The 230686-nt window shown below is 73.4% G+C and carries 195 protein-coding genes, 7 pseudogenes and 3 riboswitches (2 of these 205 only partly in view); of the genes and pseudogenes, 96 read left to right on the top strand and 106 right to left on the bottom strand.

Going from position 1 to position 230686, the window contains the following annotated elements:
• The 7 genes and pseudogenes from QHG49_RS04965 to QHG49_RS04935 all read left to right on the top strand — a co-directional run.
• On the top strand, positions 1-355 hold the 3' portion of the coding sequence (locus tag QHG49_RS04965; protein WP_301487348.1) for a TetR/AcrR family transcriptional regulator. 266 nt of this gene lie to the left of the window's left edge; only the last 355 of its 621 coding nucleotides appear in the window; its start codon lies off the left edge, out of view; its stop codon occupies positions 353-355.
• Positions 356-513: 158 nt separating this feature from the next.
• Entirely contained in the window at positions 514-1053 is a 540-nt protein-coding gene (locus tag QHG49_RS04960; RefSeq protein ID WP_301487347.1) for a (2Fe-2S)-binding protein, read from the top strand.
• Positions 1050-2045, top strand: a complete 996-nt coding sequence (locus tag QHG49_RS04955) for a xanthine dehydrogenase family protein subunit M (protein ID WP_301487346.1) — start codon at positions 1050-1052, stop codon at positions 2043-2045. The genes QHG49_RS04960 and QHG49_RS04955 overlap by 4 nt, the downstream gene beginning before the upstream one ends.
• A gap of 31 nt (positions 2046-2076) precedes the next feature.
• Entirely contained in the window at positions 2077-4182 is a 2106-nt protein-coding gene (locus QHG49_RS04950; RefSeq protein WP_301487345.1) for a xanthine dehydrogenase family protein molybdopterin-binding subunit, read from the top strand.
• 74 nt (positions 4183-4256) lie between these two features.
• Positions 4257-4750, top strand: a pseudogene (locus QHG49_RS04945) (glycoside hydrolase family 65 protein); the annotation flags it as partial.
• Positions 4751-4924: 174 nt separating this feature from the next.
• Positions 4925-5359 carry a cold shock domain-containing protein gene (locus tag QHG49_RS04940; protein WP_145487341.1) on the top strand — a complete coding sequence of 145 codons (435 nt, stop codon included), beginning with the start codon at positions 4925-4927 and terminating at the stop codon, positions 5357-5359.
• A gap of 79 nt (positions 5360-5438) precedes the next feature.
• The gene (locus QHG49_RS04935; protein WP_145487342.1) at positions 5439-6188 is read left to right on the top strand and encodes a thioesterase II family protein; all 750 of its coding nucleotides are present in this window, start codon (positions 5439-5441) and stop codon (positions 6186-6188) included.
• Positions 6189-6213: 25 nt separating this feature from the next.
• On the opposite strand, the pseudogene QHG49_RS04930 reads toward QHG49_RS04935, so the two are convergent.
• The 5 genes and pseudogenes from QHG49_RS04930 to QHG49_RS04910 all read right to left on the bottom strand — a co-directional run.
• Positions 6214-6381, bottom strand: a pseudogene (locus tag QHG49_RS04930) (alpha/beta hydrolase); the annotation flags it as partial.
• Positions 6382-6501: 120 nt separating this feature from the next.
• Positions 6502-7155 carry a M15 family metallopeptidase gene (locus QHG49_RS04925; protein WP_301487344.1) on the bottom strand — a complete coding sequence of 218 codons (654 nt, stop codon included), beginning with the start codon at positions 7153-7155 and terminating at the stop codon, positions 6502-6504.
• Positions 7156-7203: 48 nt separating this feature from the next.
• A complete protein-coding gene (locus tag QHG49_RS04920) occupies positions 7204-8385 on the bottom strand; it encodes a cytochrome P450 (protein ID WP_301487343.1) in 1182 nt (393 codons plus the stop codon).
• Positions 8386-8409: 24 nt separating this feature from the next.
• A complete protein-coding gene (locus QHG49_RS04915) occupies positions 8410-9765 on the bottom strand; it encodes an NAD(P)/FAD-dependent oxidoreductase (RefSeq protein WP_159706827.1) in 1356 nt (451 codons plus the stop codon).
• Entirely contained in the window at positions 9755-9964 is a 210-nt protein-coding gene (locus QHG49_RS04910; RefSeq protein WP_145487346.1) for a ferredoxin, read from the bottom strand. The genes QHG49_RS04915 and QHG49_RS04910 overlap by 11 nt, the downstream gene beginning before the upstream one ends.
• Before the next feature lie 226 nt (positions 9965-10190).
• On the opposite strand from QHG49_RS04910, the gene QHG49_RS04905 reads away from it, so the two are divergent.
• The 10 genes from QHG49_RS04905 to QHG49_RS04860 all read left to right on the top strand — a co-directional run bounded on the left by QHG49_RS04905 (position 10191) and on the right by QHG49_RS04860 (position 19589).
• Positions 10191-10913, top strand: coding sequence for a FadR/GntR family transcriptional regulator (locus QHG49_RS04905; protein ID WP_145487347.1), 723 nt, complete (start codon positions 10191-10193; stop codon positions 10911-10913).
• A complete protein-coding gene (locus QHG49_RS04900; protein ID WP_301487342.1) occupies positions 10910-11746 on the top strand; it encodes a sterol desaturase family protein in 837 nt (278 codons plus the stop codon). The genes QHG49_RS04905 and QHG49_RS04900 overlap by 4 nt, the downstream gene beginning before the upstream one ends.
• A gap of 37 nt (positions 11747-11783) precedes the next feature.
• On the top strand, positions 11784-12137 hold the full coding sequence (locus tag QHG49_RS04895; protein WP_145487349.1) for a hypothetical protein: 354 nt from the start codon (positions 11784-11786) through the stop codon (positions 12135-12137).
• A 224-nt stretch (positions 12138-12361) separates the two neighbouring features.
• Positions 12362-12543, top strand: a riboswitch (cobalamin riboswitch).
• Positions 12544-12772: 229 nt separating this feature from the next.
• Entirely contained in the window at positions 12773-14296 is a 1524-nt protein-coding gene (locus tag QHG49_RS04890) for a CoA-acylating methylmalonate-semialdehyde dehydrogenase (RefSeq protein ID WP_301487341.1), read from the top strand.
• Positions 14297-14303: 7 nt separating this feature from the next.
• Positions 14304-15452 (top strand): acyl-CoA dehydrogenase family protein, encoded by a 1149-nt coding sequence (locus tag QHG49_RS04885; RefSeq protein ID WP_301487340.1) that lies wholly within the window; start codon positions 14304-14306, stop codon positions 15450-15452.
• Entirely contained in the window at positions 15449-16528 is a 1080-nt protein-coding gene (locus QHG49_RS04880; protein ID WP_301487339.1) for an enoyl-CoA hydratase/isomerase family protein, read from the top strand. The genes QHG49_RS04885 and QHG49_RS04880 overlap by 4 nt, the downstream gene beginning before the upstream one ends.
• Positions 16525-17460 carry a 3-hydroxyisobutyrate dehydrogenase gene (gene mmsB, locus QHG49_RS04875; protein WP_301487338.1) on the top strand — a complete coding sequence of 312 codons (936 nt, stop codon included), beginning with the start codon at positions 16525-16527 and terminating at the stop codon, positions 17458-17460. Before QHG49_RS04880 ends, mmsB begins: the two co-directional genes overlap by 4 nt.
• Positions 17457-18236, top strand: coding sequence for an enoyl-CoA hydratase (locus tag QHG49_RS04870; RefSeq protein WP_301487337.1), 780 nt, complete (start codon positions 17457-17459; stop codon positions 18234-18236). The genes mmsB and QHG49_RS04870 overlap by 4 nt, the downstream gene beginning before the upstream one ends.
• A 239-nt stretch (positions 18237-18475) precedes the next feature.
• The gene (locus QHG49_RS04865; RefSeq protein ID WP_159706839.1) at positions 18476-18691 is read left to right on the top strand and encodes a CbtB-domain containing protein; all 216 of its coding nucleotides are present in this window, start codon (positions 18476-18478) and stop codon (positions 18689-18691) included.
• Between the two features lie 25 nt (positions 18692-18716).
• A complete protein-coding gene (locus QHG49_RS04860) occupies positions 18717-19589 on the top strand; it encodes a CbtA family protein (RefSeq protein ID WP_301487336.1) in 873 nt (290 codons plus the stop codon).
• A 148-nt stretch (positions 19590-19737) separates the two neighbouring features.
• Here the strand turns inward: QHG49_RS04860 and QHG49_RS04855 are convergent, their stop codons facing one another.
• The gene (locus tag QHG49_RS04855) at positions 19738-20313 is read right to left on the bottom strand and encodes a histidine phosphatase family protein (RefSeq protein WP_301487335.1); all 576 of its coding nucleotides are present in this window, start codon (positions 20311-20313) and stop codon (positions 19738-19740) included.
• A 22-nt stretch (positions 20314-20335) separates the two neighbouring features.
• The gene (locus QHG49_RS04850) at positions 20336-21781 is read right to left on the bottom strand and encodes a short-chain fatty acyl-CoA regulator family protein (protein WP_301487334.1); all 1446 of its coding nucleotides are present in this window, start codon (positions 21779-21781) and stop codon (positions 20336-20338) included.
• Positions 21782-22018: 237 nt separating this feature from the next.
• On the opposite strand from QHG49_RS04850, the gene QHG49_RS04845 reads away from it, so the two are divergent.
• From QHG49_RS04845 to QHG49_RS04835, 3 genes are read left to right on the top strand one after another with little or no spacing between them, the layout of a single operon-like run.
• Positions 22019-23524, top strand: coding sequence for an MmgE/PrpD family protein (locus tag QHG49_RS04845; RefSeq protein WP_301487333.1), 1506 nt, complete (start codon positions 22019-22021; stop codon positions 23522-23524).
• Complete coding sequence (prpB, locus tag QHG49_RS04840; protein WP_301487332.1) at positions 23524-24429, top strand: methylisocitrate lyase; 906 nt, start codon at positions 23524-23526, stop codon at positions 24427-24429. The genes QHG49_RS04845 and prpB overlap by 1 nt, the downstream gene beginning before the upstream one ends.
• A gap of 19 nt (positions 24430-24448) precedes the next feature.
• On the top strand, positions 24449-25588 hold the full coding sequence (locus QHG49_RS04835; protein WP_301487331.1) for a bifunctional 2-methylcitrate synthase/citrate synthase: 1140 nt from the start codon (positions 24449-24451) through the stop codon (positions 25586-25588).
• On the opposite strand, the gene QHG49_RS04830 is transcribed toward QHG49_RS04835, so the two are convergent.
• The 6 genes and pseudogenes from QHG49_RS04830 to aceA form a co-directional block, all read right to left on the bottom strand.
• Positions 25528-26478 carry an SDR family NAD(P)-dependent oxidoreductase gene (locus tag QHG49_RS04830; protein WP_301487330.1) on the bottom strand — a complete coding sequence of 317 codons (951 nt, stop codon included), beginning with the start codon at positions 26476-26478 and terminating at the stop codon, positions 25528-25530. The two genes, QHG49_RS04835 and QHG49_RS04830, sit on opposite strands and share 61 nt — an antisense overlap.
• 64 nt (positions 26479-26542) lie before the next feature.
• A pseudogene (locus QHG49_RS34025) lies at positions 26543-26843 on the bottom strand (ribonucleotide-diphosphate reductase subunit alpha); the annotation flags it as partial.
• 91 nt (positions 26844-26934) lie between these two features.
• Positions 26935-27159: riboswitch (cobalamin riboswitch) on the bottom strand.
• Positions 27160-27325: 166 nt separating this feature from the next.
• Positions 27326-29644 (bottom strand): 5-methyltetrahydropteroyltriglutamate--homocysteine S-methyltransferase, encoded by a 2319-nt coding sequence (gene metE, locus QHG49_RS04815; RefSeq protein ID WP_301487329.1) that lies wholly within the window; start codon positions 29642-29644, stop codon positions 27326-27328.
• A gap of 168 nt (positions 29645-29812) precedes the next feature.
• Positions 29813-30007, bottom strand: a riboswitch (cobalamin riboswitch).
• Between the two features lie 322 nt (positions 30008-30329).
• Entirely contained in the window at positions 30330-31199 is an 870-nt protein-coding gene (locus tag QHG49_RS04810) for a 3-hydroxybutyryl-CoA dehydrogenase (protein ID WP_301487328.1), read from the bottom strand.
• A complete protein-coding gene (gene aceB / locus QHG49_RS04805) occupies positions 31196-32779 on the bottom strand; it encodes a malate synthase A (RefSeq protein ID WP_301487327.1) in 1584 nt (527 codons plus the stop codon). Before aceB ends, QHG49_RS04810 begins: the two co-directional genes overlap by 4 nt.
• Before the next feature lie 29 nt (positions 32780-32808).
• Entirely contained in the window at positions 32809-34095 is a 1287-nt protein-coding gene (gene aceA / locus QHG49_RS04800) for an isocitrate lyase (protein WP_145487364.1), read from the bottom strand.
• 411 nt (positions 34096-34506) lie between these two features.
• On the opposite strand from aceA, the gene QHG49_RS04795 reads away from it, so the two are divergent.
• Positions 34507-35913 (top strand): short-chain fatty acyl-CoA regulator family protein, encoded by a 1407-nt coding sequence (locus QHG49_RS04795; RefSeq protein ID WP_301492697.1) that lies wholly within the window; start codon positions 34507-34509, stop codon positions 35911-35913.
• 127 nt (positions 35914-36040) lie between these two features.
• Positions 36041-37081, top strand: a complete 1041-nt coding sequence (locus QHG49_RS04790) for an alpha/beta fold hydrolase (protein WP_301487326.1) — start codon at positions 36041-36043, stop codon at positions 37079-37081.
• A gap of 50 nt (positions 37082-37131) precedes the next feature.
• Here QHG49_RS04790 and QHG49_RS04785 read toward each other — a convergent pair whose 3' ends face one another.
• Genes QHG49_RS04785 through QHG49_RS04765 form a run of 5 tightly spaced genes read right to left on the bottom strand, consistent with a single transcriptional unit; the run spans position 37132 to position 48873 of the window.
• Entirely contained in the window at positions 37132-37827 is a 696-nt protein-coding gene (locus QHG49_RS04785; RefSeq protein ID WP_301487325.1) for a formyltransferase family protein, read from the bottom strand.
• The gene (locus tag QHG49_RS04780) at positions 37824-39071 is read right to left on the bottom strand and encodes a cytochrome P450 (RefSeq protein ID WP_145487368.1); all 1248 of its coding nucleotides are present in this window, start codon (positions 39069-39071) and stop codon (positions 37824-37826) included. Before QHG49_RS04780 ends, QHG49_RS04785 begins: the two co-directional genes overlap by 4 nt.
• Entirely contained in the window at positions 39065-40852 is a 1788-nt protein-coding gene (locus QHG49_RS04775; protein ID WP_145487369.1) for a type I polyketide synthase, read from the bottom strand. Before QHG49_RS04775 ends, QHG49_RS04780 begins: the two co-directional genes overlap by 7 nt.
• Before the next feature lie 60 nt (positions 40853-40912).
• Entirely contained in the window at positions 40913-42727 is a 1815-nt protein-coding gene (locus QHG49_RS04770; RefSeq protein ID WP_301487324.1) for a non-ribosomal peptide synthetase, read from the bottom strand.
• A complete protein-coding gene (locus QHG49_RS04765; RefSeq protein WP_301487323.1) occupies positions 42724-48873 on the bottom strand; it encodes a type I polyketide synthase in 6150 nt (2049 codons plus the stop codon). Before QHG49_RS04765 ends, QHG49_RS04770 begins: the two co-directional genes overlap by 4 nt.
• Before the next feature lie 664 nt (positions 48874-49537).
• On the opposite strand from QHG49_RS04765, the gene QHG49_RS04760 reads away from it, so the two are divergent.
• Together QHG49_RS04760 and QHG49_RS04755 are read left to right on the top strand one after the other, a co-directional pair.
• Positions 49538-50926, top strand: a complete 1389-nt coding sequence (locus QHG49_RS04760; protein ID WP_301487322.1) for an MFS transporter — start codon at positions 49538-49540, stop codon at positions 50924-50926.
• 57 nt (positions 50927-50983) lie between these two features.
• On the top strand, positions 50984-51580 hold the full coding sequence (locus QHG49_RS04755) for an ATP-binding protein (protein ID WP_328707430.1): 597 nt from the start codon (positions 50984-50986) through the stop codon (positions 51578-51580).
• A 77-nt stretch (positions 51581-51657) separates the two neighbouring features.
• On the opposite strand, the gene QHG49_RS04750 is transcribed toward QHG49_RS04755, so the two are convergent.
• The 3 genes from QHG49_RS04750 to QHG49_RS04740 form a co-directional block, all read right to left on the bottom strand.
• A complete protein-coding gene (locus QHG49_RS04750) occupies positions 51658-52437 on the bottom strand; it encodes a DUF1206 domain-containing protein (RefSeq protein WP_145487427.1) in 780 nt (259 codons plus the stop codon).
• 166 nt (positions 52438-52603) lie between these two features.
• Positions 52604-53176 carry a GAF domain-containing protein gene (locus QHG49_RS04745; RefSeq protein ID WP_301487321.1) on the bottom strand — a complete coding sequence of 191 codons (573 nt, stop codon included), beginning with the start codon at positions 53174-53176 and terminating at the stop codon, positions 52604-52606.
• A 25-nt stretch (positions 53177-53201) separates the two neighbouring features.
• The gene (locus tag QHG49_RS04740; RefSeq protein WP_236576553.1) at positions 53202-53753 is read right to left on the bottom strand and encodes a hypothetical protein; all 552 of its coding nucleotides are present in this window, start codon (positions 53751-53753) and stop codon (positions 53202-53204) included.
• On the opposite strand from QHG49_RS04740, the gene QHG49_RS04735 reads away from it, so the two are divergent.
• Positions 53746-54057: a hypothetical protein gene (locus QHG49_RS04735; protein ID WP_236576554.1), complete on the top strand. Its 312-nt coding sequence runs from the start codon at positions 53746-53748 to the stop codon at positions 54055-54057. The two genes, QHG49_RS04740 and QHG49_RS04735, sit on opposite strands and share 8 nt — an antisense overlap.
• Before the next feature lie 49 nt (positions 54058-54106).
• Here the strand turns inward: QHG49_RS04735 and QHG49_RS04730 are convergent, their stop codons facing one another.
• Complete coding sequence (locus QHG49_RS04730) at positions 54107-54754, bottom strand: RNA polymerase sigma factor (protein ID WP_201300723.1); 648 nt, start codon at positions 54752-54754, stop codon at positions 54107-54109.
• A gap of 610 nt (positions 54755-55364) precedes the next feature.
• Between QHG49_RS04730 and QHG49_RS04725 the strand changes: the two genes are divergently transcribed.
• Positions 55365-57260 carry an N-acetylmuramoyl-L-alanine amidase gene (locus tag QHG49_RS04725; protein ID WP_301487320.1) on the top strand — a complete coding sequence of 632 codons (1896 nt, stop codon included), beginning with the start codon at positions 55365-55367 and terminating at the stop codon, positions 57258-57260.
• Between the two features lie 211 nt (positions 57261-57471).
• Here the strand turns inward: QHG49_RS04725 and QHG49_RS04720 are convergent, their stop codons facing one another.
• Positions 57472-57876, bottom strand: coding sequence for an FKBP-type peptidyl-prolyl cis-trans isomerase (locus QHG49_RS04720; protein WP_145487377.1), 405 nt, complete (start codon positions 57874-57876; stop codon positions 57472-57474).
• A 171-nt stretch (positions 57877-58047) separates the two neighbouring features.
• A complete protein-coding gene (locus tag QHG49_RS04715) occupies positions 58048-59265 on the bottom strand; it encodes a metallophosphoesterase (protein WP_301487319.1) in 1218 nt (405 codons plus the stop codon).
• Between the two features lie 292 nt (positions 59266-59557).
• Between QHG49_RS04715 and QHG49_RS04710 the strand changes: the two genes are divergently transcribed.
• The 3 genes and pseudogenes from QHG49_RS04710 (at position 59558) to QHG49_RS04700 (ending at position 62117) form a co-directional block, all read left to right on the top strand.
• The gene (locus tag QHG49_RS04710) at positions 59558-60427 is read left to right on the top strand and encodes an NAD(P)H-binding protein (protein WP_301487318.1); all 870 of its coding nucleotides are present in this window, start codon (positions 59558-59560) and stop codon (positions 60425-60427) included.
• A gap of 888 nt (positions 60428-61315) precedes the next feature.
• Positions 61316-61732: pseudogene (locus QHG49_RS34020) on the top strand (transcriptional regulator); the annotation flags it as partial.
• A gap of 112 nt (positions 61733-61844) precedes the next feature.
• A complete protein-coding gene (locus QHG49_RS04700) occupies positions 61845-62117 on the top strand; it encodes a helix-turn-helix transcriptional regulator (RefSeq protein ID WP_301487316.1) in 273 nt (90 codons plus the stop codon).
• A gap of 23 nt (positions 62118-62140) precedes the next feature.
• Here the strand turns inward: QHG49_RS04700 and QHG49_RS04695 are convergent, their stop codons facing one another.
• From QHG49_RS04695 to rpmG, 8 genes are all read right to left on the bottom strand, one after another.
• Positions 62141-62494, bottom strand: a complete 354-nt coding sequence (locus QHG49_RS04695; protein ID WP_145487382.1) for an antibiotic biosynthesis monooxygenase — start codon at positions 62492-62494, stop codon at positions 62141-62143.
• 85 nt (positions 62495-62579) lie between these two features.
• Positions 62580-63149, bottom strand: a complete 570-nt coding sequence (locus tag QHG49_RS04690; RefSeq protein WP_301487315.1) for a GNAT family N-acetyltransferase — start codon at positions 63147-63149, stop codon at positions 62580-62582.
• The gene (gene tsaD / locus QHG49_RS04685; RefSeq protein WP_301487314.1) at positions 63146-64195 is read right to left on the bottom strand and encodes a tRNA (adenosine(37)-N6)-threonylcarbamoyltransferase complex transferase subunit TsaD; all 1050 of its coding nucleotides are present in this window, start codon (positions 64193-64195) and stop codon (positions 63146-63148) included. The genes QHG49_RS04690 and tsaD overlap by 4 nt, the downstream gene beginning before the upstream one ends.
• Positions 64196-64311: 116 nt before the next feature.
• Positions 64312-64482 carry a 50S ribosomal protein L32 gene (gene rpmF, locus QHG49_RS04680; protein WP_145487385.1) on the bottom strand — a complete coding sequence of 57 codons (171 nt, stop codon included), beginning with the start codon at positions 64480-64482 and terminating at the stop codon, positions 64312-64314.
• A gap of 37 nt (positions 64483-64519) precedes the next feature.
• A complete protein-coding gene (rpsR, locus tag QHG49_RS04675) occupies positions 64520-64756 on the bottom strand; it encodes a 30S ribosomal protein S18 (RefSeq protein ID WP_159706895.1) in 237 nt (78 codons plus the stop codon).
• A gap of 72 nt (positions 64757-64828) precedes the next feature.
• Entirely contained in the window at positions 64829-65980 is a 1152-nt protein-coding gene (locus QHG49_RS04670; protein ID WP_301487313.1) for a GTP-binding protein, read from the bottom strand.
• A complete protein-coding gene (locus tag QHG49_RS04665; RefSeq protein ID WP_145487388.1) occupies positions 65977-66234 on the bottom strand; it encodes a type B 50S ribosomal protein L31 in 258 nt (85 codons plus the stop codon). Before QHG49_RS04665 ends, QHG49_RS04670 begins: the two co-directional genes overlap by 4 nt.
• Positions 66235-66286: 52 nt before the next feature.
• Positions 66287-66451, bottom strand: a complete 165-nt coding sequence (rpmG, locus tag QHG49_RS04660; RefSeq protein WP_085567822.1) for a 50S ribosomal protein L33 — start codon at positions 66449-66451, stop codon at positions 66287-66289.
• A gap of 68 nt (positions 66452-66519) precedes the next feature.
• Between rpmG and rpmB the strand changes: the two genes are divergently transcribed.
• The 3 genes from rpmB (at position 66520) to QHG49_RS04645 (ending at position 68930) form a co-directional block, all read left to right on the top strand.
• Complete coding sequence (gene rpmB / locus QHG49_RS04655) at positions 66520-66756, top strand: 50S ribosomal protein L28 (RefSeq protein WP_301487312.1); 237 nt, start codon at positions 66520-66522, stop codon at positions 66754-66756.
• On the top strand, positions 66756-67061 hold the full coding sequence (gene rpsN / locus QHG49_RS04650; protein WP_145487390.1) for a 30S ribosomal protein S14: 306 nt from the start codon (positions 66756-66758) through the stop codon (positions 67059-67061). The genes rpmB and rpsN overlap by 1 nt, the downstream gene beginning before the upstream one ends.
• A 348-nt stretch (positions 67062-67409) precedes the next feature.
• Positions 67410-68930 carry a catalase gene (locus tag QHG49_RS04645; protein WP_145487391.1) on the top strand — a complete coding sequence of 507 codons (1521 nt, stop codon included), beginning with the start codon at positions 67410-67412 and terminating at the stop codon, positions 68928-68930.
• Positions 68931-68959: 29 nt separating this feature from the next.
• Here the strand turns inward: QHG49_RS04645 and QHG49_RS04640 are convergent, their stop codons facing one another.
• The 5 genes from QHG49_RS04640 to QHG49_RS04620 all read right to left on the bottom strand — a co-directional run bounded on the left by QHG49_RS04640 (position 68960) and on the right by QHG49_RS04620 (position 74415).
• Positions 68960-69958 (bottom strand): ABC transporter substrate-binding protein, encoded by a 999-nt coding sequence (locus tag QHG49_RS04640; protein WP_301487311.1) that lies wholly within the window; start codon positions 69956-69958, stop codon positions 68960-68962.
• A gap of 52 nt (positions 69959-70010) precedes the next feature.
• Positions 70011-71054, bottom strand: a complete 1044-nt coding sequence (locus QHG49_RS04635) for an ABC transporter substrate-binding protein (RefSeq protein ID WP_301487310.1) — start codon at positions 71052-71054, stop codon at positions 70011-70013.
• A 219-nt stretch (positions 71055-71273) separates the two neighbouring features.
• Positions 71274-72386, bottom strand: coding sequence for an iron chelate uptake ABC transporter family permease subunit (locus tag QHG49_RS04630; RefSeq protein WP_328707432.1), 1113 nt, complete (start codon positions 72384-72386; stop codon positions 71274-71276).
• Positions 72383-73453: an iron ABC transporter permease gene (locus QHG49_RS04625; RefSeq protein ID WP_301487309.1), complete on the bottom strand. Its 1071-nt coding sequence runs from the start codon at positions 73451-73453 to the stop codon at positions 72383-72385. The genes QHG49_RS04630 and QHG49_RS04625 overlap by 4 nt, the downstream gene beginning before the upstream one ends.
• A gap of 197 nt (positions 73454-73650) precedes the next feature.
• Positions 73651-74415, bottom strand: a complete 765-nt coding sequence (locus tag QHG49_RS04620) for an AraC family transcriptional regulator (protein ID WP_145487395.1) — start codon at positions 74413-74415, stop codon at positions 73651-73653.
• 116 nt (positions 74416-74531) lie between these two features.
• Here QHG49_RS04620 and QHG49_RS04615 point away from each other — a divergent pair, with 116 nt between their 5' ends.
• Positions 74532-76313 (top strand): ABC transporter ATP-binding protein, encoded by a 1782-nt coding sequence (locus tag QHG49_RS04615; protein ID WP_301487308.1) that lies wholly within the window; start codon positions 74532-74534, stop codon positions 76311-76313.
• Positions 76310-78088 (top strand): ABC transporter ATP-binding protein, encoded by a 1779-nt coding sequence (locus QHG49_RS04610; protein WP_301487307.1) that lies wholly within the window; start codon positions 76310-76312, stop codon positions 78086-78088. Before QHG49_RS04615 ends, QHG49_RS04610 begins: the two co-directional genes overlap by 4 nt.
• A 10-nt stretch (positions 78089-78098) precedes the next feature.
• Here the strand turns inward: QHG49_RS04610 and QHG49_RS04605 are convergent, their stop codons facing one another.
• The 3 genes from QHG49_RS04605 to QHG49_RS04595 form a co-directional block, all read right to left on the bottom strand.
• Positions 78099-78566, bottom strand: coding sequence for a VanZ family protein (locus tag QHG49_RS04605; RefSeq protein ID WP_244320222.1), 468 nt, complete (start codon positions 78564-78566; stop codon positions 78099-78101).
• Positions 78567-78774: 208 nt separating this feature from the next.
• Positions 78775-79434, bottom strand: coding sequence for a DUF4230 domain-containing protein (locus QHG49_RS04600; protein ID WP_159706911.1), 660 nt, complete (start codon positions 79432-79434; stop codon positions 78775-78777).
• Positions 79435-79534: 100 nt separating this feature from the next.
• Positions 79535-81658: a DUF4157 domain-containing protein gene (locus QHG49_RS04595; protein WP_370530425.1), complete on the bottom strand. Its 2124-nt coding sequence runs from the start codon at positions 81656-81658 to the stop codon at positions 79535-79537.
• 327 nt (positions 81659-81985) lie between these two features.
• Here QHG49_RS04595 and QHG49_RS04590 point away from each other — a divergent pair, with 327 nt between their 5' ends.
• From QHG49_RS04590 to QHG49_RS04580, 3 genes are all read left to right on the top strand, one after another.
• A complete protein-coding gene (locus QHG49_RS04590; protein ID WP_244320221.1) occupies positions 81986-83137 on the top strand; it encodes a glutamate--cysteine ligase in 1152 nt (383 codons plus the stop codon).
• A gap of 234 nt (positions 83138-83371) precedes the next feature.
• Positions 83372-85153 carry an N-acetylglutaminylglutamine amidotransferase gene (locus QHG49_RS04585; RefSeq protein WP_159706913.1) on the top strand — a complete coding sequence of 594 codons (1782 nt, stop codon included), beginning with the start codon at positions 83372-83374 and terminating at the stop codon, positions 85151-85153.
• Positions 85129-87531 carry a prolyl oligopeptidase family serine peptidase gene (locus tag QHG49_RS04580; protein WP_301487305.1) on the top strand — a complete coding sequence of 801 codons (2403 nt, stop codon included), beginning with the start codon at positions 85129-85131 and terminating at the stop codon, positions 87529-87531. Before QHG49_RS04585 ends, QHG49_RS04580 begins: the two co-directional genes overlap by 25 nt.
• 35 nt (positions 87532-87566) lie before the next feature.
• Here QHG49_RS04580 and QHG49_RS04575 read toward each other — a convergent pair whose 3' ends face one another.
• The 5 genes and pseudogenes from QHG49_RS04575 to QHG49_RS04555 all read right to left on the bottom strand — a co-directional run.
• The gene (locus tag QHG49_RS04575; protein ID WP_186337856.1) at positions 87567-88379 is read right to left on the bottom strand and encodes a restriction endonuclease; all 813 of its coding nucleotides are present in this window, start codon (positions 88377-88379) and stop codon (positions 87567-87569) included.
• A gap of 84 nt (positions 88380-88463) precedes the next feature.
• Positions 88464-88709, bottom strand: a complete 246-nt coding sequence (locus QHG49_RS04570) for a DUF5133 domain-containing protein (protein WP_145487402.1) — start codon at positions 88707-88709, stop codon at positions 88464-88466.
• Positions 88710-88817: 108 nt separating this feature from the next.
• Entirely contained in the window at positions 88818-89030 is a 213-nt protein-coding gene (locus tag QHG49_RS04565) for a helix-turn-helix domain-containing protein (protein WP_145487403.1), read from the bottom strand.
• 93 nt (positions 89031-89123) lie between these two features.
• Positions 89124-89411 (bottom strand): hypothetical protein, encoded by a 288-nt coding sequence (locus QHG49_RS04560; RefSeq protein WP_301487304.1) that lies wholly within the window; start codon positions 89409-89411, stop codon positions 89124-89126.
• A 149-nt stretch (positions 89412-89560) separates the two neighbouring features.
• Positions 89561-90185, bottom strand: a pseudogene (locus tag QHG49_RS04555) (SDR family NAD(P)-dependent oxidoreductase); the annotation flags it as partial.
• Positions 90186-90387: 202 nt separating this feature from the next.
• On the opposite strand from QHG49_RS04555, the gene QHG49_RS04550 reads away from it, so the two are divergent.
• The 5 genes from QHG49_RS04550 to QHG49_RS04530 all read left to right on the top strand — a co-directional run bounded on the left by QHG49_RS04550 (position 90388) and on the right by QHG49_RS04530 (position 96835).
• Entirely contained in the window at positions 90388-90531 is a 144-nt protein-coding gene (locus QHG49_RS04550; RefSeq protein WP_301487303.1) for a hypothetical protein, read from the top strand.
• Positions 90532-91064: 533 nt separating this feature from the next.
• Positions 91065-92048, top strand: coding sequence for an ABC transporter permease (locus QHG49_RS04545; protein ID WP_301487302.1), 984 nt, complete (start codon positions 91065-91067; stop codon positions 92046-92048).
• A 1-nt stretch (position 92049) separates the two neighbouring features.
• The gene (locus tag QHG49_RS04540; RefSeq protein ID WP_236576558.1) at positions 92050-92985 is read left to right on the top strand and encodes an ABC transporter permease; all 936 of its coding nucleotides are present in this window, start codon (positions 92050-92052) and stop codon (positions 92983-92985) included.
• Positions 92982-95066 (top strand): ABC transporter ATP-binding protein, encoded by a 2085-nt coding sequence (locus QHG49_RS04535; protein ID WP_301487301.1) that lies wholly within the window; start codon positions 92982-92984, stop codon positions 95064-95066. Before QHG49_RS04540 ends, QHG49_RS04535 begins: the two co-directional genes overlap by 4 nt.
• A gap of 89 nt (positions 95067-95155) precedes the next feature.
• A complete protein-coding gene (locus QHG49_RS04530; RefSeq protein ID WP_301487300.1) occupies positions 95156-96835 on the top strand; it encodes an ABC transporter family substrate-binding protein in 1680 nt (559 codons plus the stop codon).
• A gap of 75 nt (positions 96836-96910) precedes the next feature.
• On the opposite strand, the gene QHG49_RS04525 is transcribed toward QHG49_RS04530, so the two are convergent.
• Both QHG49_RS04525 and QHG49_RS04520 read right to left on the bottom strand, forming a co-directional pair.
• A complete protein-coding gene (locus QHG49_RS04525; RefSeq protein WP_301487299.1) occupies positions 96911-97735 on the bottom strand; it encodes a DUF1684 domain-containing protein in 825 nt (274 codons plus the stop codon).
• A 57-nt stretch (positions 97736-97792) separates the two neighbouring features.
• Entirely contained in the window at positions 97793-98764 is a 972-nt protein-coding gene (locus QHG49_RS04520) for an LLM class F420-dependent oxidoreductase (RefSeq protein ID WP_145487408.1), read from the bottom strand.
• A 171-nt stretch (positions 98765-98935) separates the two neighbouring features.
• Between QHG49_RS04520 and panD the strand changes: the two genes are divergently transcribed.
• Positions 98936-99355 carry an aspartate 1-decarboxylase gene (gene panD, locus QHG49_RS04515; RefSeq protein ID WP_301487298.1) on the top strand — a complete coding sequence of 140 codons (420 nt, stop codon included), beginning with the start codon at positions 98936-98938 and terminating at the stop codon, positions 99353-99355.
• A gap of 508 nt (positions 99356-99863) precedes the next feature.
• Here the strand turns inward: panD and gndA are convergent.
• Positions 99864-101303, bottom strand: a complete 1440-nt coding sequence (gene gndA, locus QHG49_RS04510) for an NADP-dependent phosphogluconate dehydrogenase (protein ID WP_159706929.1) — start codon at positions 101301-101303, stop codon at positions 99864-99866.
• Between the two features lie 270 nt (positions 101304-101573).
• Between gndA and QHG49_RS04505 the strand changes: the two genes are divergently transcribed.
• On the top strand, positions 101574-102578 hold the full coding sequence (locus tag QHG49_RS04505) for a M23 family metallopeptidase (RefSeq protein ID WP_301487297.1): 1005 nt from the start codon (positions 101574-101576) through the stop codon (positions 102576-102578).
• Between the two features lie 162 nt (positions 102579-102740).
• Here the strand turns inward: QHG49_RS04505 and QHG49_RS04500 are convergent, their stop codons facing one another.
• Positions 102741-103733, bottom strand: a complete 993-nt coding sequence (locus QHG49_RS04500) for a DMT family transporter (RefSeq protein WP_370530424.1) — start codon at positions 103731-103733, stop codon at positions 102741-102743.
• Between the two features lie 244 nt (positions 103734-103977).
• On the opposite strand from QHG49_RS04500, the gene QHG49_RS04495 reads away from it, so the two are divergent.
• The 4 genes from QHG49_RS04495 (at position 103978) to QHG49_RS04480 (ending at position 110386) form a co-directional block, all read left to right on the top strand.
• Positions 103978-104742 carry a (2Fe-2S)-binding protein gene (locus tag QHG49_RS04495; RefSeq protein ID WP_301487296.1) on the top strand — a complete coding sequence of 255 codons (765 nt, stop codon included), beginning with the start codon at positions 103978-103980 and terminating at the stop codon, positions 104740-104742.
• 163 nt (positions 104743-104905) lie between these two features.
• On the top strand, positions 104906-107227 hold the full coding sequence (locus QHG49_RS04490; protein WP_301487295.1) for a GH92 family glycosyl hydrolase: 2322 nt from the start codon (positions 104906-104908) through the stop codon (positions 107225-107227).
• 144 nt (positions 107228-107371) lie between these two features.
• The gene (locus tag QHG49_RS04485) at positions 107372-108703 is read left to right on the top strand and encodes a wax ester/triacylglycerol synthase family O-acyltransferase (protein WP_301487294.1); all 1332 of its coding nucleotides are present in this window, start codon (positions 107372-107374) and stop codon (positions 108701-108703) included.
• A 150-nt stretch (positions 108704-108853) separates the two neighbouring features.
• Positions 108854-110386 (top strand): SDR family NAD(P)-dependent oxidoreductase, encoded by a 1533-nt coding sequence (locus tag QHG49_RS04480; RefSeq protein WP_159706939.1) that lies wholly within the window; start codon positions 108854-108856, stop codon positions 110384-110386.
• A gap of 39 nt (positions 110387-110425) precedes the next feature.
• On the opposite strand, the gene QHG49_RS04475 is transcribed toward QHG49_RS04480, so the two are convergent.
• A complete protein-coding gene (locus QHG49_RS04475) occupies positions 110426-110812 on the bottom strand; it encodes a hypothetical protein (RefSeq protein ID WP_159706942.1) in 387 nt (128 codons plus the stop codon).
• A gap of 461 nt (positions 110813-111273) precedes the next feature.
• Between QHG49_RS04475 and QHG49_RS04470 the strand changes: the two genes are divergently transcribed.
• Positions 111274-111447 carry a hypothetical protein gene (locus tag QHG49_RS04470; RefSeq protein WP_145484159.1) on the top strand — a complete coding sequence of 58 codons (174 nt, stop codon included), beginning with the start codon at positions 111274-111276 and terminating at the stop codon, positions 111445-111447.
• Positions 111448-111507: 60 nt separating this feature from the next.
• Here QHG49_RS04470 and QHG49_RS04465 read toward each other — a convergent pair whose 3' ends face one another.
• Positions 111508-112854 (bottom strand): amidase, encoded by a 1347-nt coding sequence (locus QHG49_RS04465; protein ID WP_301487293.1) that lies wholly within the window; start codon positions 112852-112854, stop codon positions 111508-111510.
• A gap of 131 nt (positions 112855-112985) precedes the next feature.
• Positions 112986-114389: a lipase maturation factor family protein gene (locus tag QHG49_RS04460; protein WP_301487292.1), complete on the bottom strand. Its 1404-nt coding sequence runs from the start codon at positions 114387-114389 to the stop codon at positions 112986-112988.
• Between the two features lie 101 nt (positions 114390-114490).
• On the opposite strand from QHG49_RS04460, the gene QHG49_RS04455 reads away from it, so the two are divergent.
• The 3 genes from QHG49_RS04455 to QHG49_RS04445 all read left to right on the top strand — a co-directional run bounded on the left by QHG49_RS04455 (position 114491) and on the right by QHG49_RS04445 (position 119808).
• Positions 114491-116686, top strand: coding sequence for a DUF6777 domain-containing protein (locus QHG49_RS04455; RefSeq protein WP_301487291.1), 2196 nt, complete (start codon positions 114491-114493; stop codon positions 116684-116686).
• Between the two features lie 65 nt (positions 116687-116751).
• A complete protein-coding gene (locus tag QHG49_RS04450; protein ID WP_301487290.1) occupies positions 116752-118896 on the top strand; it encodes a SpoIIE family protein phosphatase in 2145 nt (714 codons plus the stop codon).
• A 48-nt stretch (positions 118897-118944) separates the two neighbouring features.
• Complete coding sequence (locus QHG49_RS04445; RefSeq protein WP_301487289.1) at positions 118945-119808, top strand: Fpg/Nei family DNA glycosylase; 864 nt, start codon at positions 118945-118947, stop codon at positions 119806-119808.
• Positions 119809-120304: 496 nt separating this feature from the next.
• Here QHG49_RS04445 and QHG49_RS04440 read toward each other — a convergent pair whose 3' ends face one another.
• The gene (locus QHG49_RS04440) at positions 120305-120823 is read right to left on the bottom strand and encodes a hypothetical protein (RefSeq protein ID WP_159706952.1); all 519 of its coding nucleotides are present in this window, start codon (positions 120821-120823) and stop codon (positions 120305-120307) included.
• Positions 120824-121350: 527 nt separating this feature from the next.
• Here QHG49_RS04440 and QHG49_RS04430 point away from each other — a divergent pair.
• Positions 121351-122481, top strand: a complete 1131-nt coding sequence (locus QHG49_RS04430) for a CapA family protein (protein ID WP_301487288.1) — start codon at positions 121351-121353, stop codon at positions 122479-122481.
• On the opposite strand, the gene QHG49_RS04425 is transcribed toward QHG49_RS04430, so the two are convergent.
• Together QHG49_RS04425 and QHG49_RS04420 are read right to left on the bottom strand one after the other, a co-directional pair.
• The gene (locus tag QHG49_RS04425; protein WP_145484173.1) at positions 122482-123903 is read right to left on the bottom strand and encodes an amino acid permease; all 1422 of its coding nucleotides are present in this window, start codon (positions 123901-123903) and stop codon (positions 122482-122484) included.
• Positions 123904-123954: 51 nt separating this feature from the next.
• Positions 123955-124902 carry a LysR family transcriptional regulator gene (locus QHG49_RS04420; protein ID WP_301487287.1) on the bottom strand — a complete coding sequence of 316 codons (948 nt, stop codon included), beginning with the start codon at positions 124900-124902 and terminating at the stop codon, positions 123955-123957.
• Positions 124903-125023: 121 nt separating this feature from the next.
• Between QHG49_RS04420 and QHG49_RS04415 the strand changes: the two genes are divergently transcribed.
• Positions 125024-126274: an MFS transporter gene (locus tag QHG49_RS04415; protein ID WP_301487286.1), complete on the top strand. Its 1251-nt coding sequence runs from the start codon at positions 125024-125026 to the stop codon at positions 126272-126274.
• On the opposite strand, the gene QHG49_RS04410 is transcribed toward QHG49_RS04415, so the two are convergent.
• Positions 126210-126680, bottom strand: a complete 471-nt coding sequence (locus QHG49_RS04410; protein ID WP_145484179.1) for a universal stress protein — start codon at positions 126678-126680, stop codon at positions 126210-126212. The two genes, QHG49_RS04415 and QHG49_RS04410, sit on opposite strands and share 65 nt — an antisense overlap.
• 103 nt (positions 126681-126783) lie before the next feature.
• On the opposite strand from QHG49_RS04410, the gene lysX reads away from it, so the two are divergent.
• Positions 126784-130053, top strand: coding sequence for a bifunctional lysylphosphatidylglycerol synthetase/lysine--tRNA ligase LysX (lysX, locus tag QHG49_RS04405; protein ID WP_301487285.1), 3270 nt, complete (start codon positions 126784-126786; stop codon positions 130051-130053).
• 215 nt (positions 130054-130268) lie between these two features.
• On the top strand, positions 130269-131114 hold the full coding sequence (locus QHG49_RS04400; RefSeq protein ID WP_159706960.1) for a polysaccharide deacetylase family protein: 846 nt from the start codon (positions 130269-130271) through the stop codon (positions 131112-131114).
• Positions 131115-131147: 33 nt separating this feature from the next.
• Here QHG49_RS04400 and QHG49_RS04395 read toward each other — a convergent pair whose 3' ends face one another.
• On the bottom strand, positions 131148-131840 hold the full coding sequence (locus QHG49_RS04395) for a class F sortase (protein ID WP_370530562.1): 693 nt from the start codon (positions 131838-131840) through the stop codon (positions 131148-131150).
• A 333-nt stretch (positions 131841-132173) separates the two neighbouring features.
• Here QHG49_RS04395 and QHG49_RS04390 point away from each other — a divergent pair, with 333 nt between their 5' ends.
• Positions 132174-133148, top strand: coding sequence for a hypothetical protein (locus tag QHG49_RS04390; RefSeq protein WP_301487283.1), 975 nt, complete (start codon positions 132174-132176; stop codon positions 133146-133148).
• Positions 133149-133289: 141 nt separating this feature from the next.
• Here QHG49_RS04390 and QHG49_RS04385 read toward each other — a convergent pair whose 3' ends face one another.
• A complete protein-coding gene (locus tag QHG49_RS04385; protein WP_301487282.1) occupies positions 133290-134054 on the bottom strand; it encodes a DUF4239 domain-containing protein in 765 nt (254 codons plus the stop codon).
• A 32-nt stretch (positions 134055-134086) separates the two neighbouring features.
• Positions 134087-134860 carry a hypothetical protein gene (locus QHG49_RS04380; RefSeq protein WP_301487281.1) on the bottom strand — a complete coding sequence of 258 codons (774 nt, stop codon included), beginning with the start codon at positions 134858-134860 and terminating at the stop codon, positions 134087-134089.
• A gap of 415 nt (positions 134861-135275) precedes the next feature.
• Between QHG49_RS04380 and QHG49_RS04375 the strand changes: the two genes are divergently transcribed.
• Together QHG49_RS04375 and QHG49_RS04370 are read left to right on the top strand one after the other, a co-directional pair.
• Positions 135276-136088 (top strand): SAM-dependent methyltransferase, encoded by an 813-nt coding sequence (locus tag QHG49_RS04375; protein WP_145484189.1) that lies wholly within the window; start codon positions 135276-135278, stop codon positions 136086-136088.
• Positions 136085-138226, top strand: coding sequence for a bifunctional diguanylate cyclase/phosphodiesterase (locus tag QHG49_RS04370; RefSeq protein ID WP_145484191.1), 2142 nt, complete (start codon positions 136085-136087; stop codon positions 138224-138226). Before QHG49_RS04375 ends, QHG49_RS04370 begins: the two co-directional genes overlap by 4 nt.
• 146 nt (positions 138227-138372) lie before the next feature.
• Here QHG49_RS04370 and QHG49_RS04365 read toward each other — a convergent pair whose 3' ends face one another.
• Positions 138373-139257, bottom strand: a complete 885-nt coding sequence (locus QHG49_RS04365) for a LysR family transcriptional regulator (protein WP_159706965.1) — start codon at positions 139255-139257, stop codon at positions 138373-138375.
• Positions 139258-139377: 120 nt separating this feature from the next.
• Between QHG49_RS04365 and QHG49_RS04360 the strand changes: the two genes are divergently transcribed.
• From QHG49_RS04360 to QHG49_RS04340, 5 genes are all read left to right on the top strand, one after another.
• Positions 139378-140049, top strand: a complete 672-nt coding sequence (locus QHG49_RS04360; RefSeq protein WP_301492694.1) for a succinate dehydrogenase — start codon at positions 139378-139380, stop codon at positions 140047-140049.
• Between the two features lies 1 nt (position 140050).
• Entirely contained in the window at positions 140051-142000 is a 1950-nt protein-coding gene (locus QHG49_RS04355; protein ID WP_301487280.1) for a fumarate reductase/succinate dehydrogenase flavoprotein subunit, read from the top strand.
• Positions 141997-142746 carry a succinate dehydrogenase/fumarate reductase iron-sulfur subunit gene (locus QHG49_RS04350; RefSeq protein WP_145484197.1) on the top strand — a complete coding sequence of 250 codons (750 nt, stop codon included), beginning with the start codon at positions 141997-141999 and terminating at the stop codon, positions 142744-142746. The genes QHG49_RS04355 and QHG49_RS04350 overlap by 4 nt, the downstream gene beginning before the upstream one ends.
• A 289-nt stretch (positions 142747-143035) precedes the next feature.
• Positions 143036-143806, top strand: coding sequence for a GNAT family N-acetyltransferase (locus QHG49_RS04345; RefSeq protein ID WP_145484199.1), 771 nt, complete (start codon positions 143036-143038; stop codon positions 143804-143806).
• Positions 143806-144684 carry a 1-acyl-sn-glycerol-3-phosphate acyltransferase gene (locus QHG49_RS04340; RefSeq protein WP_301487279.1) on the top strand — a complete coding sequence of 293 codons (879 nt, stop codon included), beginning with the start codon at positions 143806-143808 and terminating at the stop codon, positions 144682-144684. The genes QHG49_RS04345 and QHG49_RS04340 overlap by 1 nt, the downstream gene beginning before the upstream one ends.
• A gap of 127 nt (positions 144685-144811) precedes the next feature.
• Here QHG49_RS04340 and QHG49_RS04335 read toward each other — a convergent pair whose 3' ends face one another.
• The 3 genes from QHG49_RS04335 to QHG49_RS04325 form a co-directional block, all read right to left on the bottom strand.
• Positions 144812-147145 (bottom strand): excinuclease ABC subunit UvrA, encoded by a 2334-nt coding sequence (locus tag QHG49_RS04335; RefSeq protein WP_301487278.1) that lies wholly within the window; start codon positions 147143-147145, stop codon positions 144812-144814.
• A 29-nt stretch (positions 147146-147174) separates the two neighbouring features.
• The gene (locus tag QHG49_RS04330; protein WP_111584986.1) at positions 147175-147369 is read right to left on the bottom strand and encodes an antitoxin; all 195 of its coding nucleotides are present in this window, start codon (positions 147367-147369) and stop codon (positions 147175-147177) included.
• Positions 147370-147455: 86 nt separating this feature from the next.
• Positions 147456-148463 carry an MsnO8 family LLM class oxidoreductase gene (locus QHG49_RS04325; protein WP_301487277.1) on the bottom strand — a complete coding sequence of 336 codons (1008 nt, stop codon included), beginning with the start codon at positions 148461-148463 and terminating at the stop codon, positions 147456-147458.
• A 56-nt stretch (positions 148464-148519) separates the two neighbouring features.
• Between QHG49_RS04325 and QHG49_RS04320 the strand changes: the two genes are divergently transcribed.
• The gene (locus tag QHG49_RS04320; protein ID WP_301487276.1) at positions 148520-149011 is read left to right on the top strand and encodes a hypothetical protein; all 492 of its coding nucleotides are present in this window, start codon (positions 148520-148522) and stop codon (positions 149009-149011) included.
• Between the two features lie 10 nt (positions 149012-149021).
• On the opposite strand, the gene QHG49_RS04315 is transcribed toward QHG49_RS04320, so the two are convergent.
• A complete protein-coding gene (locus QHG49_RS04315; RefSeq protein WP_145484210.1) occupies positions 149022-149237 on the bottom strand; it encodes a dodecin in 216 nt (71 codons plus the stop codon).
• A gap of 227 nt (positions 149238-149464) precedes the next feature.
• On the opposite strand from QHG49_RS04315, the gene QHG49_RS04310 reads away from it, so the two are divergent.
• Positions 149465-150721: an extracellular solute-binding protein gene (locus tag QHG49_RS04310; RefSeq protein ID WP_301487275.1), complete on the top strand. Its 1257-nt coding sequence runs from the start codon at positions 149465-149467 to the stop codon at positions 150719-150721.
• 3 nt (positions 150722-150724) lie between these two features.
• On the opposite strand, the gene egtD is transcribed toward QHG49_RS04310, so the two are convergent.
• From egtD to egtA, 4 genes are read right to left on the bottom strand one after another with little or no spacing between them, the layout of a single operon-like run.
• The gene (gene egtD / locus QHG49_RS04305; protein ID WP_301487274.1) at positions 150725-151687 is read right to left on the bottom strand and encodes an L-histidine N(alpha)-methyltransferase; all 963 of its coding nucleotides are present in this window, start codon (positions 151685-151687) and stop codon (positions 150725-150727) included.
• Positions 151684-152463, bottom strand: a complete 780-nt coding sequence (egtC, locus tag QHG49_RS04300; protein ID WP_145484215.1) for an ergothioneine biosynthesis protein EgtC — start codon at positions 152461-152463, stop codon at positions 151684-151686. The genes egtD and egtC overlap by 4 nt, the downstream gene beginning before the upstream one ends.
• Entirely contained in the window at positions 152463-153800 is a 1338-nt protein-coding gene (egtB, locus tag QHG49_RS04295) for an ergothioneine biosynthesis protein EgtB (protein ID WP_159706981.1), read from the bottom strand. The genes egtC and egtB overlap by 1 nt, the downstream gene beginning before the upstream one ends.
• The gene (gene egtA, locus QHG49_RS04290; RefSeq protein WP_301487273.1) at positions 153797-155131 is read right to left on the bottom strand and encodes an ergothioneine biosynthesis glutamate--cysteine ligase EgtA; all 1335 of its coding nucleotides are present in this window, start codon (positions 155129-155131) and stop codon (positions 153797-153799) included. The genes egtB and egtA overlap by 4 nt, the downstream gene beginning before the upstream one ends.
• A gap of 275 nt (positions 155132-155406) precedes the next feature.
• Here egtA and QHG49_RS04285 point away from each other — a divergent pair, with 275 nt between their 5' ends.
• A complete protein-coding gene (locus QHG49_RS04285; protein ID WP_301487272.1) occupies positions 155407-156228 on the top strand; it encodes a TIGR02452 family protein in 822 nt (273 codons plus the stop codon).
• An 87-nt stretch (positions 156229-156315) separates the two neighbouring features.
• Here the strand turns inward: QHG49_RS04285 and QHG49_RS04280 are convergent, their stop codons facing one another.
• The 5 genes from QHG49_RS04280 to QHG49_RS04260 form a co-directional block, all read right to left on the bottom strand.
• Positions 156316-156768: a type II toxin-antitoxin system PemK/MazF family toxin gene (locus QHG49_RS04280; protein WP_159706987.1), complete on the bottom strand. Its 453-nt coding sequence runs from the start codon at positions 156766-156768 to the stop codon at positions 156316-156318.
• 275 nt (positions 156769-157043) lie between these two features.
• On the bottom strand, positions 157044-158453 hold the full coding sequence (locus QHG49_RS04275; protein ID WP_301487271.1) for an amidase: 1410 nt from the start codon (positions 158451-158453) through the stop codon (positions 157044-157046).
• A 94-nt stretch (positions 158454-158547) separates the two neighbouring features.
• Positions 158548-159507, bottom strand: coding sequence for an alpha/beta hydrolase (locus tag QHG49_RS04270; protein WP_301487270.1), 960 nt, complete (start codon positions 159505-159507; stop codon positions 158548-158550).
• Positions 159508-159675: 168 nt separating this feature from the next.
• Positions 159676-159867, bottom strand: a complete 192-nt coding sequence (locus QHG49_RS04265) for a hypothetical protein (protein ID WP_236576560.1) — start codon at positions 159865-159867, stop codon at positions 159676-159678.
• A gap of 76 nt (positions 159868-159943) precedes the next feature.
• On the bottom strand, positions 159944-160585 hold the full coding sequence (locus QHG49_RS04260; RefSeq protein WP_301487269.1) for a TetR/AcrR family transcriptional regulator: 642 nt from the start codon (positions 160583-160585) through the stop codon (positions 159944-159946).
• A gap of 84 nt (positions 160586-160669) precedes the next feature.
• Here QHG49_RS04260 and QHG49_RS04255 point away from each other — a divergent pair, with 84 nt between their 5' ends.
• From QHG49_RS04255 to QHG49_RS34010, 3 genes and pseudogenes are all read left to right on the top strand, one after another.
• The gene (locus tag QHG49_RS04255; protein WP_159706993.1) at positions 160670-161407 is read left to right on the top strand and encodes an SDR family NAD(P)-dependent oxidoreductase; all 738 of its coding nucleotides are present in this window, start codon (positions 160670-160672) and stop codon (positions 161405-161407) included.
• Between the two features lie 165 nt (positions 161408-161572).
• On the top strand, positions 161573-161677 hold the full coding sequence (locus QHG49_RS34015; RefSeq protein ID WP_370530423.1) for a hypothetical protein: 105 nt from the start codon (positions 161573-161575) through the stop codon (positions 161675-161677).
• Positions 161678-161813: 136 nt separating this feature from the next.
• Positions 161814-161942, top strand: a pseudogene (locus tag QHG49_RS34010) (division plane positioning ATPase MipZ); the annotation flags it as partial.
• 168 nt (positions 161943-162110) lie between these two features.
• On the opposite strand, the gene QHG49_RS04250 reads toward QHG49_RS34010, so the two are convergent.
• From QHG49_RS04250 to QHG49_RS04210, 9 genes are all read right to left on the bottom strand, one after another.
• Positions 162111-163325 carry a pitrilysin family protein gene (locus QHG49_RS04250; protein ID WP_301487268.1) on the bottom strand — a complete coding sequence of 405 codons (1215 nt, stop codon included), beginning with the start codon at positions 163323-163325 and terminating at the stop codon, positions 162111-162113.
• Positions 163326-163725: 400 nt separating this feature from the next.
• Complete coding sequence (locus QHG49_RS04245) at positions 163726-164529, bottom strand: ABC transporter permease (RefSeq protein WP_301487267.1); 804 nt, start codon at positions 164527-164529, stop codon at positions 163726-163728.
• A complete protein-coding gene (locus QHG49_RS04240; RefSeq protein ID WP_301487266.1) occupies positions 164526-165347 on the bottom strand; it encodes an ABC transporter permease in 822 nt (273 codons plus the stop codon). Before QHG49_RS04240 ends, QHG49_RS04245 begins: the two co-directional genes overlap by 4 nt.
• Positions 165344-166375, bottom strand: a complete 1032-nt coding sequence (locus QHG49_RS04235) for an ABC transporter ATP-binding protein (protein ID WP_301487265.1) — start codon at positions 166373-166375, stop codon at positions 165344-165346. Before QHG49_RS04235 ends, QHG49_RS04240 begins: the two co-directional genes overlap by 4 nt.
• Positions 166372-167028 carry a 2OG-Fe(II) oxygenase gene (locus tag QHG49_RS04230; protein ID WP_301487264.1) on the bottom strand — a complete coding sequence of 219 codons (657 nt, stop codon included), beginning with the start codon at positions 167026-167028 and terminating at the stop codon, positions 166372-166374. Before QHG49_RS04230 ends, QHG49_RS04235 begins: the two co-directional genes overlap by 4 nt.
• Entirely contained in the window at positions 167025-167642 is a 618-nt protein-coding gene (locus QHG49_RS04225) for a 2OG-Fe(II) oxygenase (RefSeq protein ID WP_301487263.1), read from the bottom strand. Before QHG49_RS04225 ends, QHG49_RS04230 begins: the two co-directional genes overlap by 4 nt.
• 29 nt (positions 167643-167671) lie before the next feature.
• The gene (locus QHG49_RS04220) at positions 167672-168586 is read right to left on the bottom strand and encodes an SDR family oxidoreductase (protein ID WP_301487262.1); all 915 of its coding nucleotides are present in this window, start codon (positions 168584-168586) and stop codon (positions 167672-167674) included.
• A complete protein-coding gene (locus tag QHG49_RS04215) occupies positions 168583-169809 on the bottom strand; it encodes a hypothetical protein (protein WP_301487261.1) in 1227 nt (408 codons plus the stop codon). Before QHG49_RS04215 ends, QHG49_RS04220 begins: the two co-directional genes overlap by 4 nt.
• Before the next feature lie 65 nt (positions 169810-169874).
• Positions 169875-171281 (bottom strand): hypothetical protein, encoded by a 1407-nt coding sequence (locus QHG49_RS04210; RefSeq protein WP_301487260.1) that lies wholly within the window; start codon positions 171279-171281, stop codon positions 169875-169877.
• A 199-nt stretch (positions 171282-171480) separates the two neighbouring features.
• Here QHG49_RS04210 and QHG49_RS04205 point away from each other — a divergent pair, with 199 nt between their 5' ends.
• The 3 genes from QHG49_RS04205 to QHG49_RS04195 are packed head-to-tail and all read left to right on the top strand — an operon-like array spanning position 171481 to position 173590.
• Complete coding sequence (locus QHG49_RS04205) at positions 171481-172224, top strand: tyrosine-protein phosphatase (RefSeq protein ID WP_301487259.1); 744 nt, start codon at positions 171481-171483, stop codon at positions 172222-172224.
• On the top strand, positions 172221-173051 hold the full coding sequence (locus QHG49_RS04200) for a hypothetical protein (RefSeq protein ID WP_145484243.1): 831 nt from the start codon (positions 172221-172223) through the stop codon (positions 173049-173051). Before QHG49_RS04205 ends, QHG49_RS04200 begins: the two co-directional genes overlap by 4 nt.
• Entirely contained in the window at positions 173048-173590 is a 543-nt protein-coding gene (locus QHG49_RS04195; RefSeq protein WP_301487258.1) for a GrpB family protein, read from the top strand. The genes QHG49_RS04200 and QHG49_RS04195 overlap by 4 nt, the downstream gene beginning before the upstream one ends.
• 46 nt (positions 173591-173636) lie before the next feature.
• Here the strand turns inward: QHG49_RS04195 and QHG49_RS04190 are convergent, their stop codons facing one another.
• Together QHG49_RS04190 and QHG49_RS04185 are read right to left on the bottom strand one after the other, a co-directional pair.
• Positions 173637-174341, bottom strand: a complete 705-nt coding sequence (locus QHG49_RS04190; protein ID WP_301487257.1) for a hypothetical protein — start codon at positions 174339-174341, stop codon at positions 173637-173639.
• Positions 174338-175501 carry a histidinol-phosphate transaminase gene (locus tag QHG49_RS04185; protein ID WP_301487256.1) on the bottom strand — a complete coding sequence of 388 codons (1164 nt, stop codon included), beginning with the start codon at positions 175499-175501 and terminating at the stop codon, positions 174338-174340. Before QHG49_RS04185 ends, QHG49_RS04190 begins: the two co-directional genes overlap by 4 nt.
• A gap of 176 nt (positions 175502-175677) precedes the next feature.
• On the opposite strand from QHG49_RS04185, the gene QHG49_RS04180 reads away from it, so the two are divergent.
• The 3 genes from QHG49_RS04180 to QHG49_RS04170 are packed head-to-tail and all read left to right on the top strand — an operon-like array spanning position 175678 to position 179269.
• Positions 175678-177024: a radical SAM protein gene (locus QHG49_RS04180; protein ID WP_145484248.1), complete on the top strand. Its 1347-nt coding sequence runs from the start codon at positions 175678-175680 to the stop codon at positions 177022-177024.
• Positions 177021-178028: a GNAT family N-acetyltransferase gene (locus QHG49_RS04175; protein WP_301487255.1), complete on the top strand. Its 1008-nt coding sequence runs from the start codon at positions 177021-177023 to the stop codon at positions 178026-178028. Before QHG49_RS04180 ends, QHG49_RS04175 begins: the two co-directional genes overlap by 4 nt.
• Before the next feature lie 26 nt (positions 178029-178054).
• Entirely contained in the window at positions 178055-179269 is a 1215-nt protein-coding gene (locus QHG49_RS04170; protein WP_301487254.1) for a nucleotidyltransferase family protein, read from the top strand.
• 308 nt (positions 179270-179577) lie between these two features.
• On the opposite strand, the gene QHG49_RS04165 is transcribed toward QHG49_RS04170, so the two are convergent.
• Positions 179578-180141, bottom strand: a complete 564-nt coding sequence (locus tag QHG49_RS04165) for an NAD(P)H-dependent oxidoreductase (RefSeq protein WP_145484253.1) — start codon at positions 180139-180141, stop codon at positions 179578-179580.
• 100 nt (positions 180142-180241) lie between these two features.
• On the opposite strand from QHG49_RS04165, the gene QHG49_RS04160 reads away from it, so the two are divergent.
• Both QHG49_RS04160 and QHG49_RS04155 read left to right on the top strand, forming a co-directional pair.
• Positions 180242-180922 carry a TetR/AcrR family transcriptional regulator gene (locus tag QHG49_RS04160; protein WP_301487253.1) on the top strand — a complete coding sequence of 227 codons (681 nt, stop codon included), beginning with the start codon at positions 180242-180244 and terminating at the stop codon, positions 180920-180922.
• Positions 180923-181026: 104 nt separating this feature from the next.
• The gene (locus tag QHG49_RS04155; protein ID WP_301487252.1) at positions 181027-182022 is read left to right on the top strand and encodes a LacI family DNA-binding transcriptional regulator; all 996 of its coding nucleotides are present in this window, start codon (positions 181027-181029) and stop codon (positions 182020-182022) included.
• Between the two features lie 29 nt (positions 182023-182051).
• Here QHG49_RS04155 and trxA read toward each other — a convergent pair whose 3' ends face one another.
• Complete coding sequence (gene trxA, locus QHG49_RS04150) at positions 182052-182438, bottom strand: thioredoxin (protein ID WP_145484257.1); 387 nt, start codon at positions 182436-182438, stop codon at positions 182052-182054.
• A 195-nt stretch (positions 182439-182633) separates the two neighbouring features.
• Between trxA and QHG49_RS04145 the strand changes: the two genes are divergently transcribed.
• Complete coding sequence (locus QHG49_RS04145) at positions 182634-184073, top strand: NAD(P)/FAD-dependent oxidoreductase (protein WP_159707029.1); 1440 nt, start codon at positions 182634-182636, stop codon at positions 184071-184073.
• An 8-nt stretch (positions 184074-184081) separates the two neighbouring features.
• Here the strand turns inward: QHG49_RS04145 and QHG49_RS04140 are convergent, their stop codons facing one another.
• The 3 genes from QHG49_RS04140 to QHG49_RS04130 all read right to left on the bottom strand — a co-directional run bounded on the left by QHG49_RS04140 (position 184082) and on the right by QHG49_RS04130 (position 186718).
• A complete protein-coding gene (locus QHG49_RS04140; protein WP_159707031.1) occupies positions 184082-184726 on the bottom strand; it encodes a peptide deformylase in 645 nt (214 codons plus the stop codon).
• A gap of 367 nt (positions 184727-185093) precedes the next feature.
• A complete protein-coding gene (locus tag QHG49_RS04135) occupies positions 185094-185441 on the bottom strand; it encodes a tetratricopeptide repeat protein (RefSeq protein ID WP_145484262.1) in 348 nt (115 codons plus the stop codon).
• 152 nt (positions 185442-185593) lie between these two features.
• Positions 185594-186718, bottom strand: coding sequence for an XdhC family protein (locus tag QHG49_RS04130; RefSeq protein WP_145484263.1), 1125 nt, complete (start codon positions 186716-186718; stop codon positions 185594-185596).
• Positions 186719-187061: 343 nt separating this feature from the next.
• On the opposite strand from QHG49_RS04130, the gene QHG49_RS04125 reads away from it, so the two are divergent.
• Genes QHG49_RS04125 through QHG49_RS04095 form a run of 7 tightly spaced genes read left to right on the top strand, consistent with a single transcriptional unit; the run spans position 187062 to position 194979 of the window.
• Positions 187062-187943 (top strand): xanthine dehydrogenase family protein subunit M, encoded by an 882-nt coding sequence (locus tag QHG49_RS04125; RefSeq protein ID WP_145484265.1) that lies wholly within the window; start codon positions 187062-187064, stop codon positions 187941-187943.
• Between the two features lie 2 nt (positions 187944-187945).
• Complete coding sequence (locus QHG49_RS04120; RefSeq protein WP_370530422.1) at positions 187946-188500, top strand: (2Fe-2S)-binding protein; 555 nt, start codon at positions 187946-187948, stop codon at positions 188498-188500.
• Complete coding sequence (locus QHG49_RS04115) at positions 188497-190893, top strand: aerobic carbon-monoxide dehydrogenase large subunit (RefSeq protein ID WP_159707035.1); 2397 nt, start codon at positions 188497-188499, stop codon at positions 190891-190893. The genes QHG49_RS04120 and QHG49_RS04115 overlap by 4 nt, the downstream gene beginning before the upstream one ends.
• Positions 190894-190944: 51 nt before the next feature.
• A complete protein-coding gene (locus QHG49_RS04110; RefSeq protein WP_301487251.1) occupies positions 190945-191832 on the top strand; it encodes an XdhC family protein in 888 nt (295 codons plus the stop codon).
• Positions 191833-191835: 3 nt separating this feature from the next.
• Positions 191836-192729 carry a MoxR family ATPase gene (locus QHG49_RS04105; protein WP_145484271.1) on the top strand — a complete coding sequence of 298 codons (894 nt, stop codon included), beginning with the start codon at positions 191836-191838 and terminating at the stop codon, positions 192727-192729.
• Positions 192730-192732: 3 nt separating this feature from the next.
• A complete protein-coding gene (locus QHG49_RS04100; RefSeq protein ID WP_301487250.1) occupies positions 192733-193695 on the top strand; it encodes an SRPBCC family protein in 963 nt (320 codons plus the stop codon).
• A gap of 33 nt (positions 193696-193728) precedes the next feature.
• Complete coding sequence (locus tag QHG49_RS04095; protein WP_301487249.1) at positions 193729-194979, top strand: VWA domain-containing protein; 1251 nt, start codon at positions 193729-193731, stop codon at positions 194977-194979.
• A gap of 156 nt (positions 194980-195135) precedes the next feature.
• Here QHG49_RS04095 and QHG49_RS04090 read toward each other — a convergent pair whose 3' ends face one another.
• Positions 195136-196098 carry a LysR family transcriptional regulator gene (locus QHG49_RS04090; protein WP_145484277.1) on the bottom strand — a complete coding sequence of 321 codons (963 nt, stop codon included), beginning with the start codon at positions 196096-196098 and terminating at the stop codon, positions 195136-195138.
• Positions 196099-196344: 246 nt separating this feature from the next.
• Between QHG49_RS04090 and QHG49_RS04085 the strand changes: the two genes are divergently transcribed.
• Positions 196345-196887, top strand: a complete 543-nt coding sequence (locus QHG49_RS04085; protein WP_236576563.1) for a hypothetical protein — start codon at positions 196345-196347, stop codon at positions 196885-196887.
• Here QHG49_RS04085 and QHG49_RS04080 read toward each other — a convergent pair.
• The 12 genes from QHG49_RS04080 to QHG49_RS04025 form a co-directional block, all read right to left on the bottom strand.
• Positions 196856-198334, bottom strand: a complete 1479-nt coding sequence (locus tag QHG49_RS04080) for an NADH-quinone oxidoreductase subunit C (protein WP_301487248.1) — start codon at positions 198332-198334, stop codon at positions 196856-196858. The two genes, QHG49_RS04085 and QHG49_RS04080, sit on opposite strands and share 32 nt — an antisense overlap.
• A 4-nt stretch (positions 198335-198338) precedes the next feature.
• Entirely contained in the window at positions 198339-200198 is a 1860-nt protein-coding gene (locus QHG49_RS04075; RefSeq protein WP_301487247.1) for a proton-conducting transporter membrane subunit, read from the bottom strand.
• Positions 200198-200875 (bottom strand): hypothetical protein, encoded by a 678-nt coding sequence (locus QHG49_RS04070; protein WP_145484280.1) that lies wholly within the window; start codon positions 200873-200875, stop codon positions 200198-200200. The genes QHG49_RS04075 and QHG49_RS04070 overlap by 1 nt, the downstream gene beginning before the upstream one ends.
• Positions 200872-201831 (bottom strand): respiratory chain complex I subunit 1 family protein, encoded by a 960-nt coding sequence (locus QHG49_RS04065; RefSeq protein ID WP_301487246.1) that lies wholly within the window; start codon positions 201829-201831, stop codon positions 200872-200874. The genes QHG49_RS04070 and QHG49_RS04065 overlap by 4 nt, the downstream gene beginning before the upstream one ends.
• Positions 201828-203861, bottom strand: coding sequence for a proton-conducting transporter membrane subunit (locus tag QHG49_RS04060; protein ID WP_301487245.1), 2034 nt, complete (start codon positions 203859-203861; stop codon positions 201828-201830). The genes QHG49_RS04065 and QHG49_RS04060 overlap by 4 nt, the downstream gene beginning before the upstream one ends.
• Complete coding sequence (locus tag QHG49_RS04055; protein WP_159707043.1) at positions 203858-204340, bottom strand: NADH-quinone oxidoreductase subunit B family protein; 483 nt, start codon at positions 204338-204340, stop codon at positions 203858-203860. Before QHG49_RS04055 ends, QHG49_RS04060 begins: the two co-directional genes overlap by 4 nt.
• Before the next feature lie 200 nt (positions 204341-204540).
• Positions 204541-204888, bottom strand: coding sequence for a zinc ribbon domain-containing protein YjdM (locus QHG49_RS04050; RefSeq protein ID WP_159707045.1), 348 nt, complete (start codon positions 204886-204888; stop codon positions 204541-204543).
• 76 nt (positions 204889-204964) lie between these two features.
• The gene (locus tag QHG49_RS04045) at positions 204965-205363 is read right to left on the bottom strand and encodes an anti-sigma factor antagonist (RefSeq protein ID WP_159707047.1); all 399 of its coding nucleotides are present in this window, start codon (positions 205361-205363) and stop codon (positions 204965-204967) included.
• A 104-nt stretch (positions 205364-205467) separates the two neighbouring features.
• Complete coding sequence (locus tag QHG49_RS04040; protein WP_145484289.1) at positions 205468-205887, bottom strand: anti-sigma regulatory factor; 420 nt, start codon at positions 205885-205887, stop codon at positions 205468-205470.
• A 49-nt stretch (positions 205888-205936) separates the two neighbouring features.
• Positions 205937-207670, bottom strand: a complete 1734-nt coding sequence (locus tag QHG49_RS04035; RefSeq protein WP_159707049.1) for a SulP family inorganic anion transporter — start codon at positions 207668-207670, stop codon at positions 205937-205939.
• Positions 207667-208008: a helix-turn-helix transcriptional regulator gene (locus QHG49_RS04030; protein WP_145484292.1), complete on the bottom strand. Its 342-nt coding sequence runs from the start codon at positions 208006-208008 to the stop codon at positions 207667-207669. Before QHG49_RS04030 ends, QHG49_RS04035 begins: the two co-directional genes overlap by 4 nt.
• Positions 208009-208130: 122 nt before the next feature.
• Positions 208131-208865, bottom strand: a complete 735-nt coding sequence (locus QHG49_RS04025) for an LLM class flavin-dependent oxidoreductase (protein ID WP_301487244.1) — start codon at positions 208863-208865, stop codon at positions 208131-208133.
• A gap of 395 nt (positions 208866-209260) precedes the next feature.
• Here QHG49_RS04025 and QHG49_RS04020 point away from each other — a divergent pair, with 395 nt between their 5' ends.
• The 4 genes from QHG49_RS04020 (at position 209261) to htpG (ending at position 212399) form a co-directional block, all read left to right on the top strand.
• Positions 209261-209698: a CrcB family protein gene (locus QHG49_RS04020; RefSeq protein ID WP_301492690.1), complete on the top strand. Its 438-nt coding sequence runs from the start codon at positions 209261-209263 to the stop codon at positions 209696-209698.
• The gene (locus QHG49_RS04015) at positions 209695-210045 is read left to right on the top strand and encodes a DUF190 domain-containing protein (RefSeq protein WP_159707053.1); all 351 of its coding nucleotides are present in this window, start codon (positions 209695-209697) and stop codon (positions 210043-210045) included. The genes QHG49_RS04020 and QHG49_RS04015 overlap by 4 nt, the downstream gene beginning before the upstream one ends.
• Positions 210042-210416 (top strand): fluoride efflux transporter CrcB, encoded by a 375-nt coding sequence (crcB, locus tag QHG49_RS04010; protein ID WP_145484296.1) that lies wholly within the window; start codon positions 210042-210044, stop codon positions 210414-210416. The genes QHG49_RS04015 and crcB overlap by 4 nt, the downstream gene beginning before the upstream one ends.
• 81 nt (positions 210417-210497) lie before the next feature.
• Positions 210498-212399 carry a molecular chaperone HtpG gene (gene htpG / locus QHG49_RS04005; protein WP_159707055.1) on the top strand — a complete coding sequence of 634 codons (1902 nt, stop codon included), beginning with the start codon at positions 210498-210500 and terminating at the stop codon, positions 212397-212399.
• A gap of 80 nt (positions 212400-212479) precedes the next feature.
• Here the strand turns inward: htpG and QHG49_RS04000 are convergent.
• Positions 212480-212941, bottom strand: a pseudogene (locus QHG49_RS04000) (NUDIX hydrolase); the annotation flags it as partial.
• Positions 212942-213044: 103 nt separating this feature from the next.
• Positions 213045-213512 (bottom strand): DUF6027 family protein, encoded by a 468-nt coding sequence (locus tag QHG49_RS03995; RefSeq protein WP_301487243.1) that lies wholly within the window; start codon positions 213510-213512, stop codon positions 213045-213047.
• A 74-nt stretch (positions 213513-213586) separates the two neighbouring features.
• Here QHG49_RS03995 and QHG49_RS03990 point away from each other — a divergent pair, with 74 nt between their 5' ends.
• Positions 213587-214453: a sugar nucleotide-binding protein gene (locus tag QHG49_RS03990; protein ID WP_301487242.1), complete on the top strand. Its 867-nt coding sequence runs from the start codon at positions 213587-213589 to the stop codon at positions 214451-214453.
• On the opposite strand, the gene QHG49_RS03985 is transcribed toward QHG49_RS03990, so the two are convergent.
• Positions 214398-215651 carry an FAD-dependent monooxygenase gene (locus QHG49_RS03985; protein WP_301487241.1) on the bottom strand — a complete coding sequence of 418 codons (1254 nt, stop codon included), beginning with the start codon at positions 215649-215651 and terminating at the stop codon, positions 214398-214400. The genes QHG49_RS03990 and QHG49_RS03985 overlap by 56 nt on opposite strands.
• A gap of 177 nt (positions 215652-215828) precedes the next feature.
• On the opposite strand from QHG49_RS03985, the gene QHG49_RS03980 reads away from it, so the two are divergent.
• Entirely contained in the window at positions 215829-216785 is a 957-nt protein-coding gene (locus QHG49_RS03980) for a TetR/AcrR family transcriptional regulator C-terminal domain-containing protein (RefSeq protein ID WP_301487240.1), read from the top strand.
• A 47-nt stretch (positions 216786-216832) separates the two neighbouring features.
• Here QHG49_RS03980 and QHG49_RS03975 read toward each other — a convergent pair whose 3' ends face one another.
• Positions 216833-221317, bottom strand: a complete 4485-nt coding sequence (locus tag QHG49_RS03975; protein ID WP_301487239.1) for an AAA family ATPase — start codon at positions 221315-221317, stop codon at positions 216833-216835.
• Between the two features lie 131 nt (positions 221318-221448).
• Between QHG49_RS03975 and QHG49_RS03970 the strand changes: the two genes are divergently transcribed.
• The 3 genes from QHG49_RS03970 to QHG49_RS03960 form a co-directional block, all read left to right on the top strand.
• A complete protein-coding gene (locus tag QHG49_RS03970) occupies positions 221449-222345 on the top strand; it encodes a hypothetical protein (protein WP_159707066.1) in 897 nt (298 codons plus the stop codon).
• Positions 222346-222491: 146 nt separating this feature from the next.
• Positions 222492-228785: a non-ribosomal peptide synthetase gene (locus tag QHG49_RS03965; RefSeq protein ID WP_301487238.1), complete on the top strand. Its 6294-nt coding sequence runs from the start codon at positions 222492-222494 to the stop codon at positions 228783-228785.
• A 55-nt stretch (positions 228786-228840) separates the two neighbouring features.
• Positions 228841-230686 carry the start of a non-ribosomal peptide synthetase gene (locus QHG49_RS03960; RefSeq protein ID WP_301487237.1) on the top strand. It continues 5420 nt past the right edge of the window, so the window shows 1846 of its 7266 coding nt (coding positions 1-1846); it begins with the start codon at positions 228841-228843; the stop codon falls past the right edge of the window.

Here is a 230686-nt window from a genome sequence, read left to right as displayed (position 1 = left end):
ACTGAGCCCCGGCAGTCTGAAGGAGACGGTGCGCGCCCTGGTCCGCGACGCGATCGACCACCACCGCGACGACCCGCAGCTCCTGCGCATCATGATCGAGGAAGCGCCCATGTCCGGTGAACTGATCGAAGCGATCGAACGGCACGGCAAGGCGCGGGTGAGCCAGGTACGCGGCGTGCTCGCCCGTCACCCCGACGTCCGCGTGCGGGATCTCGACATGGCCGCGGAACTCGTCGTGGGAACGGTCGAGATGAACACCCACAAGCTCATGGCCACCCCACATCCCAGGCAGGTCGACAGGCTGGAGTCGGAGCTGGTCGCCATGATCACCCGCTACCTCAGCGGTGATCAGTGACCGTCGGCTGTACCGGTCACGGGCGTACCTTGTCGGCACGACGGCCCGTGCCGAGGCGGGCCGGGAACGCCGGGTGAGGCCCCCGCACGTGTGAGCCCCCGCGAACCTGGATACGCGGAGCGCACGGCACCACGGTCCGTCCGGAAGGCCCACAGCCCATGACCAGTGACAACGCGCCCGCTCCGGCATCGGAGATCACCCTGAGGGTGAACGGCAAGCCGCACACCCTGTACGTCGACCACCGCCGCGTCCTGCTGGACCTGCTCCGCGAGGACCTGGGGCTCACCGGTGCCAAGAAGGGCTGCGACCACGGCCAGTGCGGGGCCTGCACCGTGCTGGCCGGCGGGCGGCGGCTCAACAGCTGTCTGCTGCTGGCGGTGACCCTCGACGGCGCCGACATCACCACCGTGGAGGGCCTGGGCGGCGACGGCGAGGAACCGCATCCGCTCCAGCGGGCCTTCCTCGACCGCGACGCCTTCCAGTGCGGCTACTGCACCCCGGGCCAGCTCTGCTCCGCCGTCGGCATGCTCGCCGAGGCCGCTGCCGGCCACCCCTCCCACGTCACCGACCCCGCCGCCCCCTCCGGCCGCCCCGTCGCGCTGGACCGGCCCGAGATCCGCGAGCGCATGAGCGGCAACCTGTGCCGCTGCGGCGCCTATCCGGGCATCGTCGCCGCGGTCGAGGACGTGATCGGGTGAACGGCTTCGGATACCTCAGGCCCGGCACGCTCCAGGAGGCCGCCGAGGCGTACGCCGCCCACCCCGGCGCCCGCTACCTGGCCGGCGGCACCAACCTGGTCGACCTGATCAAACTCGGCGTCGAACAGCCCGCGTTCCTCGTCGACGTGGGCGCCCTGCCCCTGGACGGCATCGAGGAACTCCCCGACGGCTCGCTGCGGGCGGGGGCCACCGTCCGCAACAGCGACCTCGCCGCCGACCCGCGCGTACGCGACCGCTACCCGGTGCTCTCCCAGGCCCTCCTCGCGGGTGCCTCGGGGCAGCTCCGCAACGCCGCCACCACCGGCGGCAACCTCCTCCAGCGCACCCGCTGCCCCTACTTCCAGGCCCTGGACAAACCCTGCAACAAACGCGATCCCGGCAGCGGCTGCGGCGCCCTGGAAGGCGTCCACCGCGACCACGCGGTTCTCGGCCGGTCCGCGTGGTGCATCGCCACCCACCCCTCCGACATGGCCGTCGCCCTCGCCGCGCTGGACGCCGAGGTCGAGCTGTACGGCATCGACGGCACCCGGAACATGCCCGTGGCCGACTTCCACCGGCTGCCCGGCGAGCACCCCGAGCGGGACACCGAGATCCGGCCCGGCGAGATCGTCACCGGCGTGCTGCTGCCGTCCGCCACGGCGGGGGTGCCCTCCGCCTACCGCAAGGCCCGGGACCGGGCGTCGTACGCCTTCGCCCTCGCCTCCGTGGCCGTCGTGCTGCGGCTCGCGGGCGGCACGATCGAGCATGTGGGCCTCGCCTTCGGCGGGCTCGCGCACAAGCCCTGGCGGGCCCGGCACGCCGAGGAGGCGCTGCGCGGCGCCGCCCCCACCCCGGCCGCCCTCGAACACGCCGTCGACCTCGAACTGGCCGCCGCCCGCCCCCTGGACGAGAACGCGTACAAGGTGCCCCTCGCCCGCAACCTCGCCCTCGACGTCCTCGGCCGCCTCACCCCCGCCCCCGCCGTGGCCTGACCGCGCGTCCACTCCGGCGACAGGAGGACCCATGCCCCACACCGACACCGCCCTCGGCGCCCCCGCCGAGCGCCTGGAGGGGCGGCAGAAGGTCACCGGCGCCGCCCGTTACGCCGCCGAGCATCCGCAGCCCGGCCGCGCCTACGCCTGGCCGGTGCCCGCCGCCGTGGTGCGCGGCCGGGTCACCGAGGTGGACAGCTCGGACGCCCGCGCCCTGCCCGGCGTCCTCGCCGTCCTCAGCCCCGGCGACGCGCCCAAGGTCGCCGAACCCGAGGACGCCACCCTCGCCGTGCTCCAGGACCCGCACGTCCCGCACCGGGGCTGGTGCGTCGCCCTCGTCGTCGCCGAGACCCCGGAGACGGCCAGGGCCGCCGCCCGGCTGGTGCGCGTCCGCTACGACAGCGAGCCGTACGACCTCGAACTGAGCGAGGAGCATCCGCGGGCCTACGAACCGCAGGAGGCGAACGCCGGGCTGCCCGGCCGTGTCGAACACGGCGACCCCGAGGGCGCCTTCGCGGCCGCGGCCACCCGTGTCGACGTCGCCTACCGGGTGCCGCCGCTGCACAACCACCCCATGGAACCGCACGCGACCACCGCCCGGTGGGACGACGACCGGCTCACGGTGTACACCTCCAGCCAGGGCGGTACGACGGCACGCGCCGTGCTCGCCCAGATGTTCGAGCTGCCCGAGGACAAGGTCACCGTGGTCAGCGAGCACGTCGGCGGCGGTTTCGGCTCCAAGGGCACCCCGCGCCCCGACCTGATCCTCGCCGTGATGGCCGCCCTGCGCACCGCCCGCCCGGTCACCCTCGCCTACCCCCGCCGCTATCTGCCCACCGTCGTCGGCCATCGCGCGCCCACCCTGCACCGGCTGCGCCTCGGCGCCGACCCGGACGGGCGGCTGACCGCGCTGGTGCACGAGGTGACCACGCAGACCTCACGGGTGCGGGAGTTCGTGGAGCAGGCCGCGGTGCCCGCCCGCGTCATGTACGCCACGCCCGGCCTGCGCACCCTCCACCGCGTGGTCGCCCTCGACGTGCCCAGCCCCTCCTGGATGCGGGCCCCCGGCGAGTCGCCCGGCATGTACGCCCTGGAGTCCGCCATGGACGAACTCGCCGAGGCGCTGGCCATGGACCCGGTGGAGCTGCGCATCCGCAACGAGCCCGAGCACGAGCCGGGCACCGGCATGCCGTTCAGCAGCCGGCATCTGGTGCAGTGCCTGCGCGAGGGGGCCCGCCGGTTCGGCTGGGAGGGCCGCGATCCGCGCCCGGGTGCCCGCCGCGAGGGGCCCTGGCTCCTCGGCACCGGCGTCGCCGCCGCCACCTACCCGGCCTCCGCCGTCCCGGCCACCGCAACGGCGCGCGCCCTGCCCGACGGCACCTTCACCGTGCGCATCAACGCGACCGACATCGGCACCGGGGCCCGTACCGTCCTCGCCCAGATCGCCGCCGACACCCTCGCCACCACCCTGGACCGGGTGCGCATCGAGATCGGGCACAGCGACCTGCCCCCGGCCTGGCTGGCCGGGGGCTCCACCGGCACCGCCTCCTGGGGCTGGGCCGTCCACGACGCCTGCGCCGACCTCGCCGACCAGCTCACCGTCCGCGAAGGGCCGTTGCCCCCCGACGGGCTCGAAGCGCACGCCGACACCGCGGGCCGCGCCGACGCCGAAGTCCCCTACGCCCGGCACGCGTTCGGCGCCCACTTCGCCGAGGTCGCCGTCGACACCGTCACCGGCGAGACCCGGGTGCGCCGGCTGCTCGGCGTCTTCGCGGCCGGGCACATCCTCAACTCCCGTACCGCACGCTCCCAGTTCACCGGCGCCATGATCATGGGCCTGGGCATGGCCCTCACCGAGAGCAGCACCCTGGACCCCGCGTTCGGCGACTTCCCCGAGTGCGACCTCGCCTCCTACCACGTGCCCGCCAACGCCGACGTGCCCGACATCGAGGCCCACTGGATCGACGAGGACGACACCCACCTCAACCCCATGGGCAGCAAGGGCATCGGCGAGATCGGCATCGTCGGCACCGCCGCCGCCATCGGCAACGCCGTCCACCACGCCACCGGCGTCCGCTGCCGCGAACTGCCCCTCACCCCCGACCGGATCCTCGCCGATCTGCCGGCCCCGGGCTGACGGTGGCCGGGCCGACCTGGGAGTACGACGGCTACCAGGCCGAACGGGAGCGGCTGCGGGAGTCCCTGCCCGGCGAGACCGGCCGCTGGGCGGAGGTCACGCACACCCTCCATGTGCCCTGGCGCGACGGGGTGATCAGCCAGTTCGCGGGCTACGGCGACCTCGCCGAACTGGACTGGGGCGGCTACCGCGAACGCTGCGGCGACATCCGGCGCCCGGACCGGATCCTGGAGGCCGAGGGCGACACCGTCAACCGCTACCGGGCGTCCAAGCAGGCCGACGTGCTGATGCTGGCCTACCTCTTCGCCCCTCGCGAACTGCGCTCCCTGTTACGGCAGTTGGAGAACGACATCGACGAGGACATCTGGTCCGCGACCGTCGACCATTGGGCCGCACCAGCCACGGCTCCACCCTCAGCGGGCTCGTGCACGGCTGGATCCTGACCCGCGCCCGCCGCGCCGACGCCTGGCACCACGTCCAGGAGACGCTGCGCGGCGACATCGCCGACATCCAGGGCGGCACCACCGGCGAGGGCATCCACCTCGGCGCGATGGCCGGCACCCTCGATGGGCGCCCCCGTCGACGTACGCCTCACGGGCCGGGTGGTGACGGTGCGGCCGGGGCGCACGGTGCGGCTCGCGCTACCGCGGTGAGGTCCCTCCCCGGGGTCGAAACCGGGGCCGAAGCTGTGTAAGTTCACCTGCGTTGTCGTTGTGCTGGTGTTGCTGGAGGTGTGTGGGCTGTGCTGATGACCGGCAAGGTGCTGCGTTTCGACGAGGTCCGCGGATACGGGTTCATCGCCCCTTCCGAACCGGGCGAGGACGTCTTCATGCACGCGAACGATCTGCTGGACGAGAAGTACCTCTACCACGAGGGCAGCGAGGTCGAATTCCACATGGAGAGAGGGGAGAAGGGCCCGAAGGCCTCCCAGATCCGGCTGGTCTACCAGCCCTCCTCGCACCGCCTGCCCAACCGCCCGGTCTTCTCCGACGGCTCCGCCACCGCCGAACGCCCCGCCGCCGCGCCGTCCGGCGAGGGCACCGGCGCGGGCCGCTTCCGCACCGAGCTGACCGAGGTCCTGGTCACCTCGGTCGACTCCCTCACGGCCGCGCAGATCCGCCAGGTCAGGGAGCGTGTCGTCGAACTGGCCCGGGAAAAGGGCTGGTTGACCGCCTGACCGGGTTCGCCGAGCGCCCTCGGCCGGACCCCGGCGAGGGATCCTGCCCCACCCCTTCTCCTGGCCCCTGGAGCACACCGTGACGACAGCCTGCCCGACCGGCGACCCGTGGGTGCGCCGCTTCCACCCGGCGCCGCGGACGCCCGCCCGGCTGGTGTGCTTCCCGCACGCCGGCGGCTCGGCGACCTTCTACTTCCCGCTCTCCGCAGCCCTGCGCGGCGTGGCCGACGTGGTCGCGGTGCAGTACCCGGGACGTCAGGACCGGCACGCGGAGAAGGGCATCGAGACCATCGCGGAGCTGGCGGACCGCGCGCACGAGGCGCTACAGCCGTACGCGGACCGCCCGTTGACGTTCTTCGGGCACAGCATGGGAGCCATCGTCGCCTTCGAGGTGGCCCGCCGCTTCGAACGCGACGGCGAGGGCCCCGTCCACCTCTTCGCCTCCGCGCGCCGCGCCCCGTCCGCCTACGCGGGCGAGAACGTGCACCAGCGGGACGACGACGGCATCATCACCGAGATGCGGCGGCTCAGCGGCACGGACGCCCGGCTCCTGGACGACGAGGAGATCGTCCGGATGATCCTCCCCGCCCTGCGCAGCGACTACACCGCCGTCGAGACCTACCGGGCCACGCCCGCCACCGTCATCGCCACCCCCATCACCGCCCTCACCGGCGACTCGGACCCCCGCGTCACCCCCGAGGAGGCCCACGCCTGGCGCGGCCACACCACCGGCCCCTTCGACCTGCGGATCTTCCCCGGCGGCCACTTCTACCTCTCCGAGCAGATCCCCGAACTGTCGGAACTCCTGCGGACCCGGCTGACGGCCTGAGGCCCGCGCGCGGTCGGGCGGCGGCTCAGGCGGTCCCGACCGCCGGCGCGCCGGTCCCGGCCGGCACCCGGGCCGCCGGGGCCGGTGCGACGAGCCACCCGCAGTGGCTGCTCTTGAGGGTGTGGACGTCGTACGGGTTGTCCGGGGTCGGCGCGTCGCCCTCGCGGATCAGCCGGTCCCGCAGGGCGAGGGGACGAACGTCGGCCGCACCTTGTCTCCCCGCTCCCGGCTCCCGCCACCGGAGACCCCCGGGGGACCGCAGGCGGGCGGAGATCACCGGCGCGACCGGGACGAGCGGCATCCGCCCGCCGCGCTACCCGAGGTCCCTCGGGCCGTAGAGTGCCGCCGGAGCCCCCGTCGTCAGGGCCCAGTACCGGTCGCCGTACGACCAATGCCACCATTCCGTGGGGTAGTTCACCAGGCCGGCGGCGGTCAGGGCCGAGGTCAGGATGTCGCGGTGGGCGCGGGCCGTGTCGCTGATGTCGGCGGCCCTGGTGTAGCAGGCGCCCGCGCTGGCCTCCGGGTCGGCGTTCATCGCCGTTCCCATGTCCAGTTCCTGGCCGTCGGCGTCGACGAGCGTGAGATCGACGGCCGCCCCGGCGCTGTGCGGCGCGATCTCGGGCGGCGAGACGTAGCGGCTCGCCGCCGAACGCACCAGCTCGGTGGGCCAGTCGGGGTGGGCGGCGCTCAACTCCGCGCGGTACTCCTCGAAATAGCGTCGCTGGAGGGACGGCGGCCGGTACCCCTCGACGAAGAGCAGCCGCAGCCCCTCGGGCAGCAACTCCTGTGCCTTGAGCAGCCGTTCGAACACACCCTCGCGCAGCCGGGCGTACGCTCCGTCCCCGTCCACCTTGCGCGCGTCGATCCGCAGCCGGCCGTCACGGCGCACATCCACCAGCCGCTCACCGCACTCCCGCACGGGCACGGCGGCGACCTTCGGATCGGACATCAAGATGATCTCAGCCATGGGCCGATCGTCTCAGCCCGACGCCGCCACCGGGAGGGGCACGAGCCGTCAGAACCGCAGCGTCAGATGGCGGGGTCCCCGCAGCATCGCGTTCTGCCGGTACGGCGGCGGGTCCTCGGCCAGTTCCGCCGTGCCCAGCCGGGGGAGCAGCGCCGTCAGCGCGGACTGCGCCTCCAGACGGGCGAGCGGGGCGCCGTAGCAGAGGTGGATACCGGAGCCGAAGCCGAGGTGCTCGTTGTCGGCGCGGGCCGGGTCGAAGCGGTCGGGATCGGTGAAGCGGCGCGGGTCCCGGTTGCCCGAGGCCAGGGCCAGGAACACGGAGGAGCCGCGCGGCAGCGTGGTGCCGGCGACGTCGAAGTCGGCGAGCGGGATGCGCTCGCGCATGTGCACCGGCGGCTCGTAGCGCAGCAGTTCCTCCACCGCCCTCGGCATCAGCTCGGGTTCGCGGCGCAGCCGGTCCAGTTCCCCGGGATGGCGCAGCAGGGTCAGGACCCCGTTGGTGATGAGGTTGACCGTGGTCTCGTGCCCGGCGATCAGCAACAGCACGGCCGTTTCGGCGAGTTCCTCCCGGCTGAGCCGCAACTCGGGGTCGGGCTCGGAGACGAACGCGGACAGGAGGTCGTCGCGCGGGTCGTCACGGCGCTGCTCGGCCAGGCCCACCAGATATCCGCCCATCTCCTGGCGGGCCCGCTCCGCCTCGTCGCGCGGTGCCGAACTCGCGTCCGGCCGTACGTCGGCGGACGCCACCAGCGTGTCCGACCAGGCGCGGAAGAGCGGTTCGTCCTCGTGCGGCACCCCGAGCAGCCGGCAGATCACCGAGACCGGCAGCGGATAGGCGAAGTCGTCCACGACATCGACCTGCCCGCCCGACTCGAACGGCGCCAGCAGTTCCTTGGTGATGTTCTCGATCTCGGCGCGCATCCCGTCCACCCGGTGCGGTGTGTGCGGCGGGCCGAACGGCCGCATGGCCAGCGTGCGCAGCCGGTGGTGCTCCGGGTCGTCCAGGCGCAGGAACGGCGGCTTGGCGGTCTCCAGGCCCCGGGTGCGGGGATCGGCGCTCATCCGCGGATCGTGCAGCAGCGCGGCGACCTCGTGATAGCCGCCGATCAGCAGGCTGCCGTCGGCCTGCGGGACGACCGGGCCGGCCTCCCGCAGCTCCGCGTACAGGGGGTAGGGGTCGGGGCGGCTGGCGTAGTCGGTGATCCTGGCCAGCAGGGTGCCGGGGTCCATGTCGGCTCCTCGAATCGGGGCGGGCTATACCACCGTCAGCCGGCGGTCCGGCAGATAGCCGGTCAGTGCGACCGTCGGGCCGTGGGACAGCACCGACGGGTCCGGTACGTCGGAGGGGATCGGGATCTCGGCCGCGATGGCCCGGTCGGCGGCGCCCGGCGGCGGCGGGAACGGCGCGCCGGTCTCGATCAGGTGCTGGTAGTAGTCGAGCGACTTGGCCATGTCGACGGTGACGGCGGCGGTGACCCGGCCCCGGTAGCCGTAGACCATGGCGAGCCGGCGCGCCTCCAGGGAGCCCTGCGCGATGACCACGTGGTCGGAGTAGGTGGGCACTCCCACCGACTTGATGTTGAGCCCGAACTGTGAGGACCAGAACGTCGGCAGGGCCAGGTGCGGGCGGCGCAGCGGTCCCGGGTTGACCATGTTGTGCGCGGCCACCTCGGCCTGGGTGACCGCGTTGCCCCAGTGCTCCAGGGACAGCAGCTGGTAGCCGAAGAGCGGGTGCGGGAAGCGGGAGACGTCGCCGGCCACGAAGACGTCGTCGGTGACGATGCCGTACATGGTGAAGGCCCGGCACCCGGCGTCGCAGGCCACCCCGCGCGGGCCCGCCGCGAGCCCGGAGTCCGCCAGCCACTCCACATTGCGCACCGCGCCGAGCGCCACCACGCACACATCAGCGTCCACCTGGTTGCCGTCGGACAGCTCCACGCCGGTGAAGGTCTTCTCGCCGAGCAGCCTGGTCACCGTCACCCCGGTGCGCAGGTCCACGCCGTGGCCGCGTTGCATCACGGCCGCGAGCTTGGACAGGGTGCCGCCGAGCGCGCCGACCAGGGGCGCGGGGCCGCGCTCGGTGACCGTGACCTCCAGACCGCGTTCCCGGCAGGCCGAGGCGATCTCGGAGCCGGTGAACCCGCCGCCGATCACCAGCACCCGCCGGGGCCCCGCGTCCAGCCGGGCCGCGAGCCCCGCCGCGTCCTCCCGGGTGCGCACGGTGCAGACGCCGTCCAGCGCGGCCTCCTTCGGGTTCGGCCAGGGCCGGGCGCGGGTCCCGGTGGCGATCAGCACCCGGTCGTACGGCAGTGACTCCCCGTTGTCGAGCAGCACCCGCTTGCCCAGCGTGTCCAGGCCGGTGGCCCGCACCCCGAGCACCCACTGCGCCTCGGGGTCGCGGCGCGTCGGCAGCCCGGTGGAGTCGGCCGGTGCGACGCCCAGCAGCACCTGCTTGGACAGCGGCGGGCGGTCGTACGGCGGATGGGGCTCGTCCCCGACGACGGTCAGGGAGCCGGTGAAACCCTGCTCGCGCAGCGCCTCCGCGGCCCGCAGCCCGGCCAGCGAGGCGCCCACGACGACGATCCGGCCGTCCGTGAGGTCATCGGGCACCGTCGTTCACCTCTTCCCCGAGGAGGATGGCCTGCACCGGGCAGGCCGCCGCGGCCTCGCGGACCCGTTCGACCTGATCGTCGGGGACGGCCGGGGCGTACAGCAGGCTCTCCTCGCCGTGCAGCCGGAACACGTCCGGCGCGAGGAACACGCACTGTGCGTAGCCCTGGCAGCGCGTGAGGTCGACAACGGTCTGCATCTCAACCACTTCCTCCTCCGCCGTACCGCCCCCTCACGTCCAGCATGGGGTGAGACCCCGGCGCTCGCACGGCCACCCGGACGACGGCCGGGAGGCGGCGCACCAACGCCCGCTGCCGGAGAGCGGCTTGACGGATCCGGACGAACACCGACATCCGCGCGGGCCCGCGGAGAAAAACTGGTCCAACCAGTTGACCACTGTACGAACCGCGTCCACCCTGATCGCCATGACCGAGGGACACATACGGCGCGAGGCGGTCTCCGACCAGCTCTTCGCCCTGCTGCGCGACAGGATTCTCGGCGGGGCGCTGCCGGCGGGCGGCGCGCTCACCGCCGAGCGGGAACTGGCGGCCGAGTTCGGGGTGAACCGGCACGCCGTACGGGAGGCCGTCAAACGCCTCCAGCAGGCCCGGCTGGTCGAGGTCAGCCACGGCGGCCGTACCCAGGTGCTGGACTGGCGGCGCACCGCCGGTCTGGAACTCGCCGTGGGCATCGCCGCCGCCGACAGCGGGCCCACCGTGCAGGACATCGCCCGCGACGCCCTGGAGATGCGGGCCTGTATCGGCGCGGACGCCGCCCGGCTGTGCGCGCTGCGCTGCTCCGCGCGGGCCGCCGCCGAGATCGCCGCGGCCGTCGAGGCGCACGCGCAGGCCGGTCCCGATCTGGCCGACCTGGACGAGACCTACATCGCCTGGTGGCGGCTGATCGTGGAGGGCTCCGGGAACATCGCCTACCTGCTGGCCTTCAACAGCCTGGTCGACGGCCTGATCCCGGTCGCCGACGTGCCCGCCGACCTCGGCGCGGGCGAGATCCTCGACGTCGAGGCCCACCGGCGCCTCGCCGGGCACATCACGGCCCGCGAGGCGCAGGCGGCCGAGCGACTGGCCCGCGAACTGCTGACCCGCGGCGTGCCCGCCGCGCCCCGCACCCGGAAGGGGGCCCGCCGGTGATCCCCGCCGTGGTCTACGCGATCCCGGCGTTCGTGCTGCTGGTCGTCGTGGAGGCGCTGTCGTACCGCTTCCTGCCGGACGACGACGAGCGCGGGTACGAGCTGCGCGACACCGTCACCAGCATGTCCATGGGCGCGGGCAGCCAGGTCATCGCGGTGCCGTGGAAGGCCGCGACGATCGTGGTCTACGCCGCCGCGTACACCGCCGTCCCCTGGCATCTGCCGCCGTCCTCCGGCTGGACCTGGCTGCTGCTGTTCTTCGGCGACGACCTCGCCTACTACGCCTACCACCGGGCCCACCACCGGGTACGGGTGCTGTGGGCGAGCCATGTGGTCCACCACTCCAGCCTGCGCTACAACCTGTCCACCGCGCTGCGCCAGACCTGGACGCCGATGACCGGCCTGCCGTTCTGGCTGCCGCTGGCGCTGCTCGGCGTGCCGCCGTGGATGATCCTGGTCCAGCAGGCGGTCAGCCTCGTCTACCAGTTCTTCCTGCACACCGAGCGGGTGGACAGGCTGTGGCGCCCCGTCGAGTGGTTCTTCAACACGCCCTCCCACCACCGCGTCCACCACGGCTCCAACCAGGTCTACCTGGACCGCAATTACGGCGGCATCCTCATCGTCTGGGACCGGCTGTTCCGCACGTTCGAGCCGGAGGGGGAGCGGGTGGTGTACGGCCTGACGAAGAACATCGGCACGTACAACCTGGCGTGGGTGGCCTTCCACGAGTACGCGGCCGCCTGGCGCGACGTCCGGGCGGCGGTGCGGTGGCGGGACCGGGTCGGATATGTGTTCGGGCCGCCGGGCTGGTCACCCCGCCAGTCGATGAGATGATGATCGCCAGGTCGAGTCGGAACTCCGGGGGGTAGAAGTGGCCGGATCGGTCCCGTGCCGTGTCGTCGTGTGCCGTGACTGCTGCTGCGGCACCCCGAAGGTGACCGGCGTCGACCACGCGGCGCAGACCGCCCGGCTGGAGGCGGAGGTGCCCACGCGGATCTCCGACTGCCTCGACGTGTGCGACCAGGCCAACGTCATCGTCGTCCAGCCCTCCACCGCCGGCCGGTCCGCCGGCGCCCGCCCGGTCTGGCTGGGGCTCGTCAACGACCCGGAGGCGACCGAGGACGTCATCACCTGGGTACGGTCCGGGGGGCCGGGCGTGGCGCCGCTGCCGGAGATCCTCGGGCTGTACGCCTTCACACCGCCGGGGCGTGCGGCGAACTCCTGAGGGCCACGGGCCGGGAGAACAGCCGTAGTTCTGGCCCGCCTTCACCACCCGTGACCCCGGCCGGTTGTGGTACGACGGCCCGTCCCGCACCCGGATCCGACCGGCCCGTACGGCGGGCAGCTCCGCCCGGCCCGGCCCCGCGACCGGCCCGCGAAGGGCGCGGACGGCGTGGCGTGAAGACGCGCCCGATCCACGGGGACACTGGATTTACTAGGACGTCCAACTATATATTCGGGGGAGAAGGCCCGCGGTGCAGGGAAGCCGGTGTGAATCCGGCACGGTCCCGCCACTGTGACCGGGGAGTACGCCGTCGACGGATACGCCACTGACGAGCTGGATGTCGGGAAGGCGGACGGCGCGCGCTGATCCGGGAGTCAGGATACCGGCCGCGGGATGTTCCGTGTTGTCCACGAGGATGGAGCCGACACGCATGGCACCCCCGCGCACCCATGACCCCGGCGCGAGCCGACGCGGGCCCCTCCCGCGCGGCAACCCCGCCGTACCGGTCTGAGGGCTCGTCCCGCCACCGCGTCTCTCGCGCCGCCCCGGCACACCCGCACGCGCTCCCGCGCACCTGGGCCGTGTGCCGCCGCCGCGCGCCGTCCCGGATCACCCCCTGACGAGAGCAGGCAGCCATGATCCGTCCCCAAGCCCCCTCTGTCGTACGCGAGTTGACCCATTTCGTCGACGGCAAGCACGTCCCGGGCACCTCCGGGGCCCACGGCGAGGTGTACGACCCCAACACCGGCGAGGTCCAGGCCCTCGTACCGCTCGCCGACCGCGCCGAGACCACGGCGGCGATCGCCTCCGCCGCCGAGGCGCAGCGCGCCTGGGCCGAGTGGAACCCGCAGCGCCGCGCCCGCGTCCTGCTGCGCTTCCTCCAGCTCGCCGAGCAGGAGAAGGACGCGCTGGCCCGGCTGCTGTCGGCCGAGCACGGCAAGACCGTCGCCGACGCCCACGGCGACCTTCGGCGCGGCCTGGACGTCGTGGAGTTCGCCGCCGGCATCCCGCATCTGCTCAAGGGCGAGTTCAGCGACAACGCGGGCACCGGCATCGATGTGCACTCGCTGCGCGCACCCCTCGGTGTCATCGCGGGCATCACGCCGTTCAACTTCCCCGCCATGATCCCGCTCTGGCAGGCCGCACCCGCGCTGGCCTGCGGCAACGCCTTCGTCCTCAAGCCCTCCGAGCGCAACCCCTCCGTGCCGCTGCGGCTCGCCGAACTCTTCCTGGAGGCGGGCCTGCCGCCCGGCGTGCTCACTGTCGTCAACGGCGCCCGGGACGCCGTGGACACCCTCCTCGAAGACCCGCGCGTCGCCGCCCTCGGCTTCGTCGGTTCCACCCCCGTCGCCGCGCACGTGTACGCCACCGCCGCCGCCCACGGCAAGCGCGCCCAGTGCTTCGGCGGCGCCAAGAACCACCTCGTCGTGATGCCGGACGCCGACCTGGACCAGGCGGTCGACGCGCTGATCGGCGCCGGGTACGGCTCGGCCGGTGAACGCTGCATGGCCATCTCGGTCGCCGTGCCGGTCGGCGAGGCCACCGCCGACGCCCTCGTCGCCCGGCTCGCCGAACGCATCGCCGCCCTGCGTATCGGCCGCAGCGACGACCCCGAGGCCGACTTCGGCCCGCTGGTCGCCCCCGAGGCCCTGCGCCGGGTCCGCGAGTACGTCGACCTCGGGGTCCGGGAGGGCGCCGAACTTGTCGTGGACGGACGGGACTTCGTGCTCCCCGGCCACGAGAGGGGCTTCTTCGCCGGGGCCTCGCTCTTCGACCGGGTCACCCCGGACATGCGGATCCACCAGGAGGAGATCTTCGGCCCGGTCCTCTCGGTCGTCCGCGCGGCCGACTACGAGGAGGCCCTGCGCCTGCCCAGCGAGCATCTTTACGGCAACGGCGTCGCGATCTTCACCCGCGACGGGGACACCGCCCGCGACTTCACCCGGCGGGTGGACACCGGCATGGTCGGCGTGAACGTGCCCATCCCGGTGCCCGTCGCCCACCACACCTTCGGCGGCTGGAAGCGCTCCGGCTTCGGCGACCTCGGCCAGCACGGCCCGGACGCGATCCGCTTCTGCACCCGCACCAAGACCGTCACCTCCCGCTGGCCCGCCGGCCGCCGCGAGGGTGCCTCCTTCACGATCCCCACGATGGGCTGAGCGCCGTATGACCACCACCCTGCTCACCGAGGACCAGCGAGCCCTCGTCGAGACCACCCTCGACTTCGCCCAGGACCACCTCGCCCCGCACGCCCTGGACTGGGACCGCGACCACCACTTCCCCGTCGACGTCCTGCGCAAGGCCGCGGGGCTCGGCCTCGGCGGCGTCTACGTCCGCGAACAGCACGGCGGCTCCGCCCTCACCCGGGCCGACGGCGTGCTCGTCTTCGAGACCCTGGCCTCCGGCTGCCCCGCCATCGCCGGATACCTGTCCATCCACAACATGGTCGCCTGGATGATCGACCGCTACGGCGACGACGCCCAGCGCGAACGGTGGCTGCCCCGGCTGTGCGCCATGGACGACCTCGCGAGCTACTGCCTGACCGAACCCGGCGCCGGCTCCGACGCGGCCGCCCTCACCACCCGCGCCGTACCCGACGGCGGCCACTACGTGCTCACCGGCGTCAAGCAGTTCATCTCCGGCGCGGGCGCCGCCCAGGTGTACGTGGTGATGGCCCGCACCGGCGAATCCGGCGCCCGCGGCATCTCCGCGTTCCTCGTCGACAAGGACGACCCCGGCATTTCGTTCGGCCCGGACGAACGCAAGATGGGCTGGCACGCCCAGCCCACCCGCCAGGTCGTCCTGGACGGCGTCCGCATCCCCGCCGACCGGCTCCTCGGCCGCGCGGGCGAGGGCTTCCGGATCGCGATGAACGGCCTGAACGGCGGCCGGCTCGGCATCGCCGCCTGCTCCCTCGGCGGCGCCCGCAGCGCCCTGGACCGCAGCCTCGCCCACCTCGCCGACCGGGAGGCGTTCGGCGCCCGTCTCCTCGACGCCCAGGCCCTGCGCTTCCGCCTCGCCGACATGGCGACCGAGCTGACCGCCGCCCGCGCCCTGGTCCAGCAGGCCGCCCGCGCCCTGGACGCCGGGGACCCGCAGGCGCCGTACCTGTGCGCCATGGCGAAGCGGTTCGCCACCGACACCGGGTACGCGGTCGCCGACCGCGCCCTGCAACTGCACGGCGGATACGGCTACCTCGCCGAGTACGGCATTGAGAAGATCGTCCGCGACCTTCGCGTCCACCAGATCCTGGAAGGAACCAACGAGATCATGCGCGTCATCGTGGCCCGCGGCCTGACGGAGGCCCTCGGATGAGCAACGACACCGGGGAACCCGTCCTCCTGCGCACCGGCGGCCGGGCCGCCCGGATCATCCTCAACCGGCCCCGGGCCCTCAACGCCCTCACCCACGAGATGGTCACCCGCATCGACGCGGCGCTGACCGACTGGGAGCACGATCCCGCCGTGCGGACCGTCGTCGTCAGCGGCGCCGGGGGCCGGGGACTGTGCGCGGGCGGCGACATCCGCGCCATCCACGACGACGCCCGGGACGGCGACGGCACCGCGTCGGCCGCGTTCTGGCGGGACGAGTACCACCTCAACGCGCGTACCGCCCGCTACCCCAAGCCGTACGTCGCCCTCATGGACGGCATCGTGATGGGCGGCGGGGTCGGCGTCTCCGCGCACGGCGGCGTCCGTGTCGTCACCGAGCGCTCGCGGATCGCCATGCCGGAGACGGGGATCGGCTTCATCCCGGACGTCGGCGGCACCTACCTCCTCTCCCGCACCCCCGGCGAGCTGGGCACGCACCTGGCCCTGACGGGAAACCAGATCGGCGCCGGTGACGCCCTGTTGTGCGGACTCGCCGACCACTACGTCCCCTCCGCCGCCCTGGACGCCCTGCTGGACGACCTCGGCTGGATGCCCGTGCCCGATGCTCTGGCGCGGCATGAACAGCAGGCCCCACAGGGCAGGTTGGCCGAGCAGCGGAGCTGGATCGACGCCTGCTATCGCGCCGACTCCGTCGAGGAGATCGTCGAGCGGCTGTTCGCGCACGGCGGCACGGAGGCGAAGGAGACGGCCGAGACCCTGCTCGCCAAGTCGCCCACCGCGCTCAAGGTCACCCTGGCCGCCGTCCGCCGCGCCCGGCGGCTCGGGACCCTGGAGGAGGTCCTCGACCAGGAGTACCGCGTCTCGTGCGCCGGGCTGAGGAGCCCCGACCTGGTGGAGGGCGTCCGCGCCCAGATCATCGACAAGGACCGCGACCCGCACTGGTCACCGGCGACCCTGGCCGAGGTCACCGACGCCGACGTGGAGCGCTTCTTCGCCCCGCTCGGCGACCGCGAACTCGGGCTCGCGGGGCCCGGCGGTACGACGGAGGCGGCGCGGTGAGCGGGCAGGGCCCGGCCGGCGGAGCCGTCCCGGCGAGCCGTCGCACCGTCGCCTTCGTCGGGCTCGGGCACATGGGTGGCCCCATGGCCGCCAACCTGGTCAGGGCCGGGCACCGGGTACGCGGCCACGACCTGGCGCCCGAGGCCCTGGCGGCCGCCGCGCGGGCGGGGGTGGAGCCCGCCGGATCCGCCGCCGAGGCGGTGGCCGACGCGGACACCGTGATCACCATGCTCCCCGCCGGCCGCCATGTCCTGGACCTCTACGACACCCTGCTCCCGGCGGCCCGGCCCGGCACCCTCTTCGTCGACTGCTCCACCATCGACGTCGCCGACGCCCGCACCGCCCAGGACCGCGCCGTCGCCGCCGGGATGCGGGCGCTGGACGCACCCGTATCCGGCGGAGTGGTCGGCGCCGAGGCCGGCACACTGACCTTCATGGCCGGTGGCGGGGAGACCGAGTTCGCCTGCGCCCGGCCCCTGCTGGACGTCATGGGCGGCAAGGCCGTGCACTGCGGCGGCCCCGGTGCCGGGCAGGCGGCGAAGATCTGCAACAACATGATCCTCGGCGTCTCCATGATCGCCGTGAGCGAGGCGTTCGTCCTCGGCGAGCGCCTCGGGCTGTCCCACCAGGCCCTGTTCGACGTCGCGTCCACGGCCTCCGGGCAGTGCTGGGCGCTCAGCGTCAACTGCCCGGTCCCGGGCCCGGTCCCGGCGAGCCCCGCCAACCGGGACTACCGGCCCGGCTTCGCCGCCGCGCTCATGGCCAAGGACCTGGGACTCGCCGCCAACGCGGTCAGGGCGGGCGGGGTGCGCGCCGAACTCGGACTCAGAGCGGCCGAGTTGTACGCCGACTACGCCGAACGGGCCGGTGCCGCCGAGGACTTCTCGGGCATCGTACGCACCATCAGGGAACAGAGCGGAGAACGGGCATGAGCACCGAGTACGAGACGATCCGGGTCGAGCGCAAGGGCCGTACCGCCCTGCTCACCCTCGACCGCCCCAAGGCCCTGAACGCCCTGAACCTCCAGGTCATGAACGAGGTCGTGGCCGCCACCGAGGCGCTGGACCGGGACCCGGACTGCGGCTGCGTGGTGATCACCGGCTCGGCGAAGGCGTTCGCCGCGGGCGCCGACATCAAGGAGATGAGCGCGCAGGGGTACATGGACATGTACCTGGCCGACTGGTTCACCGCCTGGGACCGGCTCGGACAGCTGCGCACCCCGACCGTCGCCGCGGTCGCCGGGTACGCCCTCGGCGGCGGCTGCGAGCTGGCCATGCTCTGCGACATCCTGCTCGCCGCCGACACCGCCGTCTTCGGGCAGCCCGAGATCAAACTCGGGGTGATCCCGGGTATCGGCGGCTCCCAGCGGCTGACCCGGGCCGTCGGCAAGGCCAAGGCCATGGAGCTGGTGCTGACCGGCCGCACCATGGACGCCGCCGAGGCCGAGCGCGCCGGACTCGTCTCCCGGATCGTCCCGGCCGCCGAACTGCTCGCCGAGGCCCTCGCCGTCGCGGAGGTCGTCGCCGGGATGTCGCTGCCGGTGGCGATGATGGCCAAGGAGGCGGTGGGCCGGGCCTTCGAGACCACCCTCGCGGAGGGCGTCCGCTTCGAACGGCGGCTGTTCCACGCGGTGTTCGCGACCGCCGACCAGAAGGAGGGGATGGCCGCCTTCGCGGACAAGCGAGCGCCGGAGTTCCGGCACCGGTGACCCCGGGGCCCGCCTTCCTCGGTACGGGGGCGCCCCTCGGCCACTTGTCTGATTGACGGACGATGCTCGTTTCCGTACGCTCCGCTCTTAGTGATGGCCTGAGGAAGCTGGTGGGAATCCAGCACGGTCGCGCCACTGTGTACGTGCCCCTCCGCGAGGGCGGGCGCGAAGTCAGACACCGGGCCGTCACGACGCTCCATTGGCTGAGGGACGCACGATCCCCTGAAGGAGGCTCACTCATGAGCAGTCTGTCCGCGCCCGCCGCACTCCCCACACCCGTCGTCCTCCCGGCCACGAAAGCCGTGCTCTGGCTGGTCGGCACCGCGCTGTTCGCGCTGGCGATCTACTACTTCATCGGGGTCGACCAGGGCGCCTACTCCGTCTTCGGCAAGGACATGCACGTCCACGAGTTCGTGCACGACGCCCGCCACTTCCTGGGCTTCCCCTGCCACTGACGAGAGCCGGCACGGACATCTGAACATGGAAAAGAGACTCATCCTGCGCGGCGTCATCGCCGGCGCAGTCGCCGGGCTGCTCGCCTTCGTCTTCGCACGGATCTTCGCCGAGCCCCAGATCACCAAGGCGATCGACTACGAGAGCGGCCGCGACGCCGCACAGGCCGTCCTCGACAAGGCCGCCGGGATCACGGCCGAGGCCGAGGGCCCCGACATCTTCAGCCGGACGATCCAGGCCAACGTCGGCATCGGCGTGGGCATGGTCCTCTTCGGCGTCGCCATGGGCGCGCTCTTCGCCGTCGCCTACGCGGTCTGCCTCGGGCGGGTCGGCAAGCTGCGCCCGCGCAACCTCGCGATGCTGGTGGCGCTGGGCGGCTTCGTCGGCATGTACCTGGTGCCGTTCGTCAAGTACCCGGCCAACCCGCCGGCCATCGGCCACCCCGAGACGATCAAGGACCGGGGCAACCTGTACCTGGCCATGGTGGTCTGCTCGGTGGTCCTCCTCGTCGCCGCCGTCTGGCTCGGCAAACGCCTCCAGCCGCGCTTCGGCAACTGGAACGCCACGCTGCTCGCCGCCGGCGCCTATGCCGTGGCCATCGGCATCGTGATGGCGCTGCTGCCGTCGCTCGGCGAACTCTCCGCCAACGTACGGGAGTACGGCCACCACGCCACCGAGACCCCGCTGCCCCTGACCAACTCCAAGGGCACCATCGTCTACCCGGGCTTCCCGGCGGACGTCCTGGCCTCCTTCCGCTTCTACTCCGTCGCCGCCCAGGCCCTGCTCTGGGCGACCCTGGGCCTCGTCTTCGCCCCCATGGCCGAGCGGCTGCTCGACCCGGCGGCGCGGGCGGCCGCGAAACCGGCACCCCAGCAGCCGGAACCGGTCGGCGCCGCCTGACCCACGCCGACCGGCGCCGCCTGACCCACGCCGACCGGCGCCGCCTGACCCACGCCGACCGGCACCGCCTGACCCACGCCGACCGGCGCGCACGACGCACCGAGGGCCGCACCCCGAACAGGGCGCGGCCCTCGGCCCGTTACGCGGTTCACACCTCCGGTGCGGCCAAGGGCCCCCCGAGCCGCAGATTCCACCGGCCGCCCCGTCCGCTCAGCTCCGTCGCCGTCAGCGGCACCACGTCCAGCCGCCAGAACGCGCCCGCGGGCAGCCCCAAGGCCTGGACGACCGCGGCCCGTACGATCTCCGGCTCGACCACGGCCACCGTACGGCCGTCCTCCGCGCCGTCCAGCCACGCCGCGACCCGTGCGCACACCTCCCGCACCGACTCCCCGCCGTGGCCCGCCCATTCGGGGTCGGTGAGCCAGTGGCCGAGGGCCTCCGGTTCGGCCGCCGTCACCTCGTCGAGGGTGCGACCGCGCCAGCGGCCCACGTCCACGCCCCGCAGCGCGGACGCCTCCGCACCGGCGTCCAGACCGAGGGCCCGCGCCGTCTCCCGGCAGCGCGTACTCGCCGAGAGCACCACCCGGGCGGCAGCGGGCAGCGACCCGGCCGCCGAACGGGCCCGCGCCGCGCCGAGATCCTCGATCGAGTCGCCGTCGTAGAAGCGGGCCCCCCGCAGCGCGGGGGTCATGGCGGGGGAGACGAGAAGGACACGGCTGGTCACGCGGGACACTCCTGCGGGGTCGTCATGGGGTACGGGTCTCCACCGGGTACGGCACGTACGCGCGCCGGTCCGGGTCGATGGCGAGGTGCCCGCCGGCCGGCGGACGGGCCCGCTGGGCGCAGTCGCGGCGCTCGCAGATCCGGCAGCCCAGGCCGATCGGGGTCGCGGCGCGCGGGTCGTCCAGGGCGATGCCCTCGGCGTACACGAGCCGGTGTGCGTGGCGCAGTTCGCAGCCGAGGGCGACGGCGAACTCGGCGCGCGGCGCGTGATGTCCGAACCCGCCCCGCGTGATGGTCCGCGCGACCCAGAAGTACCGCTTGCCGTCCGGCATCTCGGCGACCTGGGTGAGTATCCGGCCGGGCGCCGAGAACGCCTCGTACACCGTCCACAGCGGGCAGGTGCCGCCGAGCCGGGAGAAGTGGAAGTCGGTCGCCGACTGCCGTTTGGAGATGTTGCCGGCCCGGTCCACCCGCAGGAAGGAGAACGGCACCCCCCGCCGCCCGGTGCGCTGGAGGGTGCTCAGCCGGTGGCAGACCGTCTCGAAGCCGACCCCGAAGCGGGCGGACAGCAACTCGATGTCGTAGCGCACCTCCTCGGCCGCGGCGTGGAAGGCGGTGTACGGCATCAGCAGGGCGCCCGCGAAGTAGTTCGCGAGGCCGATGCGGGCCAGCGCGGTGGACTCGGGCGAGGTCAAGTCAGCCGCGTGATCGGCGAGTTGGCGGAGCAGCGCGCCGTGCTCCAGCAGGGCGAGCTGGGTGGCGAGCTGGAAGGCGCGGCGGCCGTCGCTGAGCCAGGGGGAGAGGAACAGCAGCCCGGACGCGGGGTCGTAGCGGCGGGCGTCGGCGAGGCGCCCCGGGCCCGCCTGCACCACCCGTACCCCGTGCCGCTCGGCGAGCCGGGCCACCAGCGGCTCGGCGGCCCGGCCCGGACGCAGCGCCAGATCCTCGGCGATCCGCTCGGCCTCGGCGTCCAGCGGCTCGAAGTGGTTGTGGTGCGCGTAGAAGAAGTCCCGTACCTCGTCGTGCGGTTCGCCGGGCAGCAGCCGGGCGCCGCCGCCCGCGCCCGGTGTGGCCAGCGCGGCGGCCTGCTCGGCGGTGTCCCGGTAGCGGCGGTGCAGGGCCACCAGGGCGCGCGCCACCTCCGGGTGGGCGCGGGCGGCCTCGGCGATCTCGTCCTCGGGCGGCAGCGGCACCCCGCACGCCTCGTCGGCCAGCGCGGAGCGCAGCTCGGTCGCCAGGCGGTCGCCCTCGGCCTCCGAGAAGAACTCGGTGTCGACGCCGAAGACTTCGGCGATCCGTAGCAGCACGGGCGCGGTCAGCGGGCGCTGGCTCTGTTCGAGCTGGTTGGCGTAGCTGGTGGAGATGCCGAGCGCGCGGGCCATGTCGACCTGGTTCATGCCGTGCTCGCGGCGCAGCCGGCGCAGCCTGGCGTGGGCGTAGACCTTCCGTCCGGCCGTTCGCCGGGCCATGCGCACACCTCCCGATTCTGGGTGCCTCTCCTGCGAACATAGCATTCGCAGGATTCGCAGATTCCACAGATTCGCAGGTCCGCGCTGTAGGGAATCCACACGTCGGGGTGGTGGCCGCCGGGTCCGCGGCGGGGCAGGCTCGATGACATACGCCCCAGGTCCTTCCGCCCAGGTCCTTCCGCCCAGGCCCTTCCGCACAGGGCCCTCCGCCGAGGCCCCGACACCGTGAGGAGTCCCGTGATCGAGCATCACGTCCGTGTCCACCCCAGCGCCGACCGCCTGCCCCGCGAGGAGCAGCTCGCCTGGAAGCTCGCCGCCGTGGCCACCGGCACCGAGGAGCTGGCCCCGGACAGCGCGGCCATGGCCGTCAACCGGGTGATCGACAACGCGTCGGTCGCGGTCGCCTCCCTGCTGCGCCGCCCGGTCGCCGTCGCCCGCGCCCAGGCCGCCGCCCACCGCGTGCCGCGGCGGGGCGCCTCCGTCTTCGGCGCCCCGCACCGGATCACCCCCGAGTGGGCCGCCTGGGCCAACGGCACGGCGGTGCGCGAACTCGACTACCACGACACCTACCTGGCGGCCGACTACTCCCACCCCGGCGACAACGTCCCGCCGCTGCTCGCCGTCGCCCAGCACACCGGCCGCACCGGCGCCGACCTGCTGCGCGGCATCGTCGCCGCCTACGAGATCCATGTCGCCCTGGTCAAGGGCATCTGCCTGCACGAGCACCGCGTCGACCATGTCGCCCACCTCGGCGCGGCCACCGCCTGCGGCCTGGGCGCCCTGCTGCGGCTGCCCACCGAGACGGTCTACCAGGCCGTCCAGCAGACCGTGCACACCACCACCGCGACCCGCCAGTCCCGCAAGGGCGAGATCTCCAGCTGGAAGGCGTACGCCCCCGCCTTCGCCGGAAAGGCCGCCGTCGAGGCCGTCGACCGGGCGATGCGCGGCGAGACCTCGCCGTCCCCGATCTACGAGGGCGAGGACGGCTTCCTGGCCCGGATGCTGGACGGCCCCGGGTCCGACTACACCGTGCCGCTGCCCGCACCGGGCGAGCCGCGCCGCGCGATCCTCGACACCTACACCAAGGAGCACTCCGCCGAGTACCAGGCCCAGGCGATCATCGACCTGGCCCGGCGGCTGCGCGACAAGGTCCCACTGGAGAAGGTGCGTTCGGTGGTGCTGCACACCAGCCACCACACCCATCACGTCATCGGCTCCGGCGCGGGCGACCCGCAGAAGTACGACCCGACGGCCAGCCGCGAGACCCTCGACCACTCGGTGCCGTACATCCTCGCGGTCGCCCTGGAGGACGGCACCTGGCACCACGAGCGCTCCTACGCTCCCGAGCGGGCGCGGCGCCCGGAGACGGTGGCGCTGTGGCGGAAGATCACCACCGTCGAGGACCCGGAGTGGACCCGCCGCTACCACGACCCCGACCCCGCGCGCCGGGCGTTCGGCGGGCGGGCCGTGATCACCCTGGAGGACGGCACGGTGACCGAGGACGAGCTGGCCGTCGCCGACGCCCACCCGGCCGGTGCCCGCCCCTTCGACCGCGCCGCCTACGCGGGCAAGTTCCGCACCCTCGCCGAGGGAATCGTCGCCCCCGCCGCCCAGGACCGCTTCCTCACCGCCGCCGAACACCTGGCCGAGCTGTCCGCCCCCGACCTGGACGGCCTCTTCCCCGCCGTCGACACCCGGGCCGTCGCGGAGTACGACGCACGTCTGCCGAAGGGCTTGTTCTGATGCTGCACACCCGCACCACCCCCGCCGACCGCCGCCGCGTCCTGCGCCAACGGATCGCACAGGACCGGCTGTTGATGATGCCGGGCGCCCTCAACCCGCTGTCCGCCCGGCTGATCCAGGACACCGGCTTCGAGGCCGCCTACCTCTCCGGTGCCGTGCTCGCCGCCGACCTGGGCCTGCCCGACATCGGCCTGACCACGTCCACCGAGATCGCCGCCCGTGCCCAGCAGACCACCAGGGCGACCGACCTGCCCGTCCTGATCGACGCCGACACCGGCTTCGGCGAACCGATGAACGCCGCCCGCACGGTCCAGCTGATGGAGGACGCGGGCCTGGCCGGGCTGCACCTGGAGGACCAGGTCAACCCCAAGCGCTGCGGCCACCTCGACGGCAAGTCGGTCGTCGCCCGCGAGGAGATGACCCGCCGCATCCGGGCCGCCGTGGACGCCCGCCGCGACCCGGACTTCCTTCTCATGGCCCGCACCGACGCCCGCACCATCGAAGGGCTGGACGCGGCGATCGACCGTGCCAAGGCATACGTCGACGCGGGAGCCGACGCGATCTTTCCCGAAGCCCTCGCCGACGAGCGGGAGTTCGAGGCATTTCGCGCGGCGGTCGACGTGCCGCTGCTCGCCAACATGACCGAGTTCGGCAAGTCCCGCCTGCTGGACGTGCACACCCTTCAGAACCTCGGCTACGACATCGCGCTCTACCCCGTCACCTTCTTCCGCCTCGCCATGGGCGCCGTCGAGGACGGGCTGCGCACCCTGGCCGCCGAAGGCACCCAGGAGAGCCTGCTGCCCCGCATGCAGACCCGCTCCCGCCTCTACGAACTCCTCGGCTACGCGGACTACGCGGCCTTCGACTCGGCCGTCCACGACTTCACTCTGCCGCCCGGCGCCTGACCCACCGGAGACGATCCCCATGACCATCCATCGCGGACTCGCCGGTGTCGTCGTCGACACCACCGAGATCTCCACCGTCATCCAGGACACCAACTCCCTGACCTACCGCGGCTATCCGGTCCAGGACCTGGCCGCCCGCCGCTCCTTCGAGGAGGTCGCGTACCTGCTCTGGTACGGCGAACTCCCCGACGCCGGCCAACTGCGGGAGTTCCAGGCCCGGGAGCGCGCCCTGCGCCCGCTCGACCGCACCACCGCCGAACTGCTGGCCCGGCTCCCCGAGACCTGCCACCCGATGGACGTACTGCGCACCGCCGTCAGCTTCTTCGGCGCCGAGGACCCGACGGAGGACGACGGCAGCCTCGCCGCCCACCGCGCCAAGTCCCTGACCCTGCTGGCGAGACTCCCCGCCGTGGTCGCCGCCGACCAGCGCCGCCGACGCGGCCTCGCCCCCATTCCGCCCGACCCGGACCTCGGGTACGCGGAGAACTTCTTCCACATGTGCTTCGGCACGGTGCCCGACCCCGAGACGGTCCGCTGCTTCGAGATCTCCCTCGTCCTGTACGCCGAACACAGCTTCAACGCCTCGACGTTCACCGCCCGCGTCGTCACCTCCACCCTCTCCGACCTCTACAGCGCGGTCACCGCCGCCGTCGGCGCCCTCAAGGGCCCGCTGCACGGCGGCGCCAACGAGGCCGTGATGCACATGCTGGAGGAGATCGGCGACCCGGACCGCGCCGAGGAATGGCTGGACCGGGCCCTCGCCGACAAGCGGAAGATCATGGGCTTCGGCCACCGCGTCTACAAGGACGGCGACTCCCGGGTGCCCCTCATGCAGGGCGCGTTGGACCGTCTGGTGGCCCGCGCCGCCGACCCGGACACCACCCGCCTGGCCACCCTGCACACGGCCCTGCGGAACGCCATGCTCCAGCGCAAGGGCATCCACCCCAACCTGGACTACCCGGCCGGTCTCGCCTACCACCTGATGGGCTTCGACATCCCGGCCTTCACCCCGATCTTCGTGATGAGCCGGATCACCGGCTGGACCGCCCACATCACCGAACAGCTCGCCCACAACGCGCTGATCCGGCCCCTCGCCTCCTACGCGGGACCGGGCCGGCGGGCGGTGCCGGTCAGCTCCTCGCCGGCGGCCCACAGCTGAGCGGCGACGGCCGGATCGGCCATATGGGAGGGGACGGGCTCGGACCGCGGCATGCCCCGCAGCCCGAAGGCCCTCGGCCCCCACAGCTCCCCTCCCCGCACCTGTGGGTCGAGGACGGCACGCACGACGGGCCACGCCCCGGCGTCCTTGCCCTGCGCCAAGAGAGCGGCGGGCAGGGCGCGAAGCCGCTCGCCGGGTGTCGTCCGGTGGACCGGCGGGCGGGACGGGGTGAGGGAGTCCAGCGCGCCCCCGGGGCGGGCCACCACACTGAGCACCGTGCTGCCGGCGGCACGCAGTCGGCGGTCCAGTTCGAAGCCGAAACACATCTGCGCCGGCTTCGAGCGGCCGTACGTACGCTTGGGCCGGTAGTCCCGGGTGGACTGCAGGTCGCCGAGGTCCAGTCGCTCGGAGCGCGCCGCGAAGCTGCCCACCGTCACCACGCGGCCCGCCGGCGCCGCGGACAGCAGCGGTACCAGCCACCGGGTCAGCGCGAAGTGGCCGAGATGGTTGGTGCCGAACATCAGCTCGTGGCCGTCCGCGGTCTCCCGGCGCGGCGGGTCGTCGAGCGCGACCCCCGCGTTGTGCACCACCGCGTCGAGCCGATCGAGGTCCAGCCCGTCCACGCCCGCCCTCAGGGACGACAGGTCGGCGAGGTCCAGCCGAAGGTGCCGTACCCGCACGACGGGGACGCGCGAACGGGTCGAGGCCATGGCGGCCTCCACCTTCGCGCCGTCCCGGCTGCCGAGCACGACGACGGCGCCGGTGGCGGCGAGCTGCTCCGCCGTGAAGTAGCCGATCCCGGCGTCGCCCCCGGTGACCAGGAAGGTCCGGCCCTCGGCGGACGGCAGCCGGTGAACGTCCCATCGGCGGCTCTGAGTCGCGGAAGTCACGGTGGCGGGCTCCTTGCGCTCCGGGGCGGTGTGCTCAGGGGGGGGCACCGCCGACCCGCCCAAGGCGGGAGCCGTCGAAGGTCTTCAGGGTGTACGAGGTGTAGTACTCGAACGCGCCGAGGAAGGTGCGGAAGCGGTGCTCATGGGCGTACGCCCGCCGGTACAGACGCTCGGTGAACGCCCCGTCGTAGCGCCGGAACACCGCCTCCTCGTAGTACCCACGGGTTGACGTGCTGGAGGAAGTACTGGCGTACCGCCTCGCGGTCCTTGTCGAACTGGATGCGGCCGTCGCAGTCGTACATGTTCAGCATGGCGTTCAGCGCGTGGTGGTCCTTGCGCGTCCGGACCGGTTCCCGTGTGGTCATGCCGCCGGCCGCCCCGCCGCCGATGCCTGTCGTGCCCAAAACGTCCGCAGCCCTTCCCGCACGGCGGGGCCTCGAAGCGCGCACGCCGTCCGTCGGCGTACGCGCCGGTGGCAGGTCTTCGGACTCGCGGGCACGCCCTCATCACCTGAGGACACCTACTGGCCGTCGCTTCCCAGACCCCCGTTCACCGGGTCCAATGCGTATGACGGCGGTCGTTCCCGCTCACCGCCGCGGGGCAGTCCCGGATTCCCACCGGGTTCCCTCTTGCCTCGCCGGGCACCACTGCGCCCGGCGAACCACCAGCACGCCCAGCACTGCATCTAGAACTCGTCTGGGGTGCACGGCCCCAGATGTTGTGTCGTGGGCTCAACTTAGGTATACCCATGCGTCGGAGGGGGGCGGTCCCGGCGGCCGGTTCGGCGTGCCCGGACTGCGGGGCGGGGCCGTAACGCGTGCGCCCCGGCCCCGCCGTCGTGTCCGGATCAGGCTCCGGCCAGCTCCGCGCGGACCGTGCGCGCGGCCGCGACCAGGTTCTCCAGGGACTCACGGGTCTCCGGCCAGCCACGGGTCTTCAGGCCGCAGTCGGGGTTGACCCACAGCCGCTCGGCCGGGATGGCGCCGAGCCCCGTGCGCAGCAGCCCGGCCGCCTCCTCGGCGCTCGGGACGCGCGGGGAGTGGATGTCGTAGACACCAGGACCGGCCTCGCGTGAATAGCCGTGGGCGGCCAGTTCGCGGGCGACCTGCATATGGGAGCGGGCCGCCTCCAGGCTGATGACATCGGCGTCGAGATCGTCGATGGCGCGCACGATGTCACCGAACTCGGCGTAGCACATATGGGTGTGGATCTGGGTGTCCGGGCGCACCCCGCAGGTGCTCAGCCGGAACGCCTCGGTCGCCCAGTCCAGGTACGCGGGCCGGTCGGCGGCGCGCAGTGGCAGCGTCTCGCGCAGCGCGGGCTCGTCCACCTGGATCACCGAAGTCCCCGCGTGCTCAAGGTCGTCGACCTCGTCCCGCAGCGCGAGGGCGACCTGCCGCGCGGTGTCCCCGAGGGGCTGGTCGTCGCGGACGAAGGACCAGGCGAGCATGGTGACCGGACCGGTGAGCATGCCCTTGACCGGGCGGTCCGTGAGCGACTGGGCGTACGACGTCCAGCGGACCGTCATCGGACCGGGGCGGGAGATGTCGCCGGCCAGGATCGGCGGCCGCACGTACCGGGTGCCGTACGACTGGACCCAGCCGTGCTGGGTGGCGAGGTAGCCGGTGAGCTGTTCGGCGAAGTACTGGACCATGTCGTTGCGTTCGGCCTCGCCGTGCACCAGGACGTCGAGCCCGGCCTTCTCCTGGAAGGCGATCACCTCCCGGATCTCGGCCCGCACGCGCTCCTCGTACCCGGCGGTGTCGATCCGGCCCGCCCGCAAGTCGGCGCGAGCGGCGCGCAGTTCACCGGTCTGCGGGAACGAGCCGATCGTCGTCGTGGGCAGCAGGGGCAGCCCCAGCCGGGCGCGCTGGGCGGCGGCGCGCTCGGCGTACGGCTGGGAGCGGCGGGCATCGGCCTCGGTGACGGCGGCGGCGCGGGCGCGCACGGCAGGGTCGTGGGTGAGGGCGGAACCGGCCCGGGAGGCGAGGTCGGCCCGGTTCGCGGACAGCTCCGCGGCGATGGCGTCCGTGCCGAGGGTGAGGCCCTTGGCCAGCGTGGCGAGTTCCGCCGTCTTCTGCTCGGCGAAGGCGAGCCAGCGCCGGATCTGCGGGTCGATGTCGTGCTCGGCGGCCGCGTCGAGGGGGACGTGCAGCAGGGAGCAGGAGGCCGAGACGTCGACCCGGTCGGCCAGGCCCAGCAGGGTGCCGAGGGTGGCCAGGGACTTCTCCAGGTCGTCGACCCAGACGTTGCGGCCGTTGACGACGCCCGCGACCAGCCGCTTGCCGGGCAGCCCGCCGACGGCGGCCAGCGCGTCCAGGTTCCGGGCGGCGGCCTCGGTGAAGTCCAGGGCCAGGCCCTCCACCGGCGCCTTCGCGAGCACCGGCAGGGCCTCGCCGAGCCGGTCGAAGTAGGACGCCACCAGCAGCCTGGGCCGGTCGGTGAGGGCGCCGAGATCGCGGTAGGCGCGCTCGGCGGCGTTCAGCTCGGCCGGGGTGCGGTCCTGGACGAGGGCGGGCTCATCGAGCTGCACCCAGTCGGCGCCGGCCGCCCGCAGGTCGGCGAGGACCTCGGCGTACACCGGCAGCAGCCGGTCCAGCAGGGTCAGCGGCTCGAAGTCGGCGGGCACCCCGGGCGCGGGCTTGGCCAGCAGCAGATAGGTCACCGGGCCCACCAGCACCGGGCGGGCGCTCAGCCCGAGGGCGAGGGCCTCGGTCAGCTCCGCGACCTGCTTGGCGGAGTCGGCCGTGAACACCGTGTCCGGCCCCAACTCGGGTACCAGATAGTGGTAATTGGTGTCGAACCACTTGGTCATCTCCAGCGGCGCCACCTCCTGGGTGCCGCGGGCCATCGCGAAGTAGCCGTCCAGCGGATCGGCGGCGACGGCCGCCCGGTGCCGGTCGGGGATCGCGCCGACCATGACGCTGGTGTCCAGGACATGGTCGTAGTACGAGAAGTCGCCGGACGGCACCTCGTGCAGACCGGCCTCGGCGAGCCGGCGCCAGGCGGTGCCGCGCAACTCGGCTGCGGTCGCCCGCAGTTCGTCAGCGCTGACGCGGCCCTTCCAGTAGCCCTCGATCGCCTTCTTCAGTTCCCGGTTCGCCCCCTGGCGGGGGTAGCCGTACACGGTGGCCCGTGCCGCCGCGGCTGCGGACTTCGTGGTCACGGAGATCTCCTTCGCGAGATGAATCCCTGAGATCCCGGGGACGGGACGAGAGCGCGAAGGGGTGACGGACCGTACGGCAGCGGCCCATGGCCGTCCGTTCGGTTCTGTGTCGCCGACCCGCCCTCGAGGTCACCGGGATGCCGCGCACGGGACGTCCCGCGCACGGGCAGATGGCAGGTCTTCGGACTCGCGGGCACGCCCTCATCACCTGAGGACACCTACTGGCCGTCGCTTCCCAGACCCTGTTCACCGGGTCCAGTGCGTATGACGGCGGTCGTTCCCGCTCACCGCTGCGGGGCAGTCCCGGATTCCCACCGGGTTCCCTCTTGCGACGCTCCCGCCTGGCGGACGGGGCGAACCAGCTGCACGCGCCAGCCTACGGGCCGAAGGGTTCGCGTGGTGGATCAAGTCCAGCATTCGGATGGCGCGCCGAGACGGACGGCCCCGGACCAGATCGCGTCCCGGCTCCGGAAGGGCCCGGACGGCCCGCTTGCCGGGCCCGCGCCCCTGGCACTCCGGGGCCCAGGTGGTCGCCCGCCCGCGCCGCCGTGGCCCGCGATGCCGCCGCACGGCAGAGGGCGGGAAGCGCCGCACACGCGCTTCCCGCCCTTCCCTCCGCACGGTCGTCCGGACCCTCGGCCGGTGACCGCGGGCCGGGCCCCTCAGCCCGGCCGGACCAGGCTCCTCAGCCCTGGCCGTACACGTGGAACCCCCGGCCGCTCTTGCGGCCCAGCAGCCCCGCCTCGACCATCCGCCGCAGCAGCGGGGGCGGGGCGTAGAGGGGTTCGTGGAACTCGTCGTACAGCGACTCCGCGATCGCGGCGACGGTGTCGAGGCCGATCAGGTCGGCGAGCCGCAGCGGTCCCATCGGGTGGGCGCAGCCCTGCTCCATCCCCGCGTCGATGTCACCGGCCGAGGCGAACCCGGACTCCGCCATCCGGATCGCGGCCAGCAGGTACGGCACCAGCAGCGCGTTGACGACGAAGCCGGCCCGGTCCTTGGCGTGCACGACCGTCTTGCCGAGCACCTCGGTGGCGAAGGTCTCCACCTCGGTCACGGTCCGCGCCGAGGTGTGCAGCGAGGCGACCACCTCCACCAGCGGCAGCACCGGCACCGGGTTGAAGAAGTGCAGTCCGACGACCCGGTCCGCGCGGGAGGTGGCCATCCCGAGCCGCATCACGGGCAGCGACGAGGTGTTGGTGGCCAGCACCGCCGCCGGGTCCGCCACGATCTTGTCGAGCGCGGCGAACACCTCGGTCTTGGCGTCCGCGTTCTCGGTCACGGCCTCGATCACGAGCTGCCGGTCGGCCAACTCGTCGAGACCGCCGCTGAAGACGATGCGCGCGAGGGCGTCCCGGGCCTCGGTCTCGGCCAGCTTGCCCCGCCGTACCGCCTGTTCGAGCGAGCCCGCCACCCGGTCCCGGGCCGCGCGGGCGGCCACCGCGTCGGCCTCGCAGACCACCGTGTCCAGACCGGCCCGCGCGCACACCTCGGCGATGCCCGCGCCCATCCGGCCGCCGCCGACCACTCCGACGCGTGCGAAGCGCCCGCTCATGACGCCCGCCGCACGAGATGCCGGGCGTAGGCGTCCGGTGTGAAGAACAGCGGCAACTCTCCCTGGAGCGCGGTGCGTTCGAACAGCGCGCGGACGTCCTCCACGGGGGCCCACGGATACTCCGCGCCGAGCGCCGCCGTCTCCTCCTCCAGCAGCTCCGTCACCGTCTCCCGCTCGATCACCCGGTGCCGCAGCCACTGCCAGATCTGCACCCGGGCGATCTCCGCCGTGGCCGCGTCCTCCATGAGGCCGTCCAGGGCGACCGCACCCCGGCCGTCCAGCCAGGCGGCGAAGTAGCGCAGCGCGACCCGGAGATTGGTGCGCACCCCCTCCGCCGTGGGCGGTCCCGCGATCCGGCGCACCGACAGCAGCTCGGCCGCCGATACCGCCACGTCCTCGCGCAGCCGGTCCAGTTGGTGCGGCCGCCCGCCGAGGACGCCGTCGAACACCTCCCGGCACACCGGGACCAGGCCCGGATGCGCCACCCTGGAGCCGTCGAAGCCGTCCTCCGCCTCTCGCTCCTTGTCCAGCCGGACCGTCGCCAACGCGGCCTCGCGAGCGGCCGGTTCGCCGCCCGGCACCTGCGCCGCCATGCCGCCGATGGCATGCGCGCCCCGCTGGTGGCAGGTGCGCACGAGGAGTTCGGTGTACGCCCGCATGAACGGGGCCGTCATGGTGACCTTCGCCCGGTCCGGCAGCAGGAAGTCGGTGCGGTGGCCGAAGGTCTTGATGATGCTGAACAGGTAGTCCCAGCGGCCCGCGTTGAGCCCCGAGCTGTGCTCGCGCAGCTCGTGGAGGATCTCCTCCATCTCGAACGCGGCTGTGATCGTCTCGATGAGCACGGTGGCGCGGACGGTGCCCCGGGGGATGTTGAGCAGCTCCTGGGCGTGCACGAAGACGTCGTTCCACAGCCGCGCCTCGTACCGGTTCTCCAGCTTGGGCAGATAGAAGTACGGGCCGTACCCGGCGTCGATCTGCCGCTGGGCGCAGTGGAAGAAGTAGAGACCGAAGTCCACCAGCGCCGCGGGCACGGGCCGGCCGTCGTACTCCAGGTGCTCCTCCTCCAGGTGCCAGCCACGCGGGCGTACGACGATCGTGGCGAGCCGCTCGCCGAGCCGGTACTCTCGGCCGTCCGCGGCGGTGAAGTCGATCCGCCGCTCGATGGCGTCCAGCAGGCTCAGCTGGCCGCCGATGACATTGCCCCAGGTGGGCGCGGTGGCGTCCTCGAAGTCGGCCATCCACACCTGGGCCCCGGAGTTGAGCGCGTTCACCGTCATACGGCGGTCCGGCGGGCCGGTGATCTCCACACGGCGGTCGGTCAGACCGGGCGCGGGCGGCGCGACCCGCCAGCCGGGGTCGGCGCGCACGGCGGAGGTGACCATCGGGAAGTCGAGCGGCGCGCCGGCGGCCAGCCGCAGGGCCTGCCGGCGCCGCTCCTTCATCAGCTCCTGGCGGCGCTCGCCGAACGCGGCCACGAGGGCCCCGACGAAGTCCAGGGCGGCGGGCGTGAGGATCTCGTCGTGCCGCTCGCCGAACGGCGCGAGCACGCGGACCCGGTGGGTCAGTGCACTGGTGGACATCGGTCTCTCCTGCGGGTGAGGCGGGCGGCCTAGTGGAACTGCTCTTCCTCCGTCGACCCGGCCAGCGCGGTGGTGGAGGAGGCGGGGTTGACGGCGGTGGAGACCAGGTCGAAGTAGCCGGTGCCGACCTCGCGCTGGTGCCTGACGGCGGTGAAGCCCTGCGCCTGGGCGGCGAACTCCCGCTCCTGGAGGTCGACATAGGCGGTCATGCCGTGCTCGGCGTAGCCGCGGGCCAGGTCGAACATGCCGTGGTTGAGGGAGTGGAACCCGGCCAGGGTGATGAACTGGAACTTGTAGCCCATCGCGCCCAGCTCCCGCTGGAACTTGGCGATCTGGTCGTCGTCCAGCGCGGCCTTCCAGTTGAAGGACGGCGAGCAGTTGTAGGCGAGCATCTGGTCCGGGTGGCGGGCGTGGATCGCCTCGGCGAACTCACGGGCCTGCGCGAGATCGGGGGTGCCGGTCTCCACCCAGAGCAGATCGGCGTACGGCGCGTACGCCAGACCGCGGGCGATCACCGGCGCCATGCCGGGCCGCACCCGGTAGAAGCCCTCCGCCGTGCGCTCGCCGGTGACGAACTCGGCGTCCCGCTCGTCCACGTCGGTGGTGAGCAGGTTGGCGGCGAGCGCGTCGGTGCGGGCGATGACGACGCTCGGCACGTCGGCGATGTCGGCGGCGAGACGCGCCGCGTTCAGGGTGCGGATGTGCTGCGAGGTCGGCACCAGGACCTTGCCGCCGAGGTGCCCGCACTTCTTCTCCGAGGCGAGCTGGTCCTCGTAGTGGATGCCCGCCGCGCCCGCCGCGATCATCGCCTTGGTCAGCTCGAAGGCGTTGAGCGGACCGCCGAACCCGGCCTCGGCGTCGGCGACGATCGGCGCGAGCCAGTCCGTGGTGTCCCCGGCGTCCTCGGCGGTGGCGATCTGGTCGGCGCGCAGCAGCGCGTTGTTGATCCGACGCACCACCTGGGGAACGGAGTTGGCCGGGTACAGGCTCTGGTCCGGGTAGGTGTGCCCGGCCTGGTTGGCGTCGGCGGCGACCTGCCAGCCGGACAGGTAGATGGCCTGGAGACCCGCCTTGACCTGCTGGACCGCCTGGCCGCCGGTGAGCGCGCCGAGCGCGTGGAGGTAGTCCCGCTCGTGCAGCTGCCGCCACAGCCGCTCGGCGCCGCGCCGGGCCAGGGTGTGCTCCTCGCGGACGCTGCCGGACAGCCGGATCACGTCCTCGGCGCTGTAGGTGCGCTCGACGCCCTGCCAGCGGGGATCGGTCGCCCAGCGCCGCGCCAGCTCCTCGGCCGCCTGCGTCCTCGTCGCCTCTGCCATGACTGTCTCCTCGGTCTGTATTCGGCTGCCAACGTCCGCGGTCCGGCGAACCGGGGTGGCACTACGTGTCGAACAGTTGGGGTACGGCCCGCCGGTACCTGGGGACGGAGCTGAGCAGTGCTGCCGGTGACGACCCTCGCCTGCGCCGGGAAACCCGATGTAAGGGCCTGATTCGAGCCCCGGTCCGCGAGCGGTGGTCGCCGGTGTCCGGCGGGCCGCACTCACACTCTGGCAGTGGCACTGAGTGCCAACAATGGTGGACGTCTGCCAACTTCTGCGAATCTTCCGGCCGTCATTTGCCAACATTGCGAAGGCCCCGCCGGGGCATTGATCACCTACGCTGACCGGGAGCCGGAAGGGCATCGGATGGAAGCCGACCGGGAGCCGGACGGAAAAGGGGAGGACCCGGCGATGGCCAAGACGTACGCGGGCGCGCGGCTGCGGCGCCTGCGCGAGGAGCGGCGCCTGAGCCAGGCCGAGATGGCCCGGGTGCTCGCCATCTCGCCGAGCTATCTCAACCAGATGGAACACGACTCCCGGCCGCTCACCGTCCCGGTCCTGCTCCGGCTGACCGAGACGTTCGGCGTCGACCCGGGCTTCTTCTCCGAGCGCGACACCACACGCCTGGTCGCCGATCTGCGCGAGGCCCTGGCCGGGGAACTCGCCGAGTCCCGCCTGTCCGCCGCCGACCTGTCGGAACTCGCCGCCCGGATGCCCGCCGTCGCCCAGGTGCTGCTGGGCCTCGGCCGCCGCAACCAGCTGCTCGCCGAACGCCTCACGCAGGCCACGGACGGCCGCGGCACCGACCCCGAGCCGCCCCGCTCACCCCACGAGGAGATCCGGGACTTCTTCTACCGCCGCCGCAACTACCTCCACGACACCGATCTCGCGGCCGAGGCCCTCGCCCAGGAGATCGGCATCACCCCCGGCGAGGTGCTCCCCGCCCTGACCGCCCGCCTCGCCGACCGGCACGGCGTCCGGCTGTCCGGCGGGGCGGGCGATCACCTCCACCACTACGACGCGCCGACCCGCACCCTCCACCTCTCCACCCGGCTGCGCCCCGGCCAGCGCGCGTTCCGCCTGGCCACCCAGCTCGCCCTGCTCGAACACGGCGCCGAACTCGACCACTTGGCCGCCGAGGACTTCACCCCGGGCTCGACCGCCCACGCGCTCGCCCGCATCGGCATCGCCCACTACTTCGCGGCGGCGCTCGTCCTGCCGTACCGCGCCTTCCACACGGCCGCCGAGGAGGTGCGCTACGACATCGAACGCCTCACCGACCGCTACGGCCTCGGCTACGAGACCGTCTGCCACCGGCTGAGCACCCTCCAGCGCCCCCGGCTGCGCGGGGTGCCCTTCTCCTTCGTCCGGGTGGACCGGGCCGGCAACATGTCCAAGCGCCAGTCGGCGACCGGCTTCCACTTCTCCCGGGCGGGTGGCACCTGCCCCCTGTGGAACGTGTACGAGGCGTTCGCCGCACCCGGCCGCATCCATGTCCAGGTCGCCGAAATGCCCGACGGCCAGCGCTACTTGTGGACCGCGCGCGCCGTCGCCCGGCACCGCGGCGGCTGGGGCGAACCCGGCAAGACCTTCGCCATCGGCCTCGGCTGCGAGGTCCGCCACGCCCACCGTCTCGTCTATTCCGACGGCCTCGACCTCGCCGGCACCGCCGCCGCGACCCCCATCGGCATGGGCTGCCGCGTCTGCGAACGCCTCTCCTGCCCGCAGCGCGCCGCCCCGCCGCTCGGCCACCGGCTGCACATCGACCAGGACACCAGTACGTTCGTGCCGTACCGGGTCACGGAGCCCGAGGGATGACGCTTTGCCGGTTCGGCTCGCAGAACGCGATCGCCCCCTTCGTGCCGCCTTCGGGCGGCGGGGAGCGGCCGGTGGCGTCGCGGGCGAGCCGACCTCACCGCGCGCAGCGGACGACGGAGGGTTTCATATGATCGACAGGCGTACCTTCGGGAAGGCCGTCGGCCTGGGGACCGGCGCGGCCGCGCTCTCCCTGACCGGCTCGCGGTCGGCGGACGCCGCCCAGGCCGCTCCCGGCGGGGCGGACGAGGCCCCCGCACCCGGGACGCACACCGCGTTCCCCGCGCTCAAGCAGGTCCACGCGGGTGTGCTCGACATCGGGTACGCCGAGACGGGCCCGGCCCACGGTCCCGTCGTGATCTGCCTGCACGGATGGCCGTACGACATCCACAGCTTCGTCGACGTCGCCCCGCTCCTCGCCGGGCGGGGGTACCGCGTGATCGTGCCCTACCTGCGCGGCCACGGCACCACCCGGTTCCGGTCCGGCCGCACGGTCCGCAACGCCCAGCAGTCCGCCGTCGCCCTGGACATCGTCGCGCTCATGGACGCGCTGGAGATCCGTGAGGCCGTCCTCGCCGGCTTCGACTGGGGCTCGCGCACCGCCGACATCATCGCCGCGCTGTGGCCGGGACGGGTCACCGCGCTCGTCTCGACCGGCGGCTACCTCGTCACGAACGTCGAGGCGCAGAAGTCGCCCATCGCGCCCGCCGACGAGCACACCTGGTGGTACCAGTACTACTTCGCCACCGAACGCGGCCGCCAGGCCATGGAAACACCGAAGCTGCGCGACGAGTTGTGCCGACTGGTGTGGCAACTGGTCTCACCCGGCTGGAAGTTCGACGACGCTATTTTCCGGCGCACCGCCGCCGCCTTCGAGAACCCCGACTACGCCGCCGTCGTCATCCACAACTACCGCTGGCGCCTCGGCCTCGCGGACGGCGAACGCCGGTACGACCGCTACGAGAAGGAACTCGCCGCCCGGCCCGTGATCCACGTCCCCGCCATCACCCTGAGCCCCGAGCTGGACCCCTTCACCGCACCCGGCGACCCCACCCGCGACCGCTTCACCGGACCCTACGAGCACCGGGTCGTCGAGGGCGTCGGGCACAACCTCCCGCAGGAGGCACCGGCCGTCTTCGCCCGGGCCGTCCTCGACGCGGTCCGCCTCTGAGAGGGGAACAGGGGCTGGACGGTGCGAAGTCCAGCCCCTCGCGGACCGCATCACTCCGCGTGCAGCGCCCACCTGCTGCCGTCGACCGGTTCCGACCCCGGCAGGGCGATGAGTTCGGGCTTGAACAGCGGGGCCGCGCCCATCGCCGGTTCCCAGGTGGCCAGTCGCTCGTCCTGGGGGACCTCGACGCGACGGCCCTTGGCGAGGTCGGTGACCACGCGGACCAGCAGGCGCACGCCGAGGGGCGCGAGGTGCTCGCGCCACAGGGTCTCGGCGGTCGAGCCCGGGGGCACGAACAGGTGCTCCTGGGCGGCGACCGGGCCGCCGTCGGTGCGTTCGGTGAGGTGGTAGACGCTGCCGCCCGTCACCTTGTCGCCGTCGCGGATCGTCCACCGGATCGCGTCCCGGCCGCGGTGCAGCGGCAGCAGGCTCGGGTGGTAGCCGATGGCCGCGACGGCGGCACGGGCACGGGTCGCGCGGCCGATGAAGGCGTGCGAGTGGGCGGCGACGATGAGGTCCACCCCGTCGGGGATGTGCATCGCGCGCAGTTCGGCCGAGTCCGTCCAGGGGATGCTCCTCGGGTACGCCCACGCCCGCAGCCGGTCCCAGGACAGCGCGTTGCTCTCCTCGCAGTGCCCCTTGCGCAGCCGGGGCGCGGCCACCCCCGCGATCCGGTGGCCTTCCTCCGCCAGGGCCTCCCCGACCTGGACCGCGAACGCCCCTTGTCCCGAAAGGTAGATGTTCACCGGGCTGCCGCCTCCTTCATCGAGCGGGGGTCGGGCCACAACCGCACCGGCAGTGTGGAGAACCCGGTCAGGAAGTTCGACCGGATGCGCAGCGCCTCGCCGGTCTGCTCGAAACCGGTGGTGAAGTCCCGCAGCGCCAGCAGAAGTTCGGCGATCTCCACCTTGGCCAGATAGGAGCCGAGGCAGAAGTGCGGGCCGTAGCCGAAGGCCAGATGCTTGTTGGGGGTGCGGCCGAGGTCGAACTCCCCGGGCCGCTCGAAGACCCGCTCGTCCCGGTTGCCGGAGGCGTGCCAGAGCGTGACGATCTCGCCCGGACGCAACCGCACCCCGTGCACCTCGGTCTCGCGGACCACGGTGCGCCCGAAGTGCAGGGTGGGGGAGGCCCAGCGCAGCACCTCGTCCACGGCGGTGTCGATCGCGACCTCGCCGTCCTTGAGCCGCCGCCACTGCTCGGGCCGGGCCGCGAGGCTGTGCACGCCGTCGATCATCGTCAGCCGGCTGGTCTCGTCGCCGCCGATGATCAGGCTGTAGCAGTTGAGCACGATGTCCTCGTCGGACAGCGGCACCCCGTCGATGGAACTGGCGACCAGCATGCTGATCACATCGTCACCGGGCGCCGCCCGCCGCTCCTCGACCATGTCCATGAAGTACAGCAGGATCTCGTTGCGGGCCATCTCCGAGTCGACCTCGTCGACGTCCTCCGAGTCGGCCGACAGCGCCGCCTTGGTCTGGGCGAGCAGATAGTCCCGGTCCCGCTCGGGCACGCCGAGCAGATTGGAGATCGTGGTCATCGGGATACGGCTCGCGATCTCCTCGGCGAAGTCGCAGCCGCCGGCCTCGACCGCCTCGCGGATCAGCCGCCGGGTGTTGGCCCGCACCGCCGCCGCGACCTCGCTGAGCACCCTGGGCGAGAGCACCCGCTGGAGGATCTTGCGCAGCTCGTGGTGGCGGTGCCCGTCGGTGACGGCCAGCATCCGCCCCGCCCCCGCGTCACCCCCGCCCAGCAGCGTGACCAGCACATTGCCGCGCTCGGAGGTGAGGTGCAGATCGTCCCGGTAGGCGGCCATGATGTCGTCGTACCGGGACAGCACCCAGAATCCGCGGCGGCCGCCCGCCGGGGGGTTCCAGTACACCGGCGCGGTGTCCCGCAGGGTGCGCCAGAACCCGTCGAGGTCGTGGTCGGCGAAGGTGTCCGGGTCGCCCAGGTCCACGGTGGCCGGCGCCGGGGCGCCCGCGCTCACCATTCGGTGCGCCAGAACCGGCGCGGCCGGAACGGGTAGGTGGGCAGCGGCACGCGGTGGCTCGCCTCCCCCTGGTGGAGCGGACGGAAGTCCACCCGCCGGCCGTTCACCCAGGCGGCGGCGAGCGCGGACAGCGCCCGGTCGTCGTCCGGCGCGGCCGGTACGATCCCGTGGTCGCCGTGCGGCAGCGCGTCGGCGTCCACCTGCGGCGCGGCAGCGGTCGTGACGGCCGGGCCGCCCGCGGTCTCGGCGGACAGCGCCTCGATCAGCTCCTCGCGGCTGCGCACCACGGCCGCCCAGCGGCGGTCCATCGTCCGGCGGCCCAGGTTGAGGCTGAAGCACACGTCGTCGAGCCGCAGACCGGGATCGGCCAGCAGCCGGTCCCGCAGCCGGGCGCGCTGCCGGGCGAGCGCGTCGTCGTCCAGGGCGGAGAGGGTGGCGAGGCGCGGCCTGCCGACGGCCTCGGGGGCGCGCTCGACGGGCCCCGGCGCCTCTTCGAGCACCAGGTGCCCGTTGTAGCCGCCGCCACCGATCGCGGTGATCCCGGCGCGCCGCACGCCGGCCTCCGGCTCCCAGTCCGCCGCCTCCAGCTGGGGCACGAACGGGGTGCTGGGGAAGTCGATCTCCGGGTCGGCCTCGGTCAGGTTGATCGTCGGCGCCAGCGTCCGGTGGTACAGCGCCATCGTGGCCTTCATGGCGCCGAAGCCGCCCGCCACCACCCCGCCGTGCCCGACGTTGCCCTTGACCCCGCCGATCGAGCAGGTGCCGGTCTGCTTGCCGAACGCCATGCCCACGGCGTGCACTTCGAGCTGGTCGGTGATCGGCAGCCCGAGCCCGTTGGCCTCGTACATGGACACCGTGTCCGGGGTCACGCCGCCGACCTGCATGGCCGCCGCGATGCACGCGCTGAGCCGCTCGGGCTGCGCCAGCCCGTAGGCCATCGCGCTGACCCCGTTGTTGTTGATGGCCGAGCCCTTGACCACGGCGTAGACGTGGTCGCGGTCGGCGACGGCCTGGGCGAGCGGCTTGAGCAGCATGGTGACGACACCGCTGGACAGCGCGGCGCCGGTGCCGGCCGCGTCGAAGGGGCGGCAGTGGCCGTCCCGGGACAGGATCCGGCCCTCCTCCCACAGATGACCGCGCGGGTGCGGCAGCCGGACCATCGCGCCACCCGCGATCGCCATGTCGGTCTGCCCCAGCAGCAGGGACTGGCAGGCCAGATGCACCGCGTAGTGGAAGCCGGCGCACGCGGTGGTGACGGTGACGGCCTCGCCGGTCAGCCCGATGTAGTACAGCGCGTTGGACGTCATGGTGTCCGGCGACCACGCCAGTCCGTGCTCGATCGCCTCGGGACCGACCGACACCCGGTCCGGGGGAGTGCCGTAGAGGGCCGCCGTCTGCGGGTTGTTGGCGCCGTAGATGCCCATCTCGCCCGGCACCCGCTCGGGGTCGTAGCCGCCGTCCTCCAGCGCCTCCCAGGCGCTCTCCACGAACAGCCGGTTCTCCGGGGTCATCGCGGCCGCCATCCGGTCGCTGATGCCGAACACCGACGGATCGAACGCGTCGTACCCGTCGAGGGTGCCGCAGGCCCGCACGTAGTACGGGTTGTTGATCAGGGTCTCGTCGACCTTGATCTCGTCCTTCTCCAGGAACCGTACGGACTCCCTGCCGTGCACGAGGTTGTCCCAGAACTGCTCCTTGGTGCGGGCACCGGGCGCTCTGCACGAGATGCCGATGACGGCCACGTCGCCCGGGTCGTAGTCCTGCTCGGGACTTTCGGACATGAGGGACTCCTGCTCAAGTGGGTTGCGGGAAAGCTCGGTTCACGGGTGACGGCGGATCGCTCAGCCACCGGTGGCGGAGGCGCGGCCGCGCAGCGCGGCACGGCGTACGGCGGCGCGACGGCGGGCCGACTCGACCACCTCGGGGGTGGCGTCGCCCTCCTCGTCGAGCCAGCGGCCCAGCGAGTGGATGTCACGGAAGCGGAAGAGGTCGGGCACCCGCACCCGGCGGTCGAAACGCCGGGTCATCAGCCGGGCCAGCCGCACCAGCAGGAGCGAGTCGCCGCCGAGGTCGTAGAAGGCGGCCCGGACGTCGATGCCCGCCGGTTCCAGACCGAGCAGCTGGCCCCAGATCTCGGAGAGCGCCACCTCCGTCGGGGTGCCCGCGGCGGTCACGGGCCCGCTGCCGGCGGCCGGCGGCTCGGGCAGCGCGGCGCGGTCGAGCTTCCCGCCCGGGGTCAGCGGCAGCTCGTCCAGGACCACGATCGCCTGCGGCACCATGTACTCGGGCAGTTCGGCGGCGAGCTTGCCGGTGATGGTGGCCTGGAGCCCCGCGTCCAGCCGTACGCCGCCCCGGGGGCCGCCCTCGGTCACGACGTAGCCGACGAGCCTGCGCCCCCGTACGACGGCCGCGGCCTCGCGGACCTCGGGACAGCCGGTCAGCCGGGACTCGACCTCCTCCAGTTCGATGCGGTGGCCGCGCACCTTGACCTGGTTGTCGGTGCGCCCGACGAACTCCAGTTCGCCGCTGCCGGTGAGGACGACGACATCGCCGGTGCGGTACATGCGGCCCTCGCCCAGGAACGGGTCCGGCACGAACCGTTCGGCGGTGGTCTCCGGCCGGTTGAGGTAGCCGTGGGCGACGCCCGCCCCGCCGAGGTACAGCTCACCGGGGACGCCGGGCGGCACCGGCCCCCGGTCCTCGTCCAGCACGTACAGCCGGGCACCGGCCGCCGCCGCGCCGATCGTGGGCTCGCCGGTCCCGTCCCTCGGCACCGGGCCCAGCGTGCAGAAGACGGTGCCCTCGGTGGGACCGTAGGCGTTGAAGACCTCCGCGCCGGTCTCCGCGTACACCCGGTCCACCAGCTTGCGCCGCAGCGGCTCGCCGCCGAACACGACCGTGCGCAGGTTCGGCGGCAGCCCGCCCGCGTCGAGCAGGGCGTTCGTCACCGACGGGATGGCGTGCAGCAGGGTGACCTTGTCCGCGTGGGGGCTCTCGGGCAGATGGACGGTGCTCTCCACGAGGACGAGGGCGCCGCCCAGGCTCAGCGCGGGGAAGATCTCCATCACGGACATGTCGAAGCAGATCGAGCTGGCCGCGCAGACCCCGCCGAGATCGCGGTCGCCGAGGACCCGGTCCCAGGCGGACAGCATGGCCGCGCAGCCGCTGTGCCGGATCGCCACGCCCTTGGGCTTGCCCGTGGAGCCCGAGGTGTAGATCACGTAGGCGGTGTCGTCGGGGACGACCGGTACGGGCTTCCCGCCCGGCTCGGTCGTCACGGCCCCGTCCAGCACGACCAGGGTCGGGCCCGCCGGGCAGTTCTCCCGGGACGCGGGCGTGGTCAGCAGCAGGTTCGTGCCGCTGTCGCGGACCATGAGGTCCAGCCGCTCGGCCGGGTATCTCGGGTCCAGCGGCACATAGCAGGAGCCGGCGCGCAGGACGGCCAGGATGGCGACGAGCAGACCGGGCGTGCGCTCGACGCAGACGCCGACCGGGACCCCGGGCCCCGCGCCCTCGGCGACGAGCCGCTCAGCCAACTCCCGCGATTGTTCGTCCAGTTCGCGGTAGGTCAGCACCCCGGTGTCGGAGTGGACGGCGATGGCGTCCGGGGTCTTCCCGGCCTGTTCGATGAACCGGGTGTGCAGGGTCTGGGTCACTGGTCCGTCTCCTTGGGACCGCCGACCGGCGCGATCTCGTCGAGTGCCAGGTCGGGGTGGGCGATCGAGTCGAAGAGCACGGTGCGGTAGAGCGCGAGCAGTGCCGTCACGGTCCGCTTCTCCAGGTAGCTCGGTTTGTACTGGACGTGGCCGACGACCTCGCCGCCGATCTCGGCCATCGAGATCTCCAGGTCGAACTTGGCGAGGTGCCTGCGTACGGGCAGCGGCTCCAGGGGCAGCGCGCCCTCGGGCGCGATGGTGTCGCCGATGCCGTGGAAGAGCTTCACGGAGCGCGGGAAGGCGTCCGAGGAGAGCCAGTTGAGGACGACGTCGAACCATGGCGAGCGGCCCTCGGCCCGCGGGGGCTTCAGTTCGGACGCCAGCAGGTCGAGCGGGTAGTTCATGTGCTCCAGCAGGCCGAGCGAGAACGCGTGCACCTCGCGCAGCAGCTCCCGGAAGCCCCGGTCACCGGCCGGTTTCGCCCGCACCAGGACCGTGTTCAGGTAGTAGCCGATGGCGGACTCCCAGCCGGATTCAGCGCGCTGGGCGATGGCGGTGGCAAGGACGGAGTCCTCGACGCCGGCCGCGCGGTTCAGCGTCGCGAAGAAACCGGCCAGCACCACGGTGCTGATCGACACTCCCTCGCGCACCGCGAACTCCCGCAGCGTCCGCGTCTCTTCGGCGCTCCAGCGGAAGGTGAGGTCGCGGCCCTCGTAGGTGACGCCGGGCGGGCGCTCGACGGGGGACAGGTCCAGGTGGGCGGGCGGGTCGGCGAGCCGCCGCGACCACCAGTCCAGTGCCGCCTCGGCCGCGGGACCGGCCAGCCACTGCCGCTCCCACTCCACGAACTCCGTGTAGGAAGCGACCGGTTCGGCGGTGTCGGGATCAACGCCTTCGTAGAACGCCTGGAGTTCGCGGATCATCACATCGGCCGATGCCGCGTCCGAGGCGATGTGGTGCACGAGGACCAGCAGATAGTGGTCGGCCGGCCCGCGCGTCATCAGGACGACCCGCACCAGCGGCCCGTTGTCCAGGTCCAGCGGCATATGGCCGTACACGGCGAGTTCCTCGCGCGCCTGCTCGTCGTCCAGGTATGTGCTGTCCGCGACCAGGAACTCATACTCCGGCTCGTCGAGGATGACCTGGTAGGGGCTGCCGCCCGCCTCCACGAAGATCGTGCGCAGCGCGGGGTGCCGCCGCATCACGGCCGCCACGGCGCGCTCCAGGGCCGGTGCGTCGACCGCCGTCCGGACCCGGGCGGCCACCATGAAGTTGTACGGCACGGCGTCCGGCTCGATCTGCTGCATGAACCACAGCGAGGCCTGGCCGTGCGACGCCGGTGCCAGCTCGAATCCGCGCCCTTCCGCACGGAGTTGGTCGAGGGCCGGGGCGTCGGTGGGGTCGAGGAGGCCGCGGGCGGCGAGTTCGTCCAGGAGTTCCTCGGCGTCCAGCTCGGAGAAGGTGGAGAGGGTGTCGAGGGGGGTGCGGGGCGGGGCGGGACTGGTGCCGGGGGCGGGCGAGGCGGGCGTGGGCAGTGGTGTCGCGGGCGGGGCCTGGGTGGGGGAGGCCGATGCGGGCGGAGGTGAGGTGTGCGGGGCCTGTGTGGGCGGTCCCTGGACGACCGGTGCCGTCCCGGCCGCCGCGCCCGCACCCTCCCCGCCGACCACCTCACGGAGATGGCCGACGATCTCGGCGATGGTCCGCCCGTCCAGGAACACCACCGGCGACACCCGCTGTCCGAACAGCGACTGCACCCGGTTGACCAGGCGGATCGCCAGCATCGAGTCGAGCCCGAAGTCGCGCAGGCTCGCCCCCGCGTCGAACCGGTCCTCCGGCACGCCCAGCACATCGGCGATCTCGCCGAGGACCAGCTCTTCCACCGACCTGCCCGGCACGGCCGTACCCACCGGCTCGGCCGCCGCCTCCGCAACTGCCGTGGACGGCGCGGCCGATGCGGCCGGCAGGGCGGGCGCGGCCGGTACGACCGTCGCGGCCAGGGAGCCGTCGACGCGCGGCACCGCATCCAGCCAGTAGCGCTCCTTCTGCCACTGCACCAGCGGGGTCTGTACGACCTCGACATCGTCCGCGAACAACGCGTCGAAGCTCAGCGGCACGCCCCTGACGTGCAGCGACGCGACCGCCTCCAGCAGGCGGCGCACGTCGCTCTCGCCGCGCCGCAGGGAATTGACCGCGTGCACCCGGGCGCCCCGGGTCAGCGCGATCTCCTCGACCGCGCCGCGCAGCGTCTCGTGCGGGCCGATCTCCACGAAGGTGCCGACGCCGTCCGCGACCAGCGCGCCGATCGTCTCGGCGAACCGGACCTGGTCGCGCAGGTTGTGCACCCAGTAGTCGACGTCCACGACCGGGTTCACCGCCCCGGCCAGTGCCGTGGAGTGGAAGTCGATGCTCCCGGCCGACGGGCTGATACCGGCGATGAGTTCACGCAGCGGACCGGTCAGCGGATCCATGCCGGGGCTGTGCACCGGCCGCTCGACCCGGATGTTCCTGGTCGAGATCCCGGCCGCCCGCAGATCCGCCTCCAGGGCGCGGACCGCCTCCGGAGAGCCCGAGACCGCCGCGCTGGTCGGGCTGTTGACCACGGCGACGGCCGCGTGCTCGGCGTACGGCGCGAGCCACGGCAGCAGCTCCCGCTCCGGCAGGTCGACCGAGATCATGGCACCGGGGGCCGCCTCGCGTTCCAGCAGATGCGACCGCGCCACGACGACGCGTGCGGCGTCCTCCAGCGACAGCGCCCCCGCGACACACGCGGCCGCGACCTCGCCCAGGCTGTGCCCGACGACGGCGGCCGGCCGGATGCCGAGCCCCAGCCAGACCTGCGCCAGCGACACCTGGAGGGCGAACAGGACCGGCTGCTGGAAGTCCATCTCCTCGAACCGGGCCTCGCTCTCGGGCGCGTCGAGCTGTTCGAGCACCGAGCAGCCGCCGGCCGCGCGTACGGCGCTGTCGCAGGCGTGCATCCAGGTACGGAACCCGGCGTGCGCGCGCAGCAACTCCCGTCCCATGCCGACCCATTGGGTGCCGCCGCCGGAGAACACCAGCGCCACCCGCCGGTCCGTGCCGCCGGACACCGTGCCGGTGACGACGCCGGGGTGCGGCCGCCCGGCGGCGACCTGGGCGAGCCCGTCCAGCACGTCCTGGCGGCCCGCGGCGAGCAGCGCCACCCGGTGGTTCTGATGGGTGCGCCGGGTCGCGAGGGTGTAGGCGAGGTCAGACACCCGCAGGCCCGGATCGCTTTCGACATGGTTGGACAGGGCGCGGCAGGTGTCGGCGAGCGCCGCCGCGGAGTGCGCGGACACCGGTACGAGACACAGGGCCTCGTCCTGCGCAAAGGCGCCCTGGACCGGTGCGATGTGCCGCCCCCGGTCGCCCGTGCGGAACGGGGACGCCGTGACGGGGTGGCCGGCGGTGTACAGCGCGCCGAGCGAACCCAGCAGGGTCTGGGCCTCGTCGGCGCCGCGCCGCAGCGAGGGCAGGGTGGCCGCGTCCAGGAGCTGCGACGCGGACTTGAGCAGGAGCGGGTGCGGCGAGAGCTCGACCACGGCGTCGATGTCGTACGCGCGCAGTGCCGTCAGGGCCCTGACCACCTGGATCTCGTGGCGCAGGTTGTCCGCCCAGTAGTCGGGGCCGAGTTCGGCGCCGTCGACGCGTTCGCCGGTGACCGTCGAGATCATCGGGACGCGGGTCGTCCGGGGCCTGATACCGGCGAGTTCGGCCCGCAGCGGGGCGAGGACGTGGTCGACCAGCGGGGAGTGGGGCGCGTGGCCCATCCGTACCCGATGGGTCGTGATCCCCGCCTCGGTCAGCCGCTGGACGAGCGTGTCGATCTCCTGCGGGGTGCCGGTGACCAGCGTGGAGTTCGGGCCGTTGTGGCCGGACACCGTGAGCTGACCGGTCAGGTACGGCTGGACGGCCGCCGCGTCGGTGGTGACCACGATGCCCTCGCCGCGGCCGACGGCCAGCTGCTGGAGCAGCCGGCCGTGGCAGGCGGCCAGCCGTGCGGCGTCCTCGAAGTCGAGCGCCCCGGCGATGTGCGAGGCTGCGAACTCGCCGACGCTCTGGCCCACGACGGCATCCGGCTGCACCCCCAGCGAGCGCCAGGCGTCGGCCAGCGCGACCTGCATACAGAACAGCAGCGGCTGGAAGACGTCCATGTCGTCCAGGCGCCCGTCGGCCGCGAGGAGCTGGTCCACCAGGGAGAAGCCCAGCAGCTCCCGCATCCGCCGGTCGCAGCGCATCATGGCGCGCCGGAACACGGGCATCCCGGCGAGCAACTGCCGCCCCATGCCGACCCATTGGGAGCCGTTGCCGGAGAACAGGAACGCCACCCGCGGCCTGCCGCCGCCCGCCTCCCCGGCGCTGAGCCCCGGGACCGTCGTACCGGCGGCGAACGCGTCGAGCTGGGAACGCAGTTCGCCCATGTCGCGGGCGGCGGCCGCGAGCCGGAACCGGCCCTCGCCCGGCGCGCGCCCGCAGACCTCCCGCAGATCGTGCTCGTCCCGCAGCGCCCGGGCCCGGTCGGCCAGCGCCTCGGGGGAGTCCTCGGCCAGCAGCAGCAGCCGGCCCTCGGGGCGCGGCAGTTCCTCCACGGCGACATGGCAGATCGCGCCGCCGAACCCGAACGAGCTGACACCCCCGCGGCGCGCGTCGGACCGGCGCGGCCACGCGGTCAGCCGGTCCTGCACGGCGAGCCCGTACTCGTCGAAGAGGATCTGCGGGTTCGGGGCGGAGTAGTGCAGGCTCGCCGGCAGCACCCCGTTGCGGACCGACAGCGCCAGCTTGACCAGGCCGACGATCCCGGCCGCCGCCTCCAGATGCCCGACGTTGGACTTGACGGACCCGAGCCGCAGCGGCGTCGGCCGGTCGCCGCCCAGGACCGCGCCGATGGCGTTGGCCTCGATCGGGTCGCCGAGCGGCGTCGCGGAGCCATGGCACTCGATGTAGTCCACGAGGGACGGCGCGATCCCGGCCCGCCGGTACGCGGTGCGCAGCATCAGCTCCTGCGCCTGGGGACTGGGCGCGGTCATGCCGTTGCTCAGCCCGTCGTTGTTGGCCGAACTCCCCTTGATCAGGCAGTACACCGGCAGCTCGCGCTCCAGCGCCACACTGAGCGGGGCGAGTACGACGACCCCGGCGCCCTCGCCGCGCACATAGCCGTCGGCGCGCGCGTCGAACGTCTTGCAGCGGCCGTCCGGGGCGAGCGCGCCCATCTGGTCCATGGCCGTGTAGTAGTCGGCGACGAAGCTCAGATTCACGCCACCGGCCAGCACCAGCTCGCTCTCGCCCATCCAGATCGACTGGCAGCCCAGATGCACCGAGACCAGCGATCCGGCGCAGGCGGCGTCGATGGCCATGCTCGGGCCCTGGAGACCGAGGATGTAGGAGACGCGGTTGGCGATGATGCCGTCGTGCATGCCGGTCGCGGTGTGCGGGGTGATCTGGCTGCCGGGGCCCCGGTAGTGCGCGAGCGCCGCGTAGTCGCCCCAGCAGGAGGCCATGAACACGCCGGTGTCGCTGCCGACCAGGCCGAGCGGCGGGACACCCGCGTCCTCCAGCGCCTCCCAGGCCAGCTCCAGGATCAGCCGCTGCTGCGGGTCCATCTGGACGGCTTCGCGGGGCGAGATGCCGAAGAACAGCGGGTCGAACCGGTCGATGCCGTCGATGAACCCGCCCCAGCGCACCGCGTCGCCCAGCAGCTCGCGCCGCGCGGCCGGCACCGGCCCCACCGCATCGCGCCCCTCGGCCAGCAGCCGCCAGAACGAGGAGGGATCGGGGCCACCGGGGAACCGGCAGCCGATGCCCACGATCGCGACGGGCTCGTACGACGGCCCACGGCGATCCCGGCCCGGGGCGGCGGCCTCCGGCGCGGCGGGCGGGCCCTCGACCAGGGCCCGGGACAGCTCGTCGACGGTCGGATACTGCCACATCCAGGTGACCGGAACCGGCCGGCCGAGGAATTCGGACAACGAGACGGCGAGGCTGGCCGCCTTGGCCGAATCCAGACCGTACTGGTGCATCGGCGCCCAGCGGTCCACCGCGTCCCTGGAAACGTCCAGCAGCTCCACGAAGCGAGAAAGCAGAAATTCTGTGACGGCACGCACATCGCGCGCCCCGCGCTCTTGGGGCATTTCGCCTCCTCGGCAAGGCGGATGGAATGGGCCGGTCGCCGGCCCGAAAGCGGGGGATGGTTTACGGACACAAGGTTCGTTCAGCCGCGTCGAGCACTCCGACACGTCACCACACACGCGAAATCGGCCAAGAGGTGCTGAGGGACAAGGAGTTGGAGGAATGTCCGAGCGATCGAGCGTCCGTGGTCAGCGGACGGCTACCGGCTCACGCTCGACGGATCGCGCGGCCCCGTGCACAAAGGCGGAGCCGCCGAATACCCAATGACTGCACTGAACCGCCCTCGTTGAGTCATCCCGACAGAATCAGCTCACGGTCAGTTGCGTTGACTGCGGCGACGCACACGCGAAACCCCTCGCCCGCACGGCCGCCGCCGACGGGAGTCACGGTCCGCTTTACCCCGGACGGACCGTATGACGAGGTGCTCACCCCGATCGGCATATGTCAGCCTGCCATCCGGTGATTGGTGGGGCAAGAGTGTCTGCTGGCCGGATCCCGCACTGGCAAGATTTGGCTCCCGTGTGGCCGGTTCGCCGGCTTGCGCGCTGGCCGACCGTATGAACTGAGCCTTGTTTCAAGCCACTTGGAATACAGGAGATTGACCTGGATGGGGCACGGTGATCGTCTTAGGGGGTTCGTGTCCTGGGGAGAGGAAACAGCACCGCGATGCTCAACACATCAGCACAGGGGCGGGCCTTGTCGTACCGGCCGGGCCTGGCGCTCGGGGTGCTGGCCGGGGCGCTCGCACTGGACCTCAGCGGGATGGCCGTACTGAACGCGGCCCTGCCGTCCGTCGGGGCGCGCTTCGACCTGCGCGACACCACGCTGCAGTGGGTCATGACGGCCTACTCCGTCACCTTCGCCGGTTTCCTGCTGGTGGGCGGCCGGCTGGCCGATGTGTTCGGCCGCCGCCGGGTCTTCGAGGCCGGGGTCGCGCTGTTCACCGTGGCCGCCCTGGCCGGGGCGCTGGCGCCGGACGGCGCGGTGCTGCTCGGCGCGCGGGCGGTCCAGGGCATCGGCGCGGCCCTGTCGGGCCCGGCGGCGCTGGCCCTGCTGACCGAGGTGTTCCCGGAGGGCCCGAGCCGGGGCCGGGCGCTGGGCGTGTACGCGGCGGTCGGCGCGGCCAGCTTCAGCGGCGGGATGCTGCTGGGCGGCGTACTGACCGAGTTCCTCGGCTGGCGGTCGGTGCTGTGGTTCTCGGTGCTGCTCGGCGCGATCGTGCTCGCGATCACCCGCTCCGGGCTGCCCGACGGGGCGGGTACCAGGGTCCCGTTGGACATGGCCGGTGCCATATCCGGCACCCTCGGCCTCGCACTGCTCGTGATCGGCGTGAGCCTCGGCGGAGTGTGGGCCTGGGCGCTCATCGCCGCGGCGGTCGTCCTTCTGGTGCTCTTCGCCGTACACGAACACCGCGCCCCCGACCCGCTGTTGCCGCTGGCACTCTTCCGGGTCTCCTCGGTACGGCTCGCCACCGCGGCGGCGTTCCTCCAGTACACGGCGTCGGTCGCGATCGTCTTCTTCGCGCCCCTGTACCTCCAGGGCATGCTGGGCTACTCACCGGTCGAATCCGGCCTCTCCCTGGTCCCGATGTCCCTGACCGTCTTCCTCACGGCCAACTTCGCCACCGGACGCCTGCTGGCCAGGTACAGCCCGCGCACCCTGATGGTCACCGGCCTCCTCCTGATCGGTGCGGGCACGGCGCTGTGGATCACCACCCCGCCGCACGGCAACTATCTGCTGCACGTACTGCCGGGCCTGGTGATCAGCGGCTTCGGCCAAGGACTGAACTTCCCCGCCATGACCACCTCCGGCCTCTCCGACGTCCCCCCGAAGCAGCATGCCGTCGCGGGCGCGGTCAACGTCGTCGCCCAGCAGATCGGCTCCAGCGCGGGCGTCGCCGCCCTGGTCCTCCTCGCCGCGACCACCGGCAACCGGCTCAGCGGCTACCACCTGGCGTACCTGGTGGCGGGCATCGCCTGCGCGATCGGCGCCGCCGGCATCGCGCTGACCCGCCGCCAGGACCAGCCGTGCGGGGGGCCTCAGGCCTCCACGTGAGATACGCCGCAGCGGATCCGAGGCATGGAGTGCGTGCGACGGGGTATGGGCCGCCACGTGAACGCAGCGCCAACGATCCGCACGGCGCCCCGGCCCCGTACCGGTGGCCGCTGGCCCGTGCCCGCCCAACCGATGCTCTCCGTCGCCGAGTTCGACGGAGGCCCCGGATGCATCGCCGCGGCACGGCACCAGGCGGTGGGGTTCCTGACCCGCGCCCAGGCCGAACACGCCGTCGCCGTCTCCGCGCGCGCCCTCGACCTCACGCGGCTCGTCGTCAGCGAAATGGTCACCAACGCGTGCAAATACGCCCCCGGCCCGATCCGTATGGACCTGCGGATCACCGGTGCCCGGGGGGAAGAGCCGCGGATCGAGATCTCGGTGTGGGACTCCGTCGCCCTGCCCCCGGTGGTCCGGGCCGCCGAACCCCGCCGGGTGGGGCAGCACGGTCTGGAGATCGTCCTGGCCGTCGCCGAGTCCTTCGAGATCCTGCCCGAACCGCAGGGCAAGAGGATCACCGTCCGTATCGCCCTCAGGGACAGCGAGGACGCCGGACAGGGAGAGGAGACCGGACGGCAGTGCGCCCGGACCCGGCGCCCCGGCCCGCGTCGCCGTCAGCGCGCCGACAGCCCCCTGGAGCCGCCGGCGCTTCCGTGACCGCCCGAGCCCCCCGGGCCACGGCTGCGGGCGGGCCCCGCACACACCCACCTACCGCCCCCTGTGGGCGGGCTCGGTCACACCCGCTGCCACCGTGCGCAGCACCAGGAGAAGACCCCGAACGCCGCCAGGCCCAGCGCGATGAGGGCGAGCAGCCAGGGCCCGGTCGGCAGATCGCGGAAGGAGCGCAGGGTGTTGTCGATGCCCTTCGCCTCACCGGCCCGATGCCGGGCGGCCGCGACGATCGCGAACCCGCCCGCCACCGCGAAGACGACGCCCTGCGCCGTGCCGCCGACCACACCGAAGAAGTCCGTGATCCGCCTGGCCGTGGGCGACATGGCCTCGGTGCGCAGATTCTTGCGGAACTTCTTGCGCAGGGCCCGCACCGCCATCCACACACCGCTGACGACCACGGCGGCGCCGCCGATGCCCACGAGCCACTGCCCGCCCGGCCACCGCAGGGCCATGGCCGTGACGTCCTGCGTGTTCCGGTCGGAGGACCCGCTGCCGCTGCCCCGGGAGCCGACCGCGTAGGCCAGCACCGAGAAGGAGAGGAAGGCGTAGAAGACGCACCGGGCCGCCGACCCCAACCGCTTCGACGGCTTGCCCGCCCCCGGTCCCGCCCCGCCGAACACCGCCTCCGACAGCCGCCACAGCGCCATCCCGGCGAGCGCGACGCCGACGATCCAGAGCAGCGCCACCCCGAGCGGCCGGCCGGCGAGTTCCTCCAGGGCACCGCCCCGGTCGGCCTGCTGCCGGCCGCTGTCGCCGCCGAAGGCGATCCGCAGCGCGATGACGCCCACCAGGACGTGGATCAGCCCACGGGCGGCGAAGCCGGAGCGGGCCGCCACCGCCATCGCCGTACCGTCCGCGGCCCGGCGCACCTCGTCGCGTCTCCTCGGTACCCATGACCGGGCCCATGACTGTGCATCCATACTCCGCCGATGCCCCGGGGACTCCGTCCGACACCTCGGCGACGGGGCACACCGTAAACCCACCGCGGGCGGTCCACCCGCCGACCGGTCAGCGGCGGGTGGTGGCGAGGGCGTGGAGACGGTTGAGGGCGCCGGCGACGGTGCCCCGGTGCCGGACGAGCCGGCGGGCGACCTGTCCACCGAGCTCGTGCAGCAAGTTCGACTGCGCGCCGGTCAAGTCGCCGAGGGCCTTGTCATGGTGGGAGGAGATCATGCCGACCACGGCACCCTTCGGGCTGATCAGCGGAACACTGTGGCAGGCGAGACTCCCGGCCCGGAGGATCGCGCGCCGGAAACCCTCGTCGAAGGTGTCGCAGGCGGCGACGTCCTCGACGGTCACCTGGCGCGCCTCGGCGGCGGCCTGCGCGCACGTCGTCGAGTGCTCGACGAAGGTGAAGTGGTCGGTGAAGCGCTTGTTGAGCCCGGTGTGCTTCTCCAGCCGCAGCATCCCGTTCTCCACCAGCTGCACACTGCCCATCTCGGCGCCGGTGATGTGCGGGGCGCGGTGCGGCGCGGCCGTGAGGACCGCGCCCTGGCCGACCGGCTTTCCCTCGCCGCGCAGGGCGGGCAGGGCGGGCGCGGCGCCGAAGTCGCCGGTGCCCCGGCACTGTCGCCGGGGCACCAGCAGGGGCAGTCGCGCGGCCGGCCTACTCGGAGGTGCCGGTGAACTGCGGATCCTTCTTCTGGTTGTAGATCTCCTTGCCGGCCGCGTTGTAGGCATGGACGTACGGGGTCGTCTTCGCGGAGAGGGCCTTGGGGGCGAGCGAACCGGTGGAGAAGGCCGCCGTGTAGAAGAACGCGCCTCCTGCCATGACCGCCGGGTACTGCTTCGGGTTCTCGCCGTAGCTGACGGTGATCTTGGCGACGCCGGATGTGTAGTGTCCGGCGCCGAGTGAGAGGTACCGCCCTCGGCCGGTCGGCCGGCCGAGGGAGTCGAAGTACTCCACGATGTGGCCGGAGCCCCACAGGCGGTTGTTGATGAACGTCGGCGGGACGTCCTGGCTGCTGCCCCGCTCGCCCTTGGCCTGGCATTGCACGTACTGCCCGGCCGAGTCGACGGCGATGACCGCGCCGTCCCAGTCCCTGGAGGCGGCAGGGGTACGGACGGCGATCACCGGGTGGAATCTCGCGGCGTCCGATCCCAGGCAGGAGGCCAGGATTTTGGCGACTGCCCCCGTCTTGATCGGGGTCGTGGCCACGCTGGTGACGGTGAACGCGGCGGGAGCGGAGGCCGAGGGGGCCGAGGACGGCGTCGAGTCCGCCCCGGCCGCCGGAGAAACCCGGCTCGGACCCGGTGACGCGGCGGCGCTCGTCGGACGTCCACCGCTGCCGGCCTGGACAGGCTCGGCGGCCCTCTCCCCGCCGAACGCGGATACGGCCGCGACGCTCAACGCCGCGACACCGGCGGCGATACCCAACGGCAGCACCCACCTGCGCGCCAGCGAAGTCCGCTCGTCCTCGGGATCGATGTTCATCAATAGGTCCTCTCGGATCCGCCGGTGATCCGGCAGATCACGATCAGGGGGAGGCGCGGGAATACCTTGCGTGTTGTTCATCGCGCGACCTCCTCCGCGGTGACGGGATGGTGCGAACTGGACGACGACGCGCCCCCTGGCCCGCCGGCGAGGTCGGCCCCCAGCCTCCGCCGCGCTCGGTGCAGTCGGGACTTCACGGTCCCCACCGCCACTCCCAGCGCCGCCGCGGCCGCCTGCTGATCCAGGCCCGACCACATGCAGAGCTCGACGACCTCGCGTTCATGCCGTGGGAGCCGGGCCAGCGCCCGATGCAGCTGCGACATCCGACGCGCGTCGTCGACCTCGCCGGCGACCCGGTCCGCGTGGTCACTCACCGACTCGGCATGTGAGACGAGCCGCCGCAGCAGCGCCTCGGCCCGCCGCAGCCGCCGCCTGGTGTTCGACAACAGGTGCTCCGCGATGCCCAGCAGCCACGGCAGGGCCGAATCACGGTCCAGCACGATCGCCGAACGCCGCCGCCAAGCATGAAGGAACACCGCCGAGGTGAGATCCTCAGCTTCCGACCAGTCGGCCGTCCGCCGGAACAGGTGGTTGTAGACGGTCCTCGCATGACGGTCGAAGATCCGGCCGAACGCCTCCCGATCGCCGTCGACGGCCCGCGCCCACAACTCCCGGTCGGACAACGCTCCGACAGATGCGGCGGGACCAACGTCGTTCACTTCCATGCCCTGTATGTGTCCGGCACCCGACCGAAGGTTCCCGCTGAACTCGCTCCTTTTTCACGGGTACCGCCGGGGTGCCTCGGCCAGGCGCCAGGGCGCGAGGAGTCCGGGCGCCGGAGAACTGCGGCCGCTTGCGCCGCACGACCGGGGCACAGCGCGAGGATCGACCGGGCGTCCGAGCCGTCGGTCGCCGCACGGGAGCCGGCCGCAGCTGTCGCGGTGCGCGGGACCGTCCTCCGCGGCGTGCGCGGGAAGCGCGGTGAACAGCAGGCCGCCGAGGGCGAGGACAGGGGCGAGACGTCTCATGCCGCCGGGACCCTCGGCGCCCCGGGTGCATCAAGGGCGGCCGGCAGGTGGCCGGTTGGCGCTCACCGCGCAGGTCACGACGGCACACCCGGCGCCGTCTCTCTCCCGAGCCCTCCGCGAGCGAACTCGCCGTACCCGCCACAGTGTGATCCGCGAGCGGGGAACCTGGCTGGCTTGATCATCGTCACATCATGTGCCAATCATCTTATGGACAGTCAGGCGATTCCAGACCGTGTCACGGTCTTGGAATGCCGCGACGGTGACTTTCGAGGTCCGGATTCGATGCAGGAAAGACAGGTACTTACACGTGCATGAGCGCAAGCCGCGTCGGCGGCTGCCACTGATTCTCGCGGCAGGTGTGCTGGCCGCCGCGGGAGTCGCGACCGCCTCTCCGGCCGCCCAGGCAGTGGGGCATCGGACGGCGGCCGACAGCCGTCAGCACGCCTTCGAGCAGGCGGCGGCGGAGTACGACGTCCCGCTGCCCGTCCTGCTCGCCGTGGCATACCACGAGTCCGCATGGGACGCCCATGACGGCGAGCGCAGCACCGGCGGCGGTTACGGGCCGATGCACCTGACCGACGTGACGAGCGGGATGCTGGCCGGGGGCGACGCGGGTGCGGTCGGCCGCGCCGACCTCGCCCAACTGGCCGCCGATCCGTCCCTGCACACCCTCCAGGCCGCCGCCAGGCTGACGGGGCTGCCCGGGAAGCGGCTGCGCGGGGACGACGCCGCCAACATCCGTGGGGGTGCCGCCCTCCTCGCCTCCTACGCGAAGAGCACGGTCGGCGGTACTCCGAAGGACCCGGGCAAGTGGTACGCCGCAGTGGCCCGTTACAGCGGCTCCTCCGGGCAGCGGGCGGCAAAAGCCTTCGCCGACCGGGTGTTCACCACGGTCGAGAACGGCGCGGAGGAAACCACCCGGGACGGACAGCACATCGAGTTGCCCGCTTCCCCGGGCGTCCGGCCGGTCACCAGGCAGCTGTCCGTGCTGCACCTGAAGGCGACGGCCGCGACGGGCGACACCGAGTGCCCCGCCACCCTCGACTGCGCCTTCCTGCCGGCCGCGGCGGCCAACGGCCAGGTGTCCGACCGTCCCGCCAACGGGATCAGGATCGACTCCATCGTCATCCACGACACCGAGGCGTCCTACGACGCCGTCCTGAACGCCTTCCAGAAACCGGGCGGCGGGTCCGCGCACTACGTCATACGCTCCTCCGACGGCGCCGTGACGCAGATGGTGCCCACCAAGGACATCTCCTTCCAGGCGGGCAACTACTCGACCAACCTGCACTCGATAGGCATCGAGCACGAGGGGTACGCCGCCGCGGGCGGCACCTGGTACACACAGACCGAGTACGAGACCAGCGCGGAACTCGTCCGGTACCTGGCCGAGCGCTTCGGCATACCGCTGGACCGGCAGCACATCATCGGGCACGACAACGTGCCCGGACCCAGCTCGGCCCTCGTCTCCGGCATGCACTGGGACCCGGGCCCGTCCTGGGACTGGGAGCGCTTCATGCGGCTGCTGCACGCCCCGGTGGACGGCCGGCACGGCGTGGGCCGCGTGGGCTCCGTGGTCACCATCACCCCCGGGTACGCCCGCAACCAGCAGACCGTGCAGGTCTGCCCGTCCGACGATCCCACCGGCGCCACACCCGAGTGCACCGAGCGGACCCAGCCTTCCGACTTCGTGTATCTGCGCACCGCGCCCAGCGCCACCGCGCCGCTCTTCGGCGACCAGGCCATCCATCCGGACGGCATCGGCACCGACCGCGTCAGCGACTGGGGCAGCACCGCGGCGGCCGGGCAGCAGTTCGTCGTCGCCGACCGGCAGGGCGACTGGACGGCCATCTGGTACAGCGGCACGAAGGTCTGGTTCCTCAACCCGCACGGCTGCAACACCACCCCCGCCCATGATGTGACGGTGGTCGGCGCCGCCGGCACCGCACCGGTGGCGGTGTACGGATCGAGCTACCCGGACGCGAACGAATACCCCGCCGGGCTCTCCCCCTCCACCCAGACCCCGCTGACCTTCTACAGCGTCCCCGTCGGCCAGGCCTACGTCACCACCGCCGCACCCGCCCCCACCGACGACTACTTCCCCTCCACCGGCCGGGTCGTCACCGGGGGGAAGAGCATGTACACCATCCAGTACAACCACCGCACCGCCCTGGTCTACGCCTCCGACGTCACCGCACGGTAGGTACCGGGCGGCAACCCGCCGCGACGGTCCCGGGCCCGGCGCGCGGAAGCGCCGGAAGCTCGGACGGCCATGCCGTGAAGGCCCCCGGTCGGTGACCGCCGCGAGAGAGCGGTCGACACGGCGAAGCCCCGTCGGGTACCGACCCGGCGGGGCTTTTCGCCCGGCCATTTCCGCTCGCCCCGGCAACCGGACCCTGTCCGAGAGAAACGGCCTAGGCGTTGCTCCACCCGGTCGTGCTGGAATACGCGTCCAGCAGGTCCACCACGAAGACCAGGGTCGAGCCCGCCGGGATCAAGGGCGAAGGCGACTGATTGCCGTAACCGAGACGCGGGGGAATGATGATCTCGCGTCGGCCGCCGACCCTCATCCCCCTCACCCCTCGGTCCCAGCCCTTGATGACCTTGCCGCCGCCCACGGCGAACTTGTACGGCCGGCCCCGGTCCCAGGAGGCGTCGAACTCCTTCCCGGACTCGAAGGTCACACCGACGTAGTGGACCCTGACCACCATGCCGGGCTTGATCTCGGGGCCTTCCCCGACGACGAGGTCCCGGACGGTCAGCTCGGTCGGAGCGGCACCCTCCGGAACATCGACCTCCGGCTTCGTCGCTTCACTCATCGCAGCCCCATCACTCTCCGCCGGAAGCCGTCGCACGGACCAACCGGACGCATGGGCACTCCATGCGGCAACAGGTCACGCTACCGACAATGCCGGCTCCCGGATTACAAGAGATCGGGCAGCCGCGTTCCTCCCCGCCGAGGCCGCCGAGGCTGCCGACGCGCCGGTGCGCTACCTCCCGGGCGGCTGCGCGGAGCGGAGGACGAGCAGGGTGATCTCGCTGGGGGCGAAGACGCGGAACGGCGGGCCCCAGAAGCCGGTGCCTCGGCTGGTGTAGAGGAGGGTGCGGGCGCCGTGGTGGCTGAGGCCGGCGACGGCGGGCTGGTCGATGCGGACCAGGTGGTGGAAGGGCCAGATCTGGCCGCCGTGGGTGTGACCGGAGAGCTGGAGGTCGATGCCGGCGGCTGCCGCCCGGTCGATGAACTTGGGCTGGTGCGCCAGGAGCAGGACGGGCAGGTCGGGGTCGGCGCCGTCCAGGGCTCCGGCGAGGTGGGCGCGGTGGCCGGCCAGCCCGGAGGACTCGGCGGTGACGTCGTCCACACCGGCGACCACGAGGGTGTCGCCGCCGCGTTCGAGCAGCAGGTGGCGGTTGCGCAGCGGCTCCCAGCCCAGCTCGTCCATCAGGTCGACCCAGCCCTGGGCCTCGCTGTAGTACTCGTGGTTGCCGGTGACGTACACCCGGGCCCGGGTGGCCCGCACGGTACCGAGGGGGAGGGCCTGGGCCCGGCGGCGTTCGGCCGTGCCGTCCGCGATGTCGCCGGTGTGGCAGACCAGGTCGGCCTCCAGGGTGTTCACGGTCTCGCACACCCGTGCCGACCAGCGGGCGCGGTCGAGGGGGCCGTAGTGGGTGTCGGTGATGAGGGCGACACGGAGGCCGTCCAACCCGGAGCCCAGTCGCGGTAGGTGGACGTCGAGTCGGCGCACGCGTGGTACGCGGCGGGCCTCGACGTATCCCCAGCCGAGCAGTACGGCGGTCACACCGAGGACGGCCCACGTGACGATCCGGGCCCGGTCCTGCCCCCCACCGACACCGGCCGCGGTCAGCGCGAGCCGCAACAGGACGCCGAGCAGAACGGACCACGTGAACAGGATCCAGCTGGCGCCCAGCAGGCTGTCACCGATGATCGCCGCCCGGTCCTGCTGGCGTCTGCCGTGGCCGCGCACCATCGCGAGCGGCATGCCGACGAGACCGAGGACGAACAGGGCGGTGCCGACAGCCGTGACGGGGAGCGGCCAGTGCTGGCCGGTGTACAGGAGCACCCCGCAGGGCACCGCCCACAGCAGGACGGGGGCGATCATCGGGATGAACCGCATCAGGCGGTGCAGCCGGCTCGGCCGCGGCGCCGGCGCCTCACCCTCGGCGGGCCGGGTGTTGCTGGTGTCGGTCACGCTTCCCCTCCCTGACCGGGCTGTCGTCTCGCGCACTGTATCCGGACGGCGGGACGACGCCGCGAGCACCTCCCTCGGCGAGCACCTCCCTCGGCGAGCACCTCCCTCGGTATGAGCCGCGATCGGGGCGCTGCCGCCCCGGCTCGGTCCTGCCGTCGGCGCGGGGCACCCCGGTGGGGCGATGGTCCAGACGTCTGAACCTGCCCGCAAAGACGACAGCACGTGTCCGGTTTGGTGCCTAATGTCGCGTTGTCGGTCAGTGAGTCGTCAGCCAGTGAAAGGACACCGGGCCATGCGTATCGCGGTCACCACGCCCACCGGGAACGTCGGACGTCACGTCGTCGCCCTGCTGATCCGGGCCGGGCTGCGGCCCCTCGTCCTCGCCCGCGACCCCGGCCGGCTCGATCCCGGAGTGCGTCGTGAGGTCGACGCCGTCGCGGTCGACCAGCGGGACCCGGAGGCGGTCGTCGCGGCCACCGCCGGGGCCGACGCCCTCTTCTGGGTCGACCCCCCGACGACGGGCGCGGACCCGCTCGGCGACTACGCGTCGGCCACGGCGAGCGTGGTGCGCGCCGTACGGGCCAACGGCATCGGACGGACCGTCTTCCAGAGCAGCGTCGGCGCCGAACTGCGCCACGGCGCCGGTGAGATCGACGGCCTCGCCGGCACCGAGACCGCCCTCGACGCGCTCGGCGCCACGGTCACCCACCTGCGCTGCGGCTACTTCTTCAGCAATCTGGAGGCCCTCCTCGACGCCGTCCGGGCGGGCGCGATCCCGGTGATCCTCCCGCTGGACCAGCCCCTCGCCTGGGTCGCGCCCCGCGATATCGCGGAGGTCGCCGTGGCACGCCTGCTCACGACCCACTGGTCCGGCCGCCATGTCCAGGCGGTGCACGGCCCGGCCGACCTCACCTGGCCCCGGGCCGCCGAGATCGTGTCCGCCGCCGTCGGCCGCCCCCTGCGCGTCGAACGTGTCGCCGACGACGCGATGCGGCACCTGCTGCGCGCGTCCGGCATGACCGACGGCCTGGTCGAAGCGGTCATCGGCATGTCGACCGGGCTGCGCGACGGCTTCGTACCGGAACAGCCCCGCACCGTGCGCAGCACCACCCCCACCACGCTGGGGTCATGGGCGTACGACGTGCTGCGGCCACGGATCTGACCAACCACCGCGCACCACGCCATGTGCCACCTCGGCGCCCGGCGACCGGCACCGGCGATCGTGCCTACGTGTTCAGGTCGGAGGCACAGGAGTCGGCCGGGCGCTGACCCAGGACCGGCTCGGGTTCAGGAAGCGGTCGATCTCCAGGTCCGCCAACCCCAGTTCGTACGCGAGGCAGTGGTCGTCGGCGGGCCTGGTGACCACCGATTGCGTCCGCCTGGAGCCGTCGATCTCGTAGTCGAGGGTGAAGGACAGCAGCTCGGAGGACGCCTGGCTCAGCTCGCGCATGCGGATCGTGCACCCGTCCGCCACTTCCCGTGCGAACGGCGGCTCGTCCAGGTAGCGCCGCCCCGGCGGGCCCCGCTGGATGAGGACCTGCCCCCGGTCCTCGACATGGGCGCGGCAGACCCTGAGAAATGCCCGGACCTGCTCGACATGCGGTTTCTCGATCAGATGCGACATCAGGAGAACCACGTCGAACCGGCGGGCCAGCCTCAGATCCTCGATCCTGGACTCGACGGTTTCCGCGCCTTCGATGTGCGCCGGCATGGCGGACGATTCATCGACCGCGACCACTTCGTGGCCCAGTTCCAGCACCCGACCGGCCCGTCCTGCCGGGCGGCGAGCACCACGAGCACGGTGGCGGTGATCCCGTCGCCGACGAACGACACCGCCCGCGAGGCACACAGGGAACGCAGCGCGGGGTTCCCCCGCAGCAGACGGGTGCGTGGCGGGGGCGCCACCGGCGGGGTCGAGGATTCGGCCATGACCGACAGGGTGCCGTTCCCGGGCCCGGGGGAACGCGGATTCGGCGTCCGTCGAATCCAGGTCTGCCCTCGTGAGCGGTATGACGCTGGTGCTGAGGTTCGGGTCGGGTGACACGGCGCGGTGCCGGTGCGCGGGCACGGGCCGGACTTCCTGTGGCCGAGCCCGACCGGCCCGCTCACCACCATCGAGGACGATCTCGCCCAGGTCCGGGCCACCGACCCGGACGTCGTCGCCGCCGAACTCGCCGAGCACGCCCGCCGCCTCGACCCCCGTACGGTGCCCCCGCACCTGTACCGCGCCCTCACCGGCGACCCCGTGGCCGCCCGGGACAGGCTCGTCGCGCACCAGCGTGAGGCATGGCGGGCCCTGGTCGCACCGCTCTGGGACCGCGTACGCGGCCTGCTCGACGCGGACATCACCACGTGCGCCCGGCAGTTGGCCGACGGCGGGCTGGAAGGGCTCTTCGCCGATCTGCACCGGCGGGCCAGGTGGGAGGACGACGCCCTGCACCTGAGGGGGCTCCGGCGCGGGAGCCTCGACCCGCGCGGCCGTGGCCTGGTCCTCGTCCCGACCGCCTTCGGCTGGCCGAACCTGGGCATCGGCCCCACCAGCGCCACGTCGGCCGCGCCCCCCGTCCCTCGTCTACCCCATGCTCGGCGCCGCGCGGCTCTGGGCCCCCGCCACGCGGCCACCGGCGATCGCGCGACTGCTGGGCGCCGGGCGCGCGGCCGTCCTGGCGGAGACGCTCGTCCCCAGCACGACCAGCGGTCCCGCCCGCCGGGTGGGCCTGGCACCGGCGACCGTCTCCCACCACCTCACCGTCCTCCGCGACGCCGGCCTCGTGACCGCCGAACGGCGCGGCCACGAGGTGCTCTGCCGGCAGACCCCGCCGGCGGCGGCGCTGTACTCTGGCGGCATCTGAGAGCCCCGGCCGGGGCACGGCTTCTAGCGCGGTGTGGACCGGCCCGTGCCGTGCGTCGAGCGGACTTGGAACAGCCGTGGCTGGACATCGGTCGCGAACTCCGCCGCCTGGTCCATGTGGACGCGCGCCTCGGGGTTGGCGAGCATCGCCCGGTAGTGGTCCTCGGACTCCCACTGGGCGTAGTTGACGACGCGTTCCCCGTCCTCGGAGGCGTGGAAGTTGGCGCAGATGAAGCCCGGTTGGTGCTTCATCGTCTCCTCGGTGGCGCGGGCGAGCAGGGCGATGAGTTCGTCCTGGCGGTCCGGGGTGACGGTGAAGACGTTGATGAGTGTGGCCACGGGCCGGGCCGGGTCGATGGTCGCGGGGACGGTCGTCATCGTGTCTCTCCTCCTGCGAAGGTGGGTGGGGCTTGCGAAGGTGGCGGGGCGCGTCGGTGGTTCCGCGTCCCGCCGGACGGACAGGTCACAGGGGCTGGGGTGCCAGCGAGCGGGCCGGATGGCGGGGGCCGAGGAAGACGGCGACGCCCCGGCCGTCGGGGGAGGGGTGCGTGGCCTGGGTCCAGCCCTGGCGGCGGTAGAAGGACATGGCCCGGCCCGACCGCACGGACGTCACCAGCCAGGAGCGGCCCCCTGGCGCGTCCGCGGTGACCGTCTCCAGGAGCCGGGCCGCCAGGCCGGTGCCCCGGGCGGCGCGGCGGACGGCGAGTTCGTCCAACTGGCGGGCGCCGACCAGCCAGTCGACGGTGTGGTCGGGGCCGAGCCCGGCGGCGGCCTGCGCGTGGCAGCCGTCGTCGGGGAAGGGGGCGAGGGTGGTCCGGGCCGTGGCGAAGCCGAGCAACTCCCCCTCCCGAACCGCCGTCGCGGCGGTGAAGCCCGGCCTGCCGGTGTCCACCCGCAGCCGCCGGGCGAACTCGGCGGCCCGCTCCTCGTCCTCGTCCCACGGCGGGGCGCAGAAGGCGTCGACGTAGACCGACCTCAAGTCCTCTATGTGCGCGAGGAGTTCGGCGCCCGCATGGACGCGGATCCCGGTCATGCCGCCACCGCCCGGGCCGTGACCGGATGCAGCGCCGCGTACTCCAGCGGCGCCGACGGGTCGATCGACACGTCCAGCGGGGCGGGTTGGGCCCCGGCCCGTACGAGGAGGTCACCGACGGCCGCGATCATCGCGCCGTTGTCCGTGCACAACTCCATTGGTGGCACGCGTAGTTCGACGCCTGCGGCCCGGCAGCGCTCCTCGGTGAGCGCCCGCACCCGCGAGTTCGCGGCGACGCCGCCGACCACGACCAGCGTGCCCACGCCGTGCTCGACGCAGGCCGCCACCGCCTTGCGGCTGAGGACATCGGCCACCGCCTCCTGGAGCGAGGCCGCCCCGTCGGCGACCGGCAGCTCCCGCCCCGCGTGACCCTCGGCCCAGCGTGCGGCGGCCGTCTTCAGACCCGAGAAGGAGAAGTCGTACGACCCCGGCAGCGGACGCGGGAAGGGGATGGCGCGCGGATCCCCCGTGCGCGCCGTCCGGTCGATGGCCGGGCCGCCGGGATACGGCAGCCCGAAGACCCGAGCCACCTTGTCGAAGCACTCCCCGGCGGCATCGTCGAGGGTGTCGCCGAGATGGCGGATCGGGTCGCGGGCCAGATCGCGGACGAGGAGCAGCGAGGTGTGGCCGCCGGAGACGATCAGCACCACGCAGGGGTCGGGCAGCGGGCCGTGCGCGAGGGTGTCGGCGGCGACATGGCCGGCCAGGTGGTGGACGCCGTACAGCGGTACGCCCAGCGCGTAGGCGACCCCCTTCGCCCCGGCCAGGCCCACCTGGAGCGCGCCCGACAGGCCGGGCCCGGTGGTGACGGCGACCGCGCCGATGTCGGAGAGCCGCAGCCCCGCCTCGTCCAGGGCCTGCCCGACCACCGGACGGAGCGCGTGCAGGTGGGCCCGGGAAGCGATCTCCGGCACCACCCCGCCGAACCGGGCGTGCTCCGCCATGCTCGACGCCACCGCATGCCCCAGCAGCCGCCCGTCACGGACCAGGCCGGCGCCCGTCTCGTCGCAGGACGACTCGATGCCGAGCACGATCGGAGAACCCATCTCGGTCCCTTTCTGCACACCCTAGGTTGTTGCAAATAGTGTGCAATAAGAATCCCCGGGATGCGCACCCGGCCGAGAACACCCAGGTCAAGGCGAGTGGATGCCAGCTCCTCGCCTCAGCCCCCCGGCTTCAGAAGGCCGCGCTCGTACGCCCTCCTGAGGTGCTGGGGCACCAGATGGGTGCCGCCGTCGACGGTGACGGGGACGAGCGCCGGGGCGGATGCCCGCCACCGGGCCCGGCGGTGACGGGTGTTGCTGCGGGACATCCTGCGCTTGGGGACGGCCATGACGGTCCTTTCGTCGAAAAGGCGGGTGCCGCGGAGGTCAGCGGCTGGAGTGGGGGAGCAGGGCCATCTCGCGGGCGTTCTTGATCGCCGCGGCGAGCTGCCGCTGCTGCCGGCGGCCGACCCGGGTGACACGGCGGCCGCGGATCTTGCCGCGGTCGGAGACGAACTTCCGCAGCAGGTCGGTGTCCTTGTAGTCGATGTACGTGATCCCGGCCGCGTCGAGCGGGTTGGGGCGGTTCGTGCGGGCGGGAGCGGGCTTGGTGGGGCGGGCCATGGAGTCTTCCTCGGTATGGGGGCGGGACGGGTCTCGGTACGGAGGGGACGGTCTCGGCAGGGAGGGAACGGGTCAGAACACGGGGTCGAGCAGCTGGTCGAAACCGGTGGGCCGGGGCCAGGCGTCGGGGCCGGAGGCCAGCTCGGCGTCGGTGAGCAGGCAGGAGTCGAGCAGCGAGAGCAGCCCCGCCCGGTCGAGGCCGGGGGAGGTGAAGACGAGGTGCTGGCCGCGGTCGCCGTGCTCGGGGTGCCAGTCCAGCGCGGCGGCGGTACGGCGCTCGGCCGGCATCAACTCCCAGGCGGCGTCCGGCAGCGCGGCCATCCACGGCCCGGCGTTCTCCACGCACAGCGCCCCGCCGGCGGCCTCCCAGGCGAGCAGGCTGTCGGGCCTGTCCGCCAGCCAGAACCGCCCCCGGCTACGGGCCGCGGCGCAGCACAGATCCTCCAACGCCGCGTAGAGACGGCCGGCGTGGAAGGGTCGGCGGCGCTGCCAGACGAGGGTGCCGATGCCCTCCTCGTCGCAGTCGTGCGGGAGCCGGGCGCAGGCCGGATGCTGTGCGGCCGCCGCCGCGGCCACGTCGAACCCGGCGACCGCTGCCGTGCCCAACTGCCCGGAATCGATGGGGATCTGACGCGCGAGGGGATGCAACTGCCGCAGGAGCGCCAGGTCGTCGAGCCCGGTGGCGGGCCCCTCGGTCACGGCGAGGACGGGAGCGTACTCCAACTGCCGCGCGAAGGTGTCGCCCACGGTGCGCCGGTCCGCCCGGGCCGCGGCGAGCCCGGCCTCCGCGAGATCGTCGCCGTTGGACAGGGCGGGCAGCACCAGGGCGGGGTCGACGGCGGTCAGCACGTTGGTGAGCCGGAAGGCGCCGCCGCCATGGGCGGCGATGACCTCGGCCATGCCACGGGGCTCCACGGAGTCCCACAGCTCGACGACCGCGAGGCGGGTGAGGCCGCCGTCGGCCAGCCGCTCCAGTTCGGGCACGAGGTCCTCGCGCAGGGCGCAGCAGGCGCAGTCGTTGACCAGCGGCGTCTCGCCCCAGGCGGTCTCGCCCGTGGCGTCGCGGACGGTACGGCGCACGGTGCCCGCCGGACCGGTGGACAGATCGTGGTGCAGGGCGACGCTGCCGGGCACCTCGCGCAGCAGCTGTTCGACCGTGTCGCGCCGGGCGTCGGCGTGCAGTCCGCCGACGATCACCACCGGCATCGGTCCCTCGACGCTCATCGGCGGTTCCCGTCACGCCCGTAGCGGCGCTCGAAGCGCTCGACGCGGCCGGCGGTGTCCAGCACGCGGGCGGTGCCGGTGTAGAAGGGGTGGCTCGCCGAGGAGATCTCGACGTCGACCACCGGATAGGTGCGGCCGTCCTCCCACTCGACGGTCTTGTCGCTGGTCATCGTCGAGCGGGTGAGGATGGCGAAGCCACCGGCCTTGTCGCGGAAGACGACCGGGCGGTAGGCGGGGTGGATTCCGGGCTTCATGGTGTCTCTTCCCTGGGTCGGGGTGAGGGCGGTCGGGCGGCGGCCGGAGCGGTCAGCGTTCCTCGCGGAACTCGACATGGCGTCCGGCCACGGGGTCGAACTTGCGCAGCACCAGCCGGTCCGGGTCGTTCCGGCGGTTCTTGCGGGTCACGTACGTGTAGCCGGTACCGGCGGTGGAGCGGAGCTTGACGATCGGGCGTACCTCGTTGCGAGCCATGACGGGTAGTATACGACAATGATTTCCATTACCGATAAGCATCGGTGGAGAGAAAGGCAGAACCACGCATGTCCGCCCACTGCCAACTGACCGGCGCCCGCCCGGCCTTCGGCAAGAAGATCTCCCACTCGCACCGGCGCACCTCGCGCCGGTTCGACCCCAACATCCAGAACAAGCGCTACTGGCTGCCCAGTGAGGGGCGGTATGTCCGGCTGCGGCTGAGCGCGCGCGCCATCAAGGCCGTGGACGCCCTCGGCGTCGAGGCCGCCGTCGCGCGGATCCGGGCCCGTGGGGAGCGTGTCTGATGGCGAAGAAGAGCAAGATCGCGAAGAACGAGCGGCGCAAGCGGATCGTGGCCCGCCACGCCCCGCGCCGCGCCGAACTGAAGGCCGTCCTGGCGTCCCCGTACGCCACGGCCGACGAGAAGACCGCCGCGCGGGCGGAACTCGCCCGCCAGCCCCGGGACGCGAGCGCGACCCGGGTCCGCAACCGCGACAGCCTCGACGGCCGCCCCCGCGGCCATCTGCGCAGGTTCGGCCTCTCCCGGGTGAACGTGCGGGCGCAGGCGCACGCCGGATATCTGCCCGGGGTGACGAAGTCGTCCTGGTGAGAGGCGTGCAGGGCGGGGGTCGCCACATGCGCGGCGACCCCCGCCGTGTCGCCGTGCGCCACGCGCGGGTGGCAGGGTGCCGGGCCGGACAGGAGACTGGAAACCGTCCCGCGTCGGCCGCGGCGGGCGGCGGTCACGCCCTGTGGTGACCGCTCGCTCCCGGGCGGCTCACGCGCGACTCATTGGGACACCTGTGTTTATCGCGCCCGCTCCGGGACACGCGGCCTGTGGGAACGGGGTGCCGGACCGTACCGACTCCTTCGCGGCCGCGTGGCGTGCGGTCGCCGATCGGCGGTCCGCGTCCGGCAGCCGCGACGACATCAGTGTCGTACCACGAAAGGCAGACCCATGACGGAGATCCGACCCGCCACCACCAGCGATTCCGGCGCCCCGGTCGAGAGCGACGAACACTCGCTCACCGTGGGACCCGGGGGACCGATTCTTCTGCAGGACGCCTATCTGATCGAGCAGATGGCACAGTTCAACCGGGAGCGGATCCCCGAGCGGCAGCCGCACGCCAAGGGGAGCGGCGCGTTCGGTCACTTCGAGGTGACGGACGATGTCAGCGCGTACACGAAGGCGGCCCTGTTCCAGCCCGGCGTCCGTACCGACCTGGTCATCCGCTTCTCGACCGTCGCCGGTGAGCGCGGCAGCCCGGACACCTGGCGCGACCCGCGCGGCTTCGCGGTGAAGTTCTACACCAGCGAGGGCAACTACGACATGGTCGGCAACAACACGCCGGTGTTCTTCGTGAAGGACCCGATGAAGTTCCAGCACTTCATCCGGTCCCAGAAGCGGCGCGCCGACAACAACCTGCGCGACCACGACATGCAGTGGGACTTCTGGACGCTCTCCCCGGAGTCGGCCCACCAGGTGACCTGGCTGATGGGGGACCGGGGCATCCCGCGGACCTGGCGCCACATGAACGGGTACACCTCCCACACCTACATGTGGATCAACGCCGCCGGCGAGCGCTTCTGGGTGAAGTACCACTTCAAGACCGATCAGGGGATCGAGTTCTTCACCCAGCACGAGGCCGACCAGATGGCCGCGGCCGACACGGACTACCACACGCGGGACCTCTTCGAGCACATCCGGGACGGCGACTTCCCCAGCTGGACCCTGTACGTGCAGGTGATGCCGTACGACGAGGCGGCGAGCTACCGGTTCAACCCGTTCGACCTCACCAAGGTGTGGCCGCACGGCGACTACCCGCTCATCCGGGTCGGCCGTATGACGCTCGACCGCAACCCCACGGACAACCACGCCCAGATCGAGCAGGCCGCGTTCCAGCCGAACAACTTCGTCCCCGGTATCGGTCCGAGCCCGGACCGCATGCTGCTGGCCCGGCTGTTCTCCTACGCGGACGCCCACCGCCACCGGATCGGCGCCAACTACCAGCAACTGCCGGTGAACGCCCCCGTCGTCGACGTCCACACGTACTCCAAGGACGGGGCGATGGCATACCGGAACACCACCGACCCCGTCTACGCCCCGAACTCCAAGGGCGGCCCCGCGGCGGACACCGAGCGTTACGGGTCCCCGCCGAGCTGGACGGCCGACGGTGAGATCACCCGCTCGGCCTACGTCTCCCACCCGGAGGACGACGACTGGGGGCAGCCCGGGACGATGGTGCGCGAGGTCATGGACGACGCCGCGCGTGACCGGCTGGTCGACAACGTGGTCGGGCATCTCCTCAACGGGGTGACCGAGCCCGTCCTCGAACGCGCGTTCCAGTACTGGTCCAACATCGACGAGACCATCGGCAAGCGCATCGCCGACGGCGTCCGGGCCAAGGCGGGCGAGAAGGACCCCAAGGCCGCCGAACAGGGCAACCCGGCACGGAGTTCCATGCAGCGCAAGGCATGAGACATCCGGGCCGGGCGGCCCCCTGAGTGTCAGTCGGCCTGCCCCCGCAACGCGTTCTCGATGCTGTCCACCACGCCCATGGCGTCGCTGTACGAGCCGGGCAGGAAGTCGGGAGTGCCGACCACCTGGTGCTTCTGGGCGGCCGGCAACTCCTTGAACGTCCGCAGGGCGAACAGCTTCTGGATGTCGTTGGCGGGGGAGCCGTCGTTGTTCGTGTAGTAGACGATGTGATCGGCGTCCTTCAGCAGGTCCGCCCGCTCGTACGACACGGACTTGGTCTCCCCCTTGCCGACCGAGGCCGTGGCGGAGGCGAAGCGCGCTCCCAGCCGGGAGAGGATGTCGCCGACGGGCGAGGCGGAGCTGTAGATCCAGTAGTTGCCGCTGTCGAAGCCGCCCTGGATCACGTCCCACTTGCCGCTGGTCAGCTTCGGGCCCACCGCCTTGCGCGCCGCGGCGATCCGGTCGTCGTACTTCTGCTTGAGCCGGGCCAGCTGCGCCGTGCCGTTGACGAACCCGGCCGTGGCCTGCGGGTACGCGGACCAGGAGGACGACTCGCTGAAGGACGCGAACGCGGTCGGCGCGATGGCCGAGAGCTTCTTGTACGCCTTGGAGAGGTAGGGCACGTCGACGCCGACGATCAGGTCCGGCTTGAGCGCGGCGATCTTCTCGTAGTCGACGTCGGCGCCCGTCGTCACCTTCGCCGCGGCCTTCCAGCGCTTCAGATAGCGCGGCGGGACGTAGTTGGCCCCGCTGTTCTCCACGCCGACGGGCTTGAGACCCAGGTCGAACAGCGACTCGGTGGACCAGGAGTGCACGGAGACGATCCGCAGCGGACGGGCGGGCACGGTCACCTTGCCGTGTGCCGTGGCGACCACCCGGGTCGCGGCGGTCTTGCCGTCCGAGCCGCCGGTGGTGGACGAGGACGAGTCGCAGGCGGTGAGGACCAGCGCCAGCGCGGCCGCGGCGACGGCGGGGCGCAGCAGACGCGGACGTCCGGAGCGGCGGACGGGGGAGGGTGTGGAGGTCATGGTGGATCCAGGGGTGGGAAGCCGGAGCGCGTGGCCGGGGGCGTGAGGGGGGTCAGGAGGCCGAGTGCGGTCCGACGCCCGCGCGGGCGGAGTGGACACGCGTGGCCAGGCCGTCGAGCAGGACGGTGAAGTTCTCCCAGCTGTAGGCGTACCAGGAGGCCAGTTCCGGCTTCCACAGCTGTCCGGCGTGAACGGCGGGCGTGCGCTTCCACAGCGGGTTGTCCGGCAGCGGGTCGGAGACCGCCCACACCAGCAGGTCGGCCGGGAGGGACGGGACGTTCTCCCAGCTCACGGCCTGGCTGTAGGTGTTGGCGGAGCCGCCGGGCACCGGTACCAGGCGCATCCCCAGCGCGCTCACCGTCTTCAGCACGGCCCAGGTCCTGGGGTTCATCACACCGAGGGTGTTCTTGTCGATGCCGAAGACGAAGCCGACCCGCAGCTCCCGGTTGGCGGCGATCGCCTTGCGCAGCCGGGTGCTCGCCGCCTGGTACCGGGACTTCGCGTCGCCGTCCGTGAGCGTGGTGCCGAGGCTGCGGGTCAGCCGGTCGGCGGTGCCGACGATCTGCTCGATCGAGTGGTAGGTGCTCAGCCCGACGACCGGGGCGATCTTGGCGACCTCCGGGAGCTGGGACGCCACCTGGAGGGTGCCGTCCGGCTGTACCGCGTCGATCAGGAGGTCCGGGCGGGCCTGGGCGAGCGCTTCGAGCCGTACGCCCTTGTCCGCCGAGTAGATCTTGGTGACACCGGACCAGTCCGGCTTGACGGCCGGGACGATGCCCTGCCCGGAGTCCGTGGCGGCGACCGGGTGCAGCCCGGCCGCCCACAGCGCGGCGCCGGCGGAGTCGGTGAGGAACGCGATGCGCTTGGGCCGCCGGGGCAGCCGTACGGCATGGCCGCGGTCGTCGGTGAAGGACCACGCGGTGCTGCCGGAACCGTCGGCCGAGGCGGAGTTGCCGGTGCCGCACGCGGAGAGGCCGAGGAGGGCGGCGGTTCCCAGGCCGCCGGCGAGCAGGCCGCGCCGGGTCGGGCGCGCGCCGGGGGCGGCGGCCGTCAGGTGCCGGGTGTCGTGGGAACGCGGGAGGGTTGCGCTGGGCATGGGGGTGTCCTTGGGATGAGGGTGCGGCTCGCTGGGCCGCGGAGGGGAGAGCGCGCCACCGGGGCCGCGCGGCGAGCGCGGGCGCTCCGGAGGGCGAGGAGAGCGGTGGGGGAGACGGAAAGAGGGGACGGGGCGCGGGAGTTCACGGGCCCGTGCGGGGTAACTCCTCGTGGGGCGGCGCGAGGAGCGGCCGCGGGCGCCCGGCGGCGCGGGCGCCGGTCATGCCCGGCCCGCCCGGTGCCGCGCGACCAGCACCCGGCACAGATAGAGCCCGCCGAGCACTCCGGTCAGCGCGCCGACCGGCAACTCGGTCCCGGGCAGCACCCGCTGGGCGGCGAAGTCGCTCGCCGTCAGCAGCAGGGCGCCCATGAAAGCGGCGGGCACCACCGGCGCGCCGGGGGAGCGGATCAGCCGGCGGCACAGGTGCGGGGCGGCCAGCGCGACGAAGGTGATGGGTCCGACGGCGGCGGTCGTGGCCGCGGCGAGCGCCGTGGCGGCCACCGCCAGCACGATCCGGGCCCGCCCCACCGGCACCCCCAGGCCCCGGGCGGTGTCCTCGCCGAGTTCCAGCCAGTGCAGGGCGCGGGAGGCGACGACGGTCACCGGCACCAGTACCGCCAGGGCCACGGCCAGGGGCGTGACGACGGACCAGCTCGCGGAGTTGAGGCTGCCGATCAGCCAGATCTGCGCGTCCTGCGCCTCGTACAGGCTGGCCCGGGTCAGCAGGTACGCGGTCAGCGAGGTGAGCATGGCGCTGATGCCGATCCCGATCAGCACGATCCGGTAGCCGACGGCCGGACCGCGGCCCGCCGCGACCAGGCCCACGACCAGCGCCGTGGCCAGGCCGCCGCCGATCGAGGCGACGGCGGTGGCGAACGGTCCGCCGTGGAAGAGCACGATCTGCACCACGGCACCGCTCGCCGCGCCGCTGGTGAAGCCGATGACATCGGGACTGCCCAGCGGATTGCGGGACATGCTCTGGAACACCGCGCCGCTCATCCCGAGCGCGCCACCGGCCAGCAGGGCGCACACCAGCCGGGGCAGCCGCAGACCGACGACGATGAAGGACTCGGCCCCGGAGCCGTGCCCCAGCAGACAGGCGAGCACGTCCGACAGCGGGACACGGTAGGTGCCGGTGGTCAGACCGAGGACGCCCGTCGCGAGGCACGCGGCGGTCAGGAGCAGGCAGACCACGACCGTGCGGGGCCGCCAGCGCAGCGATATCCGGCCGCCGTTCAGGCGCAGCACCCGGCCGCGCGGGGCGGTGCCCCGGCGGGCGCGGCCGAGGACGGTGCCTCGGAGGGCGGGGCGGGAAGAGATCTCGGTGGTCACAGTTCGGCGATCCTGCGGCGGCGGACGAGGGCGATGAAGACGGGCGCTCCGGCGAAGGCCGTCACGATCCCGGCCTGGATCTCGCCGGGCCGGGCGACCACCCGGCCGAGGACGTCGGATCCGAGCAGCAGGGTCGCGCCGAGGACCATGGAGTACGGCAGCAGCCAGCGGTGGTCAGGCCCGGTGAACGCCCTGGCCAGATGGGGGACCGCCAGACCGACGAAGGCGATCGGGCCGACGGCCGCCGTCGCCGCTCCGCACAGCAGGGTGACGGCGAGCATCCCGAGGACGCGGGTGCGCGGGACGGCCGTACCGAGGGCGCGGGCTGTGTCGTCGCCGAGGGCGAGCGCGTTGAGCGCACCGGACAGGCCGAGGGCCAGCAGCGCGCCCGCGCCGAGGAACGGCAGTGTCCCGGTGAGGACGGACATCGGCTGCCCGGCCAGGGAGCCCACACCCCAGAAGCGGAACTGGTCGAAGACGTCAGGCCGCAGCAGGGTGACGACGGAGATCAGCGCGCTGAGCACGGCGCTGACCGCCGTACCCGCGAGCGCGAGCCGTACCGGTGGCGGACCGGACCGGCCGCGCGTGCCGAGCAACTGGACCAGCGCGGCGGCCAGTCCGGCGCCGGCGAACGCGAACCAGACGCAGAAGGACGGATCGGTGGTGCGCCACAGCGCGATGGCGACGACCACGGCCGCCGAGGCGCCCATGTTGACGCCGAGGATGCCGGGGTCGGCGAGCGGATTGCGGGTCAGCGCCTGCATCAGCACGCCCGCGAGGCCCAGTGCGGCGCCGACGGCGATGCCGAGCAGCGTGCGCGGCAGCCGCAGGTCGAGGACGACCGCGTCGTCCACCGAGGCCGGGCCGTGGAACAGCGCGCGCAGCACCTCGCCGGGCGGGATGGCCTTGGCGCCGACGGCGACGCTCACCACGGTGACGAGGACCAGCAGTCCGCAGGCGAGGAGAAGCCCGAGCAGCCGTACGGCGAGCACGGCCGCGCGCGGTCTTCGGTCCGCGGCCTCGGATGTGGGCACCGTATCGGTGGTGCTGATCGTGGTGGTGCCCATCGTGCTCCTCGGCGACATCGACATACCTGCCGATGCAAGGAACCGGCGGGGGAGGTTAGCTTAGCCTTACCTAAAAAGGTAGAGGCGCCGCCTCGGTCGCGACAAGCCGGTCAAACGCCACCTCATGTCGCCGATCCGCCAGGCGCATTCCGTCGGCCCCCAGGCGCGCCGGGGCCGGACCCGCAGGGCCCCGGCCGTCACTCGGGCTCGCCCGGCTGCTCCTTCGACCCCCTCGACCGGGCGAAATAGGCGGCGGGCGTCGCCCCGGTCACCCGGCGGAACGCGGCGACGAACGCGCTGGGCGTCGCATAGCCCACCCGCTCGGCCACCCGCCCGACGGGCAGGCCCTCGGCGAGATGGGCGAGGGCGGCCTGGAGCCGGGCATGGGTCCGCCACTGAGTGAACGTCATCCCCGTCTCGGCCAGGAAGAGCCGCAGCAGGGTGCGCTCGCTGGCCCCGACCGCACGCCCCAGCTCGCCCAGCCCGCGCCGGTCCGCCGGATCGTCCAGCAGCAGCGCGGCGGCCTCCCTGGCCCGTGGATCGGCCGGCAGCGGCAGCTCGAACACGGTGGCCTCCGCCGGACGCAGCACGTCCAGGAGCACGGCCTCGGCGTGCGCGCGCCCCGCGGGCGGCAGTTCGCCGGCCAGGTGCCCGATCAGATGCCGGGCGAGCGGCGGTACGGCGAGCACGGTCGGCCGGGTCCAGGCCAGCGGACACGTCGCCGGGTCCAGATAGACGCCCTGGAGCACCGACTGCCGCAGCGCCCCGGTGGCGTGCCGGACACCGCCCGGGATCCACAGCGCCAGATGCGGGGGCAGCACCCAGCAGCGGTCCTGGATGTCGACCATGACCACACCGGTGCTGGCCCAGGCGAGTTGGTGCTCGTCATGGACGTGGTGCTGGAAGGTCTGCCCCCGGACCATCTCGAACCGTTCGAGATCGATGGTCTGCTCGTGTGCCATGCCCGGCGTTCCCGCTCCTGCTCACGCGCCCTGCCCGCTGCCCGTGGCCGATGCACGACATACGGTGGCGCCCTGCTGCGTTTACGACAAAAGTAAGGTGACCCTAACGTGGCCGGGTGACCGTACCCGCCGCCGCCCCTCCCCGCCGCCCCGCCGCCCCGGCTCCCCCTGCCACCGCCGCTCCCGCCCCGGCCGCCTCGCCCCGGGCGCTGCTGTGGTGGTCCCTGGGCGACCGCCGACGGGACCTGCTGCTGGCGTCGGTGCTGTTCAGCACGCACCAGTTGGGCGAGGCGCTGGTGCCGGTGCTCGTCGGCGCCACGGTCGGCGGGGCCGTCCGGTCCGCCACCCCCGCGTCGACACTCCGCTGGCTCGGCCTGCTGGCGCTGGACTTCCTGCTGCTGTCCCTGTCGTACCGCTTCGGCGCGCGAGCTTCGGTGCGCGCCCGGCAGCACACCGAGCACCGGATCCGGATGGCGCTCGCGCGGCGCGTGCTGCGCCCGGCCGGCGGGGTGCGGCTGGTGCCGGGCGACCTGCTCGGCCGGGCGTCCGGTGACGCCGAGCGGATGGGCGCCTTCGCCGGTGCCCTCGCCGGCACGGTGGCCGCGGTGGTCGTCCTGCTCGGCGCCACGGTGCTGCTGCTGCGCATCTCCCTCGGACTCGGCGCGCTCGTCGTGGCCGGCACCGCCGGGGTCCTGCTCGCGCAGAACCGCCTCTCCCACGCCCTGCGCCGCAGCAGCGGCGCCGAGCAGGACCGGCAGGCGCGGGCCACCGCCCTGGCCGAGGAACTGGTCCGCGGGCTGCGGGTGCTCAAGGGCATCGGCGCCGAGCGCGCGGTCGCCGCCGACTACGCCCGGGGCAGCGAGGAGGCCGTACGCGCGGCGCGGCGGGCGGTGTCCGCCGAGGGTGCGCTCGTGTCGGTGGGCGTCCTGCTCACCGGGCTCTGCCTGACCGCCGTCGCCGCGGTCGGCGGCGGGCTCGCCCTGGAGGGCCGGATCGGCCTCGGCCGGCTGATCGCCTTGCTCGGCCTCGCCCAGTTCGTGAACGGCCCGATGCGTGTCGTCGGCGCCGCCCACGCACGCTACGTCCGCGCCCTCGCGTCGGCCGCGCGCGTCCACGAGGTGCTCGGCACGCCACCGGCCGTACCGGAACCGGCGGCGGCCCCGTCCCCGCCGCCGCACGGGGAGCCGGCCGGCACCGGCGGAGCCCGCCGGACACCGGCCCCGCCGGACTCCGGACCCGGGGCGTCCTCGGGCAAGACACGCGGCACCCTCGACTTCCGGGGCGTACCGCTGCCGGGCGGGAGCCGCGCCGAGTGGTCCGTCCCCGCCGGTGGCATGACCGGCCTCGTATGTGCCGACCCCGCCGACGCCGACGCCGTCGCCCTGCTGCTCGCCCGCGAGGAGGACCCCGAAGAGGGGCGGATCCTGCTGGACGGCACCGATCTGACGGCGCTCCCCCTGGACACGCTCAGGGCCACCGTGCTGGTCAGCCACCACGAACCGGTGCTGCTGCCCGGCACCGTCGCCGACAACCTGACCGCCCTCACCGAGGACACCACCGCCGTGGCCGAAGCCGCCCATGCCTCCTTCGCCGACGAGGTCGTACGCGCCCTGCCACGCGGCGCGCACACCACCGTCGGCGACCGCGGCGAGACCCTCTCCGGCGGCCAGCGCCAGCGCGTCGCCCTGGGCCGCGCCCTCGCCGCCCGGCCCCCCGTACTGGTCCTGCACGACCCCACCACCGCCGTGGACGCGGCCACGGAGGACGCCGTCGCCGACCGGGTCCGGCGCCTACGCGAGCACCGCACCACCCTGGTCATCACGACCAGCCCGGCCTGGCTCGCGCGCTGCGACCGACTCGTCCACGTACCCGCGGCGGACCGGGCGGTGGCACGGTGACGACCCCGGTGACCGCGACGACGCTGCTCCCCGTCGCCACCGCGCGGCAGACCCGCGCCCGGCTGCGCGCCGCCCTGCGCGGCCGGGGGCCCGCGCTGTGGGCGGCCCTCGCCGCGCTCGTCCTCGACAGCGCCCTGACCCTGGCGGGCCCGGTGGCGATCGGCCGGATCACCCAGGCCGTCGCCGACCACCGTGCCCCGAGCGCGCTGGTCGGGCCCGTCCTGCTCCTGACCGCCGCCGCCGTGGCCGGCGCGCTCACCGCGTGGGCCGCCACCGTGCTGCTGGCCCGGGTCGTCCTGCCGGTGACCGGCCGACTGCGCGAGGACGCCGTCACCTCGGCGCTCGCGCTGCCCGTGGACCTCGTGGAGGCGGGCGGCACCGGCGACCTGGTCGCCCGGGTCTCCGGCGACACGGAACGGGTCGCGGACGCCGCCTCCGGAGCCCTGGGCGACTTCGCGGCGGCGGCGCTCGCCATCCTCGCCGCCCTCGCCGGACTGGCCGCCCTGGACTGGCGGTTCGCCGTCGCCGGACTCCTCGCGGTGCCCCTCCAGGCGCACACCCTGCGCTGGTACCTGCGCACCTCCCAGCCGCTCTACGCGGCCGGCCGCACCGCCGAGGGCCGCCGCGCCTCGGCACTGCTCGGCGCGTTCACCGCCCTGCCCACCCTGCGCGCCCTGCGCCTCGGACCGGGCCGGTACGCGCGGGTGGAGGCGGCTTCCGAGGAGGCGATGTCGTACGAGTTCCGGGCGACCCGCGCGGCCACCCGCTTCTACGGCCGCCTCAACATCGCCGAGTTCACCGGTCTGAGCGCGGTCCTCCTCGTGGCCTGGGCCCTGGTCCACAGCGGGCGCGCCGACGTGGGGGCCGCGACCACGGCGGCGCTCTTCTTCGTCGGCCTGTTCGACCCGGTGAACACCCTGCTCGGCACGTTCGACACCGTGCAGCAGGCGACCGCCGCGCTCGCCCGGGTCGTCGGCGTCACCCTGGGCCGGACGGCGCCCGAGCGGAGTCCCGAGCCGTCGTCCGCCCGGCGCGGGGAGGGGATCGCCGTGCGTGGCGTCCGCCACCGGTACGGGGAGGACGGCCCTGACGTCCTGCACGGCATCGACCTCGGCATCCGCCCCGGGCAGCGTCTGGCCGTCGTCGGCGCGACCGGTTCGGGCAAGTCCACCCTGGCGACGCTGATCGCCGGGATGCGCACGCCGTACGCGGGCGGCGTCACGCTGGACGGCGTCCCCACCGGCGACCTCGCCCGCCCCGGGGCGGCGGGCAACCGGAGGATCGTCCTGGTCACCCAGGAACACCACCTCTTCCCCGGGACGGTGGCCGACAACCTCCGCCTCGCGTGCCGGGAGGCGTCGGACGAGGAGATCCGGGCCGCGCTCGCCGTCGTGGGCGCGGCGGACTGGACCGACGCCCTGCCGGACGGCCCCGGCACCGCCGTCGGCCGGGGCGGCATCCGGCTCACCGCCCGGCAGGTTCAGCAACTCGCCCTCGCCCGGGTGCTGTTGCTCGACCCGGAGGTGGTCGTGCTGGACGAGGCGACGGCCGAGGCCGGCAGCGACATGGCCCGGTCCCTCGACCGGGCCGCCCTGGCGGTGACCGAGGGCCGGACCGCGGTCGTGGTGGCGCACCGGCTCTCCCAGGCGGCGACGGCCGATGTCGTGGTGGTGATGGCGGACGGCCGGGTGGTCGAACAGGGGCACCCGGACGAACTGCGGGCCGCGGGCGGCGCCTACGCCCGGCTGTGGGCGTCCTGGACGTACGGGCGGTGACGGGCGCCGGTCAGGCGCTCGCGCGGCGGTCGTGCACCCGCCCCAGCCTGCGGCCCACCAGGAGGTAACCGAGCAGCGCGCCGGACGTGTTGAGGATGACGTCGTCCACGTCGAAGGCCCGCCCGGTGACCAGGGCGCCCTGGGCCATCTCCACCAGCAGCATCACGGTCGCGGTCAGCAGCAGCACCCGCCAGATGCCCCGGGCGCCCGGCGCGAGCACCGGCACCAGTATGCCGAACGGCACGCCCAGCAGGATGTTGCCGCCGATCTGCTTGACGGCGTCCCGCAGTTGGGGCTGGTCCAGGTAGGCCCGGATGGAGCGGCCGGGGTGCAGATTGCTGTGCACCAGGGAGACCGAGGCCGGGGACGGCTCCAGGGTGATCTTGGCGAGGACGACGGCGAAGCCCACCATGAGGACGAAGGCGCACAGCATCGCCAGCATCCGGACCGGCAGGGGGAGAACGTGCCGACGGCGCACGGGTGTTGCCGTTTCGGCACGCTTCGCCTCGGCGGCCTCCCGGGTGCCGTCCGCCTTCGCGCGCCGGAGAGGCCCGCCGTTCCATCGTGCCCGCGCCTTCGCGAGGCGACTCGTCCGGGGCGCGCGGCCGGGAGAGGCGGTGCGTGAGAACAGAGCGGTGCGGGCCATGCGGTCCTCCAGTCGTCGACGACCCTGCGAGGGAGTGTGGTCAGCCGTAGGAGACGTGCACGTCCTTGAAGCCGAGGGAGTGCAGCAGACCCTCCAGCATGTCCGTGGTGTTGGTCTCGGCCCGCGCGGTCAGTCCGCTGCCCTTGGCCGCCTCACCGATATGGGACACGGCGAGCTTCTGCACGGCGTGCTCGCTGTCGGGGTTGTCCGAGAAGAAGTCGCCCAGGCGGTCGAGCAGTCCGCGCTGCTTGGAGACGGCGTAGGAGTGGTCGGCGTCCAGGGCCGGTTCACCCAGTCGCGCGTGCGGCAGGCGCAGCGTTGCCGACGTGCGGTCCTTGTTCACCGTCACGTCCTTGTCGCCGACCTTGCCGAGGTCCACGTACGCCTCCACGGTGCCGGCGCCGACGTACAGCGTGCGGGTGCCGTGCAGGGCGTCCGGCAGGTACTTGGCGTCCTTCTCCAGGTCGACGACCACCTGGAAGTCGCCCGAGGCCGCGTCGTAACGGCTCATGTCGTTGATGGACTTCAGGAGAGCGGGACCCGAGCGGTCGTGCGTCCGGGTCCCGAGCAGGTCCTTGACCCCCGGGAGCACGGCCAGCCTGATCCCGGCGAACAGCAGCGCCAGCACCAGCGCGAAGGCGGCCACCACCTTCGCCCAGCCGGGCATACGTCTGGGCGGCCGCTTGAGGTCGGTCGACATCCGGCACCCCTCCTTCCTGGTGTCCGGATGCCCCCCAAAATCCGCTACAGACCCCCGAGTTGACGGAAGAAGTCCCCCCGGCCCGGGACGGGGGCCGAGGTCACAGGTCCGCCGCCTTCTTGGCCGCCGTTCTGCCCGGGTTCGTGAGCACCAGACCCATGCGGTCGAGCTGCACCAGCGGCTTGTTCCCCACATGGTCCTTCGACGTCAGAAGGGCGAACGCCGCGTCGAACTGCGCCTCCGTGAGCTGGAGCCGGCCGATCGCTTCCTGCTTCTCGCCCGTGATCCGGAACTTGGGCGCGGCCTTGAGGGCCGACATCACGGCCCGTGCGACCGGGTCGGTCCGCCACGCGGGAACCGCGTCCTCCACCGCCTGTGCGGGCTGCGCACCCGCGGCCGACGACGACCCGTTGACCGGACCGGGGACCGCGGGCGGATCGAGCTTCAGCTCCTCGGCCTTCTTCCAGTAGCGCGCCGCCTCCTCCTCGTGGTTCTTGCGGAACCTGTCGAGCGTGGCGGCGATCAGCTGGGAGTAGTCCCCGCCCGTCGCCGGATTGCGCGGCGCCTGGTAAGGGTCGTAGGCGACACCGAAGTTGGCCGCCATGTCCATCACGAAGTGGTAGCGGTGGATGTCCGTGAGGTCGCGCCGGTAGTCCGTGTACCACAGGGCCAGCAGCGCGTAGGCGATGGCCTCCTTGACCGCCGGGTCGGCACCGGTGGTGTCGGCCAGCTTCATCAGCTTGCCCGTCGTCCGCGACGGCCCCAGCGACACCGGGTAGCCGAGCCGCCCGGCGGTCCGCACCTGGTCGTTGAGCTGGTTCGGCGTCGCCATGGTCCCCCGGAAGTTGTTGGGGACGGGCGTCCGCTCCAGATCGTCGATGCTCCCGCCCGGCTGCCCCGCCCCGTCACCCAGCGCCCACGCGGGCGAGTTCCGCGGGCCCCCGAGCTTCGCCCCGTCCTTGAACACATAGCCCTTGAACTGCTCCGCGGAGACGGTGACATGCTGTTCGAGATCCTTGATGCCGTAGAGGATCTCGGCGATGTCATGGATGGCGCTGATGAGCGTGGCGAACCCCTGGGCCTGGGGGTCGCCGAGTATCCCGTCCAGCGTCTTCTCGCCGAACTCGATGTACGGCAGATAGAGCCGCCGCACCGACGCCAGTTCCGCCACGGTCTTCGACAGCATCTCCTCCAGTTCCGCCGCCTGCTTGCGCTGCTCCCCGAGCCAGGGCCGCAGGGCGTTCGCGACGAAACCGGCCAGGACCTCCCTGATCTTCGCGTCGACGGCCACGTCGTCGGAGATCGCCTTCTCCACCTCGGCGACCGGCAGGGCGTTGACGCGGTCCAGCACGGCGGCGGCCGCCTCGTCCATCGTCGCGTACGAGCGGCCGAGAGCGTCCCGAGGGCCGCGCCTGCTGTTCGCGGTCGCCTGGGGGGTGGACTGCTTCGGGGCGGTGATCCACTCGTCGAGCACCTTCATGATCGCCGGTTTGTTCCCGGTGTCCTCCCAGGCGCTGATCAGCTCCGGGTCCGTGAGCTCCGCCCGGATGTCCGCGTACGCGGGCTCCGCCGCCTTCGCCTCGCCCTTCTGGCCGAGGACCAGCAGCCGCTGGACCGCGGGCCGCCCCGCCGGTGTCGCCCCGGACGCGTCCGCCGGTCCGCGCGCCGGTCCGTGCGCCGCCGGTCCGGCCGGGGCTGCGCGCATGACCCGGTGCGCGGTCGCCTCCGCCTCCCGCTCGAAGCGGTCCGACGGATCGGACACCCGCAGCCCGTCGCCCGTCTCCGTGCCCGCGACCGGCCCCCGCCGCTGGATGACATGGGTCAGCTCGTGCGCGAGCGTATGGGCGTCCCCGCCGCCGTCGCCGATGACGATGTGGTTGCCCGAGGTGTAGGCACGCGCCCCCATCGCGGCCGCCGACGCCCTGGCCCTGGCGTCACTGTGCACGCGCACGTCCGAGAAGTCCGCGCCCAGCCGCGCCTCCATGTCGGTCCGCACGCCCTCGTCGAGCGGCCGGCCCCCGGCGCGCAGGACGTCGTGGACGGCGGACCTCTGCACCTCGGTCCGGCCGGACCGGCGGAGCATCTGTACGACCGCCGTGTTGCCCACCGACGCCTGGAGCCCGAGCAGCCCGGCCGGCTCGCCGGACGGCGCGGAGTCGGCTCTGCGGGAAGAGCTGCGGTCCCTGCCGATCCCGGTGGCTTTGGCGTCCTCGTGATCGCGCAAGGGGTCTCTCCTCCAAGATGTGTTGATCAACTTCTCCTGCATACGTGCTCGTGAGCGCCGGCGCCAGGTCCGAACGGGCAGGATGAGCGGCCCGTTCGGGCAACGGCGGGGGCGCGCGGCAGCGGGGCGACAGGGGACGGCCGCCCGCCGCCCGCCGGCCCGTGAGTGCGCTGCCCGCCGCCGGGCCGGGCGCATCGGCCAGGGGCCGGACGCTTAGCAATGGGCCTCGTGGGAAGTCGGGGGGCACAACTCGCCTCCGGGGGACTGATGGGGCGGGGCGGCTTCCGGGCGCGGTTGTGGGCGTTCGGCCGTCACCTAGGAGTCTGCGTGACCGTTCGTATCGGAGTGGAAGAGGAATTCCACGTCGTCGAGGTGGAGACGGGCCGGCTCGCCCCGAGGGCCGATTCCGTGCTGGAAGGTCTCCCCGGGTACACCTTCACGACCGAGTTGCAGCAGGCGGCCGTGGAGACGAACAGTGGTGTGCATGAGTCCCTTGCCGACCTGTACGACGATGTGACCGGTGCCAGGCGCCGGCTCGATGCCGCGGCGAACGCACACGGACTGGCCGTCGTGGCCGCCGGTACCGTGCCGCTGGCCCGCGCCGAGGACACCCGTCCCACCCCCGGGCGCCGATATCGCCGTATGGTCGACGACTACCGCTTGATCGCCGACGAGCAGCTGATCTGCGGGACCCATGTCCATGTCGACGTCCCCGACCGGGACCTGGCCGTACGCGTCATGTGCGAGGTCTCGCCGTGGCTGCACGCGCTGCTGGCCCTGTCCGCCAGTTCCCCCTTCTGGGCGGGCGCCGACACCGGGTACGCCAGCTGGCGGACCATGGTCTGGCAGCGCTGGCCCACCGCGGGCCCGCCCGGCTGCTTCGCCGACGCCGCCGAGTACGACGCGGTCGTGCAGGGCCTGGTCCGTTCCGGCGTCATCAGCGACGTGGGGATGATCTACTACGACATCCGGCCCTCCGCCCACCAGCAGACCCTCGAACTGCGCATCTGCGACGCCTGCCCCCGCGCGGAGACGGTCGTACTGATCGCCGGGCTCTTCCGCGCCCTGGTGACCGACGCCCGCGCGCGGCTGGAGTCGGCGGACCCGCCCGCCTGCCCGGGACGGCACGAATGGCTGCGCGCCGCCGCCTGGCGGGCCGCGCGTTCCGGCCTGGAGGGCGCCCTGATCGACCCCGGCACCCGGCGCGAGGCGCCCGCGGCCCAGGTCGTCCGGGGTCTGCTGGGGCGGGTGCGCCCGGCGCTGGAGGCCGCCGGGGACTGGCCCACGGTCCTGAGCCTCGCCGAACGCGCGCTCGCGGACGGCAGCGCCGCCCACCGCATCCGTCGTACCGCCCACCACGACGACCTGCTGGCCTGCACGGATCTGGCGATCGCGGAGACCCGGGGCGAGGAGGGCCCGCGCCCACGGCGCACCACCCCCGCGCCCCGCGTCACCTCCCCGGGCCAGGCCGCCGCGTAGCCGCACCGGAGAAGGCCGCCCCCGCACCATGGGCGCGGAGAAAGGACGGAAGAGGGCACACGGAGAACGCAGGCACCACCCGGACACCCCCTCGTCGCGAAGGAGAAGCAGTCCCGTGTCGACCAGCCCCGGCCACATGCCGGTGCGCGGCCTCCCGCGCACCTCACCGCCGCCCGCGCCGCAGAGGCCGCACGCGCCGCGCGCCCCGTACGGGCACGGGGGAGGTGGTCGCGGATGTGCGGTCTGAGCGGTGAGATGCGCTTCGACGGCACGCGGCCCGATCCGGCGGCCGTCGAGCGGATGAGCGACCGGCTCGCCCCCCGGGGCCCCGACGGGCAGGGGATCTGGACGCGGGACGCCGTGGCCCTGGGACACCGGCGGCTGAAGATCATCGACCTCTCCGAACGCGGGGCCCAGCCCCTGACCGACGCCACGGGAGAGGTCACCGGCGTCTTCAACGGTTGCATCTACAACTACCGGGAGCTGCGGGCGGAGCTGGCCGCCCTCGGCCACCGGTTCCGGTCCACCTCCGACACCGAGGTCGTCCTCGCCGCGTACCGGCAGTGGGGGACCGCCTGCGTCGACCGCTTCCTCGGCATGTTCGCGATCGCCCTGGTCGAGCACCGCACCGGCCGGCTGATCCTGATCCGCGACCGGCTCGGCATCAAGCCCCTCTACCTGGCACGGACAGCCGGGCGGCTGCGCTTCGCCTCCTCGCTGCCCGCGCTGCTCGCGGCCGGTGACGTCGACACCTCGCTGGACCCGGTCGCCCTGCACCAGTACCTCAGCTGGCACGCGACCGTGGCCGCGCCCCGCACCGTGCTGGCGGGGGTGCGCAAGCTCCCCCCGGCCACCGTGCGGGTCGTCGAGCCGGACGGCACCCACCGCGACCACCGCTACTGGCAGCCGTCGTACACGCGCCGCCCCGAGCATCTCGGCATGGACGCCGCCGAGTGGCGGGACGCGGTGCTGGACGCGCTGCGCACCGCCGTACAGCGGCGCATGGTCGCGGACGTCCCGGTCGGTGTCCTGCTGTCCGGGGGCCTGGACTCCAGTCTGATCGTCGCCCTGCTGGCCGACGAGGGGCAGCGGGACCTGGCGACGTTCAGCGTGGGCTTCGAGGCGGAGGCCGGTGACGAGGGCGACGAGTTCCGGTACTCCGACCTGGTCGCCCGGGAGTTCGCCACCGATCACCATCAGCTGCTGGTCCCCTCGCGGCGCGTGTCCACGGCGCTGGACGGGGCGGTCGCGGCGATGAGCGAGCCCATGATGAGCCACGACGTGGTCGCCTTCCACCTGCTGTCCGAGCAGGTCTCGCGGCACGTCAAGGTCGTCCAGAGCGGGCAGGGCGCCGACGAGGTCTTCGCCGGATACCACTGGTACCCGCGCCTGGCCGACGCGGCCCGCGAGGAGGAGCCGGAGCGGTACGCCGAGACCTACTTCGACCGGTCGCACGAGGATCTCGCCGCCGTCCTGCGCCCGGAGATGCTGCCCGAGGACGACGTCTGCGGCCGGTTCGTCCGGGAGCACATGGCGGCGCCCGGGGCCGAGACGGCACTCGACGCGGCCCTGCGCCTGGACACCCACGTCATGCTGCCGGACGACCCGGTCAAGCGGGTCGACAACATGACCATGGACTGGGGCCTGGAGGCCCGCGTGCCGTTCCTCGACCACGAGCTGGTGGAACTCGCGGCCGCCTGTCCGCCGGAGCTGAAGCTGGCCGACGGCGGCAAGGGCGTTCTCAAGGAGGCCGGGCGCAAACTCGTGCCGCCCGAGGTGGTCGACCGTCCCAAGGGCTACTTCCCCGTCCCGGCGATCACCCACATGGCCGGTCCCGTCCTGGAAAAGGTGCGCGACGCGCTGAGCGCCCCCGAGGCGAAGCGCCGCGGCGTCTTCCAGGACTCCTACATCGCCGCACTCCTCGCGGCCCCCGACCGACACCGCACCAGGCGCGGAGCGAACGCGCTGTGGCAAGTGGCTCTGCTGGAGATATGGCTTCAAACACACGGAATCTGACCGCAGGGGACGCGACCGCACGCAACCCGGCCGCGGACCCCGGCGCGGAGGACCCGCCCGACACCGGCACGGCCGGTGCCGGACGGCCGTCCCCCGCGCGCCCGGCCGAGCGTCCCGCCCAGCACCCGGACGGAACCGCCGACCCGCCCCCGACGGCCTCGGACGGCTCTGCGGCCTCCGACGGCCCGGCGACCTCCGACGGCCCGGCCGCCGCCTTCGCCGCGCCCGCCCGCGTCCCGCTGCCGGACGCCTCCGGGCCCCGCGACGCGCCGACACGGCTCATCGCGCACGGCTGCTGGTACCCCTCGGCCGACCCGTCCGGCAACCGGCTCGCCTTCATCTGCGACCGGGGCGGCGTGCCCCAGCTGTGGACGGGTCCCGCCGACGGCGAGCCGGTACGACTGCTCGACGACGGCCCGGACCCCGTACGGGAGGTGTCCTGGGCGCCCGACGGCCGCTGGATCGCCTACACCACGGCGCCCGGCGGCGGCGAGCACACCCGGGTGCTGTGCGTGCGCCCCGACGGCAGCGACCGGCAGATCCTGGCCGGCGCCGAACCGGGCAGCTCCGCGTACCTGGGCTGCTGGGCGCACGACGGATCGGCGGTCACGGTCACCGTCGCGGTCCCCACCGGGCCGCCCGCCCCGGCCGCCCCGTCCGGGTTCGACAACACCGGCGCCGACGGCCCGTCCGACCCCGGCACCGGTCGCGCCCTCGGCCTGTCCGACGGTCGGCTCCCGGACCACTGGCAGGGCCGCGCGGGCGACACGGAACTGCTCGGCCCCGCCCCCCACACGGACGGGGGCCCGGCCCTGCCGTCGCCGTCCGTCACGGTGGGGAGGGCCCCGGTCGGCGCCCCGGGCGGGACCCTCCCGGCCACCGGCTTCGGCGACGGGCTCTCGGCGTACCTGGTCGACCCCGACGCGGTCGCCGCCCCCGTCCTGATCGCCGCCGTGAAGGACGCGGCGACGCTGCGGGTGTGCGACCTCAGCCGCGACGGGACGCTCGCCCTGCTGCGCCGGGGACCGCGCGGCCGGCGCGAGGCGGTCGTGCTGCGCACCGCCGACCATGTGACGACGTGTGTGATGCCGGTGGCCGACGGGGACCCGTGGATCGGCAGCTTCTCCCCCCGCGCGGACGTCCTCCGGCTGCGCAGCAACGCCCACCGGGAGTTCGCGGTCCTGCTCGCCGCCGAACTCGGCCCGGACGGACGGCCGCTCGGCTGGTCGACCGTCGCCGCACGCGAGGGCAGCGACCTGGAACTGCTGCGGTACACCCGCGACGGCGCCACCGCCGTGCTCGCCTGGAACGTCCGGGGCATGAGCGACGTGGAGATCCTGGACAGGGAGACCGGAACGGAGGCGGACACGGGGAAGGGCGCGGACACCCGACCGGGAGAGGGCACCGCCCGCTCCTCCCGGCACGTCTCCCTGCCCCACGAGGTCGTCACCCGCATCACGGACGCCGACTCCCGCCTGGCGCTGGCCCTTTCGGGGTCCCGTCGGCGCCCCGGCATCTGGTGGCTGCCCGACGGCGCGACCCCGGTCCGCACCCCGTGGTCCTCCCGGGACGAGGACGCCGTACCGCCCGGCCGCCCGCCCGTCCGACCGGTCCCGCTGCGCCCCACCGCCCGGGACGGGCTCCAGTTGAACGGCTGGTACTACCGCGCCCCGGGGCGCGCGCCCGGCGAACCGGCGCCCTGTGTCATCCATCTGCACGGCGGCCCCGAGGACCAGGAACGCCCCGTCCTCGACCCGCTGTACCACGAGATCCTCGGCCGGGGACTGGACATCTTCGCGCCCGATGTCCGCGGATCCTCCGGCTACGGCCGGTCGTTCGTGGACGCGGACCTGGGGCGGGGCCGGTTCGCCGCCCTCGACGACGTGGCGGACTGCACCGCCCACGCCGTACTGGCCGGTCCCGCCGACCCGTCCCGGCTCGCGGTGATGGGCCGCTCGTACGGCGGCTACCTCACCTTCGCCTCCCTGGTCTGGCATCCGGACCTCTTCCGGACCGGCGTCGCGGTGTGCGGCATGTCGGACCTGGCGACGTTCTTCGAGGGCACCGAACCCTGGATCGCCCAGTCGGCGGCCCACAAGTACGGCCATCCCGAACGCGACCGCGAACTGCTGCGGGAGCTGTCGCCGATGTCCCGGATCGACGCGCTGCGGGCACCGGTGTTCGCGGTGCACGGGGAGCACGACACCAATGTGCCGCCCAGGGAGTCGGAGCAGTTCGTACGGGCGGCACGCGAGCGCGGTGTGCCCGCCGAACTCCTCACCCTGCGCGAGGAGGGACACGACTTCCTCCGCGCCGACAACCGCCGGCTCTTCCGCCGTGCCGCCGCCGACTGGCTGCAACGGCACCTGAACGGTTGAGGAGTTGGGAGTCTCCGGCTTCAACTCCCGCCGGGCTAGCGGGGATCCCAGGGCCTCGGGCCCGTCCCCGCGCGCCACGCCTCCAGTTCCACCCCGTCCACGCAGACGATGCCGCACTGCCGCGCGTAGTCGAGCGCGGGTGTGGTGAACTCGCTGGTGGTGACGAGCGCCGCGACGTCGGCCTCGTGGATGGTGAAACAGGTGCCGCCGAAGCGCTGCATGTCCTGCGAGCCCACCTTGTTGGTGTCGCCGTACTGCTTGCACTGGATGACCACGCGCAGTCCCTCCGGCGTGACCGCGACGACATCCGCCCCCAGATCGCCGGCGCCGCCCACCACCTCCACCTCGCTGCACCCCTCCCGCTCGCACAGCTCGGCGATGGCCTGCTCGAACCCGTCGGGGTCCAACTCGGCGTAGGCGTCGGGGGAGTCGAGGAGAAGCGTGGGCTCCGTGCCGTACTCACCCGGCGCGGCGACCGGGGGCGGCAGCACGTCCGTACGGAGGCACCCCCCGGCGTCCGGTACGACGGTCTCGTCCACCGGCGTCAGATGGAGACTGTCGGACGCCGCCTCGGCTCCCTCCTCCAGCGCGCGGGCGGCCCGCCGGGCCCACCTCCCGGCGGACAGCCTTCCCCGCGCGGGCCGCCACAGCAGGACCCCGGCGACGGCGAGCACGGCCAGGACGGCGGCCCACAGCGGACGACGCTCGACGACACCCGCCGCGAGGCGCACCACCAGCGCCAGCAGGCAGAGGACGATCGCGAGCAGGACGAAGAACCAGGTGGTCGTCCGCAGATCGAACCGCCGGTCCCGGCGCACGCGCCGCAGAGGGCGCACCGGTATGGTCATCTGGCTCTCTTTCGGGCAGAAAACGAATCACGAGGACGTACGGATGCCCGAGAGCGCCGACAACGCGCCGAATCCCGGGCCTTTTCAGGCGGCCAGCGCCCGGGTGTGCCCGTCGGCCGCACGGCGGTTCTCCCGGAACTGCTCCAGGAGCGCGTCGGCCGCGGCGAGCGCCTCCTGCACCGTCCGGGTGCCGGTCATCACGCACAGCGTGTAGGAGGTGTCCTCCAGCTCACGGCTCGAACGGCCGCTGGGCTGGAGATCATGGCGGAAGCGGGCCTCGGCGAACCGGGCCAGCAGCGCGCGCACTTCCTTCTCGGCGGGCAGCAACACGGCGGAATCCTCCCTGACATGACAGCCGGACGGGGGACCCGTGCCCCCCGGCATCCCGACTGCCCCCGCCGGATCGCCGTATGCACCGCTCCCGCGGCTTTTCGCACGTCATCGCGCCGAGCGGCCGGCTCCCGCCCGCACATCGCCGCCCCGGGCCCGCAGCGGCACACCCGCCTCGCCGAGCAGGCGATGCACGAAGCCGTACGACCGGCCGTGCGCCTCGGCGATGGCGCGGATCGACCGCCCCTCCCGGTACTCCCCGGCGAAGGCGTCGGCCAGTTCCTGGCGCGCGCCACCCGTGATCCACTGTCCCTTGTTCACGATGATCTCCTTCTCGCCACATCGAGACGTGATCACCGACTGCCCGCGCCACCGCGGCCCATGCACCCGCGCCGTCCGGCGGCAACGGACAGCTCAGTCGGACGGGTTGAGTTCCGTGTACACCAACTCCACCAGTTCCTCGGCCTCATGGGTACGGGGATCGCCGCCGACTCTGTAGTAGCCGCCCAGGGTGGCGATCACGTCCGCCTGCGAGTCGTCGTACTCGTGGCCGTGGCCGTCCCCGTCCCCGGCGCCCCCGGAACCGGACGCCCACCACCACACCCGGCTCCGGATCTCGTCCTTCGACAAACCCCCTTCCAGGGTGATGTCCCGGCCCTGGACCTTCCCCGTGATCCTCGCGGAGTTCGCGTCGGTGGCCATGCGCCATCTTCCTCTCACCGAAGGGGGACGCGGCTGGTGCCGCGTCCCGGTCCCGGCTGCGGATACCCCCGGAAGCCCGTTTTCCACGGTCCCGGCGGGTCGATGGCTTGAACCGGTGAAGGACGCAACGTCGTTGACGGACGCCAGCGCGCGGTCCAGCCGCCGTCCAGGGGGATCGAGCTGCCGGTGAGACAGCCGCTGCGCCCGGTGCACAGCCACAGGGCCGCCTCGGCGACCTCCGCCGGCTCGATCAGCCCCTCCAGCGCGTGCTTCGCCGTGACGTACGCCGATTTGTAGGCGCTGGCCCGCAGCCCGTGCACCGAGGAGATGTTGACCACCCGGCCCCACGCCCCCGCGTACATATGGGGCAGGGTACGGCGCAGGATGCGGAACGGCGCCTCCACCATGACCCGTTGCATCAGCGCGAAGCGCTCCGGGGGGGAACTCGTGGACCGGCGCGATGTGTTGCAGACCCGCGTTGTTGACCACGATGTCCGCGTCGTCCGGCAACGCGTCGACGGCCTCGGCCACGGAGAGGTCGGCCACCACGGCGGTACCGCCGATCGCCCCGGCCACCTCCTCGGCGCCCTCGGCGGCCCGGTCCACCACATAGACCTCGGCACCGGCCGCGGCGAAGCCCTCCGCGCAGGCCCGGCCGATCCCGCCGGCCGCACCGGTGACCAGAGCCCCCCGGCCGACGAGGAACCGGGTCGCGGCCAGCCCGGCCGCGGCGGCACCGGGCCCGGGATGCTGGGGCGTGTTGGCACTGTCCATGGTCGGACACCGTAGGCAGGAACCCGGGGGCGAGACACGTGGATCACCGCCACATTTCCGCACCCCGGGACGGGCGCCACCACCATGCGCCGACGGCCGGACGACGCGGAGGGCATCCCTGCCCTCACGCGCACGGGCGCACCCTCCGGGAGGCCGAGCGGGTCCGTGGAACAGCTCCACCGGCCCCGCGCGCAGGTGCGTCGTGCGCGGCGGTCGTACGTTCCGCGTCCAGGAGACCTCCGAGGGCTGCCTCGTCATCGCCGACTCCGGCTGCTGGACCGAGTCCTCACCGACCGCGTTCGCGCGCCCGGGGCCGGTGTCCGTCCGGCATCCGGGCCGTGGTTGACGCGAACCGAGAGGTGCTGCTGAATTGAGCGCATGAACGCCGAGCTGCGTCTGGTCACCCGTGACCACATCGACTTCGGTCGGGTGTGGTCCGCCGCCTGTCCCGCCTGAACCGGCGACGGACCGTCCGACCGGCTCTTCCTCAGCTCGGCCACCCCTTGGCGGACCGTCCCGCCCCGGCGCCGTCACCCTTCGCGCCCCGCATCGCAGCCCCATGACGCGCCGTCACCCGCGCCGCAGCCGGCCGCTCCGCCGGGCCCGGGCACCGCCCCACCCGCCGGGCTGACCGAGGGCCGCACGTTTCCACCGCACCCACATTGTTTCGTGTTACCGGCCGAATGCAACGGCAACATGTCGACCTCATGGCACCACGGGCCAAAGCCTGGTGCCACGGTGACGCACGGGACCAAGCTGACGTGTGCATACCCATGCAGCCCTTCCGTCCGCCCAGAAAGCGTCACCGCGCATGCATTCGCCCTGTCTCTCCGGTGCTCCAGAAGCACGCATCCCGTGTGTGGCGAGGAGGTGCCGCACATGGTGCGCTATGTGATGCGCAAGGCGGCCGGCTGGCTGCTGATGATCGTGGTGGCGACCAACGCCACCTATTTCCTGGCCAGTTGGTTCCTGGACCCGCGGTCGAACTTCAAGGAACTGCGGCCCGTCCGCACCGAGGCGCAGATCGACCGGGCCCTCGCGCCGTACAACCTGGACCCCCGGGTGCCGCTGGTGCACCGCTGGTGGGACTGGCTGACCTCGGTGGTCCTGCACTTCGACTGGGGAAAGTCCCCGACAGGCGTCACCGTCAACGGCGAGATGGGCTACCGGGCCCTGGTCAGCGCGGAGTTGGTCGTCATCGCGACCGTGCTGTCCGTGGTGGTCGGCGTCGCGCTCGGCGTCTACACCGCCGCACGCCAGTACGGCTGGGCCGACCGCGTGTCGCAGGCGGTGTCCATCGTGGTGTTCAACGTCCCCGCGTCCGTCGCCGCCCTCGCCGTCGTCTTCGTCGCCATCTGGCTGAACCAGCACGCCGGACTGCACTTCCTCTACGTCGCCGGGGAGAACTCACCCGGCGTCGACGGGCTGTGGCCCACCATCGCCGACCGTCTCCTGCACCTGATCCTGCCGACCCTGACACTCACGCTGATGGGCTATGTCGGCTACCACCTGACGCAGCGCTCCCTGCTGCTCGACACGCTCAACGCCGACTTCGTGCGCACCGCGCAGGCCACCGGGCTCACCCGCGCCCAAGCCGTCCGCCGGCACGCCCTGCGGGCCGCGCTCATCCCGACGGCGACGTCCGTGGCGTTCAGCATCCCGGCCGTCTTCACCGGCGCCGTCATCACGGAGACGATCTTCGGCTGGAACGGCATGGGCCGCTACTTCATCCAGACCATCAGCAAGAACGACGTACACGGCGCGGTCGCCACGGCCGCCTTCGCCGCGGCGCTCACCGCGATCGGCGCGATCCTCGCGGACATCGCCACCGTGTTCCTCGACCCGAGGGTGCGGGTGAGCTGACATGACCATCGACATGCCCGCCCACCCGCCCGCGGAGCTGAGCCCCGAACCGGCGGCCGCCGCGCGCGAACAGGCGAACCTCGGCCTCGGCCGGCTCTATCTGCGCCGCTTCCTGCGCAACCGCCTCGCCGTCGTCGGAGTGGTGATCTTCGTCCTGCTGGTGCTGTTCGCGGCCTTCGGCGGCCTGCTCACCTCCCACGCGTACACCGACACCGACTTCACCGCGCTCACCCAGCCCCCGAGCGGACTCCACTGGTTCGGCACCAACCAGGGCGGCAACGACATCTACGCCTGCGCCGTGCACGGACTCCAACGCTCCCTGACGATCGCCGTGAGCGTGTCGGCACTGACCATCGTCCTGGCCGCCGTCATCGGCTCCGGCGCCGCCTACTTCGGGGGCCGAGTGGAGCGGGCGACCCTCGCCGTCATCCACTTCCTCCTGATCGTCCCCTCGTTCCTCATCCTCGCCCTGGTCTCCCACCGGCTGGCCGGGGACTGGCGGGTCCTGATCATCGTGCTGACCGTGTTCGGCTGGATGTCCACCGCGCGGGTCATCTGGTCCGTCTCGACCTCACTGCGTGAACGGGACTACGTGAAGGCGGCCGAGTTCATGGGCGTCGGACCGCTGCGGATCATCCTCCGCCACATCATCCCCAACCTCGGCTCCCTGCTGATCGTCAACCTGACGCTCGGCGTCGTGGCGACCGTGCTCAGCGAAACCGCCCTGTCCTTCCTGGGATTCGGCGTCCAGACCCCGGACGTGTCGCTCGGCACGATGCTCGCGGACGGCGCGAGCACCATCACCAGCGCCCCCTGGCTCTTCGCCTTCCCCGCCGCCCTGGTCGTGCTGCTCACCGTGTCGATGACCTTCATCGGCGACGGCCTGCGCGACGCCCTCGACCCCACGTCGGTGACCTCGGCGGGAGGCCGACGATGACCCTCACGACCCCCCTGCCCACCCCGGCACCGGCCATCGGACCCGACCCCGTCCTGTCCGTACGGGACCTGCGGATCTCCTTCCCCTCCGAGGCGGGCACCGTCGAGGCGGTGCGCGGAGTGGACTTCGACCTGCTGCCCGGCCGCACCCTGTGCATCGTCGGCGAGTCCGGCTCGGGCAAGTCCGCCACCGCGATGGGCATCATGGGGCTGCTCCCGCCCACCGCCGACCTGCGCGGCCGGGTGCTGCTCCGCGGACAGGACCTGATCGGACTCGACGACCGGGCCCTGTCGAAGATCCGCGGCAACTCCATCGGCATGGTCTTCCAGGACCCCCTGTCCGCCCTCACCCCGATCTTCTCCGTGGGCAGGCTGCTCTCCGACGCCCTGCGGGTCCACCAGGACCTGACGAAGCGGGAGGCCTGGGAACAGGCCGTGGAACTGCTCGACCTCGTGGGCATCCCCGACCCGCGCGGCCGGGCCACCGCCTTCCCGCACGAGTTCTCCGGCGGCATGCGCCAGCGCGTGGTCATCGCCATGGCCATCGCCAACCGGCCGTCCGTGCTCGTGGCCGACGAACCCACCACCGCGCTCGACGTCACCGTGCAGGCCCAGATCCTCGACGTACTGCGGCTCGCACAGCGGGAGACCGGCGCCGGGCTCGTCCTGATCACCCACGACCTCGGTGTCGTCGCCGGCCACGCCGACGATGTCGCCGTGATGTACGCGGGCCGGTTCGTGGAGCACGCGGCCGTCGGGGAACTCTTCCGCCGGCCGACGATGCCGTACACCGCGCGCCTGCTGGCCGCCGTACCCACCGTGGACGGCGGAACCCGGCGCCCCCTCATCCCGATCGGCGGCGAACCGCCCGCCCTGGTGGGCCTCCCCGACGGCTGCCCCTTCGCACCCCGGTGCGCCGTCGCCCTCGACGCGTGCCGCTCCGCCGAACCCGAGCTGAGCCATGTCACCGGGCACGGGGACGTGGCCTGCCTGCGCGCCGCCGAGATCGCCGACGGCTCCCTGGACCCGGCGGGCGATGCCGTACCCGTCGACCCGCCGGCGCCCGCGCGCCCCGCCGGGACCGGCGAGGTGGTGCTCCGCGTCGAGGATCTCGTCAAGACGTTCCCGGTCACCAAGGGCGCCCTCCTCAAGCGCCGGGTCGGCACGCTGCGCGCCGTCAACGGGGTCGGCTTCGAACTGCGCGCCGGGGAGACGCTCGGCCTGGTGGGCGAGTCCGGCAGCGGCAAGACCACCACGCTGATGGAGATCCTGCGGCTCACCCGGCCCGAAGGCGGCCGGATCGAGATCTCCGGCATCGACATCGGCACGCTCACGTCCGGCGCGCGGGCCCGCGAGCTGCGGCAGGACGTACAGATCGTCATGCAGGACCCCCTGGGGGCGCTGGACCCCCGGCTGCCCGTCTTCCACCTGCTGGCCGAGCCGCTGCAGGCGATCGGACGCGACCGCGAGTCGATCCGCGCGCGGGTCCGCGAACTGCTGGCCCTGGTGGGCCTGGACGACTCGGTGGGCGACCGCTTCCCGGCCGCGCTCTCCGGCGGCCAGCGCCAACGGGTCGGCATCGCCCGCGCCTTGGCGACGGAGCCGAAGCTGCTCGCCCTCGACGAACCGCTGTCCGCGCTGGACGTCTCCGTACAGGCCGGGGTGATCAACCTGCTGGCGCGGCTCAAGCGGGAACTCGGCCTCGCCTACCTCGTGGTCGCCCACGATCTGGCCGTGATCCGGTACATCTCCGATCGCATCGCCGTGATGTACCTGGGCCACATCGTGGAGACCGGGGAGACCGAGGCGATCTTCTCCGATCCGAAGCACCCGTACACCCGCGCCCTGCTGTCGGCGATCCCGATACCCGACCCGGAGCGGGAACGCGCCCGCGAACGCGTCGTCCTGGAGGGCGAGCAGCCCAGCGCCGCACGGCTGCCCGAGGGGTGCGTCTTCGTCGACCGCTGCCCGCTGTACCGGCTCGCCGACGAGGACCTGCGGCACCGCTGCCGTACCGAGCCCCCCGCGCCGACCGCCGCGCCCGGACTCCCCGGCCACCAGTACGCCTGCCACGGCGTCTGAACCCCGGCCCCGGCACCGAGGCCCCCCGCCGGTCCCACCGGCCGCACCGATCTTCCCGACCCCACCGATCTCCGAAGGAACCCTCCACCATGCGCACCAGACTGGCCCTGCCCGTCGCCCTGATCGCCGCCATCACCGTCACGGCCACCGCGTGCCAGTCCTCGGGGAAGGACTCCGCCGGGTCGGACGCCAGGAACACCCCCAAGGCCGCGTCGTCCGTCGCCGACTACGACCCCACGCCGTACGACCGGATCAAGGACGGCGGCACGTACACTTCGGTCGGGACCTTCGACGACCAGGGCAATCCGTTCAACGTCAACTCCACGCTGACGGCGTCCCGCGTCTGGTCCTGGTACAACGCCGACGCGATCACCTACTCGCCGACCGGTGAAGTGCAGTACAACCCGGACTACTTCAGCCAGGTGAAGGTCTCCGTGGCGGGCGGGAACCAGAAGGTCACGATCACCATCAACCCCAAGGCCGTCTTCAACGACGGCACCCCCATCGACTGGACCGCGATCAAGGCCACCTGGCAGGCCAACAACGGTTCGAACAAGGCGTACGCCGCCTCCTCCACGGACGGCTACGACCAGATCACCTCGGTCGACAAGGGCGAGAACGCCAAGCAGGCCGTGATCACTTTCAAGGGGGTCTACCCCTCCTGGTCGAGCCTGTTCACCACCTTCCTGCACCCCAAGGCCGCGACGGTCGGGAACTTCAACAAGGCGTACGTCAAGAAGGCGCACCCGGAGTGGGGCGCCGGGCCGTACACGGTCGGCACCTGGGACACCCACTCGGGCGACATCACCTTCGTCCGCAACCCGAAGTGGTGGGGCAAGAAGGGCAAGCTCGACAAGCGCGTCTACGTCAATCTGGAGTCGACCGCGGCGGTCAACGCCTTCAAGAACGGGCAGTTGGACAACGTCTCCGCCGTCGACGCCGAGAGCCTCAAGCAGATCAAGGGGCTCCCGGGCACCGAGATCCGCAGCGGCGGCAGCCCCTTCGAGTACTCGCTCTACCTGAACGCCAAGTCCTCCGTCCTCGCCGACCCCGCCGTGCGCAAGGCCATCGAGGAGAGCGTCGACCGCAGCCAGATCGCGAAGATCCAGTTCCAGGGCCTGGACTACAAGGAGCCGCTGCCCGGTTCCGCCATCCTCTACAGCTTCCAGAAGGGCTACCGGGACAACGTCTCGGCCGTACTGAAGTACGCCCCGGACGAGGCGAAGAAGGCACTCGACGCGGCCGGCTGGAAGCCCGGGAGCGACGGCATACGTGTCAAGAACGGCAAGAAGCTCGAAGTCGGCTACACCCTCCTCGGCGACGCCCCGCTGGACAAGGCGACCGCGGGCGCCTTCGCGGCGATGCTGAAGCCGGTGGGCATCCGCCTCGACATCCAGAAGGCCGACGAGTCGGACTTCTCCGAGATCCTCAGCGAGCGCAAGTTCGATCTGTTCCTGTCGGGAAACCGCTCGATGGACCCGTTCGGCGCCCGCTACCTGTGCGACTTCTACTGCTCCGACCGCGACTCCAACATCACCGGCGCGGGCACGCCCGCCCTCGACAAGGAGATCCGCGCCACCACCGAGATCGCCGACCTCGACAAGCAGGCCGCCGCTGCCAACCAGGTCGAGCGCGAGGCGCTGCGGCAGTACGCCTTCCTCCCGCTGTTCAGCGGCCCCTCGACGTACGGCGTGAAGAAGGGCCTCGCCAACGTCGGCGCGACCATCTTCTACAACCCGCTGCCGGAGACGGTGGGTTGGCAGAAGTGACCACGCGCAAGACGGCGCCGTAGCGCGCGCGGGCCGCTCCGCCTTCCGGCGGAGCGGCCCTTTTCACCATCCGCGCTACGATCCGCCGCGCTCGCGGGGGATCTTCAGCCCCGCCTCGATCGCCACCGGCAGCCGGTTCTCGGCCGGCGGCAGCGGGCAGGTGGCCAGGTCCGTGTACGCGCACGGCAGGTTCGCCGCGCGGTTGAAGTCCAGGAGGACCGTGCCGTCGGCGGCGGGCGGCCCGACGGTCAGGACCCGGTTGGCCGCGTAGGTGGTGACCCCGGACGTCGCGTCGGTGAACAGCACCATCAGCCGGCCGCCTCCGTGCCCGGGGAAGGCCGTCAGGGCGAACTCACGCCCGCCCAGCTCGAACTCGATCCTGCCCGGAGCGTCGTACACATGCTCAAGGCCCTCGACGGCCGCGCCCACGGTGGTCGGCCGCGGCTCGTCGAAGGGGACGTACCGGCCCGTCACGGCCCAGCGCGGGTCGGGGGAGTAGGCGGGCGTTCCGGCGAAGGCGGTGCGCAGCGGCGCGTCCGGGTGCCGGGGGCACACGATGTCATGGCCGCCCCGCTTGGCGACCTCGATGACGGCGTCCCCCCAGACCGCGTCGACCCCGCCACGCTCGGCGAGCACCCCGAACCGATGCTCGCCCCGCACCGGCGTGCCGCCGACGACCAGTTCCTCCCCCTCGTCGAGGACTACGACGACCCCGTCCCGGCCGCTGTGCCACGCACCGGGCGCGTCCGGGAAGCGCCGCGGCCGGCCGTCGAGCCAGTGCAGGCCGGTGATGGCCAGGAACCCGTGCGGATCGGCAAGCCGGTCCTCGTGGGCGCGGTACCAGTCCAGCCAGTCGTCGGTGAAGGCCCGGAGGTCTCCCGTGGCGGCCTCAGTGGTCATGAGTATCTCCCTGGTGCACGCGGGCGTGGAGCGTCTGCCATCCGTTCATCCGGTCCGTCATCCGCTCGTTGATCCCGTCGCCGCTCCGCTCGCCGCTCCGGTCGTCTTTCCGGCCAGTTCGCCTAGGAGTGCCCAGGTACGGCGGCGATCGGCGTCCCCCGCGATCTCGGTGAGGGAGAACACGACCTCGGTGGCGCCGGCGTCGCGGTAGCGCCGCACCTCGGCCGCGACCGTCTTCTCGTCGCCGATCACGGCCAGGTCGACGGCCCGCCGGCCACCGGAGAGTTCGATGACCCGGGCGTAGGACGGGAACTGCTCGTAGAACGCGAGGCTCTCGGTCAGCTTCGCCCGCACCGAGTCCACGTCGTCCGTGACCACGCCGGGCACCAGGGCCACGACCCTGGGCGCGGGACGGCCGGCATTCCGCGCCGCGGCGGTCACGGCCGGGACGATGTGCTCCGCCAGCGCGCGCGGCCCCGCCAGATACGGCAGGATCCCGTCCGCCAGCTCACCGCTGACCCGCAGCGCCTGCGGCCCCATCGCGGCGACCAGCAGGGGAACGCCGTCCTCTGCCCCCGCCACCCGGGCCGGGATCGGAGTGGTCGCGGTGAGCAGCTCACCGTGGAAGTCGGCCGCGCCGGTCCGTGTCAACTGCCGCAGCGCCGTGAGGAATTCCCGCAGCCGGGCGATGGGCCGCTCGAAGGGCAGCCCGTAGCCGGTCTCCGCCAGCAACTTGGTGCCCACGGCCAGACCGAGGTGATAGCGGCCGTGCGTGGCGGCCTGAGCGGTGAGGGCCTGGCTGGAGACGGCCAGCGGATGCCGGCCGAAGACGGGAATCGCGGAGGTGCCCACCTGCAGCCCGGGCACCGCCCGCCCGACGATCGCGGCGAGCTGCGGCGAATCCGCACCGAAGGTCTGCCCGAACCACGCGGACCGCAGCCCGGCGTCCGCCGCCTCCTGGGCCAGCTGAACGGTGGCGTCGACCTCGTTGGGCGCGTCCTGCGCACTGAGTGCTACTCCAACAGTCATACCAACGAGAACGAACCCCTGCGGTACGGGCATTCCGGCTCATGTGTGACAGCTTCTTGTCAGTCGTGTGTACGGGGAGCAGTACCCCTCCGCGGGGCAAGCGCGATAGCCTCCGGATACAGCCCTTGACCTGCAAACGCAGGCAGGGAGCCTCTTTCTGGGAGTACCTCGATGCTGCGAACGATGTTCAAGTCCAAGATCCACCGGGCCACCGTCACCCAGGCCGACCTGCACTACGTGGGATCCGTGACGATCGACGCCGAGCTGCTCGACGCGGCCGATCTGCTGCCCGGGGAGCTCGTGCACATCGTGGACATCACGAACGGTGCCCGGCTGGAGACGTACGTCATCGAGGGGGAGCGGGGGTCCGGGGTCGTCGGGATCAACGGGGCGGCGGCGCATCTCGTGCACCCCGGGGACCTGGTGATCATCATCAGCTATGCGCAGGTCGGCGATGCCGAGGCGCGGGAGCTGAAGCCGCGGGTCGTGCATGTCGACGCCGAGAACCGGATCGTGGCCCTCGGCACCGACGCGTCCGAGCCGGTGCCCGGGTCCGACCAGCGGCGCAGCCCCCGGGCCGTAGCGGGCTGAACCCGGGCGGCCCGCTCGCGTGAGTGGCCCGGCGGTGGTCGGGTAGGCGGGGAGCGACGTCCAGTGACATCGACGACCGCGCGGAGGACCTGATGACGAACCCGCACCCCGACCCCGTCCCACCGGGCACCCCTCCCAGCCCGGAGCCGACCCCGCCCCCGGACCCCTACCCCAGCCCGGTACCACCCCCGGAACCCGGCCCCGGTCCCGAGCCGACCCCGCCCCCACCCGGCCCGGGCCCGCAGCCGACCCCACCACCGCCGGGTCCCGGTCCGCAGCCGGCCCCACCCGCGCCCGGCCCGCCGGAGCCGTCTCCCTCCCCGATCCCCCCGGGACCGGAACCCGTACCGAACCCTGAGCCGGGCCCGCCCCTGACCGCCTGAGACGGGGCCCGGCGACGACGCGCCCCAAGGGGGCGCGGGGGACCGCGCGACCGGCCACGACGAACCCGCGGCCGCCCGCCGACAGCACCCCGCGCCCCCTTGAGCGCCCCCTACGCGAGGAAGCGCTACGCCGTGACCTCGCTCCGGTCCCCACCCCACAACGTGTGGAACGCCCCCTCCCGGTCCACCCTCCGATACGTGTGCGCCCCGAAGAAGTCCCGCTGCCCCTGCGTGAGCGCCGCCGGCAACCGCGGGGAGCGCAGTCCGTCGTAGTAGGACAGCGCCGCCGCGAAGCCCGGCGTGGGGACGCCCTGCCGTACCGCCGCGGCCAGCACCTCGCGCCAGTCGTCCTGGGCCGCCGCGATCTCGCGGGCGAACGTCTCGTCGGACAGCAGGCTCGGCAGGTCGGGGCGGGCGTCGTACGCGGCACGGATCCGGTCGAGGAAGGCCGCCCGGATGATGCAGCCCGCGCGCCAGATCGCGGAGACGGCGCCCTGGTCGATGTCCCAGCCGTACTCCTCGCCGCCCGCCGCGATCTCGTGGAAGCCCTGGGTGTACGACACGATCTTGGACGCGTACAGCGCCTGCTCCACCCGGTCCGCGAAGGCCGCCGCCTCCGCCTCGCTCAGCGGCGCGGGCTGCGGACCGGCGAGATGGCGGGAGGCCGCCCGCAGCGCGGCATGCCCGGACAGGGAGCGGGCGAAGACCGCCTCCGCGATCCCGGAGACCGGGACGCCGAGATCGAGCGCGATCTGGACGGTCCAGCGGCCGGTGCCCTTCTGCTCGGCCTGGTCCACCACCACGTCCACGAACGGCTTGCCGGTCGCCTCGTCCACATGGGACAGCACCTCGGCGGTGATCTCGATCAGATAGGAGTCGAGCCGCCCGGTGTTCCAGGTGCGGAAGATGTCCGCGATCTGCGCCGGGGTGTAGCCCGCCACATCGCGCAGCAGCTGGTACGCCTCTCCGATGAGCTGCATGTCGGCGTACTCGATGCCGTTGTGCACCATCTTCACGAAGTGCCCGGCGCCGTCCGCGCCCACGTGGGTCACGCAGGGCGCGCCGTCCTTCGCCTTCGCGGAGATCTTCTCCAGCATCGGGCCCAGCGAGGCGTACGACTCCTTCGAGCCGCCCGGCATGATGCTCGGCCCGTGCAGCGCGCCCTCCTCGCCGCCGGAGATGCCGGTGCCGACGAAGTGGATGCCCTGCTCGCGCAGCTCCCGTTCCCGGCGCCGGGTGTCGGCGAAGTGCGCGTTGCCCCCGTCGATGATCATGTCGCCGGGCTCCAGGAGCGGTGCGAACTCCTTGATCACCGCGTCCGTGGGGTCACCGGCCTTGACCATGATCATCAGACGTCGCGGGCGCTCCAGGGCGGCCACGAACTCCTCGGCGGTCTCGGTCGGGACGAAGTCGCCCTCCTGTCCGAACTCCTTCACCAGATCCCGCGTCCGCGACGCCGTGCGGTTGTGCAGGGCGACCGTGTAGCCGTTGCGCGCGAAGTTCCGGGCGAGATTGCGGCCCATGACCGCAAGGCCGGTGACGCCGATCTGCGCTGAAGTGCTCATACCGCCTGCTCCCTGATCGCCTCGTGAGTACAACCCCCGTGTGGTACGGGTCCCCGCCCATCCTGACGTGACGCCTGGGCGAGCGCACATCAGACTCGCCACCTCCGGGGCCGGGGCGCGTGCCCGGTTCGCCCCGGCCCGTGGAGCATCCGGTCAACAGCCGTACGATCATGGCTAGTTGGCGCCCGTGGAAGGCCGAAACGCCGTCTTGTCGTGGCATGTTCGCGGCGCATAACTTTGCCCCTCCTGACGCATGAGGGGACCTCGCACATGGCCCTAAGCGGCCGGCACCGCCGGTATCAGCCGAACAGGATCAACCGCGCCTCGCTCACGGTCACGGCGGGCGGCGCGGGCCTCGCGCTCCCGCTGATCGCCGCGGGTACGGCCGCGGGCACGGCCACCGGGGCGGACGCCCGCACCGGCACCGAGGCCGGCTCCCACGCGAGCCCGCGGGGCGAGGCCCCGGAGGCCGTGCCGGGCAAGGCCCTCGGCGCCTCCGCCCACGATGTGCGTCCCCAGACCACGCCCCAGTCCCGGGCCGGCCGCACCACGATGTACACGGTGGTCCACGGCGACACCCTCTCCGGCATCGCCGGTGAACACCATGTCCCGGGCGGCTGGCAGAAGCTCTACGCGGCCAACCGGGCCACCGTCGGCGCCGACCCCGACCTGATCCTGCCGGGCGAGCGGCTCGGCCTGCACCCCCGGAAGGCGCCCGCCGGGACCGCCGTATCCGACGGGACCGCCAAGTCCGCCACGAAGAAGCCGACTTCGCACCCGGCGAAGCCGAAGGTCCACCAACAGACCAAGAGCACCAAGAGCACGAAGAGTACGAAGAGAACCAAGACCGCCGAGACCGGGACGGGCGCGCACGGGATCGTCGCCCCGGTCCACGCCGCCATCGGCACCGGATACCGCGTGGCCGGGTCGTACTGGTCGAAGGGCTACCACACCGGGGTCGACTTCCTCGTGCCGACCGGCACCGCCGTGCACGCGGCCGAGGCCGGGGAGGTGGTCGCCGCGGGCTGGGGCGGCTCCTACGGGTACCAGGTGGTGCTCCGGCATGCCGACGGGCACTACACCCAGTACGGCCATCTGTCGGCCATCTCCGTGCGGGTCGGCCAGCGCGTCGCCGCCGGCGGTCGCATCGCCCGCTCCGGGGCCACCGGCAATGTCACCGGCCCCCATCTGCACTTCGAGGTGCGCACCGGGCCCGGTTTCGGCTCGGACATCGATCCGCTCGCCTACCTCCGGGCCCACGGCGTGAGGATCTGACCTGCCGCCTCAGGACCCCCAGGGCCTCCAAGGCCTCCAGGACCTGACCCGCGGCCGCCGCCGCTGGGGGACCGTCCCGTCGGGCGTACGGCGCCGCCGACGCGCGCTCCCCGGGCGGCGCGGGCTCACCCGGGTCCCCCGGACCGGTACCGGCCGCCGGGGTCAGCAGCTCCCGCAGGTCCCGTTCCATGAGCGGTGCGTCCCCGCGTCCGCGGGGACCCGCAGATCCTCCCCGTCGACCCGCTGCGTCGGCACCGAGGACAGCACCGCGCCGGTGGCCTGCGCCCCGGCCGGGGCCGACGACTGCGGGGCCGGGGTCTGCGTCTCCTCCATCCGCTCCGTCGTCAGCATGATCAGCCCGCCCGCCGCCAGCACCCCGCACCCCAGGGCGAGCAGGGTGCCCGTCGTGCCGTGGCGGAAGGTCTCACCGAACATGAGGATGCCGACGACGGCGGCCAGTACCGGGTTGACGACGGTCAGGGTGGCGAGCGGCGCGGCCAGGCCGCCGCCCGCGTAGGAAGCCTGGGACAGCAGGACGCCGGCCACCGAGAACACGGCGATCAGCGTCAGCGAGAACAGGGTGCCGGGGGAGCCGAGGCCGCCGCCCCAGCCGACGGTGACGGACTTGGTGAACACCGAGGACATGCCGAACGCTATGCCCGCCGCCGTCGCGAGCAGCACGCTGCGCACCGCGGGGTGCCGGTGGGCGGCCCGGCCCGCGCACATCAGCGCCGCCACCGCGCCGCCGGTGACGATCGCGGCCGCCAGCCGCTGGGCGGCGTCCAGTGCGTGGTCCGGGGAGGAGCCGACCAGGGAGAGCAGCCCGGCGAGCCCGACGGTGGCCATCACGGCGCCCCGCCAGGCGGTCGCCCCGGCCCGGCGGCCGACACACAGCGTGGCCAGGGGCAGGGCGAAGACGATGGTCAGCGCGCCGAGCGGCTGGACGATGCTCAGCGGGCCGTAGGCCAGTGCCAACACGTGCAGCAGCCCGCCGAGGCCGTTGAGCGCGAGCGCGCCCCACCAGCCGGGCCTGCGCAGCGGCAGATACGCGCTGCCGGGAGACGTCACGGCGACGCGCTCCTGCACGATCGCGCCGCCCGCGTAGCCGAGGGCGGACACGAGCGACAGCAGCACGGACAGCGCGAGGGCGCTCATCTGCCTCTCCCGCTCATCGGCGTCTCCTGTGCGTGCGGCGGGGGGCCTGGGCCCGGCGCGGCCTACGGTCGGCTTCCATGGTCAACACTCTGCCCGCCCGCGCTCTTCCCGTCGTCGTCCCTGAGCACGCAATGCGTCCTACTACCGATGGAGTACACCGGTTCGGTGATCATCCCTCAGGTGGGCCCTCCAGGGGGAGCCCCCCGGCCACCGGCGCGCGAACGGGTTTGGTACGAGTGTCCTCGTGGACCTCGACCCCGAACTCGCCGCCCTGCGCCCGCCGGGCCCCTTCTTCACCCTGCGCACAGCCCCCTACGGGAACCCGGCGGGGCTGCCGACCCTCGCGGCGGCCTACGCGCCCCAGGGCCCCGACGATCCCCTGGCCGCACGCGTGCGCCTCGTCGCCCACCGCCTGCGCACCCCCGAACCCCGGGTCGCCGCCTCCCTCGCCCAGCAGGGCCTGGCCGCCCGGCTCTGGTCGGCCGCGCTCGGCTGCGCCGTCCTGTACGGCCGGCTGCCCGAGCTGCGCCCGGGCCGGCTGCGCTGGGACATCGAGGCGTCCGCCCCCGACGACCTGTGGCTCACCGGGGTACGCCCGGCGCCCGGGGACGCAGACGCCGCCGCCCTCGCCGACGCCGTGCTGCACGGCCATCTGGAGCCCCTGGGGGAGACCCTGAGAAACCATTACGGGGTCGCGGCCGGGCTGCTGTGGGGCAACGCGGGCTCCGCGCTCGCCGGGGCCGCCCGGGAACTGGAGCGCTGGGCCCGCGCCCAGGGCCGCCCCGGCACGGCGGACCGCGCCCGCGCGCTCGCCGGTGAGCTCTTCGGCCACCCCCTGCTGCGGGCCACCGGCACCCGCACCGGCACCGCCTTCCGCCGCCGCAGCTGCTGCCTGTACTACCGGGTCCCCGGCGGCGGGGTGTGCGGCGACTGCTGCTTCCCCCGGCCCCCGGCGGCACCGCGCGCCCCAACGGCCGTGCCGGGAAAGGGAGATCGGCCGACCGGCTGAGGTGCCGTACGACGGGAGAACGACCGCACGCGGTCATCTCACGGTCCGTCAAATCACCCTCGTCCGCGACGCGTTTACCCTCCCCGTCACGCAATGCCCGGTTTCCCGGCATTCGCCCGCCACGATGCAGGCAACGATGTCGAACCTCCGGAGGTCATCCGAGATGAGAGGGACCCGGCGCACACGGCTGTGCCTGGCCTGGGTGATGGCAGCGTCCGCGCTGATCGCCACCCCCGCCGCAGGAGCCGCCGAGCGGACCGACGGCCACCTCACCGACCTGGTGAACCCCTTCATCGGGACCCAGGACGAGGGCAACACCTTCCCCGGCGCCGCCGTGCCCTTCGGCATGGTGCAGCTCTCGCCCGACACCGGGCACAACACCGGCTACGACTACACCCAGAGCCGGATCCGCGGCTTCTCGCTGGTCCATCTGTCGGGCGTGGGCTGCCGGATCGGCGGCGACCTGCCCGTGCTCCCCACCACCGGCGACGTCACGCAGACCGACGACGCCACGTACGCGGCCGCCTTCGCGCACGGCGACGAGACCGCGAGCCCCGGCTACTACCGTGTCGGCCTCGCCTCCGGCATCCGCGCCGAGCTGACCGCCTCCGCCCGCACCGGAGTGCAGCGCTACACCTTCCCCGCCACCGCCAAGGCCAACGTCCTGCTGAACGCGGCCCAGTCGCTGCACAAGGCGGGCGGCAGCAAGGTGGAGATCCTGGACGACCGCACCGTGCGCACCGAGATCACCGGGCACGGCTTCTGCCGGGACACCGGCCCGTACACGGTCTACACGATCACCCGTTTCAGCCGGCCCTTCACCGCGTACGGCACCTGGGACGGCGCCACCGTCACCGCGGGCTCGCGCAGTGGCCGTGGCGGCGCCTATGTCCGCTTCGACACCACCCGGGACCGTACGGTCGAGGCGACCACCGCGCTGTCGTACGTCGACGCGGCGGGCGCTGCGGGCAATCTGCGGGCCGAGGGCGGGCGCTCGTTCGACACCGTGCGCCGGGCGGCCCGCGGGCAGTGGGAGGCGCGGCTGGCGGGGGTGCGGGTGCGGGGCGGCACCGACACCCTGCGCCGTACGTTCTACTCCTCGCTGTACCGGTCCTACCTCGCGCCCAACATCGGCGGCGACGCCGACGGCCGCTACTTCGGCTGGGACCGGCGTGTCCACCGCGCGCGCGGGTTCACGTACTACCAGAACTGGTCGCTGTGGGACACCTACCGCACCCAGGCCCAGCTGCTCGCCCTGCTCGCGCCGCGCGAGGCGCGGGACATGGCCCGCTCGGTGGTGGCGATCGACGAGGACGGCGGCTGGCTGCCCAAGTGGGGCTACGGCCCGGTCGAGACGAACGTGATGAGCGGCGACCCGGTCACCCCGTTCCTGACCACGGCCTATCAGACGGGCCTGCTGAAGGGGTTCGAGGAGCGGGCCTACCGGGCGCTGCGCAAGAACGCGGACGGGGTGCCGCCCGCCGCCAACCCGGGCATCGGACGGGAGGCCAACGCCGAGTACATCAGGGACGGCTTCGCCCCGTTCGACAAGGACCGGCCGCCGGCCAAGACGGGCGACTCCGACTACCACCACGGCGCCTCCGTCACCCTGGAGTACGCGCTGGCCGATGCCATGCTCGCCCAGATGGCCCGGGGCCTCGGGCACGACGCCGACGCCGCACGGTACGCGGCCCGCTCGCGGAACTACCGCACCATCTTCGACCCCTCGACCGGCTTCTTCCGGGCCCGCGACACCTCCGGCGCCTTCACCGGCTCCCCCGACCCGGCGCGCGGCACCGGCTTCCACGAGGGCACGGCCTGGCAGTACCAGTGGCTGGTCCCGCAGGACCTGACCGGCATGGTCGGCCTGATCGGCGGCAAGCGCGCCGCCAACGACCGCCTGGACTCCTTCTTCGCCTACGACCGGCTGCTCGCCGACCCGGCGCGGACGGCCCGCGAGGTGTGGGTGCACGGCGACGCCTACGCCTACTACAACGCGGCCGTCTACAACCCGATGAACGAGCCCGACCTCATCGCGCCCTACACCTACCTCGCCACCGGCCAGCCGTGGAAGACCACCGACGTGGTGCACGCGGCCCTGACCCTGTTCACCGACGGCCCCACCGGCATGACCGGCAACGACGACCTCGGCACCATGTCCGCCTGGAACGTGCTGTCGTCCATCGGGCTGTTCCCGATCCAGCCCGGCTACGACACCTGGGGCCTGTCCACCCCCGTCTTCGACCGCGTCGACCTCGCCCTGGACCGCCGCTACTGGCCGAGCGGCGGACTGACCGTCACCGCGCCCGGCACCTCGGCCGCCGACCGCTACGTCCAGGGTGTGCGCGCCGACGGTTCGGCCCACGGGCGGACGTATCTGACGACGCGTGCGCTGCGCTCCCTGCGCTCGCTGGCGTTCACGGTCGGCCCGCGCCCGTCAGGGTGGGGTACGTCGGCCCAGGCGGCGCCCCCGGTACTGAAGTGACCTCAGGCTTCTCCCGAGTCCCGCCCCGTTCGGAGGGGCGGGACTTTATCCGTTGTTAACTGAGCGCATATCGATCGAACTTGACCGTAATCGACTGCCGGGGATTGACTGAAGTTCTCTTCCGTCGACGCGCGAGGCAAGCCCGTGACCTCCGATTTGCTCGCTCCCCTCGACCTGGCCTTCTGGAACATCGAGTCCGGCCGGCACCCGATGCACCTGGGCGCGCTCGGAGTCTTCGGCGCCCACTCGCCCACCGCGGGCGCCCACGCCGCCGACCTGCTCGCCGCGCGTGCCGCCGCCGTCCCCGGGCTGCGCCTGCGCATCCGCGACGTCTGGGGCCCCCTCGCCTTCGGCGGCGCCACCCGCGAGCCGGACCCGGACTTCGACCCGCTGAACCATGTACGGCTGCACGCGCCGACCGGCGACTTCCACGCGGCCGCCGGACGGCTGATGGAGCGCCCGCTGGAGCGCGGCCGGCCGCCCTGGGAGGCGCATGTCCTGCCCGGCGAGGACGGGGTCTCCTTCGCCGTGCTCTTCAAGTTCCACCACGCCCTCGCCGACGGGCTGCGCGCGCTCAGACTCGCCGCGGGCGTCCTCGACCCGATGGACCTGCCCGAGCGGCCGGCGCGGCCCGCCGAGCCGCCGCGCCGCGTCCTGCCGGACGTGCGCGAGCTGCCCGGCAGGCTCCCCGGCCTGATCAGGGGCGTCCTCGGCGACGCGGGCCGGGCCCTGGACATCGGTGCCTCCCTCGCCCTGTCCACGCTGCGGATGCGCCCCAGCACCGCGCTCGCCTCCCCGCCCAGCGGCACCCGCCGCACCGCCGGCGTCGTCCTGGACATCGACGATGTGCACCGGGTGCGCAAGACGGCGGGCGGCACCGTCAACGACGTCCTCATCGCGGTCGTCGCCGGCGCGCTGCGCCGCTGGCTCGACGAACGCGGCGACGGCAGCACCGGCGTGGCGCCGCGCGCCCTGATCCCCGTCTCCCGGCGCCGCCCGCGCACCGCCCAGCCACCCGGCAACCGGCTCTCCGGCTATCTGATACGGCTCCCCGTGGACGAACCCGACCCGCTCGGCCGGCTCGCCGCCGTGCGCACCGCGATGGTCCGCAACAAGGACGCGGGCCCCGACCGGGGCGCCGGCGCCGTCGCGCTGCTCGCCGACCATGTGCCGGCCCTCGGCCACCGGCTCGGCGGCCCGCTCGTCGGCCAGGCCGCGCGGCTGTGGTTCGACATCCTGGTCACCAGCGTCCCGCTGCCCGGCGTGGGACTGCGGCTCGGCGGCCACCAGCTGGCCGAGGTCTACCCGCTGGCCCCGCTCGCGCCCGGCCAGTCGCTCGCGGTCGCGATCTCCACGTACCGCGGCCGGGTCCACTACGGCCTGGTCGCGGACGCGGCGGCGGTCCCGGACCTCGACCGGTTCGCGCACGCGGTGTCGGCGGAGGTGGAGACGCTGCTGGCGGCCTGCGACTGCTGACCGGGGCGGGGCCCGGCCACCGGCTCCCCACCGGTCCCGGCCCCTGCTCCGATCGGGTTTCGCTTCCCCCTCCCGCACTCCGTTAAAATTTCGCGTTCGACAGCGGGCGCGAGTCGGAGCGCTGCGCGGGATCAGGGAAACGGCAGCGCGATGACGGTGACAGAAGACGGCTCCATGGCCGCCACGGACCCCATGGCCGCGGAAGAGGTCGTCCACGGCCCGGGGATCGACCCCGAGCGCCTGGCCGTCTGCCTCAGCGTGCTGGAGGAGCTCGACACGATCGACGTCGACCACCCCGACGCGATCCTGGTGCGCCGGGCCACCTCCTCCGTCTACCGGACGGTCAAGCAGCGCCGCCGCCAGGAGCGCCGGGCCGCCAAGACCGCCCACGACCGCGCCGTGACCGAGGCCACGGCCACCGGCTCCGCCGAGCGCATCGACGACGAGACCGAGGGCATCCTGCCCTCCTCCAAGGTCGAGGAGGGGCGCATCGCGGGCATACTCCAGCGCCCGCGCTCCTGCTACACCTGCAAGACCCGCTACGTCGAGGTCGACTACTTCTACCACCAGCTCTGTCCCCGGTGCGCCGCGCTGAACCGCGCCAAGCGGGACGCCCGCGCCGACCTCGGCGGCAAGCGCGCCCTGCTCACCGGCGGGCGCGCCAAGATCGGCATGTACATCGCGCTGCGGCTGCTGCGCGACGGGGCGCACACCACGATCACCACCCGCTTCCCCAAGGACGCCATCCGCCGCTTCAAGGCGATGGAGGACTCGGCGGACTGGCTGCACCGCCTGGAGGTCGTCGGCATCGACCTGCGCGACCCGGCGCAGGCCGTGTCCCTGGCCGAGCGGGTCAGCGAGGCGGGCCCGCTCGACATCCTGATCAACAACGCGACGCAGACCGTACGGCGGCTGCCCTCGGCGTACGCCGCGCTGGTCGAGGGCGAGAGCGCCCCGCTGCCCGCCGGTGAGCTGCCCGCCCACCAGGTGATCGGCGCCTTCAACTCCGGCGCCGTCGACGGCATCGCCGCGCTGCCCCTCGGCGCCGGCGCGCTGGAGGCGCGGGCCGCCGGCCTGGACGCGCAGCGGGTCGCCGACCTCGCGCTGGTCGCGGGCAACGCCAGCGTCGCCCGGCACCTGGACGGCACCGCGATCGACGCGGGCGGCCTGGTCCCGGACGTCGTGGACACCAACACCTGGGTGCAGTCCATCGAGCAGATCTCCCCGGTGGAGCTGCTGGAGACCCAGCTGTGCAACTACACGGCGCCGTTCATCCTGATCAGCATGCTCCGCCCGGCGATGGCCGACGCGGCCCGCAAGGCGGCGCGCGGACGGTCGTACGTCGTCAACGTCTCGGCGATGGAGGGGGTGTTCAGTCGCGGCTACAAGGGCGCCGGGCACCCGAACACCAACGCGGCGAAGGCGGCCATGAACATGGTGACGCGGACCAGCGCCCAGGAGATGTTCGACACCGACGGCATCCTCATGACCTCCGTCGACACCGGCTGGATCACCGACGAGCGCCCGCACTACGACAAGCTGCGCCTCGCCGAGGCCGGTTTCCACGCGCCCCTCGACCTGGTCGACGGCGCGGCCCGCGTCTACGACCCGATCGTGCGCGGCGAGGACGGCGACGACGTGTACGGCGTCTTCCTCAAGGACTACGCGCCCGGCAAGTGGTAGCAGGCGCCGCGCGCTGATCCCCGGGGTCCGCCCCGGGGGTCAGTCGACCGCGTCGAGCCGGTGGTGGCGCGCGGCGACCAGCTCCAGGACCGTACGCCAGTCCTCCAGCACACCGGCGTCCGAGCCCGCCGTACGGCCCTCCTCGCGGGCCAGCCGCAGGACGTCGCCGTCGGCGCCCGCGTCCCCGCGCACCAGCCGGAACACGCGCTCCCCGAGCAGCGGCCGTACCGCCGCGGCGAGGCGGTGCGCCGCGTCCGCCTCGCCGCCCGGGGCCGGCAGCGGCCCGATGCCCTGCACCAGCCCCGCGACCTGGAGCTCCTTGTCGGCGGGGTGGCCGCGGCGCAGCAGCGCGGCGGTCCGCAGCGCGTGCTGGGTCCGCCCGGCGTGCAGCAGATCCATCAGCTCCTCGACGCTGCGCAGCTCCATGCGTCGGTCCTTCCGCGAGAGGGCCGTGTCGGGCGCCAGCAGACCATGGTCGGCTTGCGGCCCGGCCAACGGCGTCTGAACGGCGTCGCGAGCCGCGTGGCGTAGGCCGAACGGGTGATACAGAACGTCGTGTCCGCGATGCGCTTTGTTATGTATAGCTGCATATTGGACGGTATTGGGTTGCCGTTCGAAACGCGATAGTTACCCCTTGTTTGCACTCCCTATCGAGCGGCAGTCCGCTCATTTGGTTAATCTGGAGTGGACGGACAGCGAAAAGGGGTCCTACCCCCACCCCTTTCGTCCGCCGGGAGCTTGCCGCGGATCATCGGCCCGCTCCGCCCGAAGTACCGGCGCCACCGCGCCCGAACTGGCCTTCCATCCAGACCCGAGCGGGCGGTGAGCACCGGAGCGCAGACTGTCCGGTACGCCCCGAGGGTGACCCGACACATAAGGAGTGCGCGGTGACACCGGAGAAGACGAAACGCGAGCAGAGCCCCGAAGACCACCCGGAGCGCCCGGGCCGCCGGCCCGGAGAACTCGGCAGCCTCGACGTGTGGGCCAGGTCCGCCCCCATCCGCCTCGCCGGCTACGAGGAGGACCTCGCCGAACCCCATATCCTGCCGAGCGTGGACTGACCCCCTCGCCCCGACGCCGGCCGGGATGTGGGAGCGGCGCCTGGGCGCCGCTCCGGTCAGTCAGTCGCCCAGCGGTGCCGTGCGGCGCCACGGGAGCGAGCGCTCCAGTTCCGCCGCCAGGTCCAGCAGGACGGCCTCCGTGCCGGGGCGGCCCACCAGTTGGACGGCGGCGGGGGCGCCCGAGGGCAGGGTGCCGACGGGGACGGACATCGCGGGCCAGCCGGTCAGGTTCCAGGGCGGGGTGAACGGCGAGTAGGCCGAGTTCGCGAGGACGTTGCGCAGCCAGCCGCGTTCGTGCCAGGGCCCGGCGGCAGGGGAGCGGCGGGCCAGGGCCGGGGTGAGCAGCACATCGTGCTCGGTGAGGAAGGGGGTCAGCCGGGCGCGCAGCCGCTCGCGTTCGCCGCCGGTGCGGACCGGGCCGACGAAGCGCCGGCCGATCGCCGCGTGCACCCGGGTGCGCCGGGCCAGCCGCGCCGGGTCCAGACCCTCGGCGTCCACCGCCGTCCCCGCCGTCCAGTGCCTGAGCGCGCTCACACCCATGCTCAGCGGGTACGGCGGTTCCGCCCGGCGCACCCGGTGGCCCGCCCGCGCCAGCGCCCCCGCCGCCTGCCGGACCGCGCCCGCGTACGGGCGGCCGACGCCCGCCACGGGCAGCGGATTGCGCAGGGCCACGGCGATCGTGCGCCGCGCGGGCTCCCCGGCGGCGGGGAGGTCCCGGCCGGCCAGGACGCCCAGCATCAGCCGCAGATCCTCGACCGTGGTGGCCAGCGGTCCGTTCTCCGACATGCCGAACCAGTCGCCGTTGCCGATCCCCGCCGGCACCACCCCGAACCCCGGCTTCAGGGTGACGAGTCCGCAGTTCGCCGCCGGGATGCGCAGCGAGCCCATGCCGTCGTTGCCGAGCGCGACCGGCGTGAACCCCGCGGCCACGGCGGCGGCGCTGCCCCCGGAGGAGCCGCCCGCCGTGCGCGTGGTGTCCCAGGGGTTGCGCGAGGCGCCGTACGGCCCCTCGGTCGTACCGAAGACGCACAGCTCGGGCACGTTCGTCAGGCCCACGACCACCGCGCCCGCCGCCCGCAGCCGCGCCACCGTGACATGGTCCTCGGCCGCCGGGGTGTCCGGGGTCGCCGCGGAGCCGTCGCGGTGGGCCTCGCCGCGCACCGCCAGGTTGTCCTTCACCGCCACCGGCACGCCCGCGAGCGGGAGTTCGGTCAGATCGGCGCGCGCGCCCACCTCGTCCGCCTCGGCGAGCGCCGCCCGCGCCCGTACGGTGCGGAACGCCTCGATCCGCCCGTCGTACCGCTCGATCCGCGCCAGGTGCTCCGCCGCCACCTCCCGTGGCGTCACCCGCTTCTCCCGTACGGCGGCGGCTATGTCGGCGGCACTCCGCCCGGCCCAGTTCCCCACGGCACTCCTCGGTCAGTCGTCGGCTACTCGCCGGTACGTACAGGGCGCAGGGAGAACTGTGCCTCGTCGGGCCCGGTACGTCGAGGCCCCGCCGCCGGGCACCGCGTGGCCGTGGCCGCCCCCTCGGCCGCTCAGGTCAGCCGGGTCGGCGGCAGGTACTCGCGCACGTACGTCCGGTCCCAGCACGCCCCCGTCTCCCGCAACTCCCGCCAGGAGGTGTAGCGGTAGCGGAAGAGGCGGGCGCGGACGTAGCGCGGCGGGGTGTCCGGCGGGAAGGGGGAGCGGCGCAGCAGCCGTAGCGTGGCGCGGTCGTTCTCCAGGAGGCGTTCCACCAGGCCGCCGAACCACTCCCCGGCGTACGCGGGCGACAGCGCGGCGAACCACATCAGCCAGTCCAGGCGCAGATGGTACGGCGCGAACTGGCGCGGCCAGCGGCGTGGTCGGCCCGGCTTGCCCTTGAACTCGTACTCCCGCCAGTCCCCGTCCTCCCGGGCCACCTCGTCCAGGGTGCCCTCCACGACCACCTCGTAGCGCACCCGGCTGACACTGCCGAACGCGCCGTAGGTGTTGACCAGATGGAGCGGGTCGAAGGAGCGGTTCATCACCTGGCGCCGGGAGACCATGTTCACCACCGGGTGATAGCTGAGGAACAGCAGCAGCGCGGCGAGGGCCAGCACCACGATCTCGTACCACGGGGGCGCGGACGGCAGGGCCGGTGCCGTCGCCGGGAGCCGCAGCGCGGAGAGCGCCAGCACGACGGTGATCCAGTTCAGCCAGGAGAAGTTGCCGGAGAGCACCAGCCACAGCTGGGTCACGATCATCAGCGCGGCGGCGGCCGAGGCGATCGGCTGGGGGGTGAACAGCAGGAACGGCACCACGAGTTGGGTGACGTGGTTGGCGGCGGCCTCCACCCGGTGCAGCGGCTTCGGCAGATGGTGGAAGAACCAGCTCAGCGGGCCCGGCATCGGCTGCGTCTCGTGGTGGTAGTACAGGCAGGTCAGCTTGCGCCAGCACGCGTCGCCGCGCAGCTTGATCAGCCCCGCGCCGAACTCCACCCGGAACAGGATCCAGCGCAGCAGGAACAGCACCGGCACCGGCGGCGCCACCTGGCCGTTGCCGAGGAAGGCGGCCAGGAAACCGGTCTCCAGCAGCAGCGACTCCCAGCCGAACGCGTACCAGGTCTGGCCCACGTTCACGATCGACAGGTACAGCGCCCACGGCACCAGCCACAGCACGATCGCCGCCCACAGCGGCAGCGGCGCGTCCGCCCCGGCGAGCAGCGCCGCCGAGACCGCGCACCCGAGCCATGCCACGGCCGCGAAGAACCGGTCCGAGTAGTGCAGCTGGAACAGGCTCGGCGCCCGCCGGAAGCGGATCCGCGCCACATAGCGCGGGATCGGCAGCATCCCGCGCTCGCCCAGCAGCGGCCGGAACTGGAGGGCGGCCGCCAGGAACGCCACGAGGTACACGGCGGCGAGCGACCGCTGGAGGACCAGCCGGCTCAGCCAGTAGCCGGGTGCGGTGAACCAGTCCACGACCGCCTCGTCTCCCTCGCGCCGATCCCCCCGAGTTGCCAGTGAAACGGGAGCAAAGCAAATAATAGTGAGAATTCACCCACAGTGATGCGGAGTCCACGGTGCGCATACCCACCGGATCCATGGCCATGGCCTGCGTGCTGCTGTCAGTGGCGCTGCTCCTCACCGGGTGTGCGGGCGCCGCCGTCAAGGAGGCCCAACTGGGCGAGGAGGTCTTCCTCCAGCCCGCCGCCGAGCAGGGCCCCAACCCCTTCACCGCCTCCACGGCCACCGGCCCCGCCCGCACCGGTACGCCCCGGCCGGCCGGCACGGGGCGCACCGCCGACGTCAGCGCGCCGCCCGCCGGTCTCGCCGTCGCCCCGCTGGCGGCGGCCCGCGCCCTGTCCGGCGGCACCCCGGGGCTCTACAGCGGCAGCGTCCGCGTCGCCGGCTGCGACGTCGAACGGCAGATCGGCGGGCTGACGGCGGACCCCGCCCGGGGGAACGCGTTCGCCCATGTGGCCGGTGTCTCCCGCACGGATCTGCCCGGCTATCTCCGCGCCCTGACCCCGGTCCTGCTGCGCGCCGACACCCGTGTCACCAACCACGGCTACCGGGACGGGGAGACCGCCGGGTACCAGGCCGTGCTCCAGGCCGGCACCGCCGTACTGGTCGACGACCGGGGTGTGCCACGGGTGCGCTGCGCCTGTGGCAACCCGCTGCGGCCGCCCGAGGAGGCCCGGGGCGGCGTCGGCGCGCGCGGCACCGCGTGGTCGGGCTACCGGCCGAACCAGGTCATCGTGGTGACACCGGCGCCCCAGGCGGTCGGCAGCCTCACCCTGCTGGACGCCGGGACGAACACCTGGATAGAGCGCCGGCTCGGCCCCGACGTCCGCAACGACCACCTCGTGGCCCCGCCGGCCGTCGCCGACACCGCGCCCCCGGATCCGGGACTCACCGGCTTCCCCCACCCGTCCCGGCCGGACTCCGGTCAGCCGAGTCCCCGGGAGAGCAGGTCGAACACGGCGACGGGCGAGATCGGGGGAGCGGTGATCGACACGGGACGGATGACACCGGGGCGGGGCGAGGGCCGTGGTGAGGGTGCGGAGGATCGTCGTACGCAGACGGACGGGACCGGCACGGGACAGCGGGTCCGGAGTACGCGGGCCGTGGACCGGGGGGTGACCGGCCGGGGAAAGGCCGGGTCGGACACGGGGACGCGGAGCACCGGGGGGAGGGCGGACGCCGGTTCAGGCAGTTCCGGAGGGGTGACGGGGACGGGTTCGCACAGCGTCGGGGGGAGGGCGGGGACCGGTTCGCACAGCGCGGAGGGGAGTGCGGAGGACGGTGCGCACAGCGTCGGGGGGAGGGCGGAGGACGGTTCGCACAGCGCTGGGGGGAGGGCGGAGGACGGTTCGCACAGCGCGGCTTCCGCCGGTGGGCACGGTACGCACGTGGCGGACGAGCGGGTGCCTTCGGCGGCCGATGCGCGCGGTACGTCGGGTACGACGGGAGGCGGGACGCGGGCGGGTGAGGCGCCCAGTGCACCGTCTGCGACCGGCGCCGCGTCCCGGAAGGCCGACGGCTCTGCCGCCCCGGTCACGCCCCGGACGGCCGCCTCCGCGGCCCCGGCTACGACCGGCCACGGCACGCCGACATCCGACGCGTCGAGCGCCCCGGCTGCGACCGGCGCCACGTCCCGGAGGGCTGAGGGCTCCGCCGCTCCCGCCGTGACCGGCGTGGGCACCCGTACGGCCGACACCTCCGCAGCCCCGGCTACGACCAGCCACGGCACTTCGAGATCCGACGCGTCCAGTCCCTCGGCTGCGATCGGCGGCGCATCCCGGACGGCCAACGCCTCCGCCGCTCCCGCCACGACCAGCCAGGGCACCCGCACTGCCGACGCGTCCCCCGCCCCGGCGTCGGCTGGCCCCGCCACCCCCACGGCCGAAGCCCACAGGACCTCCGCCGTCCCCGATCGGAGCACGCCCGCGCCCGCCGCCTCCTCCGAGGCACGCGCCGTACTCCCCGCCTCGGCGCCGGCGACCGCCTCGGCGCCACCGGCAACTCCCAGGGCCACCCCCTCTGCCGCGCCTTCGCTTCTCGACCCCCTGGCCTATCCCCCCGATACGTCGCTCCTTCACGACCCGCCCCCCTTCGGTGATTCCCCCACACCCCAGGAGCCCGACGAGATCGGTCCGCCCAACGTCACGGACACGCCCGCCATGCCCGACCCCAGCCGCACCGACGCGTCGGTGGTTCCGGGCGGCGGCGCCGGGAAAGTCGCCCCCGCCCCCGCCGGCGCGCTCGGCGGCTGACCCCGGGCCGGGCCCTGGCCCCGGGACCGGTCGAAGAATCCGGCGAATCCTGGCAAGGTGGGCCCATGGCTGATCGGGGAGCGAGTGCCCTGTCACTCCCGGAGGACTGGCCCGCCCACCCGGACCCGATCCTGGCGCTCAACCACATGGGCACCTTCGACTGGGACCTGGACAAGGGCCTGTTCCACATGGACGCCGAGGCGCACGAGGTCTTCGACCTGCTGCCCGACGAGTTCGACGGGCGCCCCGAATCCCTGGTCCTGCGGGTGCCGCGGCCCGAGGCGGCCCGGCTCGACGCCCTCGTCGCCCAGGTCATCAAGGAGGGCGGCGAGAACTTCGGCGCCTACTTCCGCATCCGCTGCCGCGACGGCACCCCGCGCTGGACCCACACCCAGGGCTACATCCGCCGCGACGACGCCGGGCGCCCCCGCCGGGTCGTCGGCATCGTGCGGGACGCCACCGAGGAACTGGCCGACAGCACCTCCCGCAGCATGCGCGCGGCGCAGGAACTTGCCTTCCGGCAGCAGACCAACATCGTCCAGGTCGTCTCCGCGGCCCTGGCGCACGCCCGCACCGTGCAGGACGTCATCGACGTGCTCAAGGACACCCACGGCATCCGCCGCCTGGGCGCGGCCAGCTTCGTGATGGCCCTGGTGGAGGCCGGGCGGATCCGGCTCGTCGCGGAGGCGCCGCCCGGCAGCTTCGTGCCCGCCACCCAGGTGAACCGGATCGACGAGCCGTACCCCATGAGCGAGGTCGTGCGCACGCTGAGCCCCCGGTTCGTCGAGACGCCGGAGGAGTTCGCCGAGGAGTACCCGCTGCTGTGGCCGCAGATCACCCATCTGGACATCGCCTCGGCCGCCTATCTGCCGCTGATCGCCCAAGGGCGTGCGATCGGCGCGATGGGCCTGCTCTACAGCGACCGGCGCGGCTTCTCCGACGAGGAGCGCGGCGTCCTCGTCGCGCTCGGCGGCAGCATCGCGCAGAGCCTTCAGCGGGCCATGTTCTACGAGCAGCAGAAGGACCTCGCCCAGGGCCTCCAGCAGGCCATGCTGCCGCGCACCATCCCGAACGTGCCGGGCGCCGACATCGCCGTACGCTACCGTTCGGCCGCGCTCGGCCGGGACATCGGCGGCGACTGGTACGACGTGATCCCGCTGCCCGGCGGCCGGGTCGGCGCGGTCATCGGCGACGTCCAGGGCCATGACACCCACGCGGCGGCCGTGATGGGCCAGCTGCGGATCGTGCTGCGCGCCTACGCCGCCGAGGGGCACACCCCGGCCGCCGTGATGGCCCGCGCCTCGGTCTTCCTGCACGAACTCGACACCGACCGCTTCGCCACCTGTCTGTACGCCGAGGCCGACCTGTCCACCGGGGTGGTGCAGATGGTGCGCGCCGGGCACATCGACCCGCTGATGCGCGGGCCCGGCGGCTGCCGGCGCGTCCAGGCGGAGGGCGGGCTGCCGCTCGGGCTCTCGGCGGAGTTCGGCGATCTGGAGTATCCCGTCTCCACCCTCGAACTCGACCCGGGCGAGACCCTGTTGCTGTGCACCGACGGCCTGGTCGAACAGCCCGGCGCCGACCTGGACGACGGCATGCGGGGTCTGGCGGAGCAGGTGTGCGGCGGACCCGAGGACGTGGCCGACCTCGCCGACCGGCTGATCCAGCTGGCCGAGGAGCGCGGCGGCGAGGACGACGTGGCCCTGCTTCTGCTGCGCCGCCGGGAACCGGAGACCGCGCGGCCCTGCGGCCGGCTCCAGCAGCATGTGGCGCCCGGCGATCCGGAGGCCCTCACCCAGGCCCGGCACATGATCAGATCGGCGGTGCGGGCCTGGGGCGCGGGTGAGCGCGCCGACGAGATCGAGCTGGCCGCGGACGAGCTGATGACCAATGTCCTGGTGCACACCGAGGGCGCGGCGATCGTCACCCTGCGGTCCCTCGTCGGCGCCGGGCGCCGGCTGCGGATCGAGGTGGAGGACTCCTCCAGCGCCCTGCCCCGGCGCCGGGACGCGGGCGAGGAGGGGGTGTCCGGGCGGGGACTGCTGCTGGTGGAGATGCTGGCCGACGACTGGGGCGTGGAGGCGCGGGGCAGCGGCAAGGCGGTGTGGTGCGAGTTCCGGCTGGGCGAGGAGCGAGAGGGGGAGAGCCGAGCGGGGGAGGGCCGAACGAGGGAGGGCCGAACGAGGGAGGGCCGAACGAGGGAGGGCTGAACGGGTGAGCCCGGGGGCGTTGTCGGTGGCGGGTGGCACTCTGGACATATGCCGGAACTGCCCGAGGTGGAAGCGCTGACGGATTTCCTCACCGAGCACCTGGTCGGCCTGCGGGTGGCGCGGGTGCTGCCGGTCGCCGTCAGCGTGCTGAAGACGTACGACCCTCCCGTCACCGCCCTCGAAGGCGCCCGGGTGACCGAGGTGCGCCGGTACGGCAAGTTCCTGGACCTCGCGGCGGACGGCGGGCTGCACCTGGTGACGCATCTGGCCCGCGCCGGCTGGCTGCAGTGGCGGGACCGGCTGCCGGACGGACCGCCCAAGCCGGGCAAGGGCCCGCTCGCGCTGCGGGTGGCGCTGGAGACCGGCGAGGGCTTCGACCTCACCGAGGCCGGCACCCAGAAGCGCCTCGCGGTGTACGTGGTCCGCGATCCGGCGCAGGTGCCGGGGATCGCCCGCCTCGGCCCCGATCCGCTGGCCGCCGACTTCGACGAGACGCGCTTCGCGGCCCTCCTCAAGGGCGAGCGGCGCCAGCTCAAGGGCGCCCTGCGGGACCAGTCCCTGATCGCGGGGGTGGGCAACGCGTACAGCGACGAGATCCTGCACGCCGCGAAGATGTCCCCCTTCAAACGCGCCGCCTCCCTCACCCCGCAGGAGACCCACCACCTCTACGAGGCGCTGCGCAGCACGCTGACCGAGGCGGTCGAGCGCTCCCGGGGAGTGGCCGCGGGCCGCCTGAAGTCCGAGAAGAAGAGCGGCCTGCGCGTCCACGGCCGCACCGGCGAGCCCTGTCCGGTCTGCGGCGACACCATTCGCGAGGTCTCCTTCAGCGACTCCTCCCTCCAGTACTGCCCCACCTGCCAGACGGGCGGCAAACCCCTGGCGGACCGACGACTGTCCCGCCTGCTGAAGTGAGGGGGCCAGGCACCGGTGACCGATGGGCGCGTGGATGCCGCAGGACCGGAGGTCGGCGGGCGACCGAAGCGAAATGAGCAGCCGCCCGCCGACGCGGCCGTCCACCCGCGTGCGCCCGTGACACGTCCCGGCCCGGCCCCGCGCACCGACGCGGCCGTGACACGGCCCCGCCTCGCACCACCCCTCCGAGGCGCCCGCGGCTGCCTCCGGATGACACGAACGGCGGTGACAGACCGGGGCCGACGGTGGTCGTGGCCCGCCGGGGCAAGCGGCCGCGACGCCCTCCGGGGCCCGTGACGGGCCGCCGGCGCGTCCTGCGCGGACCACACCCCTCGCACCGGCCGCGCCCGGACCCGGACCCGGACCCGGCCCCGGACGCGGGCGCGGGCGCCCGTCGAGCGCTGGTCCGCGAGGTCGCGGGAACGGCCGGGCGCGCCCCGCCCCGGAACAGACGGCCGCCTCGGAACAGACGGCCGCCCCGGAACAGACGGCGGTCTCAGAACAGGTGGATCGCCAAGTGCCCCAGCGGCAGCCCCAGTTGCCACGCCGGGGTCCACACCTTCGGGCCGTCGTCCTCGTCGGCCGGGACGACGCCGCCCGGTACCGCGTCCAGGTCGGTGGCCAGGAGTTCGGTCTCCTCCAGCCAGCGCCAGGCGTCCTGGGCGAGGGCCAGGTCGGGGGCGGGGGAGCCGGCGGCGTCGGCGGTCAGGTCGGCCATACGGGTGCGGACCCAGTCCTGCCACGGATGGTCGCAGGCGGTCAGCGACAGCCAGTTCTCCAGCTGGGAGACGACCCGGATGCCGGACAGCTCCCCCTCGGTGTCGGACAGGAAGACGGTCAGCGCCAGCGCGTCCCGGCCCGCCCGGAACTCGAAGGACGTCGGCGGCATCAGATCGCCGGTGCGCAGCAGCTCGTCGGCGATGTACTCGGCGTACAACCACGCCATGGGGACGACCAGTTCACCACCGCCGACGCCGTCCGCGCCGTCGGTGCCCTCGTGACCTGTGTGCGGCATTTCCTTCCTGCCCTTCCTCCGGTGCGTACGGGTCGCCCGATCCCCGGGGACCCGCCCTCGCCCGGAACACGGATGAGGACAGCCCATTGCCCCAACGGGGCCCACAGCAAGGCGCTTTGCCGAGGTTTGACCTGACCCCCGGTTTCAGCGCAGGTCGGCCGCAATACCCGGAAGCTCCCGGCGCGGGGTGCGGAGCGCGGCGAACGCCCGGGGCTTCACGGTACCGGCCGCGGTGCCGGGGGCGCGCGCCGCTTCCGCCACACCGGTCCCGCGGCGGTGCACGAGGCCAAGCGCGTCACGGTGGCGGGGCGTGAGAGTCTTCACAGCCGCCGGTGGGGCGCCTCGCCGCGGCACCCCGACGCCCGCCTCGGCCGCCGGGCTCTCGCGAAGGGTCCCGGATGGGTCAATGAGAGGAACCGGACCGTTTGGACGGAGAGTCGGCTTCATACCCATATGCCCGTCACGGCAAGGTCGGTAAATACGACAGCCGTACTGACGTACTGACCCAGATCCCAAGGGGTGAGCCGATGATCGGACGCAGACACCAGGTGGCCCTGGCCCTGACCGCCGTCCTCACGGCGGCGGCCGCCTGCTCCCAGCAGATCCGCCAGGACCCCGGCCGGGGCGGCGCCGCCGGGCCGCCCGCGGAGCGGCACGGCTTCACCCTCGTCGCCACCGGCGACATCCTCACCCACCCCGCCGTCCTCGAACGCGCCTCCTCCGACGCCTCGGGCGGCGGCTACGACTTCCGGCCCATGCTCTCGGGCGTCGAACCCCTCGTCCACGGCGCCGATCTGGCGCTGTGCCACCTGGAGGACGGCACCGGCGGCGCCGCCCCGCTGTCCCCGCCGCAGCTCGCCCAGGACCTCGCCATGACCGGCTACGACGGCTGCGCCACCGCCTCCGAACACGCCCTGGACAACGGCGCCGACGGCATCCGGGGCACCCTGGACACGCTGGACGCGGCGGGCCTCAAGCACGTCGGCACGGCCCGCGGCGCGGACGAGTCCCGGCGCCCGGCCCTGTACCGGGCCGGTTCCGCCGAGGTCGCGCAGCTGTCGTACACCTTCGGCACCGAGCAGCCGCTGCCGGACGGGCAGCCCTGGGCGCTCGGTCCGATCGACGCCGACCGGATCACCGCCGACGCCCGCGCCGCCCGCAAGGCCGGTGCCGACGTGGTCGTCCTCTCCCTGCACTGGGGCGCGAACGGCGACGACGCCCCCACCGAGGACCAGGCCGCCCTCGCCCGGAGACTGACCGCCGCGGCCGACGCCGGGCGCCCGGACATCGACCTGATCCTCGGCAGCCACAGCCATGTCCCGCAGCCGTACGAGAAGATCAACGGCACCTGGGTGGTCTACGGCCTCGGCGACCAGATCTCCGACGAACTGGACGACGGCAACGGCTCCCGGGACCCGCGCGGCAACGAGTCCACCCTCGCCCGCTTCACCTTCGCCCCGCCCGCGCGGGCCGGTGAGCGCTGGCAGGTGACACGGGCCGAGTTCGTGCCGCAGATGTACGACCTCGACGCCGGACGCGTGCTCGACGTGAACCGGGCCGTCGCCGGTGGCGCCGACCTCGCCGGGGTCCGCGACCGGATCCGGGACGTGGTGCTCAGCCGGGGCGCCGCCGCCGACGGACTGGTGATGGGGGAGTGATCAGCCGGTGCGCCGCTCGGCCAGCGCCGAACGCTTGTAGGAATAGGTGAAGTAGACCAGGCAGCCGATCAGGAACCACACCGCGAACCGCACCCAGGTCTGCCACTGGAGGAAGGTGATCAGCCAGATCGAGAAGACGACACCCAGCGCGGGCACGAACGGCACCCACGGCGTACGGAAGGCGCGCGGCAGGTCCGGGCGCCGCCGGCGCAGCACGATCACCGCCACGCACACCACCACGAACGCCAGCAGGATGCCGATGTTGGTCAGCTCGGCGGCCTCCCCGATCGGCAGGAACCCGGCGATCAGCGCGGAGGCCGCCCCGACGATCCACGTCACCCGGGTCGGCACATGACGCGTCGGGTGCGTCTTGGCGAACCAGCGGGGCAGCAGACCGTCCCGGGACATGGAGAACCAGACGCGGGTGACGCCCAGCATGAACGTGAACATCACGGTGAGGATGCCGATGATGGCGCCCACCGCGATCACGTCCGCGAGCGCGTTGAGCCCGACCGACTTGAAGGCCGTGCTGAACCCGCTCTCCTTGTCGATGTCCTTGTAGTTCTGCATACCGGTCAGCACCAGGCAGGCCGCCACGTACAGCACCATGGCGATCACCAGCGAGTAGATGATCGCCCTCGGCATGTGCCGCTGCGCGTCCTTGGACTCCTCGGCGGCGGTCGACATCGCGTCGTAGCCGAACACCGCGAAGAACACCGTGGCCGCACCGGTGAAGGCGCCGCCGATCCCGTAGGGGAAGAACGGGTGGTAGTTGGCGCTGTCGATATGGAACACGCCGACCCCGATGACCAGCAGCACCACCAGCACCTTCACCCCGACCACGATCGTCTCGAAGCGGGCCGCGCTGCGGATGCCGAGGTTGAGCAGCCAGGCGATCAGCAGGCACAGCAGCACCGCGAACAGGTCCACCCGGTGCCCGGCGCCGGTGCCGGGCGCGCCCATCATCCAGTGCGGCAGCTTCGCGCCCATCTGTTCGACCAGGAAGCCGAAGTAGCCGGAGATGCCGATCGCGACCACCGCCACGATCGCCGTGTACTCCAGGAGCAGGTCCCAGCCGATGAACCAGCCCGCGAACTCGCCGAGCACCGCGTAGCCGTACGTGTACGCCGAGCCCGCCTTCGGGATGAGCCCCGCGAACTCGGCGTACGACAGCGCCGCGCACGCGCTCGCCGCCCCGGCGATCAGGAAGGACACCAGCACCGCGGGCCCGGCCGTGCCGTTGGCGACCGTACCGGCGAGGGTGAAGATGCCGGCGCCGATGATGCCGCCCACGCCGATCGCGGTGAGCTGCCACAGCCCGAGGGACCGTTCCAGGCGGGGTCCCTCGCCGACCTCCGTCTCCTCGATGTGCTCGATGGGTTTGCGGCGGAGAATGCCCTCACCCGCGCGGAGTCTTGCCATACGCCTCACCTCTTCGCCGACGGCAAACGGCTGACGGCGGATCATGATGGCTCAGGGGTGCCGCGCAGGGAAGGCGCCACGCACGGCCCAGGCCGGGGTCCACGCACGCGAGGGCGGTCGGGTGAGGGGCCGCTCGGCGAGATGGGCGCGCAGCGCGGCGAGCCCCGGATGCGCGTTGGCCGCGTCCCACACCAGGGAGTGCGGATAGACCGGCGTCGGGTCGGTGAGCGGGATGCGCCGCAGATCGTGCCCCTGGGGCCACACCAGCCGGATGCCCTCGGCGACCAGGGTGGCGAGCGTCGCGGAGTCCGCGACCGTGTCGAGCAGCGCCTCCGAGCCGAAGTCGGGACCCACCGAGTCGATGGTCAGCCCGAACTCGGCGGCCAGCGCCGCGTAGTAGGCGGCCCACTCGGTGCCCGCCACCAGGCCCGGCATCCAGATCCGGTGCCCGGCCAGCTGCGCCGGGGTCACCGAGCGGGCCCCGGCGAGCGGATGCCGCGGGCCGGTCAGCAGCTGCACCGGCTCGTCGTGGACCCGGGCCGCCCGCAGCCCCGCGGGCAGCCGGATGCCGACCGCGCGGAACGTCGCGTCGATGGTGCCCGCGCGCACGGCGGCGACGGCCGTGTCCGCGTCGAACAGGGTCACCACGTCCAGGGCCGTCTCCGGATGCGCCCGGTGGAAGTCGCGCAGCAGCCCCGCCGGGCCGAGCCGGGCCCCGACCACATCGACGCGCAGCGCCCGCCGACCCGGCCGCACCGAGGCCGCGGCGCGCTCCTCGGCCAGCAGCAGCTCGCGGGCGTGCGGCAGGAACGCCTGCCCGTCGATGGTCGGCCGCGCCCCGCGCGCGGCCCGCGTGAACAGCCGTACCCCCAGCTCCTTCTCCAGCGCCGCGATCCGCTTGGAGACGGCCTGCTGGGTGATGCCGAGGACGGCCGACGCCTCCTGGAACTGCCCGGTGTCCGCCACGGCGACGAAGGTGCGTACGGCCTTGAGATCCACGCCGTCATCGTAGCCGCCACCTTCCGCCGCACAACCGCTGGTTGTGGCAGGCATCGTCCCGGTTGTTTGCCACCCACCCCACCTGGTGGTTTTCATGTCCCGGGTCAACGGGAGGTTGTGGATGAGGCTGGGCCGGCGGTTCGGGTGGCTGTGGGCCGCGTACACGGTCAGTACGTTCGGCACCTGGCTCGCGTTCGACGCGCTGGCGCTGATCGCGGTCATCGTGCTGCACGCGGGCGCCGCCCAGGTCTCGCTGCTCGCCTCGGTCGGCGTGGCCGTCGGCGCGGTGGCCGCCGTACCGCTCGGGCCCTGGATCGAGTTCCGGCGCAAGCGGCCGGTGATGATCACCGCGGACCTCGTGCGCGGGGCCGCGCTGCTCACCCTGCCCGCCGCCTACGCGCTCGGCGCGCTCGGCTTCGGGCAGCTCCTCGTGGTCTCCGTGGTCGTCGCCGCCGCCGACATCGCCTTCACCGCCGCCTCCGGCGCCCACCTCAAGGCGCTCGTGCCGCCCGACGGCCTGCTGACCGCCGCGAGCAGGTTCGAGTCCACGACCTGGTCCGCCAGCGTGCTCGGCCCCCCGGCCGGCGGCGCCCTCGTCGGCCTGCTCGGGCCGGTGACCACGGTGGCCGCGGACGCCGTCAGCTATCTGCTCTCGGCGTTCGGCATCCGCGCCATCGGCCGCGAGGAGACCGTCCCCGAGCGCACCACCGCACCCCGGGCCGGAGAACTGCTCGACGGCTGGCGGCACCTGCTCACCAGCCGCGCCCTGCGCCCGCTCTTCTTCAACGTCCTGCTGAACAACGCGCTGATCATGGCCGGCTCGCCGGTGCTCGCGGTCCTCATGCTCGGTCGTCTCGGCTTCACGCCCTGGCAGTACGGCCTCGCCTTCGCCGTGCCCTGCCTCGGCGGACTGCTCGGCTCCCGGCTGGCCCGCCCGCTCGCCACCCGGTACGGCAGGCGCCGGGTGCTGCGCGCCTCGGGCGTCCTGCGCGCCTGCTGGCCGGTCGGCCTCGCCCTCGTCCGGCCCGGCGTGAGCGGACTGCTGGTGGTGATGGTCGTCGAGGCCGGACTGATCACCTGCTGCGGCATCTTCAACCCGCTCGTCGTCACCGAGCGCCTGGAGCTGACCCCGAACGACCGGGTGGCCCGCGTCCTGGCCGCCTGGTCGGTCACCGGCAAGGCGGTCACCGCCGCCCTCACCGCGCTGTGGGGGCTGATCGCCGCCCTCGTCGGCGCGCGCACCGCGCTCGGCCTCGCCGGGGCGCTGCTGCTCGCCACGCCGCTGCTGCTGTGGCCGCGCCCGGCCGCTACGGAACGACCGTCACCGGCCACCGTCCCGCCTTCACCAGCCGCACCGCCACCGACCCGATGATCCGGTGCCCGGCCTGCTCCGAGGCGCCCACCACCACCGCGTCCGCCTTCAGCTCCTCGGCGGCCGTCACCAGTCCGGCGTAGGGGTCGCCGCGGAAGGTGTGGAACTCCCAGCGCACCTCGAATATCCCGCGGACCCGCTCGGCCGCCTCCCGGATCTGCGTCACCAGGTCCTCGGCGATCTCGTCGGTCGTCTCCATCACCGGCGCCCCGAGCGCCGCCCCGGCGGCCAGCACCGGCCGCACGTACACCACCGCGAGCAGCGCGTGCTGCCGCCGGGCCAGACCGCTCGCGTACGCGGCGGCGCGCATCGAGGACTCGGAGCCGTCCACGCCGACGAGGATCACCTTCGGCCCGTCCGTGCCCCGTTCGAACTGCTGCGCATGCTCTTCGTGCTGCTCCGTCACGTCCCGAGGCTATCGGAACCGCTGTTTCCTGTGGACCGCCAGGGCGCACGGAGATCACGCCTCGACGCGCGCATTCCCCGCCCCCCTCCCTAGAGTCGGAACCATGACCGCCACCGCGGAGCCCGCCGCGCGCAGGGACGGCGCGGGGAAGGAACCCCCGGCCGGCGGTGGGCGGCTTGGCCGGGTGCCCGAGGCGTTCGGGGGGCTGTTCGCCGCCCTGGGGCTGCTGTGCGCCGCGATCGCGCTGGTGGAGCCCCTGCGCCGGGTGCTGCGCCCGCTCGTCCGGACCATCGATCTGCTGCTGGTCCCCATCAGCGCCAACCTCGCCTACGCGGTCTTCCTGTTCCTGCTGGCCGGGGCCACCGCCGCCCGCAAGAAGGTCGCCTGGTGGCTGGTCGTCGTCTATCTGGGCCTGCTCGTCCTCAGCGACGCGCTCGGCCTCGCCCTCGGCCTGTACACCCAGTCGCTGCCCTCCCTGATCCTGTGCGGCCTGCTGCTGTCCCTGCTGCTCGTGGCCCGCCGGGAGTTCTACGCCGCCTCCCGCCGCGGCGCGGTGTGGCGCGCCCTCGCCGTGCTGCTCGGCGGGCTCGCCGTCGCGATCCTGCTCGGCTGGGGCCTGGTCCTGCTCGTCCCCGGCACCCTTCCGGCCGACGAGCACCTGGCCTGGGCCGCCGACCGGGTCTGCGGCGGCCTCGTCTCCGCCAGCTCCTTCACCGGGCACCCGCCCCGCGAGATCACCTTCGTGCTCGGCCTGCTCGGCGCCCTCGCCCTGCTCAACGCCGCCGCCGCGCTGTTCCGTTCCCAGCGCCTGGAGGCCGCCCTGCACGGCGACGAGGAGGCCCGCATCCGCGCCCTGCTGCGGGCGTACGGTGAGCGCGACTCCCTCGGCTACTTCGCCACCCGCCGCGACAAGGCCGTCGTCTTCTCACCCAGCGGCAAGGCCGCCGTCACCTACCGCGTCGAGGCCGGGGTGTGCCTGGCCGGCGGCGACCCCGTCGGCGATCCGGAGGCCTGGCCGCACGCCATCGCCGCCTGGCTGGACCTGGCCCGCCGCTACGCCTGGGTGCCCGCCGTCATGGGCGCCTCCGAGGACGGCGCCCGCGCCTACGCCCGCGCCGGACTCGGCGCCCTCCAGCTCGGCGACGAGGCGATCCTGCACGTCGCCGGGTTCGATCTGGACGGCCGGGACATGCGCGTCACCCGGCAGGCCGTGCACCGGGTCCGCCGCAGTGGCGCCAGCTGCCGCATCCGCCGCCACGCCTCGCTCGGCGAACGGGAGATGGAGGAGATCGTCGAGCGGGCCGACGCCTGGCGGGACACCGAGACCGAGCGCGGCTTCTCCATGGCCCTGGACCGGCTCGGCGACCCCGCCGACGGCGACTGCCTGCTCGTCGAGGCCTGCGGCGAGGACCGCAGGCTCCTCGCGCTGCTCTCCTTCGTGCCCTGGGGCAGCGACGGCGTCTCCCTGGACCTGATGCGCCGCGACCGCGCCGCGCCCAACGGCGTGATGGAGTTCATGGTCGCCGAACTGTGCGCCGCCGCGCCGAAGCTGGGCATCCGCAGGATCTCCCTGAACTTCGCCGTGTTCCGCTCGGTCTTCGAGGAGGGCGCCCGCATCGGCGCCGGTCCCGTCCTGCGCCTGTGGCGCCGGCTGCTGCTGTTCCTCTCCCGCTGGTGGCAGCTGGAGGCCCTGTACCGCTCCAACGCCAAGTACCACCCCGAGTGGTACCCGCGCTTCATCTGCTACGGCGAGACCGCCTCCCTCGCCCGCATCGGCCTGGCCTCCGGCATCGCCGAGGGCTTCGTCCGCGTACCGTCCCTGCGCACCCTGTGGGGCAAGGGGCACCGCGCGACCGGCCGCCCGCCCGCGCCCCCGGCCCCACCGCTCGCGGCCGCGCCCGCCCCCGGCACCGGCGCCGCGCCCGCCGCCCCCGGCGCGGCACTGCCCGACCAGGTCCGCGTCCGCCGCCGCAAGCTCGACCGGCTGCGCGCCGAGCACACCGACCCCTACCCCGTCGGCGTCCGCCCCCCGACCCACGCCCTCGCCGACGTCCCGCCCGGCGAGCAGGTCACCGTCGCCGGGCGGATCATGCTGGTCCGCGACCACGGCGGCATCGTCTTCGCCGTGCTGCGGGACTGGTCCGGCGACCACCAGATCGCCCTCACCCGCGACCGCTGCGGCGCCGCCCTCGCCCGCTTCACCGCCGACGCCGACATCGGCGACCACATCACCGTCACCGGTCGAAGCGGCCTCAGCGACCGGGGCGAGCCCACCGTCTTCGCCACCGGCTGGCAGCTCACCGGCAAGTGCCTGCGCCCGCTGCCCGACAAACGCCGCGGCCTGACCGACCCCGAGGCCCGGGTCCGGCTGCGCCACCTCGACCTGGTCACCCGGCCCGCCGCCCGCGCCGTGCTGCGCGCCCGCTCCGCCGCCGTGGGAGCCCTGCGCCAGGGCCTGTCGCAGCGCGGCTACGTCGAGGTCGAGACCCCGGTGCTCCAGCAGATCCACGGCGGCGCCAACGCCCGCCCCTTCACCACCCACAGCAACGCCTACGACCTCGACCTGTATCTGCGCATCGCCCCCGAGCTGTACCTCAAACGGCTGTGCGTCGGCGGCCTGGAGAAGGTCTTCGAACTCGGCCGCACCTTCCGCAACGAGGGCGTGTCACCCAAGCACAACCCCGAGTTCACCATGCTGGAGGCGTACCAGGCGTACGCCGACTACGACGTGATGCTCGACCTCGCCCGCGAACTGATCCAGGGCGCCGCCACCGCCGCCCACGGCGCCCCGGTGGTCCGCAGAGGCACCGAGGAGTACGACATCTCCGGGCGCTGGCCGGTGAAGACGGTGTACGGCGCCCTGTCCGAGGCCCTCGGCGAGGAGATCGGCCCCGGCACCGAGCTGCTGCGCCTGCACCGGCTGTGCGACCGCGCCTCGGTGCCGTACACGGCGGACGACCAACCCGCCGACGTCGTCCTGGAGATGTACGAGCGGCTGGTCGAGGGACGCACCCGACTGCCCACCTTCTACAAGGACTTCCCGACCGCCGTCTCCCCGCTGACCCGGCAGCACCGCACCGACCCCCGGCTCGCCGAACGCTGGGACCTCGTCGCCTTCGGTATGGAACTCGGCACCGCCTACTCCGAGTTGACCGACCCCGTCGAGCAGCGCCGCAGACTCACCGAGCAGTCGCTGCGCGCGGCCGGCGGGGACCCGGAGGCCATGGAACTGGACGAGGACTTCCTCCAGGCCCTGGACTACGCGATGCCCCCGACCGGCGGCCTCGGCCTCGGCGTCGACCGGCTCGTCATGTTCCTCACCGGCCTCTCCATCCGGGAGACCCTGCCGTTCCCCCTGGTGCGCCACCGCTGAACCCCGGACCGGCCGGGTCGGCGCGGCGAAACGGGCGGTGCCAACTCGGCTCGGCCCCCTGTCCGTTGTCCCCACGACGTCCGTGCCGACCGAAGGGCCGCCAGAGCCCCCCGGGCGGCGCCCCGGGGTTCCCCCGCTGGTCCGACCGGGTGGAATACCGCCCGCTCGCCGTGCCGTTGCGGTGCGGCGACCCCTCGGGGGGCGACTGATGGGTCATGCAGAAGGATCAGTTGTTCACACGCCGTCGCATGCTCCTCGCCGGTGCCGCCGCCCTGGGCGCGGCCGGCACCGCGGGACTCATCGTGGCGGGCGACGAGGAGGGCGCCCGGACCGCCGCCCTCGCCCCCGTGCCCGCCCCCGGTCCCCAGGCCCGCCAGGCGCCCCTGAAGTCCTCCGCCTTCCGGCTCCAGCCGCTCACCGGAGGCGCCCCGCCGCACAGCGCGCCGCCCAAGCTGAAGGTGCGCACGGAACCCATTTTCCGGATCTCCGAACACGGCCGGCAGATGATGCTGACCTTCGACGACGGCCCCAACCCCGATTACACCCCGCACATCCTGGACACCCTCGCCAAGCACGACGTACGCGCGATGTTCTTCCTGTGCGGCGAGTGCGTCGAGGTCAACCCGCACCTGGTGGCGCGGATGGCGGAGGACGGCCATGTCGTCGGCAACCACACCTGGACGCATCCCCTGCTGACCACTCTCGACCGCTCGGAGATCAAGTCCGAGATGGAACGCACCAGTCACATCATCGAGAAGTACTACGGCGAGCTCCCGCAATGGTTCCGCGCCCCCTACGGAGCCTGGAACAAGGCCACCTTCCAGATCGGCGCCGAGATGGGCATGGAGCCGATGGCCTGGACGATCGACACCACCGACTGGGACACGCCCGGCACCGACGTCATCATCGACCGGGTGGAGAGCGGCGCCGCGCCGGGCGTGGTGGTCCTCTCGCACGATGCCGGGGGCGACCGTTCGCAGACCGTGGAGGCCATCCAGGAGTGGCTGCCCTATCTGCTCGACAGCGGATACCACCTCACGGTGCCGAACCGGCGCGTCTGACCCCCGCCCCGCCGTCCGCCGGGCCGCGGTGGTTCAGGTGACCGCGGCCAGGCGGGCGAAGACGACGACATTGCCGTCGTAGCCGTTCTGCTTGGAGAAACCGCCGCCGCAGGTGATGACGCGCAGCTCCGGGGTGCCCTTGGAGCCGTACACCCGGTCACCGGGGAAGCCGGCCTTGGAGAAGACCTCGACCCCGTAGATCTCGAACACCGCGGTCCTGCCGTCCTTGCGCAGCACCTCGACGCGGTCGCCCTTCTTCAGGGCCCCGAGGCCGTAGAACACGGCGGGGCCCTGCTGGTTGTCGACATGGCCGACGATGACCGAGGTGCCCTTCTCGCCCGGGGAGACCGCTCCGGTGAACCAGCCCGCGAGGTCCGGGTCCTCGGGCGGCGGCGCGCTCACCGCGCCGGTCGGGTCCAGGCCAACGGGCGTGACCGGCGCGTCCACATGGATCGCCGGGATGCGCACCCGGTCCGCCGCGGAGAACGTCAGCGGTACGGGCCCGGTGGGCAGCGGGCTTTGCGGGGCGCGGGTGTCCGGGGCCGCCGCCGAGGCGGGCTGCGGCGGGCCGACGTCGAACTCGCCCGAGCCGTTGCGGATGAGGGCCAGACCGGAGAGCAGCAGCAGCGCCATGACGCCCCACGGGGCGCGCCGCCGGCGCCGTTCGGTGTCGTCCTCGTCCTCCTCGGGGAGCCGGGCCGGCTGGTACAGCCGGGGCGCGGACACGCGCCGTCCCGTCTCGAACCGTCGGTCGTCCCCTGCGTTGCGCATGGGAAAAAGCTAAGTCCCGCGCGGACACCCGGCGACGGGCCGAGTGGCGAACGGGTGGCCCGTCACCCTTGTGGTGCGCCATCCGAGTTGCCGTTCCCAGGAATTTTCTGACGGTCCGTGACCTGCGGCTATATCCGATTGTCAGGTTGTCGTGCGGTGTGTCGGATCACCAGGACGGACCATTCTCGACATGCGGGCGTGTTCCGCGCGCCCGAGGGTTTTGCTGGGAGGTGCTTTCTCGCCGATCGACCGGGGACGGGCCCCGGGGTGCCTTCCGCGGAGGATCACATGCGAAACCAACGCGCCCTGGCGGCCGCGTGCACCGCGGTGGCCGTGCTCGGGCTCGCCGCCCCCGTGGCCGTCGCGGACGGCATGGGCAACGGGGGCGGCACCACGGGAGGCACGGGCACCGGCTCGGGGACCATCGTCGGTCCCGGAACCGGTGTCGGCAACTTCGGGAACGGCACCATCGGAATCGGTGGCGGGGGCGGGAACTTCGGTAGCGGTGGCGGAGGTGGCGGAGGCGGCAACTTCGGCGGCGGGGGCAACGGTGGCGGAGGCGGCGGTGGCGGCGGGGGCGGCAATTTCGGCAATGGCAACGGAAACGGGAACGGAGGCGGCAACTTCGGCAACGGGAACGGCAATTTCGGGAACGGGAACGGAAACGGAAACAGGAACGGGAATTTCGACGGGAACGGCGGCTTCAACGGGAACGGCCGTTTCGAGGGCCACTTCAACGGCACCATCAGCGGCAACGGCCGTATCAGCAGCAACGGCCGGGGCGACGACTTCGGCCGGGGCGACGGTTTCGGTCCCGGCGAGGGCGGCCTCGGCGGTGACTTCGGCCACGGGTCCGGGGGCGACAACGGGCTGCGCGACATCGTCGTCTCGCCGGGCGTGGTCGCGGCCGGGGGCCGGCTGACGGTCACGGTGCAGGGCTGCCGGCGCGGCGGCGAGATGGCCTCCCGCGCCTTCCGCACCGCCCCGCTGACACCGTTGAGGGACGACACCTCGCGCGGGGTCGTCTACGTCAACCGCAACGCCCGCGCGGGCCGGTACGACATCTCCGTGCGCTGCGACGGCCGCACCATCACCCGGCCCCGGGCCTTCACGGTGATCGGCGGGGTCAACGGCGGCCTCGGCGGCAGCAGGACCAGCGGCGCGACGACCGCGGACATGGCCATCGGCGGCGGTCTGGTCGGCGTGGCCCTGATCGGCGGCGGGGCGTACTGGCTGCGCCGCAGGGGCGAGCGGCGGGCCTGAGGGAATCCGTGGGGGAGCACCCCGAAGGGAGATCCCCGCGGGGGAGACCCTGAGGGGCGATCCCCGAGAAACGCCCGGACCGGCGGCCACTGTGCGCGGGCCGCCGGTCCGGGACTCAGGTCGTCGGGCTGTCCGGTCCGTTCAGCTCGTGATGCCCGGGAACAGATTGAGGAACGGTTCGGCGGTCACCGCGATCCCCCGGCTGTAGGGGGCGTCCAGGTCCCAGATCAGGAACAGCATGAAGGCGATGGTCGCGGAGAACAGCCCGGCCAGGATCAACTCCCTCCTGGTGCGCCGGATCTGGAGCGCGAACACCATGCCGACGGTGACCACCGCCCCGGTGAGCAGCCCCCACCACACCACCGAGGGCATGGTGGCGCCCGTCGAATCGCCCCGCGCGTTGCGGGCCTGGTCCGCGGCGGCCATCTGATCCAGCAGCGGCTGGTACGCCTGTGCCTCGAAGTCGTTCTTCGGCTGGTAGTCGGTGACGTCCTGACGGACCTTCTGGAGCAGCGCGGTGCCATGGTCGGTGATGCGCTCCTGGTGGGCCATCGTGGGCCACTCGGAGTGCACGACGTAGCTGACATAGGAGTTGACATCGGCCCGGATGAGGTCCCGGGTCGCCGGCGGGTACACCCGCACCCGCTCCGAGATCTCGTGCAGCGCCTGTGCCTCGGACTGCACGTAGTTCTGGGCGGAGTCGCGCGCCTCCCACACGCCCGCGATGGCCAGACCCAGGACGATCGCGTACACAACGCCGATCCACATCGTCATGTACTCGATGACGTCCGGGGTCTCATTGGGGTCCTCGTCCTCGGGTGCCCGCCGGTGCCGTACGAAGGTCACGAGGACCACCACGACACAGGCGCTCAGCATCCCGAGGACGAGAACAAGCCAATCCGACAACGGAAACCTCCAGAGATGAGCTGCCCGACGGGTCAGCGCGGGCGCAGGGCCACGACGGCGACGATCGCGGGTACGGCGATGAGCAGGACGTAGGTGACGGGTGCGGTGTGGCCCGGGGCGGGCCGGCCGGCCGGATGCGGGTGGTACGCCGGGAAGCTCACCGGCGCCACCGAGGGCCGCGGCGCGGGCCTGGGCTTCGGGGCGGCCGGTACGGGCTTCGGGGCGGGCGGGGGAGCGGGGGTGGGCGTCGGCCGGGGCGCCCGGACGGGCGGCGCGGGCTTCGGCGTGGGCCGCGGCCTGGGCGTCGGCTTCGGCTCGGGCGGCGGGATCGGGGTCGGGGTAGGAGTCGGGGTGGGTGTGGGAGTCGGGGTCGGGGTCGGGGTCGGCGTGGGCGGGCACGTCGGCGGGGGCGGCGGCGGTGGGCAGTGCCGGTGCGGCGGCCGGTGGTGGTGCGGGGGAGCCGGCCAGTGGTGTCGGCCGCCCGAGAAGGTCACCGAGGCGCCCCCGGCGGAGACCGAGGCACCGCCCGCCGAGACCGAAGTCCCCCCGGCGGCGGCCGGACCGTCGCCCGCGAAGGCCGAGGCACCGCCCGCGAAGGCCGAGGCACCGCCCGCGAAGGCCGGGGAGCCGCCCCCCGAGACCGCGACCGGGACATCGCCGGCCGAGGCCACCGCCACCGTGCCGTCCGGCCCCGTGGAGGCGTAGGCGCAGGCGTCGGCCGACGCATGGCCGGCCGGGCAGCCCGCCAGCGCGCAGGCCAGCGCCAGCAGCGCCAACGCCCTTGGGGCGGGCGCGCGTCGGGTCACGTGGAGTCCATGCACCCGAAGATCATGGGGCGTGCGGGGGCGGCCGTAACCCGGACTGCGGCGGTATTGATCCGAAGGAGGGATAAAGCCGATCAGTGGTTTGACGATCGGATGAGTCCGACATGGCCGAAAAGGCACCTCAGTTCGACCTCCGCCGCCTCGCGACGACGGCTCCGGGCCGTCAAACGAGGGGCCCCGCGAGGTGTCACCCGTACCGATGGTCTGCGGCGGACCGGGGTCGACGCGGTCCCGGGCCCCGGAAGGTCACCGAGCGGGGTCGGCCGGGCACTTCCCGCAGGCAGTGACCGGGAACGGATGGTCAATTTCCGGTTCGGGTCGCTCCTTTGGCGGGCGATCAGTAGCCTCAGCTCGAACACCGGATCGCCTACGTCCACGTCCCCGCCTTGGAGAGATAATGGAGCGTCCCGCCTGGGCCCCACGCAGCATCGACATCTCGGTGCCGAGCGTCTCGCGCATGTACGACTACTACCTGGGCGGTTCACACAACTTCGAGGTCGACCGGGAGGCCGCCCGCAAGGCCATGGACTTCATGCCGGGGCTGCCCAAGACGATGCAGGCCAACCGGGCTTTCCTGCGCCGGGCCGTGCGCTTCGCCGGCCGGGAGGGCATCACCCAGTTCCTCGACATCGGCTCCGGCATCCCGACGTACGGCAACGTCCACGAGATAGCCCAGAGCGCCGTCCCCGGCGCGCGTGTCGTCTACGTCGACCACGACCCGGTCGCCGTCGCGCACAGCGAGGCCGTGCTCGCGGGCAACGACACCGCGGGCGTGGCCGCGGCGGACCTGCGCAAGCCGCGGGAGATCCTCGACAGCCCCGAAGTGCGGCGGCTGATCGACCTGAACCAGCCAGTCGCCCTCCTCCTCGTTGCCATACTGCACTTCGTGGAAGACGCGGACGACCCCTACAGTGCGGTGGCCGAGCTGCGCGACGCGCTCGCGCCCGGCAGCATGCTGATCCTCACCCATGCCTCGTACGAGGGAATCCCCGTGTCCGCGGAGCGGGCCGAGGGCGCGGTGGACGTATACAAGGACATTCGCAACCCGCTGATCATGCGCTCGCGCGACGAGGTCGCGCGGTTCTTCGAGGGGTACGACATGGTGGAACCCGGACTGGTGCCGATGCCGCTCTGGCGCCCGGAATCCGCGCCGCAGGACGAGGATCCGTTCGCCTTCGCCGGATACGCCGGCGTGGGGCGTACGGCGTGAGCGCGGAACCGGACGGACCGGAGGACAGACTGCGCCGGCTGACGACGATCTGGAGCCGGGCGCTGTACCCGGTGGCCTCGACGTCGCTCACCCGCGCCGAGTTCGAGGAACAACTCCTGCCGCTCGCGCGCCGGTTGAGCGAGCTGCTGCGAGCCCGCAGCTTCGACGCGGACGCCGCGAAGGCGGTCGGCGCCGCCCTGGTCGAGGCGCACTGCACCGACCCCGAGACGCTCTCGCGCACCCTGGACTGCGTGGACGCCTACCTGGTGCTCTACTGCGGCGGGGGCGGCCCGCAGGACGAACTGCGCATGCGTTCCTCGCGGTTGCAGCACGCCATGGCCGCGGGCTACGCGCACGCGCTGCGCCGGCGCACCCTCACCGAGCAAGAGGCCATCGCCCAGGCCGCGTTGCGGGCCCAGGGCGTGGTGGCGCAGGCGCTGCACGCGAGCGAGGCCCGCTTCCGCGCGGTCTTCGAGGGCGCCGCCATAGGGATCGGCATCGCCGATCTCGACGGCCACATCCTCCAGGTCAACGAGGCGCTGCTGCGCATGTTCGGCCAGCCCCGGCAGTCGCTGCGCGGCCGCCGGGTGCAGGACTGGACCCACCCCGACGACGCCCCGCAGACCTGGCGCCTCTACGACGAACTGGTCCGCGGCGACCGCGAGCACTACCACCTGGAGAAGGCCTTCAACCGGCCCGACGGCACGGTGCTCTGGACCAATCTGACGGTCTCTCTGCTGCGCGACGCCGACGGCCGGCCGCAGTACCAGCTCGCGCTCATGGAGGACACCACCGAGCGCCGGCTGCTCAACCTGCGGCTGCGGTACGAGGCGACGCACGACGCGCTCACCGGACTGCCCAACCGCACGCTGTTCTTCGAGCGGCTGGAGAAGGTCCTCGCCGCCGGGGACGGCCAGCGCTTCGGGCTGTGCTATCTCGACCTGGACGGCTTCAAGACGATCAACGACAGCCTCGGCCACGCGGCGGGCGACCGGCTCCTGGTGGAGGTCGCCGACCGCCTCCAGTCCTGTGCGACCGCGCCCGGCGAGATGGTCGCCCGGCTCGGCGGCGACGAGTTCGTGGCGCTGACCACCGGACCCGGCACCGACCGCACCGTGGACGAGCTGGCCGAGCGGATCATGAACGCGCTGGTCACCCCGATCAGCATCGACGGCCGGGACCTGCTGGTGCGCGGCAGCCTCGGCATCGTGGAGGGCCCGGCGGGCGAGCGTACGGCCGCCGAGGTGCTGCGCAGCGCGGACATCACCATGTACCGGGCCAAGTCGGCGGGCGGCAACCGCTCCGAGCTGGCCGACCCGGAGGCGGACGCCCGCGCCATCACCCGGCACGGCCTGACCACGGCCCTGCCCACCGCCCTGGAGCGCGGCGAGTTCTTCATCGAGTACCAGCCGCTGGTGCACCTCGGCGACGGCAGCGTGCGCGGCGCGGAGGCGCTGGTGCGCTGGCTGCACCCGCAGCACGGAGTGCTCGGCCCCGACCGCTTCATCCCGCTCGCCGAGCACACCGGACTGATCGTCCCGCTCGGCCGCTGGGTGTTGGAGGAGTCGATCCGGCAGGCCCGTGCCTGGCGGGAGCGGCACGGCGGCCAGGACGCCGGGCCGCTGCGGATCAACGTCAACCTGTCCCCGTGCCAGCTCAGCCACCCCGGCCTGGTCCAGGACACGGTGGACATCCTGGAACGCGCGGGCGTCACCCCCGACGCCCTGTGCCTGGAGGTCACCGAGTCCGCGCTCATCGGCGCCGACGACGATCTGCTCAAACCCCTGCGCAGACTCGCCGAGATGGGCGTGGACATCGCCCTGGACGACTTCGGCACCGGCTACTCGAACCTGGCCAACCTGCGCCGCCTCCCGGTGAGCGTCCTCAAACTGGACCGCTCCTTCACCCAGGGCATGCAGCAGTTCCCGGCCGACCCCGTCGACCTGAAGATCGTCGAGGGCATCGTCACCCTCGCCCACAGCCTCGACCTCGCCGTCACCGTCGAGGGCGTGGAAACCGGCGCCCAGGCCGAACAACTCCGCGTCCTGGGCTGCGACACGGCCCAGGGCTGGTACTACGCGCGCCCGGGTCCACCGGAGCGGCTGCACGATCTGGCACTGGCGGACGCGAAGGGATGATCGCGGGGGTGTGGGGGCGCAGCCCCCCACCAGGGGCGCGGGGCTGTATCGATATGCGGCTCCGCCGCGTGGGCGCGGCAAGCCACAGCGCACCCGCACTCCGCGACGGCGCTACCGGGGCGGACGCACCCCGCGCAAATGATCCGTCACCGCTCCAGCAACATCCGCTGAAGCTCCCGCGCGGCCCTCGGCGGATCCACATCACTGCGGTGCGCCAACGCGATCACCCGATCCAGTCCCGGCCGAGCGAGCGGAGTGACCCGCAGCCCCAGCCCCGCCCGGGTCGCGACCATCCGGGGTACGACCGCCACCCCCAGCCCCGCCCGCACGAACCCCAGCACCGCGTCCATCTCACCCCCCTCCACAGCGAACTCCGGCTCGAACCCGGCGGAGCGACACGCCGCGACGGTCAGCTCCCGCAGGTCGTACCCGTGCCGGAACATCACCAGGCGCTCACGCTCCAGGTCGGCGATGCGCACGACCCGCCCGCCCCGGCCGGGCGCCGGCGCCTCCGGGGAGGAGACGACGACCAGGTCCTCGCGCAGCACCTCCCGCGTGGTCAGCGCGGGCGACGGCGTCGGCAGCGGCAGCACGATCAGCGCGAGGTCCAGCGCGCCCCGGGCCAGCTCCCGCACCAGGTCGTGGGAGCCGCCCTCCTCGATCATGAGCCGGATGCCCGGATAGCGGTCGTGGAAGGCGCGCAGCACATCCGGCAGCAGGCCCGTGCACAGGCTCGGCGTGGCACCGAGCCGCACCCGGCCGCGCCGTAGCTGCACCAGCTCCTGCACCTCCAGCCGGGCGGTGTCCGCGTCGGCGAGGATCCGCCGGGCCAGCGGCAGCAGCGCCTCGCCCGCGTCGGTGAGCGTGATGTTGCCCCGCGCGCGCCGGAACAGATCCGCGCCCAGCTCCCGCTCCAGCGCCTTGATCTGCTGCGACAGCGACGGCTGGGCCACATGCACCAGCTCGGCGGCACGGGTGAAGTGCCGGGTCTCGGCGACGGCCACGAAATACTGGAGCTGCTGAAGCTGCATACAGCAACGATAGCCCCAGTCTATGGAAACGAGCCGTACCATGTCTTGGACCGATCGGGACCTTCGGCCCTAGCGTGCTGTTCCATGGCTCTGGCAACGCGGACGGACCGACGGCCGTCCATGGCGCGCACGATGTGGGACTCCTCCGTCGGCAAGAAGACGGTGATGGCCGTCAGCGGTCTGGTCATGCTGCTCTACCTGGTGGTGCACATGATCGGAAACCTGAAGATCTACTTCGGGGCGGACGAGTTCAACCACTACGCCCACTGGCTGCGCACCGTCGGCGAACCCTTCATGCACTACGAGTGGACGCTCTGGATCATCCGGGCCGTCCTCGTCGTCGCCGTGGTCGCCCACGCCACGTCCGCGTACCAGCTCAGCCGCCGCGACATCAGGGCACGGCCCAGCAAGTACGTCCACACGAGGCCCCGGGCGAGCTACGCCACGCGCACCATGCGCTGGGGCGGGATCATCCTCGGCCTGTTCATCGTCTGGCACATCCTGGACCTGACCACCGGCACCGTGCACTCCGGCGGCTTCCAGCCCGGCCACCCCTACCAGAACGTCGTGGACACCTTCTCCACCTGGTACGGCGACGTGATCTACATCGTCGCGATGCTCGCGCTCGGCCTGCACATCCGGCACGGCTTCTGGAGCGCCGCGCAGACCCTCGGCGTCGGCAGCCGCGCCCGCGACCGCGCCCTGAAGACCGCCGCGAACGTTCTCGCGCTGCTGCTCACGGCCGGCTTCATCGCCGTGCCCGTGGGCGTCATGACCGGAGTGGTGAGCTGACATGACCGACTACGTGAACTACCCGACCGGCGAACCCGTCGCCGACACCAAGGCCCCCGCGGGACCGGTCCACGAGCGCTGGGACACCCGCCGCTTCGAGGCCAAGCTGGTCAACCCGGCCAACCGGCGCAAGCACACGGTGATCGTGGTCGGCACCGGCCTCGCCGGCGGCTCCGCGGGCGCCACCCTGGCCGAACAGGGCTACCACGTCGTCCAGTTCTGCTACCAGGACTCCCCGCGACGCGCCCACTCCATCGCCGCCCAGGGCGGTATCAACGCGGCGAAGAACTACCGCAACGACGGCGACTCGGTGCACCGGCTGTTCTACGACACCGTCAAGGGCGGCGACTTCAGGGCCCGCGAGTCCAACGTCGCCCGCCTGGCGCAGATCTCGGTCGAGATCATCGACCAGTGCGTGGCCCAGGGCGTGCCCTTCGCCCGTGAGTACGGCGGCCTGCTCGACACCCGCTCCTTCGGCGGCGTCCAGGTCTCCCGCACCTTCTACGCCCGCGGCCAGACGGGCCAGCAACTGCTTCTCGGCGCCTACCAGGCGCTGTCGCGGCAGATCGCCGCCGGGAACGTGGAGATGCATCCGCGCACCGAGATGCTGGACCTGATCGTCGTGGCCGGGCGGGCGCGCGGCATCGTGGCCCGGGACCTGATCACGGGCCGTATCGACACCTACTTCGCGGACGCGGTCGTCCTCGCCTCCGGCGGCTACGGCAACGTCTTCTACCTGTCGACCAACGCCATGAACTCCAACGCGACCGCGATCTGGCGGGCGCACCGGCGCGGCGCCTACTTCGCCAACCCCTGCTTCACCCAGATCCATCCGACGTGCATCCCGCGCACCGGCGACCACCAGTCCAAGCTCACCCTGATGAGCGAGTCGCTGCGCAACGACGGCCGGATCTGGGTGCCCCGGGCCAAGGGCGACGACCGCCCGCCGAACCGGATCCCCGAGGACGAGCGCGACTACTACCTGGAGCGCGTCTACCCCTCCTTCGGCAACCTGGTCCCGCGCGACATCGCCTCCCGCGCCGCGAAGAACGTCTGCGACGAGGGCCGGGGGGTCGGCCCCGGCGGCCAGGGCGTCTACCTGGACTTCGCCGACGCGATCCGGCGCATGGGCCGGGGGGCGGTGGAGGCCAAGTACGGCAACCTCTTCGACATGTACCAGCGGATCACCGACGAGGATCCGTACGAGGTGCCGATGCGGATCTACCCGGCCGTGCACTACACGATGGGCGGACTGTGGGTCGACTACGACCTCCAGACCACCGTCCCCGGCCTGTTCGCCATCGGCGAGGCCAACTTCTCCGACCACGGCGCGAACCGCCTCGGCGCCTCCGCCCTGATGCAGGGCCTGGCCGACGGCTACTTCGTGCTCCCGGCCACCATCAACGACTACCTGGCCCGCCACCCCCACCAGGACCCGGTCACCCCCGAACACCCCGTCGTGCAGGAGGTGTTGGCGGAGACCGAGGACCGGCTGAACCTGCTGCTCGCGGTCGACGGCGACCGCACCCCGGACTCCTTCCACCGCGAACTCGGCGAGATCATGTGGGAGTTCTGTGGCATGGCCCGCACCGACGAGGGACTGCGCAAGGCCCTGGACCGCATCCCGAAGATCCGCGAGGAGTTCTGGCGGCGCATCAAGGTCCCCGGCACCGGCGCGGAGTTCAACCAGTCGCTGGAGAAGGCCAACCGCGTCGTCGACTACCTCGAACTCGCCGAACTCATGTGCCTCGACGCACTGCACCGCGCCGAGTCCTGCGGCGGCCACTTCCGCGAGGAGTCCCAGACCCCGGACGGCGAGGCCGCCCGCCGGGACGAGGAGTTCGCCTACGCCGCCGCCTGGGAGTTCACCGGTACGGGCTCCGCTCCTGTCCTGCACAAGGAAGACCTGGTCTTCGAGTACGTCCACCCCACCCAGCGGAGCTACGCATGAGGCTCACCCTGCGCGTCTGGCGGCAGAAGAACGCCGACGCCGACGGCACGATGTCCACCTACGAGGTGGACGGCATCTCGTCCGACATGTCCTTCCTGGAGATGCTGGACCTCCTCAACGAGCGGCTCATCCTCTCCGGCGAGGACCCGGTCGCCTTCGACCACGACTGCCGCGAGGGCATCTGCGGCGCCTGCTCCCTGGTGATCAACGGCGACGCGCACGGACCCGAGCGGACCACCACCTGCCAGCTGCACATGCGGTCCTTCGAGGACGGCGACACGATCGACATCGAGCCCTGGCGGGCCGCCGCGTTTCCGGTGATCAAGGACCTCGTGGTCGACCGGTCCGCGTTCGACCGGATCATCCAGGCCGGCGGCTACGTCACCGCGCCCACCGGATCCGCGCCCGAGGCGCACTCCACGCCGGTGCCGAAGGCCGACGCCGACTTCGCCTTCGAGCACGCCGAGTGCATCGGCTGCGGGGCCTGTGTGGCGGCGTGCCCCAACGGCGCGGCGATGCTGTTCACCTCGGCCAAGATCAACCATCTGAACGTGCTGCCGCAGGGCGCGCCCGAGCGGGAGACCCGGGTCCTCGACATGGTGGCGCAGATGGACGACGAGGGCTTCGGCGGCTGCACCCTGACGGGGGAGTGCGCCACCGCCTGCCCCAAGGGCATCCCGCTGATGTCCATCACCGGCATGAACCGGGAGTGGCTGCGGGCCACCCGGAAGGCGGGCAAGCGGTAGATCCGTACCGGACGCGGCGTCCGCGTCACAGACCGTTCGCCGACAAAGGCGGGCGGGCGGGGCCGGGGGATGGTGCTCACCCGGCCCCGTCTGGTCTTTCCCGGGCCCAGGAGCTGCGCCCTCGCCCCGGAGCGCGCCCTCCGCCCCCGGCCGTTCAGCATCCCCACATCCGCTCTCCCGGCACCCGTCACGCGCCGGCCAACCGGCGTCGGAAGAACAGGAGCGGCGGGCCGTTGACCACCGGCCCGCCGCCGCTGCCGCCGACCCGGCCCCGTGACAGGAGAGAGCCATGACCGGCGTTTCCACCCTCGACCGTCCCCCGGGGCCCTTGGCGCCCGCCCGCTACACCGTCGCGCTCGCCCGCGACGAGGACGACGTACGGGCCGCGCAGCGGCTGCGGTACGACGTCTTCGCCGGGGAGATGGGCGCTTCGCTCGCCACCCCCCGGCCGGGCCACGACATCGACGCCTTCGACGCCCACTGCGACCATCTGCTGGTCCGCGACACCGTGACCGGGCAGGTCGTCGGCACCTACCGGCTGCTGCCGCCCGAGCGGGCCGCGGCCGCCGGACGGCTTTACTCCGAGGGCGAGTTCACCATCGGCGCGCTCGACGCGATCCGGCCCGGCCTGGTCGAGGTCGGCCGCTCCTGTGTGCACCCCGAGCACCGCGACGGCGCGGTCATCGGCCTGATCTGGGCCGGCATCGCCCGCTACATGACCGACCGCGGCCACGAGTGGCTGGCCGGCTGCTGCTCGATACCGCTCGCCGACGGCGGCGCCCTCGCCACCGCCACCTGGGAGCGGGTGCGCGACAAGCACCTGGCGCCCGAGGAGTTCCGGGTACGACCGCTCACACCCTGGACGCCGAACGCCGAGGCCCCCGCCGGACGCGCCGACCTGCCCGCCCTGCTGCGCGGCTACCTCCGCCTCGGCGCCTGGGTGTGCGGGGAGCCCGCGCACGACCCGGAGTTCGGGGTCGCCGACCTGTACGTGCTGCTGTCGATGCGCCGGGTCAACCCGCGCTATCTGCGGCACTTCCTCTCCCTCGTACCGGCCTGATGAGTGTCTGGCTGCCCACAGCGCCCTGCACCCCGGACGCCTGTGTGGAACCGGCGCCCGCCGCCGTCGCGGTACCCCGGGCCGTGCTGCGGCTGACCGCCGTCGCCGTCCTGGTGCTGGCCGGGATCGCCCTGTCCCCGCTCGGCCGGCGGATCCCCGCCGAGTGGATCGGGCGCTGGAGCCGGGCCGTCGTACGGGCCATCGGGGTACGGGCGCGCGTCACCGGCGCGGTCGCGCCGGGCGGCGGGCTGCTGCTGGTCGCCAACCATGTGTCCTGGCTGGACGTCCCGCTGCTCACCGCCTTGCGGCCGGCCAGGATGCTCGGCAAGACGGAGATACGGCGCTGGCCGGTGGCGGGCGCGCTGGCGGCGCGCGGCGGGACGCTGTTCATCGAACGGGACCGGCTGCGCGCCCTGCCCGGCACGGTCGCGGTGATCGCCGACGCCCTGCGCACCGGCTCGGCGGTGGCCGCGTTCCCGGAGGGCAGCACCTGGTGCGGGCGCGCGCACGGCCGCTTCCACCGGGCCGTCTTCCAGGCGGCGCTGGACGCGGGCGTGCCCGTGCAGCCGGTCCGCCTGCGGTACTGGCTCCGGGACGGCGGCACGGGCACCGCCGCGGCCTTCGTCGGCGAGGACACCCTGCTCGCCTCCCTGTGGCGGGTGGCGCGCACCCGGGGCCTGGTCGCCGAGGTCGAGGTACGCCCGCTGATCCCCCCGGGCGCCCACCCCGACCGCCGCGCCCTCGCCACCGCGGCCCAGCCGATCGCCCCCGCCCCGGCCTGGACGCACGCGGCCCTGGTCGACGTCCACCGCACGGCCCCCCGCTCCCTCGGCCGGACCCCGGCGGCCGACCAGGCGGGGATGACCCGGCGGGCATGACCGGGCGGGGACGACCCTGAGGGGATGTCCCCGTGGGGGTGACCCTGAGGGGACGACCCGGAGAGCATGATCAGACAGGGTCATGGGTCATGGGTCATGCCCTGGGGAGCGTCCCCCACGGGATCACTTACGGCATCACCCGGGCCAGATACGGCGCCGTCGCGCTGCCCTCCGCCCGGGCCACCCGCTGCGGCGGCCCCGCGGCGACGATCCGGCCGCCCTGGTCGCCGCCGCCCGGGCCGAGGTCGATGACCCAGTCGGCGGTGGCGACCACCGTCATGTCGTGCTCGACCACGACGACCGTGTGCCCGTCGTCGACCAGGCCGTGCAGCCGGTCCATCAGGACCTCGACATCGGCCGGGTGCAGCCCGGTGGTCGGCTCGTCCAGCAGATACAGGGTGTGGCCGCGGCGACCGCGTTGCAGCTCGCTCGCCAGCTTGATCCGCTGGGCCTCGCCGCCGGACAGCTCGGTCGCGGGCTGGCCGAGGCCCAGGTAGCCGAGACCCACGTCGAGCAGTGTGCCGAGGCTGCGGGCGGCGGCCGGGACGTCCGCGAAGAACTCCGCCGCCGCCTCCACCGTGAGGTCCAGCACCTCGGCGATGTTCCGCCCCCGGTACGTCACCTGGAGCGTCTCGGGGTTGTAGCGGGCGCCGCCGCAGTCCGGGCAGGGCGCGTACGTGCTCGGCAGGAACAGCAGCTCGACGCTGACGAACCCCTCGCCCTGGCAGGTCTCGCAGCGGCCCCCGGCGACATTGAAGGAGAACCGTCCGACGCCGTACCCGCGCGTCCGCGCCTCGTCGGTCGCCGCGAACACCTTCCGCACCACGTCGAACAGGCCGGTGTACGTGGCCAGGTTGGAGCGCGGGGTACGGCCGATCGGCTTCTGGTCGACCCGCACCAGCCGCTCGACGCCCTCCAGCTCCTGCGTCAACTCCCCGATCAGCGTGGACTTCCCGGATCCGGAGACGCCGGTGACGGCGGTGAACGCGCCGAGCGGGAACGCGGCCGTCACCTCGCGCAGGTTGTGCCGGGTCACCGGGCCGACCTGCAACCAGCCGCGCGGCCGGCGGACTTCACGTGGCGGTCCCGGTGCCTCGTCGAAGAGGAACGCGGCCGTCGCCGACTCCTCCACCGACGCCAGTTCGGCCGGCGGCCCGCTGTACAGCACCCGCCCGCCGTGCTCGCCCGCGCCGGGGCCCACGTCCACCAGCCAGTCGGCGCCGCGCACCACCTCCAGATGGTGCTCCACCACGAACACCGAGTTCCCCGCCGCCTTGAGCCGGGCCAGCACGGTCAGCAGCGCCTCGGTGTCCGCCGGATGCAGCCCGGCGGACGGTTCGTCCAGCACGTACACCACACCGAACAGCCCCGACCGCAACTGGGTGGCCAGCCGCAGCCGTTGCAGCTCGCCCGCCGAGAGCGTGGGTGTGGAGCGGTCCAGGCTGAGGTAGCCGAGGCCGAGTTCGACCACCGGCGCGATCCGCGACTTCAGGTCCTCGGTGAGGACCCGGGCCGTCTCCGAGTCGCCCTCCAGCAGCTGCGCGAGGCCGGTCAGGGGCAGCGACGCCAGCTCGGCGATGGTCCGGCCGCCGAAGGTCACCGCCATCGACTCGGGCCGCAGCCGGCTGCCCCCGCACCCCGCGCAGGGCGCGCTGGTCAAAAAGCGCTCCGCCTTGGTGCGCAGGGTCGGCGACTTGGTGTCGGCGAACGTCTTGAGCACATACCGGCGGGCGCTCATGTAGGTGCCCTGGTACGGGCGTTGGATACGGTCCGCGTCCCGCACCGGATGCACGGTGACGACGGGCTGCTCGTCCGTGAACAGGATCCAGTGCCGCTGCTCGGCGGGCAGCTCACGCCAGGGGACGTCCACGTCGTAGCCGAGCGCGTCCAGGATGTCCCGCAGGTTCTTGCCCTGCCAGGCACCCGGCCACGCGGCGATCGCGCCCTCGCGCACCGACAGCGAGGGATCCGGCACCAGCAACTCCTCGCTGGTGTCGTGCACCTGCCCCAGACCGTGGCATCGGGGGCAGGCGCCCGCCGCCGTGTTCGGCGAGAACGCGTCGGAATCCAGGCGCTCCGCGCCCGGCGGGTACTCCCCGGCACGCGAGAACAGCATGCGCAGGGAGTTGGAGAGATTGGTGACCGTGCCCACCGAGGAGCGCGAGGTGGGGGCCGCTCGGCGCTGCTGGAGCGAGACCGCGGGCGGCAGCCCGGTGATCTCGCCGACCTTCGGCGCGCCGACCTGGTGGATCAGCCGGCGGGCGTAGGGCGCGACCGACTCGAAGTAGCGGCGCTGGGCCTCGGCATAGATCGTGCCGAACGCCAGGGACGACTTCCCCGAGCCGGACACCCCGGTGAACACGGCCAGTACGTCACGCGGGACGTCCACGTCGACGCACCGGAGATTGTGCTCACGGGCGCCGCGCACGCGGACGTAGGGATCATGGGGGCTGTGGTGCATGGAAGACACACCCTATCCGCCCCCGCCCGCTAGGGCCGCGGAGGGTTGCCCGGGTCCTGCCGGGTGCCGAACTCGTCCCGCGCCTTGTCCTGAGCGGTGTCGACCTGCTTCTGGTACTTGTTGCCGGTGCGCTGGTCGATGTAGTCCCCGCCCTTGTCGATGCCCTTGTCGGCCTGGCTTTCGTGGCCCTTGATCATGCCCTTGAGCTTGTCCATGAAGGACATGGCGGTCCTCCTCCTCGCTGGCGTTCTTGCCCTCTCAGGGTCACCGGCACGGGCCCGCCCCGCATCTCGGGGCGCCGCGCCGGGGGTCAGGGAGCGGGGGCGAAGAGCGCGGCCAGCGCCCGGTAGGAGTCCAGCAGCGCCGTACGGTCGTAGCTGCTGGTCGTGACCAGGACCTCGGCCGCGCCGGTCTCCTTCAGCACCGCCTCCAGCTCGTGCGCGACCTGGTCCGGGGTGCCCGCGAGCTGCCCGGCGAGCTGGGCGTCGTACGCCTCCCGCTCCCGCGCGGTCAGCGACCGGGCCTCGGTCTCCTCGGCCGGGGCGAGCGGCGGGAAGGTGCCGTGCGTGCGGGCGTACGCCATCGACCACGCCTCCGGGACCAGCAGCCGCCGCGCCGCCTCCTCGGTGCCGGCGACCGCGACCGTCCCGGAGATCACCACGTACGGCTCGGCCGACCAGGGGGAGGGGCGGAACCCGGCACGGTAGCGCTCGATGCCGCGCAGCAGCCGCTCCCGGCCCCGCAGGTCCCCGATGACCAGGGGCAGTCCGGCCCGCGCCGCGATCTCGGCGCCCTCGCCGAGGGCCAGCACGAACGGTGGCACCCGCAGACCGTCCGCGGGCCGGGCGCGCACCCCCGTGGGGGACGCCCCGGAGAACCAGTCGAGCAGTTCGCCGAGCTGGGCCCCGAACTCCTCCGCGTCGCCCTTGTCCCGGCCGAGCGCCCGGCGCACCCCGTCCGTGAAGCCCACCGAACGCCCGAGCCCCATGTCGATCCGCCCCGGGAACAGCGACTCCAGCACCCCGAACTGCTCGGCGACGACCAGCGGCCGGTGGTTGGGCAGCATCACCCCGCCGGTGCCCACCCGGACGGTCCGGGTGGCGGCGGCCACGGCGGCGGCCAGCACGGTCGGCGCGGAACCGGCGACACCGGGCACACCGTGGTGCTCGGACACCCAGAACCGGTGGTAGCCGAGCGCCTCCGCCTCCCGCGCCAGCGCCACGGTGTCCCGCAGCGCCTCGGCGGCCGAGTGCCCCTGCCGGATCCGCGAACGGTCGAGGACGGAGAACCTGGTCCGGGCGATCACTGAACTGCTCACGTACGGTTCAACGCTCCGACCGCCCGCGGATTCCCGCACCTCGCTAAGGTCTTGGTGTGAGCGACAACAGTGAGCGGCCGATCGCCGTGTTCGACCTCGACAACACCCTGGCGGACACCGCCCACCGGCAGCACTTCCTGCGGCGGCGGCCCAAGGACTGGGACGGGTTCTTCGGTGCCGCGCCCGCGGATCCGCCGCTCGCCGAGGGCGTCGAGCTGGCCCGGCGCAGCGCCCGGGACTGCGAGGTCGTCTATCTGACCGGCCGTCCGGAGCGGTACCGGCGTGACACCCTGGACTGGCTCGCCGCGCACGAACTGCCCGCGGGGGACCTGCACATGCGCGGTGACGCGGACCGCAGGCCCGCCCGGTTCACCAAGCTCGCGACCCTGCGCCGGCTCGCCCAGGGCCGCGAGGTGCGCTTCCTCGCGGACGACGACGCGGTGGTGTGCGACGACGCCGAGCGCGCCGGATTCACCGTGGTGCGGGCCCGCTGGGCCGAGGACTCCGCCGCGCTGCACGAGGCGCAGGAGAAGGAGGGCCGTACCTGAGGCGGGACGGTCAGTCGCCGTCCTCGATGCGGAAGCCCACCTTCAGGCCCACCTGGTAGTGCTCGATGCGGCCGTCCTCGATCTGGCCGCGGACCTGCGTCACCTCGAACCAGTCCAGGTTGCGCAGCGTCCGGCCGGCGCGCGTGATGCCGTTGCGGATGGCCTGGTCGAGGCCCTCGTGCGAGGTGCCGACGATCTCGGTGACCCGGTAGGTGTGGTTCGTCATCGGGGGCTCCTTGGGCCGGGGGACACGCCGTACTCCACGGTGCCGTATCCCGGCCCGCTCCGCACGGCGTAGCGGCCGTGACCTCGCGTAGTCGCCGATACCCCTTGACCTCGGCATTGGTCCATACCAAAATCCAGCCACACCCGTACGAGCCTGTGCGCTCGTCCCCCCACGCCGGGTCTTCACCCCTGTGCGCATGCGCCATGCCAGACAGAACAGGACCCCTCGTGAGACGTCGTCTGCTCGCCCTCGGCTGTGTCACCGGCTGCCTCGTCAGCGGCTGCGGGATGCTCCCCGGCACCCATCAGCGCGAGACCGTCACCGTGTGGCTGATGAAGGACAGCGCCTCGGCGGACTTCCTCGACCGCTTCACCAAGGACTTCGAACGCACCCACCCGGACCTGCGCCTGGACATCCGCGTCCAGGACTGGACCGGCATCGTGGCGAAGGTCCGCAAGGCGCTCGCGGACACCTCCGGCGACGCGCCCGACGTGGTCGAGGTCGGCAACACCCAGGTGCCGCTGTACGCCGACGGCGGCCGGCTCGCCGACCTGACCCTGGAGTCGATGCGCGACTGGGGCAAGGACAAGTGGCTGCCCGGTCTCGCCGAACCCGGCAAGGACGGCAGCTCGCAGTACGGCATCCCCTGGTACGCCGCCAACCGCGTCGTCATCTACCGCAAGGACCTGTTCGCGCAGGCCGGTATCGCCCGTCCGCCGCGCACCCGCGCCGAATGGCTCGCCGACACCGAGAAGCTCGACTCCGGCCCGGACCAGGGGATCTACCTCGCCGGACAGGACTGGTACACGCTCTCCGGCTTCATCTGGGACGAGGGCGGCGACCTCGCCCGCAAGGTCGGCGACTACCAGTGGAAGGGCGCCCTGGACACCCCCGCCGCGCTGCGCGGCATGGACTTCTACCGGCGGCTCCAGTCGCTGGGCGACGGGCCCAAGGGTGCCGACGAGGAACACCCGCCCCAGGCCGGGGTGTTCGCCGGCGGCAAGGTGGCGCAGATCGTCGCCGTACCGGGGCTCGCCCAGGCGATCGTGAAGCAGAACCCGGAACTCAAGGGAAAACTCGGCTACTTCCCGGTCCCCGGACCGAACGCCTCCCGGCCCGGTGCCGTGTTCACCGGCGGTTCCGACCTCGTCGTCCCGCAGAACACCAAGGACCAGTTCGCGGCGACCGCCGTCGTCGGGGCGCTCACCGGCGCCAAGTGGGACACCGAACTGGCCCGCACCATGAACTACGTGCCCAACAAGACCACGCTGGCCGCCGCCGTCTCCGGCGAGGAGGGGGTCGCCGCCATGGCCGCGGGCGCGGCGCACGGCAGGGCGACCCCCAACACCCCTCAGTGGGCGGACGTCGAGGCCGACAACCCGATCAAGCAGTACATGACCAGGGTGCTGGACGGGGCCGACCCGGCGACGGAGGCCCGCCGGGCGTCACGGAAGATCACCGAGGAGCTCACCCCGAACCTCTGATGCTCACCGCGCCACGCTCAGCGACAGCGCGAACCGGTCCTGCTCATCGGTCCACCAATGGGTCAACCCGAGCCCGGCGGCGGCCAGTTCCCGGCTCACCCCGTCCTTGCGGAACTTCGCCGACACCTCGGTGCGCAGCTCCTCGCCCGGCGCGAACTCGACCGCGAGGCCCAGCGCGGGGACCTTCACCGTCTGGGCGGTGCGCGCGCGCAGACGCATCTCGATCCACTCGCGGCGGGCGTCCCACAGCGCCACGTGCTCGAAGGCGTCCGGGTCGAAGTCGGCGCCCAGTTCGCGGTTGACGACGTTCAGCACGTTCTTGTCGAACGCGGCCGTCACCCCGGCCGCGTCGTCGTACGCCCGCACCAGCACCTCCTCGTCCTTGACCAGGTCGGTGCCGAGCAGCAGGCCGTCGCCGGGTTCGAGCAGGGCGCGCACCGAGGCGAGGAACGCGGCGCGCTCGGCGGGCAGCAGATTGCCGATGGTGCCGCCGAGGAACGCCACCAGCCGGGGGCCCGGCGTGGCGGGCAGGTCGAGCGGCGCGGTGAAGTCGGCGATCAGCGCGTGCACGTCCAGGTCCGGGCGCTCCGCGATGAGCGCCCGCCCGGCCTGGGTGAGGGCGCTCTCGCTGACGTCGACCGGGACGTACGCGGCGAGCGAGGTGAGGGCGTCGAGCAGATAGCGGGTCTTCTCCGAGGATCCCGAGCCCAGCTCGACCAGCGTCCGGGCCCCGCTCGCGGCGGCGATCTCACCGGAGCGGGCGGCCAGGATCTCCCGCTCGGCCCGGGTGGGGTAGTACTCGGGCAACTCGGTGATCCGGTCGAAGAGTTCGCTGCCCCGGGCGTCGTAGAACCACTTCGGCGGCAGCCACTTGGGGTCGTCGGTCAGGCCGTGTTCGACATCGGCGCGCAGCGCGGCCTCCGTCGCGTCCTCGGGGAGGGTGCGGGTGACGTGCAGAGGGCTCACGTGCAGGGCTCCTTAGGGGGTACGGCGGCCGGTCGCGCCGCCGGGGCGAGCAGCACACCGGTGCTGTCCGCGGTGAGCACGGTGCGGTCGGGGACCTCCCGCCACAGCGGGTCGTCGTCGTAGGGCTCGGAGGCGACGACCGTGCCCCGGCCGGGCTCCGCGCGGTACCAGAGGCTGTCGCCCCAGGCGGTGGCCGCGATGGTGGTGCCGTCCGTCAGCAGCAGGTTCAGCCGGGAGGCGGGGGCGGCTCGTGCCACCTCGCGCACCGTCTCCGCGAGGGCCCGCTCCGGGCTCGCCCCGGTGCGCAGCCGGTGCAGCACCAGGGCCCAGACGAACGCCGAGTCGGTGCGCGCGGGCAGCGACAGCAGGTCCACCGGGGGCAGCGTGGTCACCAGGGGCGCCGCCGCGTCCGGCCAGCCCGCGACCGCCCCGTTGTGGCTGAACAGCCGGCGCCCCGCGGCGAACGGCGCCGCCGCGGCCTCGGCGTCCGCCCCCGCGAGGGTGGCGTCCCGTACGGCGGCGAGCACCGCGCCGGAGCGCACCACCCGGGCCAGATCGGTGAAGGACAAGTCGGCCCAGATCGGCCCGGCCCGCCGGTAACGGGCGGGCTCGGGATCACCGGGGGCGTACCAACCGACGCCGAAGCCATCGGCGTTGACCGTCCCGTACCGCTGCCGCCTGGGCGCCCACGACTGCCGGAACAGGCTGTGCGGGGGCTCCGTCAGCAGCCGTTCCAGTGGCAACTCCGGACCCACATAGGCGAGATGACGGCACATCAGGCGCTCTCCGAACGGGCGGTGCGGAAACCGGAGAAGATCTGCCGCCGGATCGGATAGTCCCAGTTGCGGAAGGTGCCCCGGCAGGCCACCGGGTCCACGGCGAACGAACCGCCGCGCAGCACCTTGTGCTCGGACCCGAAGAACACCTCCGAGTACTCCTTGTACGGGAACGCCCGGAACCCCGGGTACGGCAGGAAGTCGCTCGCCGTCCACTCCCACACGTCGCCGATCAACTGCCGTACCCCGAGCGGTGATTCCCCCGCCGGGTAGCTGCCGGCCGGGGCGGGGCCCAGGTGCCGCTGGCCGAGATTGGCGTGCTCGGGGCCCGGGTCGGCGTCGCCCCAGGGGTAGCGCCGGGAGCGGCCGGTGGCCGGGTCGTGCCGGGCGGCCTTCTCCCACTCCGCCTCGGTGGGCAGCCGGCGCCCGGCCCAGCGGGCGTACGCGTCGGCCTCGTACCAGCACACATGCAGCACCGGCTGGTCCGGCGGCACCACCTCGGTGGTGCCGAAGCGGCGGCGCAGCCAGCGCTCGCCCTCCCGGCGCCAGAACAGCGGCGCGTCGATGCCGCTCCGCCGGATGTGCGCCCAGCCCTCGGGCGCCCACCAGCGCTCGGTGTCGTAGCCGCCGTCCTCGATGAACGCCTGGTACGCCGCGTTCGTCACCGGGGTGGTGTCGATCCAGAACGGCGCCACCTCCCGTGGATGCGCCGGGCGTTCGTTGTCCAGCGCCCACGGTTCGGCCGAGGTGCCCATGGTGAACGGGCCACCGGGGACCAGGACTTCGGCCGGGCCCGTGAACGGCGGGCCCGGCTCCGGGTCCGGCGCGGTCAGCACCGCCGGACCCGTGCGCAGCTGATGGGTGATCAGCATCGTCTCGTCGTGCTGCTGTTCGTGCTGCGCGACCATCCCGAAGGCGAACCCGGCCTCGGTCAGCCGGGTGCCGCTCAGATCGGCGGACTCCAGTACGTCCATGACCCGGCCGCGCACCTCGGCCGCGTAGTGCCGGGCCTCCGCGGGCGGCAGCAGCGGCAGCGAGGGCCGCTCCGCGCGCGGATGCTCGAAGGCGTCGTACAGGCCGTCGATCTCGGGACGCATCGCCTCCCGTCCGCCGACCGTCCGCAGCAGCCACAGCTCCTCCTGGTTGCCGATGTGCGCGAGGTCCCACACCAGCGGGGACATCAACGGCGAGTGCTGCGCGGTGAGATCGGGTTCGTCCACGCACGTGGTCAGCAGGGTGGTGCGGTCCCGGGCGGTGGTGAGCGAGGCCAGCGCGCGCTCGCGCAGCGCCTCGGTGTCCGGCTCCGCGGTGGTGGCCTCGGCCTCGGGGGCGGTCATGAGGGGATGTCCTTCCTGCCCTGGGCGGCGGGGCCGCTCCCGGCCGGGCCGGTACGGATGCCGGGCAGCGCGTCCAGCAGATCGTCGGCCGGACAGCGGCCCCGGGCGACATAGCGCTCCAGGTACCCCGCAACGGCGTCCGTCACCTCGGCGCCGGCACCGAGCCGGGGCAGCGCGTCCAGCGCCGCCGCGAAACAGGCGGCGGCCGCCTCCCGCAGCTCCGGATCGGCGAGCCCGAGCCGGGCCGCGTCGCTCCACAGCGGATTGTGCGGGGCCGGCAGGTTCAGAGCCCGCTCGGCCAGGGGCTTCACACACCGGTAGGCGGTCTCGGCGGCCTGCGGATCGTCGAAGAGCGCCGCCGTCACCGCGAGCGGCACGATCCAGCCGTCCTCGCCCGGCTGCGCGTCGATCATCCGAAGCTCCAGATGGCCACGCGGTCTGACCGGCGGGAACAGGGTCGTCAGGTGGTAGTCGAGGTCCGCCCGGGTGGGCGGCCGGGGCCCCTGCCCGCGCGTCCACTCCCGGAAGGTCAGCCCCTCGGGCACCTCCCAGGGCCCGCCGTCCCGGCGCACGCACATCACCGGGGCGTCCAGCACATGCCGGGCCCACGCGGACCGCGGCTCCTCGTGCAGCGGCGGCGCGCCCGCCCGGTCGGCACCGATCCGCGCCCACATCAGCTGTCGGGTGGACAGCCAGCCGGTCGGCAGCCGGCCGATCAGCGGGGAGTTGGCGAACGCGGCCACCAGGACCGCGCCCAGCTGGTGCGCCAGCCACCAGCGCCGCCCGTGCCCCAGCGGGCCCGGCTCCTCGTGGCCCGCGTCCACGCAGACCTGCACGGAGGCGGAGGCGCGCATCATGTGCCGGCCGGCCGGTCCGGTGCGGTCCAGGCAGGTCTCCATCGCGTCGTAGCGCGGCTCGCGCAGGAACCGGTCCGGGACGTGGAAGGGATCATGGCCGAGACCGACGAGGGCGAGGCCCTGCGCGTCGAGGACGGCGCGGACGGCCGCGAGGTCGGCGGAGACGGTGCCGACGCACTCCATCAGGGAGGCGGCGGGCGGCGAACTCAGCTCCAGCTGGCCGCCGGGTTCGACGGTGAACGCCGAACCGAGGGGCAGGGCACGCACGGCGGCGTGGGCCGCGCGCAGTCGTTCGGGTGGCACGGGACGCTGCGGCAGGTCCCGCTCATGGATGAGCCACTCCAGCTCCACACCGAGGGTGCGGGGCGGGCCGTTCTTGAAGCAGATGCCCTGGACCAGGGCGTCCACCTCGGCCTCGGTGACGGCCGTACGGTGCCCCGTACAGTCGCCACCCTCGTCCGTCGCATCGGACATGTCGGGATCCTCCTGAGATTCCACCATGTCTGCGGTCCGGCGTTCGGTCGGCCGGCCCGGCACTCGTACCAGCCAAGACCCTCGTGCCGGATCGCACAAGAGCGCCCTCCCGGGCGTTCCCGACCGGTCGTCGTCGTGACCGCGTGCGTTCGCGGCGGATTCCGGGGCCGGGAAACTCCGTTGCACCGCCCCACCAGCATCACCCAGGATGACCGTATGAGCACAACGGGGGAGGCCGCGCGGGCCGCGGTCATGGCGTCCACGGGGGTGGCGCCATGAGCGCGCGTCTGCGCGGAATCGCCTCAGAGACGGAACAGATCGTGGCCGCGGGCCGCTACCGGGCCCCGGACGGCCGGGAGGTGCCCCTCGCGGACGCGACGGCCGCCGCCCGGACCGGCACCCGGACGTACGGCCCCGGGCCGGTTCCGGTGCCCTCGCCGCCCGGCCTGGACACGGTCGTCGAGGTGACCGGCGAGAGCAGCACGGAGGCGGCCCGGCGGCTGGCCGACGCGCCGGTCGCCGTCCTGAACTTCGCCTCGGCGAGAAATCCCGGCGGCGGCTGTCTGAACGGCGCCCAGGCCCAGGAAGAGGCCCTGTGCCGCGCCTCCGCGCTGTACACCTGCCTGCTGGAAGCCAGGGAGTTCTACGACCATCACCGCGCCGACCGGGATCCGCTCTACTCCGACCGGGTGATCCACAGCCCCGGCGTCCCCGTCTTCCGCGACGACCGGGGCCGGCTCCTCGCCGAGCCCTGCCAGGTGGGTTTCCTGACCGCCGCCGCGCCGAACGCGGGCGTCCTGCGGCGTACGGCACCCGGACGCGCCGCCGAGATCCCGGCCGCCCTCGCGACCCGCGCCGAGCGGGTCCTGGAGACCGCCGCGGCCCATGGGTACCGCAGGCTGGTGCTGGGCGCCTGGGGCTGCGGCGTCTTCCAGAACGATCCGGCGCAGGTCGCGGGCGCGTTCCGGAAGCTGCTCGGCGCCGGGGGCCGCTTCGAGCGGACGTTCGAGCAGATCGTGTTCGGGGTGCTGGACCGGACGCCCGGGACGACGGTCCGGGAAGCATTCGTACGAGCGTTCGCGTCGGCCGGGGTGTGAGGCGGGCGGGGCGGTCCCGGCCCGGCGTCGGCGCTCATGGGCGCCTGTCCCGGTGAGCCGGGGCCCGCCCCTCTCGCCCGTCGGCCGTCAGGTCCAGCCGTACCGCTCGCGCAGCCGCTGCCGGACCAGGTTGAACCGCATCCGGTCCAGGGCGCAGGCCTCGCGGCGCATGCCGTCCTCGTGGAGGCGCAGTACCCGGTCCACGTCCACCCAGGAGTCCCGGCCCGAGCGGTCCCAGGGGCCGCTGCCGACGGCCACCCACTCCCGGTCGCCGTCGTGCCGCTTGCTGGAGAGCTGCACGGCCAGGAAGGTGCCCGCCGCCTCGCGGGCGACGACCAGCACCGGGCGGTCCTTGCCCCGGCCGTCGTTCTCCTCGAACGGCACCCAGGTCCACACGATCTCGCCGGGGTCCGGGTCGCCGTCGTGGGCAGGGGAGTACTCGGTGCGCACCCGGCCGACCTCGCGCGGGTCGGCCTCGGCGGTGGCGTGCGGCCCGCGGCGGCCGGGGACGTTCTCATCGGTGTCGGTAAACGTGCTCACGGGGGCACCCTAGTGGCACGTCCCGCAGGGGTGACGGGCGCCTGTCGTATCCCGGTTGAGCCCTGTCCGGGTCGGTCCGGATATGGGCCGGGACGGTCCGTCGGCGGGCCGGGCGGTGACGCCCACACCGGGGCGGCGGTTGTGCGCGGTGAGACGGGCCAGGCGTCGCTCACCGGCGCCGATGCCGCGGGTGGAACCGGCGCGGCGGCAACACCAGGGCGCCCTCGGCGAGGCGACCGGCCGGGGCGCGTCCGGGGCGCCCGCGCCGAGCACTCTCACCCGGCCGGTTCCGGCGGCCACCGCTCGTGCCAGCGCAACTCCGCCTCCAACTGCGCCGCGAGCGACACCAGCAGCGGTTCGCTGCCCGCGGGCCCGAGCAGCTGCGCCCCCACCGGCAGCCCGTCCCCGGCGAACCCGGCGGGCACGTTGACCCCCGGCCAGCCCAGCACATTCCAGGGCCACGCATAGGGACACGCGCCGATCATCGCCCGGTCCGTGGCCGCCCCGCCGAGCCCGTACAGCGCGCCGATACGGGGCGGGGGCGCCGCCGTGGTCGGGGCGAGGATCACGTCGTACGACCGGAAGAAGGCGCCGATCCGCCGTTGCAGCGCCACCTCCGCGTGCCGGGCCGCCCGCAGCGGGGCCCCGCCGAGCAGCCGGCCGAGCCGGGCCGCGCCCCGGGTGCGGGCGTCGAGCAGCGCGGGGTCGGGGGCCTCGGCGACCAGTTCGGCGATCCCGGCGGTGGCGCGGGGCACGAAGGCCAGCCCGATCTGCCCGTACGGCGGGTCGTCCTCCGCCACCTCGTGCCCCAACGCGGCCAGCTGCCCGGCGAGTTCGGTGACCCGGGCGCGGATCTGCGGATGCAGCCGGGCCGGTACGGCGGTGAACGGCGGCTTCAGGGACAGCGCGATCCGCAGCCGGCCGGGGTCGCGGCCGACCGCGTCCGCCACCGTCAGCGCGGGCGGCCGGTGCACGTCCCGGGCGTGGCTGCCGCTCGCCGCGTCGAGCAGCAGGGCCGCGTCGGCGACCGTGCGGGCCAGCGTGCCGTTGACCGTGATCCCCTGGAACGGGTCGGGGCGCGGCCAGGTGGAGATGCGGCCGCGCTGCGGCTTGATGCCGATCAGCCGGGTCCAGGCGGCCGGTATGCGCACCGAACCGGCGCCGTCGGAGCCGAGCGCGGCCGGGACCAGGCCCGCCGCCACCGCGGCCGCCGAGCCGCCCGAGGAGCCGCCGGGGGTGTGCCCGGGGTGCCAGGGGTTGCGGGTGTCGCCGAAGGCCCGCCCCTCCGTGAACGGCCACTGCCCCAGCTCGCAGGTGTTCGTCTTGCCGACGATCACCGCACCGGCCGCGCGCAGCCGCCGCACCGCCTCCCCGTCCTCGGCCACCGGCGGGAAGTCCCCCGCGCAGCCGAACGCCGTCGGCTCACCCGCCACGTCCGTGTCGTCCTTCACCGCGACCGGCACCCCGAGCAGCGGCCGCCGCCCGCCCGCCGCCAACTCCCGGTCGGCGGCGTCCGCTTCGGCGAGCGCGGCCTCGGCGCGCACGACGCGGAAGGCGTTCAGCACCGGTGAGCTGGCCTCGATCCGGGCCAGGGTCCGCTGCACCAGCGTCCGGGAGGTCACCTCCCCGGCGGCGAGCGCACGGGCGGACTCGGCGAGACCGGGGGAGCGGTCGGGCGGTGTCATGGGCGAATACCTCCGGGAGGCTCCGGACACGGGTCTACCGAACGGTAACGTCAACAAGCCGGGCCGGGGAGGGGCTTCCGCCCGGGCTCCTGACTCAGCCCGCCAACAGCCGCCGCAGCCAGTCGAGTCGGGCGGCGCGTGCCGTGCGGGACAGGGCGGCCTTCGGGGCGAGGGTGTCGAAGCCGTGGAACGCGCCGGGCCAGACATGGAGTTCGGCCCGCCCACCGGCTGCCCAGAGGCGGGACGCGTGGGCGACCGTCTCGTCCCGGAAGGTCTCCGCCGAGCCGACGTCGAGATAGGCGGGGGGCAGCCCGGACAGGTCGGCGGCGCGGGCCGGGGCCGCGTACGCGGAGACGTCCGGGCCGCCCTTGTCCGCTCCCAGCAGGGCTGTCCAGGCCGTGTCGTTGGCCGTGCGGTCCCACAGGCCGCGGCCGGTCATCTGGCGGCTGGAGACGGTGTCGTTGCGGTCGTCCAGCATGGGGCTCATCAGCAACTGGCCGAGCGGGCAGGGCCCTTGCCGGTCCCGGGCGAGCAGCGCCGCGGCCGCCGCGAGACCGCCGCCCGCGCTGGCCCCCGCGACGACGATGCGACCCGGGGCGCCGCCGATCTCCGCCGTGTGCGCGGCGGTCCAGACGAGGCCCGCGTAGACGTCCTCGACCGGGGCCGGGTGCGGGTGTTCGGGGGCGAGCCGGTAGTCGACGGACACTACCACCGCGCCCAGCTCCCGCGCCCAGTCCAGCGGGACCTCCACCCCGGCCCGGTCGGTGCCGGCCATCATGCCGCCGCCGTGCACGTGGTAGAGCACCGGCAGCGGAGCGGTCGTCCCGCGCGGGCGGCAGACCAGCAGCGGGACCCCGGGGGCACCCGGCGGACCGGGCACCGCGTGCTCGCTCACCTCGAAGGTGCCGCCGAGGGTGAGGTCCGGTGCTGCCAGTGAGGTGCCGCGCCGGACGGCGTCGAGATCCTCCAGCCGGAACCCGGGCGCGGCCGCGTCCCCGAGCGACTCCAGGCACGCGGCCAGTTCCGGGTCGAACGGGGGCGGGACCAGGGACACGGCTTCCTCCTCGGGCGGCTGACACGATCATGGCCGTACGGCCATCGTCCGCATACCCCTGACCGGCCCCGGAAGTCGGACACGACGCGCCGCCGGACGCCCGGCTGCCGTAACGACGCCCCGGGGGAGGGGCGGAACGGTCCCCCGGATGAGTAGTTCCGATGCGGTTCAGCGGTCGTAGGCGATCAGTGATCTGGTGACGGGTGCGCCGATGGTCCGGTTGTGCCAGATGACGCAGGTCATCGCCAGGGTCCGCTGGGCCACGCCGTGGTTCGCCCATCCAGCCAGGTCGGAATACTTGACGGTCTCGCGGGAGCGGGCGCGTTCGACCGGGGTGGAGTCCACAGTCGTCATCGACATGCGCGTACCGTGCGGTCAACCCCGCGATCGGAACTACTCGCCCAGGCGGCCCTGGTGTCGCCGCGATGGCGCCGGGTTAGTTCTCGTGGACCGGACTGCGCCTGGTCGCGAGGCGTCTGCGGTTCTCGGGTATGGGCAGGACCGCCAGTGCGGTGTCTGCGATGTCCCGCAGTGTCTCCGGGGCCAGGCCGGCCTTGCCTACCGCCTCGATGCCGCGGACCACCGTCAGCAGCAGTGCCGCCAACCGCTCCGGATCCGCGGTGCTATCGATGTCGCCGTGGCGCTGGGCGGCGCTGATCTCCGTCCGCAGGAGGGCCAGCAGTGCCGTCATGGTCTCGGCCGACCGCCCGGCGACTGCCGGATCGTGCTGGGCCAGTTCCGCGGCGCCCTTGGCCAGCAGGCACCCGCGGTGTTCGGTGTCGGAGGCGGTGTTCTCCGCCATGAGGTGCACGTATCCCGACAGCCGGTCCAAGGCTTCTGCGTCCGGTCCGCCTGCCAGCCGCTCTTCGGCCACCTCGACGACTGCGGTGCACCAGTCGCCGAACACACGGTGGAACAGCTTGCTCTTGTCGCCGAACGCGCCGTACAGGCTGCCCTTGCCCAGGCCGGTCGCCCGGGCGATGTCGTCCATTCGGGTGCCGGCGTAGCCGGTCGCCCAGAACTGTTCGCGGGCCTGCTCCAGGACGTGGCCCTCGTCGAATGCGCGTGGTCTCGGCATGGTCTCAGCCTACCGGTTCTTGACTCGATCGTCCATAACGGTCTACGTTGTGGACGATCGATTCCATAACTGAAGGGGTTCGACATGACAGGCGTGCTGCAGGAGAAGGTGGCCGTGATCACCGGAGGGAGCAGCGGGATCGGGCTGGCCATCGCCCACCGCTTCGCCCGGGAAGGCGCACAGGTCTTCGTGACCGGCCGGGACATCGACCGCCTCGAAGCGGCGGTCAGGGAGATCGGACCTGCGGCCACCGGTGTACGGTCCGACGTCTCGGTCCTGGCCGACCTGGACGCTCTCTACGCGCGGGTCCGCGAAGAGGCCGGACGCATCGACGTACTGGTGGCCAACGCGGGAATCGTCGCGGACGCCGCGCTCGGTGCCCACACCGAGGCGAACGTCGACCTGACGCTCGCCGTCAACGTCAAGGGCCCGCTGTTCACCGTGCAGAAGGCGCTCCCGCTGCTGGCGGAGAACGCCTCCATTCTGGTCATCGGCTCCAGCAACAGCGTGCGGCCCAATGAGCAACTCGAGGTCTACAGCGCCTCGAAGGCGGCGCTGAGCAACCTCGTGCACAACTGGGCCCGGCAGTCCCGGGAGCGCCGGTTCCGGGTCAACGTGCTCAGCCCGGGACCCACGCGGACCCCGGCCCTGCTGAGCGCCGCGGGCCCGGACGCCGACCGGTTCGCCGAGGCCGTCGTGCCGCTGGGCCGGCTGGCCGACGCGGAGGAGATCGCCGCGGCCGCCCTCTTCCTGGCTTCGGACGCCTCGTCGTTCGTCACCGGCGCCGAACTCTTCGCCGACGGCGGCTACACCCGGGCCTGAATGACGGCCGGTGGCGCGCATCCGGAACCCGCGAAGCGATGGGGTGCACGCGCGTGCGTCGTACGAGGCGCCGTGCACCCGAAGCAGCGAATCGTAGCCGCGGCCTCTTTGTAGGATGTCGACCGCTGCTCCGCCTGCTGCTTCGGCAACGTCAATTCCCGCTGGATGCTCATCCATCGCGGTGAGGAGAGCGGGCGGCACGAGGGGCGTGCGGACATCGTGAAGGAACTGCTTGACGGGGCCAAGGGCTCCATCAGGTCTCTCCGGTAGTTCGCGACCGGAGCCAAAGTGGAATCGAGGCGACGGGGACGGCGCCATCGGCGTGAGGCCCGATCGCCGGCGGTTGGCCTCTCACGACCGGCGGGTCTCGGTCGTCGTCCCGGACACATTCCGGCCCGGCCCGCGCATGCCGCGTGTCCTCACCGTGGCGAACCAGGAAGGCGGCGCCGGGAAGGTCCTGACCGCCTTCGAGTCGGCCATGGCCTTGGTCGCACGCGGCCTGCGGGTGCGTCTGATCGACGCCGGCCCCCGGTCGGCCGCGCTCACCGCCTGGCTGATCGCGTGCTTCCCTGAGGGCAGCCGCCGCGGATCCTCCAGCAGTGCGGGCCGGGCCGCCGGGCCGGCCCGGCGGCCCGCGCCGCCGCGAGGTAGGCGGGGCGCACGGCGAACGACGGCGCGGGCGTTGCGGCGCCCGGTGAGGCGTTCACGCGGACTGGGGCTGGACCACGCAGACGAGCCCGGCGGTCAGCTCGGTCGCGGCGGTGACCACCTGCTCGGCCGTTACCGCGCGCAGGGCCTCGATCTCCGTCGCCGGGTCCCACGGTTCCTCGACCATGACGCGCTGCGAGGCCAACGCCATGGCCAGGTCCAGCGGGGCCTCGGACTCCAGCACGGTCTCGACGACGGCCTGGTGCACGGCGGTGGCGAGGGCTTCGTCGCCCGGGCCCTCGGCAGCGACGTGCCGCAGGATCTCCTGGAAGGCGTCGAGCAGGCGCGGCGCGTTACCGGGCTCGGCACCCGCCAGCATCCGCCAGGCGCCGGCGTCGCTGTAGTTGCGGGCCCAGGAGCGGAAGTCGTACGCCAGCGCCTCCTTGTTGCGCAGCCGGGCGTAGAGAAGCGAGGCAGGGCTGGCACCGAGCAGGTGGGCGAGCACGTTGTAGGCATGGCGGCGCGGGTCCCCGGCGCCGGGCGCGCGGCCTCCGGCCATCACCCAGGTGAAGTCCTCGGGCCAGGCAGTGACGGTGGCCGGCCGCACCGGGCCGGGTTCGGCCGCGGGGCGGGGCACCGGCTGCGCGGTCAGGGCGCCGAGGCCGGTGGCGTCCAGAGCACGGCGCAGCGCGTCGGGGTCGGTGCCGCCCACGGCGGCGAGGGCGACGGGGCTGGTGGCCAGTGCGTCGGCATGGGCGCCGCGGATGCCGTCCAGGGTGATCGCGCCGACGCTGGCGGGATCACCTGCCACCGGGGAGCCGAGCGGATGCCCGGCGAACAGGGCCGCGAGGAAGGCGTCCTGGACCGTGTCACTGGGATCGGCGACAGCTGCGGCGATCTCCTGGAGCACCACCCGCCGCTCGCTGTCCAGGCAGTCCTGGGTGAGCTGGAAGTCGAGCAGGGCGCGGGACATCCACTCCAGGGTCTGCGGCGCGTCCTCGGCGAGCACCTGGGCGTGGATCAGCAACGTCTCCGGGCCGGTGCGGGCGTTGACCGAGCCGCCCGCCATCTCCACCCGCTCGCACAGGGGCGCTCCACCGTCCAGCGGGCGGGCCATGACCAGGTGTTCGAAGAGGTGGGCGGTGCCTTCGGCGCCCGCAGGGTCGTGGCGGCCGCCGAAGCCGAGGGCCAGACAGAGGCTGGTGGTGCGGAGCCGGGGCTCGTGAGTCAGCAGGACCGGCACGTTACCGACCCTCAGTTGTTCGGTCACGGGAGTCTCCTGGTGGTGGCGGGGACGCGCGAGGCGGTAGGGCGTACGACGACATGAGGGCGGGGTGCCGCCAGGCTCGGCCTGGCGGCACCCCGTCGGTCACTCAGCGGCTCACTTGCCGGCGCGGACCTTGATCTTGTCGATGCGCGGACGCATGGCGGTGGCGTGGTTACGGATCATGGTGGATTCCTCCTCTCGATGTGCGGTGGCCCTCGGAAGACCTCAGGGGCGGGCGGACCGGTCCGCTCCCTTCGCGGCCCCGGCGGGCTGCGTGCGGACCGAAGCCCGCCGCGCAGTTCCCGCGGTCTTGACCGGCGGGGTTTCCCCGGCGCCGTGATTTATATCCAACATGAACGTGACTGGAGAGTCAATATCCCTTGTCACATTCAATTCACGAAAGTCAGATCGCGAATGCGATGCTGCCGTCGCGCCGCCCGCGCGCCGCCATGCCGCGCAGCAGCAGGAGCGCGGCGACCAGCCAGGCCGCGCCCACGGCCAGGCACAGCAGGGCGGCCCTGGCCACGGTCGCGGCGCCGCCGCCGTCCACCAGCGCCCGCAACGCGTCGAGTCCATGGGTCAACGGCATGGCCCAGGCCACCACCCGTACGGGCGGCGGCCAGAAGTCGACCGGGACTTCGACGCCGCAGACGGCCATCATCGACAGATAGGCGACGTTGGACGCGACATTGCGCCAGGAACTGGCTCCCAGTACGAGCGCGGCCAGCAGCAGTCCGAAGCAGTAGATGCCCACTGCGGTCGACGCGACCAGCAGCGCCGCCACCGCGGCCGTGGCCGGGGTCCAGTGGACGCCGAAAAAGGGCCCCAGGCCGAGCAGTGCCACCAGCGAGGTGCCGATGCCGCTCGGCAGCCACTGGAGGCTGCGGCCGACGAAGATCCAGGCCACGTCCGCGGGCGCGGCCACCAGCAACGGCAGCGTGCCCGCACGGCGTTCCCAGGCGCTGGAGGCGACGACCATCATCGCCTCGATCGCGCACAAGGCGAGCGAGTTGCCCAGGAAGAGGAACCGTTCGTGCGTTCCGCCCGAGAAGGTCCGCCCGGCCAGGGTGAAGAAGAGCACCTGGCACAGCATCCGCACCAGCCAGCCCAGGAGCCAGGTCGACCAGGTGTATGTGGCCCGCAGGTCGGCCGCGGCGTTGACGGCGCTGCACCGCACGATCCGCCACGCGGGCACCCGGGCACTCATGCGAGCCCCATGGTGCCCGCGGCGCGCACCCGCGCCAGGACGTTGCGCATCAGCCATGCGGCCGCGCCGAAGCCCACGAGCCCCAGCGCCAGCACCGCCAGCAGCCTGCCGGCCGGATCGGATACCGCCCGCTCGGCCAGCGAGTCCCGCAGCAGCCCGCCCGACCAGGTCAGGAACACCAGCCGACTGGCCGGGCGCAGCCACTGCGGGAGCGTGCTCACCGGGGTCAGCACTCCGCCCAGCAGGTATACGGGGTAGCTGAGCGAGTTCTGGAAGATCCGTGCCGAACGGCTGAGCACGAAGGCACACGCCATCGCCGTCGCCGTGCCCGTCATGGCGAACGCGGTGACCAGCAGGCTCGCGCAGAACGCCAACGGGTGCACGACCGTCACATGCGCGTCGAACACCCAACGGGCCACAGCCCAGGACTCGGCCAGGGAGAGCAGGCTCACCGCCGCCACAGCCGACAGGCGCGCCGCGACGACGGTGAACAGCGGCACCGGGGTGGCCACCACGGCCTCCAGCCGGCCCGCGGAACGGTCCTGGCCGATCAGGTCCCCCGCCGCGAACAGCATCATGCTCCACAGCGAGATCAGACCCGGCGCCAGCACCGCATAGGCGGTCAGCGAGTGGTCGCCGGACACCGCCGCGATGGACAGGAAGATCAGCGCGTACAGCGGCACGGTGAACAGCACCCGCAGATCGCCCACCGAGCGTCTGATCAGCAGGAGTTGCACCCGGAACGCCGCCGCGGCGGCCCGGGTGTCCCGCGCCGCCCGCCTCCTGGCCGCGCCCGGCGGTGTGACTGCCGCGCTCATCGCGACACCTCCATGCCGCGCCGCCCGATCAGCCGGAGGTAGACCTCCTCCAGGCCGGGCTGCGAGGTGGACAGCTCCCGCACCCCGGCGCCGACGAGCAGTTGCAGGACGGCGGAGGTGTCGCCGCCCGGGCCGACGCGCAGCACGGTGAGCCCCTGGGCGTCCGCGGGAACGACCTCGACGTCCGTGAGTCCCGTCAGCCGGGCCAGGACGCCGGGCGGCACGTCGCGCGCGACCACCCGCTCGCTCTCCGCCACCCATGCGCCCAGCTCGGCCGGGGTGGCGCTGGCGACGACCGTGCCCCGGTTGATCAGCGTGACCCGGTCGCAGATCGCCTCCGCCTCGCCCATGTCGTGCGTGGTCACCAGCACCGTGCGGCCCTCGGCGCGCAGCCCGGTCACCAGGTCGCGGAAACCGTGCGCGGAGACCGGGTCCATGCCCGCGGTCGGCTCGTCCAGGAGCACCACCTGCGGATCGTGCACCAGGCCCCGGGCCAGGTGCAGGCGCTGCTTCATCCCGCGCGAGAAACGCTCCACCCGGTCGTCGGCATGCGCGCCCAGCCCCAGCTGCTCCAGCAGTTCGGCGCTGCGGGTCGCCAGCCGGCGGCCCGACATGCCGTACAACGAGGCCCAGTAGACCAGGTTCTGCCGGGCGGTCAGCCGGTCGTAGAGTCCGCGCTCACCGCCGAAGACGATGCCGATGAGCGGGCGCACCGCCCCCGGGTCGGCGGCCACGTCGTGCCCGAGCACGTGCACGGAGCCCGAGCTGGGCAGCAGCACCGTGGAAAGGATCTTGCACAGGGTGGTCTTGCCGGCACCGTTCGGTCCGAGCAGTCCGTGCACCTCGCCCTCGGCGATGTCCAGGTCGATCCCCTGGAGGGCGACCCGCTCGCCGGTGTCGGCACCACGCCGCCGGCCTCCGGTGCGGAAGGTGCGGCGCAGCGCGCGCACCGACACGGCCGCACCGGGGGAAGGAGCGACCGCGCCGCCCCCGGCCGGGTCGGTGCCCGGGGTGGTGGCCCGCGTCATCGCCCGCCCTCCGTCGGCTCGGGCCGCACGAAGTGCAACAGCAGGGTGAGCCGGTCCGGAGCACCGGGCGCCACCGGGGTGACGCAGTGCCAGGAATTCGCCGAGGGCCGCATCAGCACCGAGGTGCCGAGCAGCGGTCGTACCTCGGCCGCCACGTCCTCCGGGTCGGCTGAGCGCAGCACCCGCAGCGCGCCCGCCCATTCGGGCGGCCAGACCGGGTTGAAGTACCAGATCTGGGTGACCGCCTTGTCCGCCCGGTCCGTGTGCGGGTCGATCCAGCCCTGCTGTGCGTACCGGACGGCGCGCAGGTGCGCGGTACAGCCGTTCAGGTCGGTGTCCATCGTCCGCGCGACCCACGCCCGGTAGTCGTCGCCGAGCAGCGTCGCCACCAGGCTGCGCCACTGCGGCGCCAGCCCGCGCACCTCGGGGGCGGGCTCGCCGCGGTCGGCCAGGGTGAGGTTGTAGGTGCTGTAGCCCTTGCCGGTGGCGGCGTCCCCGGCGCGCAGGGTGTATCCGCCGGCCGGGAAGTGCGCGGCCAGGTCCGCGGCGGCGCCCTGGTCCCCGAAGCACTCGTGCAGCACCGCCCACGGATAGGGGTCCTGCTGGACCGTGCGGTGGCCCGGCGTCTGGAGGTCGATCACGCCCGCGTTCACGCCCACAGCTCCACCTGGATGGTCCAGCGCAGCCGGCCGACGTCGGCGCGGACCGGCTCCACGGCGTGCCAGGAGTGCTCGGACCGGGCGAAGACCACCGAGCGCGGCGCCTCGGGGGGCAGCGTGGCGTGCGGGGTGCCGCCGCTGCCGGAGGTGTGCACCTCGAAGGCGCCGCCGTCGTCCGGGCCCCAGGCTTCGTTGAGGTAGATGACGTGGCTGGCGAGCTTGCCGGACTTGTCGGTGTGGCAGCTGACATGGTCGTCGGTCCCGAAGACGAACAGCCCGATCTCGGCGTGCCTCGCGGTGACGGGCACCTCGACGGCGCGCTGGACCCAGTCCAGGTAGGCGGGGGTGCGCAGGGCGTCGACGAGGTCGCGCCAGACCGGGTCCAGCCGGTCCAGCACCGCGCAGTCCGCGCCCCCCCGCACCAGCGGCAGCACCTGCATGGCGTAGGCCTTGTCGCCGCCCGCGGCACGCTCCTTGCGGTCGAACAGGTCCGTCGCGGGCAGCGCGCCGCGCAGTCGCTCCAGCAGGGGGAGGGGCAGCAGGCCGTCGGCCTGGGCCCAGATGTAGGGCGTCCGGTGCGCCGTGACGGGAGCGTCGAGGTCGAGCATGGTCTCCTCCGTGCGATGGGGTTCGGGGGTCACAGCCGGGCTGCCTCGGGCAGCGGCCGGCCGGAGCGGTGCGGGCGGTCGGGCGGCGGCGGTGCTTCGGGAGCCTGTGGGCCGAGCAGCAGGCGGGGCACGGCGTGCCCGGTGACCGGGTCGGCGGGGCCACGCAGCAGATGCGCTTCGAGGAACCGCCGGGCGGGGTGTTCGGGCCGGTTGACGAGCTGCCAGATGTGAGCGGCGACCACGGCGGGGTCCATGAAGGCGTCCAGCTCCTCCGGTGTCAGACCGAGGACATCGTGGAAGCCGGGCGTCGCCATGGCGCCGGGCTGGATCAGGGTGACGCGGTTGCGCGGGTCGGCGCGCAGCAGTTCGGGCGTGAGCGCCCGGGTGAACGCGGCCTGGGCCGCCTTGAGCCCGCAGTACAGGCTCTGTTCCTCGCGGGCGCGCCAGGAGGACGCCGAGGCGACGGTGACCAGGTGCAGCGGCTGCGGCGGCGAGGGCTGCCGCAGCCGGTCGGCGAGAAGGCGGCGCAGCAGCCGCACGGGCCCCTGCCACAGCAGCGCGGTGAGGCGGTCGGCGTCCTCGGCCGCGGTCTCGGCGAGCGGCTGTTTCCGGAACTCCCCGGCGACCCAGAACAGGTACAGCGGGCCGGGCCCGCGCAGTTCGGCCAGGTCGACGGCGTCGACGGCCGCAGGGTCGGTGAGGTCCAGCGCCCGGGCGCGGAGCGGCTGTGCCCGGGCCGCGGGCACAGCCGCTGCGGTCACCTCCGCCGCGAGCGTCTCCGCCTCGGGCACCTCCGCCGCAGGCGCCTCGGCCGGGGCCGCGGAACGGCCGTAGACGACGACGCCGCAGTCGTGCCGCATTGCCTCGCGAGCCAGTTCACGGCCGAGCCCCCGAGTGCCGCCGAGCACCGCGGCGATCCCACGCGGCCCCTTTGCACCGCTCATCGGCGGGCCCGCTGGAGCGCCTCGGTCACCTCGGCCCAGAACCGGGGCACGTCGTCGAGCATGTCCCGCCCGTACCGCGCCCGGACCACGGGCATGGCGTCCAGCGCCGCCCCGACACCTACCGCGCCGTTGCCGGCCGTTGCCGGCCGCGGCACCAGCCCCAGGAAGTCGGTGACATGCTTGAGCTGCCGGATGTTCGCGTCGAAGTCGCTGCGCCAGCGCAGGTCGCCGGGCTCCTCGACGGTGATCTCCCAGCCCTTCCGGTCACGTTCGGCGACCGGGACGACCACGCCGCGCGGGCGCACCGCCGCCGCGCCGCCGATCCGGGCGACCTCCAGGAACTCGTCGATGTCGCAGTAGACCCGCACCCGGTCGGCCCGGGACCAGGGGCGGTCGGCGTCCACGTCGAGCGGGCCGATCGGCTGGTCGTAGCGGCGCAGCCGGGCCTCTTCGAACCGCCGCCGGGCCGGGTGCCCGCTGAGCGTGGCCACGCTGAGGCCGATGCGGTTGGACCAGCCGCTCATCCGGGGCGCCCCGTCGGCACCGGCCCAGGCGAAGACCAGGTCGTCGGAGACGAAGTCCCAGCCCGCGCGGGTGGCGACGAGGAACATCAGCGAGGACTTGCCGCTGCCGCTGGGTCCGACGACCACGATGCCCTCCCCGTCCCTGGCCACGGCCGAGCCGTGGAAGACGGGCAGCCCGGCGGCCGTCAGCTGGGCGCCGACCAGGAACTTCACCGTTCGGGCCACGGCGCGCAGCGCGCCCGGTGAGCCGTCGGGCAACGCGAGGTCGACCTCGCCCGTGCCGGGGTGTGCGGTGAGCAGCAGCTCGGTGGCGTCCTCCTCGGCGAGTTGCAGCACCGTCACCACCTCGGGCGTGCGGGCCAGGACGACCTGGCGGGTGCCGTCGAGCAGCAGGGTCGGCATGCGCTCCAGGCCGTGGACGGTGGCCGCGGTGGGCTCCTCGGAGCCCCGTAGGCGCACGGTCAGCCGGAGCACACCGGCGGGGGCACCGGCGCCGGAATCGGTCGTGGCGAAGGCGGGTCCGAGAACGCGCGGGAGCAACTCCCGCACATCCGGGACACGGGAGTCGACGTGCAGGGCGGCGAAGGCGTAGCCGAGTGTGAAGGACTCGGAGCGCGGCGCGGCGCACGGCGCGGGCGGGGCCCCGGGAGCGGTCGGGCCCGGGACGGTGGCCGAGGGCGAATCGGTGGCTGACGGCAAGGCAGGCTCCAGTACGGGTCGCGTGGGTCGGGCGCGGGGAAGCCGCGCGGGGTCGGGGCGCGCGGTCAGGGCGCGGGGACCGGGCACGGTGTGAGCCCGGCCCCGAGCGCGGTGAGTTTGCCGAGCATGTCCGCGTAGCCGCGGTGGACATGGTCCAGGCCGTGCACCTCGGTGCGGCCGGGGGCGGCGAGCGCCGTGATGAGCGCGACCGCGCCGGAGCGGGTGTCGCCCGGTGTCAGCGGCGCGTCCGCCGGGCGCAGCGGGGCGCCGCCGACGACGGTGAGGCCCGCGCCGGTGGTGCTGGTCGGCACCCCGACGCGGCCGAGGTGCTCGGCGTAGGCATAACGGCCGGGCCAGACCAGGTCGCTGACGCTGGAGCGGCCGGGGGCCCGCATCATGACGGTGGTGTAGAGCGGGAGCGCGTCGGTGGACAGGGTGGCGTTGCGGGCCACCAGGTCGGCCGGGCGCAGGGTGCCCGGGTCGCCGGTGACGGTGAGGCGGTCGCCCTCCCACTCGTGCTGGACGCCGAGCTGGGCCAGCGCGGCCAGTTCGTGGTGCATCATCCGCCGCATCCGGTCCGGGGCTCCGGTACGGATCTCGACGGTGCCCCCGGTCGCCACGGCGCAGGCGGCCCAGGTCACCGATTCCAGGCAGTCGGGGGCGAGCTGCGCGGCGGCCCGGCCGTGCCCGGGGCCGCGGCCGCGGATGGTGACGGCGCCGCCGTCCGGGTCCACCGCGACGCCGACGCCCGCCGCGCCGAGGAAGGACATCAGGTCCTGGGTGGACCAGAGCACCAGCGGATGGCGCAGTCGGCTGGTCCCGTCGGTCGCCGCGGCCAGCAGCAGGGCCGCCTTGGTCACGCTCGACATCCGGGAGCCGGCGATGGTTCTCGGGTCGTCGGACCAGTCCAGCAACTCGACGTCGGCGCAGAGGCGGCGGTCGCGGCGGCCGTGCACGGAGCCGTCGGCGGACACCTCGAAACGGCAGCCGAATCGCTCCAGCATCTCCAGCAGGTGCAGGAAGGGCCGCCCCTGGCCCATCTCGAAGTCACCCAGCTGGTCGCCGCCGGCGCCGGGGAACTCCACCTCACCGAACCGGGCGAGCATGGCGGGCAGCAGATAGAGGGAGCCGTGGATCTTCCGGGTCAGCCGGGCGCTGAGCGGGGCGGGGCGGGCGGCGGTGGCGTCGAGCACCACCTGGTCGCCCTCGACCGACCAGGTGCAGCCGAGCAGTTCCAGTTGCTCCAGCAGCACGTCGCGTTCGGTCACCTGGGGAACGCCGGTGAGCGTGGCCCGTACCCCCAGGGCCAGCGTGGCCGCGAACGCCGCGACCATCGAGTGTTTGTGCCCGGCCACCCGGACCTGGCCGCCGATGCGGCCGCCGCCGTGGACGACGACAGCGGGGAGATCCGCCGCGGCGGATCGGGAAGAGGCCGGGACGGCCTGCGCGATGAGCACCATTCGGGACGCCATCTCCTTCGGCTCTCCCGACCGCCGGACAATCGGCTGACGGGGGGGGAAGTCCTCTGAGCTGCAAAACCCACCAGTATTGGGTGGTCAAGTCTAGTCACTTTGGAGTCAAGCATAGTCATTGCAGTCAGTCAATAAACTGTGGGATGCTGCCGGGACCGAGTAAACCGAGAATCACCGAACCGGAATCGAGGCCACCGCGATGGCAGATGCCCCCGCCCTCCAGAATCTGGGCATCAACTTCCGCCCCGTGCAGTGCCCGCACCTGCGGCCGGGCCACTTGCACCGGTCCGCCGACCTGCGCACCCTCAGCCCCGAGGAATGCGGCAGGCTGTACGGCGAATACGGCGTCCGCGCCGTACTCGACCTGCGCAGCGCGCCCGAGCGCGAGCGCGACGGACTGCCGGCCACGGCCGCCTCCGGGCTGGGCCTCGTGGACCACCATGTGCCGCTCACCGGCTACCCGCACGACCCGATCGGCTCCCCGCGTCCCGGCGCGGCCGACTACGCCCGCTACTACACCGGGATGGTCCGCCGGAGCAGCTCCGAGGACCTGCGCGCCCTCTTCGCCACGGTGGCCCGAGTCGCGCACGAGCCCTTCCTGCTGGCCTGCTACTGCGGCAAGGACCGCACCGGCGTGGTCACCGCCGCGCTGATGGTCCTCGCGGGCTGCGACGACGCCTGTGTGGCCACCGAGTACGGGCGCACGGCCGAGGGCCTGATCCCCCATGTGGATCACTTCTCCCGGCTGTGGACCGGCTACGGCCACACCCGCGAGGACTTCCTGGCCCGCCTGGGGCAGACCCGCCAGGAGACGATGCTGCTGTTCCTGGCCACCATGCGCCGCGAACACGGCGGCCTGGTCCCGGCGCTGCTGGACCGCGGCGTCTCCCCAGCGGACCTGGACCGCATCGGCGCGCTGCTCACCGCGGGGGCGGCCGCGTGAGCACCGCAGCCCCGGGTGCCACCGCTGCTCCGCGGGTCGCGGCCGTCATCGGTGAGGCCGCCGGACTCGGCCGGGCTCTCACGGAGCTGGCACTGCGCCAGGGCGTCCCCGTCTTCCGCTTCGGCAGCGCCGAGGACTGCGCGGGCAGCCCCCCGGGCGCCGAGTCGCGCCTGGTCGACCTCGCCGACGCCGCACAGCCCTGGACCGTCGACCCTGCCCTGCCCGGCCCCGCTCTGGTGTTCTGGGTCGCCGGACGCTTCCTCCAGCAGCCCTTCGCCGAACTCACCGCCGCCGACGCCGAAGCCCTGACCCGGCACAGCCTCACCGGGCCGGCCGCCCTGCTGGCCCGGATTCTCGCCGCGGACCCGCACCCGGTGCACCTGGTCACCGTCGGCTCTGTCTCCGCCTGGCGCGCCCGGCAGCACCAGGCGTACTACTGCGCCCTGCGCGCCGCGCAGTCCGCGCTCACCCGGAATCTGCTCCCGGAGCTACGGGAGCACTCACCGGACGGCCGGGCGACGCTGGTCGAGCTGGGCGGCCTGGCCGTCCCGCCGCTGCCGCCGTACCCGGCCATGGACTACGGCACCACACTCGACCCGGTCCACGTCGCCGAGCTGGTCTGGCGGCTGGCGGACACCCAGACCGAACCGCTGACCCATGCCGTGATCCAGCGCGACAAGCGCCCTGGTGCCGAGGGCAGCCCTTTGTTGTCCTTCCACGGCCCGGTGCCCGATCCGCCGCCGCACCCGAGGCCGGATACGCTCCGGCCCGTGGGCACACACCCGAACCGCGAGGAACGCGGGGAAGTGGAGCAGCAGCGCACGTGAGCCGCCACCCCATGGTCATCACCGCTTACGACCCCGTCTGGCCCGAGGCGTTCGCCGTCGAGGCGGCGCGGATCGCCGCCGTGTGCCCTGTCGGCACGGCCGTGGAGCACATCGGCTCCACGGCCGTGCCCGGTCTGGCCGCCAAACCCGTGCTCGACGTGCTCGTGGGCGTGGCCGCGCTGGAGCCGGAGGGTGCCGCGTGCGTGCGCGCGCTGGTCGCGAACGGCTACCGCTACAAGCCGGACTTCGAGGCGGCCATGCCGGATCGCCGGTACCTCACGCGCAGCACCGCCGACGGGGTCCGGATCGCCAATGTCCACCTGGTGCGCCGCGGCGATCCGATGTGGCGCCAGACCCTCGCCTTCCGCGACGCCCTGCGCCAGGACCCGGCGCTGCGCGCGGGCTATGAGGCCGCCAAGCGCGCCGCTCTCGTGGCCGCGCCCGAGGACGTGCACCGCTACAACGACGCGAAGGCGCCGTTCATCGCGCGGGCGCTGGAAGCACTGGGCGTCGCCCCGCCCCGACCGGAACAACGCTGAGCCTCGGTCGCTCCGGGCCGGCCGCGGGCCGGCCGGCCCGCGGCCGCTAACGGTTGTCGTCCGGGGCGGCCACGGCGTCCCTCCGGTCCCGCCGAGCCGGCCTGCCCTGCCCACCGCTGTCCACCGACGCCGTCAACGCCTCACCGCTGTCCACCGACGCCGTCAACGCCTCCAGCAGTCCCGGCACCTGGCTCCGCCTGGTCAGGCGGACCACCGGGCAGTCCGCGCCCTGACGGGCCAGCAGTTCCGCCAGCGCCGGGCGCCTGCGGCGGCGGAAGGTGAGGATGAAGCGGAGGAAGGACGCCGCGTCCGGCGGGAGCCGCACCGCGCCGTCCGCGGCCGAGGCGTAGCCGGGGGCACGTCCGGTCAGCCGCCAGCGGGCGGTGCGGCGCAGGTAGCCGAGGACGCAGACCCGGGTGGGGTAGTCCAGCCACACCACCGCATCGGCCCGGTGCAGCCGGTCGGGAAGGGTCGTGCTGTGCAGGCCGTCCATCACCCAGGACGTGCCCTGCACAAGAACCTCGTGGTCGGCCCGCCACCGCTCCGCAGGACCGCGGACCTGCCAGGCCCGGTCGAAGTAGTGGTCGTCCAGGCCGACGTAGGGCAGACCGGTGAGCGCGGCGAGGCGCGTCGCCAGCCAGGTCTTGCCGCTGCCCGGACAGCCGACCACGGCCACCCGCCGGGCCTGCGCCAGCGCCCCGAGCACCACCCGCTCGGGGGCCGGTCCGCCGCCTGCTCGGTCCGCCGTCACTCCCGCCCCGCCCCCGCCCCGTCGCGCGTGGCCTGGTCATCGGCCGCCTGGGACAACGCGGTGAGCGCCCGCCGCAGCACCGGCCGCTGCGCCATGCCGACCCGCAGCACCGGTCCCATGACGCCCAGCGGGCGCAGATCCCGGACGGTGATCCCCTCCTCGGCCAAGGCGTCCAGCCCGCGCCGCACCAACTGGTCGGTGCCGGCGCGCACCGCGACGAAGTTCCCCTGCGAGGGCAGCGCGGTGAAGCCCGGCAGGGCGTCGGCCGCCGTGGCGAACCAGGCGCGGTCGGCGGCGACCTCGCGGTGGACGGCGGCGACCTCGTCGCCGTGGCGCAGCAGATGCGCGGCCAGGTGCAGCGCGGTGACGGAGACCGGCCCCGGGGTGTTCCAGCGGGCCAGGTAGGAGATCAGGTCGGGGTGGCCGTGCAGGTAGCCCAGGCGGGCCCCGGCCAGTCCGTAGCCCTTGGAGAAGGAGCGGAGCCGGAGCAGGTGCCGGTGGTGCCCGGTCCGCGCGGGGCCGGCCCAGCGCGGACCGTCCTGGAAGTCGCGGTACACCTCGTCGACGACCAGCAGGTTGCCGGCGGCGGCGACCGTCGCGCAGAGGTTTTCCAGTTCCTCCGGCGTGTGCACCGCGCCGGTGGGGCCGTTGGGGTTGGACAGCCACACCACGGCCCGCCCGGGACGGGCGGCCTGGAGCCGGATCAGCTCCGCGGTGTCGAAGGCGTGCCGCTGCGGCAGGTAGGGGGCGGTCAGCAGCTCTAGTCCGCGCAGCCGCGCGTAGTCCGGCAGCGACTGGTAGTTGAGCTGCTGGGTGACCGCGGCGGCACCGAGCGTGGGGCCCAGCGCCTCGGTGAGCAGCCGGTAGGCGTCGTCCGACCCGGCCACCAGCAGCAGCGATTCGGGGCTGGTGCGCAGGCGGTCGGCCAGCAGCCGGGTGACCGCGGTCCCGGAGGGATAGCCGGCCAGGTCCGCGGCCGGCAGGTCGGACAGGGCCTCTCCCGCCAGCCGCTCCAGGACGGGGTGGCGCAGTTCGTTGCTGGCCAGATTGACGGCACCGGGGACCCGGCGGCGGCGGTAGGGCCGCAGGGCCTGCACCGGCGAGGCGGCGACCGCCTCCAGCATCGTCGGGCGCGTCCTCACGGCGCTTGCAGCCTTCATGGCGGCCTTCTTCCTGATCACCGGCGCGCGGCGGGACCGAGCGCACGAAAGCACAGTAAGCATGCTGTCAATGCAAGTCAATATTGCGAGTCATGTTCTGTCAGGATTACTTGACTCACGAAAATCAATGGTGTCATATACCTCTGTCGCGATCCGTCGATCTGTGAGGCGAGCTGATGTCGAAAATCCTGGTGGTCTGGCCGCCACACGTCCCCGGCTACTTCAATGCCGGACACCACACGCCGCTCTTCGAAGTCGCCGAGTACCTGCGTCGCCGCCCCGGTGTCGAGCGGGTCGACGCGCTCGACGGCGGAGCGCTGAACGTGAACTGGAAGGACCTCGGCGCCACCCTGTACCAGGGCCGTTACGACGTCATCGCGATGATGAACGACTACGACGCCGTCGACGGGTTCGAGCGCTTCCTCTCCTACGCCCGCGAGCTGTCCCCCGGTGCCAAGGTGATCACCTTCGGCCGCCTGTCCGCGCAGAACCCCGGGCACTTTCTGCGCTACGACCTTGACGCCGTGGTGCGCTCGGGGGACGTCGAGTGCGGGGTGGGCGACTACGTCGAGGCCGTACTCGCCGGGGAGCCCGAGCGGCCGTTGCCAGGTGTCCAGGTACGCACCGCCGACGGCTGGACCGCGCCCACCGCCCCGGGCCGCACCCTGGAACCGGACGAGTGGGCGCTGCCCGACGTCCGCGAGATCCCCTACGAGGCCTACGAGCGCCTGTACGCCCGCGACGACCGCAAGTTCTGCGGCATCCCGTTCCGCCGTGAACTGGTCGTGCCGATCGCCCGGGGGTGCCCCGTCGGCTGTTCCTACTGCGATGTGCACGAGATCTTCGGCCTGCGCGAGCGCCGCCTGGGCGTCGACGCCGTGCTGGAGTACATCGCCGCCGCCCGCGAGGCGGAACCCTCGTTCGAGTACGTGTCCTTCTACGCCCCGACCTTCACCCTGAACCGCCCCTGGACCAGGGAACTGTGCCGCCGCCTGCTGGAGCAGCCCGACCGTCTGCCGTGGAAGTGCACCACCACGGTGCCGCACCTGGACGAGAAAATGGTGCAACTGATGGGCGCCGCCGGCTGCGTGCGCATCTCGGTCGGCCTGGAGACCCTGGACGAGGACGGCCACGGTTCGCTGCCCCGCTCCAAGCGGGTGCACCAGGACCGGTTCGAGAGCCTGGCCCGCTGGTGCGCCGACGCGGGGATCGAACTCAACGCGTTCGTGATGGTCGGCCTGCCCGGTACGTCCCCCGAAGGCACCGCCGCCACCGTCGCCTTCGCACGCTCGCTCGACGTCCGGGTGCGCCCCACCCTCTACACACCCCTGCACGACCTGCGGCCCACCATGACCACCGCCGAGGTCAGCCGCTACAACCGGCACACCCTGACCACACCGACGCCGCCCGAGCTGGCGGAGCAGCACTACTCCCACATCTTCGGTCCCGAGTCCCGGCTGACGAGGGTTCAGGAGCGCATCCCGCGGGCCGCCGCGCCGGTCCCCGCGCCCGCGTCCACGTGATCCGCGCGAGCGCCGCGCCGCCCGAGGTCGTCCCGCTGACGCGCGCCGTCTGGGAACAGGCTCTGCGGCAGGACCCGCAGGCGATGGCGACACAGACCCCGGGCTGGCTGGACGCGATCTGTGCCGAGGGCCCCTGGGCGGAGGCGGGCCGCCTCTACCGGTGGGACGACGGCACCCGGATCGTGCTCCCGCTGGTCACGCACACCGGACCGCCCGGACCCGGCAGCCCCGAACTGGCCTCCTGGCCCACCGAATGGGGAGTGGGCGGCCCGCTCTGCCCGGACGGGCCGCCCACTCCGGCGCATACCGCGGCCGTCCTGGCGGACCTGGCCGACGTGCCCGGCCGGGTCCGGCTGCGCATCGGCCCGCTCACCGCGGGGCCCTGGGCCGAGGCCGTTCCCGAGCGGGCCGGGCGCACCCCGCGCACCACCCATGTGGTCGATCTCGCGGGCCCGGCCGGCGCCTGGCGGCAGCGGCTCCACCCCGGCGCCCGACGCTCCATGCGCAAGGCGGCCCGCTCCGGCCTGGACGTCACCCGCGGCAGCACCGCGCACGACCTGGAGGTCTTCTACGCCCTCTACCAGCAGTCCATGGACCGCTGGGCCACACGGTCCGGCGAGCCGGCGGACCAGGTGCGGCGCCGGATCGAGGCCCGCGACCCGCTGCGCAAGCTGCGCACGGTCCGCGACCGCCTCGGCGGCGCCTGCTCCGTGTGGACGGCCTGGTACCGCGGCGAAGCCGCCGCCTCGGTGATCCTGCTGCGCCAGGGCCGCCAGGCGAAGTACTGGCGGGGTGCCATGTCCCAGCCGCTGGCCGCGCCCACCCGCGCCAACCACCTGCTGCATGAACTGGCGCTCCAGGAGGCCGCCGACGCGGGCTGCACCCACTACCACATGGGCGACTCCCACCCGGGGGGCGTCACCCGCTTCAAGGAGTCGCTCGGCGCACGGCCCTACCCCACCCCGGCTTACCTGCTGCCCGCCGCGCCCCTCACCGCCCGCTGACCGCGACGCACCGTTCGGAGCCCGACATGCCCGTCATGGACGCCTCACCACACCTCGATCCGCCGCACTCGGCCGAACGCATCGTGCAGGCCACCCGCGACTACTACGGCCTGGACCAGGACCGCCCCGACCGCCTGCTGCACCGGGCCGAGCGCTCGGACCCCAAGTTCCGCCTCACCCTGCTCAGCGCCTACCACCACGCGCACCCCGGGGCGCTGTCCGCCTCCCGCGTCCATGAACTCGACGAGGCCCGCGCCCGGTTGGCGGCGTACGCCGCCGTCCGGGACCGGCTCGCCCAGGTGGTCCCCGGGCTGAGCCCGGTCAAAGGCCTGGCCATCTCCGCCTGCTACCCCGCCCCGTTGCTGCGCCACCAGGGCGACCTCGATCTGCACGTCCCCGATGAAGCGGGGCTGTGGCGCGCCGCGCAGGCGCTGATCTCGGACGGCTGGCAGCACACCGACCTCGCGGTGCGCCAGGTCGACCACGCCCCTGCCCACCTGCTGACGTTCTACCGCCCGCACGGTGACGACCTGGCTCGCCCGCTCTACGTCGAACTGACCGACGTCGCCTGGCTCGGTGACGGCCGCCGCAGCATGCCCCGGCGCACTCTTCCCGCCACTGCCGCTGCGGACGGCGCAGCGCGCGAGGGCCTGCCGGCGGACGACGTCGTGACCAGTCTGCTCTTCCTCTGTCTCGAAGGACTCGAACGCGCCCTGGGTCTGCGGGACGCCGTCGACACCTGGCTTCTCGCCGTCCGGCTGACAGCAGAGGACCGCGCCCTGCTGACCGAGCTGATCGACCGGCTGGGGCTGCACGACGGCTACCGGCGCATGGTCGCTGCGGCGGGGCGCGCCGGACTGCTGGCCGACGGCGGGCTCCTGCCCGGGGCACCCCGCCCGCGCCGCCGAAGGCCCACGCTGCGGCGCCCGGACATCGCCGTCCTGAACTGGCTCCAGTGGGCCGGCTTCTACCGCGGCCCGTCCCGACTGCGCAGCGCCGTCTGGGAGCGGCTCAGCATGCGCATCGACGCACCCACCGCGTTCCGCGGTGGCATGTGGGCCTTCGGCATCCCCGCCGAGGCGCTCGGGGACCACGCCCGCACTCCCGCCCTCGGCGACACGCCCCCGGCTCTCCAGGAGACCGCCGTCCTGCGGGGCCGCCGCAGGCTGTCCACCCCTCTCGGCGACTTCCTGCTCGTCTCGGGCCCGCGCGTCCCCGCCGGCATCCTGGACGCCGCCTGAGCGGATCGACCGGTGTCCGCGTGACCTGGCTGACGGGTGCGCAGGGGGCACATGGCCCGCCGCCCCCCCCCGAGGTCGTTCACGGAACCGAGTACGCCCGCCGTGACGCCGGGCGACTCGGCGGAGCTCCCGGCCGAATCTCCGTTCGCGGCGAGTGCCGTACGGCAGTCCGACGTCGCGTTCGCCCGTCCTCCTCGCCGGCGGCGCCGGGACAGCGCGGCACCGGACCCTTCCGGCGCAAAGCCCCCCAAGACCCGTAGGGACCGGAGGCCGCTCGGCTCCGGTCCCTACGGGTGGTTCGGGTGGGCTCAGGCGGCCGTGATCTGCGCCGCGGTGCCGTGCAGGCGCGTGACGACCTCGGTCAGCTGGGCGGCGACCTCGGCGTCGTCGGCCGGGTGGGTCTCGGCGAAGCGGGTCATGGAGCCGGGGATGGAGAGCTTGATGTCCTCGATCACCTTGCCGCCGGCGATGCCGACCGACTTGCGGGTGTCGTCCTGCGCCCACACGCCGCCGAACTGGCCGAACGCGGTGCCGATCACGGCGACGGGCTTGCCGCCGAAGGCGCCGGCGCCGTACGGGCGGGACAGCCAGTCGATGGCGTTCTTCAGGACGGCCGGCATGGTGCCGTTGTACTCGGGCGAGAACAGCAGGAACGCGTCGGCGCCCTGGGCGGCCGCACGCAGGGCCGCGGCGGCGGCCGGGACGCTGCCCTCGACGTCGATGTCCTCGTTGTAGAAGGGCACATCGGCGAGGCCCTCGAAGATCACGACCTCGGCGCCCTCGGGGGCGAGCTTGGCGGCCGCCTCGGCCAGCTGACGGTTGTGCGAACCGGCACGCAGGCTGCCGACGAGCGCGAGGATACGAACAGACATGTGAAATCTCCAGGGGCTGAAACATCGCCGTTACGATCCGGACCAAGGTCCGTTTAAATTTCTACCACCACAACCGGACCGGGGTCCAGTTCTGTTCCCGATGCTTTACTCTGTCGTCATGTCCAGCGCGCCGCAGCCCTTCCCGACGCCGCAGGAGCCCTCCGACGCGCCACCCCTGCTGGAGCTCGGCACGGCTCCCGAGGAGCCCTGCCTGCGCGCCGACGCGGCCCGCAACCGCGCCCGGCTGCTGGAGGCCGCCGCCCGCCTGATCGCGGAGCACGGCGTGGCCGGCGTCACCATGGAGGCCGTCGCCGCGGCGGCCCAGGTCGGCAAGGGCACGGTCTTCCGGCGCTTCGGCGACCGCACCGGACTCCTGATGGCCCTGCTCGACCACTCGGGCCGCTGGCTCCAGGCCGACTTCCTCGGCGGCCCCCCGCCGCTCGGCCCCGGCGCGCCGCCCCTGGAGCGGCTGCGGGCGTTCGGCATCGCGGTGCTCTACCGCTCGGCCGAGCAGCTGGAGCTGCAACTCGCCGCCCAGCCCGAGGCGTGCCGCCGCTTCTCCCACCCCGCGACGCAGGCGCTGCGCACCCATGTGACCATGCTGCTGCGCCAGATCGTGCCCGACGCGGACTGCGAACTGCTCTCCCAGACCCTGCTGGCCTCCCTCGACCCGGCGCTCATCCACCATCTGACCCGGCAGCGCGGAATGCCCATGGCCCGTCTGGAGGCGGCCTGGGTGGACCTGGTCGCACGGGTGACGCGCACGCAGCGGCCCGTCTGACAAGAGGCCGAACAGCCGGTGCGCGCGCGGGAGTTGGTCAAAAAGCGAACCACATTCCCCCGCCCGCCACACCCCCGGACCGCTCTGCCAAGATGCGGTCTGTCATGGTGCAGATACCGAACACTCCCACGAGTGCCGATGTGGCCCGCCTGGCCGGCGTCTCGCGCGCGACCGTGTCCTACGTGCTCAACAACACCGACACCGTGCGGATCAGCGAACCCACGCGGCGGCGCGTCCACGAGGCCGCGCGGGAACTGGGGTACGTCCCCCACGCGGCCGCCCGCAGCCTGCGCGCCGGACACAGCCGTACCGTGCTCATGCCCGCCCCGGCGATCCCCGTCGGACCCCTCTACAGCGCGTTCCTCAACGAGGTCCACAGCGCCCTGGGCCGGCTCGACTACACCGTCGTCCAGTACGGCTCCGTCGGCCTCCCGGGCGACGAAGCCGCCCGCGCCTGGGCCGAGTTACGGCCCGTGGCCGTCCTGGTGCCCGGTACCGGGATCGGCCCGCGGGGCGTCGCCGTCCTCAAACGCTCCGGCGCCCGCGCGGTCGTCACCCTCGGGCCCGAACGCGTCGAGGGCGCCCACGCCCTGCTGATGGACCATGACGCCGTGGGCCGGTGCGCGGCCGCCCACCTGTACGAACGCGGCAGGCGGCGGATCGGGGTCGTCGTACCCGAGGAGCCCGGCCTGGAGGTCTATTCGAGGCCCCGGCTCGACGGCGCGCGGCAGGCGCTGCGCGGCACCGGGGCGAGCGTCATCGGCGTGCCGCTCGCCTACACCGAGCGGGCCGCCGCCGAACTCGCGGCGAACTGGCCCGGGTTGGACGCGGTGTTCGCCTACAACGACGAGTACGCCATGCTGTTGATGCGCGGCCTCCAGGACGCCGGGCGGCGCATCCCCGAGGACGTGGCCGTGATCGGCGCCGACGACCTGATGCTCGGCCGGCTGCTGCGGCCCCGGCTGAGCACCGTCCGCATCGAACTGCCCGCGGGCCGCGACCTCGCCGCCCTGGTCGACCGCGCGGTGCGCGACCCGGGCGGCGAACCCGAGGTGCACCGGGTCCTCGGCTCCTCGGTCGTACGACGCGAGTCCACCTGAATCCCGGTCCCGGCCCGGCCCCCCGGCGGCTACTGGGCCTGGCCCTCCTCGGCGCCCTCCTGGGCGGCGATGCTCTTGCGGACCTCGTCCATGTCCAGCCCGCGGGCCTGGCCGATGACGTCCGTCAGGGCCGCCTCGGGCAGCGCGCCCGGCTGGGCGAACACGGCCACCCGGTCCCGCACGATCATCAGCGTGGGGATCGACTGGATACCGAAGGCCTGCGCCAGCTCCGGCTGGGCCTCGGTGTCCACCTTGCCGAACACCAGGTCCGGATTGTCCTTCGCGGCCTTCTCGTACACCGGCGCGAACTGCCGGCACGGACCGCACCAGGACGCCCAGAAATCGATGAGCACGAAGTCGTTGTCCGTGACCGTCTGGTCGAAGTTGTCCTTGGTCAGTTCCACGGTGCCGCTCATGGCCTGGGTCCCTCTTCCTGGTCCGGGGGTGTGCCGACGGCGGAAACACGGCCGGTGGGCCGCCTATTCCGGGCAGTTCCCGCGTCGGCGCGGGCACTGCCCGGGCGCACCCGGATGCCTCTCGCGCACCCGGGCGCCCGTGTGCGCGCTCGTACCCATGTGGCCGCCGCGCACACCACCCACCAGACTGACCCCATGACGGAAACGACGGAATCGGAAACCATCGCGTACGACGTCGTGGTGCTCGGGGCCGGGCCCGTGGGGGAGAACGTCGCCGACCGCACCCGCGCGGCCGGCCTCACCACCGCGATCGTGGAGAGCGAACTGGTCGGCGGCGAGTGCTCCTACTGGGCGTGCATGCCCAGCAAGGCGCTGCTCAGGCCGGTCATCGCCCAGGCCGACGGCCGCCGGCTGCCCGGCCTCGCCGCGGCGGTCCAGGGCCCCCTCGACACCCCGGCCGTGCTGGAGCGACGCGACAACTTCACCTCCCACTGGCAGGACGACGGGCAGGTCGACTGGGTGGAGGGCATCGGCGCCGACCTCTACCGGGGCCACGGCCGCCTCGCGGGACCGCGCACGGTCACCGTCACCGTGTCCGACGGCGGCGTCACCACCCTCACCGCCCGGCACGCCGTCGTGGTCTGCACCGGCACCCGCGCCCAGCTGCCCGACCTGCCCGGACTCGCCGAGGTGCGGCCGTGGACCAGCCGGGAGGCCACCAGCGCGGACACGGCCCCCGGCCGGCTGCTCGTCGTCGGCGGCGGTGTCGTCGCCACCGAGATGGCCACCGCCTGGGCGGCGCTCGGCTCCCGGGTGACCCTGCTGGTGCGCGGCAAGGGCCTGCTCGGCCGCATGGAGCCGTTCGCCGGGGAACTGGTCGCCGAGGCGCTCACCGAGGCCGGGGTGGACGTGCGCACGGGCGCGTCCGTCACCTCCGTCACCCGGGAGAACGGCACCGTCGTGGCCCTCACCCGTACGGGTGAGAGGTTCGAGGCCGACGAGATCCTCTTCGCCACCGGCCGCGTCCCGCAGACCGACGACATCGGCCTCGACACGGTCGGCCTGGAGCCCGGTTCCTGGCTGGAGACCGACGACACCCTGCGGGTCGCCGGGACCGACTGGCTGTACGCCGCCGGTGACGTCAACCACCGCGCGCTCCTCACCCATCAGGGCAAGTACCAGGCCCGTATCGCCGGTGCCGCCATCGGTGCCCGCGCGGCCGGTACCCCGCTGCTGGACGGCCCCTGGGGCCCGCACGCGGCCACCGCCGACCACGAGGCCGTACCGCAGGTCGTGTTCACCGACCCCGAGGCCGCCGCGGTCGGGCTCTCCCTCGCCGAGGCGGAGGAGGCCGGCCACCGGGTCCGCGCGGTCGACGTGGAGTTCTCCTCCGTCGCCGGTGCGGCCCTGTACGGCGACGGCTACAAGGGCCGCGCCCGCATGGTCGTGGACCTGGAGGACGAGATCCTGCGGGGCGTCACCTTCGTCGGCCCCGGCGTCGGCGAACTCATCCACTCGGCCACGATCGCCGTCGCGGCCCACGTCCCGATCAGCCGCCTGTGGCACGTGGTCCCCTCGTACCCGACCCTGAGCGAGGTCTGGCTGCGGCTGCTGGAGGCGTACCGGGACAACTGAGAGGCGCGTTACGGCAGTTCGAAGCCGAGGGCGGTCGCCGCCGTCGAGGGGGTCGGCTGGGACCACAGGGCGGCGACGGCCTCGTTGGTGGACAGGGAGCGCGGTTCGGCGCGGTCGAGGTAGAGGGTGCCGTCGAGGTGGTCCGTCTCGTGCTGCACGATGCGGGCGGGCCACCCGGTGAACACCTCGTCCACCGGGCGCCCGCACTCGTCCTCGGCGCGCAGCCGCACCTCGGTGTGCCGGGCCACCACCGCCTGCCAGCCGGGCACGCTGAGGCAGCCCTCGAAGAACGCGGCGCGCGTCGTGCCGACGGGCTCGTACACCGGGTTCACCAGGACCCGGAAGGGCTGCGGACGCCGGCCCCGGACCGCGGCGATCTCGTCCGGCACCGGTGCCGGGTCCTCCAGGACCGCGATCCGCAGCTCCACACCGACCTGGGGCGCGGCGAGGCCCACGCCGGGCGCGGCGTGCATGGTCAGACGCAGCGCCTCGACGAAACGGGCCAGCAGGGCGGGGCCGAGCTGGCCGTCGTACGCCTCGGTGGGGCGGCGCAGCACCGGCCGGCCGGCGGCGACGATGGGCAGGGGGCCGCCGGCGGCGAGGAGTTCCTCGACCCGTTCGGCGAGCGGTGCGTGATCACGGTCGGATGCCATCGCGCCAGGATGCCACGGGGGCCCAGCCGGGGACGAGGCGCCCACCCCGGGGTGGGTACGAGGGGCGCGGCCCCGGGGTGGGTACGAGGGGCGCGGCCCCGGGGCGGGCACGAGGCGCGGACCCGGGGTGGGTACGAGGCGCGCGGCCCCGGGGTGGGTACGAGGGGCGCGGCCCCGGGGTGGGTACGAGGGGCGCGGCCCCGGGGCGGGCACGAGGCGCGGACCCGGGGTGGGTACGAGGCGCGCGGCCCCGGGGTGGGTACGAGGGGCGCGGCCCGGGGTGGGCACGAGGCGCGCGGCCCGGGGCGGGCGCGTGGCCGGGCGCCGGGGCGTGGGACCTCGGCGCCCGGTGTCGCGCCACGGCGCCTCAGCCTCGCGCGGGCTCGCCCGCCAGCGCGGCGGCGATCCGCAGATGCCGCTCCGCCTCCGCGTGCCGCGACTGCCGTTCGAGCGTGCGGCCCAGCATCAGCCGGGCGTAGTGCTCCACCGGATCGCGCTCCACGATCGTCCGCAGCTGGTCCTCGGCCCGCCGCAGCTGCGCCGAGTGGTAGTACGCGCGGGCCAGCAGCAGCCGGGGCCCGGTCTGCTCCGGTACCTCCTCCACCAGGGCGGCCAGCACGCGCGCCGCCCCCGCGTAGTCCTTGGCCGCGAAGAACGCCTGGGCGCGCTCCCAGCGCTCGGCCGGGGTGCCGTGGCCGTAGTACGTGGTCTCCACCTGTGACCTCCTTCGGCGGCCACAACGGCACCAGTCAGTTCAATATTCCACTACCCGCTCCCGGGGGCCGGTCCACGTCCGGCCGGCCTTTCTCGGTGACGCCGGCCACCGGCACCCGCGCGACCCCCGGGGACCGGCGCCGGCGCCCCGCGTCAGCGATGGATCGGCAGCGGGGTCATCTCCACCAGCCGCCGCCCCGTGCCGCCCCACCGCAGGGCGATGACCTCGGCCATGATGGCCACCGCCGTCTCCTCCGGCGTACGGGCGCCCAGGTCGAGCCCGATCGGCGCGGCCAGCCGGGACAGCTCCGCCTCGCTCATGCCCTCCTCGCGCAGCCGCCGCAGCCGGTCCTCATGGGTACGGCGGCTGCCCATCGCGCCGATGTAGCGGGCGGGTGTGCGCAACGCCCGCCGGAGCAGCGGCACATCGAACTTCGGGTCGTGGGTGAGGACGCAGATCACCGTGTTCTCGTCCACCTCGGTCGACTCCAGATACCGGTGCGGCCACTCCACCACCAGCTCGTCCGCGTCCGGGAAGCGGCGGCGGGTGGCGAACACCGGGCGGGCGTCGCACACGGTGACGTGATAGCCGAGGAACTTGCCGATCCGGGCCACCGCGGACGCGAAGTCGATGGCGCCGAACACCAGCATCCGCGGCGGCGGCGCGAAGGACTCCACGAACACGGCGACGTCGTCGCGCCGCTCCTCGCCCGCGCGCCCGACCCGCACCACCCCGGTACTGCCCTGCGCCAGCAGCCCCTGCGCCCGCTCGACCACGGAGGCGTCGAGGCGGGCGTCACCGAGCGTGCCCCGCCCACCGGACGGCGTGACGATCAGCTGACCGGCGGGCGCGGCCGTGGGATCCGGCTCCGCGCCGCCGCCCTCGTCCGGCAGCGGCGACACCACCGCCACCGGCCGCCCCGCGCCCATCGCCTCCAGCACCCCCGGCAGCCCCGGGAAACGGCCCGCGCCCGCCGGCCGTACCAGGATCTCGATGATCCCGCCGCAGGTCAGGCCGACCGCGAGCGCGTCGTCGTCGCTGACGCCGTAGGTCACGAGGGCGGGCTCGCCGCTCTCCAGGACCTCGCTCGCCAGCTCGTACACCGCGCCCTCCACACAGCCTCCCGAGACGCTCCCGATCACCTCGCCGTCCTCGGCGACCGCCAGCGAGGAGCCCGCCTGGCGCGGCGCCGACCTCCAGGTCCGTACGACCGTCGCCACCGCGAATCGCTTGCCCGACGCACTCCAGGCGGAGAGGCCCTCCGCGATGTCCCGCATCCGTGTGCCTCCTTCGGCGGCGTCCCTCACCGCCACACCCACCGCATACCCGTTCGGGCCTCTGCGCAGGCCGTACGGCGGTCCGCGCCTCGGCGCCCGGCCCCCGCCCAAACCCCGTGGCGGCCGTTCTCCCCCGTCCGGCGTCCGGATCATGCGAATGCCGTCCGCCGCATGTCAACGGCAGCTTAAGTCTTCGCTTAAGTGACCGCGCCCGTCGTGTCGAGCGAGTTAAGCGAAGGCTTAAGCAGCGATTGACACCCCGCCCGGACGGAGGCGCAATGATCTTTGGACAACGGCGCCCGACGCGCCCGGCTGCCCGCCGGGCGAGACAGGGGAGTGCGGCATGCAGGTTCCCGCTCCGTTCGAATACCAGCGGGTGGGCACGGTGGACGAGGCGGTCACGCTTCTGGACCGGCTCGGCGACACCGCCCGGCTGGTGGCCGGCGGACACAGCCTCCTCCCGATGATGAAACTCCGGCTGGCCAATTTCGAATACCTCATCGACATCAATGAGCTGCACGACGAACTGGGCTATATCCGCGTCGAACCCGGCCTGATCCGTATCGGCGCGATGACCCGGCACCGCGAGCTGCTGGAGTCCGACGAACTCGCCGCCGCCTTCCCGATCTTCCGCGACGCCGAACGGGTGATCGCCGACCCCGTGGTGCGCAACCGGGGCACCCTGGGCGGCTCCCTGTGCCAGGCGGACCCCTCCGAGGACCTGTCGGCGGTGTGCACCACGCTGGACGCGTCCTGCGTGATCCGCGGGATGGACGGCGAGCGCGTGGTCCCCATGGAGGACTTCCACCAGGGGCCGTACGAGACCGCCGTCGGCGACGCGGAGATCCTCACCGAGGTGCGCTTCCCGGTCCGCCCGCGCGGATCCAGCGCCTACGAGAAGGTCGAGCGGCGCGCCGGGGACTGGGCGGTCGTCTCGGCGGGCGCGGCGCTCTGGCTGGACGGGTCAGGGCTGATCGCGGACGCCCGGGTCGGCCTCGCCGCCGTCGGACCGAACACCGCCGGCATTCCCGGGATCGCCGGCGCCCTGCGCGGCCGGCCGCCCGCCGAGGAGCTGTGGGCGCGGGCCGGCGACATCGCGGCCGAGTCCTGCTCCCCGGCCACCGACCGGCGTGGCAGCGCCGAGTACAAGCGGCATCTGGCCCGTGAGCTGACGATGCGCGTACTGCGCCGGGCCATGGCCCGGCTCAACGGACAGGAGGTGTGATCGTGCAGGTCACCATGACCGTCAACGACGAAGAGATCACCCGGGAGATCGAGGGCCGGCTGCTGCTGGTGCACTTCCTGCGCGACCACCTCCAGCTGACCGGCACCCACTGGGGCTGCGACACCAGCAACTGCGGCACCTGCGTGGTCTGGCTGGACGGCGAGCCCGTCAAGTCCTGTACGGTGCTGGCCGCGATGGCGGGCGGCCACGAGGTACGCACCGTCGAGGGCCTGGAGCAGAACGGCGAACTCGACCCGATCCAGCGCGGGTTCATGGAATGCCACGGCCTCCAGTGCGGCTTCTGCACCCCCGGCATGATGATGACCTCCCGCGCCCTGCTCGACCGGAACCCGGACCCCTCCGACGAGGAGATCCGCGAGGCCATCTCCGGCCAGATCTGCCGCTGCACCGGCTACGCCACCATCGTCCGCTCGATCCGCTGGGCCGCCGCCGAACAGGCCGGCACCCGCACCACCGCCGAGGAGCCCGAGCGCACCGTCGCACCCGCCGACCGGCACCAGCAGTCCGTCGCGTCGGCCCAGGGGAGCACCTCATGACCACCGTCGCCGACAACGGCCGCCGCACCGCCTTCGTCGACAACGACCAGAAGCCCAACGGCCACGGCCGGATGCTGCGCAAGGAGGACCCCCGCTTCGTCCGCGGCCGGGGCCGCTACGTGGACGACCTCCAGCTGCCCGGCATGCTCCACCTGGCGATCCTGCGCTCCCCGTTCGCCCACGCCCGCGTCGTCTCCGTCGACACCACCCTCGCCGAGGCCCACCCCAAGGTCCGCCTGGTGGTCACCGGCGCGATGCTCGCCGAGAAGGGCCTGGCCTGGATGCCGACCCTGTCGAACGACGTGCAGGCCGTCCTCGCCACCGACAAGGTCCGCTTCCAGGGCCAGGAGGTCGCCTTCGTCGTCGCCGAGGACCGGTACGCGGCCCGCGACGCCCTCGAACTGATCGACGTCGAGTACGAACCGCTGGACGCGGTGATCGACGTACGCACCGCGCTCTCGCCCGAGGCCCCGGTCATCCGCGACGACCTGGAGGGCAAGGCCGACAACCACGTCTTCGACTGGGAGACCGGCGACGCGGACGCCACCGACGAGGTGTTCCGGCGCGCCGACGTCGTCGTCTCGCAGGACATCGTCTACCCCCGGGTGCACCCGGCGCCCATGGAGACCTGCGGCGCGGTCGCCGACTACGACGCGGTCGACGGCAAGCTCACCCTGTGGTCCACCACCCAGGCCCCGCACGCCCACCGCACCCTGTACGCGATCGTCGCCGGACTGCCCGAGCACAAGATCCGCGTGGTCTCCCCGGACATCGGCGGCGGCTTCGGCAACAAGGTGCCGATCTACCCGGGTTACGTGTGCGCGATCGTCGGCTCCCTGCTCACCGGCAAACCGGTGAAGTGGATGGAGGACCGCGCCGAGAACCTGATCAGCACCGGCTTCGCCCGCGACTACCTCATGCGCGGCGAGATCGCGGCCACCCGCGACGGCAGGATCCTCGCCGTCCGCACCAATGTCCTCGCCGACCACGGCGCGTTCAACGGCGTCGCCGCGCCCGTGAAGTACCCGGCCGGCTTCTTCGGCGTCTTCACCGGCAGCTACGACCTGGAGGCCGCCTACTGCAAGATGACGGCCGTCTACACCAACAAGGCGCCCGGCGGGGTGGCGTACGCCTGCTCCTTCCGCATCACCGAGGCGGTCTACCTGGTCGAGCGGATCGTCGACTGCCTCGCCGCCGAGCTGCGGATGGACCCGGTCGAGCTGCGGATGAAGAACTTCATCCGGCCCGAGCAGTTCCCCTACCGCACCAAGACCGGCTGGGTGTACGACTCCGGGAACTACGCCCCGACCATGGAACTGGCCAAACAGCTCGCCGGATACGACGAGTTGCGCGCCGAGCAGGCCGAGAAGCGGGCCCGCGGCGAGATCATGGGCATCGGTGTGTCCTTCTTCACCGAGGCGGTCGGCGCCGGACCCCGCAAGGACATGGACATCCTCGGCCTCGGCATGGCCGACGGCTGCGAACTGCGGGTCCACCCCACCGGGAAGGCCGTCGTACGGCTGTCGGTGCAGACCCAGGGGCAGGGCCACGAGACGACGTTCGCGCAGATCGTCGCCGAGGAACTCGGCATCCCGCCCCAGGACATCGAGGTCGTGCACGGCGACACCGACCAGACCCCGTTCGGCCTCGGCACGTACGGCAGTCGCTCCACCCCGGTCTCCGGCGCGGCCGCCGCCCTGGTCGCCCGCAAGGTCCGTGACAAGGCGCGGCTGATCGCCTCCGGGATGCTGGAGGTCTCGGTCGCCGACCTGGAGTGGGAGAAGGGCTCCTTCACGGTGGCGGGCGACCCGAACGCCTCGGTGACCATCCAGGACATCGCGATGCGGGCGCACGGCGCGGGCGATCTGCCCGAGGGCGTCGAGGGCGGCCTGGAGGCGCAGATCTGCTACAACCCGGAGAACCTCACCTATCCGCACGGCGCCTACATCTGCGTGGTCGACATCGACCCGGGCACCGCGAAGGTGACGGTACGCCGGTTCGTGGCGGTGGACGACTGCGGCACCCGGATCAACCCGATGATCATCGAGGGCCAGGTGCACGGCGGGCTCACCGACGGCGTCGGCATGGCGCTGATGGAGATGATCGCCTTCGACGAGGACGGCAACTGCCTCAGCGGCTCCCTGATGGACTACCTCATCCCGACCGCCCTCGAAGTGCCCGACTGGGAGACCGGGTTCACGGTCACGCCGTCCCCGCACCACCCGATCGGCGCCAAGGGCGTGGGCGAGTCCGCGACCGTCGGCTCCCCGCCCGCGATCGTCAACGCGGTGGTCGACGCGCTCTCCCCGTTCGGGATCCGGCACGCGGACATGCCGCTGACCCCCTCCCGGGTCTGGGAGGCGATGCAGGGCCGGCCCCGCCCGCCGATCTGACCCGGGGCGGTGCGTACAGGAGACGGTGACGGAGTCGAGGAGGTGACCGGGGTGCCCAAGACGGTGAGCGCGCGTGCGCTCGAACTGGCCCAGCGGCGCGTGCCGTTCGTGCACGCCCGCGTGGTGCGCGCCCAGGCGCCCGCGTCCGCGCACCCGGGCGACGAGGCGATCGTGTACGGCGACGGCACGATCGACGGATTCGTCGGCGGGATGTGCGCCGAGGGCTCGGTGCGCACGGCGGCGCTGAACGCCCTCAACGGCGGCGGGCCGCTGCTGCTGCGGGTACTGCCGGCGGGCGAGGTGGCCTTCCCGGACACCCCGGGCGCGAAGGTGGTGGTCAACCCCTGCCTGTCCGGCGGGGCGCTGGAGATCTTCCTGGAGCCGGTGCTGCCGCCGCCGCTGATCGAGGTCGTCGGCACCACCCCGATCGCCGAGGCGTTCGTCGCCCTCGCCGACGTCCTCGGGTACGCCACCGCGCGCTCCCTGCCCGACGGCCCGCCCGCCGAGTACACCGGCGCGGTGATCGTGGCCGGACAGGGCCGGGGCGACGCCGAGGCGCTGCGCGCCGCCCTGGACGCGGACGTCCCGCACATCGCCCTGGTCGCCAGCCGCCGCCGGGGCGCCGCCCTGCTGGACGAACTCGGTCTCGGCGAGGCCGAGCGGGCCCGTGTGCACACCCCGGCCGGTCTGGACATCGGCGCCCGCACGGCGCCCGAGGTGGCACTGTCCATCCTGGCGGAGGTGGTGGAGTCCGTACACGCGCGCGGCGCACCACCGCCGACGGCCCTTCCCGAACAGCCGGCCAAGGCCGTCGACCCGGTGTGCGGGATGACGGTCACCGTCACCGCCGGCACTCCTTCTCTCGCCGCCGGGGACAAGGAGTTCTGGTTCTGCGGCACCGGCTGCCGGGACCGCTACGCGGCGGGGCTGGTGGGCTAACGGGTGAGCGCACTCTTCCTGGACGCCGAGGACGTACGGCGCCGTCTCGCCGAAGTCGGCCACCTCGTGGACGAGGGCACCGCCACCGCCCTCTACCTGGCGAGCGCCCTCGACCGGCCGCTGCTCCTGGAGGGCGAGCCGGGCGTGGGCAAGACCAGCGCGGCCAAGTCGCTCGCCGAGACCCTCGCCACGCCCCTGATCCGCCTCCAGTGCTACGAGGGCCTGACGGCGGGCGAGGCCCTGTACGAGTGGAACTACCAGCGCCAACTGCTCGCCGTACGGCTGACCGAGGCCCGCGGGCAGCATCTGGCCGACGCCGACCTGTTCACCGAGGAGTTCCTGCTGGACCGGCCGCTGCTGCGCGCCGTACGCCATCAGGGACCGCTGCCGCCCGTGCTCCTGATCGACGAGATCGACCGCGCGGACGACGAATTCGAGGCGCTGCTCTTCGAGTTCCTGGGGGAGTGGAGCATCACCATCCCCGAGCTGGGCACCTTCGCCGCCGCCCGGCCCCCGGTGGTGGTCCTCACCTCCAACCGCAGCCGCGAACTCCACGACGCGCTGCGCCGCCGCTGCCTCTACCACTGGATCGACTATCCCGGCCCCGAGCGCGCGGCGGAGATCCTGCGCCGCTCGGTGCCGGCCGCGAACGAACCGCTGATCGCGTCCGCCACCGCGTTCATCGGCAAGGTCCGCGCGCTGGACCTGGACAAGGCGCCCGGCATGGCGGAGGCCATCGACTGGGTGTCCGCGCTCGCCGCGCTGCGCGTGTCCCGGCTGGCCCGCCGCGATGTGATCAGCACCCTCAGCGCGGTCGCCAAGAGCCCCGACGACCGCACGGCCATCACCGGGGCCCTCGGCGAGCTCGGCTACCCCGAAGAAGCGAGGAGACCGTAAGCCATGAAGATCGACAACGAGTTCCGGGTGGACGCGCCCCTGGAGCGGACCTGGCAGGCGCTCACCGATCTGGAGAGCCTCGCCCCCTGCATGCCCGGCGCCCAGCTCACCGGGGTCGACGGCGATGTCTACCGGGGCAAGGTGAAGGTCAAGGTCGGGCCGGTGATCAGCCAGTTCCAGGGCACCGCCCGCTTCACCGAGCAGGACGAGGCCGACCACAGCGCGGTCATCAGCGCGTCCGGCAAGGACACGCGGGGCCAGGGCAACGCCTCCGCGACCGTGCACGCCCGGCTGCGGCCCGACGGCACGGGCACCGCGGTGAGCGTCAGCACCGACCTCAACATCAGCGGAAAACTGGCCCAGTTCGGCAGCGGCATGATCAAGGAGATCTCCGAGAAGCTGTTCGCGCAGTTCGTGGCGAACGTGGAGGAACAGCTGCTGCACAAGCCGGAAGCGACGGCGCCAGGGGGAGGCAAGACACCGGAGGAAACGGAGGTACCGGGGGCATCAGGGGATTCCGCGGGGGCACCGGCCCCGGCGGCCGAGCCCGCACCCTCGTCCTCGACCACCGCCGGGCCGGGCACCGTAGCGCAGAGCGCCGCCGGGCCGGGCACCGTAGCGCAGAGCGCCGCCGGGCCGGGCACCGTAGCGCAGAGCGCCGCCGGGCCGGGCACCGTAGCGCAGAGCGCCGCCGGGCCGGGCACCGTCGAGCAGAGCGCCGCCGAGCCGAGCACCGTCGAGCAGAGCGCCGCCGCTGCCGATGCCGCTGCCGTACGACCCTCACCGCCCCCTCGGCCCGAGGCCGCCGCCGCGCCCCGGCCGGCCACCCGCCCGCGGCCGCCCGTGCGGGAGAACGAACCCCTGGACCTGATGCAGTACGCCGGGAAGTCGGTGTACAAGCGGCTCGTCCCCGTGGCGGTCGGCGCGGTCGTCGTCGGCGTGGTGATCTACTGGGCGGTGCGCTGAGCCCGGCGGGGCGGTGGCACCGGGGCCCGCGCGATGACGCCGACCCAGCCGTTCCTGCCCGCCGTGGACCGGGCCGCGTTCGCCGTGGCGCTCGCCGACCGGCTGCGGAGCCGGGGCGTGCCCGTGGGCCTGACCGCCGCCCGGGACTTCGTGTCCGCGCTGGCCGCGTCCTGGCCCGCCACGCGGTCCGCCCTGTACTGGACGGCCCGGGTCACCCTGGTCCGCGACCGGCCGTACCTGGCCCGCTTCGACGAGGTATTCGACGCGGTGTTCGGGGACGCCGTGCTGTCCCTGGACCCGCATGCCCGCCGTACCGGCCGGGGCGCCGTGCCACCGGCCCGGGACGACGCGCGCGCCCCGCTGCCCGCGGGCGCGGACGGCGATCCGGTGGAGGACGCGGGGCTGCCGTGGGTGACGCTGCCGCCGGTGGTGGGGGCGGCCGAGCCGGGCGAGGAGCACGTACTGACCGTGCCGCAGCGGCTGCCGACCGAGCTGGCCGGTGCCGTGGACACCCCCTTCGAGCGGCTGGGGGAGCGGGAGGCGGCGCTGCTCGGGCAGTGGCTGGAGACGGGGCTGCGGCAGTGGCCGACCCGCCGCTCCCGCCGGTACGCGCGGCGCCCGGGCGGCTCCCGGGTGGCGCTCCGGGAGACGCTGGCCCGCTCCCGGCGCACCGGCTGGGAACCGGTAAGGCTGGTGCGCACCGGGCCCCTGGACCGGCCCCGGCGGGTGGTGGTGCTGTGCGACGTGAGCCGGTCGATGCAGGCGCAGGCGGTGGCGTATCTGCATCTGATGCGGGCGCTCGCGCTGACCACGCGGGCCGAGGTGTTCGCCTTCGCCACCTCGCTGACCCGGCTCACCAATGTGCTCGCGCACCGCTCGGCCGAGACGGCGTTCGAGGAGGCGTCGCAGCGGGTCGCGGACCGGTTCGGCGGCACCAGGATCGCGCACTGCCTGGAGACCCTGCTCGCCTCCCACCACGGGGGCGCGCTGCGCGGCGCGGTCGTCCTCGTCGCCTCCGACGGCTGGGACGGCGACCCGCCCGAACGCCTCGCCGCGGCCATGGCCCGCCTGCGCCGCCGCGCCCATACGGTCGTCTGGCTCAACCCCCGCGCGGGCGCCCCGGGTTACGCCCCCCGAACGACGACGATGACCGCCGCGCTCCCGTACATCGACCTGCTCCTCCCCGCCGATACGTTCGCCTCCCTGCTGCGCGTGGCCCCGGAGGTGGCCCGGCTGACCGGGCGCGGCGGCCCGCCCAGGCGCCAGGTGAGGGCGCGGCAGTAGGATCCCCCGCGCCCGTCCGTCGTATTGTCCCGGCCGTGTCGTCCCGGCCGGGACGCGATCCTCGGCGTGCACAGGACGGGACCGTTCTCGATCGGGCCGTTCTGGTCGGGATCGTTCCGGCGACGCCGTTTCGCACCGCGGCGGTGATGCCGCGGCTCAGCTCCACAGCGTCACATGGATCGCCGGACGGAACCGGCCCGCCGTGACCCCGGCGCCGCGCAGCATGGCCTGGGTGGCGCGGGGCGTGGTGACGAAGCGGCGGAGTTCGGCGGCGGCCGGCGGGGCCTCGCGGTCGCCGAGGGCGAGGAGGTTCCAGGAGCCGCGCGCGGGCAGCTGGGGGCCGCCGATCTGCCGCAGGTCACCGTCGGCGAGGTCCTTGCTGACCGCGAAGGTCACCGCGAGCGCCACCCCGGTGCCGTGCTTCGCCTCGTCCACCGCCGCGGTGTGGCTCTGGAAGATCCGCTGGCGGTCCTCGGGGATCTGGAGCCGCCGCAGCACGGACGGCACTATCCCGGCCCGCCCCACCGCCGAGGGCCCGAGCAGCCAGGTCTGCTCGCGCAGCTCCGCCACCCCGGCGGGCCCGGTGCGGGCGGCGAGCGGATGGGTGGCGCCGACGACCGCGATCATCTGGTAGTTGAGGAAGTGCGTGCAGCTCATCGAGGCGTCCACGGTGGCGGGCCGGGGTCCGATGGCCACGTCCACCGCCCGTTCCATCAGCAGCAGCGGGAAACGCTGCGGATCGTGCACGCTCAGTTCCACGTCGAGGTCGTCGGCACGCCCCGCGAAGAGTTCGATCAGGCCGGGCGCCGCGTACTCGGCGAACAGGCTCGATGTGGCGACCCGCAGCAGCCGCCGCCCGGAGCCGGCCTGCTGCACCTCCAGCACGGTCTGGTCCTGGAGGCCCAGCATCTGCGCCGCCCGGCTGGCGAGCCGCAGCCCGCCCGGGGTGAACGCCAGCCCGCTGCCCGTACGGGTGAACAGCTTGTCGCCGAGCTCCCGGCGCAGATGGGCGATGTGCAGCGAGACGGCGGCCTCGGTCACCGCGAGGTCCGCCGCCGCTGCCTTCACGGAGCCGAGCCGGACCGTCGCCGAGAACGCCCGCAGCTGTGCCGGGGTCAACCAGAACCTCCCCTGATCACCACGGATGCGCCTGTGCATGCGTGGCGTGTGTGACCTGCGTCTCAAACTACCGCACAGATCGTTCCGGGGCCATGAAACCGGCCGAATCCCCCGCGCCCCGGCCGGGCACCTCACGGCCGTCCCCGTCCATGGGTCGTCCGGCCCCGGAATCTCTGCCGACAGGCCCCTGTGCGCGGCGCCCGCGCATGACGATGATCAGCGCATGCGAGGAAGGGAGACCCAGCAGTGATCGCCGTCGTCGGACATCCGGATCTCACCCTGCCGACGCTGACCCTCCTGGAGGAGGAGCTGCGCTCGCGGCTGGCCGACAGCGCCCGCACCGGCCGCGCCGGACTGGTCCGGGCCGGCGGGGGCCTGCCCGTGGTGTTCGGACGGGCCGCGCGCAAGGCGGGGCTCGCCCTGGTGACGGTCCTGCCGTCCCTCAAAGGCGTGCCCTCCCGCGTCGCCGAGCCGGACCGCAAGGCGGCCGGTGAACTGCTGCTGCTGTCGCAGATGGTGCGCCTGGTCGAGTACGACCCCGGCGACCGCGCCTCCTGCATCGGCGCCGACGAGGCCCTGGTCCGCTCCTGCGCCCGGGTGCTGGCCGTCTGGGACGGCTCACCCTCCAACGGCCGTGACGCGACCGCCCACTTGGTGGCCTACGCCCGCAGTCACGGAGTCGACGTGGAGGTGCTGTGGCCGCGCGGCGCCGAGCACCGGACCGGCGCGTTCGCCGGGGCGCCGGGGGCCCGCGCGCTCACAGGTCGTTCCCCGCGTACGACAGGTTGAAGCTCTTGTTGGTCAGCGGGAAGTCCGGCACGATCGTGTCGGTCAACGCGACCGGCAGCGCGGGCCAGTTGAAGAAGGACGGGTCGACGGGCTTGACCCGGCGCAGCGTCCCGTCGGGGGCGAGTTCGACCCGGGTGGCGATGGTGCCGCGCCAGCCCTCCACCAGACCCACCCCGCTGCGGGGCCCCGTCCCCGGCACCGGTGGCACGCCCAGCGCGGTGACCGGCCCGGCGAGTTCCTCGGTGAACCGCCCGGCCAGCGCGAGGGAGCTGTCGATCTCCTCGGCCCGCACCAGGAAGCGGGCCAGTACATCGCCGCCGCTGCGGACGGCGGCCCGGGGCGCGTGGTCGTCGAGGAAGGGGTGTGCGGCGCGGGCGTCGTAGCCGAGGCCGCTGGCGCGGGCCACATAGCCGAGGCAGCCGATGTCCCGGGCGGCGTCGGCGGGCAGCACGGCGGTGCCGGTGAAGCGGTCGCGGACCGTGGAGTGGCCGAGGGCGAGGCCGGTGAGTTCGCGGATGTCCTCGCCGATCGCGGTGAGTCGCCGTACGTCGGGCACGGAGCGCAGGGTCGCGCCGCCGGGGACGATCCCGCCGCGCAGCAGCCGGTGACCGGTGATCTCCCGGTTGAGGCGCAGGAGTTGCTCGCGGACTCGCTGGGCGTGGGCGTTGAGGATGCCGTGCCCCACGTCGTTGCAGAGCATGCCGAGGTCGGCCACATGGTTGTGGATCCGCTCCAGTTCGAGGAGCAGGGCACGGGCGCGCCGGGCCTCGGCCGGGACCTCGGCGCCGGTCGCCTCCTCCACGGCGAGGCAGTACGCGAGGGCGTGGCCGACGGCCGTGTCGCCGCTGATCCGCTCGGCCAGCGGCAGCCCGGCCGCGATGGTGCGGCCCTGGAACAGCTTCTCCACGCCCTTGTGCACGAACCACAGGCGGGCCTTGAGCCGGAGGATGGTCTCGCCGACCACGGAGAACCGGAAGTGGCCCGGCTCGATCAGCCCCGCGTGCACCGGCCCGACCGGGATCTCGTACACGCCGTCGCCCTCGACCTCCAGGAAGGGGTACGGCCCCTCCTGCTCCCCGAAGGGCGGCGGGGGCCCGGCGTCCGGGCGCATCGGATACCAGCCGCGCGGCCAGTGGAAGTGCCGTACCAGCCGGCGGGGCAGCGGATGCCCGAGCGGCACGATGCCGAACAGATCCCGCATCTCCCGCTCGAACCGGCCCGCCGGGTAGCAGAGATGGGCCAGCGTCGGCAGCTCGGGGCGGTCCGGGTCGAGGAGCACGTGGAGTTCGACGCGGGTGTCGGGCGGTCCGGCGACGAACAGGTACACCACGCGGATGCCGAGCTTGTCGTGATGGGCGCAGACCAGCGCGAGCCGGTGACCGTCCCTCAGCAACGCTTCGGCGCGCGGGGGGAGTTGGGACAGGGCGAGGATCTCCGTCGTGCGCATGGGGTCAGTGCCCTCCGATCGTGTCGGCGGCGGCGCGCAGCAGGCCGGTGAGGGGTCCGGTGGCGGTGCCCAGGGCGGCGCAGGCGGCCAGGGCGAGCAGCGAGGGCCATGTGCCCGTGCGTGACTCGTCCGCCGGCCGGTCGGGGGCCGGGCCGAGCAGCATATGGGCGGTGCGGACGGCCAGCGCGGCGAAGGCGGTGAGCACCAGCGGCAGGGCCGCCGCCGTCGCCCAGGCGAGCTTGGTACCGGCGGCGAAACCCGCGCGGGCGATGCCGAGTTCGGAGGCGAAGAGGCCGAACGGCGGGAAGCCCAGCAGCGCGAGCACCGCGCAGCCGAACACCCCGCCCAGAAGCGGTGCCCGGCCGAGCAGCCCCCGGATCCGGCCGATGCGCGAGGTGCCGGTCAGCTGGAGGATCCGGCCCGAGGCGCAGAACGCCGCCGACTTGGCCAGACCGTGCCCGGCGATGTGCAGCAGCGCCGCCGACAGGGCGAGGGGGCTCCCGACCGCCGTGGCCAGGGCGATCAGGCTCATGTGCTCCATGCTGGAGTAGGCCAGCATCCGCTTGTGGTCGCGCTGCGCCAGCAGCAGAGCGGCGGCGACGGCCAGTGTGAGCAGGGCGATCCCGGCCAGCAGCCCCCGGGTGAAACCGGCGCCGAGGGCCGCGTCCGCGATGACCCGGTAGCGCAGGATCGCCGAGAACGCCACGGACAGCAGCACCCCCGACATCAGCGCCGACACCGGCGCGGGCGCCTGGCTGTGCGCGTCCGGCAGCCAGGCGTGCAGCGGGACCAGGCCCGCCTTGGCGCCGAAACCGAGGACGATCAGGGTGATGCCGAGCCGGGTGACCCCCGCGTCGAGGCGGCCGGCGTGGGCCACCAGCGTGGGCCAGTCCAGCGCCCAGGACTCGGCGACGCCCGCCTGCCGGGCCGCGTAGTAGATCAGCACGGTGCCGAGGAAGGCGAGCGCGATGCCCGCCGAGCAGATCACCACGTACTTCCAGGCGGCCTCCACCGAGGTGCGGGTGCGGCGGTGCCCCACCAGGAACGCCGTGACGATGGTGGTGGCCTCCACCGCCACCCACAGCACCCCGAGATTCGCGGTCACCACGGCCAGGCACATCGCGGCCAGGAACGCCTGCACCAGCACCTGGTACCGCCAGGCCGTACGGCGGCTCGCCCGCCCCGCGGCACGCTCTCCCGCCAGGTACGCGGGCGCCGACCCGCACGCGGTCAGCGCCACGGCGCCCACCACCAGCAGCATCCAGACGCTGAGGGCGTCCGCCCGCAGCAGCCCGGAGCAGGCGGTCAACGGCCCCGTGCGCGGCACCCGGACGGCGAGCAGGCCCCCGCAGAGCAGGATCACCAGGGGGGAGACGAGACCGGCCCAGGCGGCGGGCTGCCGGTGCGGGAACCCCGGGGGGCCCGGAGGGTCCGGGGGGCCCGGGGGGCCCGGCGGTGTGACGCGGGGGCCGCCGTCCGGTGCCTCGGTGGCCTGACCGGGAAGCAGCCTCCTCACCCGGCCGGAAGGCAACCCCGTCACCCGGCCGGAAGGCAACCCCGTCGCCCGGCCGGGAGGCAACCCCCTCACCCGGCCGGGAAGCAGCCCCGACGCCCGGCCGGGAAGCAGCCCCGACGCCCGCCCGGGAAGCTCCCCCGCCTCGTGACCGGCGAGCGCCCCCGTCACCTGATCGGACGGCGGGTCCGCCGTACCCCCGGCCGCCCCCACCCCCACCGGCTGTCGTACCCGCACCCGCACCGGAGCCGGTCGGGGTGGCCGCACCGGGGTGAGCGCGTACGCGGCGGCCGCGAGCAGCGGTACGGCGGCGGGCGCGGTGAGCAGGGCGGCGGTCGGCGTCGCGTTCATCAGTCGTGCAGCTCCCGCAGGTCGTCGATGTCGGTCGTGCCGAAGGCCGCCCGCATCCGGGCGGTGAGGATCTGGAGCACCAGCACCGCCAGCAACACATCGAAGGAGACGCCCAGTTCGACGATGAGCGGCACCCCGGAGGTGGCGAGGAAGGCGGTGGCGGTGATGCCGTTGTCCAGCAGCAGGAACCCCACCACCTGGGCGAGCGCCCGGCGCCGGGTCGCCAGTACGAAGAACCCGATCAGGACGGCGGCGAGCCCCACCGGCAGCGCCCGGGTGGCCGGGGTCGGATCGAGCAGGGTCAGCGGCCGGGACACCGCGCAGGCGAGCAGCGTGAGCAGGGCCGCGGTCAGCAGCGAGGCCCCCACATCGACCAGCGGCCGGGTCTCGCGGACCTCCTCGCCGCCCCGGCCCGCGGCCGGCGCGGCCAGCGCGCGCCGCATCAGGTACGGCAGGAGACCCGCCCGCAGCAGCCCGATGCCGAGGCCCACCCCGACCAGGTCCCACCGGCCCTCGTGCGCCCCGAGCAGGACCGCGAGAACGGCCAGCGCCACCCCCTGGAGGGCGAACACCCGGATGATCGCGGCGAGTTCACGCCGCCACAGCACCAGTACGGCCGCCAGCAGGAAGACCCCGCAGGCCAGATCGAGGAGCCGGGTGTACAGGCCGCCGCTCATGACGCTCCGTCCAGGAAGTACGACGCGGACACCGAGAGCAGCGCCAACAGGAAGGAACCGGCGAGGAGTTCGGGCACCCGGAACAGCCGTACCTTCGCCCAGCACACCTCGGCCGCCGCGAGCAGCGCGCCCAGCACGGCCACCTTCACCGCGCACAGCACCAGGGCCACCGGCAGCGCGGCCCAGGAGGCGCCGGTGGCGATGCCCCAGGGCACGGCCAGCGAGGAGAGCAGCCCGAGCAGCAGCGTCAGCCGCAGCTGCGCCCCGAGTTCGACGAGCGCCAGGTCGGGGCCCGCGTACTCCAGCACCATCGCCTCATGGATCATGGTGAGTTCGAGGTGCGTGGAGGGGTTGTCCACCGGGATCCGGCCGGTCTCGGCGAGCACCGCCACCGCGAGCGCGGCGACGGCGAGCAGCCCGGCCGGCGAGGCGAACCGCGCCGGCTGTCCGACGGCGTCGGCGACGATGGCCGGGATGTTGGTGGTCCCGGCGGGGAGCGACAGCGCGAACACCGAGAGCAGGATGGTCGGTTCGACCAGCGCCGCCACCGTCATCTCCCGGGAGGCGCCCATCCCGCCGAACGCGGTGCCGGTGTCCAGGGCAGCCAGGGCGAGCGCGAGGGTGCCGAGCGCGAACAGCGCCACCACCAGGATGAGATCCGCGTGCCCGCTCACCGGTGTGGCGGTGGACAGCAGCGGCACCAGCGCGGCGGCCACCACGGTGGTGGCGACCAGCAGTGCGGGCGCGACCCGGAAGGCGGGTCCGGTCCCGGCCGGGGTGACGGACTCCTTGCGCAGCAACTTGCGCGCGTCCCGCCAGGGTTGCAGCACCCCGGCCCCCGCCCGCCCCTCCAGGCGGGCCCGCACCAGCCGCATCCACCCCGTCAGCAGCGGCGCCCCGGCCACCACGGCCACGACCTGGCCGACCACGGCCGTGTACCCGATCGCGTTCCTCACCAGCCCACCACCAGCGCCGAGAGCAGGACCACGAGACCCGCGAAGCCGTAGCCGAGATACACATGCACCCGGCCGCCCGCGAGCCGCCGCGCCGCCCGGCCGGTCCGGTCCAGCGCCCGCAACACCGGCTCGTACAACCGGTGTTCGATCCGGTCGGGCACCCGGCGCCGGAACCGCACCCGCTCCACCAGATACGCCGAGCCGTGCACCGAGGTGACGGACACCTCCTGCTCCGGGGCGAGCACCCCGTCGAAGACCCGCTGCAACGGCTCGGCGAACGAGGTCGCCGTGTACGCCATGCGCGGCGTCGGCGCCCCGCCCCCGCAGTCCCACAGCCGGGCGCCCGTGCGGCGCCCGCGACGGCCGTAGCGGCGGGGCAGCCCGGTGGCGAGCGCGAGCGCCGCGGTGAGGGCGGCCGCCACCCACAGCGGGGAGAGCGAGGCGGAGATCCCGGTCAGCCGCACCCGCAGACCGCCGCCGGTCAGCGCGCCCGCGCCGGGCAGCCCGACCGTGCCCACCACCCGGTCGAGGCCGTCACCGAGCAGCCCCGGCACCACCGCGAGCGCCACCGTGGCCGCCGCGAGCAGGGCCATCCCGGCGAGCATCGGCGGCGGTGCCTCACGTGCCGCGGCGGCCCGCGCGTCGCGCGGCCGGGCGAAGAAACCGACCCCGAGCGCCTTCACGAACACGGCGGCGGCGATCCCGGCCGACAGCGCGATCAGCGCCACCGACAGCGGCAGTACGACGGCGACCGCGACCCCGGGCACCCTCATGCCATGGATCAGGGACTGGAGCAGCAGCCACTCGCCGATGAACCCGTTGCCGGGCGGCAGCGCCACGGCGCCGAGCGCGGCCAGCGCGAAGAAGGCGGTCGTCACGGGCATCCGGGGGCGCAGCCCGCCCAGCCGGTCCAGGTCCCGCAGCCCCGTGGCCCGCAGCACGGACCCGGCCGCGCAGAACAACAGGGCCTTGAAAGCGGCGTGGTTGACGAGGTGCAGCAGCGCCGCGGCGAGCGCCAGCGCGGCCAGCGGACGCTCCCCGCCGGCCGCGAACAGCCCGCACGCGCCCACCCCGACGAGGACGAGCCCCATGTTCTCGCTGGTCGAGTACGCCAGCAGCCGCTTGAGATCGGCGGCCATCGCGGCCTGGAGGATGCCGTGCACGGCACTCAGGCCACCGAGGGCCAGCAGCACGAGCCACCACCAGGCGGGGCCGCCGCCCAGCAGATCGAGGCCGGTGCGCACGAGGCCGTACACGCCGAGGTTGACCATGGCGGCACTCATCAACGCCGAGACGGGGCTGGGCGCTTCGGGGTGCGCCCTGGGCAGCCAGGCGTGCAGTGGCACCGCGCCCGCCTTCGACGCGAACGCCGCCGTCACCAGCACGAAGACCACTGAGCGGGCGGCGGGGGAGAGGAGGTGGGCGCCGGTGCGCAGCGCGGTGAAGGTCTCCCCGTGCGCCCCGGCCGCGAACAGCGCGAACCCGGCGAGCAGCAGGACGAGTCCGAGATGGGTCAGCACCGCGTACCAGAGGCCGGCCTGCCGCACCGTCCGCCGCTCGGCGTGCTCGGTGAGCACCAGCGACAGGGAGGCCAGCGCCATCAGTTCCCACAGCGCCAGGAACGTCGACACCGAGGCCGCCACCGGGACGAGGACGAGGGTCAGCGCGAACAGCGGCAGCACCGCCTGCGCGGTCCGCGAGCCGACCCCGCGCGGGCCGTGCCCGGACGCGTACCCGATGCCGTACACCCCGACGGCGGCCACGACCGTGCCCGCCACCGCCATGAACAGCCCCCCGAGCGCGTCCACCGCCACCCGCGTCCCGGCCAGCGGCAGCAGTCCGGGCAGCACGGCCGCCCAGCGGGCGCCGCCGAGCGTGGCCACGCCCGCCACCGCACCACCCACCCCGGCCCCGGCGGTCAGCACACCGACGGCCACGATCCGTGCCCGGTACGGCAGGACGAGCGCCGCCGGCGCGCCCGCGCAGCCCAGCGCGGTGGCCGTCGTCAGGGCGGCAGGGATCACGTTCACCGGCCGGTCACCCGGCGCAGCGCGGCCACGATCGCCGCGGGCTCCGGTGGGCACCCGGGCACCGCCAGATCCACCGGTACGACGTCACCGACCGCGCCCTCGACGCCGTACCCGCCGGCGAACTCCCCGCAGTCGAGGGCGCAGTCGCCCACCGCGACCACCAGCCGGGGCTCGGCCATCGCGGCCACCGTGCGGCGCAGCGGCTCCGCCATGTTCCGGGTCACGGGCCCGGTCACCAGGGCGACGTCCGCGTGCCGGGGCGAGGCCACCAGGCGGGCGCCGTAGCGCTCGGCGTCGTACACCGGGTTGAACGCGGCGGCGATCTCGATCTCGCAGCCGTTGCAGGAGCCCGCGTCCACGCAGCGCACCTGCGCCGAGCCGCCCAACAGCCGCGCTTTCTCCAGTGGTTGCCCGTCCGGGCGGGGCGGGGCGGGTTCCGCGACCCGCCCGGTGGTCCGGATCTTGCGCAACAGGCCCATGAACCTCTCCCGACTGCTGGTGAGGGCTTTCGCGGGGCCCAACAGGGGGAGCAGTGGCCTGAGTTACGCGCCTTTCCCGGCGTTTTGCCTGATTTCAGCAGTCTTTGCCGCTGTATGGGGGTTCCGTCGGGTGAAGCAGACCGGGAGCAGGCCGTCGGGCCGTCCGAGCGTGTGCTCACGCTCGCTGAGCAGCTCCCGGTTCAGGCCTTCTTGACCACACCGGACTTCAGCTGCATCGCGCCGAAACCGTCGATCCTGCAGTCGATGTCATGGCCGTCGACCCCGTCCACCAGCCGGATGTTGCGCACCTTCGTGCCCGCCTTGATACCGGACGGGCTGCCCTTGACCTTCAGTGCCTTGACCACGGTCACGGTGTCGCCGTCGGTGAGCGCATTGCCGACCGAGTCCCGGATGACCCGGCCCTCCTCGGCGGCGGTGTCCGAGGAAGCCGACCATTCGTGGCCGCACTCGGGGCAGACGAGCAGCGCGCCCATCTCGTAGGTGAACGTGCCCGAACAGGCGGGGCAGGCGGGGAGGTTGTCGCTCATGGAACTCTTTCGCGGTCGGCTGAGCAGGGGTCGAGCTGTGGGTCGAGAAGGGGATCGTGAGGGGGTCGTGAGCAGGTCAGGAGGCGGGCCAGCCGTCCGTCCGCCACTCCTGGCGGTCGTCGCCCTGCGTCCCCGGGCCCCGGCCGTGCGCGGCGAGCGCCGCGGCCAGATCGCAGTGGACCGGGATGTCGGGCCCCTCGCCCGCCGGGACGAGCGAGCCGTCGGCGGGTATCGCGGCCAGCTCCACGCCCCGGCCGCGGGCGGCGAGCAGCCGGGCGGCCTCGGTGATGGCCACCTGGCCCTCCGTGGACCAGTTGCGCAGCGCGGTCAGGTCGAGCACGACCGGCCCGGTGCCGCGCGCCACGGCCCAGCCGATGGCGCCGTTGAAGCGGCGCACGGCGTCCGGGCCGAGGCAGCCGGCGACGGAGAGGACGCCGAGGTCCTGCTCGATGGTGTAGCGCCAGTCGATGGTCATGCGGGGGTGGCTTCCTTGGTGTGGGGGAGGCGGGGTGTGGGGGAGCGGGCCCGGTGGTTCCAGACCCGGTGGTTCCGGACCTGGTGGTTGTAGACCTGGTGGTTCTAGAGAGGCAGGGTGATCCAGATGCTCTTGCCCGCGCCGTCGGCGTCCGCGCGGACCACCGCGGTGCCGCCCAGGCCGAGGACCAGCTCCATCACGGTGGCCAGGCCCCCCGGCCGGGTGAACGCGGTGAGCAGCTGCGGCTGGTGGGGGTGGCGGTCGTGCACGGCGAAGGCGAAGCAGTCGCGGGCCGCCGCGTAGATGACGGTGACCTCGGGGGAGACCTGGGCCGCGTGCCGGACGCTGTTGGTGACCAGCTCGCTGAGGATCAGCAGCGCCGGGTCCACGACGCGGTGGCGCAGCCCGATGCCCCATTCCACGAGGGCCTCCTCGGCGGTCTGCCGCGCGACCCGCACCGCCGTGGGGACGGCGGGCAGGGTGAGCACATGGCGGTGGGGAAGGGCCTGAAGGGCCTGGGACATCATCGCTCCGTCGGGCCTCGGTAATGGTCTGCCGCGCGGGCCGTCCCGTTCACCGGGCGGCTTCCGCACGGGGCGCCGGGGCGGTCCGCTGCGCGGGCAGCGCGGGCACGACGCCCTCCAGACACCCGCGTGCCGCCCGGATCGCCTCGGGGGTGGTGGCGTAGTCCCGGCCGTCGGGCCGCAGCAGCTCCAGCGCGCCGACCGAGTCGAGGACGCGCAGCTGCCCGGGCCGTATGCCGGAGGCCAGGACGACGATGCCGCGCCGGCGCAGCTTCTCCACCGCGTCCTTCAGCACCAGGGCGCCGGTGGCGTCGATGGTCGACACCCGCGACATCCGCAGGATCACCACCCGGACGTCGGCGACCTCGGTCAGCTCCAGCAGGAAGCGGTGCGCGCCCGCGAAGAACAGCGGCCCGTCGAGCCGGTACGCCACGATGTGCTCGGCGAGCAGCGCGTGCTCCTCCGCGCTGTGGTCGCCCCGGTCCAGCGGCACCCGGTCGAGGCGGGCCTGCCGGGCCACGGCCCGCAGCGCCAGGGCACCGGCCACGGCGAGCCCGATGATCACGGCGTGGACCAGGTCCAGGGCGAGGGTGCCGACGGCGGTCAGGACGAGTGTCACCGCGTCCGACCGGGTCGCCCTGGCCATGGCCCTCAGCGAGCCGACCTCGACCATGCGCACCGCGGTGGCCAGCAGGACCCCCGCGAGGGCGGCCAGCGGGATCCTCGCGACCAGCGGCGCGGCGGCGAAGACGATCACCGCGAGGACCACGGCGTGGGTGAACGCGGCGGTGCGGGAACCGGCTCCGGTCCGTACGTTGACCGCCGTGCGCGCGATCGCGCCGGTGGCCGGTACGCCGCCGAACAGCGGGGCGGCGATGTTGGCCAGGCCCTGACCGAACAGCTCGCGGTCCGGGTCGTGCTTCTGCCCGACGGTCATGCCGTCCGCGACCGACGCCGACAGGAGGGACTCCAGCGCGGCCAGCGCGGCCACGGCCACGGCGGGCGTCACCAGGGAGCCCAGGTCACCGAGGTGGAGGAAGGCGAGGGAGGGCGCGGGCAGCCCGGCCGGCAGGTCGCCGATCGGCTTGGCCGCGTCCAGGTGGGCGAGCTGGGCGACGACGGTCGCGGCGATCACGGCGAGGATGGAGAAGGGGACCGTGGGCCGCCAGCGGGCGCCGAGCAGCATCACCGCGGCCACGGCGAGCGCGAGCCCCACGGCGGTCCAGTTCGGTGCCTTCGCGAACTCCTCGACCGCCCGCCAGGTCACCACCAGCACCTTGTCGCCCTCGGGCACGGGCACACCGAGCGCGTTCGGCACCTGCTGGAGCCCGATCACACAGGCGATGCCGAGGGTGAAGCCCTCCACCACGGGCGCGGGCACGTACCGCATGTACTTCCCGGCGCGCAGCGCGGCCAGCACGATCAGCAGGACACCCGCCATCAGGCCGACGGTCAGCACACCGGTGGGCCCGTACCGGCCCACGATCGGCACCAGGACGACGGTCATGGCGCCGGTCGGCCCCGACACCTGGAGGTTCGAGCCGCCGAACACGGCCGCGACCGCGCCCGCGATCACCGCGGTGGCCAGGCCCGCCTCGGCGCCGAGCCCGGAGGAGACGCCGAAGCCGAGGGCGAGGGGGAGCGCGACGATCGCGACGGTGAGGCCCGCGAGCAGGTCCCGGCGCGGATCACGTCGTACCGCGACGAGGTCGGCGCGCCCGGGCAGCAGGGCGGTGATCCGGGCGCGTACGGCCCGCACGCCCCGGGTGAGGGCGGTGCTCATCGGGCGGCGACCTCGGCTTCCCGCAGTTCGGTGAGCAGTTCGTGCTGCCCGGTGAGCATCTCGGAGAGGATCCGGCGGGCGGCCCGCATCAGGTCGGCCACATCACCGCCGGACAGCTGGTAGACGACCGTCGAGCCCTCGCGGGTGGAGGTGACGATCCCCGAGCGGCGCAGCACCGCCAGCTGCTGGGAGAGGCTGGAGGGCTCCACCTCTATGGCGGCGAGCAGCTCGCGGACCGGGCGCGGCCCGTCCTGGAGCAGCTCCAGCACCCGTATCCGTACGGGGTGGCCGAGCATCCGGAAGAACTCGGCCTTCGCCTGGTACAGCGGAACCGACACGACTCCTCGACTTCCCTCGCGGCGAATACAACGAACATAGCATCTAACCAATTGCAAACTTTCGCAATTCGGCTATTCGCTTCGCCGGGGATTATGTGCATATGTCGATGTCGTCGAGGGTGTCAGAGCGTCGGCGGTCCCGCCTCCACCCGCCGCGGCACCGGCTCCAGCCGGTCCGGATCGGGGCCCTCGGGGAGCTGCCGCTCGTCCCACCAGGTGGCGCCCGCGTCCCGCAGCGGTCCGAGTACGTCCCGGGCCCCGGCGGGGTCGGCCGGGGTGGGGCCGCCGAGGACGATCTCGAAGGGGTGACCGCCCTCGGCCGTACGGTGCTCACGCACGTAGGCGACCAGCTCGCACACCTCGGCCGGACCGGGGGCCTGCCCATGGCGGGCGGTCTCGAACAGAGGCGCGGAGCCGTCCCGGCGCGCCGCCCGGCGCATGGGCGCGCGGCGCATGGGCGCGCGGCGCGGCCAGAACCCGCCGATCCAGACGGGCGGGTGGGGCCGCTGGACGGTGGCGGGCAGCAGGGTCACGTCCCGGGCCGTGTGGTGGGGGCCCTGATGGTCCACCGGCTCGCCGGACCAGAAGCGGGTCAGCAGCTCCAGGCCCTCGTCCAGCCGCCCGGCCGGCTCGCGCGGCGCGGCGGTGTCGCCGAAGCTCCCGCACTCGTCCCCGACCGGCCCGCCCAGACCCGCCCCGGAGATCACCCGGCCGCCGCTCACCTGGTCCGACGTGGGGACCTGCCGGGCCAGTTGCTGCGGACGGTGCCGGGGCACCGGCGTCAGCAGCGTGCCCCGGCGGATACGGGAGGTCGCCAGGGCCGCCGCCGTCAGCGGCATCCAGGGGTCGCCGAACATGATGAGCAGCGCACCGGCCTCCGGCAATCACCGTGGTCCGGGGCGTCGTTCTTCTCCAGGCGGCCGTCCGGGTGCGGAGGCGCGCCGAGGGCGGGGCGAGCCCCAGGACGCCGTCGCCGTCGGCGGAACCCGGGGCGGCTCGCCGCCACGGGCGGCCGTCTCGGATGCCGGGCCCGTCATCAGGCGGTACCCGCTTCGCGCTATCCTGGTCGGGCGGCGCGACCTCGGTCCCCGCACGGTGGTGGGTCCCGCCGTACCCAACCGCGGCAATGTCGCCGCCAATGGTCCCTCCTTATGACGAAGCGCGCCCCGGCATGCCCGGTGCCCTGTGCGAGGAGGCCCATGTGGCAGAGCGGACCGCCCTGAACGCATCCACCGAACGCGGTGAACGCGGCATCGAGCGGCGCGCCCCGGCCCGCCGGGGCCTGCCCTGGCGCACCCAGGGCCCGGTCCTCGCCGCCATCGCCGTCGGCGGCGCCCTCGGAGCCTGCGCCCGCTACGCCACCGCGCTGCTGTGGCCGACCGCGACCGGCGCCTTCCCGTGGACCACGTTCTGGGTGAACGTCGGCGGCTGCGCCGTCATCGGCGCCTTCATGGTCGTCATCACCGACATCGGCGCCGGGCACCGCCTGGTCAGACCCTTCTTCGGCACCGGCGTGCTCGGCGGGTTCACCACCTTCTCCACCTACACCGTGGACATCGAGCGCCTGACCGACACGGGCCGGGCCGCCACCGGCCTGCTCGACCTCGTCGCGACCGCCCTCGGCGCCCTCGCGGCCGTCTGGACCACCGCGCACCTCACCCGGCGCGTCATCGAGTGGAGAGCATCATGACAACGACCGTTCCCGGCGCCCGGCTCACGGTCCTCATCGGCGAGGACGACATGTGGCACCACAAACCCCTCTTCGCCGAGATCGTGCACCGCGCGCACCGGGCCGGGCTGGCCGGCGCCAGCGTGTTCCGGGGCGTGGAGGGATTCGGGGCGACCTCCCTGATCCACACCAGCCGGCTGCTGTCCCTCAGCGAGGACCTGCCGGTGGCCGTGGTCATCGTCGACACCGAGCAACGCGTCCGGGCCTTCCTGCCCCAGCTCGACGAGCTGGTCACCGAGGGCCTCGTGACCGTCGACCCCTGCGAGATCGTGTGCCCGGGCGGGCATGACGAGAAGGAGAGTTCGTGAACTGGCTGCTGGTCATCGCCGGAGCCGTCGTCGGCGCACCCCTGCGCTACCTGACCGACCGTACCGTGCAGTCCAGACACGACACCGTCTTCCCCTGGGGCACCTTCACCGTCAATGTCGTCGGCAGCCTGGTCCTCGGCCTGATCACCGGGGCGGTCGTCGCGGGCGGGGTGTCCTCGGACTTCCAGCTGCTGATCGGCACCGGGCTGTGCGGGGCGCTGACCACGTACTCCACCTTCTCCTACGAGACGCTGCGGCTCGCCGAGGACGGGGCGCGCTTCTTCGCCGCCGCCAACGTCGTCGCGAGCATCGTCGCCGGACTCGGTGCCGCCTTCATGGGCGCCGCCCTCGCCCAGTCCCTCTGGGCCTGATGTGGCCCCCCGCTCCGACATGGTGTTTTACAGTGGCTGACGCCCAGTTCGGACGACAGGACCTGTGAGGTATCCGCGAACATGTCGACGCAGACGTTTGAGTTTCAGGTGGAGGCCCGTCAGCTGCTCCAGCTGATGATCCACTCCGTGTACTCGAACAAGGACGTCTTTCTGCGCGAGCTCGTCTCCAACGCCTCCGACGCGCTGGACAAGCTGCGCCTGGAGAAGCTGCGGGACGACGCGCTCGACGTCGAGGTGTCCGACCTGCACATCGAGTTGGACATCGACAGCGACGCCCGCACGCTCACCGTGCGGGACAACGGCATCGGTATGTCGTACGACGAGGTCGGCCAGCTCATCGGCACCATCGCCAACTCCGGCACCGCCGAGTTCCTGCGCGAGCTGCGCGAGTCCAAGGACGCGGCCGGTGAGGAGGGGCTCATCGGCCAGTTCGGCGTGGGCTTCTACTCCGGCTTCATGGTGGCCGACGAGGTGACCCTGGTGACCCGGCGGGCCGGTGAGAGCCAGGGCACCCGCTGGACCTCGCGCGGCGAGGGGACGTACACCCTGACCACCGTCGAGGACGCGCCGCAGGGCACCTCGGTCACCCTGCACCTCAAGCCGGCCGACCCGGAGAACCAGCTCCACGACTACGCCTCCCCCTGGAAGATCAGGGAGATCGTCAAGCGGTACTCGGACTTCATCACCTGGCCGATCAGGATGGTGACCGAGGCCCCGGCCGACGGCGAGGAGCCGGCGCCCGAGACCCTCAACTCCATGAAGGCGCTGTGGGCGCGGCCCCGCGACCAGGTGTCCGAGGACGAGTACCACGAGCTGTACAAGCACATCGGCCACGACTGGCGCGACCCGCTGGAGACCATCCGGCTCCAGGCGGAGGGCACCTTCGAGTACCAGGCGCTGCTCTTCCTGCCCGCGCACGCTCCCCACGACCTGTTCACCCGGGACTTCCGGCGGGGCGTACAGCTCTACGTCAAGCGCGTGTTCATCATGGACGACTGCGAGGCGCTGCTCCCGCCGTACCTCCGCTTCGTCAAGGGCGTCGTCGACGCGGCCGACCTCACGCTCAACGTCTCCCGCGAGATCCTCCAGCAGGACCGCCACATCGAGATGATGCGGCGCCGGCTGACCAAGAAGGTCCTCTCCACCGTCAAGGACCTGATGGGCGAGGAGTCGGACCGCTACGCCACGTTCTGGCGGGAGTTCGGCACCGTCCTCAAGGAGGGCCTGGTCACCGACGCGGAGAACCGCGAGGCCCTCCTCGCCGTGTCCTCGTTCGCGAGCACGCGCCACGAGAGCGAGCCGACCACGCTGAAGCAGTACGTGGAGCGGATGAAGGACGGCCAGGACGACATCTACTACCTGACCGGCGAGTCCCGCCAGGCCATCGAGAACTCCCCGCACATGGAGGCGTTCCGCGACCGGGGCATCGAGGTGCTGCTGCTCACCGACGCCGTGGACGAGGTGTGGGTGGACGCGGTCGGCGAGTACGAGGGCAAGAAGCTGCGCTCCGTCGCCAAGGGCGAGTTCGACCTCGACGCGAAGAGCGAGGACGAGGGCGCCGACGACGAGCGGGAGAAGCGGAACGAGGCGTACGCCGGTCTGCTGGAGTGGATGGGCAAGCGGCTGGAGGACGACATCAAGGAGGTGCGGCTGTCCTCCCGGCTCACCGTCTCCCCGGCCTGCGTCGTCTCCGACGCGCACGAGCTCACCCCGGCCCTGGAGAACATGTACCGCGCCATGGGCCAGGAGGTCCCCCGGGCCAAGCGCATCCTCGAACTCAACCCCGGCCACGCCCTGGTCAAGGGCCTCAACGAGGCGTACGGCGAGCACGGCGACGGCACCGAACTCGCCGAGACCGCCGAGCTGTTGTACGGCCTCGCGGTCCTGGCGGAGGGCGGCCAGCCGAAGGAGCCCGCCCGCTTCGTGAAGCTGATGGCGGAGCGGATGGAGAAGGCGCTGTAGGGACGTACGGGGGAGAGAGGGCGACCGCCGCGCCTGTCCATGCTCGGCGCTCGCCCTCGCCTCCTCGCCTTGCGAGGCCCCTAGGCGTACGGGGTGAAGTGCGCCGGGGTGTGCGTGATGGGGAGTTCGGGGCGCCACGCGGTGAGGATCTGCGCGCTGCACACGAACAGGCCGTCGGGCAGCCCGTCCAGGGGGTACCAGGCCCAGTCGCCGACCCGCTCGTCCGGCTGGGTGGCCGGTTCGCCCCGCCACGCGGTGACGAGGGCGCCGACGGTGACGCGTACGACGTCCTCGACATGGTCGACCAGCGTGCCCAGGAGCCTGACGTCCCCGGTGCGTACGATCAGCCCGGTCTCCTCGGCGAGTTCGCGTACGGCGGTCTCCTCCAGGGACTCCCCGGGCTCCACGGTGCCGCCCGGGAGTTCGAGGGTGCCGCGCCGGTGCCGGCCGAGGAGGATGCCCTGCTCGCCCAGGACGATCGCGCCGACGCCGAGCGCGGCGTGGGGGACGGGCGGCTTGGCGGAGCGTTCGCGGCTGGTGAGGGTGTCGACGTCCGGTGCGGGCACGGGGAACTCCTGATCGAGCGGGGGTACTACGGGCGCGCGGCCCGTCGGAACCGGGGGCCGCCACCATGGTTCTAGCAGTTCACCGGGGCGTCGTGTCGTCCGGACCGTCCTCGAACCGGGCCGGATAGACGCGCGGTTCGTCCAGTGGCGGTCTGAGCCAGGCGATCATCCGCCGCAGCCGGTGGTACGCCCGCAGCCGCTCGCTGTCGCTGTCCGCCGCTCCGCCTCGGCGACCGGCTCCCACAGCCGGTGCACCATCACCGGCCCCACCTCCAGCAGCCCCCACTGCCGCCGGTCGCCCAGCGCGCCGGCACATGGCGGGCGAGGGCGCCGACCGGGGGATGTCCAGGTTCTCGGCCATGCCCCGCAGGGTGGCGAGCGGATCGAGCCGGCCGTAACGGACGACGTCCGACTTGAAGTTGGCGTGCGGGTCGTCGTCCGGCCAGTCGGCGTCCCAGCGGTGCAGCCGGATCACCGGCTCCTCCTGCGGACCCGGTTCGTCGTGCTCGTCGTGTTCGTCGTGCTCCCCGTGCGGCCTGGTGGTCATCCGCCTCGGCCTCCCTCTCGGCGTCGCTCTCGGTCTCGCTCGCGGACTTCGGGCAAGGCATACCCTGGCGCACCATGACCCTCCTCATCATCGGCGGCAGCGGCTTCCTCGGCGGGGAACTGGTCCGGCGGGCGGTGGCGGCCGGACACGCCGTCACCGCGACGTACGGCACCCGCCCGGGCTCTCTCGCGGGGGCCGACCGGCTGCCGCTGGACATCCGGCGCCCGGAACAACTCGCCTCCGCCATGGACCGGTTGCGGCCGACCACCGTGATCAACACCGCCTCCCGGGCGGCCGACTGGGCGACGACGGCCGAGGGCGCCGTCCGGGTCGCGGTGGCCGCGCGACGCCTGGACGCGCGGCTGGTCCATGTGTCGAGCGACGCCGTGTTCTCCGGCGGCCGGGTGCACTACGACGAATCCGCGCTCCCGGATCCGGTCACGCCCTACGGCGCCGCGAAGGCCGCCGCCGAGACCGCGATCCGTGTGCTGGTCCCGGCGGCCGTCGTCGTACGCACCTCGCTGATCATCGGCGACGGCGGCTCGCCCCATGAGCGGCTCGTGCGCGAGCTGGCCGCCGGCCGCCGTGACGGGGCGCTGTTCACCGATGACGTCCGCTGCCCCGTCCATGTCGCGGACCTCGCCCGCGCGTTGCTGGAACTCGCCTTCTCGGAGCACTCCGGCGTCCGCCATGTCGCCGGGCCCGACGCCCTCAGCCGATACGAACTCGGGCTGCTGATCGCCCGCCGGGACGGACTGGACCCCGCCACCGTGCCCGCCGGCCGCCGGGCGGACTCGGGCGTCCCCGGAGCCCTGGACGTCCGCCTGGACAGCCGTCGTACCAGAAGCGCCCTGCGTACCCAGGTGCGCGGAGCCCGCGCATTCCTCACCGCCACCCCCGGATCAGACCCCGAACTCCTGGAGCCGCCCCGGGAGTTGTGAACCCCCTCCCGTAGTCGGGCAGTTCGATGTTCCCGGCCTTGGCGAATTGCGCCGCGAGCACGTTCCGCATCGGCCAGTGGGTCATCCGCCGCATGGAGAGGTCCCGCAGCCGGATGCCGAGGCGGCCCGAGGGCGCGTATCCGGCGGCGCCGCCCGGTGGAAGCTGCTGTGCCTGGCCGACGTACGGGCGCATGACCTCGTCGTAACGGCGCAGCGCGGACCGGTGGTCGCCGCCGGCCGTGGCCAGCTCACCGGCCAGTACGTACGCGCCGACCAGGGCGAGACTGGTGCCGAGGCCGGTCAGCGGGGTCGCGCAGTACCCGGCGTCGCCCAGCAGCGCGACCCGGCCCCGCGACCAGCCGTCCAGGCGGACCTGGCCCATGGAGTCGAGGAAGAAGTCCGGGGCGGTGCGCATCGCCCGCAGCAGCCGCGGGGCCTGCCAGCCGACGCGGGCGAAACGCCGGGCCAGCAGCTCGTGTTGGGCGGCGATGTCCCGGCGGTCGTGGGCGAGGGGCGCCGAGCGGAAGCTGAGGCCCGCCTTGATCTCACCGGGCAGCCGCCCTGGCCGGGCGGAGGCGACCAGACCGGGCGGCGCGTTGTGCATCATGTACCAGCCGTCGAGGTCCAGGTCGTCGGTGGCGGTGAACCAGGCGGTGTAGAGGCCGAGCGGGCGGACGAACTCCCGCTCCGGTCCGAAGGCCAGCGCGCGCACCACGGAGTGCGGTCCGTCCGCGCCGACGACCATCCCGAACCGGCGCGGCGCGGCCCGCTCGAAGGTGACCGTGACCCCGTCCGCGTCCTGCTCCAGCGCGGTGACCGTGTCGTCGAACAGGTACTCCGTGCCGGGCAGGCTCGCCTCGTACAGCAGCCGGGCGAGGTCGCCCCGGAGGATCTCGATCTCGGAGACGATCCCCTCGCCGCCGAAGCTGTCGGCCGGCAGGGCGGCGGTGATGCGCCCCGAGGCGTCGACGAGGGCCAGTCCGCGCTGGTCCACGCTCTCCGCCCGCGCCCGGTCCATCAGGCCCATCCGCTCGATCACGGTACGGCCGGCGCCGCGCAGATCCACGGTCTGCCCGCCCGGCCGGGGCGCCGCCGCCCGCTCCACGACCGTGACCGTGAAGCCCCCCTCGCGTAGCCAGTACGCCAGCGCGGGCCCCGCGATGCCGGCGCCGCAGATGAGTATCTCGTTGTCGGTCATGCCGCGAATGTACGCCGTACGCAAGGTAGTGCGCAAGCGCGAAAATGCCTGCTGGATGGGGAATCTGTAGTGCTCCGCACTAGTGCACGTGGGTGCCGGAAGGAGTCGTACCGGCGAATCCCCCGGTGTCGCGGGCTTACGATGGCTCCCTTCAGTGCACTAGTGCGGAGGATGTCGATGAGCGGTCAGGCGGTGTCGCGCTCCGGGCAGATCGTCGGCGAGTTGCGGCGGCGGATCGAGACGGGCGAACTGGCGCCGGGGGAGCGAGTGCCCTCCACCCGGGAGATCACCCGTCAGTGGGGGGTTGCCATGGCGACGGCCACCAAGGTGCTGACCGAACTGCGCCGCGAGGGTCTGGTCCACGCGGTACCCGGCGTCGGCACGGTCGTGACACCCCCGGCCCGCCCGGCGCGGCCCCCTCGCCCCGCCACCGCCACCCGCCAGGGCGGCCGACCCTCCGAGGCGCCCCCTTCCCCGTCGGCGCTCACCCTCGACCGGATCGTCACGGCCGCGGTCGCGGTCGCCGACGCGGAGGGGCTGGCGGCGGTCTCGATGCGCCGGGTGGCCGCCGAACTCGGCGTGGCCACCATGTCGTTGTACCGGCACGTCACCGACAAGGACGACCTGCTGACGCGGATGATGGACACGGTCATCGCCCGGCACCCGCTGCCCGCCGACCCGCCGCGGGACTGGCGCGCGGCGATCGAGCTGGCGGCCCGGCGGCTGTGGGACCAGTTCCGCCGCCACCCGTGGCTCGCGCCGGCCCTGTCGGTGACCCGCCCCCAGATGGTGACCTCGGCGCTGCCGTACAGCGAGTGGATGCTCTCCGTCCTGCACTCCCGCGGCCTGGACCTGCACACCGCCTTCACCGCGCACCTGATGCTGCTCAACTACGCCCGCGGCATCGCCGTGAACCTGGAGTCGGAACGGGAGGCCGAGGCGTACAGCGGCCTCGACAGCGAACAGTGGATGGACACCCGGGCACCCGAACTCCTCGACATCCTGTCCACCGGCCGCTTCCCCACCCTCTCCCGCCTCGCCGCGGCGGGCTACGACCTCGACCTGGACGCACTCTTCGAGTTCGGGCTGCAACGGCTGCTGGACGGGATGGCGGCGATGGTCGACCAGGACTGATCACGGTCGCGCCGCGCCGTGAGGGGCCGGTACGGCGCGGCCCTCAGTCAGAGCAGCCGCTCGTCCACCAGGAGCGTTGCCAGCCCCGCCGGGCCGAGGACGTGCAGCGCGGGGCCCGGCGCACCGGTGCCGACGGCCAGTGCGTGGACCGGGGCGCCGGTGAGGAGGGTGTGGCGGAGTTCGCCGGTCAGCGGGTCCCAGAGGCGGACACCGCTCGGGCTCGCGGTGGCGATCAGGGCCCGGCCGTCCGGCAGGGGCAGCGCGGCCAGAGCCAGGGTGTCGGAAACTCTCCAGCGGGCGAGGAGGGAGCCGTCGACCGTGTCCCAGACGAAGATCTCGGCCGATGTGGTCGCGACCAGCAATACCCTGCGGTGGCAGCGGAGAGCGCACGCGTGCCGGAACAGCGACCGGCGATGGGCGGGCTGGCTGAGCGTGGTGACGACGCGACCGGAGAACAGGTCCACGAGATCGATGCCGGCCATGCCCACCACGGCGATCAGGGTGGTGCCCGAGTCCCGCGCGGGAAGGGACACGAGGAACCGCGGCTGCTCGGTGGCCGGCCTGGGCAGGGCGGTGGTCTCGGCGCCGCCGGCCACATCCCACACCACGGAGCTGAGGTCCCCTCGGCCCTCCAGCCGGACGAGCATCGGCACGCCGGCCGCCGTCGTGACGACGCAGGACCGTCCGGCGGCCGGGCCGGTCGCCTGCGCGGGATGCACCTCCGTGCCGGACACCAGGTCCCAGACCGACCACTGGCCGCGGTCCTCGACCACGATGTACGCGCTGCCGGGAGGCGACGGGACCGGCTCGACCACCCTGACGCGCCCGGTGTCCACCTGCTTCACCAGCCGCCCCGTCAGGGCGTCGTAGACTTCCAGTCCGACGACGGTGCCGACCACGAGGACATCGCCGGCTCCGTCGAGACCCGGGCATCGCGTCCTGCACAGCGGCCACGCCTCCCCGCGCCTGGGCGGCCCGAGGGGCGCTCGGTACAGCGTCTGCATCAGGTCGCCCCCGTTCAGCGCCGTCCGGAGGCCGAGTTGCCACAGCCTGATCCCCTGGGGACCGGCGGAGACGACGCGCCGGCCGTTCGGGTCGTCCAGGACGGCGAGGGCATCGATGGACGGGAGGTCGCCGTCGAAGGAGTTCTCCCGGCCGCTGCTGATGTCCCGCACGACGATGCGGTTGACCCGGGTGTAAGCCACCGCCCTGCCACCGGGCAGCGTCAGCCGGGGACGACCCGGAAGCGCGGGGTACGGAGCGGGTTCACCCCGGAAGGGGTCCCAGAGCAGCCATCGGAGAGGTGCCCCCCTCTGTATGACGATGAGAAGGTCGTCCTTCTCGGGTCTGGGAACGGCTACGGACACGTGCGCCCGGTCGCCCCCGAACGGCGGATGCGGGGTCAGGCCCGAGAACGGGTCCCAGAGGCGGATGCCCTCCGGCGTGGGGAAAGCCACGAGCGCGTGTCCGCTCGCCCGACGCACCACGGCCGACGTGGAGTGCCTGAACACGGCGCCCGTCCCGGGAAAACCCTCGGCCTCGACGATATGGCCCTCGTCGACGCCGTGAGCGTTCGGCCGCCACACGAAGGCGCTCCGCGCCGTGATGACGAACAGCTTCCAGCGCGCGGCGCCGTCCTCCAGGACGTGCACGTCGCTGACGGCCGGCAGGGAGAGGGCGGTGATGGGCTGGCCAGAGCCGGGGTCGTGCAGGGTGACGCCCCTGCGGTGCCAGGTGACGAGGAACGTCCGGCCCCCGGTCGCCTGGATGGTGCACAGGCCACGGACGGGGGACTGGTTGTCACCGAGCTCGGACACCAGGCGGCCGGTCGCGGCGTCCCAGATCCGCACGGCCCCGGCCTCCGACAACACCGCGATCAGTGCCCGCCCGTCCAGCGTGGGCAGGACGTGCAGGCTTCTCGTCTCCCCTCTCGTCGGCGCGAGAACGTTCACGCGCGCCGACCACCGGCCCCAGGCCAGGGTGGCCGGCAGCCCTGCCGGCGCCTCCCACGGCTCGCCACGTACGCCCCGCTGGAAGGCGATGCTGCCCAGGCGCGAAGCCGCGTCCACCGTCTCGTCGAGGTAGGGCTCGACCACCGCCGCCGCCGTGAGCATCCGGCGCCGCGGGTCCTCCGCCGGAAGCGGCAGCCCGAGGCGGGACCTCAGCGTGCCGGAGGTTTCCTGGGCCAGCAGGTCCAGCGGTACGTCGGCATCGTTCAGCATCTCCCCGGTGGCCGCGTGGTGGAGGAAATGCCTGCGGATGTACGGGTGTAGGTGCCGTGCCGGGGACCGCCGGACCAGGCCGGCCAGCTCGGCGGCGATCGAGGCGTGGGCCGCGGTGAGCAGCTCCGCCCGGGTCGGCACATGCCGTGAAGGACCGGGCAGGACCGACGGCTGCGGCAGCAGCAGCTCATGGTTCGCGAGCAGGAGGTCGCTCAGCCGCTGGTGGACCGGACGGTAGACCGTTCGGGCGTCCTCCTCGGCGATGGCCAGGTAGCCGGTGAGACGGCTGTGGCGGAGGGTCCGCAGGGCGTGGCCGACGGCTTCGGTGCCGTGACCGCGACCGTCTCCGTGTGCGTCGACGGGCCCGGCCAGGGCGGCCGTGACGGCCGGCCAGACATCCGCCCAGGGAAGACCGGCGCCGGGCGCGAACGCCGTCGCGCGCAGGGCGGCGACCAGAAGGGTGTCCGGGACGCCGGTGTGCAGAGAAACGGCCGTGACATCCTCACGGAGCAGCCCGGTGGTCCCGTCGGCGAGACGTTCCAGCCACCCGTCCTCGGCCATGTCCTGGCGGGTCTCGGCCCGTCTCAGCTGGTCGGCGGCGATCCGGGCGTCCAGGAAGGACGGCGCGACCGCGTCCGCGATGATCGTGGCGGCTTCGGCGGCTGCCTCCGGCGCACCGCGGTAGGGGCTGTCGGCCGGTGCCAGCAGCAGGGTTGCGGCGTAGGCCGCGATGTCGCCGGCGCAGTCGGGACCGTCACTGCGCAGCACCTCCGGCGGCAGACCCTCGTCCTCCAGCGCCTCGGTCAGCCGCAGCAGCATGTGATCCGCGCGCTCGTCGAGCAGGGACCCGCCCGACGCGTAGGCCACGTCGGGGGAACTGCGGACACCGAGGAGGAGACGGACCAGACGGGCCCCGTCCGGACTCCGGAGGCGGGCGAGCGGCAGGATGACGTCGTTGAGGACGGCGAGGGGGTCACTTGCCTCGTCCAGCGCGTCGATGACCACGGTGACCGGATTCCCGGCGGCGTCGCCGCGGTCCCGCACCTGCCGCAGCAGGGCCGGCAGCGGCAGCTCCGCGACCGGCCCGGGCGACGGATCCCCGCTTCCGGGGCCGAGGTTGGTGACGAGATCCTGGACGACCGCCCCCGCGGACTTGTTGCGGGCCAGCACCGCGACGTCCACCGCTCCGAGAGCCGGCCGCAGCCGTTCGGGAATCTCCGCCACCATGGCCGTGTACGACGGATCCGCGGCGAACCCGGGGTCGGAGAGGGTCACCAGACGGGCCAGGAGGGCGGACTTGCCGGAACCGGCCGCGCCCGTGACGACGAGGACACCCTTGCCCGTGCGCAGGAAACCGGCCAGCCGGCCCATCAGCTCGGCCCGGCCGCTGAAGTACCAGCCCGGGTCGTCGGCGGCCGCCCGCCCCGAAGCACGCTCCAGCCAGAACTCGTCCAGGGCACTGGGGTTCGTGCCGATGTCCGCGGACCGCGTCAGGGCCAGTTGGCGCAGTGCCGGACGGGCTGTGCCGACGGGTGCCCGGTACCGGGGATTGGGCAGACAGGCACTGGGGACCCGCCTGCGCGAATGCGGAACGATCCACTCGGCACGGACCAAATCCTTCTCGACGCCCCGGTTGTCCCATCCGACCTCGTCCAGGAGCTGCTCCCACTCCTGGAAGGAGAGATACGGGGCGGTGTACCCGGCCGTCTCGTCGCGCATGCGCTCGCACGCCAGCGCCACGCGCTCGGTGAACGAACCGACCAGCGGCTGCTCCTCGTGATTGCCGGCGGTGACCACGGCCGCTCCGTCGAACCCGTGGCGCTCCGTGGAGAGCGCTTCGAGCAGGCTGGTCAGCTCCGTGCGCAGGGTGCCGGAGAAGCAGGAGTCGACGAGGACAAGCACGTGCTCGGACCAGCTGTCGAGCACCGCGGTGATGAGTTCGCTCGTCGGGAAGGCCGTGGCGAACAGGCGATTCGGATCCGTCTCGGCGAGCGTCAGGAAGTGGCGGGGCGCGACCCGGCGCATGCCGTGGCCGGTGATGTAGACGACGACGGCTTCCCGGTACTTGGCCGCGGCCAGATTCTCCGTGCGCAGAAAGTCACGCAATTCGCCGACCGTACGCACCGACGGTGCCCGGGTCACCTCGAAGCGGCGGGCGTCCTCGATGTCCGGGTCCGCCAGCCATCCCGTGATCCGCGCGACCTGGGCGTCGATGGCCTCGTCGAACCCCGGGGGACTGTCCTTGTAACCGTCCAACGCGACCACGATCAGTCGCCGCCGGACGATCCCCGCCAGCTCATGCGCGTCCACAGCTCTCCCCTGCTCCGTGCGCGAGGTGCGGCGCACGGCCGGGTCAGCCTATCCGGAGCGGACGGCGTGTCGCCCGCGTCTACGATCGGGCCCGGGGCCGGGGCCCCGGCGGCGAACGAGGAGGGGGAACGATGGGGGCACTGCAGATCGTCGGAGTGCACGGCATCCGGCAGGGGGCTTCGGCCACGACGGAGGCACTGAGCAGGAGCTGGCAGGAGTCGGTGGACGACGCGCTGGCCTGCTCGGGACTCGCCCCCGTGGCCGGTCCGGTCGGTCTCACCGTCCCCTCGTACCAAGGCGTGTATCCGAAGACGGCCACCCGGTACATGCGGCTGGGCCCGGACGCCGCCCGCGCGGCCGGCGACGAGCCCGTGGACGAGGAGGAAGAGGCATTCATCCTGGAGGCGCTGGCCGCCTACGCGCCGTCCGCGGCGGCGCAGGAGCAGGATTCCCCGATGGCCGGCCGGACTCTGGGGGCGGGGCGGCTCACGCCGCGGATCCTCAGGCGGGCTGAGGCCGTGGACCGGGTGGCGGGCAAGGGGGTGACCGACCGTCTGCTGTGGCTGGTCCGCGAAGCCCACGGCTACCTGCGTCATGAGGGAACGGCGGCCGCGGTCCGCGCCGTGATCCGGGAGGCACTGGTCACCACGGGCGCCCGGATGGTCATCGCACACTCGCTGGGCACTGTCGTGTTCTACGACATGCTCACCCGCGGCGAGGTTCCGCCCGCGGCGGACGGCGGACCCGGGGTGGCATCGCTGATCACCTGCGGATCACCGCTGGGCTGGCTCGCGGTGCGGAAGGGCGTCCACACGGCCGGTACCCCGCTGTCCGTTCCCGCCGGTGTGGAGTGGACCAACCTGTACGCGGTCAACGATCCGGTGAACAAGGGCAGGGGCCTGTCGCATCTGGCGGTCGGGGTCACCGACGTCCGGGTCGACAACGGCAGGCTCAGCGCCCATGACGTCCACCGTTATCTCGACAAGCCGGCGGTCGCCGAAGGCATCGGCAAGGCCAGACGCCACTGAGCCGGCCGTCCCGGCCACCCGGCGGCCCGGATCCGCCCCGCCCCCCAGAACCGCAGCCGACTCTGCTCACACCGCTGCGTCTTCTTCCCTGGGGTGGGGCGGGCCGTGGCGGCAGGCTGCTGGGAAAAGACGGCTGGGAGGCGACAGTGACTACAGGCCCGGCCCCTGCGGGGGCGCCGAACGACGTGGACGCCCGGACGGTGTCCTTCGCGCAGCGCCGGCTGTGGTTCATGGACCAGTTGGCGGGGTCCTCCAGCGGATCGATGCTGCCGTTGGTGCTGCGGCTGCGGGGACGGCTCGACGCCGACCGGCTGGAGCGGTCGTTGGGCCGGATCGTGGCCCGGCACGAGGTGCTGCGGACCCGGTTCACCGCCGTGGACGGGGAGCCGGTGCCGGTCGTGGACGCGCCCGCCGGGTTCACGCTGCGCCGGGTCACCGCGGACGGCCCCGCCGATCTGTACGCCCGCTGCCTGGGCCGCCCCGTCGACCTCGCCGAGGAGCACCCGGTGCGCGCCACCCTCGCCCGGGTCGCCGAGGACGAGCACCTGCTGCTGGTCGAGGTCCACCACATCGCCGTGGACGGGTGGTCCTGGGGGGTGCTGCTGGAGGAACTGGCCGCCGGATACCGGGGCGAGGAGGTCGAGCCGCCCGCCGTGCAGTACGCCGAACTCGCCCGCGCGCAGGCCGAACGGCTCTCCGGCGCCCGGCTTGAGCGGCTGCTCGGGCACTGGCGGGAGCGGCTGACCGGGCTGACCCCGCTGGAGCTGCCCACCGACCGGCCCCGGCCCCGGGTCTGGGACGGTTCCGGTGATGTCGTCCGCTTCGATCTGCCCGCCGAACTCGTCGCCGCCGTGGACAAGTTGGCCCGGTCCCGGCGCGTCACCCGGTACATGGTGCTGCTCACCGCCTACCAGGCGCTGCTCGGCCACTGGTCGGGCCGTACCGACGTCGCCGTGTGCAGCACGCTCGCCGACCGGGCCCAGCGCGGCGCCGCCGAGCTGATCGGCCCGCTGGTGAACACCGTCGTCCTGCGCGCGGACCTGTCCGGGCGGCCCGGCTTCGACACCCTGCTGGAGCGGGTACGGCGGCGGGTGCCGGCCGATCTGTCGCATGCCGAGGCGCCCTTCGACCTGGTGGTCGGCGCGCTCGGCGGCTCCCGGGACCTGTCCCGGCACCCGCTCGCCCAGGCGTCGTTCACCCTGCTCAACTCCCCGATCCGGCCGGTGCGGATGGCGGACCTGGAGGTGGCGCTCGTCGAGCCGCCGCTGACCGAGACCCCGCTGGACGTCTTCCTGGACCTGACCCTGCGCACGGACGGCAGCATCGCGGCCATCCTCCAGTACGCCACCGCCCTGTTCGACGTCGCCACGATGCGCGCCTTCGCGAACGCGTACACCGCCCTGCTGCGGGCCGTCATCGCCGAACCCACCACCCCTGTCCACGAGTTGGCGCGCGCCCTGCCCGCCGGGCCCGGTGCGCCGGCGCGGCCCAGGAGCGAATGGCACCACGCGCCCGACCGGCCCGCGACGCCCGCGCAACCGGTCGCCTTCGCCGGACGGCCCGAGGCGCTCGCGCTGCGCTGCGGCGACGACAGCGCCACGTACGCGGAACTCGACGCCATGTCCGGCGGACTCGCCGCCGCGCTGCGGGCCGCCGGGGTCGGCGCGGGCAGCCCGGTGGGGGTCGTCCTGCGTCGCGGCCTGTGGTCGGTCGCCGCCATCGAGGGGATCTGGCGGGCCGGCGGTGTGTACGTGCCGCTCGACCCCGAACTGCCCGCGCAGCGGCTCGCGTTCATGGCCGAGGAGGCCCGGCTCGCCTGCGTCGTCACCGCACCGGCGACGGCCACCGCCGCCGCCCCGCTCGCGCCCGTCGCCGTCGACGTCACCGCCGTCACCCCGGACGCGGACGGGCCCCGCCACCGGCCCGACCCCCGCCAGCTCGCCCACGTCATCTTCACCTCCGGGTCCACCGGACGCCCCAAGGCGGTCGGCGTCGAACACGCCGCGCTCGCCTCGCACGTGGCCGCCGCACGGCAGCGCCTCGGCATCACCGCCGCCGACCGGGTGCTGGCCTTCGCCTCCTTCTCCTTCGACGCCTCCCTGGACCAGGTGCTGCCCGCCCTGACCTCCGGTGCCACCGTCGTCATGCGGCCCGAGGAGCCCTGGCTGCCCACCCAGGTCCCGGAGATCGTCCAGCGGCACGAGCTGACCGTGGTCAACGTGCCGCCCACCTACTGGTCCGAACTGGCCCTCTCCCTCGACCGCAGGCTGGCCGCCGCCCTCGCCCCGCTGCGGCTGCTGGTCCTCGGCGGCGAGGCGGTACCGGCCGACACCCTGGCCGTGTGGCGGGCCGCCGTGCCCTGGGTGCGGGTCTGCAACGCCTACGGGCCCACCGAGACCACCGTCACCGCCACCACCTACGACGCCGGGGAACCGCCCGCCGACAGCGTGCCCATCGGCCGCCCGCTCGGCGACCGCCGCGTGTACGTGGTGGACACGGACGACGAGCAGGTACCGGTCGGCGTCTCCGGTGAACTCCTCATCGGAGGGACCGAGTTGGCGCGCGGCTACCTCAACCGGCCCGCGCTGACCGCCGACCGCTTCGTGCCCGACCCGTACGGTCCGCCCGGTGGCCGCCTCTACCGCACCGGCGACCTCGTGCGCTGGACGCCCCAGGGGGAGCTGGAGTTCGTCGGCCGCCGCGACGACCAGGTCAAGATCCGGGGCTTCCGGGTCGAACTCGGCGAGGTGGAGGCCGTGTTGCGGGCCTGCCCGCTGGTCGCCGCGGCCGCCGTCCGGCCCGACCGCGCCACCGGACAGGCCCTGACCGGCTATGTCGTACCCGCCCCGGACGCACCCGCCGCGCCCGGGAGGGCGGAGCTGCGGGCCTGGTGCGCCCGCTATCTGCCGCACTACGCCGTCCCCTCCGACTTCGTCGCCCTGGACGCCCTCCCGGTCGGCGTCTCCGGCAAGCTCGACCGCGGCGCCCTGCCCGACCCCGACCGCGGCGGCCCAGGCGACGACGCCGCGTTCACCGCGCCCCGCGACGAGACCGAGCGGATCGTCGCCGAGGTGTGGGCCGATGTGCTGGGCCTGGAGCGGATCGGCATCGACGACAGCTTCTTCGACCTGGGCGGCCACTCCCTGCTCGCCACCATGGCGGTCTCCCGGATCGCCGGGCGGCTCGGCCGGGACATCGAGCTGCGCACCGTGTTCGAGCACCCGACCGTGCGCGATTTCGCGCCGCGCGTGGCCGGCGCCCGCGCCTGCGGCAGCACCGAGGTGGTGCCCGTCGACCGTGCCCGCCCGCTGCCGCTGTCCTTCGCGCAGGAGCGCCTGTGGTTCCTCGACCGCACCTCCGACCGCGGCGACTCCTATCTGCTGTGGTACTGCTGGCGGGTCCGCGGCGGCCTCGAACACGCCTCCTGGCAGCAGGCGTTGGATGATCTGGTGGCCCGGCACGAGGTGCTGCGCACGGCGCTGATCGAGTCCGACGGCCGTCCCGTGCAGCAGGTGTGCGACCCGGTGGGCGTGCCCCTGGTCTGGGAGGCGGCGCCGGACGGGCCCGACGAGGACTCCCGCCTCGACGCCGTACGGCAGCGGGCCGAGGCCCTCGCCACCCGCCGCTTCGACCTCGCCCGGCCGCCGCTGCTGCGGGCCGGGGTGTGGGAGCTGGCCGACGACGACCATGTGGTCCTGCTCGCCCTGCACCACGCCGTCACCGACGGCTGGTCCAAGGGCGTCCTGCTGGACGAGCTGGCCCACCACTACACCGCCCGGCGGGCGGGACGGGAGGCGCACCTTCCGCCGTTGCCCGTCCAGTACGGCGACTTCGCCGTCTGGCAGCGCGAACGTGCCGAGAGCGGCGCGCTGGAACCCCAACTCGCCTACTGGGAAGAGGTGCTGGCGCGGACGCCCGCCCTGGAGCTGCCCACCGACCGGCCCCGGCCGGCCGCGTTCACCGGGCGGGGCGGCGCCGTCGAGATCGATCTGCCCGCCGAGCTGGTGCACCGGGTGGACGCCTTCGCCCGGGAGCGCGGCGCGACCCGCTTCATGGTGCTGCTGGCCGCCGCCCAGGCCGTGCTGGCCCGCTGGTCCGGGCAGACCGACGTGCCCGTGGGCACACCCGTCGCCGGGCGCGGCCGGCTCGAACTGGAGCCGCTGGTCGGCTTCTTCGTCAACACCGTGGTGCTGCGCACGGACCTGTCCGGGCGGCCCACCTTCGCCGGGCTCGTGGACCGGGTGCGCGAGGTGGTGCTCGGCGCCTTCGACCACCAGGAGGTGCCGTTCGAGCGGGTCGTGGAGCGGCTGCGCCCCGCGCGCGATCTGTCCCGCAACCCCCTGTTCCAGGTGATGGTGGACGTCCAGGACGCCTCCACCGGCGGCGCCGGACTGCCGGGGCTCGACACCGGCGACTTCCAACTGCCCTGGGGATCGGCCAAGTTCGACCTGACGGCCACTTTCGTGGTGCGCCCCGGCGGGTTCGCCCTCAACGTCGAGTACGCCGCCGACCTGTTCGAGCCGGCCACCGCCACCCGGTTCGCCCGCCATGTCGGACGCCTGCTGGAGGCCCTCCTCGCCGACCCCGGCACCCGGGTCGACGCGGCCCCGCTGCTCTCCGCCGGGGAGCGCGACCTGCTGGTGGCCACGGCGGGACGCGAGGTGCCGCCCGCACCGGCGTTCCGGGTGGCAGGCCGCCCCGAGGACCCTGCCGTGGTGTGCGAGGGTGCCGGTCTCGACTACGCCCAACTGGACCGCTTGACAGGCGGGTTGGCCGCCACCCTCACCGCCCGGGGAGTGGCCCCCGGTGACCCCGTCGGCGTGTGTGTCGGGCGTGGCGTCTGGTCCGTGGCCGCGATGCTCGCCGTCTGGCGGGCGGGCGGTGTCTACGTCCCGCTCGACGCCCTGCTGCCCGAGGACCGGCTCCGGTACATGCTCCAGGAGGCCGGGGTACGGCACGTGGTCGCCGACGCGCACACCGGTGAGAAGGTCACCGCGCTCGGGGTGGGGGCCGTAGCCGTCGAGGACGTACGACCGCTGCCCGACGGACCGGCGCACACCCCCGACCCGGGCGACCTCGCCTATGTCATCTTCACCTCCGGCTCCACCGGCCGCCCCAAGGCCGTCGGGGTCGAGCACCACGCCCTGGACGCCCATGTGGCCACCGCCCGCCGGCGGTTCGCGCTCAGGGCCGAGGACCGGGTGCTCACCTTCGCGTCCACGTCGTTCGACGCCTCGCTGGAGCAGATCCTGCCCGCGCTGAGCACCGGCGCCACGGTGATCGTGCGCCCGGACGAGATCTGGGCGCCGGAGGAACTGGCCGCCCGGGTCGCGGCCGAGCGGATCACCGTCATGGAACTCACCCCGTCCTACTGGGCGGAGCTGGTCTCCCACCTGGACCGGCTCGCCCCGCGGCTCGCCTCGCTGCGGCTGCTGGTGACCGGGGGAGAGGCGCTGCCCGCCGACCCGCTGGAGCGGTGGTTCGCACACCTGCCCCACGTGCCCGTCCTCAACACCTACGGGCCCACCGAGTCGGTGATCTCGGCCACCGCCCACACCGTCGACGGCGCCCGCGACGGCCGGGTACCGATCGGCCGGCCCCTGGGCGGGCGCCGTACCTACGTGGTCGACGCGCTGGGCGAACTCGTACCCGAGGGCGTGCCGGGCGAACTTCTCGTGGGAGGACGCGAGTTGGCCCGAGGGTATCTGGGGCGGCCGGCGCTGACCGCCGAGCGGTTCGAGCCCGACCCGTTCGGGGCGCTCGGCGGACGGCTCTACCGCACCGGGGACGTCGTACGCCGACTGCCCTCCGGGGAACTGGAGTTCCTCGGCCGCAACGACGACCAGGTGAAGATCCGCGGGTTCCGCGTCGAGCCCAAGGAGGCCGAGGCGGTGCTGCGCCGCCACCCCGGGGTGCGGGGCGCGGCGGTCGTCGTCCGCACCCTGCGCGGCGAGGCCGCCCTGGTGGGCTACGTCGTCGGCGACGGCCTGTCGGAGGAGATCCTCCAGACACACTGCCGGGCCCAACTGGCGCACTATCTGGTGCCGTCGGCGTTCGTCCTGCTCGACGCGCTGCCGCTGACGGTGCAGGGCAAGCTGGACACCGCCGCCCTGCCCGAGCCCGCGGCGCCCGAGTCGGCGGCCTTCGTGGCGCCCCGCAGCCCGGCCGAGACGGTCGTCGCACAGATCTGGTGCGAAGTGCTCGATCTGCCCCGGGTCGGCGTCCACGACGACTTCTTCGCCCTGGGCGGCCACTCCCTGCGCGCCGTCGCCGTCGCCTCCAGACTGCGCACCGCGTTCGACTGCCCGCTCCAGGTCAGGGACCTGTTCGAGCATCCCACGGTGGGGCGTCTCGCCGCCGAGGTGGAGAGCCGGCTGCTGGAACTGATCTCGCAGATGAGCGACGACGAGATCGACCTCTCCCTCACCGCCGATTTCTGAGGGCCTCCCGCCCGACACCCGCTTCCTCCCCATGAGTTCAGATCGGAGTGCCCTCATGACCACATCCGACGTGCGCCCGGGACCCGCCGCCCCGTCCGCGCCCCTGTCCCCGGCCGCCCGGCGCCTGCTGGAGCAGCGGCTGCGCGGACTGACCGGAGCCCGCGACGACGGCCCGGTCCGCATCAGCCCGCGCCCCGACCGCATCCCGCTGTCGCCCGCCCAGCAGCGCCTGTACTTCCTGGACCGCCTCGACCCCGGCGCCGCCACCTATCTGCTGCCCGCCGCCTGGCGGTTCACCGGCCCGCTCGACCTGCCCGCGCTGCGCGCCGCCGTCACCGACCTCACGGCCCGGCACGAGCAGCTGCGGGCCGTCTTCCCCGAGCACGAGGGCCTGCCCCACCAGCGGATCCTGCCGCCCGACCCCGACTGCCTCGACGTGGTGGACGCCACCGCCCCGGCCGGCCCGGACCCGGAGCGACGGCTGGCGGCCACCGTGCACGCCGCCGCGCTGCGCCCCTTCGACCTGGGCCGGGAGCCCGCCTTCCGCGCCACCCTCGTCCGCGCCGGCGACGACGACCATGTCCTGGTCCTCGGCATGCACCACATCGTCTCCGACGGCTGGTCCCTCGGCCTGATCGTCCGCGACCTGACCGAGCTGTACCGGGCGAGGACCGGGCACCGCCGCGCCGAGCTGCCCGAACTCCCCCTGGACTACACGGACTACGCGATCTGGCAGCGGGGCGGCGACCAGTCCGCGGCCCTCGACCACTGGCGCACCCGGCTGGCCGGCCTCACCCCGCTGGAGCTGCCCACCGACCACCCCCGCCCCGACACCCCCGGCGGCCCCGGCGAAGCCCACGTCCTCACCCTGCCGTCCGCGCTGACCGACGCGCTCGCCGAACTCGGCCGGCGCGCGGGGACGACGCCGTACATGACGGTGCTGGCCGCCTTCCAGGCCGCGCTGGCCTTCCACAGCGGGCAGCAGGACATCGCCGTCGGCACCGTCGTGGCCAACCGGGAGCGGGCCGAGACCGAGCAGCTCGTCGGGTTCTTCGTCAACACCCTGGTGCTGCGCGGTGACTTCGCCGACGATCCGACGCCGGCCGCGCTGCTCGCCCGTACCCGGGAGCGGGTGCTGGAGGCGTTCTCGTACCAGTCGCTGCCGTTCGAGCGGGTCGTGGAAGCGCTGAGCCCCGAGCGCGATCTCGCCCGCAACCCGCTGGTGCAGGTCCTGTACACGCACACCGACATCAGCGGCTCCGCGTTCGACCTCGGCGCGGCCACCGGGACGCCGTACCGGATCGACCTCACCACCGCCAAGTTCGACCTCACCCTCGATCTGCGCGACGGCGACGGCCGCACCGAGCTGGCGTTCGTCCACCGGCCCGACCTGTACGACGCCGGATCCGTCGCGGCCCTCGCCCGGCACACCGTGAACCTGCTGGAGGCGTTCTGCGCCACCCCCGACATCCGGCTCAGCGCCATCGACCCGCTGACCCCCGCCGAGCGCGCCTTCCTGCTCGGCCCGGGCGGGCCCGCGAACGCCGGCAACGAGCCCCGGACCGCCCCGCGCACCGCCCCCGACCGGCTCGCCGAGCACATCGGCGGCGCGCCGGACGCGATCGCGGTGGTGCGCGGCACCGACTGCCTGACCTACGCCGAACTCGACGCCCGTGCTTCTCACTTGGCCCGGCGGCTGCGCGCGGCCGGGGTCACCCCCGGCTCCCTGGTCGGCGTCTGCCTCGACCGCACCCCCGACCTGGCCGTCGCCCTGCTCGGCGTCTGGCGCGCCGGAGCCGCCTACCTCCCGCTCGATCCCTCCCACCCGAAGGCCCGCCGCGAGTTCACCGTCGCCGACTCCGGCATCGAGTGGATCGTCACCGACGGCGCGACCCGTGGCG

The organism is Streptomyces sp. WP-1 (genome assembly GCF_030450125.1).
Classification (GTDB): domain Bacteria; phylum Actinomycetota; class Actinomycetes; order Streptomycetales; family Streptomycetaceae; genus Streptomyces; species Streptomyces incarnatus.
This window is presented reverse-complemented; position numbering and strand designations above follow the sequence as displayed.

Excerpts from the sequence above, each read along its gene's own strand:
- QHG49_RS04375 (WP_145484189.1), top strand. The coding sequence starts at position 135,276 with ATGGAGCGTCCCGCCTGGGCCCCACGCAGCATCGACATCTCGGTGCCG.
- QHG49_RS04700 (WP_301487316.1), top strand. The coding sequence starts at position 61,845 with ATGCTCGGCGCCGCGCGGCTCTGGGCCCCCGCCACGCGGCCACCGGCG.
- QHG49_RS04165 (WP_145484253.1), bottom strand. The coding sequence starts at position 180,141 with ATGTCTGTTCGTATCCTCGCGCTCGTCGGCAGCCTGCGTGCCGGTTCG.
- QHG49_RS04275 (WP_301487271.1), bottom strand. The coding sequence starts at position 158,453 with ATGACACCGCCCGACCGCTCCCCCGGTCTCGCCGAGTCCGCCCGTGCG.
- tsaD (WP_301487314.1), bottom strand. The coding sequence starts at position 64,195 with ATGGGTTCTCCGATCGTGCTCGGCATCGAGTCGTCCTGCGACGAGACG.
- QHG49_RS04400 (WP_159706960.1), top strand. The coding sequence starts at position 130,269 with ATGCAGAAGGATCAGTTGTTCACACGCCGTCGCATGCTCCTCGCCGGT.
- QHG49_RS04890 (WP_301487341.1), top strand. The coding sequence starts at position 12,773 with ATGATCCGTCCCCAAGCCCCCTCTGTCGTACGCGAGTTGACCCATTTC.
- QHG49_RS04525 (WP_301487299.1), bottom strand. The coding sequence starts at position 97,735 with ATGACCACTGAGGCCGCCACGGGAGACCTCCGGGCCTTCACCGACGAC.
- QHG49_RS04125 (WP_145484265.1), top strand. The coding sequence starts at position 187,062 with ATGCAGGTTCCCGCTCCGTTCGAATACCAGCGGGTGGGCACGGTGGAC.
- QHG49_RS04450 (WP_301487290.1), top strand. The coding sequence starts at position 116,752 with ATGGCTGATCGGGGAGCGAGTGCCCTGTCACTCCCGGAGGACTGGCCC.
- QHG49_RS04045 (WP_159707047.1), bottom strand. The coding sequence starts at position 205,363 with ATGACCATCGACTGGCGCTACACCATCGAGCAGGACCTCGGCGTCCTC.
- QHG49_RS04265 (WP_236576560.1), bottom strand. The coding sequence starts at position 159,867 with ATGTCGATGACGACTGTGGACTCCACCCCGGTCGAACGCGCCCGCTCC.
- QHG49_RS04920 (WP_301487343.1), bottom strand. The coding sequence starts at position 8,385 with ATGGACCCCGGCACCCTGCTGGCCAGGATCACCGACTACGCCAGCCGC.
- QHG49_RS04340 (WP_301487279.1), top strand. The coding sequence starts at position 143,806 with ATGAGTGTCTGGCTGCCCACAGCGCCCTGCACCCCGGACGCCTGTGTG.
- QHG49_RS04145 (WP_159707029.1), top strand. The coding sequence starts at position 182,634 with ATGACGGAAACGACGGAATCGGAAACCATCGCGTACGACGTCGTGGTG.
- QHG49_RS04095 (WP_301487249.1), top strand. The coding sequence starts at position 193,729 with ATGACGCCGACCCAGCCGTTCCTGCCCGCCGTGGACCGGGCCGCGTTC.
- QHG49_RS04220 (WP_301487262.1), bottom strand. The coding sequence starts at position 168,586 with ATGAGCGGTGCAAAGGGGCCGCGTGGGATCGCCGCGGTGCTCGGCGGC.
- QHG49_RS04335 (WP_301487278.1), bottom strand. The coding sequence starts at position 147,145 with ATGCACCACAGCCCCCATGATCCCTACGTCCGCGTGCGCGGCGCCCGT.
- QHG49_RS04950 (WP_301487345.1), top strand. The coding sequence starts at position 2,077 with ATGCCCCACACCGACACCGCCCTCGGCGCCCCCGCCGAGCGCCTGGAG.
- QHG49_RS04345 (WP_145484199.1), top strand. The coding sequence starts at position 143,036 with ATGACCGGCGTTTCCACCCTCGACCGTCCCCCGGGGCCCTTGGCGCCC.
- QHG49_RS04070 (WP_145484280.1), bottom strand. The coding sequence starts at position 200,875 with ATGAGCGGCGGCCTGTACACCCGGCTCCTCGATCTGGCCTGCGGGGTC.
- QHG49_RS04960 (WP_301487347.1), top strand. The coding sequence starts at position 514 with ATGACCAGTGACAACGCGCCCGCTCCGGCATCGGAGATCACCCTGAGG.
- egtA (WP_301487273.1), bottom strand. The coding sequence starts at position 155,131 with ATGTCCGATGCGACGGACGAGGGTGGCGACTGTACGGGGCACCGTACG.
- QHG49_RS04205 (WP_301487259.1), top strand. The coding sequence starts at position 171,481 with ATGGCAGATGCCCCCGCCCTCCAGAATCTGGGCATCAACTTCCGCCCC.
- QHG49_RS04765 (WP_301487323.1), bottom strand. The coding sequence starts at position 48,873 with ATGCCCCAAGAGCGCGGGGCGCGCGATGTGCGTGCCGTCACAGAATTT.
- QHG49_RS04560 (WP_301487304.1), bottom strand. The coding sequence starts at position 89,411 with ATGGCCACCGACGCGAACTCCGCGAGGATCACGGGGAAGGTCCAGGGC.
- QHG49_RS04480 (WP_159706939.1), top strand. The coding sequence starts at position 108,854 with ATGACGGTGACAGAAGACGGCTCCATGGCCGCCACGGACCCCATGGCC.
- QHG49_RS04100 (WP_301487250.1), top strand. The coding sequence starts at position 192,733 with ATGAAGATCGACAACGAGTTCCGGGTGGACGCGCCCCTGGAGCGGACC.
- QHG49_RS04365 (WP_159706965.1), bottom strand. The coding sequence starts at position 139,257 with ATGCAGCTTCAGCAGCTCCAGTATTTCGTGGCCGTCGCCGAGACCCGG.
- QHG49_RS03970 (WP_159707066.1), top strand. The coding sequence starts at position 221,449 with ATGGGGGCACTGCAGATCGTCGGAGTGCACGGCATCCGGCAGGGGGCT.
- QHG49_RS04520 (WP_145487408.1), bottom strand. The coding sequence starts at position 98,764 with ATGACTGTTGGAGTAGCACTCAGTGCGCAGGACGCGCCCAACGAGGTC.
- QHG49_RS04625 (WP_301487309.1), bottom strand. The coding sequence starts at position 73,453 with ATGGGCACCACCACGATCAGCACCACCGATACGGTGCCCACATCCGAG.
- QHG49_RS04880 (WP_301487339.1), top strand. The coding sequence starts at position 15,449 with ATGAGCAACGACACCGGGGAACCCGTCCTCCTGCGCACCGGCGGCCGG.
- QHG49_RS04140 (WP_159707031.1), bottom strand. The coding sequence starts at position 184,726 with ATGGCATCCGACCGTGATCACGCACCGCTCGCCGAACGGGTCGAGGAA.
- QHG49_RS04535 (WP_301487301.1), top strand. The coding sequence starts at position 92,982 with ATGACCCTCACGACCCCCCTGCCCACCCCGGCACCGGCCATCGGACCC.
- QHG49_RS04620 (WP_145487395.1), bottom strand. The coding sequence starts at position 74,415 with ATGGCACACGAGCAGACCATCGATCTCGAACGGTTCGAGATGGTCCGG.
- QHG49_RS04490 (WP_301487295.1), top strand. The coding sequence starts at position 104,906 with ATGAGAGGGACCCGGCGCACACGGCTGTGCCTGGCCTGGGTGATGGCA.
- QHG49_RS04035 (WP_159707049.1), bottom strand. The coding sequence starts at position 207,670 with ATGAGCACCGCCCTCACCCGGGGCGTGCGGGCCGTACGCGCCCGGATC.
- QHG49_RS04865 (WP_159706839.1), top strand. The coding sequence starts at position 18,476 with ATGAGCAGTCTGTCCGCGCCCGCCGCACTCCCCACACCCGTCGTCCTC.
- QHG49_RS04835 (WP_301487331.1), top strand. The coding sequence starts at position 24,449 with ATGACCATCCATCGCGGACTCGCCGGTGTCGTCGTCGACACCACCGAG.
- QHG49_RS04505 (WP_301487297.1), top strand. The coding sequence starts at position 101,574 with ATGGCCCTAAGCGGCCGGCACCGCCGGTATCAGCCGAACAGGATCAAC.
- rpsR (WP_159706895.1), bottom strand. The coding sequence starts at position 64,756 with ATGGCCCGCCCCACCAAGCCCGCTCCCGCCCGCACGAACCGCCCCAAC.
- QHG49_RS04885 (WP_301487340.1), top strand. The coding sequence starts at position 14,304 with ATGACCACCACCCTGCTCACCGAGGACCAGCGAGCCCTCGTCGAGACC.
- QHG49_RS04245 (WP_301487267.1), bottom strand. The coding sequence starts at position 164,529 with ATGAGTGCCCGGGTGCCCGCGTGGCGGATCGTGCGGTGCAGCGCCGTC.
- htpG (WP_159707055.1), top strand. The coding sequence starts at position 210,498 with ATGTCGACGCAGACGTTTGAGTTTCAGGTGGAGGCCCGTCAGCTGCTC.
- QHG49_RS04240 (WP_301487266.1), bottom strand. The coding sequence starts at position 165,347 with ATGAGCGCGGCAGTCACACCGCCGGGCGCGGCCAGGAGGCGGGCGGCG.
- QHG49_RS04330 (WP_111584986.1), bottom strand. The coding sequence starts at position 147,369 with ATGTCCTTCATGGACAAGCTCAAGGGCATGATCAAGGGCCACGAAAGC.
- QHG49_RS04850 (WP_301487334.1), bottom strand. The coding sequence starts at position 21,781 with ATGGCCCGGCGAACGGCCGGACGGAAGGTCTACGCCCACGCCAGGCTG.
- QHG49_RS04905 (WP_145487347.1), top strand. The coding sequence starts at position 10,191 with ATGACCGAGGGACACATACGGCGCGAGGCGGTCTCCGACCAGCTCTTC.
- QHG49_RS04255 (WP_159706993.1), top strand. The coding sequence starts at position 160,670 with ATGACAGGCGTGCTGCAGGAGAAGGTGGCCGTGATCACCGGAGGGAGC.
- QHG49_RS04780 (WP_145487368.1), bottom strand. The coding sequence starts at position 39,071 with ATGGTGAGCGCGGGCGCCCCGGCGCCGGCCACCGTGGACCTGGGCGAC.
- QHG49_RS04050 (WP_159707045.1), bottom strand. The coding sequence starts at position 204,888 with ATGAGCGACAACCTCCCCGCCTGCCCCGCCTGTTCGGGCACGTTCACC.
- QHG49_RS04415 (WP_301487286.1), top strand. The coding sequence starts at position 125,024 with ATGAGGCTGGGCCGGCGGTTCGGGTGGCTGTGGGCCGCGTACACGGTC.
- prpB (WP_301487332.1), top strand. The coding sequence starts at position 23,524 with ATGCTGCACACCCGCACCACCCCCGCCGACCGCCGCCGCGTCCTGCGC.
- QHG49_RS03980 (WP_301487240.1), top strand. The coding sequence starts at position 215,829 with ATGAGCGGTCAGGCGGTGTCGCGCTCCGGGCAGATCGTCGGCGAGTTG.
- QHG49_RS04350 (WP_145484197.1), top strand. The coding sequence starts at position 141,997 with ATGAGGCTCACCCTGCGCGTCTGGCGGCAGAAGAACGCCGACGCCGAC.
- QHG49_RS04670 (WP_301487313.1), bottom strand. The coding sequence starts at position 65,980 with ATGAGCGTCGAGGGACCGATGCCGGTGGTGATCGTCGGCGGACTGCAC.
- QHG49_RS04445 (WP_301487289.1), top strand. The coding sequence starts at position 118,945 with ATGCCGGAACTGCCCGAGGTGGAAGCGCTGACGGATTTCCTCACCGAG.
- QHG49_RS04645 (WP_145487391.1), top strand. The coding sequence starts at position 67,410 with ATGACGGAGATCCGACCCGCCACCACCAGCGATTCCGGCGCCCCGGTC.
- QHG49_RS04530 (WP_301487300.1), top strand. The coding sequence starts at position 95,156 with ATGCGCACCAGACTGGCCCTGCCCGTCGCCCTGATCGCCGCCATCACC.
- QHG49_RS04750 (WP_145487427.1), bottom strand. The coding sequence starts at position 52,437 with ATGGCGGTGGCGGCCCGCTCCGGCTTCGCCGCCCGTGGGCTGATCCAC.
- egtC (WP_145484215.1), bottom strand. The coding sequence starts at position 152,463 with ATGTGCCGTCATCTCGCCTATGTGGGTCCGGAGTTGCCACTGGAACGG.
- QHG49_RS04640 (WP_301487311.1), bottom strand. The coding sequence starts at position 69,958 with ATGACCTCCACACCCTCCCCCGTCCGCCGCTCCGGACGTCCGCGTCTG.
- QHG49_RS04170 (WP_301487254.1), top strand. The coding sequence starts at position 178,055 with ATGCCCGTCATGGACGCCTCACCACACCTCGATCCGCCGCACTCGGCC.
- panD (WP_301487298.1), top strand. The coding sequence starts at position 98,936 with ATGCTGCGAACGATGTTCAAGTCCAAGATCCACCGGGCCACCGTCACC.
- QHG49_RS04260 (WP_301487269.1), bottom strand. The coding sequence starts at position 160,585 with ATGCCGAGACCACGCGCATTCGACGAGGGCCACGTCCTGGAGCAGGCC.
- QHG49_RS04285 (WP_301487272.1), top strand. The coding sequence starts at position 155,407 with ATGAGCGCGCGTCTGCGCGGAATCGCCTCAGAGACGGAACAGATCGTG.
- QHG49_RS04575 (WP_186337856.1), bottom strand. The coding sequence starts at position 88,379 with ATGACCATACCGGTGCGCCCTCTGCGGCGCGTGCGCCGGGACCGGCGG.
- QHG49_RS04500 (WP_370530424.1), bottom strand. The coding sequence starts at position 103,733 with ATGAGCGCCCTCGCGCTGTCCGTGCTGCTGTCGCTCGTGTCCGCCCTC.
- QHG49_RS04180 (WP_145484248.1), top strand. The coding sequence starts at position 175,678 with ATGTCGAAAATCCTGGTGGTCTGGCCGCCACACGTCCCCGGCTACTTC.
- QHG49_RS04440 (WP_159706952.1), bottom strand. The coding sequence starts at position 120,823 with ATGCCGCACACAGGTCACGAGGGCACCGACGGCGCGGACGGCGTCGGC.
- QHG49_RS04585 (WP_159706913.1), top strand. The coding sequence starts at position 83,372 with ATGTGCGGTCTGAGCGGTGAGATGCGCTTCGACGGCACGCGGCCCGAT.
- QHG49_RS04055 (WP_159707043.1), bottom strand. The coding sequence starts at position 204,340 with ATGGGCCTGTTGCGCAAGATCCGGACCACCGGGCGGGTCGCGGAACCC.
- QHG49_RS04115 (WP_159707035.1), top strand. The coding sequence starts at position 188,497 with ATGACCACCGTCGCCGACAACGGCCGCCGCACCGCCTTCGTCGACAAC.
- QHG49_RS04910 (WP_145487346.1), bottom strand. The coding sequence starts at position 9,964 with ATGCAGACCGTTGTCGACCTCACGCGCTGCCAGGGCTACGCACAGTGC.
- egtB (WP_159706981.1), bottom strand. The coding sequence starts at position 153,800 with ATGACCGCCCCCGAGGCCGAGGCCACCACCGCGGAGCCGGACACCGAG.
- rpmB (WP_301487312.1), top strand. The coding sequence starts at position 66,520 with ATGTCCGCCCACTGCCAACTGACCGGCGCCCGCCCGGCCTTCGGCAAG.
- QHG49_RS04430 (WP_301487288.1), top strand. The coding sequence starts at position 121,351 with ATGATCGGACGCAGACACCAGGTGGCCCTGGCCCTGACCGCCGTCCTC.
- QHG49_RS04315 (WP_145484210.1), bottom strand. The coding sequence starts at position 149,237 with ATGACGAACCACACCTACCGGGTCACCGAGATCGTCGGCACCTCGCAC.
- QHG49_RS04210 (WP_301487260.1), bottom strand. The coding sequence starts at position 171,281 with ATGGCGTCCCGAATGGTGCTCATCGCGCAGGCCGTCCCGGCCTCTTCC.
- QHG49_RS04225 (WP_301487263.1), bottom strand. The coding sequence starts at position 167,642 with ATGCTCGACCTCGACGCTCCCGTCACGGCGCACCGGACGCCCTACATC.
- QHG49_RS04720 (WP_145487377.1), bottom strand. The coding sequence starts at position 57,876 with ATGAGTGAAGCGACGAAGCCGGAGGTCGATGTTCCGGAGGGTGCCGCT.
- QHG49_RS04635 (WP_301487310.1), bottom strand. The coding sequence starts at position 71,054 with ATGCCCAGCGCAACCCTCCCGCGTTCCCACGACACCCGGCACCTGACG.
- QHG49_RS04665 (WP_145487388.1), bottom strand. The coding sequence starts at position 66,234 with ATGAAGCCCGGAATCCACCCCGCCTACCGCCCGGTCGTCTTCCGCGAC.
- QHG49_RS04730 (WP_201300723.1), bottom strand. The coding sequence starts at position 54,754 with ATGGAAGTGAACGACGTTGGTCCCGCCGCATCTGTCGGAGCGTTGTCC.
- lysX (WP_301487285.1), top strand. The coding sequence starts at position 126,784 with ATGACCGCCACCGCGGAGCCCGCCGCGCGCAGGGACGGCGCGGGGAAG.
- rpsN (WP_145487390.1), top strand. The coding sequence starts at position 66,756 with ATGGCGAAGAAGAGCAAGATCGCGAAGAACGAGCGGCGCAAGCGGATC.
- QHG49_RS04870 (WP_301487337.1), top strand. The coding sequence starts at position 17,457 with ATGAGCACCGAGTACGAGACGATCCGGGTCGAGCGCAAGGGCCGTACC.
- QHG49_RS04710 (WP_301487318.1), top strand. The coding sequence starts at position 59,558 with ATGCGTATCGCGGTCACCACGCCCACCGGGAACGTCGGACGTCACGTC.
- QHG49_RS04695 (WP_145487382.1), bottom strand. The coding sequence starts at position 62,494 with ATGACGACCGTCCCCGCGACCATCGACCCGGCCCGGCCCGTGGCCACA.
- gndA (WP_159706929.1), bottom strand. The coding sequence starts at position 101,303 with ATGAGCACTTCAGCGCAGATCGGCGTCACCGGCCTTGCGGTCATGGGC.
- QHG49_RS04130 (WP_145484263.1), bottom strand. The coding sequence starts at position 186,718 with ATGCGGGACATCGCGGAGGGCCTCTCCGCCTGGAGTGCGTCGGGCAAG.
- QHG49_RS03990 (WP_301487242.1), top strand. The coding sequence starts at position 213,587 with ATGACCCTCCTCATCATCGGCGGCAGCGGCTTCCTCGGCGGGGAACTG.
- aceA (WP_145487364.1), bottom strand. The coding sequence starts at position 34,095 with ATGGCAGAGGCGACGAGGACGCAGGCGGCCGAGGAGCTGGCGCGGCGC.
- QHG49_RS04860 (WP_301487336.1), top strand. The coding sequence starts at position 18,717 with ATGGAAAAGAGACTCATCCTGCGCGGCGTCATCGCCGGCGCAGTCGCC.
- QHG49_RS04545 (WP_301487302.1), top strand. The coding sequence starts at position 91,065 with ATGGTGCGCTATGTGATGCGCAAGGCGGCCGGCTGGCTGCTGATGATC.
- QHG49_RS04540 (WP_236576558.1), top strand. The coding sequence starts at position 92,050 with ATGACCATCGACATGCCCGCCCACCCGCCCGCGGAGCTGAGCCCCGAA.
- QHG49_RS04235 (WP_301487265.1), bottom strand. The coding sequence starts at position 166,375 with ATGACGCGGGCCACCACCCCGGGCACCGACCCGGCCGGGGGCGGCGCG.
- QHG49_RS04080 (WP_301487248.1), bottom strand. The coding sequence starts at position 198,334 with ATGCGCACGACGGAGATCCTCGCCCTGTCCCAACTCCCCCCGCGCGCC.
- QHG49_RS04775 (WP_145487369.1), bottom strand. The coding sequence starts at position 40,852 with ATGTCCGAAAGTCCCGAGCAGGACTACGACCCGGGCGACGTGGCCGTC.
- QHG49_RS04075 (WP_301487247.1), bottom strand. The coding sequence starts at position 200,198 with ATGAACGCGACGCCGACCGCCGCCCTGCTCACCGCGCCCGCCGCCGTA.
- QHG49_RS34015 (WP_370530423.1), top strand. The coding sequence starts at position 161,573 with ATGCTCATCCATCGCGGTGAGGAGAGCGGGCGGCACGAGGGGCGTGCG.
- QHG49_RS04475 (WP_159706942.1), bottom strand. The coding sequence starts at position 110,812 with ATGGAGCTGCGCAGCGTCGAGGAGCTGATGGATCTGCTGCACGCCGGG.
- QHG49_RS04025 (WP_301487244.1), bottom strand. The coding sequence starts at position 208,865 with ATGTTCGGCGACCCCTGGATGCCGCTGACGGCGGCGGCCCTGGCGACC.
- trxA (WP_145484257.1), bottom strand. The coding sequence starts at position 182,438 with ATGAGCGGCACCGTGGAACTGACCAAGGACAACTTCGACCAGACGGTC.
- aceB (WP_301487327.1), bottom strand. The coding sequence starts at position 32,779 with ATGTCCACCAGTGCACTGACCCACCGGGTCCGCGTGCTCGCGCCGTTC.
- QHG49_RS04015 (WP_159707053.1), top strand. The coding sequence starts at position 209,695 with ATGACAACGACCGTTCCCGGCGCCCGGCTCACGGTCCTCATCGGCGAG.
- QHG49_RS03985 (WP_301487241.1), bottom strand. The coding sequence starts at position 215,651 with ATGACCGACAACGAGATACTCATCTGCGGCGCCGGCATCGCGGGGCCC.
- QHG49_RS04790 (WP_301487326.1), top strand. The coding sequence starts at position 36,041 with ATGATCGACAGGCGTACCTTCGGGAAGGCCGTCGGCCTGGGGACCGGC.
- QHG49_RS04040 (WP_145484289.1), bottom strand. The coding sequence starts at position 205,887 with ATGTCCCAGGCCCTTCAGGCCCTTCCCCACCGCCATGTGCTCACCCTG.
- QHG49_RS04580 (WP_301487305.1), top strand. The coding sequence starts at position 85,129 with ATGGCTTCAAACACACGGAATCTGACCGCAGGGGACGCGACCGCACGC.
- QHG49_RS04360 (WP_301492694.1), top strand. The coding sequence starts at position 139,378 with ATGGCGCGCACGATGTGGGACTCCTCCGTCGGCAAGAAGACGGTGATG.
- QHG49_RS04760 (WP_301487322.1), top strand. The coding sequence starts at position 49,538 with ATGCTCAACACATCAGCACAGGGGCGGGCCTTGTCGTACCGGCCGGGC.
- QHG49_RS04160 (WP_301487253.1), top strand. The coding sequence starts at position 180,242 with ATGCTTTACTCTGTCGTCATGTCCAGCGCGCCGCAGCCCTTCCCGACG.
- rpmG (WP_085567822.1), bottom strand. The coding sequence starts at position 66,451 with ATGGCTCGCAACGAGGTACGCCCGATCGTCAAGCTCCGCTCCACCGCC.
- QHG49_RS04355 (WP_301487280.1), top strand. The coding sequence starts at position 140,051 with ATGACCGACTACGTGAACTACCCGACCGGCGAACCCGTCGCCGACACC.
- QHG49_RS04810 (WP_301487328.1), bottom strand. The coding sequence starts at position 31,199 with ATGAGCGGGCGCTTCGCACGCGTCGGAGTGGTCGGCGGCGGCCGGATG.
- rpmF (WP_145487385.1), bottom strand. The coding sequence starts at position 64,482 with ATGGCCGTCCCCAAGCGCAGGATGTCCCGCAGCAACACCCGTCACCGC.
- QHG49_RS04795 (WP_301492697.1), top strand. The coding sequence starts at position 34,507 with ATGGCCAAGACGTACGCGGGCGCGCGGCTGCGGCGCCTGCGCGAGGAG.
- QHG49_RS04155 (WP_301487252.1), top strand. The coding sequence starts at position 181,027 with ATGGTGCAGATACCGAACACTCCCACGAGTGCCGATGTGGCCCGCCTG.
- QHG49_RS04690 (WP_301487315.1), bottom strand. The coding sequence starts at position 63,149 with ATGACCGGGATCCGCGTCCATGCGGGCGCCGAACTCCTCGCGCACATA.
- QHG49_RS04925 (WP_301487344.1), bottom strand. The coding sequence starts at position 7,155 with ATGGCTGAGATCATCTTGATGTCCGATCCGAAGGTCGCCGCCGTGCCC.
- QHG49_RS03995 (WP_301487243.1), bottom strand. The coding sequence starts at position 213,512 with ATGACCACCAGGCCGCACGGGGAGCACGACGAACACGACGAGCACGAC.
- QHG49_RS04390 (WP_301487283.1), top strand. The coding sequence starts at position 132,174 with ATGCGAAACCAACGCGCCCTGGCGGCCGCGTGCACCGCGGTGGCCGTG.
- QHG49_RS04185 (WP_301487256.1), bottom strand. The coding sequence starts at position 175,501 with ATGAAGGCTGCAAGCGCCGTGAGGACGCGCCCGACGATGCTGGAGGCG.
- QHG49_RS04425 (WP_145484173.1), bottom strand. The coding sequence starts at position 123,903 with ATGGCAAGACTCCGCGCGGGTGAGGGCATTCTCCGCCGCAAACCCATC.
- QHG49_RS04600 (WP_159706911.1), bottom strand. The coding sequence starts at position 79,434 with ATGTCGACCGACCTCAAGCGGCCGCCCAGACGTATGCCCGGCTGGGCG.